General features: G+C 59.8%; 187 protein-coding genes, 5 tRNA genes, 3 rRNA genes and 4 pseudogenes (2 of these 199 cut by a window edge). 90 read left to right on the top strand and 109 right to left on the bottom strand.

What is annotated here, in order from left to right; translation table 11 throughout:
- Nucleotides 1-2,323: the 5' portion of a xanthine dehydrogenase family protein molybdopterin-binding subunit gene (locus D7241_RS01100; protein WP_408099955.1), read on the bottom strand. 653 nt of this gene lie to the left of the window's left edge; the window shows 2,323 of its 2,976 coding nt (coding positions 1-2,323); its start codon is at nucleotides 2,321-2,323; its stop codon lies beyond the left edge, outside the window.
- Nucleotides 2,324-2,643: 320 nt separating this feature from the next.
- Between D7241_RS01100 and D7241_RS01105 the strand changes: the two genes are divergently transcribed.
- The 6 genes and pseudogenes from D7241_RS01105 (at nucleotide 2,644) to D7241_RS01130 (ending at nucleotide 10,505) form a co-directional block, all read left to right on the top strand.
- A complete protein-coding gene (locus D7241_RS01105) occupies nucleotides 2,644-3,801 on the top strand; it encodes an efflux RND transporter periplasmic adaptor subunit (RefSeq protein WP_408099956.1) in 1,158 nt (385 codons plus the stop codon).
- Complete coding sequence (locus tag D7241_RS01110) at nucleotides 3,798-6,893, top strand: multidrug efflux RND transporter permease subunit (protein ID WP_408099957.1); 3,096 nt, start codon at nucleotides 3,798-3,800, stop codon at nucleotides 6,891-6,893. Before D7241_RS01105 ends, D7241_RS01110 begins: the two co-directional genes overlap by 4 nt.
- Before the next feature lie 9 nt (nucleotides 6,894-6,902).
- Complete coding sequence (locus tag D7241_RS01115) at nucleotides 6,903-7,580, top strand: heavy metal response regulator transcription factor (protein ID WP_408099958.1); 678 nt, start codon at nucleotides 6,903-6,905, stop codon at nucleotides 7,578-7,580.
- Nucleotides 7,570-8,931: pseudogene (locus D7241_RS01120) on the top strand (heavy metal sensor histidine kinase); the annotation flags it as partial. The gene D7241_RS01115 and the pseudogene D7241_RS01120, both read left to right, overlap by 11 nt.
- A gap of 243 nt (nucleotides 8,932-9,174) precedes the next feature.
- Nucleotides 9,175-10,062, top strand: a complete 888-nt coding sequence (gene yghX / locus D7241_RS01125) for a YghX family hydrolase (protein ID WP_408099959.1) — start codon at nucleotides 9,175-9,177, stop codon at nucleotides 10,060-10,062.
- Between the two features lie 53 nt (nucleotides 10,063-10,115).
- Complete coding sequence (locus tag D7241_RS01130; protein ID WP_408099960.1) at nucleotides 10,116-10,505, top strand: GFA family protein; 390 nt, start codon at nucleotides 10,116-10,118, stop codon at nucleotides 10,503-10,505.
- Between the two features lie 143 nt (nucleotides 10,506-10,648).
- On the opposite strand, the gene tssI is transcribed toward D7241_RS01130, so the two are convergent.
- From tssI to tssA, 22 genes are all read right to left on the bottom strand, one after another.
- A complete protein-coding gene (gene tssI, locus D7241_RS01135; protein WP_408099961.1) occupies nucleotides 10,649-12,742 on the bottom strand; it encodes a type VI secretion system tip protein TssI/VgrG in 2,094 nt (697 codons plus the stop codon).
- Nucleotides 12,743-12,762: 20 nt separating this feature from the next.
- Nucleotides 12,763-13,749 (bottom strand): serine/threonine-protein kinase, encoded by a 987-nt coding sequence (locus D7241_RS01140; RefSeq protein WP_408099962.1) that lies wholly within the window; start codon nucleotides 13,747-13,749, stop codon nucleotides 12,763-12,765.
- The gene (locus D7241_RS01145) at nucleotides 13,746-14,483 is read right to left on the bottom strand and encodes a PP2C family protein-serine/threonine phosphatase (RefSeq protein WP_408099963.1); all 738 of its coding nucleotides are present in this window, start codon (nucleotides 14,481-14,483) and stop codon (nucleotides 13,746-13,748) included. The genes D7241_RS01140 and D7241_RS01145 overlap by 4 nt, the downstream gene beginning before the upstream one ends.
- Nucleotides 14,483-18,022, bottom strand: a complete 3,540-nt coding sequence (gene tssM, locus D7241_RS01150; protein WP_408099964.1) for a type VI secretion system membrane subunit TssM — start codon at nucleotides 18,020-18,022, stop codon at nucleotides 14,483-14,485. The genes D7241_RS01145 and tssM overlap by 1 nt, the downstream gene beginning before the upstream one ends.
- A gap of 15 nt (nucleotides 18,023-18,037) precedes the next feature.
- Nucleotides 18,038-18,910: a type IVB secretion system protein IcmH/DotU gene (gene icmH / locus D7241_RS01155; RefSeq protein WP_408099965.1), complete on the bottom strand. Its 873-nt coding sequence runs from the start codon at nucleotides 18,908-18,910 to the stop codon at nucleotides 18,038-18,040.
- A 5-nt stretch (nucleotides 18,911-18,915) separates the two neighbouring features.
- Nucleotides 18,916-20,247, bottom strand: a complete 1,332-nt coding sequence (gene tssK, locus D7241_RS01160) for a type VI secretion system baseplate subunit TssK (RefSeq protein WP_408099966.1) — start codon at nucleotides 20,245-20,247, stop codon at nucleotides 18,916-18,918.
- 3 nt (nucleotides 20,248-20,250) lie between these two features.
- On the bottom strand, nucleotides 20,251-20,730 hold the full coding sequence (tssJ, locus tag D7241_RS01165; protein ID WP_408099967.1) for a type VI secretion system lipoprotein TssJ: 480 nt from the start codon (nucleotides 20,728-20,730) through the stop codon (nucleotides 20,251-20,253).
- 5 nt (nucleotides 20,731-20,735) lie between these two features.
- On the bottom strand, nucleotides 20,736-21,929 hold the full coding sequence (tagH, locus tag D7241_RS01170) for a type VI secretion system-associated FHA domain protein TagH (RefSeq protein ID WP_408099968.1): 1,194 nt from the start codon (nucleotides 21,927-21,929) through the stop codon (nucleotides 20,736-20,738).
- A 21-nt stretch (nucleotides 21,930-21,950) separates the two neighbouring features.
- Nucleotides 21,951-22,085 (bottom strand): type VI secretion protein, encoded by a 135-nt coding sequence (locus D7241_RS01175; RefSeq protein ID WP_255982188.1) that lies wholly within the window; start codon nucleotides 22,083-22,085, stop codon nucleotides 21,951-21,953.
- Between the two features lie 194 nt (nucleotides 22,086-22,279).
- The gene (locus D7241_RS01180; RefSeq protein WP_408099969.1) at nucleotides 22,280-24,355 is read right to left on the bottom strand and encodes a lipase family protein; all 2,076 of its coding nucleotides are present in this window, start codon (nucleotides 24,353-24,355) and stop codon (nucleotides 22,280-22,282) included.
- A gap of 73 nt (nucleotides 24,356-24,428) precedes the next feature.
- Nucleotides 24,429-25,190 carry a hypothetical protein gene (locus D7241_RS01185; RefSeq protein WP_408099970.1) on the bottom strand — a complete coding sequence of 254 codons (762 nt, stop codon included), beginning with the start codon at nucleotides 25,188-25,190 and terminating at the stop codon, nucleotides 24,429-24,431.
- 5 nt (nucleotides 25,191-25,195) lie between these two features.
- Nucleotides 25,196-26,041 carry a DUF4123 domain-containing protein gene (locus D7241_RS01190; protein ID WP_408099971.1) on the bottom strand — a complete coding sequence of 282 codons (846 nt, stop codon included), beginning with the start codon at nucleotides 26,039-26,041 and terminating at the stop codon, nucleotides 25,196-25,198.
- The gene (locus D7241_RS01195; protein ID WP_408099972.1) at nucleotides 26,038-28,110 is read right to left on the bottom strand and encodes a type VI secretion system tip protein VgrG; all 2,073 of its coding nucleotides are present in this window, start codon (nucleotides 28,108-28,110) and stop codon (nucleotides 26,038-26,040) included. The genes D7241_RS01190 and D7241_RS01195 overlap by 4 nt, the downstream gene beginning before the upstream one ends.
- Nucleotides 28,111-28,122: 12 nt before the next feature.
- Nucleotides 28,123-29,625: a sigma-54 interaction domain-containing protein gene (locus D7241_RS01200; protein WP_408101170.1), complete on the bottom strand. Its 1,503-nt coding sequence runs from the start codon at nucleotides 29,623-29,625 to the stop codon at nucleotides 28,123-28,125.
- Nucleotides 29,626-29,635: 10 nt separating this feature from the next.
- Nucleotides 29,636-32,236, bottom strand: coding sequence for a type VI secretion system ATPase TssH (gene tssH / locus D7241_RS01205; RefSeq protein WP_408099973.1), 2,601 nt, complete (start codon nucleotides 32,234-32,236; stop codon nucleotides 29,636-29,638).
- 10 nt (nucleotides 32,237-32,246) lie between these two features.
- A complete protein-coding gene (gene tssG, locus D7241_RS01210; RefSeq protein ID WP_408099974.1) occupies nucleotides 32,247-33,254 on the bottom strand; it encodes a type VI secretion system baseplate subunit TssG in 1,008 nt (335 codons plus the stop codon).
- Entirely contained in the window at nucleotides 33,218-35,008 is a 1,791-nt protein-coding gene (tssF, locus tag D7241_RS01215; protein WP_408099975.1) for a type VI secretion system baseplate subunit TssF, read from the bottom strand. The genes tssG and tssF overlap by 37 nt, the downstream gene beginning before the upstream one ends.
- Nucleotides 35,009-35,035: 27 nt before the next feature.
- The gene (locus D7241_RS01220; RefSeq protein ID WP_408099976.1) at nucleotides 35,036-35,296 is read right to left on the bottom strand and encodes a hypothetical protein; all 261 of its coding nucleotides are present in this window, start codon (nucleotides 35,294-35,296) and stop codon (nucleotides 35,036-35,038) included.
- Between the two features lie 9 nt (nucleotides 35,297-35,305).
- Nucleotides 35,306-35,710, bottom strand: coding sequence for a type VI secretion system baseplate subunit TssE (gene tssE, locus D7241_RS01225; protein ID WP_408099977.1), 405 nt, complete (start codon nucleotides 35,708-35,710; stop codon nucleotides 35,306-35,308).
- A 6-nt stretch (nucleotides 35,711-35,716) separates the two neighbouring features.
- Nucleotides 35,717-37,195 (bottom strand): type VI secretion system contractile sheath large subunit, encoded by a 1,479-nt coding sequence (gene tssC / locus D7241_RS01230; protein ID WP_408099978.1) that lies wholly within the window; start codon nucleotides 37,193-37,195, stop codon nucleotides 35,717-35,719.
- 26 nt (nucleotides 37,196-37,221) lie between these two features.
- The gene (gene tssB / locus D7241_RS01235) at nucleotides 37,222-37,728 is read right to left on the bottom strand and encodes a type VI secretion system contractile sheath small subunit (RefSeq protein WP_408099979.1); all 507 of its coding nucleotides are present in this window, start codon (nucleotides 37,726-37,728) and stop codon (nucleotides 37,222-37,224) included.
- Nucleotides 37,729-37,761: 33 nt separating this feature from the next.
- Nucleotides 37,762-39,324, bottom strand: coding sequence for a type VI secretion system protein TssA (gene tssA, locus D7241_RS01240; RefSeq protein ID WP_408099980.1), 1,563 nt, complete (start codon nucleotides 39,322-39,324; stop codon nucleotides 37,762-37,764).
- Between the two features lie 895 nt (nucleotides 39,325-40,219).
- Here tssA and D7241_RS01245 point away from each other — a divergent pair.
- From D7241_RS01245 to rimI, 9 genes and pseudogenes are all read left to right on the top strand, one after another.
- Nucleotides 40,220-41,756 (top strand): 16S ribosomal RNA (locus D7241_RS01245).
- Between the two features lie 91 nt (nucleotides 41,757-41,847).
- Nucleotides 41,848-41,924 (top strand) — tRNA-Ile (locus tag D7241_RS01250).
- Nucleotides 41,925-41,954: 30 nt separating this feature from the next.
- Nucleotides 41,955-42,030 (top strand) — tRNA-Ala (locus tag D7241_RS01255).
- 253 nt (nucleotides 42,031-42,283) lie between these two features.
- Nucleotides 42,284-45,174, top strand: a 23S ribosomal RNA gene (locus tag D7241_RS01260).
- A gap of 141 nt (nucleotides 45,175-45,315) precedes the next feature.
- A 5S ribosomal RNA gene (gene rrf / locus D7241_RS01265) occupies nucleotides 45,316-45,431 on the top strand.
- The 16S, 23S and 5S rRNA genes sit together here with 2 tRNA genes alongside, the layout of an rRNA operon.
- Nucleotides 45,432-45,553: 122 nt before the next feature.
- A pseudogene (locus D7241_RS01270) lies at nucleotides 45,554-45,655 on the top strand (HTH domain-containing protein); the annotation flags it as partial.
- Nucleotides 45,656-45,685: 30 nt separating this feature from the next.
- Nucleotides 45,686-45,853: a hypothetical protein gene (locus D7241_RS01275; RefSeq protein WP_408101215.1), complete on the top strand. Its 168-nt coding sequence runs from the start codon at nucleotides 45,686-45,688 to the stop codon at nucleotides 45,851-45,853.
- Complete coding sequence (locus tag D7241_RS01280) at nucleotides 45,850-46,659, top strand: energy transducer TonB (protein WP_408099981.1); 810 nt, start codon at nucleotides 45,850-45,852, stop codon at nucleotides 46,657-46,659. The genes D7241_RS01275 and D7241_RS01280 overlap by 4 nt, the downstream gene beginning before the upstream one ends.
- Nucleotides 46,660-46,669: 10 nt before the next feature.
- On the top strand, nucleotides 46,670-47,122 hold the full coding sequence (gene rimI, locus D7241_RS01285) for a ribosomal protein S18-alanine N-acetyltransferase (protein ID WP_255983569.1): 453 nt from the start codon (nucleotides 46,670-46,672) through the stop codon (nucleotides 47,120-47,122).
- 174 nt (nucleotides 47,123-47,296) lie between these two features.
- Here the strand turns inward: rimI and D7241_RS01290 are convergent, their stop codons facing one another.
- On the bottom strand, nucleotides 47,297-47,839 hold the full coding sequence (locus D7241_RS01290; RefSeq protein ID WP_408099982.1) for a hypothetical protein: 543 nt from the start codon (nucleotides 47,837-47,839) through the stop codon (nucleotides 47,297-47,299).
- Nucleotides 47,840-48,028: 189 nt separating this feature from the next.
- Between D7241_RS01290 and otsB the strand changes: the two genes are divergently transcribed.
- From otsB to D7241_RS01310, 4 genes are all read left to right on the top strand, one after another.
- Nucleotides 48,029-48,823, top strand: a complete 795-nt coding sequence (gene otsB, locus D7241_RS01295; protein ID WP_408099983.1) for a trehalose-phosphatase — start codon at nucleotides 48,029-48,031, stop codon at nucleotides 48,821-48,823.
- Nucleotides 48,820-50,229: an alpha,alpha-trehalose-phosphate synthase (UDP-forming) gene (gene otsA / locus D7241_RS01300; RefSeq protein ID WP_408099984.1), complete on the top strand. Its 1,410-nt coding sequence runs from the start codon at nucleotides 48,820-48,822 to the stop codon at nucleotides 50,227-50,229. Before otsB ends, otsA begins: the two co-directional genes overlap by 4 nt.
- Nucleotides 50,230-50,313: 84 nt before the next feature.
- Nucleotides 50,314-50,961 carry a carbonate dehydratase gene (can, locus tag D7241_RS01305; RefSeq protein WP_408099985.1) on the top strand — a complete coding sequence of 216 codons (648 nt, stop codon included), beginning with the start codon at nucleotides 50,314-50,316 and terminating at the stop codon, nucleotides 50,959-50,961.
- Nucleotides 50,961-51,872 (top strand): DMT family transporter, encoded by a 912-nt coding sequence (locus tag D7241_RS01310; RefSeq protein WP_408099986.1) that lies wholly within the window; start codon nucleotides 50,961-50,963, stop codon nucleotides 51,870-51,872. The genes can and D7241_RS01310 overlap by 1 nt, the downstream gene beginning before the upstream one ends.
- A gap of 172 nt (nucleotides 51,873-52,044) precedes the next feature.
- On the opposite strand, the gene D7241_RS01315 is transcribed toward D7241_RS01310, so the two are convergent.
- The gene (locus tag D7241_RS01315) at nucleotides 52,045-52,968 is read right to left on the bottom strand and encodes a LysR substrate-binding domain-containing protein (protein WP_408099987.1); all 924 of its coding nucleotides are present in this window, start codon (nucleotides 52,966-52,968) and stop codon (nucleotides 52,045-52,047) included.
- A 114-nt stretch (nucleotides 52,969-53,082) separates the two neighbouring features.
- Between D7241_RS01315 and D7241_RS01320 the strand changes: the two genes are divergently transcribed.
- Nucleotides 53,083-54,336, top strand: a complete 1,254-nt coding sequence (locus tag D7241_RS01320) for a cation:dicarboxylate symporter family transporter (RefSeq protein ID WP_408099988.1) — start codon at nucleotides 53,083-53,085, stop codon at nucleotides 54,334-54,336.
- Between the two features lie 3 nt (nucleotides 54,337-54,339).
- Here D7241_RS01320 and D7241_RS01325 read toward each other — a convergent pair whose 3' ends face one another.
- From D7241_RS01325 to D7241_RS01335, 3 genes are all read right to left on the bottom strand, one after another.
- Nucleotides 54,340-55,935 (bottom strand): argininosuccinate lyase, encoded by a 1,596-nt coding sequence (locus tag D7241_RS01325; protein ID WP_408099989.1) that lies wholly within the window; start codon nucleotides 55,933-55,935, stop codon nucleotides 54,340-54,342.
- Between the two features lie 65 nt (nucleotides 55,936-56,000).
- Nucleotides 56,001-57,242 carry an OprD family porin gene (locus D7241_RS01330; protein WP_408099990.1) on the bottom strand — a complete coding sequence of 414 codons (1,242 nt, stop codon included), beginning with the start codon at nucleotides 57,240-57,242 and terminating at the stop codon, nucleotides 56,001-56,003.
- A 206-nt stretch (nucleotides 57,243-57,448) separates the two neighbouring features.
- Nucleotides 57,449-57,751, bottom strand: a complete 303-nt coding sequence (locus tag D7241_RS01335) for a putative quinol monooxygenase (protein WP_408099991.1) — start codon at nucleotides 57,749-57,751, stop codon at nucleotides 57,449-57,451.
- A gap of 58 nt (nucleotides 57,752-57,809) precedes the next feature.
- Here D7241_RS01335 and D7241_RS01340 point away from each other — a divergent pair, with 58 nt between their 5' ends.
- Nucleotides 57,810-58,214 (top strand): VOC family protein, encoded by a 405-nt coding sequence (locus D7241_RS01340; RefSeq protein ID WP_408099992.1) that lies wholly within the window; start codon nucleotides 57,810-57,812, stop codon nucleotides 58,212-58,214.
- 136 nt (nucleotides 58,215-58,350) lie between these two features.
- Here the strand turns inward: D7241_RS01340 and D7241_RS01345 are convergent, their stop codons facing one another.
- Nucleotides 58,351-58,509 (bottom strand): hypothetical protein, encoded by a 159-nt coding sequence (locus tag D7241_RS01345; RefSeq protein ID WP_408099993.1) that lies wholly within the window; start codon nucleotides 58,507-58,509, stop codon nucleotides 58,351-58,353.
- 235 nt (nucleotides 58,510-58,744) lie between these two features.
- Here D7241_RS01345 and D7241_RS01350 point away from each other — a divergent pair, with 235 nt between their 5' ends.
- Nucleotides 58,745-61,165 carry an AAA family ATPase gene (locus tag D7241_RS01350; protein WP_408099994.1) on the top strand — a complete coding sequence of 807 codons (2,421 nt, stop codon included), beginning with the start codon at nucleotides 58,745-58,747 and terminating at the stop codon, nucleotides 61,163-61,165.
- Nucleotides 61,166-61,361: 196 nt separating this feature from the next.
- Here D7241_RS01350 and D7241_RS01355 read toward each other — a convergent pair whose 3' ends face one another.
- From D7241_RS01355 to D7241_RS01370, 4 genes are all read right to left on the bottom strand, one after another.
- A complete protein-coding gene (locus tag D7241_RS01355; protein WP_408099995.1) occupies nucleotides 61,362-61,589 on the bottom strand; it encodes a hypothetical protein in 228 nt (75 codons plus the stop codon).
- Nucleotides 61,590-61,666: 77 nt separating this feature from the next.
- Nucleotides 61,667-61,743: transfer RNA gene (locus D7241_RS01360), tRNA-Met, on the bottom strand.
- Nucleotides 61,744-61,882: 139 nt separating this feature from the next.
- Nucleotides 61,883-62,683 carry a 2,5-didehydrogluconate reductase DkgB gene (dkgB, locus tag D7241_RS01365; protein ID WP_408099996.1) on the bottom strand — a complete coding sequence of 267 codons (801 nt, stop codon included), beginning with the start codon at nucleotides 62,681-62,683 and terminating at the stop codon, nucleotides 61,883-61,885.
- A 21-nt stretch (nucleotides 62,684-62,704) separates the two neighbouring features.
- Nucleotides 62,705-63,913 carry an MFS transporter gene (locus D7241_RS01370; protein WP_408099997.1) on the bottom strand — a complete coding sequence of 403 codons (1,209 nt, stop codon included), beginning with the start codon at nucleotides 63,911-63,913 and terminating at the stop codon, nucleotides 62,705-62,707.
- Between the two features lie 101 nt (nucleotides 63,914-64,014).
- Here D7241_RS01370 and D7241_RS01375 point away from each other — a divergent pair, with 101 nt between their 5' ends.
- From D7241_RS01375 to D7241_RS01385, 3 genes are all read left to right on the top strand, one after another.
- Nucleotides 64,015-64,923: a LysR substrate-binding domain-containing protein gene (locus D7241_RS01375; RefSeq protein WP_408099998.1), complete on the top strand. Its 909-nt coding sequence runs from the start codon at nucleotides 64,015-64,017 to the stop codon at nucleotides 64,921-64,923.
- Nucleotides 64,924-64,987: 64 nt separating this feature from the next.
- Nucleotides 64,988-65,182, top strand: a complete 195-nt coding sequence (locus D7241_RS01380; protein WP_408099999.1) for a hypothetical protein — start codon at nucleotides 64,988-64,990, stop codon at nucleotides 65,180-65,182.
- Nucleotides 65,183-65,530: 348 nt separating this feature from the next.
- Complete coding sequence (locus D7241_RS01385) at nucleotides 65,531-66,646, top strand: metallophosphoesterase (protein ID WP_408100000.1); 1,116 nt, start codon at nucleotides 65,531-65,533, stop codon at nucleotides 66,644-66,646.
- A 28-nt stretch (nucleotides 66,647-66,674) separates the two neighbouring features.
- Here D7241_RS01385 and D7241_RS01390 read toward each other — a convergent pair whose 3' ends face one another.
- The 10 genes from D7241_RS01390 to D7241_RS01435 form a co-directional block, all read right to left on the bottom strand.
- The gene (locus D7241_RS01390; protein WP_408100001.1) at nucleotides 66,675-67,373 is read right to left on the bottom strand and encodes a DNA-3-methyladenine glycosylase; all 699 of its coding nucleotides are present in this window, start codon (nucleotides 67,371-67,373) and stop codon (nucleotides 66,675-66,677) included.
- Nucleotides 67,374-67,596: 223 nt separating this feature from the next.
- On the bottom strand, nucleotides 67,597-68,697 hold the full coding sequence (gene ychF, locus D7241_RS01395) for a redox-regulated ATPase YchF (RefSeq protein WP_255983496.1): 1,101 nt from the start codon (nucleotides 68,695-68,697) through the stop codon (nucleotides 67,597-67,599).
- A 132-nt stretch (nucleotides 68,698-68,829) separates the two neighbouring features.
- On the bottom strand, nucleotides 68,830-69,414 hold the full coding sequence (pth, locus tag D7241_RS01400; RefSeq protein WP_408100002.1) for an aminoacyl-tRNA hydrolase: 585 nt from the start codon (nucleotides 69,412-69,414) through the stop codon (nucleotides 68,830-68,832).
- Between the two features lie 34 nt (nucleotides 69,415-69,448).
- On the bottom strand, nucleotides 69,449-70,066 hold the full coding sequence (locus tag D7241_RS01405) for a 50S ribosomal protein L25/general stress protein Ctc (RefSeq protein WP_408100003.1): 618 nt from the start codon (nucleotides 70,064-70,066) through the stop codon (nucleotides 69,449-69,451).
- A 123-nt stretch (nucleotides 70,067-70,189) separates the two neighbouring features.
- Nucleotides 70,190-71,131 carry a ribose-phosphate pyrophosphokinase gene (locus D7241_RS01410; RefSeq protein WP_255983489.1) on the bottom strand — a complete coding sequence of 314 codons (942 nt, stop codon included), beginning with the start codon at nucleotides 71,129-71,131 and terminating at the stop codon, nucleotides 70,190-70,192.
- 82 nt (nucleotides 71,132-71,213) lie between these two features.
- Nucleotides 71,214-71,288: transfer RNA gene (locus D7241_RS01415), tRNA-Gln, on the bottom strand.
- A 47-nt stretch (nucleotides 71,289-71,335) separates the two neighbouring features.
- Nucleotides 71,336-71,410: transfer RNA gene (locus tag D7241_RS01420), tRNA-Gln, on the bottom strand.
- 18 nt (nucleotides 71,411-71,428) lie between these two features.
- Nucleotides 71,429-72,289 carry a 4-(cytidine 5'-diphospho)-2-C-methyl-D-erythritol kinase gene (ispE, locus tag D7241_RS01425; protein ID WP_408100004.1) on the bottom strand — a complete coding sequence of 287 codons (861 nt, stop codon included), beginning with the start codon at nucleotides 72,287-72,289 and terminating at the stop codon, nucleotides 71,429-71,431.
- Nucleotides 72,289-72,909 (bottom strand): lipoprotein insertase outer membrane protein LolB, encoded by a 621-nt coding sequence (lolB, locus tag D7241_RS01430; protein WP_408100005.1) that lies wholly within the window; start codon nucleotides 72,907-72,909, stop codon nucleotides 72,289-72,291. The genes ispE and lolB overlap by 1 nt, the downstream gene beginning before the upstream one ends.
- A 3-nt stretch (nucleotides 72,910-72,912) precedes the next feature.
- Nucleotides 72,913-74,640, bottom strand: coding sequence for a tetratricopeptide repeat protein (locus D7241_RS01435; RefSeq protein ID WP_408100006.1), 1,728 nt, complete (start codon nucleotides 74,638-74,640; stop codon nucleotides 72,913-72,915).
- A gap of 179 nt (nucleotides 74,641-74,819) precedes the next feature.
- Between D7241_RS01435 and hemA the strand changes: the two genes are divergently transcribed.
- The 6 genes from hemA to D7241_RS01465 all read left to right on the top strand — a co-directional run bounded on the left by hemA (nucleotide 74,820) and on the right by D7241_RS01465 (nucleotide 80,274).
- Entirely contained in the window at nucleotides 74,820-76,088 is a 1,269-nt protein-coding gene (hemA, locus tag D7241_RS01440) for a glutamyl-tRNA reductase (protein ID WP_408100007.1), read from the top strand.
- Nucleotides 76,085-77,167, top strand: a complete 1,083-nt coding sequence (prfA, locus tag D7241_RS01445) for a peptide chain release factor 1 (RefSeq protein WP_408100008.1) — start codon at nucleotides 76,085-76,087, stop codon at nucleotides 77,165-77,167. Before hemA ends, prfA begins: the two co-directional genes overlap by 4 nt.
- A gap of 112 nt (nucleotides 77,168-77,279) precedes the next feature.
- Nucleotides 77,280-78,107, top strand: coding sequence for a peptide chain release factor N(5)-glutamine methyltransferase (prmC, locus tag D7241_RS01450; protein ID WP_408100009.1), 828 nt, complete (start codon nucleotides 77,280-77,282; stop codon nucleotides 78,105-78,107).
- A gap of 23 nt (nucleotides 78,108-78,130) precedes the next feature.
- A complete protein-coding gene (locus tag D7241_RS01455) occupies nucleotides 78,131-78,886 on the top strand; it encodes a molybdopterin-synthase adenylyltransferase MoeB (RefSeq protein WP_408100010.1) in 756 nt (251 codons plus the stop codon).
- On the top strand, nucleotides 78,879-79,670 hold the full coding sequence (murI, locus tag D7241_RS01460) for a glutamate racemase (protein WP_408100011.1): 792 nt from the start codon (nucleotides 78,879-78,881) through the stop codon (nucleotides 79,668-79,670). The genes D7241_RS01455 and murI overlap by 8 nt, the downstream gene beginning before the upstream one ends.
- An 85-nt stretch (nucleotides 79,671-79,755) precedes the next feature.
- Nucleotides 79,756-80,274 (top strand): acyloxyacyl hydrolase, encoded by a 519-nt coding sequence (locus tag D7241_RS01465; RefSeq protein ID WP_408100012.1) that lies wholly within the window; start codon nucleotides 79,756-79,758, stop codon nucleotides 80,272-80,274.
- A gap of 188 nt (nucleotides 80,275-80,462) precedes the next feature.
- Here D7241_RS01465 and D7241_RS01470 read toward each other — a convergent pair whose 3' ends face one another.
- The 3 genes from D7241_RS01470 to upp all read right to left on the bottom strand — a co-directional run bounded on the left by D7241_RS01470 (nucleotide 80,463) and on the right by upp (nucleotide 82,795).
- Nucleotides 80,463-80,777: a YkgJ family cysteine cluster protein gene (locus D7241_RS01470; RefSeq protein ID WP_408100013.1), complete on the bottom strand. Its 315-nt coding sequence runs from the start codon at nucleotides 80,775-80,777 to the stop codon at nucleotides 80,463-80,465.
- Between the two features lie 114 nt (nucleotides 80,778-80,891).
- Nucleotides 80,892-82,154, bottom strand: a complete 1,263-nt coding sequence (locus D7241_RS01475) for a uracil-xanthine permease family protein (protein WP_408100014.1) — start codon at nucleotides 82,152-82,154, stop codon at nucleotides 80,892-80,894.
- A gap of 2 nt (nucleotides 82,155-82,156) precedes the next feature.
- On the bottom strand, nucleotides 82,157-82,795 hold the full coding sequence (upp, locus tag D7241_RS01480; RefSeq protein WP_408100015.1) for a uracil phosphoribosyltransferase: 639 nt from the start codon (nucleotides 82,793-82,795) through the stop codon (nucleotides 82,157-82,159).
- 177 nt (nucleotides 82,796-82,972) lie between these two features.
- On the opposite strand from upp, the gene D7241_RS01485 reads away from it, so the two are divergent.
- The 4 genes from D7241_RS01485 (at nucleotide 82,973) to D7241_RS01500 (ending at nucleotide 90,370) form a co-directional block, all read left to right on the top strand.
- Nucleotides 82,973-83,530 (top strand): hypoxanthine-guanine phosphoribosyltransferase, encoded by a 558-nt coding sequence (locus D7241_RS01485; RefSeq protein WP_255983463.1) that lies wholly within the window; start codon nucleotides 82,973-82,975, stop codon nucleotides 83,528-83,530.
- Nucleotides 83,531-84,131: 601 nt separating this feature from the next.
- Entirely contained in the window at nucleotides 84,132-86,003 is a 1,872-nt protein-coding gene (locus D7241_RS01490; protein ID WP_408100016.1) for a DUF1302 domain-containing protein, read from the top strand.
- 107 nt (nucleotides 86,004-86,110) lie between these two features.
- Entirely contained in the window at nucleotides 86,111-87,472 is a 1,362-nt protein-coding gene (locus D7241_RS01495; protein WP_255983459.1) for a DUF1329 domain-containing protein, read from the top strand.
- 276 nt (nucleotides 87,473-87,748) lie between these two features.
- Nucleotides 87,749-90,370, top strand: a complete 2,622-nt coding sequence (locus tag D7241_RS01500) for a LuxR C-terminal-related transcriptional regulator (protein WP_408100017.1) — start codon at nucleotides 87,749-87,751, stop codon at nucleotides 90,368-90,370.
- Nucleotides 90,371-90,477: 107 nt separating this feature from the next.
- On the opposite strand, the gene D7241_RS01505 is transcribed toward D7241_RS01500, so the two are convergent.
- The 3 genes from D7241_RS01505 to D7241_RS01515 all read right to left on the bottom strand — a co-directional run bounded on the left by D7241_RS01505 (nucleotide 90,478) and on the right by D7241_RS01515 (nucleotide 91,818).
- Nucleotides 90,478-90,747, bottom strand: a complete 270-nt coding sequence (locus D7241_RS01505; protein ID WP_408100018.1) for a DUF3509 domain-containing protein — start codon at nucleotides 90,745-90,747, stop codon at nucleotides 90,478-90,480.
- Between the two features lie 121 nt (nucleotides 90,748-90,868).
- Nucleotides 90,869-91,132: a YebG family protein gene (locus D7241_RS01510; RefSeq protein WP_408100019.1), complete on the bottom strand. Its 264-nt coding sequence runs from the start codon at nucleotides 91,130-91,132 to the stop codon at nucleotides 90,869-90,871.
- A 224-nt stretch (nucleotides 91,133-91,356) separates the two neighbouring features.
- Nucleotides 91,357-91,818: a DciA family protein gene (locus D7241_RS01515; RefSeq protein WP_408100020.1), complete on the bottom strand. Its 462-nt coding sequence runs from the start codon at nucleotides 91,816-91,818 to the stop codon at nucleotides 91,357-91,359.
- 314 nt (nucleotides 91,819-92,132) lie between these two features.
- On the opposite strand from D7241_RS01515, the gene secA reads away from it, so the two are divergent.
- From secA to D7241_RS01550, 7 genes are all read left to right on the top strand, one after another.
- Nucleotides 92,133-94,871, top strand: coding sequence for a preprotein translocase subunit SecA (secA, locus tag D7241_RS01520; protein ID WP_408100021.1), 2,739 nt, complete (start codon nucleotides 92,133-92,135; stop codon nucleotides 94,869-94,871).
- A gap of 111 nt (nucleotides 94,872-94,982) precedes the next feature.
- Nucleotides 94,983-96,200, top strand: coding sequence for a bifunctional glutamate N-acetyltransferase/amino-acid acetyltransferase ArgJ (gene argJ / locus D7241_RS01525; protein WP_408100022.1), 1,218 nt, complete (start codon nucleotides 94,983-94,985; stop codon nucleotides 96,198-96,200).
- A gap of 90 nt (nucleotides 96,201-96,290) precedes the next feature.
- Nucleotides 96,291-97,232 carry a Nudix family hydrolase gene (locus D7241_RS01530; RefSeq protein WP_408100023.1) on the top strand — a complete coding sequence of 314 codons (942 nt, stop codon included), beginning with the start codon at nucleotides 96,291-96,293 and terminating at the stop codon, nucleotides 97,230-97,232.
- A 216-nt stretch (nucleotides 97,233-97,448) separates the two neighbouring features.
- The gene (gene ahpC, locus D7241_RS01535) at nucleotides 97,449-98,012 is read left to right on the top strand and encodes an alkyl hydroperoxide reductase subunit C (protein WP_255983443.1); all 564 of its coding nucleotides are present in this window, start codon (nucleotides 97,449-97,451) and stop codon (nucleotides 98,010-98,012) included.
- 141 nt (nucleotides 98,013-98,153) lie between these two features.
- The gene (gene ahpF, locus D7241_RS01540) at nucleotides 98,154-99,719 is read left to right on the top strand and encodes an alkyl hydroperoxide reductase subunit F (protein WP_408100024.1); all 1,566 of its coding nucleotides are present in this window, start codon (nucleotides 98,154-98,156) and stop codon (nucleotides 99,717-99,719) included.
- Nucleotides 99,720-99,947: 228 nt separating this feature from the next.
- A complete protein-coding gene (locus D7241_RS01545; protein WP_408100025.1) occupies nucleotides 99,948-101,075 on the top strand; it encodes a DUF3182 family protein in 1,128 nt (375 codons plus the stop codon).
- On the top strand, nucleotides 101,059-101,832 hold the full coding sequence (locus D7241_RS01550; RefSeq protein WP_255983436.1) for a S9 family peptidase: 774 nt from the start codon (nucleotides 101,059-101,061) through the stop codon (nucleotides 101,830-101,832). Before D7241_RS01545 ends, D7241_RS01550 begins: the two co-directional genes overlap by 17 nt.
- Here D7241_RS01550 and D7241_RS01555 read toward each other — a convergent pair.
- The 5 genes from D7241_RS01555 to D7241_RS01575 are packed head-to-tail and all read right to left on the bottom strand — an operon-like array spanning nucleotide 101,829 to nucleotide 107,393.
- Complete coding sequence (locus tag D7241_RS01555) at nucleotides 101,829-102,854, bottom strand: ion transporter (RefSeq protein WP_408100026.1); 1,026 nt, start codon at nucleotides 102,852-102,854, stop codon at nucleotides 101,829-101,831. The genes D7241_RS01550 and D7241_RS01555 overlap by 4 nt on opposite strands.
- The gene (locus D7241_RS01560) at nucleotides 102,847-103,437 is read right to left on the bottom strand and encodes a cob(I)yrinic acid a,c-diamide adenosyltransferase (RefSeq protein WP_408100027.1); all 591 of its coding nucleotides are present in this window, start codon (nucleotides 103,435-103,437) and stop codon (nucleotides 102,847-102,849) included. Before D7241_RS01560 ends, D7241_RS01555 begins: the two co-directional genes overlap by 8 nt.
- 15 nt (nucleotides 103,438-103,452) lie before the next feature.
- A complete protein-coding gene (locus D7241_RS01565; RefSeq protein WP_408100028.1) occupies nucleotides 103,453-105,468 on the bottom strand; it encodes an ATP-binding protein in 2,016 nt (671 codons plus the stop codon).
- A gap of 42 nt (nucleotides 105,469-105,510) precedes the next feature.
- Nucleotides 105,511-106,428 carry a putative 2-dehydropantoate 2-reductase gene (locus D7241_RS01570; RefSeq protein WP_408100029.1) on the bottom strand — a complete coding sequence of 306 codons (918 nt, stop codon included), beginning with the start codon at nucleotides 106,426-106,428 and terminating at the stop codon, nucleotides 105,511-105,513.
- Nucleotides 106,428-107,393, bottom strand: a complete 966-nt coding sequence (locus tag D7241_RS01575; RefSeq protein ID WP_408100030.1) for a response regulator — start codon at nucleotides 107,391-107,393, stop codon at nucleotides 106,428-106,430. The genes D7241_RS01570 and D7241_RS01575 overlap by 1 nt, the downstream gene beginning before the upstream one ends.
- 145 nt (nucleotides 107,394-107,538) lie before the next feature.
- On the opposite strand from D7241_RS01575, the gene D7241_RS01580 reads away from it, so the two are divergent.
- The gene (locus D7241_RS01580) at nucleotides 107,539-108,018 is read left to right on the top strand and encodes a YajQ family cyclic di-GMP-binding protein (protein WP_255983424.1); all 480 of its coding nucleotides are present in this window, start codon (nucleotides 107,539-107,541) and stop codon (nucleotides 108,016-108,018) included.
- A gap of 82 nt (nucleotides 108,019-108,100) precedes the next feature.
- Nucleotides 108,101-108,925 (top strand): mechanosensitive ion channel family protein, encoded by an 825-nt coding sequence (locus D7241_RS01585; protein ID WP_255983422.1) that lies wholly within the window; start codon nucleotides 108,101-108,103, stop codon nucleotides 108,923-108,925.
- Nucleotides 108,926-108,964: 39 nt separating this feature from the next.
- Here D7241_RS01585 and D7241_RS01590 read toward each other — a convergent pair whose 3' ends face one another.
- Both D7241_RS01590 and D7241_RS01595 read right to left on the bottom strand, forming a co-directional pair.
- Complete coding sequence (locus tag D7241_RS01590; protein ID WP_408100031.1) at nucleotides 108,965-110,665, bottom strand: AmpG family muropeptide MFS transporter; 1,701 nt, start codon at nucleotides 110,663-110,665, stop codon at nucleotides 108,965-108,967.
- Between the two features lie 34 nt (nucleotides 110,666-110,699).
- A complete protein-coding gene (locus tag D7241_RS01595) occupies nucleotides 110,700-111,059 on the bottom strand; it encodes an MGMT family protein (protein WP_255983419.1) in 360 nt (119 codons plus the stop codon).
- A gap of 147 nt (nucleotides 111,060-111,206) precedes the next feature.
- Here D7241_RS01595 and D7241_RS01600 point away from each other — a divergent pair, with 147 nt between their 5' ends.
- Nucleotides 111,207-112,211: a DUF481 domain-containing protein gene (locus D7241_RS01600; protein ID WP_255983417.1), complete on the top strand. Its 1,005-nt coding sequence runs from the start codon at nucleotides 111,207-111,209 to the stop codon at nucleotides 112,209-112,211.
- Nucleotides 112,212-112,310: 99 nt separating this feature from the next.
- Here the strand turns inward: D7241_RS01600 and D7241_RS01605 are convergent, their stop codons facing one another.
- Complete coding sequence (locus tag D7241_RS01605) at nucleotides 112,311-113,069, bottom strand: SDR family oxidoreductase (RefSeq protein ID WP_255983415.1); 759 nt, start codon at nucleotides 113,067-113,069, stop codon at nucleotides 112,311-112,313.
- 105 nt (nucleotides 113,070-113,174) lie between these two features.
- Between D7241_RS01605 and D7241_RS01610 the strand changes: the two are divergent.
- The 5 genes and pseudogenes from D7241_RS01610 (at nucleotide 113,175) to D7241_RS01630 (ending at nucleotide 117,297) form a co-directional block, all read left to right on the top strand.
- Nucleotides 113,175-113,886: pseudogene (locus tag D7241_RS01610) on the top strand (HugZ family protein).
- Between the two features lie 126 nt (nucleotides 113,887-114,012).
- Entirely contained in the window at nucleotides 114,013-114,477 is a 465-nt protein-coding gene (locus D7241_RS01615) for an FxsA family protein (protein WP_255983411.1), read from the top strand.
- A 253-nt stretch (nucleotides 114,478-114,730) separates the two neighbouring features.
- Entirely contained in the window at nucleotides 114,731-115,024 is a 294-nt protein-coding gene (locus tag D7241_RS01620) for a co-chaperone GroES (protein ID WP_408100032.1), read from the top strand.
- Between the two features lie 57 nt (nucleotides 115,025-115,081).
- The gene (groL, locus tag D7241_RS01625) at nucleotides 115,082-116,731 is read left to right on the top strand and encodes a chaperonin GroEL (protein ID WP_408100033.1); all 1,650 of its coding nucleotides are present in this window, start codon (nucleotides 115,082-115,084) and stop codon (nucleotides 116,729-116,731) included.
- A 335-nt stretch (nucleotides 116,732-117,066) separates the two neighbouring features.
- On the top strand, nucleotides 117,067-117,297 hold the full coding sequence (locus D7241_RS01630) for a hypothetical protein (RefSeq protein ID WP_408100034.1): 231 nt from the start codon (nucleotides 117,067-117,069) through the stop codon (nucleotides 117,295-117,297).
- A gap of 78 nt (nucleotides 117,298-117,375) precedes the next feature.
- On the opposite strand, the gene D7241_RS01635 is transcribed toward D7241_RS01630, so the two are convergent.
- The 7 genes from D7241_RS01635 to D7241_RS01665 all read right to left on the bottom strand — a co-directional run bounded on the left by D7241_RS01635 (nucleotide 117,376) and on the right by D7241_RS01665 (nucleotide 128,777).
- The gene (locus D7241_RS01635; RefSeq protein ID WP_408100035.1) at nucleotides 117,376-120,414 is read right to left on the bottom strand and encodes a multidrug efflux RND transporter permease subunit; all 3,039 of its coding nucleotides are present in this window, start codon (nucleotides 120,412-120,414) and stop codon (nucleotides 117,376-117,378) included.
- 28 nt (nucleotides 120,415-120,442) lie between these two features.
- A complete protein-coding gene (locus D7241_RS01640; RefSeq protein WP_408100036.1) occupies nucleotides 120,443-121,597 on the bottom strand; it encodes an efflux RND transporter periplasmic adaptor subunit in 1,155 nt (384 codons plus the stop codon).
- A 286-nt stretch (nucleotides 121,598-121,883) separates the two neighbouring features.
- On the bottom strand, nucleotides 121,884-123,509 hold the full coding sequence (locus D7241_RS01645; protein ID WP_408100037.1) for a methyl-accepting chemotaxis protein: 1,626 nt from the start codon (nucleotides 123,507-123,509) through the stop codon (nucleotides 121,884-121,886).
- 121 nt (nucleotides 123,510-123,630) lie between these two features.
- Nucleotides 123,631-124,725 (bottom strand): DUF1513 domain-containing protein, encoded by a 1,095-nt coding sequence (locus tag D7241_RS01650; RefSeq protein WP_408100038.1) that lies wholly within the window; start codon nucleotides 124,723-124,725, stop codon nucleotides 123,631-123,633.
- Between the two features lie 2 nt (nucleotides 124,726-124,727).
- The gene (locus D7241_RS01655; protein ID WP_408100039.1) at nucleotides 124,728-125,801 is read right to left on the bottom strand and encodes an imelysin family protein; all 1,074 of its coding nucleotides are present in this window, start codon (nucleotides 125,799-125,801) and stop codon (nucleotides 124,728-124,730) included.
- 42 nt (nucleotides 125,802-125,843) lie between these two features.
- On the bottom strand, nucleotides 125,844-127,259 hold the full coding sequence (locus D7241_RS01660) for a di-heme oxidoredictase family protein (protein ID WP_408100040.1): 1,416 nt from the start codon (nucleotides 127,257-127,259) through the stop codon (nucleotides 125,844-125,846).
- A gap of 177 nt (nucleotides 127,260-127,436) precedes the next feature.
- Nucleotides 127,437-128,777 carry an imelysin family protein gene (locus tag D7241_RS01665; RefSeq protein ID WP_408100041.1) on the bottom strand — a complete coding sequence of 447 codons (1,341 nt, stop codon included), beginning with the start codon at nucleotides 128,775-128,777 and terminating at the stop codon, nucleotides 127,437-127,439.
- A 186-nt stretch (nucleotides 128,778-128,963) separates the two neighbouring features.
- Here D7241_RS01665 and D7241_RS01670 point away from each other — a divergent pair, with 186 nt between their 5' ends.
- A complete protein-coding gene (locus D7241_RS01670; protein WP_408100042.1) occupies nucleotides 128,964-129,536 on the top strand; it encodes a LemA family protein in 573 nt (190 codons plus the stop codon).
- Nucleotides 129,537-129,579: 43 nt separating this feature from the next.
- Entirely contained in the window at nucleotides 129,580-130,422 is an 843-nt protein-coding gene (locus D7241_RS01675; protein ID WP_408101171.1) for a GIDE domain-containing protein, read from the top strand.
- Nucleotides 130,423-130,563: 141 nt separating this feature from the next.
- Here the strand turns inward: D7241_RS01675 and D7241_RS01680 are convergent, their stop codons facing one another.
- From D7241_RS01680 to D7241_RS01690, 3 genes are all read right to left on the bottom strand, one after another.
- On the bottom strand, nucleotides 130,564-131,250 hold the full coding sequence (locus D7241_RS01680) for a spermidine synthase (RefSeq protein ID WP_408100043.1): 687 nt from the start codon (nucleotides 131,248-131,250) through the stop codon (nucleotides 130,564-130,566).
- Nucleotides 131,251-131,319: 69 nt separating this feature from the next.
- Nucleotides 131,320-133,380 (bottom strand): putative bifunctional diguanylate cyclase/phosphodiesterase, encoded by a 2,061-nt coding sequence (locus D7241_RS01685; RefSeq protein WP_408100044.1) that lies wholly within the window; start codon nucleotides 133,378-133,380, stop codon nucleotides 131,320-131,322.
- A gap of 173 nt (nucleotides 133,381-133,553) precedes the next feature.
- Entirely contained in the window at nucleotides 133,554-134,174 is a 621-nt protein-coding gene (locus D7241_RS01690; protein ID WP_408100045.1) for a TetR family transcriptional regulator C-terminal domain-containing protein, read from the bottom strand.
- A gap of 260 nt (nucleotides 134,175-134,434) precedes the next feature.
- Here D7241_RS01690 and D7241_RS01695 point away from each other — a divergent pair, with 260 nt between their 5' ends.
- Nucleotides 134,435-135,262 carry a substrate-binding periplasmic protein gene (locus D7241_RS01695; protein ID WP_408100046.1) on the top strand — a complete coding sequence of 276 codons (828 nt, stop codon included), beginning with the start codon at nucleotides 134,435-134,437 and terminating at the stop codon, nucleotides 135,260-135,262.
- Nucleotides 135,263-135,269: 7 nt separating this feature from the next.
- On the opposite strand, the gene D7241_RS01700 is transcribed toward D7241_RS01695, so the two are convergent.
- Nucleotides 135,270-136,730 (bottom strand): diguanylate cyclase, encoded by a 1,461-nt coding sequence (locus D7241_RS01700; RefSeq protein ID WP_408100047.1) that lies wholly within the window; start codon nucleotides 136,728-136,730, stop codon nucleotides 135,270-135,272.
- Nucleotides 136,731-136,952: 222 nt separating this feature from the next.
- On the opposite strand from D7241_RS01700, the gene D7241_RS01705 reads away from it, so the two are divergent.
- Complete coding sequence (locus D7241_RS01705) at nucleotides 136,953-138,884, top strand: methyl-accepting chemotaxis protein (RefSeq protein WP_408100048.1); 1,932 nt, start codon at nucleotides 136,953-136,955, stop codon at nucleotides 138,882-138,884.
- A gap of 164 nt (nucleotides 138,885-139,048) precedes the next feature.
- Here the strand turns inward: D7241_RS01705 and D7241_RS01710 are convergent, their stop codons facing one another.
- The 8 genes from D7241_RS01710 to puuE all read right to left on the bottom strand — a co-directional run bounded on the left by D7241_RS01710 (nucleotide 139,049) and on the right by puuE (nucleotide 148,620).
- Entirely contained in the window at nucleotides 139,049-139,873 is an 825-nt protein-coding gene (locus D7241_RS01710; RefSeq protein ID WP_408100049.1) for an outer membrane protein OmpK, read from the bottom strand.
- A 665-nt stretch (nucleotides 139,874-140,538) separates the two neighbouring features.
- Nucleotides 140,539-142,089, bottom strand: a complete 1,551-nt coding sequence (locus D7241_RS01715; RefSeq protein ID WP_408100050.1) for a cation:proton antiporter — start codon at nucleotides 142,087-142,089, stop codon at nucleotides 140,539-140,541.
- A gap of 360 nt (nucleotides 142,090-142,449) precedes the next feature.
- On the bottom strand, nucleotides 142,450-143,799 hold the full coding sequence (locus D7241_RS01720) for a nucleobase:cation symporter-2 family protein (RefSeq protein WP_255983369.1): 1,350 nt from the start codon (nucleotides 143,797-143,799) through the stop codon (nucleotides 142,450-142,452).
- 203 nt (nucleotides 143,800-144,002) lie between these two features.
- Nucleotides 144,003-145,274 (bottom strand): urate hydroxylase PuuD, encoded by a 1,272-nt coding sequence (locus D7241_RS01725; protein ID WP_408100051.1) that lies wholly within the window; start codon nucleotides 145,272-145,274, stop codon nucleotides 144,003-144,005.
- 137 nt (nucleotides 145,275-145,411) lie between these two features.
- Complete coding sequence (locus D7241_RS01730; RefSeq protein WP_255983365.1) at nucleotides 145,412-145,936, bottom strand: ureidoglycolate lyase; 525 nt, start codon at nucleotides 145,934-145,936, stop codon at nucleotides 145,412-145,414.
- 204 nt (nucleotides 145,937-146,140) lie between these two features.
- Complete coding sequence (gene alc, locus D7241_RS01735; protein ID WP_408100052.1) at nucleotides 146,141-147,136, bottom strand: allantoicase; 996 nt, start codon at nucleotides 147,134-147,136, stop codon at nucleotides 146,141-146,143.
- 39 nt (nucleotides 147,137-147,175) lie between these two features.
- A complete protein-coding gene (uraD, locus tag D7241_RS01740; RefSeq protein WP_408100053.1) occupies nucleotides 147,176-147,691 on the bottom strand; it encodes a 2-oxo-4-hydroxy-4-carboxy-5-ureidoimidazoline decarboxylase in 516 nt (171 codons plus the stop codon).
- Nucleotides 147,688-148,620, bottom strand: coding sequence for an allantoinase PuuE (gene puuE, locus D7241_RS01745; RefSeq protein ID WP_255983359.1), 933 nt, complete (start codon nucleotides 148,618-148,620; stop codon nucleotides 147,688-147,690). Before puuE ends, uraD begins: the two co-directional genes overlap by 4 nt.
- Nucleotides 148,621-148,969: 349 nt before the next feature.
- On the opposite strand from puuE, the gene uraH reads away from it, so the two are divergent.
- Entirely contained in the window at nucleotides 148,970-149,323 is a 354-nt protein-coding gene (gene uraH, locus D7241_RS01750) for a hydroxyisourate hydrolase (RefSeq protein ID WP_408100054.1), read from the top strand.
- Between the two features lie 267 nt (nucleotides 149,324-149,590).
- On the opposite strand, the gene D7241_RS01755 is transcribed toward uraH, so the two are convergent.
- Together D7241_RS01755 and D7241_RS01760 are read right to left on the bottom strand one after the other, a co-directional pair.
- The gene (locus tag D7241_RS01755) at nucleotides 149,591-150,217 is read right to left on the bottom strand and encodes a LysE family translocator (RefSeq protein WP_408100055.1); all 627 of its coding nucleotides are present in this window, start codon (nucleotides 150,215-150,217) and stop codon (nucleotides 149,591-149,593) included.
- A 187-nt stretch (nucleotides 150,218-150,404) separates the two neighbouring features.
- Nucleotides 150,405-151,751: an NCS2 family permease gene (locus tag D7241_RS01760; protein WP_408100056.1), complete on the bottom strand. Its 1,347-nt coding sequence runs from the start codon at nucleotides 151,749-151,751 to the stop codon at nucleotides 150,405-150,407.
- A gap of 366 nt (nucleotides 151,752-152,117) precedes the next feature.
- Here D7241_RS01760 and D7241_RS01765 point away from each other — a divergent pair, with 366 nt between their 5' ends.
- The gene (locus D7241_RS01765) at nucleotides 152,118-152,873 is read left to right on the top strand and encodes a GntR family transcriptional regulator (RefSeq protein WP_408100057.1); all 756 of its coding nucleotides are present in this window, start codon (nucleotides 152,118-152,120) and stop codon (nucleotides 152,871-152,873) included.
- 327 nt (nucleotides 152,874-153,200) lie between these two features.
- On the opposite strand, the gene guaD is transcribed toward D7241_RS01765, so the two are convergent.
- The 4 genes from guaD to xdhA all read right to left on the bottom strand — a co-directional run bounded on the left by guaD (nucleotide 153,201) and on the right by xdhA (nucleotide 159,527).
- Nucleotides 153,201-154,505 (bottom strand): guanine deaminase, encoded by a 1,305-nt coding sequence (guaD, locus tag D7241_RS01770; protein WP_408100058.1) that lies wholly within the window; start codon nucleotides 154,503-154,505, stop codon nucleotides 153,201-153,203.
- Nucleotides 154,506-154,659: 154 nt separating this feature from the next.
- Nucleotides 154,660-155,499: a xanthine dehydrogenase accessory protein XdhC gene (xdhC, locus tag D7241_RS01775; protein WP_408100059.1), complete on the bottom strand. Its 840-nt coding sequence runs from the start codon at nucleotides 155,497-155,499 to the stop codon at nucleotides 154,660-154,662.
- Nucleotides 155,500-155,704: 205 nt separating this feature from the next.
- A complete protein-coding gene (xdhB, locus tag D7241_RS01780) occupies nucleotides 155,705-158,095 on the bottom strand; it encodes a xanthine dehydrogenase molybdopterin binding subunit (protein ID WP_408100060.1) in 2,391 nt (796 codons plus the stop codon).
- Nucleotides 158,088-159,527: a xanthine dehydrogenase small subunit gene (gene xdhA, locus D7241_RS01785; protein ID WP_408100061.1), complete on the bottom strand. Its 1,440-nt coding sequence runs from the start codon at nucleotides 159,525-159,527 to the stop codon at nucleotides 158,088-158,090. Before xdhA ends, xdhB begins: the two co-directional genes overlap by 8 nt.
- 414 nt (nucleotides 159,528-159,941) lie before the next feature.
- On the opposite strand from xdhA, the gene D7241_RS01790 reads away from it, so the two are divergent.
- Together D7241_RS01790 and D7241_RS01795 are read left to right on the top strand one after the other, a co-directional pair.
- The gene (locus tag D7241_RS01790; protein WP_408100062.1) at nucleotides 159,942-161,033 is read left to right on the top strand and encodes a calcium:proton antiporter; all 1,092 of its coding nucleotides are present in this window, start codon (nucleotides 159,942-159,944) and stop codon (nucleotides 161,031-161,033) included.
- Nucleotides 161,034-161,065: 32 nt separating this feature from the next.
- On the top strand, nucleotides 161,066-161,572 hold the full coding sequence (locus tag D7241_RS01795) for a nucleoside 2-deoxyribosyltransferase (protein ID WP_408100063.1): 507 nt from the start codon (nucleotides 161,066-161,068) through the stop codon (nucleotides 161,570-161,572).
- Between the two features lies 1 nt (nucleotide 161,573).
- On the opposite strand, the gene D7241_RS01800 is transcribed toward D7241_RS01795, so the two are convergent.
- The gene (locus D7241_RS01800; protein WP_408100064.1) at nucleotides 161,574-162,929 is read right to left on the bottom strand and encodes an 8-oxoguanine deaminase; all 1,356 of its coding nucleotides are present in this window, start codon (nucleotides 162,927-162,929) and stop codon (nucleotides 161,574-161,576) included.
- A gap of 209 nt (nucleotides 162,930-163,138) precedes the next feature.
- Nucleotides 163,139-164,170, bottom strand: a complete 1,032-nt coding sequence (locus tag D7241_RS01805; RefSeq protein WP_408100065.1) for a substrate-binding domain-containing protein — start codon at nucleotides 164,168-164,170, stop codon at nucleotides 163,139-163,141.
- 244 nt (nucleotides 164,171-164,414) lie between these two features.
- Here D7241_RS01805 and D7241_RS01810 point away from each other — a divergent pair, with 244 nt between their 5' ends.
- Genes D7241_RS01810 through D7241_RS01825 form a run of 4 tightly spaced genes read left to right on the top strand, consistent with a single transcriptional unit; the run spans nucleotide 164,415 to nucleotide 169,227 of the window.
- The gene (locus D7241_RS01810) at nucleotides 164,415-165,764 is read left to right on the top strand and encodes a uracil-xanthine permease family protein (RefSeq protein ID WP_408100066.1); all 1,350 of its coding nucleotides are present in this window, start codon (nucleotides 164,415-164,417) and stop codon (nucleotides 165,762-165,764) included.
- Between the two features lie 31 nt (nucleotides 165,765-165,795).
- On the top strand, nucleotides 165,796-167,181 hold the full coding sequence (locus D7241_RS01815) for an amidohydrolase family protein (RefSeq protein ID WP_408100067.1): 1,386 nt from the start codon (nucleotides 165,796-165,798) through the stop codon (nucleotides 167,179-167,181).
- Between the two features lie 32 nt (nucleotides 167,182-167,213).
- The gene (locus tag D7241_RS01820) at nucleotides 167,214-167,921 is read left to right on the top strand and encodes a sulfite exporter TauE/SafE family protein (protein WP_408100068.1); all 708 of its coding nucleotides are present in this window, start codon (nucleotides 167,214-167,216) and stop codon (nucleotides 167,919-167,921) included.
- 49 nt (nucleotides 167,922-167,970) lie between these two features.
- On the top strand, nucleotides 167,971-169,227 hold the full coding sequence (locus D7241_RS01825; protein ID WP_408100069.1) for an OprD family porin: 1,257 nt from the start codon (nucleotides 167,971-167,973) through the stop codon (nucleotides 169,225-169,227).
- A 101-nt stretch (nucleotides 169,228-169,328) separates the two neighbouring features.
- On the opposite strand, the gene D7241_RS01830 is transcribed toward D7241_RS01825, so the two are convergent.
- From D7241_RS01830 to D7241_RS01850, 5 genes are all read right to left on the bottom strand, one after another.
- Entirely contained in the window at nucleotides 169,329-170,030 is a 702-nt protein-coding gene (locus D7241_RS01830; protein ID WP_408100070.1) for an ABC transporter ATP-binding protein, read from the bottom strand.
- Between the two features lie 2 nt (nucleotides 170,031-170,032).
- On the bottom strand, nucleotides 170,033-170,800 hold the full coding sequence (gene livG, locus D7241_RS01835; RefSeq protein ID WP_408100071.1) for a high-affinity branched-chain amino acid ABC transporter ATP-binding protein LivG: 768 nt from the start codon (nucleotides 170,798-170,800) through the stop codon (nucleotides 170,033-170,035).
- Nucleotides 170,797-172,053, bottom strand: a complete 1,257-nt coding sequence (locus D7241_RS01840) for a high-affinity branched-chain amino acid ABC transporter permease LivM (RefSeq protein WP_255983319.1) — start codon at nucleotides 172,051-172,053, stop codon at nucleotides 170,797-170,799. Before D7241_RS01840 ends, livG begins: the two co-directional genes overlap by 4 nt.
- On the bottom strand, nucleotides 172,050-172,973 hold the full coding sequence (gene livH, locus D7241_RS01845; protein WP_255983317.1) for a high-affinity branched-chain amino acid ABC transporter permease LivH: 924 nt from the start codon (nucleotides 172,971-172,973) through the stop codon (nucleotides 172,050-172,052). Before livH ends, D7241_RS01840 begins: the two co-directional genes overlap by 4 nt.
- Before the next feature lie 402 nt (nucleotides 172,974-173,375).
- Nucleotides 173,376-174,494, bottom strand: coding sequence for a branched-chain amino acid ABC transporter substrate-binding protein (locus D7241_RS01850; protein WP_255983315.1), 1,119 nt, complete (start codon nucleotides 174,492-174,494; stop codon nucleotides 173,376-173,378).
- 201 nt (nucleotides 174,495-174,695) lie between these two features.
- On the opposite strand from D7241_RS01850, the gene D7241_RS01855 reads away from it, so the two are divergent.
- The gene (locus D7241_RS01855; RefSeq protein ID WP_255983313.1) at nucleotides 174,696-175,013 is read left to right on the top strand and encodes a DUF2288 domain-containing protein; all 318 of its coding nucleotides are present in this window, start codon (nucleotides 174,696-174,698) and stop codon (nucleotides 175,011-175,013) included.
- A gap of 6 nt (nucleotides 175,014-175,019) precedes the next feature.
- On the opposite strand, the gene phnE (D7241_RS01860) is transcribed toward D7241_RS01855, so the two are convergent.
- The 4 genes from phnE (D7241_RS01860) to D7241_RS01875 form a co-directional block, all read right to left on the bottom strand.
- Nucleotides 175,020-175,787 (bottom strand): phosphonate ABC transporter, permease protein PhnE, encoded by a 768-nt coding sequence (phnE, locus tag D7241_RS01860; RefSeq protein ID WP_408100072.1) that lies wholly within the window; start codon nucleotides 175,785-175,787, stop codon nucleotides 175,020-175,022.
- Nucleotides 175,784-176,617 carry a phosphonate ABC transporter, permease protein PhnE gene (gene phnE, locus D7241_RS01865; RefSeq protein WP_408100073.1) on the bottom strand — a complete coding sequence of 278 codons (834 nt, stop codon included), beginning with the start codon at nucleotides 176,615-176,617 and terminating at the stop codon, nucleotides 175,784-175,786. The genes phnE (D7241_RS01860) and phnE (D7241_RS01865) overlap by 4 nt, the downstream gene beginning before the upstream one ends.
- Complete coding sequence (locus D7241_RS01870) at nucleotides 176,611-177,471, bottom strand: phosphonate ABC transporter ATP-binding protein (protein WP_408100074.1); 861 nt, start codon at nucleotides 177,469-177,471, stop codon at nucleotides 176,611-176,613. The genes phnE (D7241_RS01865) and D7241_RS01870 overlap by 7 nt, the downstream gene beginning before the upstream one ends.
- Before the next feature lie 62 nt (nucleotides 177,472-177,533).
- Complete coding sequence (locus D7241_RS01875; RefSeq protein WP_408100075.1) at nucleotides 177,534-178,385, bottom strand: putative selenate ABC transporter substrate-binding protein; 852 nt, start codon at nucleotides 178,383-178,385, stop codon at nucleotides 177,534-177,536.
- A gap of 230 nt (nucleotides 178,386-178,615) precedes the next feature.
- On the opposite strand from D7241_RS01875, the gene D7241_RS01880 reads away from it, so the two are divergent.
- The 3 genes from D7241_RS01880 (at nucleotide 178,616) to D7241_RS01890 (ending at nucleotide 180,431) form a co-directional block, all read left to right on the top strand.
- Nucleotides 178,616-178,936: a hypothetical protein gene (locus tag D7241_RS01880; RefSeq protein WP_255983303.1), complete on the top strand. Its 321-nt coding sequence runs from the start codon at nucleotides 178,616-178,618 to the stop codon at nucleotides 178,934-178,936.
- 103 nt (nucleotides 178,937-179,039) lie between these two features.
- The gene (locus D7241_RS01885) at nucleotides 179,040-180,098 is read left to right on the top strand and encodes a M4 family metallopeptidase (protein WP_408100076.1); all 1,059 of its coding nucleotides are present in this window, start codon (nucleotides 179,040-179,042) and stop codon (nucleotides 180,096-180,098) included.
- A 9-nt stretch (nucleotides 180,099-180,107) separates the two neighbouring features.
- Nucleotides 180,108-180,431 (top strand): protealysin inhibitor emfourin, encoded by a 324-nt coding sequence (locus tag D7241_RS01890; protein ID WP_255983299.1) that lies wholly within the window; start codon nucleotides 180,108-180,110, stop codon nucleotides 180,429-180,431.
- A gap of 183 nt (nucleotides 180,432-180,614) precedes the next feature.
- On the opposite strand, the gene D7241_RS01895 is transcribed toward D7241_RS01890, so the two are convergent.
- On the bottom strand, nucleotides 180,615-181,529 hold the full coding sequence (locus D7241_RS01895) for a LysR substrate-binding domain-containing protein (protein ID WP_408100077.1): 915 nt from the start codon (nucleotides 181,527-181,529) through the stop codon (nucleotides 180,615-180,617).
- A 469-nt stretch (nucleotides 181,530-181,998) separates the two neighbouring features.
- Between D7241_RS01895 and ttdA the strand changes: the two genes are divergently transcribed.
- The 6 genes from ttdA (at nucleotide 181,999) to D7241_RS01925 (ending at nucleotide 188,666) form a co-directional block, all read left to right on the top strand.
- Nucleotides 181,999-182,898: a L(+)-tartrate dehydratase subunit alpha gene (gene ttdA / locus D7241_RS01900; protein WP_408100078.1), complete on the top strand. Its 900-nt coding sequence runs from the start codon at nucleotides 181,999-182,001 to the stop codon at nucleotides 182,896-182,898.
- Nucleotides 182,895-183,503, top strand: coding sequence for a L(+)-tartrate dehydratase subunit beta (gene ttdB, locus D7241_RS01905; protein WP_408100079.1), 609 nt, complete (start codon nucleotides 182,895-182,897; stop codon nucleotides 183,501-183,503). Before ttdA ends, ttdB begins: the two co-directional genes overlap by 4 nt.
- A gap of 184 nt (nucleotides 183,504-183,687) precedes the next feature.
- Complete coding sequence (locus D7241_RS01910; RefSeq protein WP_408100080.1) at nucleotides 183,688-184,554, top strand: oxaloacetate decarboxylase; 867 nt, start codon at nucleotides 183,688-183,690, stop codon at nucleotides 184,552-184,554.
- Nucleotides 184,555-184,966: 412 nt separating this feature from the next.
- Nucleotides 184,967-186,031, top strand: a complete 1,065-nt coding sequence (locus tag D7241_RS01915; RefSeq protein WP_408100081.1) for a tartrate dehydrogenase — start codon at nucleotides 184,967-184,969, stop codon at nucleotides 186,029-186,031.
- A gap of 70 nt (nucleotides 186,032-186,101) precedes the next feature.
- Nucleotides 186,102-187,436, top strand: coding sequence for an SLC13 family permease (locus D7241_RS01920; RefSeq protein ID WP_408100082.1), 1,335 nt, complete (start codon nucleotides 186,102-186,104; stop codon nucleotides 187,434-187,436).
- 81 nt (nucleotides 187,437-187,517) lie between these two features.
- On the top strand, nucleotides 187,518-188,666 hold the full coding sequence (locus tag D7241_RS01925) for a glycerate kinase (protein ID WP_408100083.1): 1,149 nt from the start codon (nucleotides 187,518-187,520) through the stop codon (nucleotides 188,664-188,666).
- Nucleotides 188,667-188,925: 259 nt separating this feature from the next.
- Here D7241_RS01925 and D7241_RS01930 read toward each other — a convergent pair whose 3' ends face one another.
- Entirely contained in the window at nucleotides 188,926-189,879 is a 954-nt protein-coding gene (locus D7241_RS01930; protein ID WP_408100084.1) for a toll/interleukin-1 receptor domain-containing protein, read from the bottom strand.
- 154 nt (nucleotides 189,880-190,033) lie between these two features.
- Between D7241_RS01930 and D7241_RS01935 the strand changes: the two genes are divergently transcribed.
- Together D7241_RS01935 and D7241_RS01940 are read left to right on the top strand one after the other, a co-directional pair.
- Complete coding sequence (locus D7241_RS01935) at nucleotides 190,034-190,390, top strand: hypothetical protein (RefSeq protein ID WP_408100085.1); 357 nt, start codon at nucleotides 190,034-190,036, stop codon at nucleotides 190,388-190,390.
- Nucleotides 190,391-190,440: 50 nt separating this feature from the next.
- Nucleotides 190,441-190,707 carry a hypothetical protein gene (locus tag D7241_RS01940; protein ID WP_408101216.1) on the top strand — a complete coding sequence of 89 codons (267 nt, stop codon included), beginning with the start codon at nucleotides 190,441-190,443 and terminating at the stop codon, nucleotides 190,705-190,707.
- Nucleotides 190,708-190,728: 21 nt separating this feature from the next.
- Here D7241_RS01940 and D7241_RS01945 read toward each other — a convergent pair.
- Nucleotides 190,729-190,914, bottom strand: a pseudogene (locus D7241_RS01945) (integrase); the annotation flags it as partial.
- Nucleotides 190,915-191,050: 136 nt separating this feature from the next.
- Between D7241_RS01945 and D7241_RS01950 the strand changes: the two are divergent.
- From D7241_RS01950 to D7241_RS01970, 5 genes are all read left to right on the top strand, one after another.
- Nucleotides 191,051-192,043 (top strand): hypothetical protein, encoded by a 993-nt coding sequence (locus D7241_RS01950; protein WP_408100086.1) that lies wholly within the window; start codon nucleotides 191,051-191,053, stop codon nucleotides 192,041-192,043.
- A 694-nt stretch (nucleotides 192,044-192,737) separates the two neighbouring features.
- Complete coding sequence (locus D7241_RS01955) at nucleotides 192,738-193,625, top strand: NAD(P)-dependent oxidoreductase (RefSeq protein WP_408100087.1); 888 nt, start codon at nucleotides 192,738-192,740, stop codon at nucleotides 193,623-193,625.
- Nucleotides 193,622-194,404 carry a hydroxypyruvate isomerase family protein gene (locus D7241_RS01960; RefSeq protein WP_408100088.1) on the top strand — a complete coding sequence of 261 codons (783 nt, stop codon included), beginning with the start codon at nucleotides 193,622-193,624 and terminating at the stop codon, nucleotides 194,402-194,404. Before D7241_RS01955 ends, D7241_RS01960 begins: the two co-directional genes overlap by 4 nt.
- Before the next feature lie 126 nt (nucleotides 194,405-194,530).
- Nucleotides 194,531-195,877: a spinster family MFS transporter gene (locus tag D7241_RS01965; RefSeq protein WP_408100089.1), complete on the top strand. Its 1,347-nt coding sequence runs from the start codon at nucleotides 194,531-194,533 to the stop codon at nucleotides 195,875-195,877.
- A gap of 139 nt (nucleotides 195,878-196,016) precedes the next feature.
- Nucleotides 196,017-197,282 carry an Hsp70 family protein gene (locus D7241_RS01970; protein WP_408100090.1) on the top strand — a complete coding sequence of 422 codons (1,266 nt, stop codon included), beginning with the start codon at nucleotides 196,017-196,019 and terminating at the stop codon, nucleotides 197,280-197,282.
- A 101-nt stretch (nucleotides 197,283-197,383) separates the two neighbouring features.
- On the opposite strand, the gene D7241_RS01975 is transcribed toward D7241_RS01970, so the two are convergent.
- From D7241_RS01975 to D7241_RS01985, 3 genes are all read right to left on the bottom strand, one after another.
- A complete protein-coding gene (locus tag D7241_RS01975; protein ID WP_408100091.1) occupies nucleotides 197,384-197,797 on the bottom strand; it encodes a DUF6306 domain-containing protein in 414 nt (137 codons plus the stop codon).
- Nucleotides 197,798-197,866: 69 nt separating this feature from the next.
- On the bottom strand, nucleotides 197,867-198,418 hold the full coding sequence (locus D7241_RS01980; RefSeq protein WP_408100092.1) for a peptidylprolyl isomerase: 552 nt from the start codon (nucleotides 198,416-198,418) through the stop codon (nucleotides 197,867-197,869).
- 129 nt (nucleotides 198,419-198,547) lie between these two features.
- The gene (locus tag D7241_RS01985) at nucleotides 198,548-199,438 is read right to left on the bottom strand and encodes a LysR family transcriptional regulator (protein ID WP_408100093.1); all 891 of its coding nucleotides are present in this window, start codon (nucleotides 199,436-199,438) and stop codon (nucleotides 198,548-198,550) included.
- Nucleotides 199,439-199,505: 67 nt separating this feature from the next.
- Between D7241_RS01985 and D7241_RS01990 the strand changes: the two genes are divergently transcribed.
- A complete protein-coding gene (locus D7241_RS01990; protein WP_408100094.1) occupies nucleotides 199,506-199,835 on the top strand; it encodes a 3-phosphoglycerate kinase in 330 nt (109 codons plus the stop codon).
- A gap of 169 nt (nucleotides 199,836-200,004) precedes the next feature.
- Nucleotides 200,005-201,351 carry a DEAD/DEAH box helicase gene (locus D7241_RS01995; RefSeq protein WP_408100095.1) on the top strand — a complete coding sequence of 449 codons (1,347 nt, stop codon included), beginning with the start codon at nucleotides 200,005-200,007 and terminating at the stop codon, nucleotides 201,349-201,351.
- A gap of 45 nt (nucleotides 201,352-201,396) precedes the next feature.
- Here the strand turns inward: D7241_RS01995 and D7241_RS02000 are convergent, their stop codons facing one another.
- The gene (locus D7241_RS02000; protein ID WP_408100096.1) at nucleotides 201,397-201,690 is read right to left on the bottom strand and encodes a hypothetical protein; all 294 of its coding nucleotides are present in this window, start codon (nucleotides 201,688-201,690) and stop codon (nucleotides 201,397-201,399) included.
- Nucleotides 201,691-201,892: 202 nt separating this feature from the next.
- Here D7241_RS02000 and D7241_RS02005 point away from each other — a divergent pair, with 202 nt between their 5' ends.
- Nucleotides 201,893-202,270, top strand: coding sequence for a transcriptional regulator (locus D7241_RS02005; RefSeq protein WP_408100097.1), 378 nt, complete (start codon nucleotides 201,893-201,895; stop codon nucleotides 202,268-202,270).
- Nucleotides 202,271-202,315: 45 nt separating this feature from the next.
- Here D7241_RS02005 and D7241_RS02010 read toward each other — a convergent pair whose 3' ends face one another.
- From D7241_RS02010 to D7241_RS02035, 6 genes are all read right to left on the bottom strand, one after another.
- Nucleotides 202,316-204,409 carry a glycoside hydrolase family 5 protein gene (locus tag D7241_RS02010; protein ID WP_408100098.1) on the bottom strand — a complete coding sequence of 698 codons (2,094 nt, stop codon included), beginning with the start codon at nucleotides 204,407-204,409 and terminating at the stop codon, nucleotides 202,316-202,318.
- Nucleotides 204,410-204,995: 586 nt separating this feature from the next.
- Complete coding sequence (locus D7241_RS02015; RefSeq protein WP_408100099.1) at nucleotides 204,996-206,750, bottom strand: S8/S53 family peptidase; 1,755 nt, start codon at nucleotides 206,748-206,750, stop codon at nucleotides 204,996-204,998.
- Nucleotides 206,747-207,712 (bottom strand): L-histidine N(alpha)-methyltransferase, encoded by a 966-nt coding sequence (gene egtD / locus D7241_RS02020; protein ID WP_408100100.1) that lies wholly within the window; start codon nucleotides 207,710-207,712, stop codon nucleotides 206,747-206,749. The genes D7241_RS02015 and egtD overlap by 4 nt, the downstream gene beginning before the upstream one ends.
- Nucleotides 207,713-207,715: 3 nt before the next feature.
- Nucleotides 207,716-209,011, bottom strand: a complete 1,296-nt coding sequence (egtB, locus tag D7241_RS02025) for an ergothioneine biosynthesis protein EgtB (RefSeq protein ID WP_408100101.1) — start codon at nucleotides 209,009-209,011, stop codon at nucleotides 207,716-207,718.
- 143 nt (nucleotides 209,012-209,154) lie between these two features.
- Nucleotides 209,155-209,850 carry an SDR family oxidoreductase gene (locus tag D7241_RS02030; RefSeq protein ID WP_255983603.1) on the bottom strand — a complete coding sequence of 232 codons (696 nt, stop codon included), beginning with the start codon at nucleotides 209,848-209,850 and terminating at the stop codon, nucleotides 209,155-209,157.
- 30 nt (nucleotides 209,851-209,880) lie between these two features.
- Nucleotides 209,881-210,192 (bottom strand): hypothetical protein, encoded by a 312-nt coding sequence (locus D7241_RS02035; protein ID WP_255983605.1) that lies wholly within the window; start codon nucleotides 210,190-210,192, stop codon nucleotides 209,881-209,883.
- Between the two features lie 122 nt (nucleotides 210,193-210,314).
- Here D7241_RS02035 and D7241_RS02040 point away from each other — a divergent pair, with 122 nt between their 5' ends.
- The gene (locus D7241_RS02040; RefSeq protein ID WP_408100102.1) at nucleotides 210,315-214,808 is read left to right on the top strand and encodes a DEAD/DEAH box helicase; all 4,494 of its coding nucleotides are present in this window, start codon (nucleotides 210,315-210,317) and stop codon (nucleotides 214,806-214,808) included.
- Nucleotides 214,809-214,875: 67 nt separating this feature from the next.
- Here the strand turns inward: D7241_RS02040 and rapA are convergent, their stop codons facing one another.
- Nucleotides 214,876-217,725, bottom strand: a complete 2,850-nt coding sequence (gene rapA, locus D7241_RS02045; protein WP_408100103.1) for an RNA polymerase-associated protein RapA — start codon at nucleotides 217,723-217,725, stop codon at nucleotides 214,876-214,878.
- 190 nt (nucleotides 217,726-217,915) lie between these two features.
- On the opposite strand from rapA, the gene D7241_RS02050 reads away from it, so the two are divergent.
- From D7241_RS02050 to D7241_RS02060, 3 genes are read left to right on the top strand one after another with little or no spacing between them, the layout of a single operon-like run.
- Nucleotides 217,916-218,209 (top strand): aspartate-semialdehyde dehydrogenase, encoded by a 294-nt coding sequence (locus D7241_RS02050; RefSeq protein ID WP_408100104.1) that lies wholly within the window; start codon nucleotides 217,916-217,918, stop codon nucleotides 218,207-218,209.
- A 22-nt stretch (nucleotides 218,210-218,231) separates the two neighbouring features.
- Nucleotides 218,232-218,819: an alpha-ketoglutarate-dependent dioxygenase AlkB family protein gene (locus D7241_RS02055; RefSeq protein WP_408100105.1), complete on the top strand. Its 588-nt coding sequence runs from the start codon at nucleotides 218,232-218,234 to the stop codon at nucleotides 218,817-218,819.
- On the top strand, nucleotides 218,816-218,977 hold the full coding sequence (locus D7241_RS02060; protein ID WP_408100106.1) for a hypothetical protein: 162 nt from the start codon (nucleotides 218,816-218,818) through the stop codon (nucleotides 218,975-218,977). The genes D7241_RS02055 and D7241_RS02060 overlap by 4 nt, the downstream gene beginning before the upstream one ends.
- A gap of 164 nt (nucleotides 218,978-219,141) precedes the next feature.
- On the opposite strand, the gene D7241_RS02065 is transcribed toward D7241_RS02060, so the two are convergent.
- On the bottom strand, nucleotides 219,142-219,612 hold the full coding sequence (locus tag D7241_RS02065; protein ID WP_408100107.1) for a MaoC family dehydratase: 471 nt from the start codon (nucleotides 219,610-219,612) through the stop codon (nucleotides 219,142-219,144).
- A gap of 279 nt (nucleotides 219,613-219,891) precedes the next feature.
- Here D7241_RS02065 and fadD2 point away from each other — a divergent pair, with 279 nt between their 5' ends.
- The 4 genes from fadD2 (at nucleotide 219,892) to hrpA (ending at nucleotide 229,763) form a co-directional block, all read left to right on the top strand.
- The gene (gene fadD2, locus D7241_RS02070; RefSeq protein WP_408100108.1) at nucleotides 219,892-221,580 is read left to right on the top strand and encodes a long-chain-fatty-acid--CoA ligase FadD2; all 1,689 of its coding nucleotides are present in this window, start codon (nucleotides 219,892-219,894) and stop codon (nucleotides 221,578-221,580) included.
- A 217-nt stretch (nucleotides 221,581-221,797) separates the two neighbouring features.
- A complete protein-coding gene (gene fadD1 / locus D7241_RS02075) occupies nucleotides 221,798-223,486 on the top strand; it encodes a long-chain-fatty-acid--CoA ligase FadD1 (protein WP_408100109.1) in 1,689 nt (562 codons plus the stop codon).
- Between the two features lie 272 nt (nucleotides 223,487-223,758).
- On the top strand, nucleotides 223,759-225,423 hold the full coding sequence (locus D7241_RS02080; RefSeq protein WP_408100110.1) for a diguanylate cyclase: 1,665 nt from the start codon (nucleotides 223,759-223,761) through the stop codon (nucleotides 225,421-225,423).
- Nucleotides 225,424-225,653: 230 nt separating this feature from the next.
- Nucleotides 225,654-229,763, top strand: a complete 4,110-nt coding sequence (gene hrpA, locus D7241_RS02085; protein ID WP_408100111.1) for an ATP-dependent RNA helicase HrpA — start codon at nucleotides 225,654-225,656, stop codon at nucleotides 229,761-229,763.
- A gap of 169 nt (nucleotides 229,764-229,932) precedes the next feature.
- Here the strand turns inward: hrpA and D7241_RS02090 are convergent, their stop codons facing one another.
- On the bottom strand, nucleotides 229,933-229,972 hold the end of the coding sequence (locus tag D7241_RS02090; protein WP_408100112.1) for a LysR family transcriptional regulator. 869 nt of this gene lie beyond the right edge of the window; only the last 40 of its 909 coding nucleotides appear in the window; its start codon lies beyond the right edge, outside the window — the gene reads right to left on this strand; it ends in the stop codon at nucleotides 229,933-229,935.

Below are 229,972 nucleotides of genomic sequence, written 5' to 3' on the forward strand. Positions count from 1 at the left end.
TGCACACCGGCGTACTCATGTTGTTGCCTTCGCCCACCCCTTTGGAGCCAAGCGGGGTGAAGGGCGAGGGCGTCTCCATATGCAAAATCACCGGTTCCACGGCCTCGGGCGCAGTCGGCACCAGGTAGTCGGCGAAGGTGCCCGAAAGAAAGCTGCCGTCGTCGCCATAGGCGAACTCTTCCATCAGTGCGACGCCGAGCGCTTGGGTGAATCCGCCGCGGATCTGTCCATCGACCAGCATCGGGTTGAGGATTCGACCGGCATCGTGGCAGGTGACGTAGCGGTCGATATGGACCTGACCTGTGATCCGATCGATTTCCACGCCGCAGTAATCGAAGATGAAGCCGTAACACAGCGAGCTGTTGATGCAGTCGTTATCGTCTGGAGCGGTCAGCTGAGGCGGCGTCCAGAAGGCGGTTTCGCGCAGTCCGCCTTCTTCATTTTCAGGGAGAAGGCCAGGCGACCAGTGGGTTGATCCTGCAATACGGTGGAAGGCTTGGCTGGGGCCGTCTTCAACGAAAACCTTGCCACCGGCGAAGCGCACCTGATCCGCAGGTACATCCCACATCGCGGCCGCAATACCGGCCATGCGTTCACGGATTTTCACCGCTGCGTTGTATACCGAGCCTGCGACCGCGCCAGCAAAGCGGCTGGAGTAGTTGCCCGATGCGATCGACCAGGCGTCTTTGCCTGTGTCCAGTTCGACATTGACGTTAATGCTGCCGAGCGCCACGCCCAGCACCTCCGCCACGATCTGGGCGACAACGGTCTGGTGACCCTGGCCCTGGGGGGTCGACGAAATGTGGACCGTCACGCCACCAAGCGGGTCAACGCTGACGGTGGCCGTGCTGACCGCACCGTTCTTGGGACCGCTCTTGCGCCGCTCTTCGGGCGTCATCGCGGTGGTGATGTAGCCCATGTTGGAAATCGACGGCTCGACCACGGCGGTGTAGCCGATGCCGTAGAGGCGGCCCTCGGCACGTGCCTGTTTCTGGCGGCGCAGCAGTTCGTCGAGTCCGCCCTCCCGAATGGCGAGGTCGACGGTTGCGGGATAGTCGCCTGAGTCGAGAAGGGCTCCAGCGGCAGCTCGATAGGGGAACACGCCCGCCGGAACCAGGTTGCGCCGAATAACCTGCAGCGGGTCCAGACCAAGCTGGACCGCGACCTCGTGCATCAGGCGCTCCAGTGCGAAGTACACCTGGCCGCCGCCAAACCCGCGGTTGAGCCCACTGGGTACCTTGTTGGTGAGCACGACGCGGTTGCGCACCGACAGGTTGCGAATGGCATAGGCGCCAGACAGGTTGCCGTGCATACGGTAGAAGGTGGCGGGCTCCGGCGCGCGCAGGTAGCCACCGCAGTCGTCGATCTGGTCGTAGTGCAAGGCCGTCACACGACCATCGCTCTCGACTGCTGCCTGGATCTCGCAGACGCGGTTGGTGGCGCTGGATGAGGCCTGCAGGTGCTCCAGCCGGTCTTCGACCCACTTGACCGGGGCGCCGACTTTGCGTGACGCCAGACCCATGAGCACTACATAGGGGAACACCCCCTGTTTGATGCCGAAGCTGCCACCTGAATCTGGCGGCGTGCGCAGGCGCAGGCGGTTCCCTGCGACGTTCAGCGCACGTGCCATTACCGAGTGCAGCGCGTAGGGGCCCTGGAAATTGGAAAGGACGTCATAGGTGCCGGTGGCTGCCTGGTAATGTCCCAGCACCACATAGCACTCGATCGGGGTGCAGGAGTTTCGCGGGTAGTGGACCTTGATCGACACCCGGTGAGGCGCCTCTTCGAACGCCCGCTCCGGATCGCCGTAGCGGAAGTTACGCTCATTGACCACATTGCTACCCACCGCCTCATGGAGTACGGGCGCTTCCTCTTGGGTGGCGGCTTCCGGATCGATGATCGGCGGTAACGGCTCATACTCGACCTGAATCGCGTCAAGCGCATCCTCGGCCAGATAACGGTCGTCTGCGATGACCACGCAGACGGGTTCACCCACATAGCGAGCCTTGTCCACCGCCAGGCACCAATGCTCCATGGGGGCACGGACGCCGACTGGAAAAGGGTTTGCCCAACGCTTGACGTCCTCTCCGGTGAGCACGGCATGTACGCCCTTCATGGCCAGTGCAGGCGAGGCATTGACCGAGATGATGCGAGCGTGCGCATGAGGCGAACGAACAATGGCAGCGTGCAGGGTGCCGGGCGGGGTGGCCATGTCATCGGCATAGCGGCCCAGCCCGCGCAACAGCGCCGCATCTTCGACGCGAGCCTGGGAACGTCCGATCTGGCCGGCCTCGTTCCGCTCGGTGGGTTGGTACATATTCATTGCGGGACTCTTGTTCTGTTTGTGTCCCGAGTATTGGCAGACGTCGAATAGGTTGCCTTACCCCCCGCTACGGGTTTTTACCCATGAGTCGTCGGATTTACCTTTGAGTCTGATTTTGTGCGCGCTTTTAGGCGTGACGAACATGTCAGCGGCACTGAAAAAATTACGGATGGAGCACGGCGTTGCGACCGGTGACGACAATTCGCTCCCGCAGCTAGCCCTTGCTGACAGCGCTGTCAGTTGGTGGTCATTCTGCTGACCTGTCCGGCAGGTTATAAGTGAGCCACAAAAATCTAATAACCTCGTCTGGCGTCCTATCGATGCGTACCCGAACCAAAGTAATTGCAGCCTTATGTGGATTAGTCGGCCTGGCTATCGCAGGCAGCTGGCTATCGAGCGAGCCTGCCGTTACCAAGGCCTTAACCTCCACTGCGGTTCCGGTGCGGGTTGTGGTCGTCGAGAAAAGGGATGTGGCGGCTTATGCAAGCGGCATCGGCCGAGTGGCTTCGCTGCACAGCGTGGTGATCCGTCCTCAAGTCGACGGCATGCTGACCCGCCTCCACGTCCGGGAAGGGCAGTGGGTGAAGGCGGGCGAATTGCTTGCCACCATAGATGACCGTTCGATCCGCGCCAGCCTCGCCGAGGCCAAGGCGCAATTGGGGCAAAGCCAGGCGCAACTGGATGGAGCGGAAATCGATCTCAAGCGATACCGTTTGTTGATTGCCGACAACGGCGTGTCACGACAGACCTTCGATCAACAGCAGGCGCTGTTCAATCAACTCAAGGCTACGGTTTCGGGGCACAAGGCCGCGATTGCCGCAGCCGAGGTGCAACTGTCCCACACCCAGATTCGGTCGCCGGTTGCTGGGCGGGTGGGCATTCGCAATGTGGACGAGGGCAACTTTTTGCGGATGAGCGATGCCGAAGGGTTGTTTTCGGTCACGCAAATCGCACCCATTGCGGTGGAGTTTTCGCTGCCGCAAGGGATGTTGCCGACCCTGAAGCGGCTACTCGATGCGCCGGAATCAGCAATCGTCAAAGCCTACGTGAGCGATGACAGGTCGGCGCAGAACGTGCTCGGGAAAGGCCGCCTCACCCTGATCGACAATCAAATCTCCGCCACCACCGCCACGCTACGGGCTAAGGCCGAATTCGCTAACGACGATCAGAACCTCTGGCCCGGGCAACTGGTGAACGTCAAGGTACAGACCGCGCTCTACAAGAACGCGCTGGTCGTCCCGCCCAAGGCGGTGCTGCGCGGCCTGAACAATCACTTCGTCTATCGGCTCAACGGTGATGTCGCTGAGGTGGTGCCGGTGAAGCTGATTTATCGCGACAGCGAGACAGTCATCATCGAGGGCGCGCAAGCCGGCGATGTATTGGTCAGCGATGGTCAATCGCGACTTAAGCCGGGCACAAAAGTCGAGGTGCTCGAAGCGCCATCGGAACAGACGCTTGCCATACAGGCGCAGCAATGAGCAGCCGGGGTTCGGTATCGACCTGGTGCGTCCATCACCCGGTCGCGACCTTGTTGCTGACCTTCGCCATGCTGCTGATGGGCTTGATCGCCTATCCCCGATTGGCGGTTGCCCCGTTGCCAGAGGCGGAGTTTCCGACCATCCAGGTGACCGCTCAGTTACCTGGTGCCAGCCCGGAAACCATGGCGTCATCTGTGGCGACGCCGCTGGAAGTGCAATTCAGCGCGATTTCCGGCCTGACGCAGATGACTTCAAGCAGCGCACTGGGATCGACCAACCTGATACTGCAGTTCTCCCTCGACAAGAGCATCGATACCGCTGCGCAGGAGGTACAGGCCGCGATCAGCAGTGCAGCCGGCAAGTTGCCACAGGATATGCCGAGCCTGCCAACCTGGAGAAAGGTCAATCCCGCCGACAGCCCCGTGCTGATTCTCACCGTCAGTTCCGCCTTGATGCCTGCGACGGAATTGAGCGACCAGGTCGAAACCGTGCTGGCAAGGCAGCTCAGTCAGATCGAAGGGGTCGGGCTGATCAATATCACCGGCCAGCGTCGCCCGGCCATTCGCGTGCAGGCATCACCGGACAAACTGGCGGCGGTCGGCCTCACCCTGGCCGACATTCGCCAGGCAATTCAGAACACCAACCTCAACCTGGCCAAGGGCGCGTTTTATGGCGAGTCGAGCATCTCCACAATCTCGACCAACGACCAGCTGTTCCAGCCCGAGGAATACGGACAACTGATCGTCTCCTATGTCGATGGTGCTCCGGTGCACCTGAACGATGTCGCGCAGGTCACGAGCGGGTCGGAAAACGATTACGTGCGAGCCTGGTCGGGCGACGAGCCAGGCCTCAACCTCGTGATCAGGCGTCAGCCCGGCGCCAACATCGTCGAAACGGTGGATCGCATTCTGGGCGAGCTGCCGCGCCTGCAAGCGCTTCTGCCCGCGTCGATCGAAGTCACTGTGCTCAACGACCGTACCGAGACCATTCGCGCGTCGTTGCATGAGGTGGAACTCACGCTGTTGATCGCGGTGGTGCTGGTCATCGGCGTGATGGCGCTGTTTCTGCGGCAATGGTCGGCGACCCTGATCGTATCCAGCGTGCTTGGCGTTTCGTTGATCGCCTCACTCGCGCTGATGTATGTGCTCGGTTTCAGCCTGAACAACCTGACCCTGGTAGCCATCGTGATCGCGGTGGGTTTCGTAGTGGACGATGCGATCGTGGTGGTGGAAAACATTCACCGTCATCTGGAGGCCGGCGAAGGCAGGCGCGAGGCTGCGATCAAGGGTGTCAACGAGATCAGTTTCACGGTCATTTCGATCAGTGCCTCGCTGATCGCGGCGTTCATCCCGCTGTTGTTCATGGGCGGTGTGGTAGGGCGGCTGTTCAAGGAATTCGCGTTGACAGCCACTTCCACCATCCTCATTTCCGTGGTGGTTTCCCTGACGCTGGCGCCGACGCTCGCCGCGCTGTTCATGCGGGCTCCTGTTCATGACGTGCAGCTGCGTCCCGGTTTCGGCGAGCGGCTGTTGGGCCACTATGCAAACGGGTTGCGCCGTGCGCTTGCTCATCAGCGGATGATGCTCGGGCTGTTCAGCCTGACATTGGCGCTGGCTGTCTCGGGCTATGTTTTCATCCCGAAGGGGTTCTTCCCCGTGCAAGACACCGGATTCATCCTCGGCACCACCGAGGCGGCGGCCGACGTCTCCTACCCGGACATGGTCGAGAAGCATCTGGCATTGGCGAAGATCCTCAGCGAAGACCCTGCGGTCAGAGCGTTTACCCATGCGGTAGGCGTAACCGGTAGCAACCAGACCATTGCCAATGGCCGCTTCTGGATCTCGCTGAAGGACCGCGACCAGCGCGACGTTTCCGCCAGCGCCTTCATCGATCGGGTAAGAGGCAAGCTGAGGGCGGTGCCGGGCGTCGTCTTGTACTTGCGTGCCGGACAGGACATCAATCTCGGCGCGGGTCCCAGTCGCAGCCAGTACCAATATGTGCTCAAGGGCAATGACGGGCCCACGCTCAATACCTGGACGCAGCGCCTGACCGAAAAGCTGCGGGAAAATCCGGCGTTTCGTGACATTTCTAATGACCTGCAACTCGGGGGCAGTACCACGCATATCAGTATCGACCGCGCCGCTGCGGCGCGATTCGGCCTGACTACCAACGACGTCGATCAGGCCCTATACGATGCTTTCGGTCAGCGCCAGATCAGCGAATACCAGACCGAGACGAACCAGTACAACGTCATTCTCGAACTTAGCCGGCATCAGCGTGGCAGAGCGGAAAGCCTCGACTATTTCTATATGCGATCCCCGTTGAGCGGCGAAATGGTGCCGCTGTCCGCAGTGGCGAGGATCGATGCGCCTGTCAGCGGGCCGCTGTCGATCAGTCATGACGGTATGTTTCCCGCGTCCAACCTCTCGTTCAATCTTGCCTCTGGGGTGGCGCTTGGCGATGCGGTGAGCATGCTTGAGCGGGCCAAGAACGAAATCGGCATGCCGGCCGAGATCAGCGGCAGCTTTCAGGGCGCGGCGCAGGCCTTCCAGAGCTCGCTGGCGAGCCAGCCCTGGCTGATTCTCGCTGCGCTGGTTGCGGTCTACATCATCCTCGGCGTGCTGTACGAAAGCTTCGTTCATCCCTTGACTATCATTTCCACGTTGCCTGCGGCGGGGCTCGGCGCGTTGGTGATGCTCTGGTTGTTCGGTCAGGACTTCTCGATCATGGCGCTGATCGGGCTGGTGTTGCTGATCGGCATCGTCAAGAAGAATGGCATCTTGCTGATCGACTTCGCCCTGGACGCGCAGCGCAGCCGTGGCCTGTCGCCACAGGACGCCATCTACGAGGCGTGTGTCACTCGCTTCCGGCCCATCATCATGACGACGCTTGCCGCAATGCTCGGTGCGGTCCCGCTGATCATCGGCTCCGGTCCCGGAGCGGAGCTGCGTCAGCCGCTGGGTATGGCGGTGGTGGGCGGCCTGTTGGTCAGTCAGGCGCTGACGCTGTTCACCACGCCGGTCATATACTTGTGGCTCGAGCGGCTATTCCATCGGCGCAAGGCAACCTTGCAGCCAGCGACCAATCATTGAGGCTGGGCCATGCGTGTTCTGGTTATCGAAGACGAAGAGAAAACCGCTGGTTATCTGCACCGGGGCTTGACCGAGCAAGGCTACACGGTGGACCGCGCAGGTGACGGTGTCGAAGGGCTGCACTTTGCGCTTGAGCGCGATTATGCAGTCATCATTCTTGACGTCATGCTGCCTGGACTCGACGGTTTTGGCGTGCTTCGCAGCTTGCGGGCACGCAAGCAGACGCCGGTGATCATGCTTACCGCGCGCGAGCGGGTGGAAGATCGCGTTCGGGGCCTTCGCGAAGGGGCCGATGACTACCTAGGCAAACCCTTCTCCTTCCTCGAACTGGTGGCCCGCTTGCAAGCCCTGACGCGGCGCGGCGGCGGTCACGAACCGGTACAGATCAGCATTGCCGACCTTTGGATCGACCTGATCAGCCGCAAGGCCACCCGGGCTGACGTTCGCCTGGAGCTCACCGCCAAGGAGTTTGCGCTACTCAGCGTGCTGGCGCGGCGTCATGGGGAAATCTTGTCGAAAACCGCGATCGCTGAAACGGTGTGGGACATCAATTTCGACAGCGACGCGAACGTCGTCGAAGTCGCGATCAAGCGCTTGCGTGCCAAGCTCGACGGTCCCTTCGAGCACAAACTTCTGCACACCATTCGTGGCATGGGGTACGTATTGGAAGACCGTCGTGTCTGCTGACTCCATCGCGCTGCGCCTGAGCGGCATGTTCACGCTCGTGGCGACGGTGATCTTCCTGGTGATCGGCTGGACGCTTTACCACCAGGTCGGCAAAGGCCTGGGGCTGCTGCCAGAGGCCGAACTGGATGCGCGTTATAGCGTGCTCGAGTCGGCCCTGAATCGCTATGGAACGCCCGAGCACTGGGCCAAGATAAGCGCCAAGCTCACGCTCCTTCGCAAGGAAGACAGCCGCATCCGCTTCTGGGCGGTCAGTGACGATCCTCGTTTCGAATTCGGTGACCCGGACGAACAACTGCGTAGTTTCGCCCAAGGACCGGAAGGCATGCGCGACCTGATGCTCGATGGCTACGGCTATCCGATAAAAGTCCTGCTACGCGAATTGCCAGCCAAGGATCAGCGTCCACCTGTGCGTTTTTTGATCGCCATTGATACCGAGGCGTTCTGGCAAACCCAGCGCCACCTGCTCTTGGTACTTGTCAGCTTGGCCATCGTTGGCGTCCTGCTGGCAGCGGCTCTGGGGTATTGGGTTGCTCGCATCGGCCTGAAACCGTTGATCACGCTGTCCGATGAAGCCCAGAAGCTGACGCCGCCGCGACTCTCCGGCCGTTTGCAACTCTCGTCGCTCCCGCCTGAGCTGAAGCAATTCGCCAGTGCCTTCAATACCACGCTCGAACGGGTCGAGCAGGCCTACGGGCGCCTTGATTCGTTCAATGCCGATGTGGCCCATGAGCTGCGCTCGCCACTGACGAACCTCATTGGGCAAACGCAGGTGGCTTTGAGCCGGGGGCGATCGGCGGATGACTATTTCGAGGTTCTGCAATCGAACCTTGAGGAACTCGAGCGGCTGCGCTCCATCATTCTCGACATGTTGTTCCTGGCGAGCGCTGACCAGGGTAGCAAGGCGACCGAGCTGACATCGGCTTCGCTCGCCGCTGAAGTCGCCACCACCCTGGACTACCTGGATTTCATTCTCGAAGATGCTCAGGTGAAGGTGCAGGTCAGCGGCGACGCAACGGTGCAGATCGAGAAGGCTCACATGCGGCGTGCGCTGATTAACCTGCTTAACAACGCGGTGCAACACACCGCCGCAGGGCAGAGCATTCAGGTGTGGATCACTGAGCGGGAGGATCAGGTCAGCATCGGCGTCGCCAACCCGGGCGAGGTCATCGACAGCGAACACTTGCCGAGACTGTTCGAACGGTTCTTCAGGACCGACCCTTCGCGCAGCAACAGCGGCGCCAACCACGGACTTGGTCTTGCCATCGTCAAGGCCATCGCGCTGATGCATGGTGGCGACGTTTTCGTGCGCAGCGCCGACGGCGTAAATACGTTCGGCATGCACTTGCCCGTGCGGCCGCCCAAAGCGGTCTGCGGAGGCAAAGCTGGTCCGGCCGGCGGGGCGAGAAGCGATGCCGATCTTGGCTTGAAAGCCCATCAGTGAATTTCATTCGGTTATCGATGTGGCCGTGCCAAGGCAGAGGGTGAATTACAAAGCTGGCCGGTCTTGCACTCTTACACTCTGAGTCAGCCCAAAAGGCGTTTCGGTACTAGGCTCTCTCTGCACCAGCCGACTTGATGCAAAAGGAGAGCAAAAATGGTTCGTCTTACCGCTAAAGATTTTTCCCCCGAATTGCTGGAACTGTACGACTACTATGCCCACGGCAGGATCAGCAGACGCGAGTTTCTCGATCGAGCTGGGGCTTTCACTGTCTGTGGTCTGACCGCAACCACAATCCTTTCCGCGCTGAGTCCGAATTACGCCCTTGCCCAGCAGGTGGAATTCACCGATCCGGCTATCATCCCCGAGTACGTTTCCTACCCATCGCCCGAAGGTCACGGGCAGGTCCGTGGTTATCTGGTTCGCCCCGCCAATGCCACCGGCAGGTTGCCGGCTGTAGTTGTCGTTCATGAAAACCGTGGGCTCAACCCCTACATCGAGGATGTCGCCCGGCGAGTGGCCAAAGCAGGGTTCGTCGCGCTTGCCCCGGATGGCCTGAGCTCTGTGGGCGGCTATCCCGGTAACGACGATAAAGGCCGAGAGCTGCAGCAGACAATCGATCCAGAAAAGCTCATGAATGACTTCTTCGCTGCCGTCGAGTGGCTGATGGATCATCCGCTCACAACCGGAAAGGTGGGGATTACCGGTTTCTGCTATGGCGGCGGCGTGGCCAATGCCGCTGCCGTTGCCTATCCCGAGCTCGGCGCTGCGGTCCCCTTCTATGGACGCCAGGCCGACGCGGACGACGTAAGCAAGATCGAGGCGCCACTGTTGCTCCATTACGCCGAGCTCGACACGCGCATCAACGAAGGCTGGCCGGCCTATGAACAGGCGTTAAAGGCGGCGGGCAAGACCTATGAGGCTCATATTTACCCTGGCGCGAACCATGGTTTTCACAACGACTCCACCCCCCGCTACGATGAGGCTGCGGCCGAGCTGGCATGGGATCGCACATTGGAGTGGTTCAGACGCTACTTGGCGTAGGTCCAGGTGTAAAAGGAAACGTTCTGATCGCTTGATTTTAGAGGAGACGCAGAATGGATCAGTTCAAAGGCGGTTGCCTTTGCGGCAACGTTCGGATAGTGGCGTCGGGACCTCCATACCGGGTCGGCCTTTGTCACTGTCTCGACTGCCGTAAGCATCACGGGGCGCTCTTTTACGCTGCTGCGATCTTTCCTCAAGACGCGGTGACCATCGATGGCGAAACACGTGATTACGCCGGGCGGTTTTTCTGCCCCCGCTGCGGCTCGTCCGTTTTCGCACGTACCGCGGATGAAATCGAAGTAAACCTGGGATCGCTGGATGCCCCTGACCAACTGATGCCAACCTACGAAAGCTGGATCGTCCGGCGTGAGTCCTGGTTGCCGCCGTTTCCGCTCATAAGACGATACGAGCAGGATTGTGACGCCACGGGTCGCAGCGAGTAGGGAAAGGGAAGCTGTACGGCCGGAAACACTGTGGTTGGGCGCCGCAAGCCGAGCACGACGGCGATCAACTCGAAGGGGTTGACCGCCAGGAGGCTCGAACAAGGCTAGCCGCGAGCCAACTCCCGACTCGTGCTCTCTTCCTGTTAGCCCGAGAAATCCAGCATTCGCTTGCGCTTGTTCGGTGCGCTGATCAGCTCGCCGGGCAATGCGTTCTTCAACAGATTTCCCGCCTTGCCACTAGCCACCACTCCCGGTAGCACGGGCGGCTCGATCTTAATGCCCGAGCCTTTACCCGGCGCGCCACCAGCATTGATCTTGGCCATCGGCCCGCTGATAGTGATGCCACCGGGGTCAAGTTTGATGAAGCTGCCTCCGGCAGTGAGGGTGAGTTCGACGCCGGCTTCGATGAGCATCTTCTGGCCTGCCTTGAGGTGGATTTCTCTACCGGCTTTGGTCAGTTGTGCGGTGCCGAGTTTGATATGTTGATTCTGCCCGACGGTGAGGTGGTCGTCGGGTTTGACTTCGACCTTGCGCTCGGCTTTGACGGTCAGGTGTTCTTCGGCGTGCAGCTCGGTGTAGCTGTTCTTTTCGACAGTATCGTGGCGTTCGTTTCCGACGCGGATCTTCTGGTCGTGCTCGATGTTTTCGTCCCAGTCGCGCTGGGCATGTAGGTAGATCTGCTCGTCGCCTTTGCGGTCCTCGATACGCAGTTCGTTGTAGCCGCCACCGCCCGGTGAGCTCAAGGTCTTGAAGACGCTGCGGGTTTTGTTCGCCGGCAGGTCGTAAGGAACCTGGTGTTCGGCATGGTAGAGGCAGCCGGTCACCATGGGTTGGTCAGGGTCCGCTTCAAGAAAGGTGACCAGCACTTCCATCCCGACACGCGGAATAGCGATACCGCCATAGCCGTCTCCGGCCCAGTTGCTGGCGACGCGCAGCCAGCAGCTGGTCTTGTCGTTCGCTTGGCCTTCACGGTCCCAGAAAAATTGCACCTTAATTCGACCGTACTCATCGCAGTGGATCTCCTCGCCGGCGGGGCCAGTGACGACTGCGGTCTGGGCGCCAAGTACGCGGGGTTTTGGGTGGCGCAAAGCGGGCCGGAAGGGAACATCCCATGGGGTCGCGACAAAACGGTTGCGATAGCCTTGAGTGAAGGGTTCGTCCGCCGAACTAAGTCCTTCTTCCGGTTGAGCTGTGTGGGCGCGCCTTTGCTGACCTGAGCTATTGGTAACCGACTCCTCCAGTACCTGTGGCTGTTTGCCTTCGTGGAGCATCTCTGTCAGCAGCCAGAGATCGTTCCATTCCCGGCGGGGGTGGTCGGAGATTTCCAACAGGTGACCATTGACGAGTGTGGGCTGGTCGCTACGGCCTTCAGCCTGCCGATAATCGGTACGGTGGCGTTCCAAGGCACGCTGCGATAGATGCTTGCCGCGGGTGCGATCCGTGAAGCGCCCGGGGTAGTCGTAATCTTCCAGGTCAGATCCTGCTGCGCGCTGCTGTTCGGAGCCCTTGTGGCCGGCTTCCATCACCAGACGCGGCTGTTCGAAGTCGTAGTCGCGCCGGCTGACGCGGTTGGTACGGGTCTCCAGGCGGACGGCAAAGCGCTTGATCACAGGCTCGTCGGTTACCAGCCCGCTGTCCTGGAGATAGGCGGTGGGTTGGCCGAGTTTGGGAAAGCTCGTCTGGTCGTCACCGAACACCAGGACGTGGCCTCCCGAGCTGTGCTCGAAGTGATAGTGGATGCCTTCTTCCTCGCACAGGCGCTGTATGAAATGCAGGTCGGTTTCGTCGTATTGGGTGCAATAGTCGCGCTCGGGGTAGACCACCGGGCCGAGTTGAAAACGATAGGCGTCCGCCTGGATGCCGTGCCCCTCGAGCACCTGAGCGATGATTTGCGGCACGGTCAGATGTTGGAAGATGCGCTGATCGGTACGGTGCGTCAGATAGGCCAGTTGCGGAACGATCGCCAGTCGATAACGGGTCAGGCGTTTGCCGGATTCGCCCTGAGCGACGCGATGAATCAACCCGTGAATGCCATTGCCGGCGGGAGAGAGTTCCAGGAATGCTGGGTTGTGCAGCAGGCTCTGCAGGTCCAGGTCAGGGCGTTCGCTAATCAACTCGAGGTCGAAGCGATAGGGCTGGCTGATGGCTTCGCGACCGGTAAAAGCGAGTACCTGCAGGTCGTGTTCGACGCCTTCGATGGTGAGGCTGAAATGGGTGTCATTGGCCGCGTTAAACATGGCGCCTCCTTGTTCTCATGTCATCCGTGGGTGCGCCCGAACCAGCGCCGCAGGCGGCTGGGTGCGGGGCGGTGAAAAATATCCAGCAGGTGGGCCACGCTGGCCGTGCGCTTATCGGTATCGAACGCCAGCGCCGAGCGCAGCGTCAGCCAGCCATGGGCTGGGAAATTCGGTGGGCACCGCAACTCTTTATCCAGAGCCATAGCCTTGGCCTGCTTGGCACTTAGTCGGCGGAACGGGTGCTGGCCGCTCGCAAGTTCGAACAGCAGGCAAGCGAGCGCGTAGACATCGCTGAGCGCGGACGGCTCTGCGCCGTCCAGCAGTTCAGGGGCCGCATAGCGCGTCGTCCAGGCCTTGAATCGGTTGCGAGACAGACTCGGCAGCTTCTTGAGGATGCCCTCGAGTGGCTGGCCGAGCCCGTAGTCGAACAAGCGCAACCCGTCCTCCGCAAGTATTACATTGCTCGGTTTGATGTCGCCGTGGATCACGCCGCGGCTATGGGAGTAGGCCAACGCGTCGATCAGCGGCAAGGCGATTTCGCGCAGCTCATCCCAGGCGAGGCCATCAGGGCGCTCGCTGAGTAACTGGTCGAGGGTCGGTCCCTTGAGCAATTCGAGGGTGATAAAGGCGCGTTGGCTGGCCGCGTCCACGTCGAAGCCGAACAGCCGCACGACATGGCGATGGTTCAGCCGTGCGGTCAGGGCGAACTCGGTGTAGAGCAGCGCATGGGCGTCGGGGTATTCGGCGAAATCATTGTTCAGGGTTTTAAGCGCGATGTAGGGCACCGGGTCGCCAAACTGTTCGCGTAACAGGTCCCGAGCGCGATAGACCGCGCCCATGCCGCCGACGCCGAGCAGCCGTTCGATCCGGTAGCGTCCGCCTAAGACCTGCGGCAATTCGCCGGTACTGATGGTCGGCGGCTTCGGAGTACCCGGCGCGGCAGACGTAGAGGCGAAGGCGAAGTAGGTCAGGTCCGAAGCCGGCTCGGCACGCAGGGGCTCGCTCATCGGCGTACTACCACCGCGCTAAGGTTGTCCCGCGCCGGGCCGTCCATGGCCTGGTCGTACAGCCGTTGCAGCGCAAGCGTCGTCAATGGCGAGTTGAGTGCTGCACCCAGCGCGTCCGGCGACAGGTTCTGGTAGAGCCCATCGCTGCACAGCAGCAGGGTATCGCCTGGATAGACATCGAACTCGAGAATATCCAGCACCAATTGCTCGCTGGCGCCGACCGCGCGAGTGAGCGCATGTGCAGCGGGGTGACGTGCGGCTTCCTGCGGGGTTAAGTTCTGTTCGTCGATCAGTTGCTGTAGCAGTGAATGGTCACGTGTGAGCTGGTAAAGACGGCCGCCACGCCAGAGGTAGCAGCGACTGTCGCCGGCCCATACGCATGCGGCACGATCGCTTTCCATCAGCAGGGCGACCACGGTACTGCCGGTCACCGGGTCGGGGCGGTCGGCGGTGACCGTCAGTTCCTGGCCGAGTCTGCGGTTGAGGTCGTGCAGGCAGCGACGCAGGTTAGCCAGGCGTTCGGCCAGACTGCCTTCCGGCAGCTCGGCCAGTTGCTCGACAATCAGGCGGCTGGCCAGCGCGCCGTTGTGGTGGCCGCCCATACCATCGGCGACCACCCACAAGCCTTGCTCGGGGAAGTCGAGAAAGGCGTCTTCATTGCGTGCGCGAACCTTGCCGGTGTCGGTCCGCGCGGCGCTACGCCAGCCATGGGCCAGGCTTGCGGTGCTCGTCATCACAGCGTCGCCGGCAGCTTGAAATCACGCAGCAAGCCGATGTCGAATGGGTTCGGCGAGCGCTGGCTGTGCAGCAGATAGTTGGCGTGACGGCCGCCCAGATTGGCCTTGAGCATCAGCACGTCACGGCCGCTGTGGTAGTCCACTTGCATCAGGTCCAGCAGACGGAACAGCGACCAAGGACCGGTGTTCTGCTCGATGCCGACACGGTGCCCGCCGAGCTCTTCGACTACCAGGCTGGTGCGTCCGTCCTCGGCGTCGGCAGGCCAGCTGAAGGCGGTTTGCACGATCGGGCCGTGGCGGTATTCCATCTGCTGATTGCCGAAGCGGAAGTCGGCGCGGCCCAGGCTCGAATCCAACGAGTAAGGCTCAAGCTTGAAGCGGATCTGCGGCTCGTTCGGGTTTTCGGCGAAGAAGCTGCGGCGGATGGTTTGCGCGTTGCTCATTTGCGAAAGGAACTCACGTGACAACGGCAAGCCGCGGCCATCGACACGACGCAGTTGGTACCGGCCAGCGCTGCCGCTGACGAAGGGTTTGAGGTAGCGATCGAAGAAGCCTTCAGCCACGCCCTGTGCCTTGAAGAACTCGCGGAAGTCAGCGATGGCAACATCACTTTCGCTGTGGGCGCTGAACGGATAGCGCTTGCGCAGCGAGCCTTTGTAGAACGCGTACAGTTCACTCTGGTAGCGCTGGTTGAGGTAGTAATAGGCGTCGTTCAGGACCAGCGTCCAGCTGTCTTCGGCGAGCAGGCCGAGCCAATTGCCGATCGGATGCGGCAGACGCGCTGCGCTGGCGCGCAACTGGTTGATCGCATCGCGCTGGCCGCCCATGCGTGCCTTGGCGAGCTCGAACGCGGCCTGATCTGGCGCGCTGGCATGGGCCAGGCCCGCCAGTTGCAGTTGCAATGCGTCTAGGGCCTGTAGCGTCGGGACCAGTTCGGCGCCGGCCCCTGCGTTGTCGTCGAGCAGGCGATGCAACGGTTCGAAGCGACGCTCCAGGGTCTTACGCGCAGTGTCCGGAAGATTCTTGGCCAGTGCAGCCTGAGCCTGCTCAGCTGCGGCCGATGCCAGCTTGGCGGCTTTGCCCTGCTTGCCATTGGCGTCCTTGAGCGCATCGGCGGCTTCTGCGGCGTCGCCAGCGGCGTCCACGGACCCGGCAAAGCGGGTGTTGTCGCGCACTTCTACCAGCAATTGCAGCAGCGGCGAATTGGCAGCGCTCAGCCCGCTTAGCAGTACGGCGCCCTGACCGGCGCCAGCAATAGGCTCCAGCGACAGTTGTGCGACTGCTTCGCTCCAATAGTTGGCGTAGTCTCGGAAGTAGAGCTGCTCCATCTCGACCATCAGGCGTCCGAGGTCCTTGAGGCTCAGGCTATCGCCCTCGCCGAGCACCCAGTTGTCACGCAGGATCTCGCGTACCAGGTCGTTGCCCTGGGCGACGTAGAACTTCTGATAACCGTTCTGGGTGTAGAAGCCGGGAATGGCGTAGTCGCTGCCGTTGAACAGCGCGCCCTGAGGTCCGAGACGTTGGCTGAAACGATAGTCGGGCAAGCTGCGGGCCTGGTCGCGCAGCATGCGGTAGACGACGTTGGCCAGCGATTCGCTGCGTAGCACCTGACGTGCCTCGGCGACGAGCTGGTCATTGAGCGCATACGGAGCGAAGCCGTCGCTAAGCAGCCGCTCGAAATGGGTGTTAAGGCCGTTCTGCGCGACCGAGTTGCCGGCGTAGCGCAGCGACCAGTCGGCGGCGATCCAGTCCTTGAGAAAGCTGTCGTCGCGACGCTCTTCCAGGTTAAGCATGAGGTAGGCGCGCAGGCTACCGAGCAAGCGCTCGCGATCAGCGAGATTGGCGCGTATCTGGGCTTCGAGCTGGCGCGCTACGCGGGGCAGCAGAAGGCTTTCCAGCTCCCGGCGGTAGGCTTGATGGAGTGTTGAGTCGACCACCTCGCCCTGGTAAAGCCCGCCACGTTGCAGGTAGGCCACCTCGGCTTTGTTCGGGAACACCTGTGTCGCCGCATAGCTGGTGTCCAGCGCCTTGAGCGTGCGCAGCGCGTCGTCCTGGGCGGTAATGCTCTGCTGTTCGTCGCTCAGCTGATCGGCCAGGCTGCGCAGCTGTTCGAGCCGTTCGTGGTTACCGGAGAAACCGTTGGCCCAGAGCGCGCCGAACAGTGCCAGGCAGGCGAAGCTCGCGGCATACAGGGCGCGCTGGCCCCAGTCGATGCGGCGTACTTCCTTCTGATCCAGTCCGGCGAGGTCAGCTTCAGGAAAAATCACCCGGCTAAGCAGATGATTGATGAAACGCGCCCGGCCACTGTGCAAGGTCGGCAAAGCGCTGCTAGACAAGCCGAGGTTGCGGCCGATGCCACTGGTGAGCGGATCGAGCCCACCTTGTAATTGCGGTGCACTGGTCAGGTAGAAACCGCGCAGCTGGCTGGCGCGTTGGTAGCGGTTGCCGGAGAACGCCAGCTCGACGAATAGACACAGGCGCTCGCCAATTTGGCCGAGCTGATGAGGGAAGTCGAGGATGCGTCCACGGCGCTGGGTATCGCGTTCCTGGTGCATGCGCAGGATGACCTGGCTGTTGAGCCGGCGCAGCAATTCCTCGAATTCGCCGCGGACCACGTTGACGTCGGTGCCGTCCTGCTCCTTGCGAAAGCTAGCGCCGAGCACCTGATCGCTCTCTTCGCGTGACAGCTGATCGAAGAACTCGTCGAAGCCAAGCACTTTGTCCGCCTTGCTCAGCACCAGATAGACCGGCACGTCGGCGCCCAGGCGTTGGTGGATCTCATGCAGGCGCTGGCGGGTCTGGCGTGCCAGGGTCTCGAGCTCCAGTTCGCTCGATTGCAGCAGCTGCTCGACCGGGATATTGACCAGCACACCGTTGAGCGGCCGCGCACGGCGGCGGCGCAACAGGCCGAGCAACGTATCCCAGGCCTTGCTGTCGACGGAAGCGTCGGGCTGGGTTAGGTAGCGACCGGCGGTATCGATCAGCACCCCGTGATCGGCGAAGTACCAGTCCGCATAGCGCGTGCCAGAGACATCCTTGGTCAGGCGCTGGTTTTCGCCGCGGTTGAGCGGGAAGTCCAAACCGGAAAAGTCCAGCAGCGAGGTCTTGCCGCTGCCTTGGGGGCCGAGCAACAGGTACCAGGGCAGGTCGTTGCGCCATTTTTCACTGCGCCCGCGATACAGGCTAGAACGCTTAAGGGTGCGCATGGCGTCCCGGTAGCGCTGGCGCAGGATGCCTTGCTCTTCGCTGACCAAGCCCTCGCAGCGCAGGCGCTCCTGTGCCTCTTCGTCGCTGGCCTCGGCCTGCTTGCGGCGAGTGCTACGCCAGCTGGTGAAGACGATGAACAGTCCCCAGGCCAGGCATAGGCCGGCGATGGTCAGCAGGCGGCTGGTCGAGGACTCCCAGAATTTGTAATCGTCCACCGCCAGCAGCGGTCCGACGAACCACACCAGCAGGGCCAGTACCAGCAGGACGCATAGGCTCCATACCCAGGTCTTGCGGAAAAACGCGGCAAGCTTGCCGAAAAAAACCTTCATGGCATTACGTCCTTGTTACGGCTTGGGCTCGACCTGAACGGTCGGATCGACGGGTTGGTACGGCTGCAGAACGGCGTCGCGATGCTCGCCCAATACCCAGGCGAAGCCTGCATATAGCATTCCCAGGCAGACCAGCGTGAAGAGTGCAACCAGCCACCAGGGCACGATGCGTACAAGGCGCCGACGCGTGTCGCGCAGGCCCTGCCAGTGCGGTGAAACCTCACGCGGCACGTCGCCGCGCAGCTGGCGGATCTGCCGGTAGAGGCTGTCGCGTACCGCTTCGAGTTCGAGCATGCCGCGCGGCAGTACGCGGTACTTACCCTCGAAGCCCAGCGACAGGCAGAGGTACATCAATTCCAGCATCGGCAGATGCTTGACCGGGTTGCGCGAGAGGCGCTCGAGCAGCTGGAAGAACTTCTCGCCGCCGAAGGTCTCGTTGTGGAAGCTCGACAGCAGACTCATCTGCGACCATTCGCTCTCGTTACCCCAGGGCGTGGTGACCACCGCTTCGTCAATCGCCGTACACAACACGTAGCGGGCGGCCATGACCTGGCTGCTCTCGGCGCCGTCGTGCAGGGCGCGGTGTTCGAACAGCTTGAGCTCGCCAGACAGGCGCTGGTTGAGGGCATGCAGGTCTTCGCCTTCGTAGCTGTGCTTGAGCCGCACCACTTCTGAAAGCAGCGAGGATGCGGCCGCGACCAGCGGGTTAAGGCTGATGTTGAAGGTTTCGGCCGGGCGCAAGCGCGCGGCGTAGATCATCCGCTCCTCGAGCTGCTCGAATTTGGGTGGCGCACTGAAGTCTGTCAGCGGGCTCTGTGCCGGGGCGTCGCCGTGGCGATTGAGGATGACGGTCTTGTCGTCCTGTCCATAGTCCATTTCTCTGATCATGTCGGTCAGTCCCTGATCGCCCAGAATTTCAGCTCAAGCCCGGTGAATTCGCCGGACACGTGGAAGGCGAAGCCGCCGGAACGCTCCAGCTGCGCCAGTTCCTCGGAGCTCAGCTCCAAGGCGAAATAGGTCTTGCCAGAGTGGAACGGGATCTGCCGCGGCGCCACCGGCAAAGGCTTGACCTTGATACCCGGCAGGTGCAGGTTGACCAGCTGGCGGATGCGCTCCACCGGGCCGACTTTCAGGTGCGCGGGCAGGCGTGTGCGCAGCTCCTCGGAGTCGCATTGCGCGCTGGCGGCGAGCACGAAAGAGGCGCTGCCTAACAGCTTGTGATCGTGCAACGGCGAGACCTGGATGCCGTACTGGCGTTGCTGCAGCAACAGCTCGATGGCGTGCTGCTCGAGTACCATCGACAACACCTGACGGATCGCATCCATCAACTTGCGGAACGACAATCCCTGGTCGTTGTGCAGGTAGCGGCCATCCAGCCGCGGTCGTTTGGTCTCGCTGGAGAAGGTCGCCAGTTCGCCGAGCAACCCCAATAGCTCGCGATAGATCTGTTCGGGATGCACCCGGTCGATGCCCAAGTAGTGGCGCAGCACCGGCTCGTAGCGGTTGATCAGCTGTAGCATCATGAAATCGCCGACCTCGGCGCCCCCAACCTTGCCGGTCGCGCGGATACGTTCGGCCAGGATGTCGCCGCGATGGCCGAGCATGCTGATTACTTCCTTCAGGCAGGACAGCAGATAGCCGGACGCCTGGAAGTCGATAAAGGTGGGGATGTACTCGGCGTCGAGGCTGATGACCCCGTCCGGCGTGGTGTCGAGGATGTCGCAGAGCTTGAGCTTTACGTAAGCCTGGTCGCTCTGCTGCTCGCCGAGCAGCAGGCGAAAGTCCGGTCGGGCGGTGCTGACCTGGCTGCTGCTGCTATCGCCAGCGTTGGAGTCGGCGACTTCCTCGTCAAAAGCGGTATAGCGCGCCAGCACGTCCTTCTGCTCTGGCCGGCGACTCTCGATGTGATTGCCAGTCACCAACGGTAGAGCCAAGTAGACCGGGGTGTTACCGGTGTTGGGCGGTACGTCCAGGGCCAGTGGCTCACGCTCGGCGCCAATCTCGAAAAGGCTGCCATCGGGAAGCAGGCCGCTGGCCTGGCTAAGTACCAGCTTGCCCATGTTGAGGAACTGGCGGTCAATCTCCAGCCCAAAGAAGCCCCAGGCGTAGTGACCCAACTTCTGGGCCCGCAGCTTGAGCTGCGCGTCGTAATAGCGGTCGCTTTGCTGGAAATGCTGCGGACGCAGCAGCATTCCCTCCTGCCAGATCACCTTGTTCATGCTCATCGATCAGTTCCCCCTCGCGAGCGGGTCGACGACTTGAATGCCGTGCTCGTCGAGACTCAGCTCGATGCGGTTCTGCGCCTTGTGCTGCAGAGGGATGACGAAACGCCAGTTGGATTCGGGCAGATCGCGATAGGCCGCCAGCACACCGACATAGCGGCTGCCTTCCTGAACGAACAGCTTGAGGTCGCGCTGCTCGCCCGGGCGCAGTTCCAGCTCTTCCTGAATTACCAGGTCCGGGGATAGTGCCTCCTTGGGCCGCTGATAGAGCGAGAAGAAGTCAGCGTTCTCGAAGGCCACCGGATGCTTGAGTTCCAACAGGCGAATCACGACGGGCGAGGGGCGGCCGTTGAGGTCGGGGTTGAGCCGGTCGCTACCCTGCAGCGACAGGTCGAGCTTGGTCAGATCAGAATTGGGCGAAAGTGCCGAGCAACCGCCGAGCACGGCCAGCGCCGCGAAGACAGCGGCGGGGAAAAAGCGAGACATGAACATCATCCTTGAAGGTCGGTGTTGAGTGTGGCGATCAGGCATACCTGCTCCTCATAAGCCTGGGCGAAGTCTCGAGCGAACAGCCGTTCGCTCCAATCGTCGTCACGTTGCATGGCCAGATGCAGGCGTTTATAGGCGCGCCAGCGACTGCCGGAAGTAGAAATCAGCGGCTTGTTGTCACGCTCGAAGCGCAAGGCCAACTGGTCTGGGGAGAATTGCTCGAGCATGCTCTTGATGGCGGCGCGGCTGGCGGCCAACATTGCCACCTGGTGCGCCTGCAGGTCGCGATAAGCACGGCTCACGGCCTGCTCGGCTGGCAGCTGACCGGCTTTGCCACCGCGCAGCAAGAGGTTCAGCGCTTCGCCGGTATCGATGCTATGTTTGAGCGGGTTGTTGCCGGCGCTCTGCACGGTGGTTAGCGACAGGCGCATCTCGTTTTTCAGCTCGCTCCGGGTGCGCAGCGCCTGCTGCAACCCACCAACGTTTTGCTTGAGCAGGCCGGCGGCTTTGAGCGCTAGCGCTTGGCGGGATTCTTCATCCATATTATTCAAGTCAACACCCAGCGCCTCGCCGAAGCGTGCCCAGAAGTCGGGCGGCAAGCGTTCGGGTTCGGGAGCGACCCTGGGTTGGGCGGACAGCTTGGGCATCACCAGCTCGGGGACCTGTAGGTTCTCCTCGTCGATCTGTGCGTAATCGCGCTGCTGCGCTTGCGCCCGCGGCGGGGCGAGCACTGCGGTCAGGTCGTCCACTTGGGCGTAGACGTGCTCCTGCTGGTCCAGTGCGGTCAGCGGATCGAGGTCGAGAAAGGCGTCGTCGGGAATGATGCTGCCGGCTGGCTGCGGACGCCCGATGTCACCTTCGAAAGAGGCCGGGTCCTGGATCAGCCGAGCGCGGATTTCGAAGTCGCCCAGGCAATAGACGCTGCCGTGCTCGATTCTCTGCGCCCGGCCCTTGTCCAGGTTGGCGCCGGTGTCCTTGAGCTGAATGCCGTTGCTGCTGGTGTCGGTGAGGAAGAACGCGCCGTCCCGGTAGCTCACCTCAGCGTGGCGGCTGGACAAGACACGCTTGCGGTCCGGTATCACCCAGTCGCAATCCTCGGCACGGCCAATAGTGCCGCCGGCCTGCTTGAAGGTCTTGCTGCTGATGAGGCCTGGCGCAAATTGCTGTGCACTGACCATATCGAAAACCAATTCCATGGCTTTTTTCCTCCTGGTGAGTCAGTTGCCGCGAGCAGACACCTGCGGATCACCCAGCGGGCGATACTCGTCGTCGTTGAACTTGTAATTGCCGGAGCAGCCGGCAAGGGCGAGGGATGCAGCGAATAAAACGAGGGCGCAATAGCGGGCTAGCACGCGACTTCCTCCTTGAATGCGTGTGGGCAGACGGCCTCGCCCGCCGAAAACGGCGAAGCGAGACTCAGGCTGAGTATTGAAGTTCACCCGCGTGTCTGCGTGGGTGAACGGGGTCACGAAAAACGACGGGGTTGGGTTGGAAACGAGAGCTGCAGCTATAAATGCTTTCGCTCTCGTCCGATGTGACGAATCTACTAGGAGAAAGCTTGGGCGCTTTCTTTTTTGATAGCGGCGAGCCGCTCTGCGACCTGGTTGTCGTTGATGGCGCGCCACTGCGCTACCAGCTCCGCAATATCGGCTCGTTCCGAATGCTCGCCGAACACGCTGCGTGGAGTAACCAGGCGCTCGGCCTGGGCTAGTAAACGCTGCTGAGCTCGGGTGAGCGCGGGACTCTGTTCTGCTCGAACGCGTTCTCCCTGTTCGACCGCATCGGCATAGATAGCACGCAGTTCCAGATCGCTCTTGCCGTAGAAACGCATCTCCCCCCTGCGCCTGATTTCCCAGCGGAATTCGTTGAATGAGCGCGCTTGCCAGCTATCCAGTAGCTGGGCGGTGCTCAGCAGCTGGGCGTAGATGTCACGAATTTCGGCTTCAGTGAAGAGCTTTCCGTTTCGCTCCTCGACGCTGGCGTTCCAGCGCAGCAGGTTAGTGAGCGCTGCCCGTGCGTAGCCGCTATCGCTGGAGTGGTGAGTTCCCCAAAGTGCAAGGCGGTTCGGCATATCACCATCTAGCCCGATTTCCCCAACGTAGCGTGCGCAGATCTGCTCGTCGATCAGCGCGCAACCCGGTTGCCAGAGAACCGCGGCCTCGCTACCTGCCCCGGGCTTACGCGGCATGAAATGCCACTGCTCGCCGTGGTGCTCGTATGGATCGCCCTGGAGATTCACGAGCCCTGCAAGCAACAACGCGATGCCGGCTGCTGGTGAGCTGAACAGCAGAGCCGTACCAGGAAGAGCAAGCTTCCATTCCGCGTCCATCCAGGGCAGTGGAACGGCCGGGACCGGATCGTTGTGGTTGACGATACGGTGATGGGTGAGGGATTGGGCTGCTTTGACGAAGGTAGCATCGGCAGCGCGTGGGGCGCCGAAGGTGTAGAGCTGGACATCGCTGGACCACTCTCGCCGTAGCCACTCTGTCAATAGCAGGGCGATCGCGCCGCCAAGGCTGTGGCCACAGACGATCAGCGTTTGTTCACCGGTGTAAAAGGCATTGAGGTAGCGCTCTACGAATGGCTTTGCTGCTTGAAAGCCTTCGTAAAAGCCGCGATGCGCCTGGCCTTCGCCTTCTTCGTACGGCACCTGGCGCGCATCTGCGTCTCGGCTGGCATCGGCCAGAAATTCCTGAGTACCGCGGACAGAGATCAGTACGATCTTGTCGTTATGGGTAATGAATGACTGGGTGTCCGTGTCTGTTTCGTTATCCGTGTCGCACAGGAAGTGCACATCTTCGGGATTTCGCCAGCCCTCTTGTGCTTCCTTTTCGTAGCGCGCTGGATCGTAAGGCACGATTTCGAGACGCTTCGAATAAGGCACTTCTTCACAGAGCAGGTGATAGGGGGACGCGGTGTTGAATTGCGTTGGCCGAATTTGGCGCCCGAACTGGTTCTGAAGTACATATCCGATGCTGCCAAGCGCTGAATAGGGCGGTGGCGCCGAGGAGTAAGGTTTGGTAGCCGTACTGAAAGGGGCGTAGACGAAAGCGCTCATGACCGCAAGGTGATAGGCGTTCAGCGCGCAAAAATCAGCGCCGCGGGAAAGCAGCGGGCTATAGGCGCGTAGTGCCTTTATCTCAATGACATGGTGCCTGTTACAACCAAGAGCAACGCCAGGCTGGTCTGCTGCTGAGCCTGCGTTCTGTTTTAGTGCAGACGGTGTCGTCCGATCTTGGTCTGGCGTCGGAAGATGGCTCTTGCTCTCTACGAAGTCGCTTACTTCGGCCCGTATGAAATAAGCATCTTCCTTCGCTGCGCGTTCTTGCGCGAGATAGGCCTTACCGCCGGTGTGCCGAGGCCCGGCGGGTGATTGTTCGGCTGCAACTTGAAGGGCCGACAGCGGGATTGGAAAATGTTCCCTGTTAAGTAAGCCCCTGTACCAAGGGTCGCTGCCGGCATAATCGTTTGGAAAAGATACAACCATGGGGCCGCCATTGGCGTTAGCCACATGTGCATAACCGTCCGCATCTAGCGTCGCGGAGCAATCAAACCCATGGCCGTCTGTAACTCTGTAGATCAGTCCAGCGTAGGGCTTGCCGTTCCCATGCTCGTCTACCAACCGAAAGCTTACCCACGCCAAGCGAGTCGGGCATTGGAGTAAGGTCGGCGAGGTTGAGTTACTCATCCGTTAGTCACTCCTTGCAGTTTGGATAGACCGTGCATGTGCCGCCATCCTTCGTGAAGGTTCGAAATTGCGGCGGGGTCGTACAGAACTCCTCGAACCTTGTTCCCCAGCGGCCCGTACATGGCTTCCATCCGGATTCCGTTTTCAGCCAGTAATTTCGGTAATAGGGCCGGTCTTCACCGCTTTGCTCGAAGTGGATCTGCACAGTTTTGCTTGCTAATGCTTTGCGTAGAAGATATGCGCCGGCTCCCGCGCAGTTAAGGATTTTGCTGATTTCTCCGCGGCGAGATTGGGCTTTGCTGATTTGGAATAGCCATGAACATTGAGCCGTTTTAGATAAAGCTCCGTCTGCTTGATAAGGTGTGGCGTTCGGCGGAGTTTCTTCAACAACAACTAACCCTCCGTTATCGTAGCTGTGTTGCCAGTCCTGCTCTCCGTATTTCGCATGGATAAAAAGCCCGACTCTAATCAAGTGCAGATCGCAAAGGCCATCTCGATAACTAACTGGAATCTCGAACTGATACCCGTGTGGCGCCTTTTCGTAATCCTCTTTGAAGGCCTCGACATGACCGTGGCCACTGCATCCCTCGGCCCCGCCGTAATGCGCTTGGGCTTTCAATGCGAAATCAGCAGGTAGTTCGCCTTTAAATGTAAAGGTGTCGGCGCCGACTGAGCCGAGCGCGCTGCAACCGCTGAGCAGGAGGCCGAGTAATGCAGGCCATGCGTACGTGTGAAAGCGACAGCTGCGGGTATAGGTGCGAAAAAGCATCTGTTTCAATTCCGTGCGGAACAGTTTGAAGCCAGCGCCGAGCTGACTCGCGAATAGTGGGCTTCCGGTGTTTCCCTCTCTGCCGGAAGCCAGGCCGGGTGATCGGCCAGTGCGGGGTCGAGTTTGTAGCGGAGCAGAAATTTCACTTGCGGCTCGCTGTGCCAGTTCCATTCCCTTGCTTTGTCGAGTTGAAGGTCCAGCCATTCACTCAGTACCTGGGTCTCCGCGAGCCGAGTGGTCGCATGCGTGTGGTTCTGCCATAGCCACAACTCGAGGTTGTGGTGTGCCACAGCGCGCCTTACGTCCTCGGGTTCTGCGATGGACAGCCAGGGCTTTTCAAAGGGTTCCCGGTAGTCGCCAGGCCGGCCATTATCGAAACACTGCCAGTGTTGACCATCCCAGCAGAGCACGCTGGCCAGTGTGCCAAGCAGCAGAGGGCGTTGTGACGCGTCCATCTCGCCAAGGTGACGCGCGACGATGCGGTTGTCCTGGAATCGATAAAGCGACCGTTGGCCTTGTTCGTCAGCAAAGATACGGGCTTGCCAGTGTTGGGTGAGGGCGGCCATTTCGGCGTGTTCGACGCTGGCGAGCCAGCCCCAGTTCTGCTCCGGTGCATCGGTCAACGGACGTAGCTGCGAGAGATTCAGCTCGTTCAGCAATATCAACCATGGGCCGACGCCAGCCATCTCGTCGACCTCGGTGCCCTGATAGAGATTGGCGTAGCTGTGCACCAGGTCCGCTGAGAACAGATGAGACAGCGGAGCGGGCTCTGCCAGGCTATCTATAACGAGCAGCAGCTGCCGGCGCTGGGCTTGTTGCTCGCTGAGCCACTGTTCAACCCTATCGTTCATCGGCTTGCTCCAATTTCACACACCCCCGCCCGGCACGCTTCGCATATCGGGCAGCGGCTGGCACCGATCTGACGGGCTTTGCGTGCCAATTGCAGTTGGGCGTTCGCCAGCGCGAGCTTGGGCTTCGCGCCGGCCTTGTCCTGATCCACTGCCCAGGGAATTACTGGCGCCAGAATTCCCAGCCCCGAACCCTTGCCTGGCGAGCCCCCTGAATTCATCTTTATGGTCGCGCCGCCCAGCGTCACCCCGCTTGGGTCGAGTTTGAGGAAGCTGCCGCCCCCTGACGCGGTGAGTTCCATTCCGGCGTCGATGACGACTTTGCTGCCGGCGTAGTAGTGGATTTCGTTGCCCGCCTCGACGAATTGCCCCGTTCCGATCTTCACGTGCTGGGTGTTACCCACGGTCAGGTGGTCGCTGGCACGGATTTCGGTCTTGCGGTCGGCGTGGGTGGTGCGGTGTTCTTCGGCGCGGAAGTCGCTGTAGCTGTTGGCCTCGACGGTGTCGTGGCGCTGGTGGCCGACGCTGATTTTTTGGTCGTGCTCGATGTTCTCGTCCCAGTCGCGCTCGGCGTGAATGTAGATCTGCTCGGCGCCCTTGCGGTCTTCGATGCGCAGTTCGTTGTAGCCGCCCCCGCCGGGAGAGCTCAGGGTCTTGAAGACGGTGCGGGTTTTGTTCGCCGGCAGGTCGTAGGGAACCACATGTTCGGCGTGGTACAGGCATCCGGTAACAAGGGGCTGGTCGGGATCGCCTTCGAGGAAAGTGACCAATACCTCCATGCCCACCCGGGGGATTGCAATGGCGCCGTAGCGGTCGCCGGCCCAGCTGCTTGAAACGCGCAACCAGCAGCTGGTTTTGCCGTCGGTCTGGCCCTCGCGATCCCAGTGGAACTGGACTTTCACGCGTCCGTACTCGTCGCAGTGAATCTCTTCACCGGCGGGGCCTGTAATTACAGCGGTCTGGCTACCCAAGACTTTAGGCTTGGGATGCTTGAGTGCCGGGCGGTAGAGGATATCCCACGGAGTGGCAGTGAAGCGGTTGCGGTAGCCTTGGGTGAAGCTGTCGCTACTTCCGAGATCAGTGACTGACTCTTCCAGTACCTGCGGCTGCTTGCCCTCATGGATGATCTCATTGAGCAGCCAGAGCTGGTTCCAAGCGCTCCGTGGGTGATCGGCGAGGTCGAGGTAGTGACCGGTGACCAGCAGCGGCTGATCGCTCGTCCCTTCGGCCAGTTCGTAGTCGCTGCGGTGGCGTTCGAGTGCCCGCTGTGACAAGTGCTTGCCGCGGGTTCGTTCGACGAAGCGGCCAGGGTAGTCGTAGTCTTCCAGGTCCGGCTGGAACTCGCACTGAAAGGTGCCTTCCATAGTCAGGCGCGGCTTTTCGAAGTCGTAATCACGGCGGGTGACGCGGCTGGTGCGGGTCTCGACGCGCAGGCCGAAGCGCTTGATTACGGGCTGGTCGGCGACCAGGCCGCTGTCCTGTTGATAAGCAACTGATGCGAGTGTTGGGAAGCGCGTCTGATCGTCGCCAAAAACCAACACGTGGCCCGAGGCACTGTGCTGGAAGTGATAGTGAATCCCTTCTTCCTCGCAAAGGCGCTGGATGAAGTGAAGATCGCTCTCGTCGTACTGCACACAGTAGTCGCGCTCGGGATAGACCGAGCCGAGCCCGAAACGGAACGCGTTGGCTTGGATTCCATGCTCTTCGAGCACCTGAGCGATGATTTCCTCCACCGTCAGATGCTGGAAAATGCGCTGGTTGGTGCGATGGGCAAGATAGGCCAACTGCGGGCGCAGGGTGACGTGGTAGCGCGTCAGACGCTTGCGTGAGTCGCCCTGAGCGACACGGTAGATCAGGCCGTGGATGCCGTTACCGACCGGTGAGAGGGCGAGAAAGGCCGGCTGGTGGATCAGGCTTTCGATATCGAGATCGGCGTGCTCACTGACTAACTCGAGCTCGAAAGAAAAGGGCTCCGATAGCGCTTCGCGGCCTTTGAACTCCAATACCTGCAAGTCATGCGCTATGCCGTCAATGCTGAGGCTGAAATGGGTTTCGTTGGCAGGGTTATACATGTTCAACCGTCCTTAGATGTCTGCAGCGCTGATCCCGAGGCGCTCCATGCGATACAGCAGGGTGCGGCGTGGCAGCCCTAGCTCGCGCGCGGCTTGACTCTGGTTGCCACCATTCTTGCGTAGGCAGTCGATCAACAGATTGCGTTCGACCCGTTCGAGGCGTTCGCGCAGGTTCAGCGTGCTGTCCAGCTCGTCGGTCACGGTGCGCAGGCTGAAGTGTTCCGGTAGTAGTTCGCCGCTGTCGCACAAAAGTACGGCGCGCTCGACCAGCCCCTTGAGTTCGCGCACGTTGCCGGGAAACGCATAGTCGGCCAGTTGTTCGAGTGCCGCGTCCGACCAGCGCACGGTATCGCGCTGCAGAAAGCTGCAAGCCTTGTCGGCGAAGTGCCGGGCCAGGCGAAGGATGTCCTGGTCGCGGTCGCGCAGCGGCGGTAGCTCGATTGGGAAGATGGAAAGGCGGTAGTAGAGATCCTCACGAAAGCGGCCTTCTTCGACGCGCTTGTGCAAGTCCTGATGGGTTGCGGCGACGATTCTTACGTCGACTTTGTGCGTGCGCGTGCTGCCAAGCGGCCGGACTTCGCCTTCCTGCAGGACGCGCAGGAGCTTGGCTTGCAGGGTCAGCGGCATGTCGCCGATTTCGTCGAGGAATAGCGTGCCGCCATTGGCGGCATCGAACAGGCCTTCGTGATCGCGCTCGGCCCCGGTGAAGGCACCTTTGCGATAGCCGAACAGCTCGCTTTCGAGCAGATGCTCGGGCAGGGCCGCACAATTCTGCACGATGAAAGCTTGACTGCGGCGCGAGCCACACTCGTGAATAGCGCGGGCAACAAGCTCCTTACCGGTGCCGGTTTCACCCGTCAGCAGGACGCTGACCGGGTTGTGCAGAACCTTGCCAATCAGCCCGTAGACCGTGCGCATGCGCGGGCTGTCACCGATCAGCCCATACCCACTGGCGCAAGGGCGCGGCGGGGCGACTTCCGTCGGTGCGGGTTGCGCCGCGCCGCGCAGTCTATTGAGCAGATGTGCCTGGCCAAGGGCGAAACGCCCAAGGTTGGCCAAGGTTGTGGCTGCGGTGGCGAGGTCCTGCGTGGCAATACTGGCCGCTACCATCAGCCCGACCGCATGGCCTTCTGCATCCTCCAACGGCAGGCACAACAGGCTGCGCCAGGAGCGCGATGACTCGGGTAGAAAGCCGGTCTGATGCAGGCTGGCATCCAGCGGGACAATACTCAGTTGACGATTCTGGCTGAGGCAGTACTGCAGCAATTGTTCGTCGTGGTAGTCGCTGGGCAGGCTCGCGGTCTCGTGCCGCCGCGAGCCTTCGAACCATTCGGCCGACAGGGTCAGGCGTGTGTGGGTCGCATCCAGCAAGTAAAGCTGGATGAGCGGGCAGTTAGCCAGTTGTGCCGCTATTTTTACCACCCCGTCCAGCCACTTGCTGGCATCGGTCGTCCAGGCCAACTCGGCGAAGCGATCCAATAGCGCACTGGCAAGAGGCGAAGGCTCGGTGAGCATCGGCGGGGCATTAAGCGAACTCACAAACCACCGCCCCGTTACCGTCGAGAGTTGCATGCACGCGTTGCAAGGTCTCGCCACCCGCCATGGCGTCGAGCAGGCGGTCGACGACCTGCGGCTGCAGGTGTCGATCAATCAGATGGTCGATCAGACGTGCACCGCTGTCGCTGTGGGTGCAGCGCTCGGCCAGGCTCTCGACCAGCGCCTCGCAGTGACTGAACTGCAACTGGCGGCGGGCCAGGCGTTCGCCGAAGCGCGACAGTTTGAGCGCGACCAGTTCATTGAGCACTTCATCCTGAACCGGGTAGTAAGGCACCACGCGCATGCGAGCCAGCAGTGCGGGCTTGAAGTGCTGGGTAAGGGCTGGGCGAATGGCCAGCTCCAAGTCTTCGGTCGCCGGCCGCTGACCACCCTGGCAAAGGCTGGCGATACGGTCGCTGGCGAGGTTACTGGTCATCAGGATCAGGGTGTTGCGGAAGTTGATCTCACGCCCCTCGCCGTCGTTGGCTACGCCCTTGTCAAATATCTGGTAGAAGACGTTCATCACGTCCGGATCGGCTTTCTCGACCTCATCGAGCAACACAACCGAGTAGGGTTTTTGCCGGACGGCCTCGGTGAGCATGCCGCCTTCGCCGTAACCTACATAACCCGGTGGTGCGCCAATCAGGCGGGACACTGTGTGCTTCTCCTGGAACTCGGACATGTTGATGGTGGTGAGGAAGCGCTCGCCGCCATACAGCAGGTCGGCCAGCGCGAGTGCGGTTTCGGTCTTGCCGACCCCGCTGGGGCCGACCAGCAAGAAGACACCGACCGGGGCATCGGGCTTGTTGAGACCTGCAGCAGTGGCACGCATCGAGCGGTCCAGTGCCTGGATGGCCTGTTCCTGGCCCCGTACGCGCTGGCGCAGATCGGTCGCAAAGCTGAGTACTTTGCTGTTGTGCTCGCGCGCCAGTTGAGAAAGCGGCACGCCGGTCCAGTGGCTGATCACCTCGGCTACCAGGCGCGGGCAGACTTCGAAGCTCACCAGGCGCTCGGTGGCCTGCGTGCTGGTGAGCTCGACCTGTAGATTACGCAGCTCGGCTTCGAGCTGTTCGAGGTCGGAATGCGCTGCTTCGCCAGACACGGTTTTGGGGTTCAGTCGAGCGGCGGCGCATTGCTTGCGCAATTCCAGCATTCGCTCGGCGAGGCTGCGTTGAGCTGACCAGCGGGTCTCCAGCTGTTCGAGTTCCGCGCGGGCACTTGCCAGGCGGGTTTCCAGACGGTTCAGCGCATCGGTTTCGATCTGCAGGCCGGCGTCGAGATCGCGGCGCAGGGCCAACCCCTGCCGCTCGCCTTCGGCGATTTCGCCACGCAGGCGCTCCAGCGCTTCCGGCGCGGCCGCCAGGCTGATACGTACCCGGGCGCAGGCGGTGTCGAGCACGTCCACCGCTTTGTCCGGCAGCTGGCGCCCGGCGAGATAGCGGGCCGAGAGTTCGGCGGCGGCGACTACGGCGTCGTCGCGCAGGTAGATGCCGTGGCTCTTTTCGTAGACTGGCGCGAGGCCACGAAGGATGGTCACCGCTTCGTCGACGGTGGGCTCGTGCAGTTGGACCGGCTGGAAGCGCCGTGCGAGGGCCGGATCCTTCTCGAAGTATTTTTTGTACTCGCTCCAGGTGGTGGCGGCGATGGTGCGCAGTTCGCCCCGAGCCAGGGCCGGCTTGAGCAAGTTGGCTGCATCGCCGCTGCCAGCCTGACCACCGGCGCCGATCAGGGTATGGGCTTCGTCGATGAACAAGATGATTGGCTTGGGAGAGGCCTTGACCTCATCGATTACTCCCTGCAGGCGGCGCTCGAATTCGCCTTTGACGCTGGCGCCGGCCTGCAACAAGCCGAGGTCCAGGCACAGCAGCTCGACGCCCTTGAGAGCATCCGGCACCTCTCCGTGGGCAATGCGCAGGGCCAGACCTTCGACGATGGCAGTCTTGCCGACGCCAGCTTCGCCGACCACGATCGGGTTACTTTTGCGACGGCGCGCGAGGATGTCGATCATCTGGCGGATCGCGGCGTCGCGGCACAGCACTGGGTCGAGTTTGCCGTCGCGCGCCTGCTGGGTGAAGTTGTGGGTGAAGCGCGACAGGTTGGATTCGCCCGCCGACGCTGACTTGCCCGGAGCAGCCTGTGGTTGCTGGGCCAGAGCAAACTCGCGTAAGCATTCGGCATTCAAGCGCGCCAGCAGCGGCTGGTAATGGCTGCCGGCGTAGCGCATCGGGTTGCGTAGTAGCGCAAGGATCAGCGCGGCTTGGTCGATCTGGCTCTGGCCGAGTTCAAGGTTGCCCACCAGCAGGGCGTCTTGCAGCCACTGCACCAATTCTGCGGAAAACACCGGGTTGCGCGATTCACTGTGTTCGCCGCGCGGCTGCAGTGCCTGGGCTAGCGTGCCCGCTTCGATGTCGGCGTCCTGCAGAGCGCGCGCGAGCAAGCCTTCGGGGCGTTCCAGCAGGCCCAGCAGCACATCTTCGACCAGGATTTTGCTGCCGCCCCGCATCACGCAGCGTTCGGCTGCGGCTTCCAGATCGCGCTTGGTCTCGGCATCGAGGGCCTGAACCAGTTGTTGGAGGTCTACGTTGATCATTTCATCTTCCTTAATGAGTCTGGCTGCCCAAGGTGACCATGCCGTCGGCGCGTTCGCTGCCGAGCCAACTGGTCCAGCCGAGGCGGCAGGGGTTTTTAGCGCCGATGCGCAGGTCGTGGATTTCCTCGCGACGCAGTTCCAGCCGAATGTCGTAGTCGAGCGGGTCGCGCAAGGTGAAACGGACCAAGGCGCACAGCGGCTGGTAGCCGTTGCCAACGGGCAAGAATTCGTGGAAACGGTCCCAGCTCAGCTGACGGATGTGGATACGAAACTTGCCGCCGCGATCGCGGACCCGCTCGCCCAGCACCAAGCTCTCGCCGAGCTGGCTATTGGCAAGACCGAGGCGGTTCTGCTGCTCGGCGAGGATTTCGACCTGGCGCTCCAGGCACTGCTCGATGCGTAGGTCGGCGTGTTTGAAGTAATAGCGCAGCACGGATTCGATCAGGGCCGCCGAATGTGCGCGCAGGCTGAGCAGGCCAAGATAGGGCAGCAGGCGCTTCCAGTTCAGCTCCGATGCGGCGCGGATCTGTTCGCCGCCCAGCCCGATCAGCGCGAACAGTTGCTCAGACAGCGGATCGCTCGCGCCGCTGGAGAAGCGCGCGTGGTAGCGATATTTCTGCCAGATCGGCAGCATCAGGCGCTGCAGGCGGTTGTTGAACAAATCGAGGAATTCGAGCGTCGGGTTGCCCTCGGGGCTGTCGCCCAATGCCTGGTCGGCATAGAAAGCGGGCAACGGCGAGCCGGCGCCGAACAGGCTGATGGGGTTGATCCGCAAGCGCGCTCGCAACTCACCGCGCTCCTCGAAGAATTCCACGCGATCAATGTCGCTGCCGGGAAAGCCCAGGCTCGGGTTGGCCTGGAACTCCAAATGCTCGTAGAGGGACTCTTCGTCCAAATCGGGGTGTGCAGTCTTCAGGCGGTCCATCACCAACAGCACACCCTGAAACAGGCTGTACTCGCGAATGCCCCGGCTGATCCGGTTTACAGCAGGGGCTGTTGCCCCATACGCGGCGTCCATTGGTACACCTCTCCCTGTGTGCTCCTGACGCGCAGCTCGTGGTACGAGTTGAGGCTGGCGTACAGCGCGAAGAATTCATTGAGTATCGAGGCAAAGAGGAACAGGTCACCCTCGCCGAGATAACCTTCGAGGTCCATTTCCAGTTCGGTACGCACACCGCGTACCGGCAGCCCACGGTGCAGACGATCGACCTGTTGATGCCCGATCTGCTTGAGCCCGCCGAGCAGGCGCTCACTGACCTTTTTTGCGTGCTGGTCGTAATGGCGCGGCAAGTCGTAGGTCTCGAGGATCACCTTCAACGCCTCGACATTGGCCAGCGACAGGTAGTTGAGCGACATGTTGCTGATCAGCTTCCATAGGAAGTCTTGGTGCAACGGCGGCGCGTAGCTCGGCGTTACGGCGCTAATGTTGCGAAAGGTCAGGAACTCCGGCGTGTCTTCGCTGGGCAGGCAAATGTCGCCGAGCCCTAACTGCCGTGGCAGGTTTTGATTGGTGCAGGTCAGTTCGATCGAAAGCGTTTCGTGTTGGTCGAGGTTGCGCAGGCCGAAACTCAGATACGTCTCCAGGCCATCTCCGAGCACCGACGGTTGCTGGCGGACGCTGTAATGCGAGCGCGCGAGCGGGACGTCGAAACTGGGATCGTGTTCGAACGACTCGAACGGCACGTATTCTTCGTAGCCCATGCCGCCGGGTTTCCAGCCGGTGACGCGGTCGACCGAGAAAACGCCGCACTGGCTGCTGTCCAGTTCCGATGGCAGCAGCAGGTATTGGTCCTGCTTGCCATCGAGGCGGATCGGGCTAGCGTCGTGCTCGAACAGGTTTACCACTGGGGTGCAGTACAGGCGAACGTTGTCCAGCGTTGGGCGGATGCGCTGCACGCCGGCTTTGCGGATATCGAAACGCAGCTCAAAGCCGCGAGCCTGTTTGAGCACCTCTTCGGGGAATCGCTGCAGCGCATCCAAGCCCTGCAGGTCGACAAACAGGAATTTGTCCTGGAAGGCGAAGTATTCCTGCAGGTAGCGATAGCCTCGGAATGTATTGAGCGGGTATGGAATGAGCGCCTGGTCTTCGGTAAAACCCACCGGGTGCAGCTTCGAGGGCTCGAGCTTTAATGCAGGCAGAGCAATGTCGAACCCATCGGTGAAGGGTTTGCCGTTGGCATCTAACGCGACCAGATGAACGCCATCAAGGTGACGCAGCAGGCTCAGGTAGAGCATCTGGCTGATATAGCGCTCGCCGGCCAAGTGCAGGCGCAATTGCTTGAGGCTCAATTCCCCGAGGTTCCCGTCGGCCGTCATCTGCAGGCGCAGGCTGAGCAGTGCGCCGCCGCCCTTCACGGAGTAATCCAGCGCCTCGAGCGCCAAGGGGAACACCTCGGTTGCATAGGCGGTACGAAAACGGCACGTAACGCCATGGACCGGCTTCGATTCGACGGGCGTATTGCGTGGCACCATGAGCGCAGAGCCGGGCCGCTTGAGCGGATCGAACTGCAACATGCTGAACGCCGGTAGCGGGCGCATGTAGTTCGGCCATAGCAGATGCATCAGCGAATGGGTGAGCTCCGGCAGCTCATCATCGAGCTTCTGGCGCAAACGCCCGGTCAGAAAGGCGAATCCCTCGAGCAGCCGTTCGACATCCGGGTCACGCCCGGCCTGGCCCAGGAACGGCGCCAACGCCGGGCTACGCTCGGCAAAGCGCTTGCCTAGCTCGCGCAGAGCTGTAAGTTCGCTCTGGTAGTAGTGGTTAAACGACATGCTGTTTGCTCATCCCTGGGCTTGACGTCACGGGCACAAAGCCGTGTCGCGGATCGTCCATATGCTAATGGCGCTGCCTTTACGTTCAATCGGTGAGTGCGCTAGCTGCGCAAGGACGCGCTCCTTATCGAGCAGCATCGACTCGCCGTGCGCGGCAATGTCCAGACGGTAGCCGGACGGGAGGCTCTTCCCGATGCTTTCGCTGAACGAGATATGGGACAGCACTTCGACGGATTCGCCTGGCATCAGCCGTTGACCAGGAGCGAAAGGTGCTGATTTACCGGGCATTGACTCTCCTTAGTGCACTTTGACTTGTCCGCTGCCATCCAGGCTTGCGGAAAAACTCACTTGACGCTTGGTGCCGTCCAGTTCCAGCAGGCCTTCGATCGCGAAAGACAGGCTCAGCGGGTCGTGGTCGCGGGGTAGGGATATCACCCGCACCTGGCTCAAGCGGGGTTCGTACGCTTCTATAAAGCGTTCGATGGCGATACGCGCCTGTTGCAGCGAGTCATGCAGCGACAGGCGCATATCGTTCAAATCGGGCAGCCCGTAGTCGCGCAACGTTTGCACGCTGCCCGCCCGGGTGCTGAGCATTTTGGCCAGATGGGCAGCCACCGAAGCCATCGCCGCGACTTCGCGGCTCCAGCCGGCGCGCTTGTCAGCGTCCCCGCCGAGGCGTTCGAAAAGGCTGCCGTAGGCCATGGATGCTTATTCCTTGTCCAGCTTGCCAACCAGCGACAGGGTGAAATCGGCACCCATGTATTTGAAGTGCGGGCGCACGTTCAGGCTGACGCGGTACCAGCCCGGCTCGCCTTCCACATCGCTAACGACGACCTGCGCGGCTCGTAGCGGACGGCGGCTGCGAACTTCGGAGCTGGGGTTCTCCTGATCGGCCACGTACTGGCGAATCCACTTGTTCAGTTCCAGTTCCAGGTCGGTGCGTTCTTTCCATGCACCAATCTGCTCGCGCTGCAGCACTTTAAGGTAGTGCGCCAGGCGGTTGACGATGAACAGGTAGGGCAGCTGAGTGCCGAGCTTGTAGTTGAGCTCGGCGTTCTTGCCTTCCTCGCTGTTGCCGAAGAACTTCGGCTTTTGTGCGGAGTTAGCGGAAAAGAATGCGGCGTTGTCGCTGCCCTTGCGCATGGTCAAGGCGATGAAGCCTTCTTCGGCCAGTTCATATTCACGACGGTCGGAAACCAGCACTTCGGTCGGGATCTTGGTTTCGATCTCGCCCATGCTCTCGAAGTGGTGCAGCGGCAGGTCTTCCACCGCACCGCCGCTCTGCGGGCCGATGATGTTCGGGCACCAACGGAACTTGGCGAAGCTGTCGGTCAGGCGGCTGGCGAAGGTGTAGGCTGTATTGCCCCACAGATAATGCTCGTGGCTGTTAGCTACGTTTTCCTTGTAGACGAAGGATTTGACCGGGTTGTCTTCGGGGTCATAGGGATTACGCAGCAGGAAGCGCGGGACGGTCAGGCCCACGTAGCGGGCATCTTCCTGCTCTCGGAAGCTCTGCCACTTGGCGAACTGCGGGCCTTCGAAGTGATCCTTCAGATCTTTCAGGTCCGGCAAGCCGGTGAAGCTTTCCAGCCCGAAGAACTTCGGGCCAGCAGCGGCGATGAACGGCGCGTGAGACATGCTCGCGACCGAAGCCACGTACTGCATCGTCTTGACGTCCGGTGCGCTGGGGTCGAAGAAGTAGTTTGCGATCAGGGCGCCGACGGGCTGGCCGCCGAACTGGCCGTATTCGGCGGTGTAAATGTGCTTGTAGAGGCCGGACTGGACCACTTCCGGACTATCTTCGAAATCTTCCAGCAGGTCCTGCTTGGACGCGTTGAGAATCTCAAGCTTGATGTTCTCGCGGAAATTGGTGCGATCGACCAGCAGTTTGAGACCGCGCCAGGACGATTCCAGGGCCTGGAATTGCTGATGGTGAAGGATCTCGTCCATCTGCCGGCTGAGCTTGGCGTCGATTTCCGCGATCATGCGGTCGACCATGGCCTTCTTGACTGGCTCTTGTTCGTTCTGCGGCTTGAGCAGTTCTTCGATGAAAGCGGAGACGCCGCGCTTGGCGATGTCGTACGCCTCGTCGTCCGGGGTCAGTTTGGTTTCAGCGATGATGCGGTCGAGAATGCCGAGTTCGGCGAGGTTCTTGCCGCTTTCGACGGCTGCTGCACTAGTGTTCATTGTGTTGGCTTTCCTTGTCGGGAGATTCAGGCGTCCAGTTGTTCTTTCGCGGCGAGACCCAGCTCACCAAGTACGCGGTCGCGCGAGTCGTCGTCAGCGAGCACGCTTTCGATCGCCTTGCGGAAGGCCGGGGCGTTACCTAGCGGGCCTTTCAGGGCAACCAGTGCGTCGCGCAGTTCCATCAGCTTCTTCAGTTCTGGAACCTGCTGGACCAGATTGGCTGGGTTGAAATCCTTCATCGAGTTGATGTTCAGCTGCACGGCCAGCTCTTCGTCGGTGGGCTCGTCCTTCAGGCAATTCGGAACCGCGAAGGTAAGGTTCAATTCCTGCTTGGCCAGGACTTCGTCGAAGCTGTTCTTGTCGATGGCGATCGGCTTGCGGTCTTCGATCTTGCGATCATCGGCGCGCTGGGTGAAGTCGCCAAGCACCATCAACTTCAGTGGCAGCTCCAGCTCTTCCTGAGCGCCGCCGGTGGATGGCTTGAAGGTGACGTTGATACGTTCTTTAGGGGCTACCGAGCCTTCTTTGGCCATGGTTCTTCTCCTTTGCTTTACGGCCCCGGGGGCCTAATCGAGTACCACTTCGAGGTCGAGGTGGCACAGTCTGCGGTAAATCTCATCCTTGCTTTCGCGCACGGTGTGGTTCTGCGGCAGCAGCTCACAGCAGCTATGCAACAGGCGCAGCACTTCGAGGGCGAGATCGGGTTCCCAGTCGCCGAGGCCGGTTGCCTGCAGCGTCTGATCGAGAGATTCGAGCTGGGTCTTGGCCAGGTCGTATTTCTTGGCCTGGAAGCACAGACGGGCCAGAGTCAGCTGCCAGAAGAAGCGCTCGCGTCCGCCGCGGGCCTGGTTGAGACCCCGCTTGAGTTTCTGCACGGCGCTCTTGAGGCCGTCCTTGCGAAGCTGTGGCAATACATCTTGGAGCGCTTCTTCCCACGCTGGTGTGGCGTTGCCGTGGCTGGCCACAGGTTCGCTTGGTGCCTGTGCCGGTTGTACGTGTGGCATCACCCTGGCGCTGATCCAGGCGCGGGTTTCGGCGTCGGCGAAAGGCGAGCCGTCATGAAAGCGCAACTCGTCGAGGCCCGGCATGCGCTGCAGGAACAGCGCGAGCTGGATTTCCACTTCGCGTATGGCCTGCTCAGCGTCGAGCTCGTTCAGACATTCCCAGGCGAGGCGCTGGCCGTCGAGCCAGAAAGGCGCGCGCGCGATGCTGGCTTCCAAGTCTGCTAACAGGTCGGCATAAAGTCCCTGGGTGAAACGCTCGCGATAGCTGGCGAGCTTGTCTGCCGGAACGCCGCGCAGAGCTGTAATCTGTTCGGCGTTGCGTTCAGGCAGACTGTCGATCGGCAGCCACAGCAGGGTGCGCGCGAGGCGAAGCGGTTTGACGTCGGTGGCCTTCTGCTTCAGCCACCAGCTGCACAACGGGCGGGCCTGATCTTGCAGGCTGCGCAGACTCTTGTGCGCATCTTTCTCATGCTCGACCGGTGCAGTTGCATTAAAGACCTGAGCGGCGGCCTGCTTAACCTGAGCTATGGCTGCCCCGACGGGACCTTGCTGTGGATGGGCATTGCCTGCACGTTTGACCATGTCCTCGAGGCGACGGCAGAGAGGTAATAGAAGAGGAGCTTGCGTACCTATATGGCTGGCAAGACAACTTTCAAGACTGCGTAGATCAAGCGCAATCTGCTCAAACAAAGGAAGCTGCTCGCCCATCGGCACATGATCGGCCAGCACTTGTTCCAGCCTCGGAACGAGCCAACTGATTGCTGCTGAGCGAGTGCGGGACTTGTAAGGGTGGAGTTCCGCCCAGTGCTCTCGGCACAGATAGTTGAGCATGCTGACACCGGCTTGTAGCCCAGCAAACGAATCGCGCTGGTACAAGCTCCAGGTAAGCCAAGAGGCTATTCGCAGGTCCTTTGACTGCGTGGCTAGCAGGGTTTCGCTGCCTGCACGCATGACTTCCCAATCGACAGCGCCCGCGGCATGCACGGAAGCAGCTTTAGCTAGTTCTTGCTCGAGAACTTCATACTCGGGAGCATAGCGAGCGTCTTCACCTGCGAAGCAGGTTGCTGTGATGGGAGACTTGGCTAGCTCTAAATAGTGAGCAGCCAGCTTGGTAGAGAACGTCATTCCGTGACTCGATTCGTTCCTGCTTAGCAATGCTGCAGGTGCGCTTCATGCGCTGAAGTTTCCGCATGCAACCTGGGCACGCCTGATGAGCACGCATCCTAGGCGTGATGCACCGACATGACTGTGAAGTGGTTTACAACTATGGGTGTGGTGCGGCCCAGAAGCGGTCGCGCCTGCTCAAGATGAGTACTGGTTAACTTCTTTATAGCGTTTCGAGTTGAACCACATGGTCTATGTGTGATCTTGCTGCTCGGTTAAACACGGAAGATATCATTCGGGCTATGGTTTTAGCTCTCTGTTTATATGCGTAGCGTGTGTGCTTAAACAATTGAAAACAACCATTGACGCGTCGTTTTGAGTGCCTATAATGCGCACCTTCTCCGGCGCAGGTCTTTGGTTAAACCTCTTGTAAATCAAGTGGTTAGCTTTATTTAGGGCTTGCACGGATGGCAGATTCGAGTAGAATGCGCCGGGCTGACGGGGTGGTGGTTAAGGCCTGTTGGCAGCTTCGGTCGGGCTGATCGGAAGTGGTTGAAAGAGGTGGTTGACAGTGGTTTTAGACGCTGTATGATTCGCCTCCCGCTGACGAGAGACGCAGGTTGATCGGAGGCGCAAGCGGTTGAGAGGAAACGAAAAGTTCTTCAAAAACAGCTTGACGAGACACAAGGCTGCTGTAGAATGCGCGGCCTCGGTTGAGACGAAAGCCTTGATCGAAACGCTCTTTAACAACTGAATCAAGCAATTCGTGTGGGTGCTTGTGAGGTAAGACTGATGGTCGTCAAGATTATCAGCATCACAAATACTCAGCGAGAAATCATTGAGTGCTCTTCTTTTTGGGAAGGGATTTGCGATTGCTGAGCCAAGTTTAGGGTTTTCTCAAAACCCAAGCAGTATTGAACTGAAGAGTTTGATCATGGCTCAGATTGAACGCTGGCGGCAGGCCTAACACATGCAAGTCGAGCGGATGAGTGGAGCTTGCTCCATGATTCAGCGGCGGACGGGTGAGTAATGCCTAGGAATCTGCCTGGTAGTGGGGGACAACGTTTCGAAAGGAACGCTAATACCGCATACGTCCTACGGGAGAAAGCAGGGGACCTTCGGGCCTTGCGCTATCAGATGAGCCTAGGTCGGATTAGCTAGTTGGTGAGGTAATGGCTCACCAAGGCGACGATCCGTAACTGGTCTGAGAGGATGATCAGTCACACTGGAACTGAGACACGGTCCAGACTCCTACGGGAGGCAGCAGTGGGGAATATTGGACAATGGGCGAAAGCCTGATCCAGCCATGCCGCGTGTGTGAAGAAGGTCTTCGGATTGTAAAGCACTTTAAGTTGGGAGGAAGGGCAGTAAGTTAATACCTTGCTGTTTTGACGTTACCGACAGAATAAGCACCGGCTAACTTCGTGCCAGCAGCCGCGGTAATACGAAGGGTGCAAGCGTTAATCGGAATTACTGGGCGTAAAGCGCGCGTAGGTGGTTTGTTAAGTTGAATGTGAAAGCCCCGGGCTCAACCTGGGAACTGCATCCAAAACTGGCAAGCTAGAGTATGGCAGAGGGTGGTGGAATTTCCTGTGTAGCGGTGAAATGCGTAGATATAGGAAGGAACACCAGTGGCGAAGGCGACCACCTGGGCTACTACTGACACTGAGGTGCGAAAGCGTGGGGAGCAAACAGGATTAGATACCCTGGTAGTCCACGCCGTAAACGATGTCGACTAGCCGTTGGGATCCTTGAGATCTTAGTGGCGCAGCTAACGCATTAAGTCGACCGCCTGGGGAGTACGGCCGCAAGGTTAAAACTCAAATGAATTGACGGGGGCCCGCACAAGCGGTGGAGCATGTGGTTTAATTCGAAGCAACGCGAAGAACCTTACCAGGCCTTGACATGCAGAGAACTTTCCAGAGATGGATTGGTGCCTTCGGGAGCTCTGACACAGGTGCTGCATGGCTGTCGTCAGCTCGTGTCGTGAGATGTTGGGTTAAGTCCCGTAACGAGCGCAACCCTTGTCCTTAGTTACCAGCACGTCATGGTGGGCACTCTAAGGAGACTGCCGGTGACAAACCGGAGGAAGGTGGGGATGACGTCAAGTCATCATGGCCCTTACGGCCTGGGCTACACACGTGCTACAATGGTCGGTACAAAGGGTTGCCAAGCCGCGAGGTGGAGCTAATCCCATAAAACCGATCGTAGTCCGGATCGCAGTCTGCAACTCGACTGCGTGAAGTCGGAATCGCTAGTAATCGTGAATCAGAATGTCACGGTGAATACGTTCCCGGGCCTTGTACACACCGCCCGTCACACCATGGGAGTGGGTTGCTCCAGAAGTAGCTAGTCTAACCTTCGGGAGGACGGTTACCACGGAGTGATTCATGACTGGGGTGAAGTCGTAACAAGGTAGCCGTAGGGGAACCTGCGGCTGGATCACCTCCTTAATCGAAGACTTCAGCTTCTTCATAAGTACCCACACGAATTGCTTGATTCACTAGCGAAAAGCGATTGGGTTTCGACCCGAGAGAGACGATTGGGTCTGTAGCTCAGTTGGTTAGAGCGCACCCCTGATAAGGGTGAGGTCGGCAGTTCGAATCTGCCCAGACCCACCAATTGTCATGGGATGTGGCCGATCTGTAGATGGGGCCATAGCTCAGCTGGGAGAGCGCCTGCTTTGCACGCAGGAGGTCAGCGGTTCGATCCCGCTTGGCTCCACCATTAACTCGATAATCGCTGAAAGCACAGAAATGAATAGGTTCCGGTTGGAGCGTATTGATTTCTGGTCTTTGCGCCAGAACTGTTCTTTAAAAATTTGGGTATGTGATAGAAGTAGACTGAGCGATCACTTTCACTGGTGGTTGTTCAGGCTAAGGTAAAATTTGCGAGTTGCTCTTTATGGGCAAGAATGCGGATTTTCGGCGAATGTCGTCTTCACGTTATTAGACAGTAACCAGATTGCTTGGGGTTATATGGTCAAGTGAAGAAGCGCATACGGTGGATGCCTTGGCAGTCAGAGGCGATGAAAGACGTGGTAGCCTGCGAAAAGCTTCGGGGAGTCGGCAAACAGACTTTGATCCGGAGATCTCTGAATGGGGGAACCCAGCCATCATAAGATGGTTATCACACACTGAATACATAGGTGTGTGAGGCGAACCAGGGGAACTGAAACATCTAAGTACCCTGAGGAAAAGAAATCAACCGAGATTCCCTTAGTAGTGGCGAGCGAACGGGGACTAGCCCTTAAGCTTCTTTGATTTTAGCGGAACGCTCTGGAAAGTGCGGCCATAGTGGGTGATAGCCCTGTACGCGAAAGGATCTTAGAAGTGAAATCGAGTAGGACGGAGCACGAGAAACTTTGTCTGAATATGGGGGGACCATCCTCCAAGGCTAAATACTACTGACTGACCGATAGTGAACCAGTACCGTGAGGGAAAGGCGAAAAGAACCCCGGAGAGGGGAGTGAAATAGAACCTGAAACCGTATGCGTACAAGCAGTGGGAGCCTACTTTGTTAGGTGACTGCGTACCTTTTGTATAATGGGTCAGCGACTTATTTTCAGTGGCGAGCTTAACCGAATAGGGGAGGCGTAGCGAAAGCGAGTCTTAATAGGGCGTCTAGTCGCTGGGAATAGACCCGAAACCGGGCGATCTATCCATGGGCAGGTTGAAGGTTGGGTAACACTAACTGGAGGACCGAACCGACTACCGTTGAAAAGTTAGCGGATGACCTGTGGATCGGAGTGAAAGGCTAATCAAGCTCGGAGATAGCTGGTTCTCCTCGAAAGCTATTTAGGTAGCGCCTCGTGTATCACTGCTGGGGGTAGAGCACTGTTTCGGCTAGGGGGTCATCCCGACTTACCAAACCGATGCAAACTCCGAATACCAGCAAGTGTCAGCACGGGAGACACACGGCGGGTGCTAACGTCCGTCGTGAAAAGGGAAACAACCCAGACCGTCAGCTAAGGTCCCAAAATCCTGGTTAAGTGGGAAACGATGTGGGAAGGCTCAGACAGCTAGGAGGTTGGCTTAGAAGCAGCCACCCTTTAAAGAAAGCGTAATAGCTCACTAGTCGAGTCGGCCTGCGCGGAAGATGTAACGGGGCTCAAACCAGGTACCGAAGCTACGGGTTCATCGTAAGATGAGCGGTAGAGGAGCGTTCTGTAAGCCTGTGAAGGTGAGTTGAGAAGCTTGCTGGAGGTATCAGAAGTGCGAATGCTGACATGAGTAACGACAATGCGAGTGAAAAACTCGCACGCCGAAAGACCAAGGGTTCCTGCGCAACGTTAATCGACGCAGGGTGAGTCGGTCCCTAAGGCGAGGCTGAAGAGCGTAGTCGATGGGAAACGGGTTAATATTCCCGTACTTCTAGTTACTGCGATGGGGGGACGGAGAAGGCTAGGCCAGCTTGGCGTTGGTTGTCCAAGTTTAAGGTGGTAGGCAGAGATCTTAGGTAAATCCGGGGTCTTAATGCCGAGAACTGATGACGATCCTTCTTTTAGAAGGAGAAGTGGTTGATGCCATGCTTCCAGGAAAAGCCTCTAAGCTTCAGGTAACTAGGAACCGTACCCCAAACCGACACAGGTGGTTGGGTAGAGAATACCAAGGCGCTTGAGAGAACTCGGGTGAAGGAACTAGGCAAAATGGCACCGTAACTTCGGGAGAAGGTGCGCCGGTGAGGGTGAAGGGTTTACCCCGTAAGCTCATGCCGGTCGAAGATACCAGGCCGCTGCGACTGTTTATTAAAAACACAGCACTCTGCAAACACGAAAGTGGACGTATAGGGTGTGACGCCTGCCCGGTGCCGGAAGGTTAATTGATGGGGTTAGCGCAAGCGAAGCTCTTGATCGAAGCCCCGGTAAACGGCGGCCGTAACTATAACGGTCCTAAGGTAGCGAAATTCCTTGTCGGGTAAGTTCCGACCTGCACGAATGGCGTAACGATGGCGGCGCTGTCTCCACCCGAGACTCAGTGAAATTGAAATCGCTGTGAAGATGCAGTGTATCCGCGGCTAGACGGAAAGACCCCGTGAACCTTTACTATAGCTTTGCACTGGACTTTGAATTTGCTTGTGTAGGATAGGTGGGAGGCTTTGAAGCGTGGACGCCAGTTCGCGTGGAGCCATCCTTGAAATACCACCCTGGCAACTTTGAGGTTCTAACTCTGGTCCGTTATCCGGATCGAGGACAGTGTATGGTGGGTAGTTTGACTGGGGCGGTCTCCTCCTAAAGAGTAACGGAGGAGTACGAAGGTGCGCTCAGACCGGTCGGAAATCGGTCGTAGAGTATAAAGGCAAAAGCGCGCTTGACTGCGAGACAGACACGTCGAGCAGGTACGAAAGTAGGTCTTAGTGATCCGGTGGTTCTGTATGGAAGGGCCATCGCTCAACGGATAAAAGGTACTCCGGGGATAACAGGCTGATACCGCCCAAGAGTTCATATCGACGGCGGTGTTTGGCACCTCGATGTCGGCTCATCACATCCTGGGGCTGAAGCCGGTCCCAAGGGTATGGCTGTTCGCCATTTAAAGTGGTACGCGAGCTGGGTTTAGAACGTCGTGAGACAGTTCGGTCCCTATCTGCCGTGGACGTTTGAGATTTGAGAGGGGCTGCTCCTAGTACGAGAGGACCGGAGTGGACGAACCTCTGGTGTTCCGGTTGTCACGCCAGTGGCATTGCCGGGTAGCTATGTTCGGAAGAGATAACCGCTGAAAGCATCTAAGCGGGAAACTTGCCTCAAGATGAGATCTCACTGGAGCCTTGAGCTCCCTGAAGGGCCGTCGAAGACTACGACGTTGATAGGTGGGGTGTGTAAGCGCTGTGAGGCGTTGAGCTAACCCATACTAATTGCCCGTGAGGCTTGACCATATAACACCCAAACAATTTGATGTTTGCGTGTCAGACGGTTGAAGTCGACAAACAAACCGAAAATCAGCAACACTCGCAGCAACACAAAAATCACATACCCAATTCGCTGCAGCGGCTCATCCCGAGGCAGCAACCGAATTGCTTGACGACCATAGAGCGTTGGAACCACCTGATCCCATCCCGAACTCAGTAGTGAAACGACGCATCGCCGATGGTAGTGTGGGGTCTCCCCATGTGAGAGTAGGTCATCGTCAAGCTTCTACACCAAACCCCCGATCTTCAACAGAAGGTCGGGGGTTTGTCTTTGGCGAAGAAAAAACACGCTGGGTTCCAGCATGATGTGCCGCTATGATGCGTGCCTTGTTGGCTGAGGGATCTTATGAACGATTTACTGCAGCTGCTCGCTGATGGCCGCTTTCATTCCGGTGAAGAGCTTGGAGCCGTCCTGGGTGTGAGTCGGAGTGCTGTAAGGCGCCGTCTGAGTCCGCACGCCGGCCAAGAGGAGTTTGACATGACCTGTAACGACCGCGGCATCATCTTCAACGCCACCGTGCGTGACAGCGAGCAGAGCCCTGGTGCCTCCATGGTTTGCGAAGAAAAGCTGAGCATCGCCAAGACTCCTGAGCGCCTGAAAGTGCAGGTCGGTGCCAACGCTCATCCACAGGTGGCCAGGGTTTGATTACTGAAAGCCGGCGTCGGGCATTTCTCGATGCCATGCAAATCATGACTTGGCTGCCCCGAACCGAGTTGCCGTTCGCCGCGCCGTCGCGGCCGGAGTTACTGCGACTAGTAAAACCCGAGTTTGCCCCGGTAGCCGCACCTGTGGGTCCCACCGTTGCTGAACCTGCAACATCGCCCTCCACACCGCTCACGCCAGCAACTTTGCCTAAAACGGCTACCGATGCCGCTCGCCCCCGTATCGCCATGCCCGAGCCGAAGAAGGAGGCCGCAAAATCGGGCGATGCGGAAACCTCCGCAGCGGAGCAAAAGGTAGCCGTGCCGCCGCCACGCTTCGCCCTGCAATTGCTGCGTGCCGGCAATTGCCTGTTGCTGGTAGAGCTGCCTACAGGCGAGTCGTTCCAGCGCCGCGACCCCGCCTATTTGCTGCTCAAGGACCTGCTGCGCGCCGCCAAGTTGCCGGATACCCCGCAGCAAGTCGGTGATGGCGAGCCGATCCGCTGGCCACTACTACATCGCGGTAGCCTTGATCAGGGCGCCGAAGCCGCGCGTGATTACGTTCAGGGCGTTGTGACTGCGGAACTGGAAGAAATGGGCTGTGCCTGTCTCTGGCTGGTCGGCCTGCCAGCGCTGCGCTTTGCTGGCGAGGTGGAGACAAACGCCTATTACCGCGAGCTGCATATCGAAGGCATCGGTCACGCCCTGGCCATGCCGGGGCTTGAGCAGTTGATGGAACAGTCAAGCAGCAAGGCAGAGCTATGGAAGGCGATGCGCCGCAGCATGTCGCGCTGGGTTATTGGTTTATGAGTAGCGCTTCATGAGTGATGCAGTCAGTTTTCGCCCCATGACCGCGGCGGATATCGAGACAGTTCTGAAAATCGAATATGCAGCCTTCAGTCATCCTTGGACCCGAGGCATCTTCACTGATGCGCTGACCGCCTACGAATGCTGGGTGATGTTCGAAGGCAGCCAGCAGGTCGGCCACGGCGTTATTAACGTCATTCTTGACGAAGCGCACCTGCTTAACATTACCGTCAAGCCGCAGAGCCAGGGTCGCGGGCTCGGTTTACGGCTGCTCGAACACCTGATGCAACGGGCGCACGAACGCGGCGGGCGTGAGTGCTTTCTCGAAGTTCGCGCTAGCAATACCACAGCGTATCGACTTTACGAGCGTTACGGTTTTAATGAAGTTGGCCGTCGCCGCGCCTACTATCCTTCTGCCGACGGGCGCGAGGATGCGCTCGTAATGGCCTGCACTCTGCTGGATTGAACCGGTCGAGGCGAGGCGCGCTTCCCAAGATTATAGTCGGAGCACGCCTTGGACGTAGGACGCTAAATCTCCAGCCTACGAGCGGCGGGTAGCTGCGCGATTGAACGATGGGTTTCGCTCAGTTCAGCACCTCATGATCACTGTCCTATGGAAGTCGGCAGGCCATAGATGCAGTTATTGTCCCGGCGCCTTGTCCCGCCCCGAGTCTAACGGCGCATCTCCTTCAAGCTCGTTATCGTCCATCACGTCGTCATTCTCGTGTAGCACCGCATCGCCGCCACCCAGGCCGGTATCCGGGTCGCCTTTGGCTGGGCCATCCCAGGGCTTGCCGTCCAAAGGGTCGTAGCGGGCTTGTTCCGCCTCGTCGAGATCCACGTCGGCCCCGATGTCATGCTCGGAAACGTTGCTCAAATCCTGATCGGCTGGGCCGCCATGGCCGCGTTCGTGGGGCGAACGCGCGCCGTCTTCTTGGATCAACGTTTCCGGAGCCAAATCATCCATGGTGGTCTGGCCACCCGGGACTTCGCCAGTGCTCATGCCTGCTTCGGCCACCCGCTCGGGCGGGAACTCGTTCTCGACCTCTTCGGTCGGCACTTCATCACCGATACGGCCTTTACGGTCATCGCGACGTTGGTCGAAATCGAGCTGCTCGATAGAGCCTATGCGGTCCTCGGTATCGTCGATTTCCGTCGGGGTGTAGGACTTGCGATCGTTCATGACAACCTCCTGCGTGAACTACGGTCTTGCAGGTTGTGACCCAGTAGCGATGTGAAGATTCAGGCTGACCGCTGGCCGGTTCGGGCTTTATGAACCAAGCTGCTAGGGGTGTCCTTATGTAGCGCCTAAGCGCTTGTGGTCGTACAAAAAGACGCGAACCACCACCTTTGATCCGGAGTCTCAGGGAGCATGAGCAAACAAAACGACCGAGCCGGGCTAGAGGTCCGGCACTGCGCTTTTTTCTTCGATGTCGACGGAACGCTGGCGGAAATACAGCCTCGTCCTGAGCTCGTTTTCATTCCCCCTCGTTCGTTGGCGGCGTTAGAGCGTTTGCACCTCAGCGAGATTCCCGTAGCGGTCATTTCCGGTCGGCCGCTGAGCCAGATCGACGATTTGCTCTCGCCATTGCGTCTACCGGCAGCTGGCGTGCACGGCGCCGAACGCCGCACAGCCGCGGGCGAAACGCTGCAACCGGTCCTCGACCATAATGTCTTCGACACCATTCAGCACGAGCTAGCGCAGGTCTGCGCCGAGCATCCGGGCCTATCGCTGGAAAACAAGGGCGTTGCCTTCGCTCTGCATTTCCGCCTCGCTCCTGAACTGGAGCAAACCGCCCGCATCTTGGCCGAAGCGTTCGTCAAACGCTACGGCGACGTTTTGGCACTGCAGCCGGGCAAATGCGTGTTCGAGCTGAAACCTCGTGGCGCCAGCAAGGGCGAGGTGATCCGCACCTTCATGCAGGAAGCTCCGTTCAAGGGGCGGATGCCGGTATTTGTGGGTGATGATCTGACCGATGAGGCCGGCTTCAAGGTGGTAAACGAGTTGGGCGGGCTGACTATCAAGGTCGGCAACGGAGCGACTGAAGCCACGCAGCGTTTGGATTCCGTAGAAGCGGTAGGCGATTGGCTCGATGGTCTGCTTAGCGCTCTGTTCGAGCAGCCCGAACACCTAATAAAACCAGATCGAAGCGAGAACTGCCCATGAGCCGACTAGTAGTGGTTTCCAACCGAGTAGCGCCGATCAAGGCGGGGAAGGTCGCTGCTGGCGGGCTTGCAGTTGGTGTTTATGATGCGTTGCGCCAGGCCGGTGGGATCTGGTTTGGCTGGAGCGGCGACGTAAGCAGCACCCCGCACACCAGCACCGAGACCATCGGCAACATTACCTACGTCACCCTTGGCCTGACCAAGCAGGACTATGATCAGTATTACCGCGGCTTTTCCAACGCTACGCTCTGGCCGATCTTTCACTACCGCATCGACCTGGCCCGCTACAACCGTCAGGAATACGAAGGTTACAGACGGGTCAACGCCATGCTGGCGGAGAAACTCAAGCCGCTGCTCAAACCCGACGACATCATCTGGATCCACGACTATCACCTGATTCCTTTCGCCGAAGCCTGTCGGCAACTGGGAATTCGCAACCGGATCGGCTTCTTCCTGCACATACCGTTTCCGCCGCCGGAAATTCTCACCGTTATCCCGCCGCACAACGAATTGCTCAAGACGCTCTGCTTCTACGACCTCATCGGTTTCCAGACCGAAACCGATCGTCTCGCCTTCCAGGACTACATGACCCGTGAAGTCCGCGGCATTCTGGAGTCCGATGGCAGCCTGACCGCGTACGGGCAAAACTTCCGTGCCGGGGTGTATCCGATCGGTGTGGTCCCGGATGAAATTCAGGATCTGGCTGAATCCTATAAAGGCCGCCGTAAGCCCATGCGGCGCATCACCGATGTGGCCCGCAAGAAGATCATCAGTGTCGATCGCCTGGATTATTCCAAAGGCCTTGTAGAACGTTTCAAAGCATACGAGGCCTTTCTCGAGCGTTACCCAGAGCATCGCCGTGAGGTCGAATTCATCCAGATCGCGCCCACGTCCCGCTCCGATGTGAAGACCTACCAGCACATCCGGCAGCAGCTGGAAAGCGCGGCGGGGCACATCAACGGCTGGCTTTCCGATCTCGACTGGACGCCGCTGCATTACCTCAACAAGAGCCATGATCGACGCGTGCTGATGGGTCTGTTCCGCAATGCCGACATCGGTTTCGTCACGCCGTTGCGCGACGGCATGAACCTAGTCGCCAAGGAATACGTCGCCTCGCAGGACCCGGAAGACCCCGGCGTACTTGTGCTGTCGCGCTTCGCCGGCGCCGCGCGCGAGCTGACCTCGGCGCTGATCGTCAACCCCTACGACTGTATCGGCATGGCCGAAGCGCTCGACCGCGCGCTGCGCATGTCGCTCACCGAACGCAAGGACCGTTACGAACATATGATGCGTGCGATCCGCGCCGCAGACCTCGACGCCTGGCGCGACAACTTCCTGCGCGACCTGCGCGCGTTTTCCTCTCGGCCCAGGGCGGAGGTTCAGTCAAACCCGCTGTTTACCGTCTAATGCTGTGACGTCTCGGTCTGCGCTCTTGTCAAAATGCAGGGCGGTTCGTAACGTGCGTACCGGAATTAAAAGGACGGAACAGAAATGAACGGCGATCTTGATCAGCTATTCGAAAACAACGCGCGCTGGGCCGAGGCCATCAAGGAGGAAGATCCCAAATTCTTCGAAAAGCTGGCCAAGCAGCAGGTGCCGGAATATCTCTGGATTGGCTGTTCTGATGCGCGGGTGCCGGCCAATGAAATCGTCGGCATGCTGCCCGGCGACCTTTTTGTACACCGCAACGTTGCCAACATCGTGTTGCATATCGACCTCAACTGCCTGTCGGTCATCCAGTACGCGGTGGACGTGCTCAAGGTAAAACACATTCTGGTCACCGGCCATTACGGTTGTGGTGGCGTGCGCGCCTCCATGCGCGACGACCAGCTGGGCCTGATCGACGGCTGGCTGCGCACCATTCGAGACCTTTATTACGAGCACCGCGACCATATCGCTACCTTCCCCACCGAGGAAGCGCAGGTTGACCGCATGTGCGAGCTCAACGTCGTCCAACAGGTCGCCAACGTCAGCCATACCAGTATCGTCCAGAATGCCTGGCATCGCGGCCAGCCGTTGTCCGTGCATGGCTGCATCTACGGCATCAAGGATGGAATCTGGAAAGATCTGAACGTGACCATCAGCAGTGCCGAACAGGTTCCTCCGCAATATCGCCTTCGTCCTCGTCACCCGGTCTGATGGCTCGACGTCACGGATGGGCCTTTGCTGGCCTGCTGCTTGCCGTGCTTTGCTGGAGCGGCAATGCGTTAGTGGCCCGCGCCTTCCATGAGGCGATCCCGCCGCTGACTTTGTCGTTCTGGCGCTGGGTTTTGGCGACCTGCTTGCTGCTGCCTTTCGTCGCGCGCTCAATCTGGGCTCACCGTGCAGCCTTGCGTGCTGCAGGTTGGCGCTTGCCGATTGTCGCCGCGCTGGGCATCAGCAGCTACAACTCCTTGCTGTATTCCGCCGCGCAGAGCACCGAAGCCATCAACCTCACGCTGGTAAACACCTGTCTGCCGCTGTTCACCTTTATCGGTGGCGGGTTGCTGCTGAATGAATGGCCCGCACGGCGCGCGTGGTTCGGCATGGCCATTGCGGCAGGCGGGCTGATGTATCTGATCAGTCGCGGCAGTTGGGGAGCTTTTACCAGTCTGTCATTCCAGACCGGCGACCTGATCATGCTCGTAGCGGTGCTGGTATGGGCGTTGTATACCTTGCTGTTGCGGCGCTGGGCTGCTTATTTGCAACTGCCGCCGCTAACACTGTTAGGCGTGCTGATGCTGATTGGTATGCCGCTGATCCTACCGTTCTACCTGTTCGAACTGAGTCGCGTCGGTGGATTCATGCTCACCGCGACCAACCTCGCCGTCATCGGTTACACAGCCATTTTTGCCTCGCTCGTCGCCTACCTGACGTGGAACCACGGCGTCAAAACCGTTGGCGCGGCCAAGGCGGCGATGGCGACCTACCTCATGCCTGTCTTCACTGCAATTCTCGGCTGGCTGGTACTGGGCGAGGGGCTGCAGACGTTTCACTGGATCGGCGGTGGGCTGATTTTCGCCGGCCTTTTCCTGGCGACCCGCCCGACGACGCGTGCTGCGATTCGCTAGAGTTACTATTGAAAGGCAGAAAAAGCCCCGCGCCTGCGGGGCTTTTTCTTAACGCTTATGGTTGTCGGGATTGTCCTCGTCGCTGCCATTCATGTGTGTGCGTGTCGGCGCTATGGCTGGCTGGGTACGTGTCGTGTGCTCCGACGGGCCAGCCGGCTTGCCGACAGTGCGATCAGCGCAATACCTGCGTTCGATACGCCTTGGCCAGTTGCCGGGCCAACACAATGAAATTTTGCAGGGCTGGAGATTGATTGAAGCCGCGGCAAATAAGTGTCAACGGCGCGACCAGGCGGGGTCGGGCGCCAAGGATGCGGCGGTAGACAACGCTCTCGCTGTGAATGTCGCGCATCGAAGCAGGGACCACGGAGACTCCTTCGCCAGCGGCGACCAGACTCACGTTGGTCAGCATCCGTTCAACCTCGAACGCTACGTGCGGCTCGAAGCCGGCCGCCCGGCAGGCGCGCAGCAGGTTGGCATACATCCCGGGCGCACCGGGGCGGCGAACCAGGATGAAGGGTTCGTCACGTATCGCCTGCAGTTCGATCGCCTCGGGATGATCGGCCAGCGTCGGATGGCCGATCGGCAATACCATCAGCAGCTCCTCTACCAGCAGGCGATGAAATTCGATGCCGTCTGGCCGGCTGACTGGGGCGCGAAGGATGCCGACGTCCAATTGACCGGCCATAGCGCGTTTGGTCAGGCGGCCGGCATTGCCTTCGTCCAGGGTGATCGACACGGCCGGGTACTGTTCGCGAAAGGCGCGGATGATGCGCGGGATCAGCGGGTGCGCTGCGGCCGAGGACGTGAAGCTAATTGCCAGCGTGCCCTCGACGCCTTTGGCTACGCGCGCGGCCCGGCGCGAGCCTGCCTGCACGCTCGCGAGGATGGCTTTGGCCTCATCTAGGAAAACCGCGCCCCCTGTGGTGAGGTCGACGCCCTTGGGATGCCGCTTGAACAGGTCGAACCCCAGCTCGTCTTCCAGCGCCCGGATCTGTTGGCTTAGCGGCGGCTGTTGCATGTTCAGCCGGGCGGCGGCGCGGGTGAAGTGCTTCTCCTCGGCGACCATGACGAAATAGCGGAGATGGCGAAGTTCCATATAAGGGACAGTCCTGGCGGGGCGGTGGTCAGTGTGCGGATCGCAGAGGTGCGCTGATGGGTTAGGATACGAAGGCACTGAAGCGACAAAAACAACAATATTGCGCGAAGGCCCATGATCTTAGCCAAGCTGGCCAGGAACGACACTGCATTGATCCTGATTGCGATTGCCCTGGGCATATCGCTCGGCATCGTGCAGCCCGAATTGGCGACCCGAATGAAGCCGCTCAGTGATGCGTTTCTTGGCGTCATTGGTCATGCGGTGCCGCTGGTAATGTTCGTATTGGTCGCGTCCGCTGTGGCCGGATTTGGCGAGCGCGGCCAACGCACGCGTTGCGCTGGACGCGTGGTTGCATACTTCTTTCTGATGGCCGTGCTGTCGCTCATCACCGGTGCGGCGGTAGCCATGTTGCTGGTGCCTGGCGTCGGTGGTGATGCGCTTACTGCGTCGCCCGTCGTGCAATCGAATAACGAGTTGACTGCAGCTATTGCTACTAGCCTGGCGCAGTTCTTCAGCCATACCCTGATTCTTCCTGTTCTGTTTGCGGCGCTGGTGTTTGGCCTGGGGCTGGGCTACGCCGGTGACGCGGGCGAGCCTTTGCGACGCAGGCTGGACGTGCTGGTCGAATGGCTGTTGCGTGCGCTGCGTTTGGTGCTCCGGTTCGCGCCGCTGGCCGCCTTTGGCGCGATGGCTTACACCGTGGGCCGCTACGGACCGGCATCCGCCTGGCCGCTGCTCAAATTCGTCGGGACCGTCTACCTTGCCGCTCTGGTGTTCGTTGTCGTGGTACTGGGCATGGCGGCTCGCTGTGTCGGCTTCGGGCTGTTTCGCCTGATCGCTTACATCAAGGCGGAGCTGTGTCTGGTGGCCTTCACCGGCGCTTCGGTAGCGGCGGTGCCGGGACTGATCGAAAAGCTCGAACGGGCCGGCTGTAGCCGGCAAGTGGTGCGGCTGGTGCTCAGCACCGGCTATACGTTCAACCTCACCGGCTCGAATCTTTACGTGACCTGTGCCTTCGTATTCCTAGCACAGCTCGCGGGTGTGACGCTGGACGGCACACAACTGCTGATGTTGCTACTGGTGTCGCTGCTAACGTCGCTGGGTTCGACCAGCGCGGCGGGCTCGGCATTTCTTACACTGACGGCCACGCTCGGTGTATTGAATTGGGTACCGCTGGAAGGGCTGGGCATTTTGCTCGGCGTCGAGCGGTTGATGAAGTGTCGCTCGCTGACCAATGTGATCGGCAATAGCCTGGCCTGCGTGGTGATTTCGGCGTGGAGCGGTGCGCTGGATCGAAAGGCGCTGCGCGAGGCTTTGGTACCTCATCGACAGCCAACGCTTCCCGGCGCGGTGGCCGGGAAGCGTTAGGGCTCAGTTCTTCACGAGCGCATTGAATGCCTTGTCCAAGGTGGCTTCGGCCTTGGCAATACGGTCACGGCGATCATCCGTCCAATGCTGATCGCCGGCCAGCGCCTGGTTCGCTTCCTTGAGCATGCGCTTGACCTCAGCTGGCTGCGGCCCGCCAGTGCCGACACGGGTTTTGACCATGTTCTGCGGCGACAGCGTAGCGCGGAAGGCCGACTCACTCAGCGGCAATTCGCGGGTCTTCCATTCGTACTTTTCCGCCGCCTTGGTGAACAGCCGCTGCGCCTCGGCGTAGGGGAAGTTGGCCGGCACGAAGCCTTCTTTACGCGCATGGCCAACCACCGCTGAAGCGAAGCTGTGACCGATACGGAAGGGCACCTTGTGCTCGCGCTCCAAGGTATCGGCCAACTCCATCGAGGTGGTCCATTCCGCCTCCAGCTCTTCCAGCGCCCGCTCCGGGTTGATCACCAGCGCATCCATCACCTTGCGCGTGCGGACGAACATCTCATGGGCGCTATCGAACAGCCCGAGGCCGTCGAAGGCGAACTTGTAATCGGTCATACCGGTGGTCACGTTATGCGCGCGCAGGGTGACGGTATGCGCAAGGCCGACCACATCCGAGGCCGACTCCCGCGCCCGCATGATCAAGCCCGGATTGCGCTTCTGCGGCATGGCGCTGCTGGTATAGGTGGCGCCTTCCTCAAGCAGCATCCACGGACGGATCTGATGGTACTGCGTATGGATGTCACCGAGCATCGCGCCAATGCGGATCGCCGAAGACGAAGCGATCCCTGCCGCCTCGATGGGAATGTCGTAAGTCGACACCTGTCCGGCATCCAGGGAGTTTTCGCGCACCTCATCGAAGCCGAGCAACTCGGCCAGCCGCTCGCGGTTGAGTGGCCAGCCGGAGTTGGCCAGTACCGCCGTGCCCATCGGACTGCGGTTCAGGCGTTCATACAGCTCGCGGATGCGTTGGGCGTCGCGCTCGAAAGCCGCCTCGTAGGCCAGCAGGTAATGCGCATAAGTGATCGGCTGCGCCTGCACGCCGTTGGTGTAGGCCGGGATCAGCGTATCGACGTTCTCCTTGGCCAGTTCCAGAAGGCGAGCACGGGTGTCGTTCATCGCGTCGGTGTAATCCAGCAACTGACTGCGCAGGGTGGCGAGCCGGTAGGTGGCGTACATGTCCTGACGGCTGCGCCCGGAGTGGATCAGCGAGGCTTGCGGCCCGATCTCGTCGATCATGATGCGCTCGATCTGCAGCACGTCGCTGGGCTTCTTGCCGTCCGGCTTGCCGGCCTGATCGATGACATGCTGAACGCCACGGGCGATCTCACGGCCTTGCTGACGGCTGACGATCTCCTCCTCGGTCAGCATGACGATGGACGCCTTGTTGATCCGATTGACCCAAGTGAACTGGTCGTCGTGTTTACCTTGCGTGGCACCGGCGCGATCGACCGTGGCACCGATCTTCGCCGCCTCGGCCGCGCATTCAGCGGTGGTGCGGCAGGGCAGGTCGGCAGTGTCTGCAGCCTGTACGGACAAGTGGCTGGCGCTAAGCGCGAATGCTACGGCCAGGGAAAGCAGAGTCTTTTGCATGATCATGGTGAGTCTCCTGTTTAGCGAAACCGTCACCCGTGCGAGCGACGGGATGGCATGGGGCGGAATCGTTACAGCAGCGGCAGCGTGTAGCTGAGGATGAAGCGGGTCTGATCGATGTCGTTACCCGTGCTTCGGTAGGTCCCGTTGCGCAGCTTCACGCCGAAGTTCTTCAGCGCGCCTTGCTGGAACACGTATGCGATATCGGTATCGCGCTCCCACTCGTGGCCGTCGCGTCCGCCAGGGCCGTCGAAATTGTCGCCACGCAGATAACGCGTCATGAAGCTCAGGCCGGGAATGCCCATGGCGGAGAAGTCATAGTCGTAACGCACCTGCCAGGATCTCTCGCCAGGGCTGGCGAAGTCCGGCGAAATCATCACGTAGTTGACCAGATACGAGTTGGTGCCATTGATGTGCGGGAAGCCGGTCTCGCCGCTCATTTTCTGGTACGCCGCGCCGAACGCGTGGCCGCCGAGCTGGTAAGTGAACTTGGCGCCGAAGGCATCGTTGTCGACATTGGTGTTGCCGGCCTCGGTGGAGCGGGCGAAGCGCAGATCGCTCTTGATCGCCTGGTCTTCACCCAACGGTAGTACATGTAACAAGCTGAAGATGTGCTGCTTGTAGTTCTGATCCAGATGGCCGTAGTGATAGCCCGTGGTCAGGTTCTTGTTCCAGCGGTAGCTTGCGCTGGCGAAATCGAACTTGTCGCTGGGCTGCCCGCCGCTGATGCCTTTGCCCGCTACAAGCATGTCGTCGTTGGCGGCAGAGTTTCGCAGGCTGTTCTGCGTCAGGCGGCCCGCGTTGAGCGTCAGCCCGTCGATCTCCTTCGACGTCAGCATGCCGCCGCGAAAGGTCTGTGGCAGTAGGCGTGAATCGTTAGGCAGCACCGTCGGTAGCTTTGGCAGCAAGGTGCCGACACGCACGATAGTCTTCGAATAGCGCAGCTTGGCCGCCGCGCCGAGCTGGCTGTATTCGTCCGGCGCCTTGTCGTCACCCACCGGCAACAGCCCCGTATTCTGCCGCTCCGGTCCAGAGTCGAGTTTTATACCGAGCAGTCCGATCGCATCGATCCCGAAACCCACCGGCCCTTCGGTAAAACCGGATTCATAATTGAGTAAGAACCCTTGTGCCCACTCGTCGCGCTTCGACTGGTTGGCGCCTTCCTGACGGTAGTCGGCGTTGTGGTAGAAGTTACGCAGCTCCAGCGTTGCCTTGCTGTCCGCCAGAAACTCCGCCATGGCCACACCGGGCAAACCCGCACCCAGCGCAGCAACCGCAATCGCCGCAGCGAGCGGCTTCGGTGACTTGAGCATCACTATCTCCTGTTTATTTTTATTGGAGGTCGACGCTGCCGGCGCAGAACCGGCAGCGTCTGGAGTGATGCTAATCACCCATGGTTGGGATTAAAAATATATAGATAGTCTGATGCGGATACTTTCTAGATATGGCTGCGCTGATCTGGCATAGCAGTGCTATGAACATCAGGCAAAGCCCTTCCGTATCGAATATTCGAGATAGCTCAGCGCTTGTTGTCGGCGCTGACCATGCGGCCTTTCATGGCCTCTTGCTTGACGATGTACTCGCCTACTAGCGGACGGCTTTGCAGATAGTGCTCGGTAGTCTTGTGGTAAGTGAACGCCGATTCGTCGCGGTACAGCTCGTAGAGATACACCAGATCAGGATCACTCAGATCCTGCACGACATCGAACACCAGGCAATCCGGCTCGTTCTGCACCGACGCGGCGGCATTGACGCGCATGGCCTCCATGAACTGAGCGAACGAGCCAGGCTTGAGCTGAGTTTTCAAAATGAGACAGTACATAAGCATCCTATTTTGTTTTATGGTTGTTGCCTGATTGTATACAAAAAAGGATCAAGCCATGCCAACCCGTCCCGGTCGCCTGAATGGCCTGCGTCACCTGGCGCTTACCGCCCCAAACCTCGAAGAGTGCGAACGTTTCTACGTCGACGTGCTGGGCATGGAAGTGCTGAACCGCGCCAGCAAAGATCTCGTCTACCTGACGTGCGGCAACGACAACCTCTCCCTGGGCCGCGCCCAGGAAAAAAGCAGCGGCGTCCAGGCGATGGATCACTACGGCTTTATAGTCGACAGCCTGGAAGAACTGCACGCCTGGTTCGAATACCTGAAAGCCCAAGGCGTCACCATGCTAGACCGCCCTTTCGCCCACCGCGACGGCGCCCATAGCTTTCATGTGCTCGATCCGGCCGGTAATACGGTTCAGCCGCTTTACCACCCGGCGATATCGGGGCAGCGGTTGCGTTGATTTGAGCCAGAGCAGGCTTCTGGGCTGCGTCAGCGTTGTCCTAGCGATGATCAATCAATTGTCCCGAACGGTGATTAATAGCTATGAACCAAGGGCGCGGGAACTTTGGCCTGTCATGAAAAGAGCTATATCGCAACTAACCAGGCCACCGCGCAATCAAGCTCAACGACAAATGCCCGACCACAATGCCGATGGAGATCTGCTTCCAAAGGCCGGCATGCTTGTTGGCTTGGGTAGCGACGGTGCGGTAGGGCGTTTCGCGCTCGGCGCGAATGTTGTCGAAATCGTCTCTCATGGTGCGCTCTCGGTGCGGTTCCCAGTCGTCCCATTTGCCTACGGTCACCACATCAGGGTGGATCACCAGCGTCGTTCGACCGCTTGCGGAAAATGAAAGGCCTTCTATGCTGAGGAAGGCCAATCGCCAATATACGACTGGCTTGGGCAAGGCCGTCGTTCCCGCCGTCTTGCTCCTCCGATTTTGAACAGGCTGTGGCTTCGCGCAAGCCAGAATCTCTCCATGGAAGCGAGACATGATCGAGTCAATTACCCTCTGCAATATCGCCACCTATAGCCCCACAACTCCCGAAACGCTCCAGAACTTGAAGGCCGTGAATTACTTCTACGGCGCGAATGGCGCAGGGAAGACGACGATAAGTAGGTTGATACAAAGCCCCCAAGTTTCAGCTGCTTCTTACCTCACTTGGGCAAAGGGTAACCCAATACCTGCCCATGTTTATAACAATGACTTTATCGCTGCGAATTTAACTGATTCCAAACAATTTAAAGGTGTGTTCACTCTGGGGCAGGCCCAACAGGCGCAACTTGATCGATTAGATGAACTTCATAAAGATAGAAGCCGCCACGAGCAACTTAAGGCCAAGACACTTGAAAGTCTCAGCGGTCAGGATGGCAAGGGTGGGAAGAACGCCGAGAAGAGTGCTTTAGAGGCAAAACTCGTAGCACGGTGTTGGGAACAAAAGCTAAAGCACGACGATGAGTTTCAGGGGGCATTCACCGGTGTAAGGAACAACAGGGAGGGATTCAAAAATCGAGTCCTACAGGAGAAGAAAAGCAACACTTCCGCCCTGGTTGATCTAGACAGCCTTCGGGAGCGAGCAAAGGTGGTTTATGGAAAGGCTCCGTCCCCTATGGCTAGCGTTGCCGCTCTTGATCTGTCCCGCTTAATGGCCTATGAGCAAGACCCGGTCTTGGTTAAACAGATAGTGGGCAAGGAGGATGTCAACATATCCGCGATGATTCAGCACTTAGGTAGTAGTGACTGGGTGCGACAAGGTATAAGGTTTCTCGAACATACTGATGATGACTGTCCTTTTTGCCAGCAGAAGCTGCCAGTTGACTTCGAGAAAAGCCTTGAGGGTTACTTTGATTTAACTTTTGAGGCAGATACAAAAGTACTATCGCAATTTCAGGCCAATTACCTCGCGGCAATAGATGCAGCGGTGAATCAGGCGCGATATATCCTGTCTTCAGATTGCGTTCATTTGGATATAGAGAAACTTGATCTAGAGTTCCAGGCTTTAAATGCAATCGTTTTGGTAAATAAACAGCGTGTAGAAAACAAAGTGGCCAGCCCCAGTTCGGCGGTTGAGCTAGAAGTGATTGGAGATGTTCAGGCCAGTATCGCTGAACTGATTGATGCGGCCAATCTCAAAGTTGCTGAGCATAATCGTCTTGTGACCGGCTTGTCAGTCGAGCAGAAGAAGTTGGCTGGTGAAATATGGAAATATCTCCTTGAAATAGAGCTTAAAGATACACTTGACGATTACGAGCAGCAAAGTAATGGCTTGGATAAAGCAATCGCAGGTATTAATGGAAGCCTAGAAAAGGCAAAGTCAGATATATCTGCTGTCGAGGCTGAAATTGCAACTATTGAAGCTGCGCTGACAAGTGTAAAGCCTACTGTCAATGCGATTAATAGGATACTCAAGGATTTCGGATTTAGAAGTTTCTCCCTTGATCCTGCATGCGAGGACAACGCCTATCGTCTCATTAGGAGTGATGGGACTGATGCGAAAGCAACGCTCAGCGAGGGCGAAAAAACATTCGTCACATTCCTTTACTTCTATCATCTGCTGAAAGGAAGCATTACCACGTCAGGCATTAGAAGTGATCGGATAGTAGTGATTGATGATCCTGTGTCGAGCCTGGACAGTGATGTATTGTTTATAGTGAGCAGCTTGATAAAGCAGCTGTTCCATGAGGTGCGTCAGAAAGGGAATAATCTAAAGCAGGTTTTCGTGTTGACACACAATGTGCATTTCCACAAGGAGATAACTTTTAACCCGGAACGCAAGGCTGACAAGCCTCTTGCTGATGAAACGTTTTGGATAGTGCGTAAGCCCGCTTTCCATTCTCGGGTAGAGTTCTATTCCACCAATCCGATCAAGACGTCTTATCAACTGCTATGGACTGAGCTAACGAAGGCGCCGGTCTCTGCGCTGACGATTCAAAATACGATGCGCAGAATCTTGGAGAATTACTTCAAGATTTTAGGTGGAATAGATACCCAACGTCTGATTGGAAAATTTTACGGACAGGAAAAGGTGCAGTGTCAGTCTCTGATTAGTTGGGTAAATGACGGATCTCATTACTCACCAGATGAGCTCTATGTAGCTATTGGGGATACGATGGCCTCCAGCTATATGAGGATTTTTTACAAGGTCTTCAAGGCAATGGATCACATGGCGCATTATCGGATGATGATGGGTGATCATTTTGTCGACCTGGATCCTGAAGAGGCACAAGATGACCAAGCGGATGGGGATGTCGCACTGCAGGCACCGCCAGCGGTTGTTGTCGCAGCGGGGGCCACTGCTGATACAGCTGGGGCCGCGATGGTGGCAAGTCCGCCTCCATCCTCGGCGATAGTGCTGCCTGGGGCGGCGCCGCAGGACGGCTCTCAGGGAGTTGGATCTGACATTCCTTTCTGATCTCAACGGGGCCAGGCGTAGAGTCCTGGCTTCTCAATCTGCGCATCGGTACCGGTCGCCGTGCCCAGCGGGATAAGCCTTTTCGGCTACCCTGTACGGCAGGCTGTAACGTATAAGGAAATTGTTTATGACGGAAAAAGGGACGGATTTATTTTCAGAAGACTATGCGTTCTAGTCGCGGCGCGGCAACGGTTGCTTACCCCTGCTTTCCCGCCCAAGGCGCAACGATCTGCACATCCCCAGCAAGCAACTGAGCCGCAGCCATCCAGACCACCGCACCAATCACCCCCAACGACAGATGCCCAACCACGATGCCAATGGCGATCTGTTTCCAGAGCCCGGAGTATTGATTGGATGGGGTAACAGCGACGGTGCGGTAGGGCGTTTCGCGCTCGGCGCGGATGTTGTCGAAGTTGTCTCTCATGGTGCGCTCTCGGTGATGCTGGGCTAAACGGCGGGCACAAAAAAAGGGTTCAGCTTTCGCTGAACCCTTTCTGAATTTGGTGGCTACGCAGGGACTTGAACCCCGGACCCCAGCATTATGAATGCTATGCTCTAACCAACTGAGCTACGTAGCCAAGTGGCGCGCATTATTCTCGTCGCGCCTGTGGCTGTCAACCCTCCTCCTGTGATTTTTCGTCCGTCTATCAAATGCTTATGCCGCGCCGCCGGTGGGCGCTTGAAGCCCCCGCGCCGGCGCGTCTGTTTGCGTGTTGATCAATCCCACTTTGGTGCGAAGCCGGGGTTGGCCAGGCGTTCGTTGCGGTCCAGTGCGGCGATCTGTTGCATCTCCTCGTCGGTCAGGCGCAGCTCCTGCGCTTTGAGGTTGGCGGCGAGGTTTTCGCGCTTGGTGGAGGAGGGAATGACGGCGAAGCCCTGTTGCAGCAGCCAGGCGAGAGCGATCTGCGCGGGGCTGGCGTTGTGGCTTTCGCCGATGCGCTGCAGCACCTCGTCCTGCATCACCTTGCCGTAGGCCAGCGGCATATAAGCGGTGATGTGGATGCCCTGGCTGCGGGCGAAGTCGATCACCTTGCGGTTCTGCAGGAAAGGATGCACCTCGACCTGATTGGTGGCGATGTTCTCGGCACCGATGGCGTCGATGGCCTGTTGCATATGGCTGATGGTGAAGTTGGAGATGCCGATGGCGCGGGTCAGGCCGCGCTCTTTGGCTTCCATTAGGCGGGCCAGGTAGTCGGCGACGGGCAGCTCATCGTTGGGCGAGGGCCAGTGCACCAGGGTGAGATCGACCTGTTGCAGGCGCAGCTTGCTCAGGCTTTCCTCCAGGCTGGGAATCAAACGATCGGCGCTGAGGTTGGCGGTCCAGACCTTGGTGGTCACGAACAGCTCTTCGCGCGGCACACCGCTCTCGGCGATGGCCTGGCCGACTTCAGCTTCGTTCTCGTAGATCTGCGCGGTGTCGATGTGGCGATAGCCGAGTTCGAGGCCCATCTTTACCGAGTCGATGATTTGCTGGCCCTTGAGGCGGAAGGTGCCGAGGCCGAAAGCGGGAATGTTCATTAAATTCTCCTGTGTGATTGATCAATGCGAGGCGGCGAGGGCCGACTTCTGCGTGTCGTTGCCGGGGCTCGTGTCCAGACAATCCAGCCGGCCGCTCCAATATGTGAGGGCCAGGGCGATCAGTACGACCAACGAGCCGATCCAGGCGGTATGGATGAGACCCATGGACGCGACGATGTGTCCGCCGAGCCATGCGCCACCGGCAATACCGAGGTTGAACGCAGCGATGTTCAGACCCGAGGCGACGTCCACGGCGTTCGGCGTGTGATGCTCGGCCTGACGTACCACGTAGACCTGCAGGCCAGGCACGTTGCCGAACGCCACAGCGCCCCAGAGCAAAACCGTCGCCAGCGCCAACCAGGGGTTGACCGCGGTAAAGGTGAGCGTAAAGAGCACGGCGGCCAGCAGTGCAAAAATCAGCTTCAGGGCGCTGATCGGCCCGCGACGGTCGGCCAACTTTCCACCCCAGATGTTGCCCACTGCCACCGATACGCCGTAAACCAGCAACACCAGGCTCACCGCGCCTTCGCCGAAGCCGCTGATTTCCTGCAGGATCGGCGCAAGAAAGGTGAACGCGATAAAGGTGCCGCCGTAGCCGACCGCAGTCATCGCGTAGACCAACAGCAGGCGCGGCTGTTTCAGTACGGCCAGTTGCTGGACGATGGAGGCAGGCTTGCTGTGCTGGATATTGCGCGGCACGAAGATCAGGCTGCCGATAAAGGCGACCACACCGAGCAGCGACACGGCGAGAAAGGTTTCTCGCCAGCCGAACTGCTGACCGATGAAGGTGCCCAGCGGCACGCCCGTGACCAAAGCAACCGTCAATCCGGTGAACATGATGGCGATGGCGCTCGCGGCTTTCTCTTTAGAGACCAGGCTGGTGGCGATGGTCGAGCCGATGGAGAAGAACACACCATGGGCGAGGCCGGTGACGATGCGCGCCAGGATCAACGACTCGTACCCCGGCGCCTGCCACGCGAGCAGGTTGCCGGCGGTGAACAGCACCATCAACGACAACAGCAAAAGCTTGCGCGGGACCTTGCCGGTCAGCGCCGTGAGCAGCGGGGCGCCGACCGCGACGCCGAGGGCGTAAAGACTGACCAGCAGCCCGGCCGAGGGCAGGCTGACACCGAGGTCACCGGCAATGGTTGGGATGAGGCCGACGATGACGAACTCCGTCGTGCCGATGGCGAATGCGCTGAGTGTCAGCGCGAGCAGAGCGATGGGCATGGAATGAAACTCCGGTTGGATTGCATGGCGCGTAGTGTCTACCGCAGACTCATGCGGAAAAACCGGGTCTCAGGCCAAACATAATTGACTGCGAGTCACAGATGAAAACCACGCTCGACGAGTTGCAAGCCTTCACAGCTGTCATCGATACAGGCTCGATTTCCAGCGCGGCGATGCAGTTGGGTCAGACGGCCTCGGGCGTCAGCCGGGCCTTGAGTCGGCTGGAAGCCAAGCTCGCCACCACGCTGCTGCGGCGCACCACCCGGCGCCTGGAGCTAACGGAGGAGGGCGCGGCCTTTCTGATTCAGGCCAGGCGGATTCTTGAGGCAGTAGAGGAAGCCGAGGAGCAGATGTCGCGTCGATTGCAGCATCCGGCCGGAAGGTTACGGGTCAACGCCTCGGCACCCTTCATGCTGCACGTGCTGGTGCCGCTTGTTGGTGGGTTCCGCGAGCGCTATCCGGACATCGAACTGGAACTGAATAGCAGCGATCAGATCATCGATCTGCTCGAGCATCGCACCGACCTGGCGCTGCGCCACGGTCCGCTGCGCGATTCCACCTTGCATGCCCGGCCGCTGGGGCGTAGTCGTTTGCGTGCAGTGGCGAGCCCCACGTATCTGGCGGACCGGGGTGTGCCGCAGCAGGTCGAGGACCTGGCGACGCATAGCCTGATCGGTTTCACCCAGCCGGAGAGCCTCAATCATTGGCCACTGCGCCATCCCCTCGGCGAGACCTGGCCCATCGTGCCGAGCCTGTGGGCATCGAGCGGCGAGACAGTGAGGCATCTAGCGTTGGCCGGGCAGGGTATCGCCTGCTTATCTGACTTCATGACCGCGCGCGATCGCGCCGAGGGTACGCTGGTCGAGGTGCTGGCCGAGGCGAACGTCCGGGTGCTCCAGCCGATCCACGCGGTGTATTACCGCAATACCGCGCTCGCCGCTCGCATCACCTGTTTCCTCGATTACCTCGGCGAGTGCCTGGCAGAGCAGGCCTGGACGCGTCACGGATGACCGGTCCGAACGATGCAAGGCCGGGCCTGCCTAACTTTTCAGGCATACCTGCGAGGAGATCCTCATGCTCAGCACTAATCTTCCAAGCGATCCGCCGCTGTATCCCTGGCTGGCGGACGAATCGCCCCTGAACGATCTCGACGACGCTGAAAGTGACACCGAGCTGGACGACGGCGGCGTTCTGCCCGACGAGGTGCTCGAAAATCTGGAGAAGGAGCCACCGCCGCCCGACCCGATGCCTGATCCGGGTGTGATGTAGCAAGTGGCTCTGGCTGGGTCGAGGTGCACGCTGTGACGCGCAGCGTGCATGAGCCTGACGTTGGAACGTTGGGGCAACCATGCGAGCCACTGGTTCGCACACTATCGGAACACACTGATTGATCGTGCCCACCTGACCTTTCAGAGCCGGCCGACCGCGTCTCCGGCGTTGTTGCCAAAACCACGCTGCAGCGTGAACCGCGCCGTGACATCATCGGGACGCGATCGCGTGCTGCGCCCCACCTCGGCAGTGCAGCCGCCAAGTCGATGAGCTCTACCTGAACCTTTCGCACATCCAAACGCCGCCTGTTCAAAGGCGGCGCGCTTCTTTACTCAAGAGACGTAACGCATGAACAGGCGGTTATTGGTTGTTGTGCTGCTGATTGGCTTGCATGTGTTTGCCGGCGTCACGCTGATTCCAGATCTCTCGCTTGGGCTGCTCGGCAGTGTTTTGGCCTGGGCCTATCTCGCGCTGTCGGCTGTGCTGATGCGCTACGGCGTGTTGGTGCGAGGGGCGGGCAATGCACTGCTGGCATGGTCCGGGTTGCTGGCGATGGGGATATTTTCCAGCCTGGCAGTTTTTTCGCTGCTGCGCGCTTTTGCGTTGGCATTGGCATCGCTGTCGGGTTGGGGGCCGGCCGGCTTCGCGCAGGGCTCGGCGTTGGCAGTCATCGTTGCGGTCGTAGTGGTAACGCTGTTCGGCGTGTTCAATGCGCGGCGCACGGCTCGGGTGGTCGAACGCGACATTGCACTGCGAGGACTGCCGGCGACGCTGGAGGGGTTCAGCATCGTGCAACTGAGCGACATCCACGTTGGGCCGACGATCAAGCAGGGCTATATCGATGCGATCGTCCAGCGGGTCAACGGGCTCTCACCGGACCTCATCGTCATCACCGGCGATCTGGTGGACGGCAGCGTTGCCGATCTGGCCGATGACATCGCGCCGCTGGCGCAGCTGAGCGCCCGCCACGGCACCTACGTGGTGACCGGCAACCACGAGTACTACTCCGGTGCGGACAGCTGGATCGCGGAATTCGAGCGGCTGGGCATGGCGGTGCTGCTCAATCGTCATGTTCAGCTCGAGCACGGCGGTGCACGATTGGTCCTGGCGGGCATCGCCGACTATTCGGCGGAGCTGTTCAGACCCAACCATCGAAGCGACCCGGTCGCGGCGTTTGCTGGCGCGCCCGATGACGTGCCGCGCATCCTGCTGGCGCACCAGCCGCGTTCGGCGAAGGCAGCAGTAGAGGCTGGCTGCGACCTGCAGCTGTCCGGCCATACGCACGGTGGGCAGTTCTGGCCCTGGATGCACTTCGTGCGCTGGCAGCAGCCGTGGGTGGCGGGTTTGCAGCGCGTCGGTGAGATGCAGATCTATATCAGCCGTGGCACCGGTTATTGGGGGCCGCCGTTACGCTTCGGCGCCCCGTCGGAGATCACGCGGCTTCGCCTGGTCAGCGCCGCATAGTGCTTTCCCGACAACGCGCGGACGCGTTTCAGCTGGCTAGCAGCTCGCGGCGCAGCAGGGCGTAATCCTGGCCTTCCAGCTGCCCGCGGCGCAGCGGATTGCGTGTGCAATGGGCGGCAAAGCCGGCATCCACGAAGCGGTACGGCAGATGCTCGTCACGACCGGTGGGAATGCCGAGCCGTGTGGTCTGAACGATATCCGGGCGTGCGCCGATGTCGTCCACGCGCAGCCGGGCAGGGTCCAGGCGTTGGGCATTCCACTCCGTGACCGTCAGGCCTAGCGCCTTGCAGAGTAGCGTCTGGCCGGAGCAGAGGCGGGTCAGGGGGCGTGGCCCGCCAGCGGCGGCCGGGCTGTTGCTGCGCATGCGCTCGATGGTTTCTTCGCATGACAGCGAATCGACCCACGGGTAACCGGCCTTGATGCAGACCGCGTTGCCGTCGCCCTGCACGCTGAAGTTCAGCGAATCCCCGCCGCGCGAGTAATAGAGGTACAGATGGCCGGCCGGCATGAACATGGCGCGCCGCGATGGGCTGTAGCCGAGCGAGGAGTGGCTGGCTTTTTCATCGACGTAATAGGCTTCAGTTTCAATGATGCGTGCCGACAGCCAGAGCCCATCGACGCAGTGGCGAATCACGGTCCCGAGCAATTCCTGAGCGACGATCTGTGCGTCCCGGTCGAAAAAGCTGTCGTCAAGGTATTGCTGCGGTGGTTCGGTGAGGCTGTTCATCGGAGCTCCGGCTTCGGCAGGTCTGCCTGTTCCGACCGATAAGCGAGGCGAATATTCGGCGCGTCATGACCGGATTCCGTGCCGGTCGTCAGACAGGTGTAGGTAAATCAGGCTAGGTAGCCTGAGCTCAGCGCGATTAGTCTGCCGCCGAAATGCAAGAAGCCCCGCTTGTGCGGGGCTTCTGAGTGCTTCGATCAGTGAGAGATGAGTGAGCGATTTTTGCTTAAACGTTAAAGCGGAAGTGCATCACGTCGCCGTCCTTGACGATATATTCTTTGCCTTCCAGGCGCCATTTGCCGGCTTCTTTGGCCCCGGCTTCGCCCTTGTACTGGATGAATTCGTTATAGGCGATGACTTCGGCGCGGATGAAGCCTTTCTCGAAATCGGTGTGGATCACAGCGGCGGCCTGCGGAGCGGTGGCACCAATCTTGACGGTCCAGGCACGAACTTCCTTCACGCCAGCGGTGAAGTAGGTCTGCAGATTGAGCAGCTCGTAACCCGCGCGGATCACGCGGTTCAGGCCGGGCTCTTCGAGGCCGAGGGACTCGAGGAACATGTCCTTTTCCTCGCCATCGTCCAGCTCGGCAATTTCCGCTTCGATCTTGTTGCACACCGGTACCACGACGGCGCCTTCCTCGGCGGCGATGGCGTTGACCACGTCCAGATGCGGGTTGTTTTCGAAGCCGTCTTCGGCAACGTTGGCGATGTACATCACCGGCTTGCTGGTCAGCAGGTGGAAACCTTTGGCCAACTGAATCTCTTCATCACCCAGCTTCTTCAGCAGCGTGCGGGCCGGCTTGCCTTCGGTGAAGTGGGGGATCAGTTTTTCCAGTAGCGCTTTCTGCGCAACCGCTTCCTTGTCGCCGCCCTTGGCGTTGCGGGTCACGCGCTGCAGTTGCTTCTCGCAGCTGTCGAGGTCAGCGAAGATCAGTTCCAGTTCGATGATCTCTATGTCGCGCTTGGGATCGACCGAGTTGGAGACGTGGATGACGTTTTCGTCTTCAAAGCACCGCACCACGTGGGCGATGGCATCGGTCTCGCGGATGTTGGCCAGAAACTTGTTGCCCAGACCTTCGCCTTTGGACGCGCCTTCGACGAGGCCGGCGATATCGACGAACTCCATTGTGGTCGGGATCACGCGCTCCGGTTTGACGATTTCAGCGAGAGCCTGCAGGCGCGGATCAGGCATCGGCACGATGCCGCTGTTCGGCTCGATGGTGCAGAAAGGAAAGTTTTCCGCAGCGATACCGGACTTGGTCAGCGCGTTGAACAGGGTGGACTTGCCGACGTTGGGCAGGCCGACGATGCCGCAATTGAATCCCATGGTGTCTTTGCCTCGGTGTTGCTGGCAGTCAAAGAGCTGCCGGCATTTTGCCAAACTGCGTTAAACGGCTTCGGGATGCGCTCTATTGCAGCCGTCCTGCTCAGCCGTTGCCTTGTCTTGCGTGCCCGCGTTTCAGGCCTTCTGGCTATGCAGGCGCTGCATCGCGCGCGTCCAGTCGCCAGTGAGGATTTCCGGCAGCACGTCGAAGGTGAAATCGATGCTGGCGTCGAGCTTCTCGCGTTCTGTCTGCGGCGCACGTCCCAGTACGTAGCCGGTCACCAGGCTGCTATGCCCGGGATGGCCAATGCCCAGACGCAGGCGGTAGAAGTTGTTCTGATTGCCGAGCTTGGCAATGATGTCGCGAAGCCCGTTGTGCCCGCCATGGCCGCCACCCTGCTTGAGCTTGGCAATGCCTGGGGGCATGTCGAGTTCATCGTGGGCAACCAGGATGGACTCGGGAGGAATTCGGAAAAATCCGGCCAGTGCCGACACCGCCTGACCGCTGCGGTTCATGAAGGTGGTGGGAATCAACAGGCGGATGTCTTCGTCCTGATGGCGAAATTTGCCGACCAGACCGAAGTATTTGCGATCGACGCTGAGATTGACGCCCTTATGGGCAGCCAGACGCTCAACGAAAAGGGCCCCTGCGTTATGCCGGGTCTGGTCGTATTCAGGGCCTGGGTTACCCAGGCCGACGATCAGTTTAACGGCAGTCACGACAGAGGCCCTTCCTCAGGTGATGGCGAGTGGATTACTCGGCAGCGCCTTCTTCTTTCGGAGTGTCTTCCTTGTTCACGCGCGGCGCATGAACGTTGGCAACCGGCAGGTCGCTGCCATGAGCCAGGGCGACCAGCTCAACACCTTTCGGCAGCTTGAGGTCGGTCATGTGCAGTACCTGACCGACTTCGACGTAGGCCATGTCGACTTCGATGAACTCCGGCAGATCCTGCGGCATGCAGGACACTTCCACTTCGTTGATGTTGTGCAGGATTTCGCCACCCTGCTTCTTCACGCCAACCGAGCTTTCCTGGTTGATGAAGTGCAGCGGAACGGTAGCGGTCAGCTTGTGGCCTTCAACGACGCGGACGAAGTCAGCGTGCAGGACGAAGCCCTTGGCCGGATGACGCTGCAGCGCCTTGATCAGAACGGATTCGTTCTGGCCATCGACGTTCAGGGTCAAGACGTGACTGAAAGATGCTTCGGTTTCGAGCATCTTGGCCAGGTCTTTAAGCAGCAGGCTGATGGACTGTGGGGCCTTGTCGCCACCGTAGATTACGGCTGGGACGAGGTTGGCGTTACGACGCAGGCGGCGGCTCGCACCTTTCCCCAGGTCGGAACGCACTTGGGCATTCAGAGTGAAATCAGTCATTGTGTTTCTCCAGGATAACAACGCGCCCGAAGTGCTTGCGACCAGCACTACCGGGTGGTTGGGCAAAAAGCCCCGCACGAGGCGGGGCACATTTTCGTCTGCGCGAATGGCCAGGCTTTCGCCTTAGCGGAACATCGCACTGATCGATTCAGCATTGCTGATGCGGCGAACCGCTTCAGCCACCATTGGCGCGATGTCCAATTGGCGAATACGGGTACAAGCTTGCGCCGCTGCGGACAGCGGAATGGTATTGGTCACCACCAGTTCATCGAGAACCGAGCCGTCGATGTTCTCGATGGCGCGGCCCGACAGAATCGGATGAGTGCAATACGCGTAGACCTTAGAAGCGCCATGATCTTTCAGAGCAGTTGCTGCGTGGCACAGAGTGCCAGCGGTATCGACCATGTCATCGACGAGGATGCAAGTCCGACCTTCGATGTCACCAATGATGTGCATCACTTCGGACTGGTTGGCCTTTGGGCGGCGCTTGTCGATGATCGCCAGATCCACACCCAGCGACTTGGCCACGGCGCGAGCACGCACCACGCCGCCAATATCAGGGGAAACGATCATCAGGTTCTCGAATCGCTGAGCCTGAATGTCGTCCACCAGGACCGGCGAGCCATAGATGTTGTCTACGGGCATGTCGAAGAAGCCCTGGATCTGATCGGCGTGCAGGTCGACGGTGAGGACGCGGTTGACACCCACCACATCGAGCATGTCGGCCACGACCTTGGCGCTGATCGGCACTCGTGCGGAGCGCGGGCGGCGATCCTGGCGGGCGTAACCAAAGTAGGGAATGACTGCCGTGATGCGGGTGGCAGAGGAACGGCGGAAGGCATCAGCCATCACTACCAGTTCCATCAGGTTGTCATTGGTGGGAGCGCAGGTCGGTTGAATCAGGAACACGTCCTTACCGCGAACGTTCTCGTTGATCTCGACACTGATTTCGCCGTCGGAGAATTTTCCGACGTAGGCATCACCGAGGGGAATATGCAGCTGACGTACAACACGCCGGGCCAGGTCGGGGTTGGCGTTCCCCGTGAAGACCATCATCTTGGACACGCGCAGTACCTGCCTGAGGGTGGATCCGATGAAACAAAAAGCTGTTCAAAAGGCCAGGCTTTTTGAACAGCTCTCAAGTGTATGGCAGGGGCGGCTGGATTCGAACCAACGCATGCCAGGATCAAAACCTGGTGCCTTACCGCTTGGCGACGCCCCTGTAGATTCAATCTGAATGTGCTGCGATCGTACGAACCCTGAGGGTTGTGGCAGGGGCGGCTGGATTCGAACCAACGCATGCCAGGATCAAAACCTGGTGCCTTACCGCTTGGCGACGCCCCTGTATCGTACAACCGAATGCTAGGCATTCACTTCCTGCGCCATTTGCTCGAGCTTTCGGTGCAGCATCGAAATGTTGCGACCCTGGGCCACGAAACCTGGCATATCGGCTGGAAGTTGGCGGCAGACTTTATCAGCCTCGCCTTTGTTTGGAAAGCTCCCAAACACACAAGCTCCAGTGCCGGTCATGCTTGCTGGAACAAAATTATTCAACAAGCTCAAAGCGTTACGTACTGCTGGATAGCGCTTTTCGACCACCGGCTGGCAGTCGTTATGACCACCCCCTGCAAGAAGGCTGCGAACTGTAATGGCCGGGGTATTGCGTGTCAACTCTGGGTCGGAAAATATTTCTGCTGTACTAACAGAGACTTGCGGGGCGATGACGAGGAACCAGGGTTCACTTAATTCGACCGGTTGCAAGCGCTCGCCAATCCCTTCGGCAAAGGCCGCGCGACCGCGCACGAACACCGGCACGTCGGCACCCAACATCAGCCCGATCTTTGCCAGACGATCCTCGCCCAGGTGCGTTCGCCAGAGATGATCGAGGCCGAGTAGGGTAGTTGCGGCATCGGAACTGCCGCCACCGATGCCGCCGCCCATGGGCAAACGTTTGATCAGTTGTATATCGGCGCCCTGGCCGCTACCGCTATGGCTCTGCAGCAGGCGAGCCGCGCGCACGATCAGGTTGTTGTCATGATCGACACCGGGCAGTTTGGTGTGCAGTCGAATCTGGCCGTCTGCGCGTGGCCTGAAGGTCAATTCATCGCCATGGTCGAGGAACTGGAACAGCGTCTGCAGCTCGTGATAACCATCGGCACGGCGGCCAAGAACATGCAGCATCAGGTTGAGCTTGGCTGGAGCCGGTAAGGTCAGCTCGTCCATTAGTGGCCGAGCTGGCGCGGATGCCAGTCCTTGACCACGAGCGTGATATGCAGGTCTCGGCCTACCAGTTTGATGCGCGACGGCAGCATGAAACCGTCCTCCTCGATATAGCCGAGATACTGCACGTCCCAGCCGTCCTGCTGGAGATTGGCGAGGCGTCCATCGCTGTCGAGCGCGACGCGGCTGCGGCTGTCCGGGGCGGGGAGGCCACGGATCCACCAGAGCAGATTCGAGACCGGCAACTGCCAACCGAGCTGGCTTTCCACCAGTGCCTCCGGTGACTCCGCTTCGAAGCGCCCTTGGCCTGCCACTTCTAGCGCCACTGCATCCGGTCGGCCGGTCAGGCGCGTGGCGCCGCGGCCAAGCGGGCCGGAGAGGCGAATATCGAAATAATCTTGGCGCTGCAGCCAGAAGAGAGTGCCGCTGCCGGAGTTCTGAGGCGCGCGAATGCCAATCTTGCCGTTGATTTGCCAACCATCGATTTCGCTGATGCGCGCCTTGTGGGTCTTCCAATCTTCGGTATTTCCGGCGCCCTCGACGGACTCCTGTGGGCCGACGCCGGCGCAACCGGCGAGCAGCAGAGCGAGAGCAGGAATCAGCAGATTTCGCATCAGCTTCATGGGTCAGGGTTTCTCCGAGCCTGTCAGGCGTTTGATGGTTTCGCGGAGGATCTGGCTATCCGGCTGTTGTTTCAGGGCTTCGTCCCAAATAGCCCGTGCTTCACGCTGTTTGCCAGACGTCCAGAGTACCTCGCCCAGGTGGGCGGCGATTTCATGGTCCGGAAAAAGCTCATATGCCTTGCGCAGGTGGGTCTCGGCTTCGGCGATATTGCCCAGCCGGTAATTCACCCAGCCGAGACTGTCGAGAATGGCCGCGTCGTCGGGATTGAGCCGGTAGGCCTGCTCGATAAGCGCAAGGGCTTCTTCATACCGGTCGGTGCGGTCGGCCAGGGTGTAGCCGAGCGCGTTAATTGCCATGGCGTTGTCGGGTTCACGCTCGATGATGAAGCGCAGATCCTGTTCCAGCTGTGCCAGGTCGCCGCGCTTCTCGGCGATCATGGCCCGCGTATAGAGAAGGTTGAGGTCTTCGGGGAATTGCTCCAACGCTTGCTCGGCAAGCTGCCAGGCCTCTTCGAGCTGCTGCTGGCCGGAAAGCGCTTCGATCTCGATCAGGTACAGCTGGATCGCATAGTCCGGCTGCTCATCGCGCGCGTTCGCCAGTAGCTGCGAGGCTTCCTGGCTGCGGTCGAGAGAGAAAAGCAGTTCGGCCTGCATCAGCTTCGCGGGCAAGTACTCGTTGCCGGGGCCGACCTTGGCGAAGGCGGCCAGCGCCTGCTCGTGCTTGCCCATCTCGTGATAGGCGCGACCGAGGTTGAAGTTGGCGGCATCGACGTGGCTGCCGCGCTCGATCAGCTCCTCCAGATAAACGATCGCTTCGCGCCAGGCCTCAGCCTCGAGGCACACCAGTGCCATGGAAAAGCGCAGGTCGTCATCGTCGGGGTATTGCTGGACCAGCGTGGCGAACTCGCCCATGGCCTCGTCGAGGCGGTCCTGTTCGACCAATAGTCGTGCATAAGTCAGTCGCAGACGCTTGTCTTCGGGGTGCTGGTCGAGGCTTTTCTCCAGTAGCGGTAATGCTTCGTTGCCGCGTTCGAGGACCTGCAGCAATCGAGCCTGGAGCAGAATCGACGGGATTTCCTGCTGATTGGCAGGTTGCTCTTCGAGCAGCGCCAGCGCTTCTTCAGGGCGTCCGTCCTGCTGCAGCAACACGGCTTTGCCGAATTTTAGCTGCGCATTGTCAGGGTGTTTGGTCAGCAGCTGGTCGAAGCTGTTCAACAGACCGGTTCGCGTGTCCGGATCGGTTTCGGCGGCCGACAGGGCGAGGAAATCGAAGTGGGTATCGCCCTGGCCCTGCAGGACCTTTTCCATGAATTCCATGGATTCTTCGTAGCGCCCAGCGCGCGCCAACTGCACGGCCGCCGCGCGCTGGGCATCAAGATTCTCCGGTGCGTTGTTCGCCCAGATCATTGCGGTATCCAGCGCAGCCTGCTCGGCACCAAGGTATTCGGCGATGCGGAAACCGCGCTCGGCCACGCCGGCATCCTGGGTCGCGTTGGCCTGCTGCACATAGCTACCCAAGGCGATGTCGAAGCGATTGCGTTGGCCGGCCAGCTCGGCCACCAGTAGCGCGTAAAGCGTGTCTCGGCTGAAAGATCCATATTCACCAGGACTCGTTTTTGCAGGTTCCGGTGTTGCTTCCTCGACCGGCGGGCTGCTGTCGGGAGCGCTCTGCATGAAGCTTTGGCAGCCACCGAGAAACAGGACGGCGCTGATGGCGAGGAGTTTTTTCATAGGGATATAAGGCTGATCTGCGGTCGCGGCATGATGACACAAGCCGTCAGGCAAGCACATGGGCCGGCTTGCGAGGCGATTCGGTCGGCTCGATAGGTACAGACAATGACGGGCAACTGTTGTTCTGGGACAGGCGAAGTAGGAGAATCGCGCGCTCCGTTTTCGAATCAGCGACCTGCATGGCTTTCATCGCGCTTGGCATTAATCACAAGACCGCATCGGTGGACGTGCGCGAGCGTGTGGCGTTCACGCCTGAGCAGATGGTCGAGGCGCTGCAGCAACTGTGCCGTGTCACGCCAACGCGTGAGGCGGCGATCCTGTCGACGTGCAACCGCAGCGAGCTGTACTTGCAGCAGGATCAGGTCGAAGCCGAGATGGTGCTGGCCTGGCTGGCCAACTATCACGGCCTGAGCCTGGAAGATCTCAGGGCCTGCGCCTATGTGCACACCGACGACCAGGCGGTACGGCATATGATGCGCGTCGCCTCCGGGCTGGATTCGATGGTGCTCGGCGAGCCGCAAATTCTCGGGCAGATGAAATCCGCCTACGCCGTCGCGCGCGAGGCCGGCAGCGTCGGGCCGCTGCTGGGGCGCCTGTTTCAGGCGACCTTCAGTACCGCCAAGACCGTGCGGACCGACACGGCTATTGGCGAAAACCCGGTATCGGTGGCCTTCGCCGCTGTCAGCCTGGCGAAGCAGATTTTCGCCAACCTCGACCGCAGCCAGGCGCTGCTGATCGGCGCCGGCGAGACCATCACGCTGGTTGCCCGCCATCTGCATGAGCAGGGCGTGAAGCGCATCGTGGTTGCCAACCGTACCCTCGAGCGTGCCAGTGCGTTGGCTGAGCAGTTCGGCGCGCATGCCATCCTCCTCGCTGATATTCCGCAGGAGCTCTACAACAGCGACATTGTCATCAGTTCCACCGCCAGCCAGTTGCCGATTCTCGGCAAGGGCGCTGTCGAGCAAGCGCTGAAGAAGCGCAAGCACAAGCCTATGTTCATGGTCGATATCGCCGTGCCCCGCGATATAGAAGCGCAGGTAGGCGAGCTGGGCGATGTCTACCTTTATACCGTCGACGATCTACACGAAGTGGTCGCGGAGAATCTCAAGAGTCGCCAGGGGGCTGCCCAGGCTGCCGAGGAGCTGGTCGCTGCTGGCACCGATGAGTTCATGGCGCGGCTGCGTGAGCTGGCGGCGGTGGATGTGCTCAAGGCCTACCGGCAGCATGCCGAGCGCATTCGCGACGAGGAAATGCTCAAGGCCCAGCGGCTGCTGGCCAACGGCGGCACACCCGAGGATGCGTTGGCACAGCTGGCCCGAGGGCTGACCAACAAGCTGCTGCACGCACCCAGCGTACAACTGAAAAAACTTTCCGCCGAAGGGCGTATGGAGGCCCTGACCGTCGTCGAGGAGCTCTTCGCCCTGCAAGACAGCACGGACAAACCATGAAAGCGTCACTGCTCAATAAACTCGACATCCTGCAGGACCGCTTCGAAGAACTGACGGCGTTGTTGGGCGATGCCGAGGTCATCAGCGATCAGACCCGCTTTCGTGGCTATTCGCGCGAATACGCCGAAGTCGAGCCGGTCATCGCTACCTACCGCGAATTCCTCAAGCTGCAGTCCGACCTCGAAGGCGCTCAGGCGCTGCTCAAGGACAATGACCCCGACGTGCGCGAGATGGCTGAGGAAGAAGTCACCGAAGCCCGCGGTAAGCTCGAAGAAATCGAGACTCGCCTGCAGCGTATGTTGCTGCCGAAGGACCCAAAGGACGGTCGCAACGTCTTCCTCGAGATCCGTGCTGGTACTGGCGGCGATGAAGCGGCGATCTTTTCCGGCGACCTGTTTCGCATGTATTCGCGCTATGCCGAGCGGCAGGGCTGGCGCGTCGAGATTCTTTCCGAAAGTCCCGGCGAGCACGGCGGCTACAAGGAAGTCATTTCGCGCGTAGAAGGCGACAATGTGTTCGCCAAACTAAAGTTCGAGTCCGGGGCGCATCGCGTACAGCGTGTCCCAGAGACCGAGTCCCAGGGGCGCATCCATACCTCGGCCTGCACTGTCGCGGTACTGCCGGAGCCGGACGAGCAGATCGCCATCGAGATCAATCCGGCTGATCTGCGTGTCGACACCTATAGAGCGTCCGGTGCCGGTGGGCAGCACATCAACAAGACGGATTCGGCGGTGCGCATTACTCATTTGCCGAGCGGCATCGTGGTGGAGTGTCAGGAAGAGCGCTCGCAACACAAGAACCGCGCCCGGGCCATGTCCTGGCTGGCTGCCAAGCTGCAGGATGTGCAGGACAGCGCTGCGCACAAGGAAATCTCCGATACGCGCAAACTGCTGGTTGGCTCGGGTGATCGCTCTGAACGTATTCGTACCTACAACTTCCCGCAGGGGCGGGTGACCGATCACCGTATCAACCTGACCCTGTATTCCCTCGGTGAGGTCATCGGCGGGGCTGTGGAGCAGGTAATCGAGCCCTTGTTGCAGGAGTACCAGGCGGATCAACTGGCGGCATTAGGCGATTGATAGCGTTCGGTCGCTGACCATAGGCAAGGCACCGCTTGCCTTGCCACGATCTTTGTTTGACTAACTTAAGTACTGTCGCGCCTACCGCCAGGTCCATACGGAAACGCTGAGCATGGCCTCCATCGAATTTCTGTTGCGTGCTGCTGATTTGCCAGATTCATCAAGTGCCAAGCTCGACGCTGAGTGGCTCCTGGCCGCTGCTCTGGGCAAGGCGCCGAGTTACCTGCGGACCTGGCCCGAACGCGAAGTTCCTCCTGAGTGCGAAGCCCGTTTTGCTGCTGATCTGGAGCGCCGTCGTAGTGGCGAGCCGGTGGCCTACATTCTCGGTCGCCAAGGCTTCTGGAGCCTCGAGCTTGAGGTTGCACCGCATACGCTGATCCCCCGTCCGGATACAGAGCTGCTGGTCGAAACTGCACTGCAGTTGCTTCCGTCGACGCCGGCACAGGTGCTGGATCTCGGTACCGGTACCGGCGCGATCGCCTTGGCGCTGGCCCATGAGCGACCGGCGTGGCAGCTCACCGGTGTGGATCGCGTCGTCGAAGCCGTGGCCTTGGCGACACGCAATGCTCAGCGGTTGCGGCTTGGCAATGTTGCTTTTCGAGAAAGCCATTGGTTTTCCGCCCTCGACAGCCAACGCTTTGCGCTGATCGTCAGCAATCCACCTTATATACCGGCCAGCGACCCGCATCTTCTGCAGGGCGACGTACGTTTCGAGCCGAGCAGCGCCCTGGTTGCCGGTGAGGACGGGCTGGATGACATTCGGCACATCGTCGGGGCCTCGGCGAGTCATCTAGTAAGCGCCGGTTGGCTGCTGCTGGAACATGGCTACGATCAGGCTGCGATGGTACGAGCGCTGCTCGCCGAAGGCGGGTTCACCAAAGTAGAAAGCCGCAGGGACTTCGGCGGGCATGAGCGCATAAGCTTGGGGCGCCTGCCATGAACGACATTTATCAGGAGAGCTGCATGCTGAGCGACGATGAGCTGCTGCGTTACAGCCGGCAGATATTGCTGAAACAGGTCGACATCGACGGCCAGCTGAAGCTCAAGCAGAGCCGTGTATTGATCGTCGGGCTTGGCGGCCTGGGATCTCCGGTGGCGCTGTATCTGGCTGCGGCCGGTGTCGGTGAGTTGCACCTGGCCGACTTCGACAGCCTCGATCTGACCAATCTGCAGCGCCAGATCGCCCACGACACTCCCTCGGTTGGCATGGCCAAGGTGGATTCGGCCATCGCCCGGCTGTCGGCGCTTAATCCCTTGGTCACGCTGGTGCCGCACCGCACAGCGATGGACGCCGACTCCCTCGATGAAGCGGTCGCTGCGGTGGATCTGGTGCTGGACTGCACGGACAATTTCGCCGTGCGCGAGGCGGTGAACGCGGCCTGTGTGGCCGCGAAGAAACCGCTGGTGAGCGGCGCTGCGATCCGTCTCGAAGGGCAGTTGTCGGTATTCGATCCGCGTGTAGAGACCAGCCCTTGTTACCACTGTCTCTATGGCCATGGCAGCGAAGCCGAATTGACTTGCAGCGAGGCCGGCGTGCTGGGGCCTGTTGTTGGAATGGTAGGAAGCCTGCAGGCCCTTGAGGCGATGAAACTTTTGGCCGGTTTCGGTGAGCCATTGGTGGGTAGGCTGCTGCTAGTGGATGCGCTATCCAGTCGATTCCGTGAGCTTAAGGTCAAGCGAGACCCGGCCTGTGCGGTCTGCGGCAGCGGTCATGGCTGATAACGCGCCGATCGGCGTCTTCGATTCCGGGGTGGGCGGGCTGTCGGTGCTGCGGGAGATCCGCTCACGCTTGCCGCAAGAGTCGTTGTTATATCTGGCCGACAGCGGCTACGTGCCTTATGGCGAAAAAAGTCCGGAGTTCATTCGTCAGCGTTGTCGATCCATTGCCTCCTTCTTGCTGGGGCAGGGCGCCAAGGCGCTGGTGCTGGCCTGCAATACCGCCACTGCGGCTGGCATTGCCGAGCTGCGCGAACTTTACCCCCAGCTTCCGTTGGTGGGCATGGAGCCCGCGGTTAAGCCGGCTGCCCAGGCGACTCGCAGTGGTGTGGTGGGTGTGCTGGCGACTACCGGCACGTTGAAGAGTGCCAAGTTCGCGGCCTTGCTGGATCGTTTTGCCAGCGACGTACGTGTCATCACCCAACCTTGTCCCGGCCTCGTCGAATGCATTGAGGCCGGTGAGCTCGACGCGCCAGCGACGCGCGCGCTGCTCGAAAGTTACGTCCATCCCTTGATCGAACAGGGCTGTGACACGGTGATTCTCGGATGCACGCATTATCCGTTTATCAAGCCGCTGTTGATCGAGATGCTGCCGGCGACGGTCACGCTGGTCGATACCGGGGCGGCGGTGGCGCGACATCTCGAGACGGTACTCGCGGCGCGTGATCAACTCGGTAATGGCGAGGCGGCGACACGCTTTTGGAGCAGCGGCGATCCGGGCCGATTGGCCGCCGTACTGCCAGTACTTTGGGGTGAAGGCGGGATGGTTGCAGACTATCCTGACTAGGAACTCCCCGCTGCGCCTGCTTTCTGTATTTGGGTTAATGCTCGAAAAAAACAAGCGATGCCAACTTTCGATAAGGAAATTCCGAATGAAAAAACTGATCTCCCTGGCTGCGGTTGCCGCTGTTTCGTTGGGTCAGGTGGCTGTTGTCCATGCGTTGGATTTGACCGCTGCCGTCGGCCAGACTGGTGAGTCAACGATGACCTATCGGCTCGGTGCGCAATTCGACTTCAATCGCAGCTGGTTCCAGACCAGTGTGGGCCGACTCACCGGTTACTGGGATGCGGGCTACACCTATTGGGAAGGGGACGAAACCTCAAGCAACCACAGCGTATCGCTCGCCCCTGTGTTCGTTTATGAATTCAATGGCGATTCGGTGAAGCCATATCTGGAGGCAGGCATCGGCATTGCGGCTTTCGAAAACACTGAAGTGGAGAGTAACGAGTTGGGATCGTCGTTCCAGTTCGAGGACCGCTTCGGCGCAGGCCTGCGATTCGCTGGTGGCCACGAGATTGGCGTGCGGGCGATTCATTATTCCAATGCCGGCATCAAGAATCCCAACGATGGCATCGAGAGCTATGCACTGCACTATCGGGCATCGTTCTAAGAAAGCCGAACGAAGAAACGGAAGGATTCGAAGTGGTCTAGTAGCGGGGAGCGGCGCCTACCCATCGTAGGATGGGGCGGGTCGCATAGGTGAAGTCCATCAGCATCAAGCTTGATGGGTTTCACCTACTCATTTGTCGGCCAGCCTACAGCCGAGTTCGGGGATAGCCTAGACGCCGTGGCTACGCTTCATTTCCGGTAAGCCGATTCGGAGCCCTTTCGCTCTTCCAGGCAATCATCCGAGCCGAGTTCGAACTCCCTACAAATCAGCGGGCGTTTCTCATAGATAGTGCAGCGCATGCTGTCGCGGTCGAGCGCCGCGCACCAGCCGTCATCGAGACGGCGCATGACCTGGCCACCCCAGACGTCCTCATCGATAAAACGCTCTGGTACACCGGTATCGGTGATGAGAAGTACCTCGAGTCGACAGCAGCAGGCGGCACAGGTGGAGCAGCTAACGGCGGCTTCGCTCAGTTGACGGTGGGGGATGTTGGGGGAGCTCATCGCGGCAGTGTACCCATCCTGCTCAGCGATAGCTGCAAGCGCTACTACGGTGATGTCGCACTATCGGGGGGAGGAAGGCCAGCCCATGAAAAGCGGCTGGCCAGGTATCGCATTTCAGTTGTTTTCTTCGAGCTGCTTGTTCTTCCATCCTTCGCCGCCGGGCAGAACCAGGTTGAGAATCAGCGCGACGATTGCACACAACGAGATGCCGGACAGGCTGAATTCCCCATAGCCGATCGCCATGCCGCCGATGCCGAACACCAACGTCACCGAAACGATGATGAGGTTTCGCGCTTCGGACAGGTCCACCTGGTGGCGGATCAATGTGCTCAGGCCGACCACGGCGATCGAACCAAACAGCAGACAGAGAATGCCGCCCATTACCGGCACCGGAATGCTCAGAAGGCCCGCTCCGAATTTGCCAATGAATGCCAGGACAATTGCGAAGACCGCTGCCCAGGTCATGATTTTCGGGTTGTAGTTTTTGGTCAGCATCACCGCGCCGGTGACTTCCGCATAAGTGGTGTTTGGCGGACCGCCGAACAAGCCAGCGGCCGAGGTTGCCAGACCATCTCCGAGCAGCGTGCGATGCAGGCCAGGCTTCTTGATGAAGTTATTGCCGGTGACGCCACCGATCGCGACAACGCCGCCGATGTGCTCGATGGCCGGCGCCAGCGCCACCGGGACCATAAATAGGATTGCACCCCAATGAAATTCCGGCGCGACGAAGTTCGGCACCGCCAGCCAGGGCGCGGACGCGATACCGGTGGTATCTACGACACCGAAAACGAACGACAGAACATAGCCCACCGCGACACCTGCCAGGATAGGTACCAGGCGGAACAGCCCCTTGCCCAGTACGGCCACCAGCAGTGTGGTTAGCAAGGCAGGCATTGAAATCAGCATCGCCGTTTCGTAAGGCACCAGCTGGGCGCTACCGTCGCCAGCCTTGCCCATGGCCATGTTCACTGCAACCGGCGACAGAGCGAGACCAATGGAAATAATCACCGGGGCGATTACCACGGGCGGCAACAGGCGGTCGATGAAGCTCGGCCCTTTCAGGCGTACTGCAAAGCCGAGGAAGACGTAGACGACACCTGCGGCCACCACGCCGCCAAGCACCGCGGGCAGGCCGAACTCGCCCTTGGCGGCGATGATCGGGGCGATAAAGGCGAAGCTCGAAGCGAGAAACACTGGCACCTGACGTTTGGTGACCAGTTGGAACAGCAGGGTGCCGATACCTGCGGTGAACAGCGCAACGTTAGGGTCCATCCCAGTGATCAGCGGCATCAGAACCAGTGCGCCGAAGGCAACGAACAGCATTTGCGCGCCGGCCAGCACCTGGCGTCCGAGCGGCTCTTCCATGTGTTGCGACATGCTCAGATGTCCTTCTGCTTGGTGCCGAATATCTTGTCTCCCGCATCGCCCAGGCCGGGCACGATGTAGCCGTTCTTGTCCAGGCGCTCATCAATGGAGGCGGTATAAATGATGACGTCCGGGTGGGCCTTTTCCACCGCCTCGATGCCTTCCGGTGCGGCGACCAGTACCAAGGCACGAATCTCCTTGCAGCCGGCTTTTTTCAGCATGTCGATCGCCGCGACCATGGAGCCGCCAGTTGCCAGCATCGGATCGATGATCATAGCCAGACGCTGATCGAGATCGTCAACCAGTCGCTCGAGGTAGGTATGCGCCTGCAGGGTTTGTTCGTTGCGAGCGATGCCCACTGCGCTGACCTTGGCGCCGGGAATCAGGTTGAGCACGCCGTCGAGCATGCCGATACCCGCCCGCAGAATCGGTACGACGGTAATCTTCTTGCCGGAAATCTTCTCGACCTGCACCGGACCGCACCAGCCATCGATGCTGTAGTTCTCCAGCGGGAGGTCACGGGTCGCTTCGTATGTCAGGATCGATCCGACCTCCTGCGCCAGTTCGCGGAAGTTCTTGGTGCTGATATCGGCTCGGCGCATCAGTCCAAGTTTGTGGCGAATAAGCGGGTGGCGAATCTCTCGAATGGTCATGGCTGACTCCGGCGGTCGAATAAACCGGCGTAGATTAATGCATCGACGTGTTAGCGGCTATTGATGTGGTCAAACGGCACTTGCCCTGTCCGCAATTGCATCGGTATCGTCGCGCCCCTTGCATCTGTGCGCAGCCGACGAGCTGCTTCCATCCTTTTACTGCCCTGGAGCATCGCCATGTCCGTCGATCTCGCACACATCCGCCAAGTCATGGCTGAAGCCGATTGCCTGTACGCCGAAGCTGAGGTTGACGCAGCCATCGACGCGGTCGCGGCACAAATCAACGGTGAACTGGCCGATCGCAATCCCGTGGTGTTCTGCGTGATGAACGGCGGACTGATTTTCTCCGGCAAATTGGTTCCGAAGCTCAGTTTTCCGTTGGAACTCTCCTACCTGCACGCCACGCGTTATCGCAACGAGACGAGCGGCGGCGAGTTGTTCTGGAAGGCTAAACCGGAAATTTCCTTCATCGACCGCGACGTGCTGATCGTTGACGACATTCTCGATGAAGGCCATACCCTTGGTGCGATCATCGATTTTTGCCGTCACGCCGGTGCAGCCGCCGTGCATACTGCTGTGCTGGTCGACAAGGAACATCAGCGCAAGGCCCGCCCGGATCTGAAGGCCGATTACGTCGGGCTGAGCTGCGTCGATCGCTACGTGTTCGGTTACGGCATGGATTACAAGGGATATTGGCGCAACGCGCCGGGTATCTATGCTGTTAAAGGTATGTAAGTCGGCGTCTTCTGATATGGCCTTGTAAAGGACCGAGTGTGTTCGGTCCTAATCGTCAGAGGCGACAAAAACTGCCTGGTCGCGCCTTTGCCATAACCTCGATTATAGGCGGCCTCTTGCCTTGTCTGGCTATGGTCTGCGCATGCGCGCTTCCCTTTTTGGATGTGGCTCATGCGCCACGCTTTGACCTGTTCCTCTAATTCCCCCTTTGACTGTTTCGTTTCACCCCAGGCGCTGCGCTTCGGTAACGCTCTGGTGCGTTGCGGCTCTTCTTTCTTGATTGTTGCTGGTGAATCTGGCGTCGAGTCAGACGTTCTGATTCGAGCAGCCAGCGGCCGGCTGGCCGCGATTTCGCTGACATTCTCGCCAATGAGCTCTTAACTGCTCTAGTTCGCAGGTTGCGCCAATTTCGTTCGCGGCTAAGCTCTCGAATAGCTTCGTTTGGGGTTGCGTTTCAATTGAGCCAACGCTCCCCTGAAGCCCAATAGTGGGAAGGCCGTTAATACTTAAGGATTACAAAACAAATCAAACCTTAGTGCGCTTAACCCCCTGCGGCCGTGTGGTTAGGGTGAGCGTACTTCGAACCAACCAGGAGCGCCTCATGACAAAAACAACAAGGCAAGGAATCTTCCAGCCCAAGACACTGGCCCTCGCGGTCGCGTTGGGTACCGCCGCACCGGCTTATGCCGTCACTTTCAATATCGGGGAGATTGAAGGTCAGCTGGATTCATCGATGTCCATTGGCGCGAGCTGGTCGACGACTGATCGGGATATGGATTTGGTGGGACTGGGTAACGGTGGCACCGGCTATACCCAGACCGGTGACGATGGCCGTCTGAACTTCAAGAAAGGCGAGACCTTTTCGAAGATATTCAAAGGCATCCACGACCTAGAGCTGCGCTATCGCGACAGTGGCTTCTTCGTTCGTGGCAAATACTGGTACGACTTCGAACTGAAGGACGAAAATCGTCTGTTCAAGGACGTCAGCGACAGTAACCGCAAGGAGGCTGCTCAGTCCTCCGGTGCACAGATTCTCGATGCCTTCTTTTACCACAACTATTATCTGGGTGACCTGCCTGGTACGGTTCGACTCGGCAAGCAGGTTGTCAGCTGGGGTGAAAGCACCTTCATCGGCAACTCGATCAACTCGATCAACCCGCTCGACGCGGCGGCTTTTCGCCGGCCAGGCGCTGAAATCAAGGAAGGTCTGATTCCAGTCAATATGCTCTATGTATCCCAAAGCTTGAGTGATCGCCTCAGCATGGAGGCGTTCTATCAGTTGGAATGGGATCAGACCATCATTGATAACTGCGGTACGTTTTTCGCGAGCAATGACGTGGCAGCCGACGGCTGCGATGATAATTACACAGTGCTTTCAGCCGAACAGCGCGACGGGATTATCGGAGCTGGTGTTACGATCGACCAGTTGAACGCGCTCATCGGTGCGGATTACTACGCCGGTCTGGATGATCTGGGCATTATCGTCGGGCCAGAAGGCGTGACCGTTCCTCGTGGTGGTGATCGGGATGCCCGTGATTCTGGCCAGTATGGCTTGGCCTTCCGCTGGTTGGCTGACGCGGCCGAATACGGCCTGTACTTCATGAACTATCACAGCCGCACGCCGACAGTGGGATATAAAAACGCGTCGGCCGCTGAAATTGGCGCGCTGTTGGGCTTGCTGGGGACTCCATCGCCAGGTGGCCCGTTGCCGTCAGGCGCTGCGTTTAGCGCGCTGGCTTCTCCTGCGCTGTTGAGCAACGGTGAGTATTTTCTTGAGTATCCGGAAGACATTCGCTTGTACGGCGCAAGCTTCGCTTCGACCTTGCCAACCGGGACCGCATGGTCCGGTGAGATCAGCTACAGGCCCAACCTGCCGGTGGCGCTCAACTCCACTTACACCACGGGTTTGCTGGCAACCGGTATTGGCGCCTCAATCGGTGCAGGTGATGTGGCCGGTGCAATCGGGCAGGCAGGTGTAGAACATCGGGGGTATAACCGTAAGGAAGTAACCCAGATTCAAACAACCTTTACACATTTCTTCGATCAAGTGCTCGGTGCTGGGCGTGTCACGGTTGTGGGTGAGATTGGTTATGCCCATGTCGGGGGCCTGGAAAGCAAAAGCGAGCTTCGCTACGGCCGAGACTCCATTTACGGCCTAGATACAGCAGAGTACGGCAATAACGGCTTCGTGACCGCTAACTCCTGGGGCTACCGTCTGCGCGCGCTCGCCAACTACAGCAACGTATTCGCTGGCATCAACCTGACGCCAAACCTTTCCTTCTCTCACGACGTAGATGGCTACGGCCCGAACGGCTTGTTCAACGAAGGATCCAAGGCTGTAAGCGTTGGCGTCGATGCTGAATACCAGAACACTTACACCGCCAGCCTGTCTTACACCGACTTCTTCGGTGGCGACTACAACACCCTGGTCGATCGTGACTTCCTCGCGCTGAGCATGGGCGTGAACTTCTAAGGAGGCCGCTTCAATTGTCGCCGCGCGGAGGCCTTGGCAGGTCTCCGTTGCGCTAGAAGTTATGTAAGGCCTCCGGCCAAAACAAGATCAAGAGGAACTGGAAACGTATGAAAACAACAAGAAAACTATTCAGTGTCTTGGCTCTCTCGCTGCTCGCAAGTAGCGTTATGGCCGCCGTATCGCCCGAGGAAGCCGCGAAGCTCGGTAACTCGTTGACTCCGCTCGGTGCCGAGAAAGCCGGTAACGCCGATGGGACCATCCCTGCGTGGACGGGTGGCCTTCCGACTGACGCCGCACCGCTGAAAGATGGGCATCTCACTAATCCCTTCAAGGATGAGCAGCCTAAGTTCGTCATCACAGCGCAGAACGTCGATCAGTACAAAGACAAGCTGACCGCAGGCCAGCAAGCGATGTTCAAGCGTTATCCGGAAACCTACAAGATTCGCGTATTCCCGACGCATCGCAGCGCCGCGGTACCGGATCGGATCTACGAGGCAGCCAAGAAAAGCGCGCTGAATACCGAGCTGGTAGGTGGTGGTAACGGTCTCGCCAACTTTGCCGACAGTCGCTATTACGCCTTCCCGATTCCTAAGAACGGTCTGGAAGTCGTCTGGAACCACATCACCCGCTATCGGGGGGGCAATGTACGCCGCAACATCGTACAGGCCACACCGCAAACCAATGGCAGCTACACGCTGGTGCACTTTGAGGATGAAGTGGCGTTCCCGAGCGACATGACGGATCTCGATCCAGAGCGCGCCCAGAACGCGCTGCTGTTCTTCAAGCAGCGAGTAACAGCGCCGTCGCGCCTCGCCGGTAACGTGCTGCTGGTGCACGACTCGCTGGATCAGGTGAAAGAGCCACGTCAGGCCTGGATCTACAACGCTGGCCAACGTCGTGTGCGTCGTGCTCCGCAGGTTGCCTATGACGGCCCGGGTACCGCAGCCGATGGTATGCGGACTACCGATAACTTCGACATGTTCAGCGGTGCCCCGGATCGTTACGACTGGAAACTGGTCGGCAAAAAAGAGCTGTATATCCCTTACAACAGCTATGAAATCAACTCCAGCGATGTGAAGTACAGCGACATCCTCAAGGCAGGTCACGTCAATCAGGATCTGGCTCGTTACGAGCTGCACCGTGTATGGGAGATCGAAGCTAACCTCAAGGATGGCGAACGTAATATTTACGCCAAGCGCCGTTTCTTCGTTGACGAAGATACCTGGACCATCGTGCAATCCGAACTCTATGACGGTCGCGGCCAGCTGTGGCGCGTCGGTGAGGCGCACATGCTGCAGTACTACCAGCATAAGGTTCCGGCCTATGCGTTCGAAGCGCTCTACGACGTGATTTCTGGCCGCTACATTGCGATCGGCTTGAGCAACGAAGAAGAAGCGCATGAGTTTGGCTACAAGGCATCGGCTCGAGATTTCACGCCTGCCGCTCTGCGAAATGCCGGGGTGCGCTGATCGTTTAGTATCCATGCAGTGAATAAGGCGGCCAGTAGGCCGCCTTTTTTTTTATTGCGAAGCGGGGGATGATACTTTTTAGCCATCAGCTAGGCCGGATATCGGTTCGAACAGTCCCTGTTCTTTCTGCGAGTCGACAAAAGTTGCCGAATCGTGCAGCGTGGTCACCGCATAAGCGCACCGATACGGTTCAGGCAGGCCGGATCTTGAGTGGGCCTTTGGCGCTGCGCTCGTTGCGTTCCTCAATGGACTGATACGAATAAGAGAAACCTCGCTATGTCCGTACGCTTCAACCCTGGCGTAATCAGCACAGAAGCCGCCGCGCAGGTTCAGGTTGCGACTATTCCCCGTCTTCCTCCAGTGCATGTTCCCAGGCCGCGGCTGGTAGATGCTTTGCTTGAAGCTCGTTGCCGACTGCGTTTGATCTGCGCACCGGCTGGTTTTGGCAAGAGCGTGCTGATGAACGAGTGCGCCCGGCTGGTGCCTGCCGATACCCATCTCTTCTGGCTCGATCTGGGTGGCCGAGCTTTCTCCGCCGAAGCGCTTTATTCCCACCTGAGCCGATTCCTGACTGATTCATCCGCACCGACTGGTGACGTACAGCAAGATCTCATTAACCTGTTGAATGGTTTTCAGCGGCCGCTGTGGATCATGCTGGACGATTACCCACGAGACGCCACTGCCGAGCTCGATGCCTGCCTCGACATGCTTCTCGAGCAAGGTCCCGAATCCCTCAGTTGGTGGGTCAGCAGCCGACGGCAACCCGCATGGAAATTACCCAGACTTTTGCTTCAAGGTGATCTCTTCGAACTGGAGGCCGAGGCGCTGGCGCTGACCGCCGGTGAGCTTAGGCAGGTACTCAAGGTGCATCGTCTAGACGTTGCTGACGATACCTTCAAGCAGTTATTGGCGGGTAGTGAAGGTTGGCTGGCCGGTGTCAGCCTGTTGTTACTCAATGCAAATGAGCAGGCTGTACGTGAGCGCTTGGTGGCGGGGACGCCATTGCTTAAGGATTATGTTCAGCGTGAGGTGCTTGAAGGGCAGGGCGAAGATGTTCGCCGAGCCCTGTTCGCGCTGGCGCGCATGCCGCGCTTCTCACCGCAGCTTTGTGAGCATGTACTCGACGGGATTGGCAGCGACATCCTCGATGTGCTGAAAACCTTCCAATTATTTATTCGCCAGATCGACAACTGTGGTGAATGGTTTCGCCTGTGGCGTCCGCTAACCCTGATGTTGCAGCGCATGCCGGAAGCTGTATCGCCGACCCAAACCCATTTACGAGCGTGTCAATGGTTCGCCAATCGCGGCGAGATGCGCGAAGCGGTCGAGCATGCCTTATGGGCGGGGCAGCCGGAGGTCGCAGCCAACTTCCTGCAACGCTACGGGCAGGAACAATTGCTCATCGGCGATAACGTCTCGCATTTCATGAAGTGGCGTAGCGAGTTGCCGCAGGATCTGTTCAACAGTACGACTCGGTTGATTGTGCTGCATGGCTGGGCGTTGATCATTTCCGCCCGGCTCGATGAAGTGGACGATTGCCTTGCCGATCTGGCGAAATTCTTTCCCCAGCCCGACGCCCGGCGTCAGGCGCAGTTGCTGGCCCAATGGCAAGCACTGCGCGGATTTCTTGCGCGACTGCGTGGTGAGCCGGAGGCCAGAAACTATTGTCTCCAGGCACTGGAAGTTTTGTCGGATCACGCCTGGGCGCAGCGCGTTTTGTGCTACCAGGCGCTGTCCCAGCAGGCGATGGCTGAAGGCCAGCTCGAACTGGCTCATCAATACAACAGCGAAGGGATGAAACTGGCGCGGCTCAAGGGCAGCGTGCTCTACGAAGCGATGCTTAACGTCGACCGAGTCCAGTTGCTCGAGCTCACCGGAGAATTCGAACGGGCCGTTGGAGTTCTTGAAGAGTCTCTAATGGTGTTACGCGATAGCGTCAAACATAGCCCGATCATTGGCCGGTTGAAGCTGCTACAAGGTCACTTACTGGCGTATCAAGGCCTCGACGAGCCGGCCCGCGAGGCATATCAGCAGGGGCGAATCGAAACCGAAACCTGCGGCGACTCCTATGTGTTCTTCGGCTACGCCGGATTGGCGGAGCTGGCGGCTCGCAACCAGGAATTCCCAACGGCCTATCATTGGTTGCGTGAGGCTGAGCGGCTGACGCAGTGGAGGCACGTGCCAGAGGCGCGTTTCCGCGGCATCCTTCCGCTTATCACTGGTCTGACCTGGCTGCATCAGGGGCAACTGAAAAAGGCCTGGGCCGTCTTCATTCAAATGCTGGAGCTATACGAGGGGCAAGCGTATCTGGCTCCCTCCGGATTCTACGAGCTGCTGCCACGCGTTCAGCGCTACCTTGCGGTAATTGATTTAATGTCGGGGCGTTGCTCATTGGCCATCGAGACGTTACGCGAGCTGATCGAGCAGAATCTTCGTGTGCAGCGCCTGGGCTTGGCTTGTGAGTGTCGATTTACGCTTGCAGAAGCGCTGCAGTTGGAAGGCCTCCATGAGGAAGCTGAGCTGGAGTTACGCAAAGCTCTGGGCGAGGCCGCGAGGCAACATCTGATCAAGCCGCTGTACGAATTGCAGCATCGTCAGCCGCAATGGCTCGCCAAAATGCTGCCTGCCGGCAAAGGTGAAAGTCTGCGTGATCGGCTCCTGCAGTTCGAGCGCGAACCCGAAGAGTCACTTGCTCCAGGCGATGAGGTGATTCTGAGCAATCGTGAACTCACGGTGCTGCGTCTCATCGCGCAGGGTTGCTCGAATCAGGAAATCGCCGAGCAGCTCTTTATTTCGCTGCATACGGTCAAGACTCATGCGCGGCGTATCAATACCAAGCTGGGCGTGGCTAGGCGTACCCAGGCGGTAGCGCGGGCCAAGGCCTTGGCTTGGCTCTGACCTCTGATGGCTAGCAATCAGCCGAAATTGGGTAGAGATGGTGATTGGTAAGCTGTCGGAATAGCACAGCTCAGGCTGCCGTGGCTCGCATGCAATCAGGCTGGACGTTACTGAACGGTCGGGTGCGAATGCCTGGTGAGCAGATGGGAGCCGGCTTGTCCGCCGCGTTCGATCGCGAGGCTGAACTGCAGGCTAGTAATCAGTCGCTCGAGTTGCTGTTGGTCCCGCCACTGATTAGCGCTGATGAAGCGCTTGACCGCCACGCCGGCAGAGTCGGTCAAGGTCAGCAGGATACTGCCGTCAGGCTTTTCGATGCTGAAGTTGACGCTGTAGCCTGGTTGAAATACATCGCTGATCTTTTTGAATGGACTTTCCATGCCGGTTACCTGATTGGAAGACTGCTACCAATGGACCGAATGAGGAATAACTAGTTTCGCCCGCTGGGTCTGTTGGCTGGCAAAAGCGCCGAATGGATATCGGCACTGCAATACCATCTAATCAGGACGCCTCGACCGAGTCCGGTAGCTCCGCCAACGCCTCGGGATTGCTCTTGAATGCCTTGGCGAAGAGGTCCCGGTGTCTAGCCATAAAAATGCCGATATCGTCGGCCTGCTGTTCGCTCAGCGACGGCGAAGCCTTCTGCAACGCTGCGGCCAAGGCTTCGGCCAGTTCGAGCATTTTGTCGTGACGATCGGCTTCGGCTTTATCCATGAACAAACGCTCCAGGTCCCGGCTGCTGCGGTACACCACTTCGACGGCCATCTACCACCTCGGCTCAATTGAATTAACACTACTGGTTTTTTGTACAGCTTAAGCTGCTCGGCTGGGAATGGAAAGCGCTTGTGTCATCCAAGAAGTGTCCTAGTTGGCGAACTAGCTTTGTAGTCGTTCTGCCAGATTTCGATGGATTCAGCAGACGCTCTAGCGCTGGCATAGCCGGGCTGCGACTCAGCAACCTAACAATCTCAAGCGGCGGGTCGCTCCGGTCAATCTTCTGCCGCTGGCTTGGCGTGGCTGGCGAGCCGCTCAAGCGCGGCCTTGAGCTTGGGGTCCGTGATGCCTCGTGCAGTTTCCTGGATGTTGCCCGCGGCGCGCATGGACAGTTCCGGTGATGGTCCAGGTTTGTGGCGGGGCGTCTCGGGGGGCTGGACCTTGAACAGGATGCGACTCAGGCCGGTGAATTCTTCCATGTTCTGCAGCTGGCGTTGCAGGCGGCGTTGCTGATAGCGCAAGCGCGTCGCCCAGTGGCCATCTGTCACGATGAGCAGCAGGCTACCTCCACGCCAGGAAGCGACGTGGCAATGCTCACGCGCCGCGGGTTGCAGTTGGCTCTCGACCAGTTGCTGCAGGCGATCAAGTCGTCTCGCCTCGCCGAAGAGGGCTTTCAGTGGCTTTGCCTCGCGCAGCAGCGCAGCGGGCGCTCGAGCTGGCAATGGGCGCAACGACATGGGGATGACCCGTAATAGGTGATGAGCCGTTATGTTAGCAGAAGCACCTGAAGGCTCTGCGCTTACGCTCGTTGGCTGCACGGCAGACACGAAGAAGCCTCACCACGTTAGCTGAATTGGGCATACTGGCAGATCGCTTGTAACGGCGTTGCACGTGACTGCCGGGTCGGCAGGTTTGCGGCGCTGATGGTTGCCGCAGCTGCGCAGTAGGCACCTTTCCTCTCAAGCGTTTCCGAGTAGAATGCCCCCTTTGCACGAAGCCGTGGTGGCCCTGCGGCCGTGCCTCCATCCCCAGCATGGAAGTCTTTGTCGATATGTTTGCGCCTTTAATGAAGAAGCTTTTTGGTAGCAAGAATGAGCGTGAGGTCAAGCGCATGCTCAAGGCGGTTCAGTCCGTCAATGCGCTCGAAGAGCAGATGCTGTCGCTCTCCGATGAGCAACTGCGAAGCAAGACCGAAGAGTTCAAGGCCCGCCTCGGCCAAGGCGAGACCCTCGACCAGATTCTTCCCGAAGCCTTCGCTGTCTGCCGTGAAGCCGGCAAGCGTGTAATGGGCATGCGTCACTTCGATGTGCAGCTGATCGGCGGCATGACCCTGCATGAAGGCAAGATCGCCGAGATGCGTACCGGTGAAGGAAAGACCTTGGTCGCGACGCTTGCGGTCTACCTCAACGCACTTGCTGGCAAGGGCGTTCACGTGGTGACGGTGAACGACTACTTGGCGCGCCGCGACGCCAATTGGATGCGTCCACTGTATGAATTCCTCGGGCTGACGTTGGGCATCGTCACGCCTTTCCAGCCGCCGGAAGAAAAGCGTGCCGCTTATGCCGCGGACATCACCTACGGAACCAATAACGAGTTCGGCTTCGACTACCTGCGCGACAACATGGCATTCAGTCTGGGGGAAAAGAACCAGCGGGAACTCAATTTCGCGGTCATCGACGAAGTGGACTCGATCCTTATCGACGAAGCTCGGACCCCGCTGATCATCTCCGGTCAGGCCGAAGACAGCTCCAAGCTCTATCAGCAGATCAATCAGCTGATCCCGTTGCTCAAGCAGCACATCGAGGAAGAGGAGGGTGTCGTCACCCAGGAAGGGCACTTCAGCATCGATGAAAAGACCCGGCAGGTTGAGCTGAACGAGCAGGGCCATCAGTTTGTCGAGGAAATGCTGACCAAGGCGGGGCTACTGGCAGAAGGCGAAAGCCTGTACTCGGCCCACAATCTCGGCCTGTTGACACACGTTTATTCAAGTCTGCGTGCGCACAAGCTGTTCCATCGCAACGTCGAATACATCGTGCAGAACAATCAGGTACTGCTGATCGACGAGCACACCGGACGAACCATGCCGGGCCGCCGTCTTTCCGAAGGACTGCATCAGGCTATCGAGGCGAAAGAAGGACTGCCGATCCAGCCTGAAAGCCAGACCCTGGCATCGACTACTTTCCAGAATTACTTCCGCTTGTACAACAAGCTTTCCGGTATGACGGGCACCGCCGATACCGAAGCCTTCGAATTCATGCAGATTTACAACCTGCCGGTAATGGTGATCCCGACCAACAAGCCGCTGGCGCGCAAGGATTACAACGACCTGGTCTATCTGACCCAGGAAGAAAAGTTTGCGGCGATCATCGCTGATATCAAGGATTGCCAGAACAATGGCCGTCCGGTCCTGGTGGGCACCGCGACCATCGAGAGTTCGGAATACGTGTCGCAACTACTGCAGAAGGAAGGTATCGAGCACAAGGTGCTCAACGCCAAGCACCACGACAAGGAAGCGGAAATCATTGCCCAGGCGGGTCGTCCTGGCGCGGTCACCATCGCCACCAACATGGCTGGGCGCGGTACCGACATCCTGCTGGGCGGCAACTGGGAAGTCGAAGTCGCAGCGCTTGAGAATCCATCCGACGAGCAGGTCGCGCAGATCAAGGCCGATTGGCAAAAGCGCCATCAGGCGGTGCTGGAAGCGGGTGGCCTACATGTGATTGCGTCCGAACGTCACGAATCGCGTCGTATTGACAACCAATTGCGCGGTCGCGCCGGTCGTCAAGGCGATGCCGGCTCAAGCCGTTTCTACCTGTCTCTGGAAGACAGCCTGATGCGCATCTTCGCCTCGGACCGGGTGAAGAACTTCATGAAGGCGCTGGGCATGGAATCCGGCGAGGCCATCGAGCATCGCATGGTCACCAATGCCATCGAAAAGGCTCAGCGCAAGGTCGAGGGCCGCAACTTCGATATGCGCAAGCAACTGCTCGAATACGACGATGTCGCCAACGAGCAGCGTAAAGTGATCTATCACATGCGTAACAGCTTGTTGGCTGCCGATGAAATCGGCGAGACCATCACCGAATTCCGCCGTGAAGCGCTCGACCATGCGATCAGCCAGCACATACCGCCGCAGTCTCTGCCGGAACAGTGGGATATCGCCGGTCTGGAAGCCGTGCTCTACAGTGATTTCGGTACGCGTCTGCCGGTTCAGCAGTGGCTCGACGAAGACGAAAAGCTCTACGAGGAAACCCTGCGCGAACGCATTCTGCAGTCTCTGACCGACGCCTACAGGGAGAAGGAAGAGATGGCTGGCGCCGAGGCGCTGCGCACCTTCGAGAAGCAGATCGTACTGCGCGTGCTCGACGATCTGTGGAAGGACCATCTGTCCACCATGGACCATCTGCGACATGGTATCCATCTGCGCGGTTACGCCCAGAAGAACCCGAAGCAGGAATACAAGCGCGAGTCCTTCACGTTGTTCCAGGATCTGCTCGAATCCATCAAGCGCGACGCGATTCGCGTGCTCTCCCATGTTCAGGTGCGTCGCGAAGACCCCGCTGAGGAAGAACAGCGTCTGCGCCGCGAAGCCGAAGCATTGGCGCAGCGTATGCAGTTCCAACATGCCGAGGTTTCGCCGCTGGACCAGACGGAAGATGAGCCAGAGGCCGAGGGTGGCGTGGCCGCAGCCGTGGCGCCAGTGCGTACTGAGCAGAAGATCGGGCGCAACGAGCCGTGCCCCTGTGGCTCCGGCAAAAAGTACAAACATTGTCACGGACAGGTTCAGTAACCGCTCCGTTCGCTATGACCCCGCGCCGCGACCGGCTTAGCCGCTCGCGGCGTTTTTCTCCCTGATTCCCGGTGGCCGAAGGCCATCTATCCTTCTCAAAGGAGCGCATCAATGGCTGTCGGTCTTGGTCCCTTACCTATATTGCATCCTGTCCCGGGTTTTGAACTCGGCATCGCTTCGGCCGGCATCAAGCGGCCGGGGCGCAAGGACGTCGTGGTGATGCGCTGTGCAGAAGGTTCGACGATCGCGGGCGTATTCACGCTCAACGCCTTCTGCGCCGCGCCGGTCATCCTTGCCAAACAGCGCGCGCAGGGAACTGTCCGCTATCTGCTGACCAATACCGGCAATGCCAACGCTGGTACTGGCGAGCCGGGTATGCAAGCAGCGATTCGCAGCTGTTCCAGTCTGGCCAAGCTGGCGGACGTCGAAGATAGTGCTATTTTGCCGTTTTCCACTGGCGTGATCGGCGAGCCTCTGCCGGTGGACAAGATCGAGGCGGCGTTACCGGCGGCCCTGGCTGATCTCGACGAAAACCATTGGGCCGAAGCGGCGACCGGTATCATGACTACCGATACTCTGCCGAAGGGTGCCAGCCGGCAGTTTGAACATCACGGTGTTATCGTCACTGTTACCGGTATATCAAAAGGCGCCGGCATGATCCGCCCGAACATGGCGACAATGCTTGGCTACATTGCGACCGACGCCAAGGTTGCGCAGGGCGTTCTGCAAGACCTGCTGCGCGATGCGGCGAACAAATCCTTCAACCGCATCACCATTGATGGCGATACCTCCACCAACGATTGCTGCATGCTGGTCGCGACCGGCCAGGCCGGCTTGCCGGAAATCACCGAAGCCAGTGGCGAGCTTTTCATAAAGCTCAAGCAGGCGGTGTTCGAGGTGAGCATGGAGGTTGCGCAATCCATTGTGCGTGATGGCGAGGGTGCGACCAAGTTCGTCACGGTGATGGTCAACGGCGGCAAGAATCATCAGGAATGCCTTGATGTCGGTTACGCCGTCGCGCATTCGCCGCTGATCAAAACCGCGCTATTCGCTTCCGATCCGAACTGGGGCCGTATCCTGGCAGCGGTTGGCCGAGCTGGAGTGCCTGAACTGGACGTCAGCAAGATCGACGTGTACCTGGGCGCGGTGTGCATCGCCAGCAAAGGCGGCCGTTCGCCCAGCTACACCGAAGAGCAGGGTGCTGCGGTGATGGCCGAAGAGGAAATTGAAATTCGCATCGAGCTGGGGCGTGGCAGCTGCAGCGAGACCATTTGGACGACCGATCTATCCCACGAGTACGTGCGTATCAATGCCGAATATCGCACCTGAGGCGCAGCGGAAAACGGCAAGCCACAAGCTGCAATTCGCGCATCGGCTTCTGCTTGGGGCTTATAGCGTGCGGCTTGGAGCTGTTGAAGCATGAACCGAATCCATGTCGCCGCCGCGGTGATCCGTTCCACCGACGGCCTAGTGTTAATCGCCAAGCGGGCGCTCGATAAGCACCAAGGCGGGCTATGGGAGTTCCCTGGCGGCAAGGTCGAGGCCGGCGAAACCGTTGAGACCGCCCTGGCGCGCGAACTGCACGAAGAGCTGGGGATCACGGTCACCAAGGCCCGCCCGCTGATTCAAGTGCGTCACGATTATCCGGACAAGCAGGTTCTGCTGGATGTCTGGGACGTGTTGGCGTTCTCCGGCGAACCGCATGGCGCCGAGGGCCAGCCGCTGGCATGGGTGGAGCCTGCTGATTTGCCGGGCTACAACTTTCCTGCGGCGAACCGGCCGATAGTCGCTGCAGCGCGTTTGCCGGATCGCTACCTGATTACCCCTGACGGTCTTTCTCCGCAACAGCTGCTGAACGGATTGGCCCTGGCACTGGATACCGGCGTTCGGCTGATTCAGTTGCGAGCGCCATCCCTGTCTCTCCTCGATTACCGAGCGTTGGCGACCGACGTCATGGAGCTGTGTGTCGGGCGCGCCCAACTGATGCTGAAGGGCCCTTTGGAATGGGTGGGCGAGTTTCCGGCTGCCGGTTGGCATCTGACGGCTGAGCAGTTGCGGCAACATGCTGGACGAGGCAGACCGGTCCCGGTCGGGCAATGGCTCGCGGCGTCCTGCCATGACGCCGCTGAACTGGATATGGCCTCGACAATTGGGGTCGATTTCATCACGCTCTCTCCTGTGCTGCGTACTACCACTCACCCTGAGGTACCGCCTTTGGGCTGGCCACGCGCCGCTGAATTGCTGTTAGGCTTCAACCAGCCTGCTTATCTGTTGGGCGGCCTTGGCCCCGCCGAACTCGAAAAGGCCTTACATGCGGGCGGTCAAGGTGTCGCAGCCATCCGGGCATTCTGGCCGGGGTAAACGATTGGGGTTGTTAACCGTTGGCCATCACCTCGGCACAACTCGAAAGCCCTGCTCCGAATTGCCCTTCAATGACGTTGTCGTATTCGTCGGCGTTGTAGATATTGCAGTGATAGCGGAATTTTATCGTTGCTATGTTCTCAATCAATTAACCATATGCGACCAGCTGCGTTATCGTAGCGCCCGTCAATTTATCAATCCCCAAGGAGTTAATAGATGTCTCTGGTCAACACCCAAGTCCAGCCGTTCAAAGTCAACGCTTTCCATAATGGCAAGTTCATCGAAGTCACCGAACAATCCTTGAAAGGTAAGTGGTCGGTGCTGATCTTCATGCCGGCAGCCTTCACCTTCAACTGCCCGACCGAGATCGAAGACGCTGCCAATAGCTATGCCGAATTCCAGAAGGCCGGTACCGAGGTGTACATCGTCACCACCGATACCCATTTCTCGCACAAAGTTTGGCACGAGACTTCCCCGGCTGTTGGCAAGGCCCAGTTTCCGCTGATCGGCGACCCGACTCATCAGCTGACCAACGCTTTCGGCGTACACATCGCTGAAGAAGGTCTGGCGCTGCGCGGCACCTTCCTGATTAACCCGGAAGGCGTGATCAAGACCGTTGAAATCCATTCCAACGAGATCGCTCGTGACGTCAGCGAAACCCTGCGCAAGCTGAAAGCTGCCCAGTACACCGCTGCGCATCCGGGTGAAGTTTGCCCGGCGAAGTGGAAGGAAGGCGAGAAGACCCTGGCTCCATCCCTGGACCTGGTCGGCAAGATCTAAATGGCCGGTAAGCGCTGCGCTTAGCCGCAGCGCCTGCAGTGCCGTTCTCGGCCGGATCGTCGGTCGGGGATGCCAAACGCCTGGGCGCGAACCGTCCGGGCGTTTTATTAACCGATTTCTGCAAAAAGGGTACCGCTGCTCATGTTGGACACCAATCTCAAAACCCAGTTGAAAACCTACCTGGAAAAGGTCACTCAGCCGTTCGAGATCGTCGCGTCCCTCGATGACGGCGAGAAATCCCAGGAAATGCTCGCCTTGCTGGAAGACATCACCGGCCTGAGCGACAAAATCACGCTGCGCACCGATGGTGACGATGCGCGTCGCCCGTCGTTCGCGCTCAATCGTATCGGTGGCAACATCAGCCTGCGTTTCGCCGGTATCCCGATGGGCCACGAATTCACCTCATTGGTGCTCGCCCTGCTGCAGGTCGGCGGTCATCCGTCGAAGACCGCGGCGGACGTGATCGAGCAGATCAAGAGCATCGAAGGCGAATACCACTTCGAAACCTACTTCTCGCTGTCCTGCCAGAACTGCCCGGACGTGGTCCAGGCGCTGAATCTGATGGCCGTGCTCAACCCGAACATCCGCCATGTCGCCATCGATGGTGCGCTGTTTCAGGATGAAGTCGAGCGCCGTCAGGTCATGTCCGTGCCGAGCATCTACCTCAACGGCGAGCTGTTCGGCCAGGGCCGCATGGGCGAAGAAGAAATTCTCGCCAAGCTCGACACCGGCGCCTCGGCACGCGATGCCGAAAAACTCAGCGCCAAGGACGCCTTTGACGTGCTTGTTGTTGGCGGTGGGCCGGCTGGTGCCGCAGCGGCCATCTACGCGGCGCGTAAGGGCATCCGCACCGGTGTCGCCGCCGAGCGCTTCGGCGGTCAGGTGCTTGACACCATGGCCATCGAGAATTTCATCTCGGTCAACGAGACCGAAGGCCCGAAACTGGCCCGTGCGCTGGAAAACCATGTGCGCGAATACGACGTCGACATCATGAATCTGCAGCGCGCTGCGGCTCTGATACCGGCTACCGGCGAAGGCGGACTGCACGAGATCAAGCTGGAGAATGGCGGCTCGCTCAAGGCCAAGACGCTGATTCTAGCCACGGGTGCCCGCTGGCGCGAAATGAACGTGCCGGGCGAGCAGGAATACCGCGGCCGTGGCGTTGCCTACTGCCCGCATTGCGATGGCCCGCTGTTCAAGGGCAAGCGTGTAGCGGTGATCGGTGGCGGCAACTCCGGCGTGGAAGCGGCCATCGACCTGGCCGGCATCGTCGCTCAGGTGACGCTGCTCGAGTTCGACAGCCAGCTGCGTGCCGATGCCGTGCTGCAGAAGAAGCTCCACAGCCTGCCTAACGTCACCGTAATCACCAGTGCGCTGACCAGCGAAGTCACCGGTGATGGTCAGAAGGTCAACGGCCTGGTCTACAAGGACCGCAACTCCAGCGAGTTCCACAATCTGGAGCTCGAAGGGATCTTCGTGCAAATTGGCCTGCTGCCCAACACCGACTGGCTGAAAGGCACGGTGGAATTGACCTCGCGGGGCGAAATCATCGTCGATGCGCGTGGCGAGACCTCGCTGCCGGGCATCTTCGCCGCCGGCGACGTCACCACTGTGCCGTACAAGCAGATCGTCATCGCGGTTGGCGAAGGCGCCAAGGCTTCGCTGAGTGCCTTCGACCACCTGATCCGCAGCTCCGTCGAAGACTGAGCGCAGCGGTAACGAAAAGGGGGAGCAGATTTCGGTCTGCTCCCCCTTTTTTGTTCGTGCCGGCTGCAGAGCAGCGTGTTATCGAGGCGATCACGAGGATAGATCGGCGTCATCCACGGTCTACCCAATACACCGGAACCGCTTTGGCTCGGGTGGATCACGAGCGAAACGGGTGGCGATCGTCCAGCCGTCGTACATGTACCAGCAGTCCATGGAGCGAGCCCACAGATGATCAATGCGGATGCGCCGCACATGCCCCGCCGGGTGGTGGTCACCCTGGCCAATCGATCCAGTTACCCGCTACACGAGAAGGTCGTCCACGAGCAGCTCGCAAGGAGACTTGCTGCGCTTCAGGGGCTGGCGTTCATGGGCGAGTACGACCGCGACATCGACTATTCACATCCGCTCTACTTCGTGCCGCCAGGCACCATTGTCGGCATGGATGCGGCGCGTGAATTGGGTCTCGAAAGCGAAGAGGACCTGTTCGGTGGCGTGGTGCCGCAGGCCTTCATCGAGACAAAGGCCATCACTCATCCGCTGATACGGCCCGATGCCGACGCGCCCTTTGGCTGGTCGCGCGACTTCGCCAGCCGGGTCACGGGCAGCGTACTGCCTGGCTATAGCGTTTTTTCGCTGCCTGACGCCCGCGAGGCTGGGCGGCGACTGTTGCACGAAGGCCCGCTGCGGTTGAAACCTGTGTTAGCCACAGGAGGCCGAGGGCAGGCGCAGATCAGCACCGATAAGGAATTGGATCAGGCACTCGAGCACATCGACGAGCAGGAGCTGGCTCGCCACGGTTTGGTCCTTGAAGCCAATCTGGAACATGTGACCACCTTTAGCGTTGGGCAGATTCGCGTTGCCGGTAAGACCGTCAGCTACTACGGCACCCAGCGTCTGACGCAGGACAACAGTGGCGAAACGGTTTACGGCGGGTCGGATCTGGTGGTTTGTGACGGTGATTACGACACCCTGTTGGGGCTCGATCTGCCGGAAAAGGCTCGATTGGCAGTGATGCAGGCGCAGGTCTACGACGAAGCCGCATCAGCGTGCTTCCGAGGCTTTTTCGCGTCCCGCCGCAACTACGACGTCGCCCAGGGCATCGACGGGCGCGGGCGTGCCTGTTCCGGTGTGCTGGAGCAATCCTGGCGAATCGGCGGCGCCAGTGGGGCGGAAATCGCTGCGCTCGAAGCCTTCAGTAAGGGCGCGAGCGGTGTAGTTCAGGCCTCCACCGTAGAGCTTTACGGTGAGGCGCAAAGCGTCCCGCCTGGCGCAATCGTGCTGTTTCGCGATGAAGACGCCGATGTCGGCTTCATAACCAAGTACGTAACGGTGAGGGATCATGGCAACCCACAGTGAAAGCGTAGACATCCTGGTTGACGACGAACACATCGCCGGTACATTTCTGTCGCCTCCGACCAAACTACCCGGTGTGCTCTTCGTGCACGGCTGGGGTGGCAGCCAGGAACGCGACCTGACGCGCGCCAGAGGCATCGCCGGTCTCGGCTGCATTTGTCTGTCGTTCGACCTGCGTGGGCATGCCCTGACCTTGGCGCAACAGCAGACCGTCACGCGCGAGCAGAACCTGAACGATCTATTGGCCGCCTACGACCTGTTGGTGCAGCACCCGAACATCGACTCATCGGCCATCGCCGTGGTTGGCACTAGCTATGGGGGATATCTGGCGGCGCTACTCACCTCCTTGCGACCCGTGAAATGGTTAGCCATGCGCGTACCGGCGCTGTACTCGGACGACGATTGGATGGTGCCCAAGCGTCAACTAAATCGTGATTTGCTCAATCAGCTGCGCGGTCGGCGTGTCGTTGCCGAAGAGAATCGGGCGCTAGCGGCCTGCGCCTCGTTTCACGGCGACGTGCTGATCGTCGAGTCGGAGCATGATCATCTGGTCCCGCATACGACGATCATGAACTACCGTGCGGCGTTCCATCAGACTCACTCGCTGACCCACCGCATCATCCTGGGTGCAGATCACGCCTTGACCAGCGATTGTTGCCAAAAGGCCTATACGGACATCCTGGTCAAGTGGGCGACCGAGATGGTGGTTGGTGCGCGCCTGGATCAGCAGGAAGGCGCTGCGGCTGCCGCAAGATCCTAGCCTGGCGGAGTAGGCGGCTGGATCGGACCGACGAAGCGGCTCCAGCGGCGATCGAGCACTTGCTGCTTGAGCACCTCGATAACGTCCACCAGCAGCTCTTCCAGGGCCAAGTCAGTGTCCTCATCCTGATAGACCCAGGCTTCGAAAAACTCGTCGGCCAGGCTGCGTGCCAATCGCTGGAATTGCGGACTCTGCAGCCCGTCCGCCGCACCTTGCAGCAGCCGTGCAGCAATATCGGCGAGCGCCTCGTCCAAGGTGTCGGCGACTCTGCCACCCAATGGTAGGCGGCGCAGGCTGGCCACCTCGGGGTTGTTCGCAAGTGCCTGGTGAATCAATCCGCCCACATAACCTTCGATGGCGCCACGATGGTCGCGGTAGCCGCTCTCCAGCATCCCCTGCAACCGCCGTGACAAATCATTCAGCAAGCGCTCCTTGCGCGGCCGCACGACTTCTTGCAGCAAGCGTCGGGATAGGTCATCGCTGGCACCGATCTCCTGCTGCAGGCGGCTGAACAGGCGCACCATAACCCGGTCCGCAAGCTCCTCCAGCAGCATCAAGTAGTAGCGTTTGACCAATCCGTAGACAGCCCAGCTGCGGATGTCGATCAGGCCCAGCCGCTGAAGACGGATCAGCAAACTGCCTACCCGCAACACACGTAACCAGCGGAACCCGCTTAGCGGAATGCAGCCGAGCACGTCGTACCAGTGTGCGAAGGGGTAGTAGTACCAGCGCGCATAGCGCCGTTCGAACAACGCAACGGTCCAGCCAAGGATCACATCGAGAATGAATACCGCGACGAAACATAGATCGATCAGTTGGAAGTTGCGGTGGACGATCGTCTCGTATTGCCGATGCAATCCAGGCAACCAGCTGGCGAACATCTGGTTGATCGGCTGCACGATGAACAGGCTGTCGAACAGGATCAGTCCCAGGTTGATGCAGACCAACAGAACGATGAACGTTTCCCAGGCGGCGTGCAGCCCGTCGAGGGATCGGCGTTGGTCTGCGGCGCGTTCAGCCATCGGCATTGGCGGGTGCGTTAGCGGCGTGCCAGAGAATTTCCGCACAGCCCTGGCGACGCGCGATCAGTCGTGCGACGACGAACAGTAGATCCGACAAACGATTGAGATAGGCCAGCCCAACCGGGCGCAGCGGCTCCACGGCGTTGAGCTGCTGACAGCGCCTTTCGCTGGTGCGGGCCATGCTGCGGCATAGATGGGCGAGGGCAATCAGTCGCGAGCCGCCGGGCATGATGAAGTCTTCGAGCGGCCCGAGTTCGGCATTCCAGTGATCTATTGCGGCCTCCAGGCGGGCTACCTCGGCTTCCGTCAACGCCTGATATTCCGGCATCGCCAGTTCACCACCCAGATCGAACAGGCGGTGTTGGCAAGGCGCTAATACCTCGATCAGCTCAGCCAGATCCGGCCATTGCACCTGGGCTTCGGCAAGCTCGGCGAGTAGCAGGCCCAACTGGCTATTGAGCGTATCGATCTCGCCCATGGCTTCGACCCGCGGGTGATCTTTGGGTACGCGACGGCCGTCGGCCAGTCCGGTTTCTCCGGTATCGCCGGTGCGTGTGTAGATTTTCGAAAGTCGATTGCCCATCTGCGATTCCTTGATTCAGCTGTCGTTGGCCTCGGATGGCGATACCAGCGGCAGACGCAGGGTAAAGGTGGTGCCCTGGTCCGGCCTGCACTGCACTTCCATTTGGCCTTTGTGATTGTTGGTGATGATGAAATACGAGACGGAAAGTCCCAACCCGGTTCCCTGGCCTACTTCCTTGGTGGTGAAAAAAGGCTCGAAGATTCGCTTGCGGATGTGTTCGGGTATGCCGACACCGTTGTCTTCCACCTGGATTTCGGCCCATGGCGGGTTCAACCGCGTGCGCAGGATGATCTGCCCTCGCGTCCGCTCGGGTTTCTGGTGAATGGCCTGCGCAGCGTTTTTCAGCAGGTTCAGCAATACCTGTTCGAGTTCGTTGCCGATGCAGGGCACGCGATCTACCTGTGGATCGAAGTCGCGGACTATTTCGATGGAGCGAAAATCGAAGCTATCGATCAGGGCGAAGTCGTTGCCTGCGATCTCCAGCGCCTGGTCGATCAACACGGTCAGTTGGCATTCAGCCAGTTGCCGGTTGCTCAGACGACTGAAGCTCAGCATATGGCTGACGATCTTCGCCGCACGTGAGCCGGCTTGTTGGATGCCATCGAGCAGCTGCGGTATTTCCCGCCGCTGCAGATATTGGTTGACTGCTTCCAGCAACACGCCGGTTTCATCGGCCGCCTCGCGGTTTCGCTCCAAGTCGGGAGACAGGCGTCGGCGGATGTTCTGTGCGTTGTGCAGAATGGCACCGAGAGGGTTGTTGATCTCGTGCGCCATGCCGGCGGCCAGGCTGCCCACAGAAAGCATTTTTTCCGACTGCACCATGATTTCTTCCATATTGATGCGCTCGGTGATGTCGTCGATGCGGATCACCACACCGCGGCCGCCACCTCCCATCAGTGGATAGAGTGTCAGCGCGTAATGCCGGGGCTGGTCGTTGAAGGCCCAGGTGACGCGCTCGATCGTCTCCACCTGATGCCGTTCGGACGTACGGCGAATTTGCGTGAGAAAGGGCTTGAGCGGTTCGAAGGCGATGAATACCGGCTGGTTCAATGCATCGTCGATCGATGTGCCGGAGAGCGCGCTGGCCTGCTGATTCCACTGGGTCACGTAGAGTTGCTCGTCTAACGCGATCAGAACCGATGGCATCGAGTCGATGATGCTGTTCAGGTAGTTCTGGAAGCCGGTGAGCTTTTTTTCGATCTTGCTGCGGACCTGAACCTCCAGCTCCAGCTTGCGGTTGGAGTGACGGGTTTCCTCCGCCAGCCCCTGGGCATGGTCAAAGGCGTCCTGGGCATCGTCTCGGGCGCGCTTGAGCTGCTGCTCGCGGGCCTCCATACGCGACAGCATGGTGTTGAACGCATCGCCAAGGTGACCGATCTCGTCCTGGTTTCTGGGCGTCGCCCGCAATGAGTAGTTTTCCTCACGCGTCACCTGACGGGACAGGGCTTCAAGGTCGCGGATCGGGCGGGTGATCAACCTGCGTATCTGCCGCGCGACCAAGACCCACAGCAACAGACTGGCCACGAGAATTGCAACGCTGGCGGTCAGGGTGCCGGTATAGAAAGCGCCAGGCAATTCGCTGCTGGCGACGATTAGAAAGTGACCCGGCGGGCCTGCTGCTTGCGGCAGCTCAACCAATAGGTTGGCGCGCATTTCGGTCATCTGCCATGCCGGAAGCTTGCTGATCTGCTGCGGCAGGTCCAGCGGGTCGCCGCGATACAGTTGCGCCAGGCTTCGGCCAGTGCTGTCGTAGATCATGGCTGCACGTAGCGGGGCGTAGTCGTTCAACTTCTGCAGCAGTTCGTTGGCAGCCGCTTCGGATTCGAGGGCGCGGTTGCTCAGTTCGGGTGTTGCAAATAGTGCCCCGAGCGTATGCATGGCCTGGGGCGCGACGCTCTGACGGGAGATCCAGTAAGCGGCACTGATGAATGCGAGGTTGGAAACCAGCAGTACCGTAGCAAGCAGTACGAGCAGGGCGATCAGCAACTTGCGGCCGACCGGGAGATTTTCGAGACGCTGGCGCAGGGTCATGGCAGGCACGGGCGAGGGGTGTTTCAGCAGGGTAGCGGTGCCTCAGTCCGCGGGCAATCCGTGACGGTGCAGGAAAGTTTGAAGCTGCTCCAGCAGCTTGTGCAGCTCGACCGCCATCAGACCATGCTGCCGAGCCGCCTGACAGGCCTGGCCGAGCAGAAAGCTGATTTCGGTCCGACGCCCGCTTCGCACGTCCTGATGCATCGACGAGTAATTGTTGGCAGTGGCCTCGATTACGCGCAGCACTTCTTCTTCGAGCCCGCGGGCCGCATCGCCCTGATTGCACGCCGTGAGTATTTCGCGGAGCTCGTTGCAAAGCGTGTGTAGCTGTTCGCGGTGAATCAGCAATTCACCGTTGCGGCAATCATGCAGAACGGTCAGCGGATTGATTGCACAATTGAGTGCCAGCTTGCGCCACAACTTGGCCAGGATGTCGGCGGTCCAGTCGTGCGGAATGCCTGCGGCGACTAATTTATCCAGCCATGGCGGTGGGTTTCGATGGTTGGGTTCGCCAAGCCAGTTCTGCCCTTGGCCGGCGTGTACGATCTGGAAATCCGCCTGACGGTAGGCTCCTTCGGTACTGGAAACGAAGACGCAGCGGCTTTCTGGCCAGCGCGCCGCGATGGCTTGCTGACTGCCCAGACCGTTCTGCAACAGGAGGATTTCCGAACCTTTCGACAGCCGTGGCGCCACCTCGGCGATTGCGGCTTCGGCATCGTAGGCTTTGCAGGCAACCAGCAGCCTTCGTATCGGCGCGGCGGCATCCGGCAGTTCGGCGGGCACTGGATAGAGATTGGTCACGCCATCCTCGGTCAGGCTGAGGCCACCGGCGGCGTGGTAATCGGCAAGTCGTCCAGAGTTGCGCAGAACGATCCGCAGCGGCATGCCGGCGCGGAACAGGCGCGTTGCCCAGAGCCCTCCGAGGCTCCCAGCGCCGAGAACGTGCCAGGTAACGGTCATCAGGCAGGTTGTTTATAGCGCAGGGGGACGATACGGCCCGTGGTGTATGCATCGGGCAGCAAAGCCTCCGCGCGTTCGAACACCAGCCGCGGGTCAACGGGTAGAGCATCCGCGTCAAGGCTGACCAGACCGATGCCGGCCTTGACCGAGATGAAGCCTTCGCTGGTCTTGAAGGCCTTGAGGTTCAGCCCCTCATGCAGACGTTTGAAGCTGCTTGGCGAGCAACCTTGCAAATCGTCTACCAGAGCAAGCAGGCCGAAGTGGTTGTCATCCAGTCGAGTGAGGATGTCCAGCGGCCGTACCAGCTGCTGCAGGCGCCGCGCCACACCGCGCAGCAGTTCATGATGGAAATGTTCACCGTAGCGCTGCCGCTGGCTGGCGATTTCCGGAAGACCGATCGCCAGGTAGCACAGTGCTCCGCCACGGCTTTCGATCTGACGCAGGCTGTCGCCGAGTTTTTGCCTGAGATAACGTGTGTTGCCGAGGCCTGTGACCGGGTCGATCAGGTTGCGCTGTTCAAGACTGGCGATGTTTTCGGTCAGCAGACGGTTTTCCCGCATCAGTCGCTGCAGGGAGCCGCAGATGCGATCAGCGGCGTAAACCCGTGGCACCAGTTGATCGTTCATCGCCGACTTGCCAATGAAGTCATCCACGCCGTGATCGAAAGCTTTGCTCAATACGTCCTGACCGTCGCGCCCGGTAAGCAGGATGATATAGGTGTAGTGATCGGACATTTCGTCCTGCTGGCGCACCTGGCCGGTTAGTTCCAAGCCGTCCATTTCAGGCATCAACCAGTCGGCGAGCAGAACATTGGCTGGGCGCTGCTCGATCAGCTCCAACGCGGCGCTGGCGCTATTGGCGAAGCGGACATCTTCATAACCGGCCTTGGACAGGACGCGACCGATCATCACGCTGGAAAACTTGGCGTCGTCGACCACCAGAATGCTGAGTTGAGGGTTGGGCATGCATGAGCTCAGTGAAGAGGGGGATTGCCATAACATGGGTGGTCGGGCGTTACTGGCCTGAACAGTTATAATGATGGCGCATTTGAACCGTCAAGCTAAGCGCGCTGGATCACACCGTCGCGCCGTTTCTATCTGGAGGAAGCCCATGCCCTCGTTCGACGTGGTGTCCGAATTGGACAAGCACGAAGTCACCAACGCCGTCGACAACGCTGTCAAGGAACTGGATCGGCGTTACGATCTGCGCGGTAAAGGCAGTTTCGAGTTCAAGGAACTGACGGTCCATTTGACTGCGGATGCCGATTTCCAGCTTGAGCAGATGCTGGAAATCCTCAAGCTGAGCCTGGTCAAGCGCAAGATTGATATCCAGTGTCTGGAATTCAAGGATCCGTTCCCCTCCGGAAAATCAGTCAAGCAAGATGTCGTGCTGCGCGAGGGTATCGACAAGGAGCTGGCGAAGAAGATCGTCGCCTATATCAAAGAGGCCAAGCTCAAGGTGCAGGCAGCTATCCAGGGTGAGCAGGTTCGGGTAACCGGCAAGAAGCGCGACGATCTGCAGGAAGCCATCGCGCTGCTGCGAGCAAAGGATTTCGGCATGCCGCTGCAATTCAACAACTTCCGCGACTGATTACCTGCACGCTAGCGTGCCTTTCCCGCTTTAACCGAGCGGTCCTCCCGGATCGTTCGGTGTCTTAAGGAGATTCCTACTGATGGATTTCAGTGTCGATTATCTGGTCGATCTTTCCGAGGCATGGTTGCCGATCGTTCTTCAATACGGTGCTCAGCTATTGCTGGCGCTAGCGACCTTCCTGATTGGCTGGTGGCTGATCAACAAGCTCGTCAGCAAGCTCGGCGGTCTGCTACAGCGACGCCAGGTCGATCCTTCGCTGCACGGTTTCATCGAGAGCCTTTCGGGCATCGTGCTGAAGATCCTGCTGCTGGTCAGCGTGGCATCGATGATCGGGGTGGAAACGACCTCGTTTATCGCGGTAATCGGTGCGGCCGGTCTGGCCATTGGTCTAGCGCTGCAAGGCAGCCTGGCCAATTTTGCTGGCGGGGTGTTGATTCTGCTGTTTCGCCCGATCCGCGTGGGTGAATGGATCGAAGCCCAAGGTGTCGCCGGGACTGTGCATTCAATTCAGATCTTCCATACGATCCTCAAGTCCGGCGACAACAAGACCATCGTGGTGCCCAACGGCAGCTTGTCCAACGGCCACATCACCAATTATTCCCGTGAACCGCGTCGTCGCGCCGATATCAATATCGGTATCGATTACGGCTCGGATATCAAGCTGGCACGCAAGATTCTGTTGGAAATCGCCGATGACGAACGTGTGCTGCGCGATCCAGAGCCGGTGGTCTATGTCACCGCCCTGGCTGATAACTCGGTGAATCTATCGCTACGGGTGTGGGTGGCAACCGGTGACTTCTGGCCAGTGACTTTCGAATTTACCGAGCGGGTGAAGGAAAGCTTCGACGAGGCGGGGATCGGTATTCCGTTTCCGCAGCGTGTGGTGCATCTGGTTCAGAGCTGAGGTTCAATCGGAAAAAAACCGGCAAGTGCCGGTTTTTTTTCAGCTGCGCTCGTTGGTGGCCTGCGGATCGGCCGTATCCAGTTGCCGGCGGCTGCGTGACCATTGCCAGACGATCAGCACAAGGGTCGGTACGCCGAGCAACGCGGTAACCAGGAAGAAGTCGCTGTAGCCGAGATGCTCCACCATGACACCGGAGTAGCCGCCGAGCAGGCGTGGCAACAGCAGCATCAACGAACTCAGCAAGGCGTACTGGGTGGCCGAGAACTTCAGGTTGGTCAGGCTCGACAGGTAGGCCACGAAGGCGGTGGAGGCCAGGCCACCACTGAAGTTATCGCAGGAAATGGTCACGATCAGCATGTTCAGGTGCGCGCCCATTTCCACCAGCAACATGAACATGAGATTGGTTGCCGCGGATGCAACTCCGCCGAGGAACAGGATCGGCAGGATGCTGAAACGTACGATCAACAGACCACCGAAAGCCGCACCGAGCAAGGTCATGATTAACCCGAACAGCTTGCTGACGCTGGCGATTTGATCCTTGCTAAAGCCTTGGTCGATATAGAAGACATTGGCCATGACGCCCATCACCGTGTCGGACATCCGGTACGTGGCAATCAGCCCCAGCAACAGCAAAGCCTGCCAGCGATAGCGCAGGATGAAGTCGGTGATAGGTGTAAGGACCGGGCCCATCAGCACCCGGCCGGGCCCAGACAGGCAGCCCCAGCAGATCAGCAGGTACATGGTGCCGCGTGGCCAGTAACCTCCCCAGTAAGACTGGAACATGCCGGTGGTCGATACCATCAGGATGATCAGCACGATCACCGAGACCGCCTGGTGAACGAAATCGAACCGAGCAGGGCGCTGGCGCTGACCTGCCTGATGCAGCATTTGTCGCACCGGAACCAGCAAAGAGCGGCCCCAAGGCGACAGCGAACCGATGATAAACAGTAGATATAGAGTTGCGCGCGGCCAAGCCTGGGCAATCAGGGCGTTGATCATCGCTGGCACGGAAATGAGCAATACCAGCAACAGGCCAACCGCTGCCAACTGGTGGTTGAAGCTGAACTTCGAGGGCTCATTGGGCAACGGAGCCGCACCTTGGGGTTCCGGAATCAGCAGACTGGTGATCAGACCCGGCAGAATCAGCAGGGCGAAGGCGATATAGGTGGTCGCCCAGGCGGTCTGGCTGTACTCGAGGTTGGTCGAGCCTAGCCATTCAGCGAGAAATAACGCGCCGGCGCTGGCCAGTAGCATGGCGATGCGGTAACCGGTCATGTAGCTTGCTGCCAACGTCGCTTGCAGCTTGTCTTCGGCGATCTCCAGGCGGTAGGCATCGATGGCGATGTCCTGGGTCGCCGAGGCGAAGGCGACCGCGACGGCCAAGGCGATCAGCATCGTCAGGTTGTGTTGCGGGTTACACAGCGCCATGCCGACCAGGCCAATGGCAATCACCGCCTGTGACAGCACCAGCCAGGAGCGGCGTCGGCCCAGCGCGCCGATCCAGGGCAGGCGCCATTGGTCGAGCATCGGCGACCAGACCCACTTGAAGGCGTAGGCCAGGCTGATCCAGCTGGCAAAACCGATGGTTTCGCGTGATACGCCTGCTTCGCGCAGCCATACCGAGAGCGTTGAAAACACCAGAATTGCCGGGAGGCCTGCGGCGAAGCCGAGCACCAGTAACGTCAGCGAGGCAGGGCTGGCATAGGCGGCGAGGGCGGAGCGCCAGGTTTCACGGGACATATGACGGGACGGAGATAAACATGAAGCGCGCACTCTACCCGCTGTACTCCGCCGAATGCCAGCCGTGCCGACGTATGTCCACGCGGTCGTTAAAGATGGTCACTCCTTCGGCGCGCAGGCGCATGCGCTGTTCGTGCCCGGCAGCGCTGCCGGCTGGCAGGCTTAGGCGCCCTCCGGCGGCGATCACTCTGTGCCAGGGCAGGCTGGTGTCATTGGGTAGTTGCGACATCAGCCTGCCGACCCAGCGTGCTGCACGGCCGAGCCCTGCCATGGCGGCCAGTTCGCCATAGCTCACGACCTTGCCTTCAGGTATTTGTGCCATGACCAAATAGACGGCCGAGCGACGGGACTCGGCATCAGCACCGGGCGGTAACAGAGGCGGTTGCTCAATCATGCTAGATGCTTCCTATGTACGGCTGGCTTGTCGATCAGAGCAGCACATGAACTACGCCCCCGTTCAGCGGTCAGTGCTTGCTGTAATTAAAAGCATAGGGATAATGCCAGCCTTTTAACCGCACTTACCCCAGAATTTCAGCACTTTATGTTCTCCAAAACTCTTTTTTGCGTGTCCCTTTCCGTATTCTCCCTGCCGTCGCTCGCAGATACCGTATGGCTGAAAAATGGTGATCGCCTGACCGGAAAGATCAGCGTGCTCGATGGCGGAAAATTACTTATCGAGACCGATTATGGCGGCTCGATTCCAGTGAAATGGAGTCAGGTCGCAACGCTGGAAAGCAATCAGCAACTACTGGTCAAACAGGACGATGTCACAGGCGAAGTGGCGAAATCGCTGCAGGCCGCCGACGATGGCAAGGTCACTCTGACCAACGGCGGCGCACCGCGCACGGTCGAGCTTGCCAGCATCTCGCAAATCATCCATCCGAAGCCGCTGATCCAGGATCTGACCTGGAAGGGTAACGTGGATGTGGCAATGGACTACAAACGCGCCGAAACCGATACCGACGACTACGACGTATCCTTCGATACCTCGGCGCGTCATGGCCTTTGGCGCCACAACGCAATCGCCAATTACAACCGTGAATACCGCGATGGCGTCACCGCGACGGACAACTGGGATGCCGAATACGCGCTGGACCGCTTTATCGATGAGCACTGGTTCTGGCAGGGGCGTTTTGAATACAAGCGCGACAAGGTCGAGGATATTCGCCGTCAGCGCACCATAGGTACCGGTCCGGGTTATCAGTTCTGGGACAACGACTTGGGTGCTTTCTCCCTGGCTTCGCTGGTCAACCGCAGTGACTACGAATTTGCGAGCGGAGAGAAGGAAAATTTCTACTCGCTGGCCATGAAGTGGGACTACAACCGTTATCTGGTGGGCAAGACGTTCGAGCTGTTCAGTAACGGCGAAATCGGCAAGCCGCTGGAGAATGTCGCTGATTACGAACTCGATGCCGAGGTGGGCCTGCGCTACAAGGTGACCGACTGGGCATCGCTCAATATGAAAGCCGAAAAAGATATCGTCAGTGGCGCGGAAAGCAATCTCGACGAGACGCGCTACAGCATCGGCTTTGGGATAGGTTGGTAAGCTTCAAACTGCAAGAAAAAGCCGGAGGCTGGACGAGCCAGCGGAGTGACAGCAAATGTAAAAGCGACGCCCAGTCAAGCGTCGCTTTTACTTGCGTCTTTACAGGCGCAACCCGCCGTCCAGCTCCAAAATTCGCCCGGTGTAATAGTCGTTCTCGAAAATGTACGCGACCGAGTGGGCGATCTCCATGGGCTTGCCGAGTCGCTTGAGCGGAATGCCGGCCGTCATCTTCTCGAGTGCTTCGGGTTTCATGCTGGCGACCATTTCGGTCTCGATGAAGCCCGGCGCAACACCCGCAACGCGTATGCCGTAGCGCGCCAGTTCCTTGGCCCAAACCACTGTATCGGCAGCGACACCAGCCTTGGCAGCCGAGTAGTTCGCCTGGCCCATGTTGCCGGCGCGCGAGATCGAGGAGATGTTGACGATCGCGCCCTGACGCTTCAGTTCGATCATTTTTGCCGCTACCTCACGGGTGCAGAGGAATACCCCGGTCAGGTTGACGTCGATTACAGCCTGCCATTGCGCCAGGCTCATCTTTGACAGTTCGCCATCTTTTACCTTGATGGTCAGGCCATCACGGAGGATGCCGGCATTGTTGACGAGGCCATCGAGGCCGCCGAAGTCATCGCTGACCTGGCTCACCATGTGGCTGACCTGTTCTTCATTGGCGACGTTGCACAGATAGGCTCGCGCATCGCCACCGGCGCTCTTGCAGGCCGCTACAGCTTCGTTCAGACGATCCTGATTGAGGTCGACCAATGCCAGGCGTGCGCCTTTGCCAGCGAGGTACTCCCCCATCGCGCGTCCGAGGCCCTGGCCACCACCGGTGATAATGATGACCTTGTCTTTGAGCTGCATGCGAATCTCCTTTTGGTAGTTCTGCTGCGAGAAACGACGCCCCAGCAGGTGAAACCGTTATGCTGAGCACCCCGTTGAATCAAACAAACTTATCGAGGAGCCCCTGTGAGCGCTGAAGCCGTCAAGCATGCCCGACAACTCCTGCTCAAGGAATACCGTGGCGTGCTCTCTACGCACTCCCAGGCGATGCCCGGATATCCCTTCGGGTCGGCGGTACCCTACTGCCTGAGCGAGAACGGCTGTCCGCTGATCCTGATCAGCCGAATTGCCCAGCACACGAAAAACCTCAAAGCCGATCCGCGTTGCTCGTTGCTCGTTGCTAATCGCAGAGCGCGGCGCTGAAGACGTGCAGGCAACCGGCCGCCTGACCATGCTGGCCGAGGCTCGGATGCTCACCGAATCGCTGGCCATCGACGCGGCAGCCGAGCGCTACTACCGCTACTTCCCAGAGTCACGCGATTACCACCGTGTACACGATTTCGATTTCTGCGTCCTGCAACCGGTGCGCTGGCGCTACATCGGTGGCTTCGGTGCGATTCACTGGTTGGACGACGTTGCTCTGGCCAATCCATTTGCCCAGGCTGATGGTGGCGAAGGCGAAATGCTCGAGCATATGAATAGCGACCATGCTGCGGCGATTGCCCATTACGTCGAGCGGGCAGGGTTACCGCCAGCTCCTGAGGCCTCAATGGTCGGTATTGATAGCGAAGGCTTTCATCTACGCATCGGTCAGGCCATCCACTGGCTGGCGTTCCCAGCTTCTTGCCGCAACCCAGGCGCGGTGCGACAGGCGCTGGTGGCGATGGCCCGGAACTGATTCAGCCTGACGTAAGCGTAGGGGCGAATAATTCGGTTACAGCCTCTTTCACGAACGGGTTGAATTCGGCGCAGACTGCCGTCATTTACACGAGATCGGAAGCCGTTCTTCCGTCAAGGACTATCGATGCGCATTTTCTTATTGCTGTTTCTCCTGTTTCCGCTGGCCGAGCTGGCGTTGCTGATCAAGGTCGGCAGCTCCATCGGTGTGATACCTACCATCCTGCTGCTGCTGATCAGTGGCATGGCCGGCATTCTGCTGTTGCGTCTGGCAGGTTTTGCCACCGCTTGGCGTGCGCGCGAGCGGCTGGCTCGCGGCGAACTGCCGGAGCGGGAAATGCTCCAGGGCCTGATGATGGCCGTCGCGGGCGGTTTGCTGTTCCTGCCGGGCTTTCTCAGCGACATCATCGCATTGCTGGTGCTGTTTCCACCGTCGCGCAAGCTGTTTCTGGGCATCGTCCGCCGCCGCGTCGAAGCTCAGGCAGAGCGCCGGCGCGCGTTTGCCGATGATTTGCGCCAACAGCAGGAGCATCGCGCTGGGCCACAGCGTCCAAACGTGATCGAGGGCGAGTGGGAGCGTCGCGATAAGTGACCCCGCTTTTTCGGTCAGAAAACAAGCATGTACAGGCATGTCTTTTAATTTTTTCAGATGTAAAAAATCGCCCTTGTCCCCTTGAAATCCTTTTGCGCGCCCGCATGTAGCGGTCACCGCAAGGTCGCTGTCGAGTTTTGACAGTCCGTCTTCTGCGGCTCGCATTGCGGGCCGCAACCGGCACCGCCGGATTTGCCAACCCGCCGATGTGATGCATCGGCATGGAAACCACTGTACTTAGGAGAGATCGACAATGAAGCTTCGTCCTCTGCATGACCGCGTCGTGATTCGTCGCAGCGAAGAAGAAACCAAGACCGCAGGCGGCATCGTGCTGCCGGGCTCCGCTGCAGAAAAGCCGAACCGTGGCGAAATCGTCGCAGTTGGTGCTGGCCGCGTTCTGGACAACGGCGAAGTACGCGCGCTGGCCGTCAAGGTTGGCGACCAGGTCGTATTCGGCCCTTACTCCGGCAGCAACACCGTCAAGGTTGACGGTGAAGACCTGCTGGTGATGAGCGAGAACGAGATTCTCGCCGTCGTCGAAGCCTGATCAGCGCTCGCTCAAAGCGAACTGCGTTCCATCAACAGAATTTGAGGAAGAATCAACATGGCTGCTAAAGAAGTTAAATTTGGCGACTCCGCTCGCAAGAAGATGCTCGCTGGTGTCAACATCCTGGCTGACGCGGTAAAAGCGACCCTCGGCCCGAAAGGCCGTAACGTGGTTCTCGAAAAGAGCTTCGGCGCTCCGACCATCACCAAGGACGGCGTTTCCGTTGCCAAGGAAATCGAGCTGAAGGATCGTTTCGAGAACATGGGCGCGCAGCTGGTCAAGGACGTTGCGTCCAAGGCCAACGACGAAGCCGGTGACGGCACCACTACCGCTACCGTTCTGGCCCAGGCCATCGTCAACGAAGGCCTGAAAGCCGTCGCTGCCGGCATGAACCCGATGGATCTGAAGCGCGGCATCGACAAGGCGACCATCGCCGTTGTTGCCGAGCTGAAGAATCTGGCCAAGCCGTGCACCGACTTCAAAGCCATTGCGCAGGTCGGCACCATCTCCGCCAACTCTGATACTTCCATCGGCGCGATCATCGCTGAAGCCATGGAAAAGGTCGGCAAGGAAGGCGTCATTACCGTTGAGGAAGGCTCGGGCCTGGAAAACGAACTGTCCGTTGTAGAAGGCATGCAGTTCGACCGCGGCTACCTGTCCCCGTACTTCATCAACAAGCCGGACACCATGGTTGCCGAGCTGGACAGCCCGCTGCTGCTGCTGGTCGACAAGAAGATCTCCAACATCCGCGAAATGCTGCCGGTGCTGGAAGCTGTCGCCAAGGCTGGCCGTCCGCTGCTGATCGTTGCTGAAGATGTCGAAGGCGAAGCGCTGGCGACTCTGGTCGTCAACAACATGCGCGGTATCGTCAAGGTTGCTGCTGTAAAGGCGCCAGGTTTCGGCGATCGTCGCAAGGCCATGCTGCAGGACATCGCTATCCTGACTGGCGGTACCGTGATTTCCGAAGAAGTCGGTCTGAGCCTGGAAACCGCTACCCTGGAGCATCTGGGTAACGCCAAGCGCGTCGTGCTGAACAAAGAAAACACCACCATCATCGATGGTGCTGGTCAGCAGGTCGACATCGAAGCCCGTGTTGCGCAGATCCGCAAGCAGGTCGAAGACACCACGTCCGACTACGACAAAGAGAAGCTGCAAGAGCGTCTGGCCAAGCTGGCTGGCGGTGTTGCCGTGATCAAGGTCGGTGCCGGTACCGAAGTCGAGATGAAAGAGAAGAAGGCTCGCGTTGAAGACGCCCTGCACGCTACTCGTGCGGCCGTCGAAGAAGGCGTGGTTCCTGGCGGTGGTGTCGCGCTGGTTCGCGCGCTGCAGGCCATCTCCGAGCTCAAGGGCGAGAACGAAGACCAGAACGTCGGTATCGCTTTGCTGCGCCGCGCTGTCGAAGCACCGCTGCGCCAGATTGTGGCCAACGCTGGCGGCGAGCCGAGTGTGGTTGTTGACAAGGTCAAGCAGGGCGAAGGCAACTTCGGTTTCAACGCTGCGTCCGACACCTACGGCGACATGATCGAGATGGGTATCCTCGATCCGGCCAAGGTTACCCGTTCCGCACTGCAGGCTGCTGCCTCCATCGGCGGTCTGATGGTTACCACCGAAGCCATGGTCGCCGAAAGCATCGACGATAAGGCTGCTCCAGCCATGCCGGACATGGGTGGCATGGGCGGTATGGGTGGCATGGGCGGCATGATGTAAGCCAGCCGTTCCGAGTTGTAAAAAAGCCCCGCCTCGTGCGGGGCTTTTTTATGTGCGCTTGGATGTGCATGGGATTGGCTGCGCTCTGTCAGGCTTTAGTTGGATTCCTCGTCAGCAGGGCTGTGCGTCGCGCTCAAACGTAGGATGGGCGAAAGCCCATCGCGCATAATTGATGGGTTGCAACCCATCCTACGAGATGCTGCTGAAACGGGTACTTTGCTATGCGGTCAGACGCTTTTGCTATTGAGTAACCGCTTGTCATCTTTCTTCGGCACGCTACCCGTTTGTGGACTACGTTGAGCTCCTCAGCTCACGTAATAACAAGGGCTTGCGCGATGAAGCTTGAAATTGCACGAGGATTGTTTTTTATCGGCGCGCTTGGCGTTGCCTCGCTGTGCGCGGCAGCTTGGAGCGAGCCGGATACCAAGGTCGTGGCGCGCAGTGCGCTCAGTGAGCATTGTCCGGTGCCACGCATGGACAGGATTTCGGCATCTGGCATACGACCCGATCACGATCTGTTGTTGTTCATGTACGGCTTGTCGCAAAGCTTGGTGGGTCGAGGTTGATTTCCGCTACAGGCCTTGCCCTATCGATAGGGGAGGGAGCGCGACCTTAGAAGAGGTCGATCAGTCCACTCAAACTATCTATTCGGCTGAAGCCGCGCGGTCCGGGCTTGCTAGCATCGTGTAAACGGCCGGCAGCACGAACAGGGTAAAAAGTGTGCCCACCGTCATCCCCGTGGCGATTACCAAGCCGATGTCGAAGCGACTGACGGCACCGGCACCGCTGGCCAGAATCAGCGGAACCATGCCGAACACCGTCGCTGCCGTCGTCATCAATACGGGTCGCAGGCGAATTGCCGCCGCTTCCTCTACCGCCGCACGACGACTCATGCCGCGCTCCTGGCGTAGCTGATTGGCGAACTCGACGATCATGATGCCGTGCTTGCTGATCAGGCCGATCAATGTCACCAGCCCGACCTGGGTATAGATGTTCATGCTCGACAGACCCAGAAACAGCGGCACCAGTGCGCCACAGATCGACAGTGGCACCGTAACCAATATCACCAGCGGATCGCGGAAGCTTTCGAACTGCGCCGCCAGCACCAGAAAGATCACTGCCAGTGCGAGCGCGAAGGTCGTGTACAGGGCACTACCCTCCTGAATGTACTGGCGCGATGCGCCGGCGTAATCGAAGCTGAAGCCCTGCGGCGCTTCCTCCTGAGCGATGCTGCGCAGCGTGTCGATGGCCTCGCCCATGCTGACGATAGGGAAGCCCTGAATTGTCGCCGCATTAAGCTGTTGAAATTGTTTCAGCTGGGTCGGACGAGCCCGGTCATGCACCTCGATCAGCGTCGACAACGGCAGCATTTCGCCCTGGTCGTTCTTCACGTAATAGTTGCTCAGCCAACCTGGATTGTCCCGGTACGCCTGTTCGACCTGGGCGATTACCTTATAGCTGCGGCCCTCGATAGTGAAACGATTGATCTCGCTCTCGCCGAGCAGGGTGGCCAGCGTCACGCCAAGGTCTTCCATGGTCACGCCCATTTGCGCGGCCTTTTCGCGGTCGATGTCGACGACGATCTCGGGCTTGTCGAATGCCAAGTCCACATCGAGAAAGGCGAACTTGCCGGATGCCTGAGCTTTCTCCTTAATGCGTTCGGTCACTTGCAGTAGCGACTCGTAGTCGTTCGCCGTATTGACCACGAACTGGAACGGCAGGCCTTCGCCGGTGCCGGGCAGGGACGGCAGGTTGAAGCCGAATACCTGCAAGCCAGGGATGTTGTCGATACGCGTTTGAAGTTCCGGCAGCACTTCCATCTGGGTGCGCTCGCGCTCATCCCAAGGCTTCATCAGGAACCCGCCGATACCGCTCTGCACACCGTCGAAACCATTGATCTGGAACCACGAGTAGTACTCGGGAAACGATTTGAAGATCTCCAGAAACTGATCGGTGTAAGCGTTCAGGTAATCAAGATTGGCCGTTTGCGGCGCGCTGGCCATCATGAAGATGATGCCCTGATCTTCTTCAGGTGCCAGCTCGCTTTCGGTGAATTTGAGTAGCGCCGGAATCAGCCCGAGCACGATCACCGCGAACACCAGCACCACCGGACGGGTGTTCAGCGTGCCGTGCAAGGCATTCTGATAACGCAACTTAAGCCGGTCGAACAGTAGGTCCAGCCGATGCGCCAGACCTGAAGGATTTTCTTCATGGCGCAACAGTCGTGAGCACATCATCGGTGACAGCGTCAGTGCCACGACGCCGGAGATCAGCACGGCGCCGGCCAGAGTCAGGGCAAATTCCTGAAACAGCGCACCGGTCAGACCCTGTAGAAAGCCGATCGGCGCATACACCGCTGCCAGGGTGATAGTCATGGCGACGACTGGCATGGCGATCTCGCGAGCTCCGTCAATGGCCGCCTGGAACGGCGCCTTCCCGGCTTCGATGTGTCGATGGATGTTTTCCACCACGACGATGGCATCGTCCACCACCAGGCCGATCGCCAGTACCATCGCCAGTAGCGTCAGCAGGTTGATCGAGTAACCCATGGTCTGCATGAAGAACATCACGCCGATCATCGACAGCGGTATGGTCACTACCGGAATCAGCACCGAGCGCAGTGAGCCGAGGAACAGGAAGACCACGACGATAACGATTACCACCGCCTCGGCGAGGGTTTTCACCACCTCGTCGATCGAAGCCTGGATGAAGCGCGTGGCATCGTAGGCAATGGTTACCTTCAGGCTTGGTGGGAGCTGCGATTCAATCTCCGGCATCACCGCACGCACTTCGCTGATGACATCCAATGGATTGGCGCTCGGGGTGCCCTTAATGCCGATGTAGACCGAAGGGATGCCGTCAAATGAGCTGATGGCGTTGTAGCTTTCGGCGCCCATCTCGACCCGCGCGACATCTCCGAGTAGCACGCGACTATCGCCTTGAGTCGTCAAGGGTATGGCTGCGAATGCCTCGGGGGTCTTCAATTCGGTGTCAGCGTTGATGCTGGTGACGACGTACTGCCCCTTCACTTCGCCCGCCGCAGAAAGAAAGTTGTACTTACGCACCGCCTCGTTCACATCGCTTGCAGAGAGGCCGTACGCGGCAAGTTTCACCGGATCCAGCCACAGGCGCATGGCGAAGACCTGATTGCCGAGAATCTCCGCCTCGGCCATGCCGGGCAGGGTGGCCAACTTCGGTTGAATGACCCGTGACAGGTAATCGGTGATTTGCGGATTGCTCAGTTGCTCGCTGTAGAAACTGATGTACATGAGCGCGGTGGAGTCGGCGGCTTGCTTGTTCAGTACCGGGTCTTCGGCGTTTTGCGGCAGCTGGTTCTTCACTGAGTTGGCCTGGCTCAACAGTTCGGTGTAGAGCCGGTCGGTGTCGGCGCCGATGCGTGCGTACACTGAGATGACCGAGAGGTTCTGCTGGCTCACCGAAGTCATGTAATCCACGCCTTCGGCGCTGGCCAGACTTTGCTGCAGCGGCTGGGTGATATAGCCCTGGATAGTTTCGGCGTTCGCGCCAGGGTAGGCGGTCGTCACCGTGATCAGTGCGTTTTCCATTTGTGGATACTGGCGGATCACCAAGCTGTTGAAGGCCTGGAAGCCGAGCAGCACGATCAATAGGCTGATCACGCTGGCCAGCACCGGACGGCGAATGAATGGATCAGTAAAAGCCATGACGATCTTTATCCCTGTTGGCGTTGCCTCAGCGGGCGTCGGACCCGCTGTTGGGCTCGAGCTCGAGCGTGCGTTTTTCGGCAACGGCGACGTGAGCACCGGCGTCCAGCTTGAGCTGGCCGGCAATCACCACCTGTTCCCCGGCTTCGAGCCCTTCTAGGATCACCACGCGGCCGTCGCGACGCTCGCCGGTCTTGACGAAACGTCGCTCCACTACCAGATAGGGTTCGCTGCGCTCGGGCGCTTCGGTGTTTTCCTCAGGCTGAGGCGCCTGGCCTTCCTTCACCACCAGCACCGAGTTGCCATACAGGGTGTAGGTGATTGCGGTTTCCGGTACTACGACCTGGGACTGTTCCTCGGGCAATAGAACCTGCAGGTCGGCGAACATGCCGGGCAGCAGGCGTTCGCCAGGGTTGGCCAGCTCTGCGCGGACCTGGACATTGCGGGTGGTGATTTCCACCTTTGGGTTCAGCGCGACGATCGTGCCCTCGAAAGCCTCTCCGGGGAAAGCGGCCACCTGGATGCGTACAGACTGGCCGATGGCGAGTAGAGGAACCTGCTGCTCAGCCAGATAGAAGTCGACGAACAAGGTGGACAGGTCCTGTAGCGTGGCGATGGGCGTGCCGGCGGCGACGAAGTCACCGACGTCTACCTGACGGATCCCGATGGTCCCGGAGAACGGCGCGAGAATGCGTTTCTTCGCCAGGCTGGCCTTCAGCTGCGCGACCGTGGCCGCGGCTTTTTGCGACTCGGCGTTGAGTCGGTCGAACTCGCTGCGCGAGATGGCCTGGCTGCCGACCAAGCTGCGGGCGCGTTCGAACTCGACCTTCGCCAAGTGAAGATCGGCCTGAGCCGCTGCCAGGCTTGCCTGTTCGATTTCGCTGTCGAGCAGAACGATCGGCTGGCCCTTGCTCACTTTTTCGCCCGAGCGGAACTGCACATCGCTGACGGTTCCGGCAATTTCTACGGACAGATCGATGCCCTGTGACGCCGTGAGCGTGCCGATTGCCGGAAGCCGACGCTGCCATGGCTGTCGGCGCGATTCGGCAACCTCGACATTGATCGGCGGTTTCGGCGCCTTGAACTGCTGAATCTGTGAATAGATGGAGTTGAATTTAAGGGCGGCGAGGATCAAAACAACGACGATCACCGCGCCCAGCATGAGCAGCATGCGGCGCAACATTTTCCGTATTCCTTGGAGAGATGAGCCGGCTGGCTACTGCCATGAAATGAGGCAGCCGTTTTGGATGCACGACAAACGACCAATAGCCGGCCTTGCGGCGGCCTCGGCTTGTATCTATTCGACCAGATGGCCTGAGGCAGCGAAGTTAGCCGCGAACCAGACGCATGTAAAGGGACATGCATCCAATATGCTTGGCGGGACGGGGACTAGCGAGATACGACGCCGCGTTGCGATACATGTCGGGGTTTTGCTTGCAACGGCCCCCTGCTGTGGAGAGCTCGTTGCGTTAGCCTACGAGGCGCTGGGTCACTTCGCTGAGTTGGGCAGACAGGCCGTGCAGGTTCTGACTGGCTTTTTCGGTGCGCTCGACATTGTCCTGGTTGGTGGTGGCGATGGCGGTAATTTCGTTGAGGTTGCGCGAAATATCTTCTGCCACTGATGTTTGTTCTTCGGCCGCGGTGGCGATTTGCCGGTTCATGCCGCGAATCGCTTCGACTTCCAAGGTGATGCGCTGAAGCATGCTGCCTGCTTCCGTGACCTGCTCGACGCCCTCGTCACTGCGGCTTTGGCCGCTTTCGATTGCACGCACCGCATCCACCGCGCCGGTCTGTACGGTGTCGATAATCTGGTGAATTTCGGCGGTGGAATCGGCGGTGCGCCTGGCCAATGTGCGCACCTCGTCGGCAACGACGGCAAAGCCGCGACCGGCATCACCGGCGCGGGCTGCTTCGATGGCTGCGTTCAATGCCAGCAGGTTGGTCTGGTCGGCGATGCCACGAATGACTTCCAGTACCTTGCCGATGCGACCGCTGTCGGCTTCCAGACGGCGTATGACCTCAGCGGTGTTGCTGATCTCGCCGCGCATGTGAGTGATCGTCTGGATGGTCGAACGCATCATGCTTTCGCCCTGCTGCGCCGAGTGATCGGCTGTATCTGCGGCGCGTGCTGCTTCGGCCGCATGGCGGGCTACTTCCTGGGACGTTGCGGACATTTCATGCATGGCGGTTGCGACCTGGTCGGTACGCGAGAATTGTTCACGAGTGCCTTGGCCCATCAGCGTCGCAATGGCGTTCAGTTCGCCACTCGCATTGTCCAGATCCGAGGTGCTGCGTTGCAGGCGGGCGAAGGTATCGGCGAGGAAGTCGCGTAATACGTTAGCAGCTACCGCCAAGCGTCCCAGCTCGTCGGCACGGCCCGTATCGACGCGCTCGCTGAAATTGCCCAGGCTTAGCTTGGCGATATGGTCGATCAAATGACGGATAGGGTCGATCACGTTGCGATTGACCAACCAAAGACTGAACAAAGCAACCAGCGCGCCAGCGGCGAGCATGACCAGCGATCCGGTGATAATGGCCTGGTCTGCGGCATGGCTGATTTCGTCGGAGCTGCGCAGAGAAGAGTTGCGCAACTGTTCGACCAGTGCGCTGAGTTGCTCGCTGGTGGCACGGTCGATTCCCTGAACGGCCTTGTCGCCTGCCACGGGATCGTTACCCGCGGCGATATAGGCATCACGGCCCGTTCGATAGGCTGTGCCCAGACTGCGATGTTCTGCAAGCAGCCCCTCGATTTGGTTCGCAAGGTCCGGCTTGTGGCTGCTCAGCTGCACGAGCGTGGTGAGCCGATCTTGAACCTTGCGCTCCTGATTCTCGAAACTCTGCCAGTACTTGCTCAGGGCCTCGGGCGATTTGCCACGCAGTAGGACGTTCTTCCATTCCTGCACCTGGATCTTGAACTCCAGGTTGGCTTCATCGATCAATCGAGACGCTTCGATCGGGCCTTTCAGCAGCCTCTGGTACGCGGAGACCCCGTCGGATAAAAAGGAGAAGCTGGTGAGGGCGATCGCAAGCATCACCAGCAGGCTCGCGCCGATCAGCCCCAATAACTGAGCCCGTAGGGATTTCTTCAGAAACATCAAATCGTTCTCGTATCGATGGGGTGCGCTTGCATTAACGGCAAATATGGATCGGGCGGTCACACATATGACCGCCCGGTCGCTTTATTTCTCGGCGCGCCGCTTCGATACTTGAGGACTTTCAGACCAGGCGCAGATGGTTGTCCCAAAGCCCTGCCGGCAGTTGCAGTGCGGTGCTGACGAAGCGCTCGCCGCTGCAGTCAACCAGCCTGCAGCGCCCCTGGCCGGAACTCACCACGAAACCCTGCTCGACAGCTGCTACACCGGCGCAATCCGGCAGATGGACTTCCTCGCGCAAGGCGGCGCTGTCCAGATCCCAGATGAACACTTTATTGCCGCGTGGCGCCGTCACAGCCAGCAGACGCAGCTGGTCGTTGATCGCCAGGCTGGCGGTGTACTGATTCATCGTCTGGCGTTGTGCTTCACCCAACGGGAATGCCTGGAAGGCTTCGCCCGGACGCTTGATCGCCAATAGCGGCACCTGATCAATAGGGTCGCCTTCGTACTGCTGTCCGGAAACCACCGTGCCGTCCGCCGCAACCGCCAAGTGACGCACGCTGTTCATCTGCTCGGGCAGTTGCTCCTTGCTTAGGAGCGTGCCGTCGCGTCGCAGCATGACGAGGCTGGGTTCCATGGCATCAAGATTCATCATTTCCCGACTGTCGGCTTCGGTGCGGATACCACCGTTGGCGATCACCAGTGTCTCGCCATCTGGCATCCACAGCAGCTGATGCGGGCCGATGCCATGGGTCGAGTGCTCGCCGCTGCGAACCAGTCGGCGTTCTTCGACGCGGTAGATGCCGAGTACGCCGCGGCCGGCATCGGCCGTGTCGTTCTCGGTGGTGTAGAACCAGTCGCCGCTGGCATGGAACACGCCGTGGCCGTAGAAATGGCGGTCAGGCGGCGAGGCGAGAACCTGCAACAGCGTGCCGTCACGGCTGTCGATCAGATAGCTCTCGCGGCTCGGTCGACGTCCGACAAATACCGCCAGGGGTAGATGTGGATGGGCATAGACGTCATGGCAGCGCTCGCTAACCGGCGTCGCGAACACACGGCTGCCATCGAGCCGATAACCAACCGCATAGTGACGGCCATCGGCATCGTCGCGTGCAGAGAGAAGCAGCGGCTGCTCAGTGTGTCGTGTGAGTGTCCAACCACCGACTGCGGAGGCTGCAGCCAGGGCACTGCCCAGACCTATAAAAGCACGGCGTTTCATGATCAGTCTCCGTCGTGGGCGTTGAAGCCGATCTGTACATCGAGTGCCCGGGCCAGTTCGGTCTGATGCAGGTGGTGCAACACGTCGATCTCTTGGTACAGCGCATCCAGCCGCTCACGGCCGGCTTCGTCGGCGATCAGTTCGCTGAACGGCAGCATGATGTCTACCAAGTGTTTACGGGTTGTCGCATAGGCGACGTCGATGCGTTTGATCAGATCGGCCTGATCGGCGGGTACCAACTGCTTGAAGCCGTTGTCGTCGCTGCCCTGCCATAAATGTTGGGCGCCAGCGAGGGCAGCATCGATGCTGCCGAGTGTCGCATCACTGCGCCAGGCCTCGGCCTGGAAGGGCTGCGGGAAACCTTTGCTCTGACGACCCAGCGGGGCGCCGAGCTTCTTCTTCAGACCGTCCAGTGCCGTGACCTGCACGCGCAACAGGTCGGCTATCGCTTCCTGCGACTCCACGTAACGCTCGTTGGGAAACTCGCTGAGTTGCGCGACCATGCCGTCTTCGGCTTCCCACTGCTGCAGCATGTTAGCGGCGAGCTTCTGCTGGTGTTCACCAATTGCCACCAGCAACCGGCAGTAGCGTGCCTTGGTAGTGCTGTCGCTCAGGTCGACTGCCTTGTCATAGAGTACATATTCATACGCCGATAAGCCCTGCAACACGACACTGCCATCTTCCAGATCGGCCTGGGTCAGCTCGGGTTTGTTCTTCAGCAGGGCGGTGACCTGACGACCGACCAGATTCTTCTTGTCGGGCCAGAATTGCACTTGCCATGCGCGGTTGCCTTCGCCCATCGGGCCGATCAGCAACGGCTGCAGGCCCGCCCAGGCGAACTGCGCTTGCAGGAAGGCTTTGCGCGCATCCTCCAACTCTTCGTTGCCAGCGCAGAAAGCAATGCTGCTTGCGGCCATGCGCCGGTTGGTTTCGGCCCACTGGTTATACGCCGGAAGCAGGACTTCATCGGCCAGTGCTTTGCTCGTCTCGGCAAAGGGATCGGACGGCGCGCAGGCGCTCAGCAGCAGACCCAGGGCGGTGGCGGTGAATGCTGAAAAATAGCGGTTGGGGTACATGTTGCTCCTCGGCAAGGCAGGACACCGGTGGTTGGTCCGGCACTAGAGTGATTCGAGAAAGGTCAGCAAGGCGCTGCGTTCATCGCTGTCGAAGCCGAGCACAGTCTGCTTGGCTTTTTCCGCTTCGCCGCCATGCCAGAGTATTGCTTCGAGCAGGTTGCGCGCACGTCCGTCATGGAGAAACTGGGTGTGATCGCTGACCGTCTCGGTCATGCCGATGCCCCATAACGGTGGCGTACGCCATTCGCTGCCACTGGCTTCGAACTCCGGACGGTGGTCGGCAAGCCCTTCGCCCATGTCATGTAGCAGTAAATCGGTATATGGACGGATTACCTGGTTGGCCAGCTCAGGCTCAGCGGCATCGCCAGTGGTGAAAGTTGGAACATGGCAGCTCTGGCAGCCGGCGCGGTGGAACAGCGTCTTGCCCGCCAGCACCTGGGGATCGTCAACGTTGCGACGCGCCGGCACGCCAAGGTTGCGGGTATAGAACAGCACCTGGGCAAGGATGTTATCGCTGACCTCAAGCTCACCGCCATCGGGCATCCTCCGGCAATCCTGCTGCCGGTCGGTGCAGCTGCTGCCAGTGAACAGGCTGGTGGTGAGCCCCATGTCATTGAAGAACGCATCGGCATTTTGCTGGTTAAGGTTCGGCTGCCCGGCTTTCCAGCCGAAGCGGCCAATTGCCGCCTCGTGTGTGAGCTGGTCGTAGACCCGGTTGGGCCGACCGGAAATACCGTCGTCATTGCTATCTTCAGGATCGGCGTTGGCCAACAGTACAGATTCGGGAATCGCCTCCAGCAGCCCGAGGCCGATCATCGGCGGTGCCACGCGGAGGGAGAACTGTGTCTGCGGATGCATCGGACCGTAGCCTAGTTCAGTAATGTTCAGTTCCGGCATGCGCAGCTCAACCTCGAAACCGTCGCTAAATCGCTCGGTCCGCGTGGCGTAGCTGAGCCGGACCTTGCCTTCGGGCACCACGCCCGGAATCGCCATGTCCTGTAATTGACCGCCATAGGTGGGCTCCGGCGCGATGCCGCGCTGCCGGACGACCTCCGCATGCTCGGCGCCAGCAGGTATCGAAAGCCTCACCAGCATGGATACGGCATTGCCGCGCTCGGCTTCTGCCGGACGACCGCGGCCATCCTTGATATGGCAGCTCTGACAGGCGTTGGTGTTGATCAGTGGGCCGAGGCCGTCGCGAGCCGTGGTGGAAGCGGGGGCGATGACCCAGGGATTTCGGAAAAAACTGTTACCGACGCTGAAGTCCAGTCGCCGGACCGGAGCCAGGTTGGCAGCAGGCATTGAGAAAGCATTCTGGTCGAACTGCATTACGGTTGCGCTGCCCGCGGAAAGCGCTTCGCCCGGCTCTGCCCGCTCGAAGCGTGGCGCCTGCTCGCCGCAGGCGGCAAGGCCGAAGGCCAGCAGCAGGGCAGTAGCAGAGCGGGAAAACGGGTGCATCGGGTATACCTGATCCTGTAACAGGGCGGCGATCTTAGCAGGCTAATGGAGCTTGAATAAGAGCAATTTGCATTTACTGATAGGGCTGGGCCGTTCGAACGAGCGCAGGATGCTGCCGTCGAAAGGGCACGTCATAAGAGGGCGGCATTGCACCGCCCCCTCCATAACGACGCTAAATTAGAACTGGTGATCGGCCGTATCCGGGTTCAGGTCGCTGATACCCAATGCGGCAGCGGCTTTCTCGATAGAGCCAGTCTGCTGCACCAGCGCACCGATTGCGGCGCGCACTTTTTCTTGGCCTTCGCTGTTATCGGGCGCGATCAGCTGATCGAACGCTTCGCCTTCTTTGGCACTGGTAACCAGCACCTGCAGTTTGGCTTCGGTAGCTTCCAGATCGGTCTTCACTGTGGCGTTGACTTCTGGAGCGGCATCTTCGACCAGCGAGGCCAGACTCGGGCCGCTGAGTGTGCTGCCGTCGACACGCTTGTACTCGCCGAGGTAAACGTTGCGGATGCCTTTTGCATTGTAGAAGTGCGAGTTGTGGGTGTTGTCGCTGAAGCAGTCATGCTCGTCTTCCGGCGAATTGGCTTCCAGCGCGACTTTCATACGCTCGCCGGCCAGCTCGCCCAGCGACAGGCTACCCATGCCGAAGAACATCTTGCGCAGGCCATTTTCGGCGGATTCGCTTTCCAGGCTGGCGCGGTAATTATCGGCAACACCGGCCTTCCACTCGCCGACCATTTCTTCAAGGTCGCTGATCAGCAATTCAGTGGCGGCTTTCAGATAGGCGCGACGACGGTCGCAATTGTCGCCGGTGCAATCGTCACCCTCGACGAAGTCGCTGACGGGGCGTTCGCCAGCACCGGGATTGGTACCGTTCAGGTCCTGACCCCAAAGAAGGAATTCGATCGCATGGTAACCGGTGGCTACGTTGGCTTCGGAGCCGGCCAGTTCGTTCAGGCTTGCAAGCTTCTCGCCGGTGATTTCGCTGACGTCGATTTTGTCTTCGCCAATCTGCAGTTCCTTGTTGGCGACGATGTTGGCGGTAGCGCCAGGGTTGCCGAGAGCATGCTGATAGTCGCCCTTGACGTAGTCGATCATGCCTTCGTCAAGCGGCCAGGCGTTGAGCTGGCCTTCCCAATCGTCGACTACCGGATTACCGAAGCGGAACACTTCGCTCTGCATATAGGGCACGCGCGCGGCCAGCCAGGCGTCTTTGGCGGCTTGCAGGGTTTCGTCGCTCGGATTGGCGAGCAGGGCGTTGACGGCGTCTTGAAGTTTCAGCGCGGTGCTGTGCGCATCGCTGAATACGGCGTGCGCGATGTCGGCGTAATGCTTGACCACGGCCTGCGCGGCCTCGCTGTTCACGGTCTCTGGCGCGCTCGCGGCCGGCTCGCTCTGGGTGGTCGCTTGCGGAGCGGCGGCCTGTTCGGCTGGCGCTTTGTCTTCGCCGCAACCAGCGAGTGAAATGGCGACAGCCAGAAGGCTGGCAGTGGCCCAGACGGGAGTGCGTAGCATGGCGGGTTCCTTTGCTTGCAGGGTGGTATTTGGGACGCCGGCAGGTGGGGTGCGACTATCCGATGCGGGTCATAATGCGAAAGATTTGCATTTTGTGCAAAGAAATTGCGTGCAGCATGTCGCGCTTCGCTTTCAGCGGTGCCGTTAGAATGCCATCCCGATATCCGGACTTCATGGACAAGCCTGATGAGCCTGAACGCTGTAGTTGCACTGGTTGTGCTGTTTCTCGTCGCTGCCTATGCGGTGGTCCTCTACAACGGTCTGGTGCGCCTCAAACATGGCGTGAGCAAAGCCTGGTCGAATATCGACGTGCTGCTGCGTCAGCGACACGAAGAGCTGCCAAAGCTGGTCGAGACCTGCAAGCAATACATGCAGCACGAGCGCAACACCCTGGAGCAGGTCATCAATGCCCGCAACGCCGTATCCATGGCGCGCGAGCAGGGTGATGTAAACGCTCTAGGGCAGGCCGAAACCGGGTTGCGCGCCGGTCTGGGTCGCCTGTTCGCCCTCGCTGAGAATTATCCTGAACTGCGCGCCAACGAGAGCTTTCGCCATCTGCAACAGCGCATCAGCGGTCTGGAAAGCGGCATTGCCGATCGGCGCGAGCTTTATAACGAGTCAGTCAATCTGAACAACGTACGCATCGAGCAGTTTCCCGATGTGTTGCTGGCGCGCGCCTTTGGCTTCCGTGAAGCTGCGTTGTTGCAATTCAGCGACGCGGAGAAGGCCAACGTTGACCTCAAACCGCTGTTTGGCTGAGCAGGAGTATCGGATCGTGCTGCTTTTCGGCGCGGGCGTCGCGATGTGTCTGGCGGGTGGCTGGTTGTGGGTCAGCCGCTGGTCAAAGGTGCGCCATTTGTTGGACATGCCGACTTCGAGGATTCGTTCGGCGGCGCAAGGTTATGTCGAGCTCGCCGGGATGTTGCGTGACCTTCCCGACGTGCCGGCAATGCTCGCGCCCCTGACGGAAAAACCCTGTCTCTGGTGGCGCTATCGCATCGAGGAATACCGCTCCAACGGCAAGCGTAGCAGTTGGCGGGTTGTCGAAAAGGGCTGCAGTGAAAGGCCGTTGCGTCTGTGCGATGCGACTGGAGACTGCCTGATTGATCCGCGTGGTGCCGATGTGCTGCCGGCTCGGCGCGAGCGTTGGTCCGGCGATCTGCGCCATCCCAGAGGCCAGCCACCAAGTGGAATGTTTGCCTGGCTCGATGGCAATCGCCGATATCGCTATACCGAGGAGCGTCTGCATGCCGACGAGCCCCTTTATGCCATCGGCGATTTCCGCACCGCAGAGGGCGGCCGGCAAGGCCTCGACCTCCAGACCGCTCAGGGCCAGGTAGTGCGGGAATGGAAAGAGAATTACGCCGGGCTGCTGCAACGTTTCGATAACAATCGCGATGGCCAGCTTGACCAGGCCGAGTGGGGCCGGGTACGACTCGCTGCCGGACTCGAGGCGGAAGAACGCCACCGTCTCGCCAGTGCTCGTCCTGCGCAGCATCGTCTGGCACGCCCGGCTGAAAGTCTGCCGTTTGTGCTGTCGAGTCATGGTGAGGAAGAGCTCGCGAGTCGTTATCGCTGGCACGCCGCCGGTGGCGCCGTACTGTGCATCTTCGGTGCCGTTGTGCTGGCGTCACAGCTGACCTAATAACTCGCTCGATAGTCGAAACGCTCCGGACAGACAGTAGCGTCAAGGCGGGTCCGAGAGCACCGTATCAAGCCAGCCACAATGATGCGGCGAGCGATTCGATTACATCGCCGATAGCTGCGGGTTTCGGGTTGGCAAAAATCAGCCGCCGCGCTTCTCGGCAATCCAGATGGTGTGACGGGTGCCGCGGTTGCCATGTGCGAATACCTGGACTTCTTCTGCTCTGAACCCCGCTTTGGCCAGCTTGGCCGAAAACCCTTGATCGGCGCTGGCTGACCATACAGCTAGCAGTCCTTTGGGGCGTAGGGCTCGGGCGCAGGCGGCGAGGCCGGCCATGGAGTAGAGCCAGCTGTTGCTCCGTTGAGTCAGACCCTCTGGGCCGTTGTCCACGTCGAGCATGATCGCGTCGAAGGACTGAGACTCGCTCCGAAGAACATCGGCGATATCCTTGTTGAGCACACGGGTGCGCCGATCGTTGATCGGCATCCCGGCCTTTTCTCCCAGCGGGCCGCGATTCCATTCGATCACGCCTGGCACCAGCTCTGCGACCTGAACCTCGGCGTCGCTGCCCAAATGCTTTAGCGCCGAGGCTAGGGTGAAGCCCATGCCCAGCCCACCGATCAACACTCGTGGCTGCGGGCGCTGCGCGATTTTCCGGCACGGTATTTCGGCCAGCGCATCCTCGGAGCCGTGTGTCCGGGTGTTCATTAGCTGATTGCCGTTGCCTCCTTGGATCTTGATGACGAAGTCATCGCCATACTCGAACAGGCAGAGAGCACCCCCGTCATCGGGAATTTCGGCGGTGTCGATCAATACAAAACGCTTCATGCGTGGCGCTCGTTGCTGGCAGCGGGAGGGCGCGCAGCGCTTCTAGCACCGCGCGGCGGGGGCTTGTAGTTATAGTGGTTCCGAGTTGAATCTGCGCTCGAAACGCAGGGACTGGCCTAACAGCGTGGCCAGTTCAGTCGCGGGTAGGGGTTTGCTGTAGTAGTAGCCCTGGCCTTCGTTGCAGCCTTCGTTGATGAGATAGCGTTCCTGCTCGGCGGTTTCCACGCCTTCGGCGATCACCAGCATGCCGAGGCTCCTGCCCAGCTGGATGATGGCTCTGACGATGGTGGTATCGCCATCGCCCAACGCCATGTCGCGGACGAAGCTCTTGTCGATTTTGATCTTGTCCAGGGGCAGGCTTTTCAAGTAGCTGAGCGAGGAGTAGCCGGTGCCGAAATCGTCAATGGCGATCAGCGCCCCGGAGCGGCGCAGGCTGTGCAGATTGTGGGTGGCAGCGCCAATGTCTTCCATGAGCCCCGTTTCGGTCACTTCGAGCTCCAGCGTTTCGGGCGGAAGCCGGTGAGTGCTGAGCAGGTTGCTGATCATCAATGGCAGTTCGGCGTGGTGCAGCTGAACTGTGGAGAGATTGACTGCCATGCGCAGGTCATCGAAGCCTTGCTGATGCCACTCGCTCAACTGTCGGCAGGCTTGATCCAAGACCCACTCACCGATCGCGATGATGCTGCCGTTCTGTTCGGCAAGGGGGATGAATACATCTGGCGGAACTATCTTGCCGCTCGGGTGGGCCCAGCGCAGCAACGCCTCGACGCCGGTGATGCGTTTGCGGCGATAGTCGATCTGCGGTTGATAGACCAGGTGGAACTCGCCGCGCTGAACAGCTTCTGCCAGATCCTTTTGCAGCTCGCGGCGCGCTCTCATTTCGCTGTCGATGCTCGCCACGTAGAACTGATAGCGGTTGCGCGAGCGGTTTTTCGCCAGTGTCATGGTCTGCTCGGCTTTTTGCAGCAGCTTTTCCGTGCTATCGCCGTCTTCCGGATAGAGCGTAATGCCGATGGTCGCTCGCAAACGGATGCTCTGCTGGTCGAGGTCGATTGGGCGCTCCAGATCATCGAGTACTTGCTGCGCAAGTTCCGCAGTTTCGTAGGGCTGTTCGAAGCCGGACAGCACCAGCACGAACTGATCGCCGCCGAGACGCGCCAGCGCTCCGACGCGCCCGCTCAGGCTGCGCAAGCGATCAGCCAGCGCAATCAGCATACGGTCGCCGTTCTGGTAGCTGAACTGTTCGTTGATACCTTTGAAATCATCCAGTCCGAGGCAGAGCACAGCGACACGGCGTTGCAGCCGTCCGGCCTCGCTGAGGATATTGTCAAGCTGCTGCTGTAATTGCTGGCGATTGGGCAGCCCGGTGAGAAAATCGTACTGCGTCATGCGTTGCAGGTTGCTTTCGGCGGCATGGCGCAACTGCATGTTGTGTTCGATAGAAGCGAGCAGAGCGTTGGCGGTATCGACCCAGAGGCCCAGTTCGTTTTTCTCGTGACCCTTTGGCATCGGCAACGTGTGCTCGCCGGGGCGGTCCGGATTGATGTGTGACAGGTGCTCGATGAGTTTGGTTAGTGGTCGCGTCAGCAGCCATTCGTAGATCAGATAGAGCAGCAGGCCCAGCGCCAGAGCACGGAGAATGCCAATGACGAAGATTACTGCCGAGTCCTTGACGAAATCCGCTCCGTACGGGGCGGTGTCAAGCGTGATACGCAGATCGCCGTAGTATTCGTTGTAAGGAGGGCGACCAATCAGCGGGATCGAAAACGCCTGATCCCGGCCCAATATCGGGTCCGTCAGCCAGCGCGAAGGCAGCGGCATCAGCGGTCGGGATTTGTAGGCCAGAGCTTCATCGCTTGGATGACCGATCGATGCCTTACGAATCGACTCGTGTTGAAACAGGCCTTCCATGACCTGCGCACCCATCTCTCGGTCCAGGCTGTAGATCGCCTGGGTGGAAGGGTCGCGGGTCATTCGCAGGATTCGCTGCGCTTCAGCATCGATCAGCTGTCGAGTCTTGTAGGCATCGAAAACGATTTGTGCGCAGCTCAACACCAGTCCTACGGCCAGCGCGGACAACAAGACAATACGTAACAGTTGTCGCGACAGGCTGTTGCGCAGTTCGGTCAAAAGACGTTCCTTTTTCCAGGCCGGTGCTCAGCGCAAGTATTGGTAGTCATGGCTGAAACGTCAAAGGCAGAGCCGTGCCGATGAGGCAAAACGTTATCAGAACGTCTACTGGACTGCAGAACCTTCCGTCGACATCGCTCATTGCAGGCAATATGCCTTTGGCTTGGGCTACCTCAGGTCGCGACCGCTTCCCTTACCTCGCAACCCTTGATGACCATCCGAATGATCGTCTCGGCGGCGGCTTCGTAGTCGGCATCGTCGAGTTTGGCCTTACCCGTCACGGTGGAGATTTGCCAATCGAAGTCGGCGTAGGTCTGGGTAGCGGCCCAGATGCTGAACATCAGGTGGTTGGGGTCGACCTTCGCCATCAATCCTCGGTCGATCCAGCCCTGGATGCAGGCAACGTTGTGACTGGCCTGGGCGTTGAGCTGTTCAGCCCGCTCGGCTGGCAGATGGGGAGCGCCATGCATGATCTCGCTGGCGAAAACCTTAGACGCGCAGGCGTGCTCTCTTGAAATGCGGATCTTGGTGCGAATGTAGGCACGTAGCACATCGGCTGGTTCGCCGGGCTGATTGAAAGGAGCGGACGCTTGTAACAGCGGCTCGACGATGCTGTCGAGCACCTCGCGGTAGAGGTTTTCCTTGCTCTTGAAGTAGTAATAAACGTTGGGCTTGGGCAGCCCGGCGCGGTCGGCGATGTCGCTGGTCTTGCTGGCGGCGAAGCCTTTTTCGGCGAACTCTTCGCTGGCAGCGCGCAGGATCAGTTCTTTGTTGCGCTCGCGGATACTGGACATAGGGCCTGTTCAATTCACGACCACCAGCCTGGTGGCCTGCCGCGGCATGCTAGCACCGGCCTCCAGACCGCCTCAAGGCGGGCGCTCCGATCTGTCTGTCTGTGAACAACTACGTAAAACTTTGTACACAATATGGAAAAGACCCTGCTACTGTATTGCCACCAATGCAGTGTGAACGGGCCGATAGGATCGCTTTTCGCGTTTCCGCCGGCCATCCCGGGCCTGCCGAGCGGGTCGTCCAACACTCCAAGGAGTTCCACATGAAGAAATTTCTTGCGGCCGCCTTGCTGGCACTTTCAATGCCTGTAGCTGCCGAGCAAATCTACACAATAGGTGTCGAACAAGCGGCTTTTCTGCCGCACTATAGCGGCGACGCACAGGGCAACTACCAGGGCTTCGCCCGTGAACTGCTGGATAGTTTCGCCGCGCATAGCGGCGTGCGCCTGGTGTACAAGGTGCTCCCGGCAGACGAGCTGTTGCCTGCGTTGCTGGACGGGCGCGTCGATGCCAAATACCCGGACAACCCGAACTGGTCCGAGCCCGCCAAAGCAGGACATCGACTGCACTACAGCCAAGCGGTGGTCAATTATGTCGACGGGGTGATGGTGGCGCCGCGACGCGTAGGGCGGGGTATCGATGAGCTCAGGCGGCTGGCGGTCGTTGATGGCTGGACGCCCTGGGGCTATGAAGACCGGGTCGCCACCAACCAAATCCTGCTGGTCAGTAGTGAGAACTTGCCGCGCATGGTGCGTCAGGCACTGCTCAAGGATAGCGATGGCGCCTACTACAACGTGGTGGTGGCGGCGCATTACCTGAACAACGTGCGCGCCAAACCGGGAGCGCTAGTGTTCGATGCCGACCTGCCGCACACACGTAGCACCTTCAATCTGTCCAGCCTAAATCATCCTGAACTCATCGAAAGTTTCGACCGCTATCTCAAGAACCAACAGTCTGCCGTTGCCACGCTCAAAGCCAAGCATCAGGTCGAGAAAAACCTGTTCTCGGAGTACGTCGGCATGGAGCAGTGGAAGATCGAGTTTCTCGAGCGACAGAAGGCCAAGGAGCTAGAGTCGGGGGTCCAGCATTAGGAGATGATCAATCGGCGGGAACACCCGCTGCGCTGCAGACCCGGTTACGTCCGCCATTTTTCGCCCGGTACAACGCCCGGTCTGCGTCATCTAACAGAGACTCCAGGTTACCGTCTGGTGGCAGTTGAGCCGCGCCTATGCTGACTGTAGCGCGCAACGGCGTGCCCTCGAAATCGAACGTTGCGGCCTCCGTGGCAGCACGAATTTTTTCCGCTAGAGCCAATGCAGTGGCTAGATCGGTTTCCTTGAACATGATGACGAACTCCTCGCCACCCCAGCGCGATATCAAGTCGGACTGGCGTATCTGTCGGGCCAGCAATCTAGCGAAGCTGCGCAACAGAAAATCGCCGCCGAGATGGCCATGGGTATCGTTAAACGCCTTGAAGTGATCGAGATCCAGGATCAGCACGCAAAGGTCGCTACGCTGGCGTCTTGCTTCGAGCACGGCCTGCTCGGCGACAAGGCCGAAACCGTGCCGATTGAGCAGTTCGGTCAAAGCATCGTGGGTAGCCATGGCTTCGATGCGCTGCAGATAGCGTCGGCTGATCGAGCCCACCAGGCCCAATACGATAACGGTTACGCTGAAGCAGATCAGAAGATTCACCCAGAGCGCCCGCCGCATTGGGGCCATCACGCCGCTTTCCTGTTTATCGACCATCAGGAACCAGTTCAGCTCGGGAATGTAACGGATGTTGATGAAATGCTGCTCGCCCTCGCTCTGGTAGTCGAACGAGCCCGGACGTAACTGCGGTAGCTGGCGATTGAGGTCTGCCAGGGCCTTGATGTCTTTCAACGCCGTTTCACGCGGCTGCCCGTCCGGCCCGCCTTGCCGGCCGGTCATCACGATGTGGTGACTGGCGTCTACGAAATAGATGTTGCGCTGGTATCGACGCTGATAGGTATCGAGCAGATCGACCACCCGCTCAAGCGTCAGCCCGACTCCCGCAACGCCGCGGAAGTCACCCTTGGCCGTGGTTACCCGATAGTTGATGAACATCGTAAGCCGATTCACGTCGACGACGATCTCCCATGGGACGCCGCTTTGCTCGAATCGATAGAACCATCGATCCGCCGGGTCGTCCGGTTGTATCGGCTGGATGTCCTCGTCGGTGTAGTAGGTCTGCGAGCCAGCCGAGGCGAAGAAGGCGTTCGACGTGTTATAGCGCTGGCGGATGGCTTGCAAGTAGCGGCTGATGAGCGCTGCTTTGGGCTCGCCCTGATCGACCCAGTCCATTACGAAAGGGTCTTCGGCCATGGCAGAGGAGACCTGCACCAGACGGACCAGATCCTTTTGGATTTCCCCTGAAATGACATCTGCAGTCAAGGGCAGCTCGGTACCGATGATGCTCTTGCGGATGGCTTCACGTGACGCGTAGTAGCTGGCAAGGCTGGTAATCACGAAGCCCAACCCGATGATCAGGGCTAGCAGAGTGAGGAGAGTGCTTTGCTTCACGGTCAATTGCCGCATCGATTACTCCGGCCGTTCGGGTCAGGCGGCACTTTACGAAGGGACATTCTATCCGCTGCGCCTGCCATGGCGCCTATTAAAACGGCGGCGGAATCCGCCCAATGGTCGCTCAAGAGTTTCTTGGCGAGGCCGATAGAAAATCAAGAATAGGAGTTTGATGTTTGTATACATGGACTGTATTAAATTGTGTACATTTATCAAGCGAACTATCGAGGTCGTACCATGTCCTTCATGCAACGCAGTATCCAGTGGCAATTGATCGTCAGCATGGGAGCGGCTTTGCTCACTAGCCTTCTGATCGTCATCCTGATTTATTCATCGACGCTCAACGGGTTGGCTGAACGTTATCTGCTTGGCCAGGCTCTGCCGGCCAACATCGCCTCGATTCGGAACGACATCGAGCGCACACTGGCGGCGCCCATTACCGCTACTGCCGGAATCGCTGGCAATACGCTGGTGCAGGAGTGGCTGCGTGATGGCGAAAGCACGGAGCAAGCTGCTGCGATCGCTCGCTACCTGAACGGGGTGAAGGCGCAACAGAATGCTCTGACTACTTCTGTCGTGGCGCTGGACAGCGGTAACTACCATTCCGAAAACGGGCTTTCACGTACCCTGCAGCGCAGCGCACCGGGTGATGCCTGGTTCTACAGCCTGATCGACGGCGGCATTGAGCGCCGCTTCGAGATCGATATCGACAAGGCGTCGCGTCTGCCCACGCTGTTCATCAACCAGCGCATCAGTGCCGGCGGCAAGACACTAGGCGTTGCCGGTCTGGGCTACAGCCTGAAAAGCATGTCCGAGTTGATCAGTAACTTTAAGTTTGGCGAGCGGGGCGAGGTTTATCTGATCGATGCCGGCGGCCAGATCAAGGTGCATCCGCGTACCGAGTATAACGGTCGCTCCGAGCTGAAAGCGCTGACCGGCGACGATGCTGCGCGCCGGCTGCTGGCGGGCGAGCGCGAGGCGGTAAGGTTCGAGCGCGACGGCGAAGCCTTCCTGGCACTGGCGCAACCGCTGGAAAGCCTGAACTGGATTCTGGTCAGCGAAGTCCCTGAGGCCGAGATTTTCGGAGAGGCACAGCGCACCCTGTGGACCATTAGCTTGATTGCGGCCTGTATTGCACTGTTCTTCCTGGGGCTTGTGGTGCTGCTGGCGCGGGGATTGGTCAAACCGATTCGTCAGGTGACCACCGCGCTGGTGGAAATCGGCGGTGGCGGCGGCGATCTGACGCGTCGTTTGGATGAGAGCCGGAGCGACGAGTTAGGCGATCTCGCGCGTGGCTTCAACCGCTTCATCGGTAGCCTGCGCGGGCTGATTGGCGATGTGCTGAATACCAGCCAGCAGCTGCGCACCGCAGTGGGCCAAGTGGCGGAAGTAGTCGACAACACTGCAGATCGTGCCGGCCGTCAGAACGAAATGACTGACATGGTCGCTACTGCGGTTCATGAGATGGGATTGACGGTGCAGGAGATTGCTCGTAACGCCAGCAGCGCCGCGCAGGCTTCTCAGGGCGCGAAAGATGAAGCGATGCAGGCCCGCAAGGTGGTGGGAGACTCCATCGCTCACATCGAAAAGATGTCAGGCGAGATCGGCCATGCGGCAGAGTCGGTCACCGATCTTGCACAGCAGGTGGCATCCATCGACAAGGTGCTGGCAGTGATCCGCAGTATTTCTGAGCAGACCAACCTGCTCGCGCTCAACGCAGCCATCGAGGCCGCACGTGCCGGGGAGATGGGGCGAGGCTTTGCGGTGGTCGCCGATGAGGTGAGAACGCTGGCCAGCCGCACCCAGGCGTCGACCGACGAGATCCAGCAGATGATTCAGGGCCTCAAGAGTGGTGCGGAAAACGCAGTGAATTCGATGCATGCGGGGCAGGCTGCCACCGGCACCGGCGTTCAGGCCAGCCAGCGCACCGGGCAGTCGTTGCGCGCTATCACCGAGCAGGTTGAAGCGATCAGCGACATGAACGCTCAGGTTGCGGCTGCGACCGAAGAACAGAGCAGCGTCACTGAGGAGATCACTCACAACGTTCAGGGGATCGCCGACCTGGCACAGGCGACCGCGAGCGATGTTCAGGGTTGCCGCGAGGATTGTCATGCGCTGAGCCGCCTGGCTGATGACCTGAGCCGTCAGATGGGCAGCTTCAAGTTGTGATTGAGGGGGTGCTGGTGAGAACTGGTGCCCTGCACTTTAGGATAGCTGTAACCCCGCGGCTGCGGCCGCGCAACGACATAGGAATGTCCGGCAACTGAGTCATGCAGATACGAAAAAGGCAGCCACCGGCTGCCTTTTTCGTTTTCCACTTTTGACTTTTCTCGTTAGAAGTGGGCTTTTACCAACAAGCTAGCGGTGTTCTGGTCGGTTGGGCCGACGAAGTTCTCACTAACGAACCCGCCGTCCTCAATGCCGTATTTATCGGACCAGTAGTCGTACTCGATACCCACGTAAAGCTTGCCCGGTTCGCCGTCGAGCGCCTTGCCCAGGTCGTACTTGATCTGCGGGTTGATGTGCAGGTTCTTCGAGACGAAGTCACCACGGCGCTCGGAGCCGGCGTCGTTCACCACCCAGTCGATAAATCCGTCGAACAGAATGTCGGACTTGCCGACTGGAATGGTCATGGCCCAGGTTGGCGTGATCTGCCACTGGCCGGACGGCTTGCCAGTGGTCCCGTCGGGCTTGCGGTAATACACGTTGATGTTGAACCGATCGAAACCGGGTACGGCTAGGTCGACAGCCGGGCCGAGCAGGTAGTTCTGGTTTGGAACTCCGTCAGTGCTTTCGCCGCGCTCGTAGGTGGCGGCGAGCAGCACATCCTTGATCGGGCCGAAAGACATTTCCTGACCGGTGATCTTGCCTAGCGACAGGCGCGGGCTGAATTCGCCGTAGTAGGTGTGGCCGTCATTGCCGGTGAGGCCGTTGTACCACTTGTTGTCGACGAACAGGAACATGTCGCCCCAGCTCCAGCCGCTGGCATGCTCAAAGGTGACGGTCTGCTGAATCTCGCCAGCATCGACCTTGAAATCCTTGCCGTACAGGTAGGTAAGACTGTTGTTCTGCCATTGCAGCATGCCTTCGGCGAAGGCTGGTGCGGCGAGCAGACTGCCGGCCAGCGCAAGCGAGAGTGGAGCGAGTTTGAAGTTCATGTCGATACCCTTTGGTTTTGTTGTTGTGATGAATGTCGATGTCGCGTCTAGGCCTCGTTGCACCCAGACGTAGGGAGCTGATCAGCCCGTCGGTGTCAGGTGCGTGGAATATCGTCGTTGCTCTTGAAGACGACGCCGGTCGTCAGCGTCACGCTGAGAAGGCCTAAGCTGGCGTCCTAAAGGCAGAGCATGCCGGCGCTGATCGGGTCTGGATGAAGGCTGAGGCCAGACACAAGCAGTACCATGCTTACTCGGTAGGGCAACTGATCGCCCAGGCCCGATACGCTGTTGGTGATGCGTCGGGGTGATGATGCCAACGAAGCTGGCCTGCGCGTGCTGTATGGCGAAGAAGGTGACTGGAAGCGAACCCGGGCAATCATCGAGCCGATAGATCAAATCCTGGTTGGGAGTGTCACCGCTCCTGGATTCGGTTGCGGTCATGGTCAAGCCTGCCATTAGTTATTGTTAGGTCATGGGCTTTTGAGGTTGCACGGACCTCTTCACTGAGCGCCGAAAAAGTTGTTCGTGCGGTCAGGATGTGCCTGACTATAACAATCTGTGAACACACCTTTAAACAATTAATTTAAAGATTGTGCACAATTCTGACGAAGATCACCCAGACGACTCACCGCCAGGCTGCATTGCACAGAGGCGGTGCTACCGATTCAGCGTTTGATCAGCAGCTCTCGAACCACGTTTTCGGCGAGTCCGGCACCGGCTTCTGACATGGTGAGGTAGGTGCGGTCAGCGCCGGCGTCTTCGATCTGTTGGGCGATGTCTTCGTACATCGCGTGGGAAACGATCAGGCCGCCGAAGCCCTTACCGCGCAGTTTACGGGTCGAGATGATTTTTGCCTCGGCATCGTTCATAGCCAGAATCACTGCCTCGACCTTGTTCATTTCCAGGCTCTCCCAGAACATCTGATCTTCCGCATCGGCGAACAGGACGTGGCGGCCCTTCTCGCTGCTTTTCTCGACGGTGACCGGGTCGGAGTCGAGGCTGATCAGACGCCAACCCTTTTCCTGCAGATGATCGTAGGCGGCGCGGCCGGTGCGGCCCATACCCATGATCAGGATTTGTGCATCGCCCAGGGATACAGGTTGCTCGTCGGGGTGGCGGGTGTTGCGTTCGAGAGGGATCAGGCGTTTGGCCAGCCGATCGTAAAGCGGGTGGGAAATGCGGTTGAGCTGCGCAGAGATTACGAAGGACAGTGCCACGGTAATCGCCAGCGGTGTCAGCCACTGCGGCAGCACCACGCTTGCGACGATCAGTCCGAATTCGCTGTAATTGGTCAGGCTCGATGCGCTGAGAAAGGCGCTGCGAGCGCGCAGGCGGAACAGCAGGAAGAGGAAGAAAAACAGCGCGCCCTTGAGTGGCAAGAGCAGCGCCACCGCAGCGGCGAAAAGCATGGCATCCATATCGGGCAGCCCGCCGATGCCGATCTGCAAGAAAAAGCCGACCAGGAATACTTCCTTGATCGCCCACAGCGAATTGGATAGTTCGGTGGCGCGCTTGTGCTTGGCCAGCATGGCGCCGAACGCCAGCGCGCCCAGTTCCGAACTGAGCCCCACGTACTCGAAGCCGAGGCCGCCGGCCACTAATGCCAGCATCAGTCCCAGCAGCACCATCAGCTCTTCGTGGCCGCTGTGATCGAGCAGGCGGAATAGCAACGGGCGCAGCAATGGCAGGCCGAATACCAGCAGAGCCCAGGCCGAGGGCACCTTGCCGCTGGCGATGCTCATCACGACGAGGGCGATCAGGTCCTGGATGATCAGAACGCCGATGGCGACACGACCATGGAAGGCGCGCAATTCGCGCTTACCTTCCAGCACCTTGGCGGCCAGTACGGTGCTTGAGAAGGAAAGCGCGATGGCCAGCAGCAAGCTTTCGCGCCAGCTGGTATCAAGAAAAACGAAAATTGCCGGCAATACCACCAAGCTTGAAATGCCGAAGTGCAACAGGCTGCCGCCGATGACTTCGCGGCGTACCAAGTTGCTGATCTTGAGTTTGAGGCCGACGGTGAACAGCAGCAGCAACACGCCCAAATGCGCCAGGTGCTCAAGGATTTCGCTGTCCTTCGGCCCGACGCCGACGAGGTCACCGAATCCGGCAAGGGCGAAGCCGGCGCCGAGATAGCCGATCAGTGGCGGCAGGCCGATCGCGCGCGAGGCGAGGCCAAGAATGAATGCGAAGGCTATCCAGGTTGCTTCGATCATCTGTCAGTCCTTCTCGGCATCGGGCGGGCGCCGAATTTTAACGGGTGTGCCGTGCTTGTCGACTGTCAGGCGGCGAAAAAAGCAAGCCCGCACCAGGCCGTGTGAAAACGTAGCGAGCGAAGGTTAGGCAAGACGCAACGACTAACGGGAGTAACAGCCAAAGGCTGGCCCGAAGGGCGAGCGCAGCGAGTCAAAACAGGCGAGGAAGCGGACTGAGCTCGCACTCGAGTTTACGAGCTGTAAATGGGCATTCCGACTGGGCTCGCATCCGAGCCTGTTTTTAACGTGGCCTAACCGAGCGCAGTAGTTTTCACACAGCCTGACATGGCGGGCTTGGCTGGGGTTTCCAGACTGTATCGGTCAGTGTTGCGCGGCGCCGGTCAGAGCGTTGCGTTCCGCCCCGCCGAGCACGTTGAACAGCAGGTTCAGGGTCACTGCGCTAATCGTCGCCACAGCAATGCCGCTGTGGGTGATGGGCTCCATCCAGTGCGGCAAGTGGGCGAAGAACTCGGGTCGCACGACCGGCACCATACCCAGACCGATGCTCACCGCGACCAACAATTGATTGCGACGATCACCGATATCGGCTTCCTGCAGGATCTTGATACCGGTGGCGGCGACCATACCGAACATGGCGATGCCGGCACCACCAAGCACTGCCGCAGGAATCGAGGCTACGAGGAACGCAGCTTTGGGCAACAGGCTCAGGCTGATCAGAAACAGCCCGGCGACGGCCGTGACGTAGCGGCTGCGCACGCCGGTCATCTGTACAAGGCCGATGTTCTGGGCGAAAGAGGAATGGGTAAAGGTGTTCAGGAAACCGGCGAAAAAGGTCGCCCCGGCGTCACACAACAAACCGCGACGCAGCTGCTTGGGATCGATTTCCTGACCAGTGACTTTCCCTAGCGCGAGGAACATGCCGGCGGACTCGACGAAGATGATCACTACCACCAGGCACATCGACAGAATCGGCGCGAGGAGAAACTGTGGGGCGCCGAAGTGATTCGGTGTGACCACCTGAAATGCTGGCGCCGCGTTTATCCCCGATAGGTCGACCATCCCCAGGCTGCCCGCCAGTACATAGCCCAGCGCCATGCCCACCAGCACCGAGACGTTGACCCAAAATCCGCGCATGAACTGGTTGATCAGCAGAATTACAGTCAGTACCGCCGCTGCCACGCCGAGGTAGGGCAGGGCGCCGAACTGGCCAGCACCGCTGCCGCCGCCGGCCCAGTTCACCGCTACAGGGAACAATGAGAGGCCGATGGCGGTGATCACCGTACCGGTCACCAGCGGCGGGAACAGTCGCACGATCTTGCAGACGAAGGGGGCGATCAGCAGGCCGAAGAAGCCTGCGGCAATGGTTGCGCCAAAAATACCGGTCATACCCACGCCGGGCATACCTGCCATTACCACCATGCTGCTGACCGCGGCGAAGCTGGCACCCATCATCACCGGCATGCGGATGCCAACCGGGCCGATGCCCATGGACTGAACGACGGTCGCGATGCCCGCCACCAGCAGGTCGGCGTTGATCAGAAATGCGATCTCCTCGCGTGAAAGTCCGGCCGCTTGGCCGACGATCAGCGGCACGGCAACCGCCCCGCCGTACATCAGCAACACATGCTGGAAACTCACCAGCAACATCTGTAGCAAGGGAAGTCGCTTCTCGGTGGCTGGCGCGGCTTCCCGCTTGCTCACATCGTTCATGCAAAACACCTCGGACGCTTTTGTTATTGGATGGTCGCGGTAGCCCCGCTGAACGTGCGGGGCCGGTATTCGTGTTGTGGTTCTACCGGAACAGAGTCCTGCTACGGCTCTCGTGACTGCTCTTCGGCTATTCGTGAGTGGATGGGTTGCAAATCAAAGGGCAAAAAAAAGCCGCGCTCGAAAGCGCGGCCGGTGAGCGGCGATCAGTCGATCGGCGCGCCCTTGTCGATCCAGGCGCCGAGCAGATCGCGCTCTTCCTGGGTCATGTTGGTCATGTTGCCGAGCGGCATGATCTGGCTGGCGACGGCCTGCGCATGAATCTTCGCCGCCTGTTGCTGGATCTGCTGCGGGGTGTCGAACATCACCCCCGCCGGTGCAGCACTGAATAGCGGACTGCTCGGTTGGGCCGCATGGCAGACCGTGCAGCGTTCGTGGATCACACTGCTCACCTTGGCGAACTCGGTGTTGCCCGCTTCGGGTTCGGCGTTGGCCTGTACATCGTTTGGCGCGGTGGCGCTCTGCTGGGCCGCCTTGCTCGCTTGCTCAGGAGAGGTGGGGGCCAGGTTCGGCGCGGTCGGCTGACGGTTCGGCGAAGTGACGAAGGCCAGGCAGATCATGCCTACCACTGCAGCAGGCAACGCCCAAGCGAAGCGATTGCTGTCGTGGCGGGTGTTGAAGTAGTGACGTACCAGAACCGCCGACACCGAGATACCGGCCAGGATCAGCCAGTTGTACTGACTGCCGTAAGTGCTCGGGAAGTGGTTGCTGATCATGATGAACAGCACCGGCAGCGTGAAGTAGTTGTTATGGCGCGAACGCAGCAGGCCCTTGGCAGGCAGCAGCGGATCAGGCGTGCGGTTCTGCTCGATGGCCGCGACCAGCGCACGCTGTGCCGGCATGATGATGCGGAACACGTTGCCGACCATGATGGTGCCGATCAGCGCACCAGTGTGGATGTAGGCGGCGCGGCCGCTGAATACCTGCGAGTAGGCCCAGGCGGCGAAGATCACCAGGACGAACAGCACCAAGCCGAGCAGCGCCGGCTTTTTGCCCAGTGGCGAGTCGCAGAGCAGGTCATAAACGAACCAGCCGACGATCAGCGAGCCGAAGCCAATGGCGATTGCCATGGCGGGTGCCATGTCGCTGCCAGGAGCGATCAGATAGAGAGTGGGGTTGAGGTAATAGACCACCATCAGCAGGGCCACGCCCGACATCCAGGTGGCATAGGCCTCCCACTTGAACCAGTGCAGGTTGTCTGGCATCTGTGGGGGAGCCAGCTTGTACTTTTCCAGGTGGTAGATACCGCCGCCGTGAATCGCCCAAAGGTCACCCGAGAGGCCGTCGCGGGGGTTGGCACGGTTGAGGTTGTTTTCCAGCCAGACAAAGTAGAACGAGGCACCGATCCAGGCGATGCCAACGATCATGTGAATCCAGCGAATACTCAGGTTCAGCCATTCGGTCAGATGTGCTTCCACGATAATTACCTCTTGCACGGCCGGCGTATCGACCGCTGTTTCTTCTTATTCGACTCTTCGTAAGGTTCCGCTTGTTCTGAAGTACGCATCACGGCGTCGGTTGTCTTCGCAGCCGCGTTGATGATGGCCTTCGATGATCAGTCGGTCGCTTGTTCGGAGTCCCGGTGGGGGGCGAGGAGAACCAGCTCTTCCTCTGTGAAAAAATGCTCGTCGCAGTTGTTGCCAGAACCGCTGCGATCGACCACCAGGAATTCATCCCGCTTTTCGATCGTCAGCACCGGATGGTGCCAGACGCCGCGGTGGTAATTGACGCCCTGCCTGCCGTTGCTGCGGAAGGCACGGACGTTACCCGGTACAGGTACATCGCCAAGTGGCGCGACCACGACCAGAAAAGGATTGCCGAGCAGCGGAATGAAAGCCTGGCTGCCCTGCGGATGTCGTTCCAGCATGCGAATGACCAGCGGCATTTCCAGCGTTTCGGCCGCGAAAATACTGATGATGGCTTGGTCTTCCGGCTGCGCGGTCTCTACCGACGCCAGCTTGTGATAGCGGCGGGTGGAACCGTTATTGATCATGAAATATTCACTGCCTTCGGTTTCGATCACATCACCGAAAGGGGCGAAGGCTTCCTTGGTCAACGGTTCGATCTTGAGTGTGCGCATGCTGTGCTCGTTATATGTATTGCTGAGACGTAGGCCCACCGTGACGGGGCAAGTTTTCGGTGGGCTGAAGCCCACCCTACGGCTACGGCTGGATTCGTTCAGCTGTAGGGTGGGCTTCAGCCCACCGCAGCAAGGGTTTGCTATGTTCTCTGGTGGGCCAAAGCGGATCGCCGCCCGGCCCACCCTACAGCTGCTATAGAGTTTTTATTTCGCGGCTTTGCCAAACAACCGCAGACGGCTGACGCCACCGTCCGGGAAGATGTTCAGGCGCACGTGGGTGATCGGGCCGAGCTTGGCGATCTGCTCGCTGAACTCGTGCTCGGCATGCATTTCCAGCTTCTGGCTCGGCAGCAGTTCACGCCAGAACAGGCTCTGGGTTTCGATCTGGCTGTCGGTGCCGCCTTTGACGTACGCCGCCTGGATATTGCAGCTGTCCGGGTAGTTGCCCTTGAAGTGCAGGGTGTCGACGACGATTCGCTCGATCTCACCGGGCGTGCCCAGCGCGACGATGACCCAGTCGTTGCCCGGCGTGCGGCGGCGGGCGGTTTCCCAACCATCGCCCATGTTGATGCCACGGCCTGGGTTAAGAATGTTGCTCATGCGGCCGAAGTGCTCGTCGGAGCACGCCAGCGCGCGGCCGCCGTTGAGCGCCGAGGCCAGGTCGAGCTGCTCGTTGTCACCGACGGTGTTCCAGTCGCGGAACGGAATGCCGTGTACACGCAGACGCGCCACGCCGCCATCGGGATAGATGTTGAAGCGCAAGTGGCTGACTGGCTTGTCGAACGCGATCTCGTGATAGTGATGGCTGTTGCCTTTCAACTCCACGGCCGGAAGGATTTCGGTCCAGACGGTGTTGTCATCCGGGTCACCTTCGGCGAGGAAGCAGGCTTCCAGCGAGGCGGACGGTGGGAAGTTACCGGTGAAGAAGCTGGTGTCGATGTCGACACCCTTGATCGAGCCGGGCACGCCGAGGCGAATGACCGCTTGGTCGAAGCCTTCGAAGCGCTTGCGGCGCGACTCCCAACCGTCCATCCACTTGCCGTTGTCATCGAAAACGCCCTCCTTCCATACGGCCGGCGTCGGCTGGAACAGCCGATTGACGTCGGCGAACCAGTCGTCAGTGACGGAGATGGCCTTGGTGCCCAGACGGGCATCGGCCAGGTTGACGTATTTTTCGAAAGGTACGGCGTAGCTCTTCATACGTGTTCTTCTCTTCGAGTCGTCTGAGTGGTCTCTTGCTTACATCGCCTGCAGACGGAACAGGGCGATTTTGTTGATTTCGGCGACGGCGCGAGCGAATTCCTGCTCCGGGGAGTTGTGCATACGCTCTTCGAAGGCTGCCAGGATCTGGTGCCGGTTACTGCCTTTTACCGCCATGATGAAGATGAAACCGAACTTGTCCTTATAGGACTCGTTGAGCGCGGTGAACTGCGCAAACTCTTCCGGTGTGCATTCCTGGATGCCGGCGCCGGCCTGCTCGGAGGTACTCGATGCGGTCAGCTCGCCACGCACTGCGGCCTTCCCGGCGAGATCGGGGTGAGCATTGATCAGCGCCAGTTGCGTATCGCGTGGTGCGCTCAGCAGCACGTCGGACATGCGCTGATGCAGCACTTCGATCTGATCGAGCGTTTCATCGACACCTTTGTCGTACGCCTGTTCTGCGACCCAGGGCGAGTGCTCATAGATGTCGGCGAAGGCAGCGACGAAGGCGTCGCGGTCGAGGCTGGAAGGCTGCAATGTCTGAAAACGGCTCATGCGGCAGGTTCCTGTTTGAAAGGGTGGGTGTCATGCCAGTGGCGGGCGATGTCGACACGGCGGGCGAACCAAACCTGTTCGTGACCCTGAGCGTATTCGAGGAAGCGCTGCAGTGCGGCCAGACGCGCAGGGCGACCGAGCAGGCGGCAGTGCATGCCGATGGACAGCATTTTTGGCGCGCCCTCTGTACCTTCGGCATAGAGCACGTCGAAAGCGTCCTTGAGGTACTCGTAGAAGTCGTCGCCCTTGTTGAAGCCCTGCGCCTGGGTGAAGCGCATGTCGTTGGTATCCAGGGTGTAGGGAATCACCAGATGCGGATGTTCCTGCGTGCTTTCCGAATCCCAGTAGGGCAGGTCGTCATCGTAGGTGTCGGAGTCATAGAGGAAGCCACCTTCCTCGCGCACCAGACGGCGAGTATTCGGCCCGGTACGGCCGGTGTACCAGCCCAGCGGGCGTTCACCTGTGATATCAGTCAGGATGCGGATGGCCTCGAGCATATGCTCGCGTTCCTGATTTTCGTCCATGTATTGATAGTCGATCCAGCGATAGCCGTGGCTGCAGATCTCGTGACCATCGGCAACCATTGCCTTGATCACGTCCGGATGGCGCTGCGCGGCCATGGCCACGGCGAATATCGTCAGCGGAATGTTGTGCTTGCGAAACAGCTTGAGCAGGCGCCAGACCCCGGCCCGGCTCCCATATTCATAGAGCGACTCCATGCTCATGTGGCGCACGCCCTGAAACGGCTGGGCAGAAACCATCTCGGAGAGAAAGGCTTCGGACTCCTTGTCCCCGTGCAATACGCAGCGCTCACCGCCTTCTTCGTAGTTGAGCACGAAGGACAGCGCGATGCGGGCGTTGCCCGGCCATTGCGGATGGGGTGGGTTTTCGGCATAGCCGATGAGGTCACGAGGGTAGTCGGCGCTCACGTGTCATTCCTTATTCGATCTCGGGTCGCCGCCGTGGATTACTGTGCGCCCGCCATGGAGTAATTGTATACAAAACGTTTTGCACTTTGTAAATGACATTTCGAGGAAAATCTATCAAGCGGGTTTTGCTGTGGTACGACCCAGCCATGGCCATCGACCGGTATTAGCGGGCTGAGCGTTGAACTAGGCTTAGGCTGGTAGGGGCGATTCTCTAGTCACGTTTTTAGATTGTGTACAATTTTATCAAAAACTGTCTTTAATCTTTTGGCTGGCGTGCTATGCTCGATTCAGGTCCACACCAATCACAAGAGGAGGCAGGCATCGGCGGCAAGCCACGATGCCGGAATCTATGGGACGTTTAACTACTCATGTACTGGATGCCGCCCACGGTTGCCCGGGCAGCAATATTCGCATCGAGCTCTATCGGGTCGACGGCGAGCGCCTCGAGCTGATTACTACGCGCCAAACCAATGCCGACGGCCGCTGCGATTCACCCTTGCTGGAAGGCGCCGAATACCGTTCCGGTGTCTATCAGTTGCAGTTCAGCGCTGGTGACTACTATCGCGGTCGCGGTGTGCAGCTGCCCGAACCGGCATTTCTTGATGTGGTGGTACTGCGTTTTGGCATCAGCGCCGAGCAGGATCACTACCATGTGCCGCTATTGATTTCGCCTTACAGCTACTCGACCTATCGCGGTAGCTAACCGGCTTGCCTGTCGCCGATACAACGACGCGGCAGGTTCCTGCTCCCATGCGTAAAGCTTGACTCTCTGAGTCTTCGACCCGCCTCGATGGCGGGTTTTTTTTGGGGCGAAACTTAAGCGCTGATGGCAATGCTGTTCGCGAGCAAGCTCGCTTCTACAGAGGATGCCCGGTCGCAGGCATACGCCTTGTAGGAGCGAGCTTGCTCGCGAAACGGGAGAGATCAGCGTCGCGGCTATAGCACAACGCTGCCAAACAGCGGAATACGCTCAACGACTCAGCAATGACGCGGTGCCGGCTCCGCCGAACAGGGCGGCGCTGACGCGGTTGAACCAGACCTGGCCTTTACCGGTGCGCAAGTAACGCGCCGCACCATGGGCACCGAGCCCATAAGCCAGCTTGCAACATAAATCCAACGCCGCCCAGGTCAGGATCATCACCAGCAGCTGTGGCATGAAGGGCCGATCGGCACTGAGAAACTGAGGTAGAAACGCGGCGAAAAACAAGATGTCCTTGGGATTGCTAGCGCCCAATCCAAACGCACGCCAGAACAACTGGCGAAAGCGCGGGCTGACCTCGGTAGTGGCGACGCTGGGGCCGTTCTGTGGACGACGCGAGTCCTGCCAGCTTTGCCAGGCGAGATAGAACAGATAGAAGGCGCCGACGATCTTCAGCAAGCTGAAAACCTGTTCCGATGCCAGCAGCAATGCGCCGAGCCCGAGCGCGGACGCGCTGAGCAGGCAGATCGACGCGCTGACGCCCCCAACGAACGCCGGCCAGGAACGGCGCAGCCCGTAGTTGAGGCTGTTACTGATCATCAGCAGCGACAGCGGGCCAGGTATCAGGATCACCACCAGTGCTGCGCTCGCGAATAACAACCAGGTTTCCAGGCTCATTTCAGTGCTCCTCGGCAGTGTTGTGTTTCAGGGTTTCTCCGTTGGCGCTGGTCATGATGCGCGCTGTAATCGTATTGATCACATGGATTGCAGGTGCCGCCGTTCGCCTTTGCAAGAAGACGTTCGGTAGGTCAAAACGTCAAAAGGCCCCACCGCCGAAACGATGGGGCCGATCGATTCGCCAGGCTTAAAGGAAAGCGAACTTGGCGATAAAGATCACACACAGGACATAAAGGCTGACGGATACCTTGTCACGCTGCCCGGTCAGCAGCTTCAGTGTCGCGTAGGTCAGAAAGCCCAGCGCGATGCCGTTGGCGATGGAGAAGGTCAGCGGCATCATCACCACGGTTACGATAGCCGGGATGGTGTCGGTATGGTCCTTCCAATCGATATTAGCCATGCCGCTCATCATCAGCATCGCGACATAGATCAGAGCGCCAGCGGTGGCGTAGGCGGGAATCATGCCGGCCAGCGGGGCGAAGAACATCGCCGCGAGGAACAACAGACCCACCGTGATGGCCGTCAATCCGGTGCGACCGCCCGCGGCGACACCTGAGGCGCTTTCCACATAGCTGGTGACTGGCGGGCAGCCGACCAGTGCACCGACCACGCTCGAGGTGCTATCGGCCTTCAGTGCACGGGACAGCCCTTGAATCTTTCCGTCGTCATCGACCAGATTGGCCCGGTGCGCCACGCCCATCAGCGTGCCGGCAGTATCGAACATATTCACGAAGAGGAACGCCAGAATCACGCTGACCATCGTCACGTTCAATGCGCCAGCAATGTCCATTGCCAACCACGTCGGCGCCAGGCTCGGCGGCATCGAGACCAGACCGTTGAATTCAACCAGGCCCATACCCCAGCCGATGCCGGTCACAGCCAGCATGCTCAGCAGAATCGCGCCGAACACGTTACGGTGGCTAAGCACAGCGATCATCAGAAAGCAGAGCGCTGCCAACAGTGCGGTGGGTTCACCGAACGAGCCCATGGTGATCAGGGTTGCCGGGCTGTCGACCACGATACCAGCGGTCTTCAGGCCGATCAGGCCGAGGAACAGACCGACGCCCGCGCCCATGGCGAAGCGCAGGCTCATGGGGATGCTGTTCAACAGCCACTCGCGGATTCGCGACAGGCTCATGAACACGAAGAGCACACCGGAGATGAACACGGCACCCAATGCGATCTGCCAGCTGTAGCCCATCTCGCCGACCACTGTATAGGTGAAGAACGCGTTGAGGCCCATGCCCGGTGCCAGGCCTACCGGCCAGTTGGCATACAGGCCCATCAGGAAGCAGCCAAGCGCTGCGCCTATGCAGGTTGCGACGAAGGCGGCGCCGTGGTCGACACCGGCCTCGGCCATGATGTTCGGGTTGACGAAGATGATGTAGGCCATGGTGACAAAAGTCGTCAGGCCTGCGAGCAGTTCAGTTTTGATGCTGGTGCGGTGGACGCTGAGCTTGAAGAATCGATCGAGCAAGCCCGCGTTCTTCGGCTGCAGCCCGAGGGTCTGCTGTTCCTGTTTGGTGGTATCCACGAGGTGTTCCTCATCGTTCTTGTTGTCTATCACCCAGAGCGGCGCTCTCGAGGGCAGGTGATGGTGAGGCTCGTCCTGCTCGGTTTTTTGACCAAGGGGTCAGGAAGGCTTGACGCGATTATGCTTTTGTATACAAGAATTGCAACTTGATTTGCATAGATTCAGTCTTTCAGTTGAGTCTTCATGTGCTTTGGCGATAGCCGGTTCGATCAGCGCCAAGGTAAAAGCGGATCGGCGACGATAGTCAGAAGCTTGATTGTGCACAATTAATTCACTTTATTTTGCTATTTCACTAATGGCTACTGCCAGCCAGACGCTGAAAGGCAGTAAAGTTCGGGTCTGCCGATACTTCCGACGCGAGTCACCATGAACGAACAGTTGCAGCCTCTGAAAAAGCCGACACGAAACGGCAAGGCCCGAACCGGGACCCAGGACGACATCGTTTACGCCCATATTTTTGACGCTATCCTCGAACAGCGGCTGGCGCCGGGCACCAAACTCAGCGAAGAAGCGCTGGGCGAAATATTCGGGGTCAGCCGCACCATCATCCGGCGCGCGCTGTCGCGGCTTGCTCACGAAGGCGTCGTGTTGCTACGCCCCAACCGTGGAGCAGTGGTCGCCAGTCCCAGCGTCGAAGAAGCCCGACAAATCTTCTTCGCCCGCCGGCTGGTTGAGCGCGCCATCACCGAACTGGCTGTGCAGCACGCTAGTGCCGAACAATTGACCGAGTTGCGGCAGATGGTGACGGACGAGCAGGACTGCTTCGCTCGCGGTGATCGCGGTGCCGGTATCCGGCTCTCTGGAGAGTTTCACCTGAAGTTGGCCGAGGCGGCGAAGAATGCACCGCTAGTGAGTTTCCAGCGCAGCCTTGTATCCCAGACCTCGCTGATCATCGCCCAGTATGAAAGCGGCAACCGCTCGCATTGCTCCTTCGACGAACACAACGAGTTGATCGATGCCATCGCTGCCCGCGACAGTGCGAAAGCGGTGAGGCTGATGATGCATCACATGGATCACATCGACAGCAAGCTCAACCTCGACGAAGACAGCGCATCGGATGATCTGCACGCCGTGTTCTCGCATCTGGTGCTTGGCAAGAAGAAGCCGCGCGTACTGCGCTGAGATTCGAATGCGGGGTGTTGAGCATTCGCGGCAGTGGCGTAGGGTGGGCTTCCGGCACGAATGGAGACTGCTTGCGGTGGGCTGCAGCCCACTCTACGCGACTGCTGCGCACTGACACCCCGCCGCGTGGGTCTGCTTGATGACGCGGTGGTTGGCGATGATCACAGTGCAAAGTAGGGTGGGCCGGGCGGCGTTCCGCTTCAGCCCACCGATTCACTTTGTACTCCGCTACGGTGGGCTGAAGCCCACCCTACGGGATTGCTCTCCCGCCCTACGGCCGCCGCGGCTTTCCCGTTCAGCTATCCAGCCTCCCGCGTTGTTTCGTCTTTATCCTTTCTGGTGCACTGAAACACCGGCGGCGTAGGTTTCCTTCACTGCGCGGTCATCGCCCAGCATCATCAGTGCGAACAGCCGCTCTTCCAGCGTCTTGGCCTGCTGCAGGCGGTAGTCAATCAGCGGCGTGGCTTTATAGTCGAGCACCACGAAATCGGCGTCTTTGCCTGGCTGCAAGTTGCCGATGCGGTCATCCAGATAAAGCGCCCGAGCGCCGCCCAGAGTGGCGAGGTAGAGCGACTTGAACGGGTCCAGCTTTTTGCCCTGCAATTGCATCACTTTGTAGGCCTCGTTCAGTGACTGCAATTGGGAAAAGCTGGTGCCAGCGCCCACATCAGTGCCCAGGCCGACGCGCACGCCATGGCCCTCCACCTTCTCCAGATCGAACAGGCCGCTGCCCAGAAACAGGTTGGAGGTGGGGCAGAAGGCTACCGCCGAGCCGGTCTCACCCAGACGCTTGCATTCGTCGTCGCACAGATGCACGCCGTGGGCGAACACTGAGCGTGCGCCGATCAGGCCGTGGTGGTCGTAGACATCCAGGTAACCGTTTTGCTCGGGAAACAGTTCGCGCACCCATTCGATTTCCTTGCGGTTCTCGGACAAGTGGGTGTGCATGTAGAGGTCCGGATATTCCTTGCACAGCTTGCCGGCCAACGCCAGTTGCTCCGGCGTGCTGGTAGGTGCGAAGCGAGGCGTGACCGCGTAATGCAGGCGGCCCTTGCCGTGCCAGCGCTCGATCAGTTCCTTGCTGTCGGTGTAGCCGGACTCGGCAGTGTCGGTGAGATAGTCCGGTGCGTTGCGGTCCATCAGCACCTTGCCAGCGATCATTCGCAAGTTGAGCTTTTCGGCCTGCTCGAAGAAGGCATCGACCGATTCCTTGTGCACGCTGCCGAAGACCAACGCCGTAGTGGTGCCGTTGCGCAACAGTTCACCCAAGAACACTTCGGCCACTTCGCTCGCGTGGGCCTTGTCGGCGAACGCACGTTCGGTAGGGAAGGTATAGGTGTTTAGCCAATCCAGCAGCTGTTCGCCATAGGACGCAATCATGCCGGTCTGGGGATAGTGAATATGGGTATCGATGAAGCCGGACGTGATCAGCGCATCCGGGTACTCGATCACCTCGGTGCCGGTCGGCAGCGAAGACAGCAGCGATTGTGCCGCGCCGAGTTGAGCAACCTTGCCGTCTTCGACCACGAGCAAGCCATCTTCGAAGTATTCATAGGATTTCTCCACGCCTACCTCGCGCGGATCGGCGAGGCTGTGAAGAATGGCGGCACGGTAGGCTTTGCGTTGGGACATGGTGGTTCTCGGAATCGTTGTGTGTAGGTCGTGTGGGCCTGAATTCCCGGCGCGCACTCTTGCTGTAGGAGCCAACTTGCTGGCGAAGCTCTACTCGGTATGGCTTCGCGAGCAAGCTCGCTCGTACAAAAAAACGGGGCGGATCAAGGCGGTTCTAGGACCGGCGCGAAGCCGGGACCAGCATCGGCACGGGCTTTTCGCCGTCGCCGGTCTTCTCACCAAAGTTGGCGTTGTAGGTGGCAATCACCTCACCGGCGATGGACACGGCGATTTCGATCGGCAGCTTTCCCTTCACCTCGGCGATACCCATCGGGCAACGCATGCGTTGCACGGTTTCGGGCTGGAAGCCGCGGTCGCGCAGGCGGTGCTCGAACTTGGCGCGCTTGCTCTTCGAGCCGATCAGCCCGTAGTAGGTGAAATCGTTGCGCTCGAGTATCGCCGCGGTCAGTTCCAGATCGAGCTGATGGTTGTGAGTCATGACGATGAAATAGCTGCCGGCAGGCATGTTCTCCACTTCATCGACCACTTCGTCGTTGACCACTTTCTCGACGCCTGCCGGGATATGAGTCGGGAACTCGCTTTCGCGCGAGTCGATCCAGCGCACCTTGCACGGCAGGCTGGCGAGCAGCGGCACCAATGCGCGACCGACGTGACCAGCGCCGAACACGGCAATGTGCGCCTGTGGCTGACCCATGGGTTCGAACAGCAACACTGTCGCGCCGCCGCAGCATTGGCCCAGACTGGCACCGAGGGAGAAGCGCTCCAGGCGGGTTTCGCGCACGCGATCTTCGAGCATTTCGCGAGCTATCTGCTGCGCCTTGTATTCCAGGTGGCCGCCGCCGATGGTGTCGTACAAACGTTCACGGCTGACCACCATCTTCGAGCCGGCGTTGCGCGGCGTCGAGCCACGCTCCTCGATGATGGTCACCAGCACGCAGGGTTCGCCTTGGTGTTGCAGCTCGGCGAGCGCTTCGATCCAGACCGTGTTGCTCATGGTTCTGTCCTTCGTAGTCGGATGGCCGCCCCGTGGAAACCGAGAGGTATTTTCCACCGAAACGTTCATGTTGTTCACGGTGGGCTGAAGCCCACCCTACGCCCGGGCTCGGTTGCCACCGTAGGGTGGGCTTCAGCCCACCATCGACGTTCGCCCAATTGGTGGGCTAATAAAGCCCACCCTACGTGAGCATCGCTTCCTGAGTTCAGGCCGGCGTGGTTTCCGCTGTCGCGACTGCGGCAGCAGCCTGTTTCAACTTGCGCATCTGTTCCACGCCCCATAAAACCCGTTCCGGCGTCGCCGGGGCGTCGATGTTCGGTTGGGCACGGTAATCAGCGAGGCTCGCCACCGCGTCCTTGATCGCGCACCAGACCGAGATGCCGAGCATGAACGGCGGCTCGCCGACGGCCTTGGAATGAAACACGGTGTCCTCGGGGTTCTTGCGGTTCTCCACCAGCTTTACCCGCAGATCCAGCGGCATGTCGGCCACTGCCGGGATCTTGTAGCTGGCTGGCCCGGAGGTCATCAACTTGCCCTTGTCGTTCCAGACCAGCTCTTCCATGGTCAGCCAGCCCATGCCCTGGACGAAGCCGCCTTCCACTTGGCCGATATCGATGGCCGGGTTAAGCGACGCACCGACATCGTGAAGAATGTCGCTGCGCAGCATCTTGTACTCGCCGGTCAGGGTATCGACGATCACCTCGGAGCAGGCTGCGCCATAGGCGAAGTAGTAGAACGGCCGGCCACGTGCCTGGCTGCGGTCGTAGTAAATCTTTGGCGTGCGGTAGAAGCCGGTGGACGACAGCGACACCTGGCCGAAATAAGCCTGCTGAATCAGCTCGTCGAAGGAGACGTACTGGTCGCGGATGCGGACCTGACCATTCTTGAATTCGACGTCTTCTTCCGTGACTTGGTAATGCCGTGCAGCAAACTCGATCAGACGTTGCTTGATGGTTTGCGCAGCGTTCTGGGCAGCCTTGCCGTTGAGATCCGCGCCACTGGATGCGGCGGTCGGAGAGGTGTTCGGCACTTTGTCAGTGTTGGTAGCGGTGATCTGGATGCGGTCGACATCGACCTGGAACACCTCAGCCACGACCTGAGCGACCTTGATATTGAGGCCCTGGCCCATCTCGGTGCCGCCATGGTTCAGATGGATGCTGCCGTCGGTATAGACGTGTACCAGCGCGCCGGCCTGGTTGAGGAAGCTGGCGGTGAAGCTGATGCCGAATTTCACCGGGGTCAGCGACAGGCCCTTCTTGAGAATCGGACTCTTGGCGTTGAACGCACGGATTTCTTCGCGGCGGCGAGCATACTCGCTGCTGGCCTCGAGCTCGGCGGTCATCTCCTCAAGCATGTTGTGCTCGACGGTCTGGTAGTACGGCGTGACGTTGCGTTCGGTCTTGCCGTAATAGTTGCGCTTGCGCACGTCGAGTGGGTCCTTGCCCAGCTTGCGCGCCACCGCGTCCATGATCTCCTCGATGGCGACCATGCCCTGCGGGCCGCCGAAGCCGCGATAGGCGGTGTTCGAAGCCAGGTTGGTCTTGCAGCGATGACCGTTGATGGTCGCATCGCCCAGGTAATAGGCGTTGTCGGAGTGGAACATGGCGCGGTCGACGATGGAGCCGGACAGGTCTGGCGAGTAACCGCAATTGCCGGCCAGGTCGATCTCGATGCCGTGCAGCAAGCCGTCGTCATCGAAGCCGACGTCATACTCGACGTAGAAGGGATGGCGCTTGCCGGTCATGGTCATGTCTTCCATGCGCGGCAGACGCATTTTGGTTGGCCGCCCGGTAAGGTGCGCGATCACCGCGCACATGCAGGCGGGTCCCGCGGCCTGGGTTTCCTTACCGCCGAAGCCACCGCCCATGCGGCGCATGTCGATGACGATCTTGTTCATCGAGACGCCGAGTACTTCCGAGACCAGCTTCTGCACCTCGGTGGGGTTCTGCGTCGAGGTGTAGACGATCATGCCGCCGTCTTCGGTGGGCATCACCGAGGAGACCTGGGTCTCCAGATAGAAATGTTCCTGACCGCCAATGTGCAGGCTGCCCTGCAGGCGGCGCGGGGCGGTAGCCAGGGCGCCAGCCGAATCGCCGCGCTTGTGGGTGTGGCTGTCGAGCACGAAATGCTTCTTGCGCAGCGCGTCGACTACATCGATCACCGGCTCCAGGTCTTCGTACTCGATGATCGCGGCCATCGCTGCCTTGCGCGCGGTTTCCAGGCTGTCAGCGGCGACGGCGATTACCGGCTGGCCGATGAACTCCACCTTGCCATCCGCCAGCAGCGGATCGCCGGGCATGACCGCGCCGATGTCCAGCTGGCCTGGAACATCCTTGGCGGTAATGGCAATGGCGACGCCGGGCACGTTGTAGCAGGGCGCAGTATCGATGCGAACGATGCGGGCATGAGCGCGATCGCTCATGCGTGCATACACATGCAACTGGTTGGGAAATTCCAGGCGGTCGTCGACGTATACCGCTTCGCCGGTGACGTGCTTGGGCGCGCTGTCGTGCTTGACGTTTCTGCCCACGCCGCTAACGAGATCCTGAGTGAACAGGGCGGCGAGTTCTTCCTGGGTCTTGGTTGGCTTATGCATATGCGGTCACCCTTGTCTCGGCTTCCGGGCTTTGTTGCTCAAGGAAGCATTTGCGCAGCAGGTTCTGTGCAACCAGCAAACGGTATTCGCGGCTGGCGCGGAAGTCGGTAAGCGGCGTGAAGTCTTTTTCCAGCGCTTGGCAGGCTTGCTCGATGGCGTCGTGAGTGAAGGACGCACCGATCAGAGCGCGCTCGCATGCAGCGGCGCGCTTGGGTATCGCCGCCATGCCGCCGAAAGCAACGCGGGCATCTTCGATAATGCCGTCCTCGATCTTGAGATCGAAGGCTGCGCACACGGCGGAAATATCGTCGTCCAGGCGTTTGGATACCTTATAGGCGCGAAATACCCGGTTCGGCTGGGCGCGCGGCACGATGATCTTCTCGATAAATTCGCCTTGCTCGCGGGCCGTCACCTTGTAGTCGATAAAGTAGTCCTGCAGCAGCAGGGTGCGGCTGTTGATGCCCTTGCGCAGCACCACTTGCGCACCCAGCGCAATCAGCAGGGGCGGCGAATCACCAATGGGCGAGGCATTACCGATGTTGCCGCCGAGAGTGCCCTGGTTGCGAATCTGCAGAGACGCGAAGCGGTGCAGCAGCTCGCCGAAGTCCGGGTATTCCTGGGCCAGCACTTCGTAGCAATCGGTCAGTGGAGTGGCCGCACCGATTTCGATGGTATTGGCAGTAACTTCGACTTTCTTCATTTCGGCGATATGGCCGACGTAGATCATCACCGGTAGTTCGCGATGGAACTGGGTAACTTCCAACGCCAGGTCGGTGCCGCCGGCAAGCAGGCGGGCGTCGGGATTGGCGCCGTAGATATCGGCCAGATCGGCCACTGTCAGTGGTGACAGGCAGCGCTTGTCGCCACTGTTCAGCTCAGCGGTTTCGCGGGGTTCGATGGCCTTCAACTGGGCGATGGTTTCAGCCTCGCGCGCGTCGAACTGATCCGGCTGCTTGCCACAGCAGGCTTGCTCAGCGGCTTCGAGAATTGGCCGGTAGCCGGTGCAGCGGCAGAGGTTGCCAGCCAGCGCCTCGTGCGTGTCGGCGTTGTCGAAGCCGTCCGCCGACTTCTGCAGGGCAAACAGGCTCATGACGAAGCCCGGCGTGCAGAAGCCGCACTGCGATCCATGGCAATCGACCATTGCTTGCTGAACGCTATGCAGCTGGCCCTGATGCTTCAGGTCCTCGACGGTAATCAGTTGCTTACCATGCAGCGCGGAGACGAACGTCAGGCAGGAGTTAAGCGTGCGATAGCGCAGCTTATCGCCGTCCAGCTCGCCGACCACGACGGTACAGGCGCCGCAGTCACCGGAGGCACAGCCTTCTTTGGTGCCGGATTTACCGCGATGCTCACGCAGGTAATTCAGCACGGTGGTATTCGGATCGAGTGTCTGCTCACGGCGCAGTTCTCGATTGAGTAGGAACTGGATCAAGGAGGGCCTCCGGGGAGTTTTTGTTCTGGGCTCTGGTGAAGGAAATTAGCCCTATCTGACTTTCTGGTCAACAAATACTTGACTCAAAAGTCAATGTACTCGACGGCGCATACCAGGGGTGACGACCCACGCCGCTGCGGCTTGGTTGCTGATGGGTTCAGTGTGGCTCACATGGGCAGGAATTGCCGCACGCGGCGATAGGGCGTGGGCTCGATGAATCGTCTGCCCTGAGTAGGCGATCCCAGCGGCAGCGCGGAGCCCAATTTAGGGCTGATTCGCAGCGAAACTGTAGGGCAGAAACTCCCTTCCACTTCGATATAGGGGACGTCCCCGCGGATTGTTGGTCTCTTTTTTGTTGTTCCCGTATATGCCGCGGCTTGGTGCGTCGAGGCAGTGAACGTCCGGAGATTGATGATGCTGCATATGCTGAAGGAAGAGAGGTTTCTCGTCGTCGCGCTGCTCGTCGCGGTCCTTGCCTATACGTTCGAAGGCAGCCTGCTGCATGGCGGGCGTGTGATTGCATTGACCGCCGTCGGCGTGCTCGTCGCCACCATCGTACTGGCGTCGATACGCGTCGCGCACCATGCCGAAGTGCTCGCTGAAAAGGTCGGTGATCCCTACGGGACGATGATTCTTACCCTTTCGGCGGTGCTGGTTGAGGTCGTCGTGCTGGGCATCATGATGACTCATGAGTCCTCGCCGACGCTGGTACGTGACACCATCTACGCGGCCGTGATGCTCGATCTCAACGGCATTCTCGGCCTCGCTGCGCTGATAGGCGGTCTGCGCCATGGCGAGCAGTCTTACAACGATGATTCGGCGCGGACCTACAGCGTGATGATCCTGACCGCCATGGGCGTGTCGATGGTCGTACCGGAATTCATTCCACGCGAAGACTGGCATCTCTACTCGGCCTTTACCATTGGCGCGATGCTGCTGCTTTACGGCGTGTTTCTTCGTATGCAGGTGGGTGCGCACAGCTACTTTTTCAGCTACAGCTACCCGGAGAAGCGTCGGCGTAAAAACAGCCCCGATGTTCCACCTGCGTCAGCGAGTCTTGGTCTGGCGATCGGATTCTTGTGTGCCGGCGTGGTACTCATCGGTGCACTCGCCGAGGTAATGGCTCAGGCGCTCGGCGTGGGGCTGGAAGGCAGTGGCGCGCCACCCATGGTGGCGGCCTTGCTGGTGGCGGCGATCTCGGCGAGCCCTGAAATCCTGACCGCGCTGCGTGCGGCGCTGGCCAACCGCATGCAGTCGGTGGTCAATATCGCGCTCGGTGCCTCGCTGTCTACGGTGATTCTTACGGTGCCGGTAATGGAGGCGCTGGCGCTTTACAATGGTCAGCCGCTGCAGATGGCGATGACGCCGCTACAGACCATGATGGTCTTCATTACCCTGATCGTCGCTGCCATCAATTTGAACGATGGCGAAACCAACGCGATCGAGGGCATGACCCACTTCGTGTTGTTCGCTACCTTCATCATGCTGTCGCTGATTGGGCTGTAGCGGCTGCAGCGCCACGAACAGGAGCTTATGGATTGAACATTTACCTGGCCGGTCCCGGCGTGTTCCGCCCCGACGCACAGGAGCACGGCGAGCGGCTCAAGGCGCTCTGCGCGGAGTTCGGCTTCACTGGCCTGTATCCGCTGGACAAACAGGTGCCCGCACACATCACTGACACGCGCGAGCAGGCCGCCTGGATCTACCGTGCCAATCTCGAATTGCTCGAACAGGCCGATGCTGTGCTGGCTGACCTCAATTTCTTTCGCGGCGGCGAGCCGGACAGCGGTACCTCTTTTGAAGTCGGCTATGCCGTGGCCCGAGGTAAACCGGTTTTCGGTTACCTGGAGGGAGCCGGCAGCTACGCTGAACGGCTTCGCCACCAACATCCGCAGCTCTGTGGATTGCCCGGCTTCGATTGCGATGGCTTGCAGTTGGAAGCCTTCGACCTACCGGTCAACCTGATGCTCGGGGTTCCGGTAACCGTGATCACCGGAACCCCGCATGATTGCTTGCAGCAGCTGACAGTAGCATTGCGCCGCTGAATCAGCCTGCCAGCAGCTCCCGCGCAGCCTGGCTGTGATCGGCGATCAGTCCCGCAACGTCGAGTCCCTCGACGTGTCCGTCAACCACTCGCCATTGTCCGCCGACCATGACCCGGTCGGCACGGTCTGCACCACACAAGAGCAACGCCGAAACGGGGTCATGACTGCCGGAGAAGCGCAGTTCGTCGAGCTTGAACAGCGCGAGGTCCGCTTGCTTGCCGACACTCAACTCACCGATATCGTCCCGACCCAATAGGCGCGCCGAGCCTCGCGTCGCCCAGCCCAGTACCCGCTCAGGAGTGATCTGCTCCGCACCATAGCGCAGGCGTTGGATGTATAGCGCCTGACGCGCTTCGAGAATCATGTTGGACGCGTCATTGGACGCCGAACCGTCCACACCCAGACCGATGGTCGCGCCAGCAGCTTCCAGGGCCACGCTCGGGCAGATGCCAGACGCCAGGCGCATATTCGAACTCGGGCAATGACAAATGCCGGTGCCGGCGGCCCCAAGGCGTTCGATCTCTTCGTCGTTGAAGTGAATGCCATGAGCCAGCCAGGTGCGCTCGGACAGCCAGCCGACACTGTCCAGATAGTCCACGGTGCGCAGGCCGAAGCGCTGCAGGCAGAACTCCTCCTCGTCCAGGGTCTCGGCCAGATGAGTGTGCAGGCGAACGTCGTGTTGTTCGGCCAGCGCGGCGCTGGCGCGCATGATTTCCGGAGTCACCGAAAACGGCGAGCAGGGCGCCAAGGCCATCTGGATCTGCGCGCCGGCACCACGTTCATGATAAGTGCCGATCAGGCGTTCACTGTCGGCCAGAATGGCTTCGGCGGTCTGCACCGTATGCTGCGGCGGCAGGCCGCCATCGACTTCGCCCAGGCTCATGGAGCCGCGAGTGAGCATGGCGCGCATGCCCAGCTCGCGGACTGCCTCGATCTGCACGTCGATAGCATTTTCCAGGCCGCCCGGAAACAGGTAGTGATGATCGGCGGCGGTGGTGCAGCCGGAGAGCAACAGCTCGGCCAGCGCAACCTTGCTGGCCAGCGCGAGCCGGTCCGGTGTCAAGCGAGCCCAGACCGGATAGAGCGTCTTCAGCCAGGGGAATAGTGGCTGGTTCACCACTGGCGCCCAGGCGCGGGTAAGGGTTTGATAGAAGTGATGGTGCGTGTTGATCAGCCCCGGCAGCACGACGTGCTCGCGGGCGTCGAACGTGCTCTCGACGGGGGTGGTTGGCGACTGCCCAGCAGCGAGCAGTTCAACGATGACGCCGTTTTCGATTACCAGTCCGCCTGAGGCGTCCTGATCGTTGGCAGTGAAAATGGCGAGGGGATTCTTGATCCAGATACGGCTGGCAGTCATGGCCGGCTTCTCCTGAGTTGAGTTCAGAAATGAGCCAGCTCAGTTATGCCCTGTCTGCTGATCCAGGGGACGTCCAGCGGGGCCAGACGTGGGCAACACATTAATGGCTTGCGGTCGGGTTGTCACCATGTCGGGGCCGAGTAAAGGCGATGGGATGCGCTGTGGACTTCGCTGGGTGCAATCCTCGGGCGCGGTTGCCGTCCGCTGCATCACCCAGTCTGGGTGGATAAGCGCGGTACCAGGCTTGCCATAGGCGCTGCGACTCGCAGTCGCTTGCCATCACCGTTTATCTGCTCAAATAGCAGGTCGATGGCCAATGCGGCGACCTGCTCCAAATGAAGGTTCAGTGCGGTCAAAGGAGGGTCGCATTGGCGTGCGCGCAAACCGTCGTAGCGCGTCGCCACCTTCACGTCTTCGGGTATGCGGCGGTTGCGCTGCAGCAGTGCCTGGACCGCCCCGATCGCGAAAGCATCGACCGGCACACAGAGTCCGTCCATGTCTGGGTGTGCCTCCAGCATACGCAGGCAGGCGGCGTGGCCAGCCGCTTCGCCACCAGCCTCGTCTGCGTGTTCGATGATGGGGATCTGCCCTCGAGCAGCGCAGAAGTTTTGATACGCGGCGTTCATGTCCAGATAGGAATGCCTGGGCTGAGAACCGATAAGAAGCCCGATACGCCGCGCTCCCTGCGCATATAGATGCTCCAGCAGGAGCTCGCCAGCCTCCTCGCCATGAAGATCGATATAAGCCAGAGGAGGATTCATTTCCGGCTGTCGTCCGATGGACACCAGCGCTACGCCGCGCTTACGCAGCCTTTCTACCTGCGGATCGTCTGCCACCGGCTCGATAATCACTGCGCCATCGATATCCAGGGAATCCAGAAGGTTCTGCGCCTCATCGAGAGGTGGCACTAGAACCATGGCCAGACCTTGACGTAGTGCCGCCTCGGTCGCCGTGGCTGCAATTTCCATAAGAAAGCCCAGCCGCGAAGGCCCACCGGCTACAGCGAACGGCATGGAAGAAAGCAGCGCGATGGAGTTGGCGCGCCCGGTGCGCAGTCGCTGAGCCCGCAGATTCGGGCTGTAGCCCAAGTTCGCAGCGATCGTCTTGATGCGTGCTCGGGTTTCAGGGTCTACCTGCCCCCTGTCGTTTAGCGCGTGGGAAACGGTCGTTCGGGAGACCCCAGCCGCTTGAGCAACATCGGCGATGGTCAGGCGTCGCGAAGCGGAAGAAGGGTGGGGCATTAACAAACTCTCGGCACCGCCGGCATAGGCCGGTCGATAGTAGCAGCCCGAACGACCAGCGGTCGACACACCTCAGTTGACAGGCCCAAGTGATCGGACTAAGTTTCACCCAAATCGATTTGGGCAGAATGACAAATCGATTTTTTGGCACCGATTCTTACCGTTTCGGTGCAAGAGAATTCAGCAAGACAACGCCCTAAAACAATCAGAACGGCCGGTGCAGCCGGCAACAAAGAGGTGGGTCATGATGGAAAACACCAGCAAACCCGTAACACCTGTTAACGAGCACTTGCCCTGGCGGCAATTGCTCATATTCGGTGCGCAACACGTGCTTGTAATGGCGGCTTCGCCCATCGCCGCGGTCTTCTTGATGGCGACCGCTCTGGGTTTTTCCAGCGATCTGACCCTGCGACTCCTGAGCGCAACGTTCTTGGTATGCGGGCTTGGCACGTTGGTGCAGTCGCTGGGCTTACGCGGTTGCGGCGCACGGCTGCCGTTTATCATGCTGCCCGGTGGCGCGCCCATCATGCTGTTCATTCTCATCGCGCAGCAGAACGGTCCGGCCACAGCCTCAGGCGCCGTCATCTTGACCGGCGTGTTCTATTTTCTGGTGTTGCCGCTGTTCCGGCGTTTGCTGCGCTTCTTTCCATCCGTGGTGGTAGGCACGATGCTCCTGCTGGTGGCGGTCAACCTCGTCAAGCTGTCCGGCAGTCTGATCGTGGGTCAGCCAGGCAGCGAAGGATTTGCCGAGCCGCAGCAGCTCCTGCTCGCCTTCGCCACTATTGGTTTTACCGTGCTGTGCTCGAGGTTGTTAAAGGGCACCCTGGGCCAGCTGTCCATTCTTCTCGGTCTGGTGGGCGGGAGCCTGCTGGCGGTGGCATTGGGTGCGTTCGATACCTCTCGCCTGACGCTATTTCCTTTGATCAGCCTGCCTGCAGTGTTCCCCTTCGGCATGCCTCGCTTCGACCTGCTGGCGTCTCTGCCGCTGATGCTTTTCTGCCTGGTTTCCATGGTCGAGGCTACGGGGCAGACGGTCGCCATCAGCGAGGCCGTAGACAAGCCCTTGGATAAAGACCGCGATGTAGTGCGCACCATTCGCGGCGATGCCTTGGCCTCGCTATTGGGCGGCTGTATGGGCACCTCTCTGATCATCACCAGTGGCGAAAATATCGGCGTGATTCGTGCCACTGGCGTTCGCTCCCGTTATGTCACGGCGGTATCCGGGTTGCTGCTGTTGGGCTTCGCCCTGCTGGCTCCCTTGGCCCGCCTGATCGAGGGCGTGCCCGAAGCGGTTGTAGGCGGGACCAGCCTGGTGGTGTTCGCCATCGTCGGCACCATGGGCATCGACATGCTGCGCAAGGTGGATCTGCGCGACCACGGCAACATGTATGTCGTGTCCGTGGCCTTGGCAGTGGGACTGCTGCCCATCCTGGTTCCCGGCGTCTATAGCCACTTTCCTGCCGGGCTCGCCAGCCTGCTGGGAAATGGCGTTGCGATGGGTGCCCTTACCGCAGCGGTGATGAACTTCCTGTTCCACTGCGTGGGCCAACGTCCCGCTGTTCCTGCCGCCGAGCCCTCTCGGGCAAATCCCTAAGTCATCTCTAAGACCCGTCATGGACTCCATCATGAACAATCGCCCCAAAATCGATCCCGATCAGTTGCTGGCTCCGAATCAGTTGCTAGCGCCTCAATGGCTGTTGCTTCCAGAAGGCCCTCGCAGAGGCCAGGCGGTGCTGGTGGCCGATGGCCGCTTCGTCGAAGTAGGTCCGCTGCCCTTGTTGCAGAGCCGTCATCCCGATCATCAGGTGCTGTATCTCGACGGCCAGCTGCTGATGCCAGGGTTTATCGATACCCATCACCACCTCAGCCAGAGTTTCGGCAAGGGCTTGGTATTCGGCGAGCCATCGGAAATCTTCCGGCGTATCTGGGTCCCGCTGGAGGGCAGCCTGAATGCAGATCTGCTTTACCTCACCGCCAAGCTCGCAGCGCTAGAGGCGCTACGCGGCGGATTCACCACCGTTTGCGATGCCGGAACCCGCGCCGAAGAAGGGCTGGATGCTATAGCCAAGGCCACTGGGGAAGCGGGAATTCGATGTGTGCTGGCCAGAGTCTGTAATGACAAACGCGGCGTGCAGATATTGGACTCAGCGCCCATCCTGGCCCAGGCCGAACGTCATCTGGCGCAATGGGAAAGCGATCCGCTGATTACTCCATCTCTCGCCATTCCGATTCCCGAGATCGCGACTGACACTACTTTGGCCGCCGTGTATGGCCTGTGCGCCGAAGCCGGCAGAGTGTTCCAGACCCATGTCAACGAGCATCTGGTCGCTGTAGAGCGGTCGCTGGAGCACTGTGGCCTACGCCCGCTCGAGCAATTGCATCGAGCAGGTGCGCTGGGCCCCGCTGCTCTGCTGGCTCACGCCACACTGCTAACCCCGCATGAGTTGATTTTGTTACGCGACAGCGGTGCGGCGGTGAGCTACAACCCGGTCGCCAGCGCCTGGAAAGGCAATGCCGTGGCCGAGGCACTGCTAATGCACGAGCTGGGAATTCCGCTCGGCCTGGGCACGGACGGCACCCGCGGTGATGGCTTCCGCCTGCTGGACTACGCCGAAGCGGCCCAGCGCTTCGCTCATGGCATCGCCGTGGGGGATTCGGTCTGCGGCGGCGGATCGCTCTGGCTCGACATGGCCACGCAGAGTGGCGCCCAAGTCACTGGTTTGAACGACGTCACCGGACGCATCGCTCCAGGGCTCGCGGCGGACTTCTTATTAGTCGACCTGGACGTTCCCGAGCTGATCCCGTCCTGGGATCTGTCGTGGGAACTGGTACGCCTGGTCAACCGCGACCAGATTCAGGCGGTAGTGGTGCAAGGCCGTTTGCGTCTGTGGCAAGGCTGGCCCACCGATTGGGACGCCCGCGCGCTCATGCGCGAGGTAGATGCACTGGCCAGAGACGTGGTCGCGCAGGCCCCTATCCATAAAGTGAACCCCAGCCCGCTGGTTCGCTGACGCTTACATCTTCTAAAAAGTACCGGACTGCCATGCCCATCGAATCGATTTACATCATTGCTTTTGCCGTCGCCGCAGGCGCCCTCATTCAGGGGACCACGGGCATGGGCTTCGCCCTCGTCGTGGCTCCCGTCATGGGGCTACTGGAACCGAAGCTGCTGCCCATCTGCCTGTTGGTATTGATGCTGCCGCTGAACGCCATCATTGCTTGGCGGGAGCGAGACGCCATCGATCTTCGAGGTACTTCCTGGATCACACTGGGGCGGATCTTCGGGACATTCGGTGGCGTCTGGGTGTTGTTCTGGCTGCCGCTATCACAGCTCAACATACTCATCGGCGTGTCCACCATTGCCGCCTGCCTGGCGACCTGGCTGGCGCCAACCTTCGTACCGGGCCGTAGCGCGTTCGTCTCCACAGGCCTCATCACCGGCATCACCGAAACCGCGACCGGAATCGGCGGCCCGCCTCTGGCTCTGGTTTACCAGCATTCGCCCGTAGCCACGCTGCGCGGCTCGGTAGCGCTGTGCTTTCTGATTGGCGAGATTGTTTCGTTGGTAGTCCTGGCCGCCGGAGGCCATCTGCAAGCGGAACAGTTGTCGCCGCTGTTGGGGCTGTGTGCACCGCTGGCGGTGGGCCTGCTAGCCAGCCACTGGGCTCGAAACATTCTTGATGAACAACGCCTGCGCCGCTTCGTCCTGCTGTTCGCCTTCGTCTCGGGAGCATTGCTTCTCGTGCAATGACTTCGACTCACCGCCTCATTCCATAACAAGCCCAATAAAGGAATCCACCATGTCTCGTCCAAGTTCCCTAATACGCGGGGTGGCTCTGCTGTGCGCCGCTGCCGGGCACGCCAGCGCCGCGACCGGCCTGACCGACGACGCGCACGTCTCGCTGCTGACGCGTAATTTCTACTTCGATCGCGATTATCACGACTCAGGTGCGCAGCAGAGCCAACGCCAAGAATGGGCCCAAGGCTTCATTTTCAAAGCCTCGACTGGTTATTCACCGGGCACGCTGGGGGTAGGTCTGGACGTGCTCGGTCTGCTGGGCGTCAAACTCGATAGCAGTCCCGACCGCACGGGTAGCGAACTGCTTCCCTATGACCATGACGATGGCCGCGCACCGGATACCTTTGGCCGTCTCGGCGTGACTCTCAAGCTGCGCCTGTCGCAAACCGAGCTGCACATCGGCGAGCTGCTGCCGAGCCTGCCGATCCTTCGCTATAACGACGGGCGCCTTCTACCGCAGACATTCCAGGGCGGCATGCTCACCTCACGGGAATGGGGTGGTCTGACCCTGCATGCGGGACAAATCCGATCCTTCAGCCCGCGCAGCGCCGCAGATAGCGAGGATCTTTACGTCTCTGTGGGCGGTCGCACCATGGTTGATGCTCGCTCTGACCGCTTCAACTACCTGGGAGCCGAATACGCCCTCGACGACGATACCCAAATCGGAGCCTGGACCGCCCACCTGGAAGATGTGTACCGCCAGGATTATTACAGCCTCAAACACGCCGAGCGCATCGGTGACTGGTTGCTAGGAGGCACGCTGGGACTGTTTAACGGACGCGAGGATGGCAGCGCGCTTGCGGGCCGCTTGGATAACCAGGCAGCTTCGCTGCTGGTATCCGCCAACCGGGGCGGTCATACCTTCTATCTCGGCTTGCAGCGCATGTACGGCGATGACGGCTGGATCACCATCGATCGCTCGTTGGGCAGCACTTTGGCCAACGACATGTTCGCCAATACCTTCGTCTACGCCGGGGAACGTTCCTGGCAACTGCGCTACGACTACGACTTCGCGGCTCTTGGCATACCGGGTCTGACGACCCTGGTCCGCTATGGCCATGGCGACCACATCGAGGCGCCCGGGGTACGCAACGGACGGGAATGGGAACGCGATTTCGATATCGCCTATACCATTCAGAGCGGCACGTTCAAAAGCCTCAACCTGCGTTGGCGCAACGCCAGCGTGCGGCGTGATTTCGGCGACACCGATTTCGACGAGAACCGGCTGATTGTCAGCTATCCCTTCGATCTGTACTGATTTGCAGCCTGAAACAGGCGTGAAGGTGTAAACCCATTCAGGACGGGGCGTCGAGCATTAAAAAAGCCGGGCGTGTGCCCGGCTTCTTCGGTTCCCTTCGATCAACCGCCCAGATAGGCGTCGCGGACTTTGGGGTTGCTCAGCAGTTCTGCACCGCTGCCCTGCATGACGATATGACCGTTCTCCAGCACGTACGCGCGATCAGCCAGCTTGAGCGCCTGATTGGCGTTCTGTTCGACCAGGAAGATGGTTACGCCGTCTTCACGCAACTGCTCGATGATCTGGAAAATCTGCTGGATGATGATCGGCGCCAGGCCCAGCGACGGCTCGTCGAGCAGCAGCAGCTTGGGTTTGCTCATCAATGCCCGGGCAATGGCAAGCATCTGCTGTTCACCACCGGACATGGTACCGCCGCGCTGTTGGAAGCGTTCCTTCAGACGGGGGAACAACAGCAGCACCTTGTCGAGTTGCTCCTGAAAATCCGCGCGGTTGGTATAGAAGCCGCCCATGGCGAGGTTCTCTTCCACGGTCAGACGCGCAAAGATGCGTCGCCCCTCCGGCACCACGGCGATGTCCTTGCGCATGATGTCGCAGGTCTGTTGGCCGACCAGTTCGTCGCCTTCGAAGCGGATGCTGCCTGTAGATGCCTGCGGCGCACCGCAAAGCGTCATCAGCAGAGTCGACTTGCCGGCGCCGTTGGCGCCGATCAAAGTGACGATTTCACCCTTGCGGACCTCGACGTCGACGTTATGCAGTGCTTGGATCTTGCCGTAGAAGGTCGAGACGTTTTCGAAATACAGCATGGTTACGCCTCCCCCAGATAAGCTTTGATCACGTCCGGATTGTCGCGAATCTGCTCCGGCGTGCCGTCTGCCAGTGGACAGCCCTGGTTGATCACCACGATGTGGTCGGAAATGCTCATGACCAGTTTCATGTCGTGCTCGATGAGCAGTACCGTCACATTGTGTGTGTCGCGCAACATGCCGATCAGCGCCTTGAGGTCCTCGGTTTCCTTTGGGTTAAGGCCAGCGGCTGGTTCGTCGAGCATGAGGATGCGCGGGCGCGTCATCATGCAGCGGGCGATCTCCAGGCGGCGTTGCTGGCCGTAGGCGAGCGTGCCAGCCGGGCGGTTGGCCACATCGGTAAGGTTGACCTGTTCGAGCCAGTGCGCGGCAAAATCCATCGCCTCGTGCTCACTCTGGCGAAACGCCTTGGTCTTCAGCAGCCCAGACAAGAAGTTGGTGTTGAGATGCCGATGCTGTGCCACCAACAGGTTCTCAACGGCTGTCATGTCCTTGAACAGACGAACGTTCTGGAAAGTGCGGACCACGCCCTTGCGGGCGATCTTGTGGCCCGGCAGGCCCTGGATCGCTTCGCCATCGAGCAGTATCTCGCCCGAGGTCGGCTGGTAGAAACCGGTCAGGCAGTTGAATACGGTGGTTTTGCCGGCACCATTGGGGCCGATCATTGAAACCACTTGTTTGTCCTGTACGCTCAGGCCCACCCCGTTGACGGCCAAGAGACCGCCGAAACGCATGGTCAAGCCGCGTACTTCAAGAATCGGGCGGCTCATCGTTTCAGCTCCAGGTGGGGACGTTGCATAGGCAGCAAGCCCTGCGGACGCCAGATCATCATCAGCACCATCATGGCGCCGAACATCAGCATGCGGTACTCACTGAACTCACGCATCAGCTCGGGCAGCAGGATCATCACAATGGCTGCGAGAATTATCCCCAGCTGTGAGCCCATGCCGCCCAGCACCACAATGGCGAGGATGATTGCCGATTCGATGAAGGTGAACGATTCCGGTGATACCAGGCCCTGGCGCGCGGCGAAGAAGCTGCCGGCGAAACCGGCAAAGCTCGCACCCAAAGTGAAGGCCGAGAGCTTGATCACGGTCGGGTTCATGCCCAGCGCACGGCAGGCGATCTCATCCTCACGCAACGCTTCCCAGGCGCGGCCGATCGGCATGCGCAGCAGGCGGTTGATCACGAACAGGGTCAACAACACCAGCAGCAGGGCAATCAGGTAGAGGTAGATCACCTTGTTGATGGAGGCGTAATCAAGGCCGAAGAACTCATGGAAGGTTTGCATGCCTTCTGCGGCGCGGCGGTCGAACGACAGGCCGAACAAGGTCGGCTTTTCGATGCCGCTGATACCGTTGGGACCTCCGGTCAGATCGGTCATGTTGCGCAGCAGCAGACGGATGATTTCACCGAATCCCAGGGTCACGATCGCCAGGTAGTCGCCGCGCAATCTCAGCACCGGGAAACCCAGCAGGAAGCCGAACAGTGCGGCCATCGCGCCGGCGATGGGCAGGGCGGTCCAGAACCCAAAGCCGTAGTAGTGCGACAGCAGGGCGTAGGTATAGGCGCCGACCGCGTAGAAGCCGACGTAGCCGAGATCGAGCAGGCCAGCCAGACCCACGACGATGTTCAAGCCAAGGCCGAGCATCACGTAGATCAGGATCAGCGTGGCGATGTCCACAGCGCCGCGCGAGCCAAAGAACGGCCAGGCGAGCGCCACCAGGATCAGCCCGATGATGATGTAGCGCTGGGTTGATGGCAGTGTCAGGAAATTCCCGGCTCCGGCCGGAATCGTCGGCAGGTTGGGGCTGGCTGCCCAGCCTGCTGCCAGATGGTGGCGGAACAGTTGCCAGAAGAACATTGCCACGGCGCAGGCGGCGATGATCCAGAAGGTGTTCGCGTCGCTGCCATGAACTTCGAGGCGGATGCCGACGGTGGTGAGTTTCAGGCCGAATATCGGTACCGCCACGGCGAATACCAGCAGCGCGCTGAAAAAGGCGGTGCGCAGATTGCGAGTCATACCTTTTCTACCTCCGGGCGACCAAGAATGCCGGTCGGGCGGAACAGCAGAACGAGCACCAGCAGGCTGAAGGCCACCACGTCCTTGTACTGATCGCCGAAGATGTCGGCACCAAAGGCTTCGGCAACGCCGAGTACCAGGCCGCCGAGCATCGCGCCAGGGATACTGCCGATGCCGCCAAGTACCGCGGCGGTGAAGGCCTTGATTCCGGCCAGGAAACCGATATGCGGATTGATGACTCCGTACTGCATGCTGATCAGTACGGCTGCAATCGCCGCCAGCGCAGCGCCAATGACAAAGGTCAGAGCGATGATGCTATTGGTGTTGATGCCCAGCAGGTTGGCCATCTTGAGGTCTTCGGCGCAGGCTCGGCAGGCACGGCCCAGGCGAGAACGAGAGATGAACATCGTGAGGCCCAGCATGGCGAGGATGGTGACCACGAAGATCAGCACCTGCATGTAGGAAATCACCACGCCGTTCATGGCACTTTCACCGAAGATGAAATTGCCCGGCATCAGGTTGGGAATGGCCTTGTCCTTCGAGTCCTGAGACAGCAATACGACGTTCTGTAGGAAGATCGACATGCCGATCGCGGAGATCAGTGGGATCAGCCGGTTGCTTCCGCGTAACGGCCGGTAGGCGACTCGTTCGATGCTGTACCCGTAGGCGCTCGTGACGATCATGGCTGCGGCAAACGCACCGATCATCAGAATGGGTAGAGAGTCGAGCCCCATCATCGTAAGCCCGACGATGGCGATGAAGGTGACATAGGAGCCGATCATGTACACCTCGCCATGGGCGAAGTTGATCATGCCGATGATGCCGTAGACCATCGTGTAACCGATGGCTATCAAGGCGTAGGTGCTGCCAACGGTCAGGCCGTTGATCAACTGTTGGAAGTAGTGGTAAAGCTCAGGCATTACGGTCTCCTGAACACCCTGCATCCGTGCTAGCAGGCCGCTGAAAAACTATCTGCGTTGGCAATACGTCGTTAGAAACAGCCTCAGAATGCTCATTTAGAAAACCTAAACTGCGCTTCTTCGGCTGTTTTTGCCTCGTCTTGCCTGCCTCGCTTACGTTTTTCATACGTTCTGCTCGGCCGCCAATGCGGGCCTGCTTCGAAAACGCTGCATGGAGAATGCGGCGCCAAGGGCTCGGTGCGGATCGCGCACTTACCTGTTCGAGGCGGGCCAGTTCTGCAGGCCACTCGCTTGGTTGAAGGTGTTGCTGGGGTGGCCCCTTGCTTGTGGCTGGGTCAGCCCCGATCAGCTAAAACAAAGCCCACAGCGGATGCCGTGGGCTTCGGTTGGGTGGTTATCGGCTCACTTGGCTTCGGTCTTGGTGCCGTCCTGGTGCCATTCGTAAACCACGAAGTTGAAGTCTTTCAGATCACCTTTCTCGTCGAACGAGAGGTTACCGGTCGGCGTGTCGAACGTATTGCTGCGTAGCGCTTCGGCCACCTTGTCGGTGTCGGTGCTGCCAGCCTTCTCGATACCTTCGGCAATGACCTGTACGGCTGCATAGGCCGGGAACACGAACGGGCCGCTCGGGTCCTGCTTCTTGGCCTTGAACGCCTCCACCAGCTTCTGGTTGCGTGGGTCCTGATCGAAGGACTGCGGCAGGGTGACATACAGGCCCTCGGAAGCCGGACCGGCGATGGCCGAGATTTCCTTGTTGCCAACGCCTTCCGGACCCATGAAGCGCACGTTCAGGCCGCGCTCTTTGGCTTGGCGCAACAGCAGGCCCAGTTCCGGGTGGTAGCCGCCGTAGTAGACGAAGTCGACGCCTTCCTGCTTGAGCTTGGAAATCATCGACGAGAAATCCTTGTCGCCAGCGTTAATGCCTTCGAACAGACCGACCTTGACGCCTTTCTCCTCCAGGGTTTCTTTAACTGCGGTGGCGATGCCTTCACCGTACTGCTGCTTGTCGTGGATGACGGCAACGTTCTTAGGCTTGATGTGATCGGCGATGAAGTTGCCGGCGGTCGGGCCCTGCAGGCTGTCCAGACCGATGGTACGGAAGATCAGCTCGTAACCGCGCGACGTGATGTCCGGGCTGGTCGAAGCCGCGGTAATCATCAGAATGCCTTCGTCTTCGTAAATGTCCGATGCCGGTTGGGTCGAACTGGAGCACAGGTGGCCTACCACGAAGCTGATTTCATCGTTGACGATCTTGTTGGCAACCGCCACGGCCTGCTTCGGATCGCAGGCATCGTCATAAACCACGCCTTCGAGCTGTTGTCCGTTGACGCCCCCTTCTTTGTTGATCTGCTCGATGGCCATCTGGGCACCGATGAACTGCATTTCCCCGTACTGCGCAACAGCCCCTGTTACCGGGCCGGCCAAGCCGATCTTGATGGTGTCGGCGGCAAGCGTGTAGCTCGCTGCACCTGTCAACGCGATAGCCATGAAAAGTTTAGAAAGACGCTGCGTGGTCTTCATATGCGCTCCACTTGCATTCATTATTGTTTGGATCCTGCGGGCTGCAGTGTCGTTAAGAGGCAAACATCCCCAAACGGTACGGCAACTGTACCGGCACAGTGTAGAAGCGTCAGCACCTGTTTGCACAGTCAGGATTCCATCCATTTTTATGAGGCTCGCTCGGACGCTATCATTGCGCCCTTTCGTTAACGAGTAAGTCCCATGAGCGAAGATCCAAGCACTCTCTATGCCAAGCTATTGGGCGAAACCGCGTCGATTACCTGGCAAGAGCTGCAACCGTTCTTCGCCAGAGGAGCGTTGTTGTGGGTCGCCAGCGACTTCGATTTGATCGAAGCGGCGCAGGCCGTCGCGCAGGACGATCGAGAAAAGGTAGCGGGTTGGCTGGCAGAAGGCCGTATGGGCAAGCTTGAGCCCGAGCAGGCGCAAGATTGGCTGGCGCGCGATCCGTCTCTATGGGCTGTCGTGGTTGCGCCGTGGGTGCTGGTTCAGGAAAGGGCAGCGAAGCCCAGCTTGCACTGACTCAGGTCAGCTACGCACCCAGCGCTGGCGTGCCCAGCCGCTCAGAGCGTCGACGGCCAGCACCATCAGCAGCATGGCGAGGATCACCGTCGAGGCCTGGGCTTCCTGGAACAGGCTGAGGCTCATATAGAGCATCTGCCCCAGGCCACCGGCGCCGACGAAACCGAGCACACTGGCCATGCGGATATTGTTTTCCCAGCGATACAGCGTGTAAGCCAGCAACTGTGGCCAAAGCATCGGCAGGGTGCCGTAGCAGAACGCGCAGATACGTCCGCTACCGGATAACCGCAGCGCTTCGCTGGGTGCACTCGGCGTGTTTTCCAGCGCTTCGGCGAACAGCCGCCCGAGCACACCGGCGGTGTGCAATGCCAGCGCCAGCGTGCCGGCATTCGGACCCAGGCCGGCAGCCAGCACCATTAGCGCGGCCCACACCAGCTCCGGGACCGCCCGCAACCCGTTCAACAGCAAACGCGAGCCGCCTTTGGCCAACAGGCCGAAACGGCCGGCTGCCGGTAATGCCAGCAACAGGCCGAGCAGCGCCGCCAGCAGCGTGCCAATGGCTGACATCGCCAGGGTTTCCAGCGCACCGTAAGCGATAGCGCGAAGATGATTGGGCGAGAGGTCCGGATTGAGAAAGCCCGACGCATACGCGGCCATCTGGCCGATTCCGTCGGCGCTGAACAGGGCGCTCACTTCGAGTTGCAAGAAGGCGAATGCGCCTATCACTACCGTCAGAAGCAGTAACGGCACGACATAGCGCGACAGGACCTTCACACGTATCTCCGGCGCAGCGACTGGCTGAGCAGATCCGCCATCAGCACCAGCCACAGGAAGGTGAGCAGCATGCTCGCCACTTCACCGCCGGCGAACATGCGCATCGACAGATCCATCTGCTGGCCCAGCCCACCAGCTCCGACAAAGCCCATCACCACCGAAGCGCGAACAGCGCATTCCCAGCGGTACACGGTGTAGGACAGCATTTCGCCCGTCGCCTGTGGCAGCACGCCATAGGCGAAGGCCTGCAGGCGCGAGCCGCCCGCGCCGAGTATTGCGCGGGTCGGCAGCGGGTCGACCGATTCGAAGATTTCCGCATACACCTTGCCGAGCATGCCGGCATAAGTGATGGCGATCGCCAGCACGCCGGCGGTCGGCCCGAGCCCCACCGCACGGACGAACAGAAGCGCCCAGACTATTTCGGGCACGCTGCGCAGCACGATCAAGAGGCCCCGCACGGGCCAGCGCAGCGCCTGCGCCCACCAATGCGGATGGCCGCCACGGCTGAGCGAGGAAATCGACAAAGCGCGAGTCGCCAGCAAGGCGCAGGGTAGGGCGACGGACAAAGCCAACGCCATGCCTGCGGTGGCAATGGCGAGCGTCTCCAGCGTCGAGCGCCATAGCAGCAGGAGAAAGTCTTCGCTGTGTTCTGGTGGCCAGAATCCGGACAGGAACGCGCTCATGGTATCGGCGTTGCTGCCGTCGAATAGCACGCCGAGATCCAGCTCGCTTAACGACAGTCCCGGCCAAAGCAGCGCCAGAGCCAGCAGCGTCAGCAACAGGCGCGAGCGGGCGGCAGGATCGCGCTGAGCAAAGGCGGGGTTCAGCATCGTGGAATATGCAGAGTCTGGCTAAGTGTGGGCCTAGCAGCCGCATCGCTGGCCAGTTGTTCGTTGGCGTACAGCGCTTCGAGTTCGACCGGCGTCACCTCGGCCGAGGCCTTGTCGAACAGGATGCTCCCGTTGCGCACGCCGATCACACGTGGGAAGTGCTCCAGCGCCAGGTCCACCGCGTGCAGGCTGGCCAGCAGGGTGGCCTGGTGGTGCATGGCTTCTCGGTTGAGTACGCTCAGCGAATAGGCGGCGAGTACCGGATCCATCGCCGATACCGGTTCATCGGCGAGGATCAGCTCCGGTCGCTGATACAGCACGCGAGCGATGCCGACCCGCTGCAGCTGACCGCCGGAGAGCTGGTCGCAGCGCTCGTAGAGCTTGTCGGCCAGGTCCAGTCTGCCCAGCGCCTCAGCAGCACCTTGCTTGTCCAGCGGATAGATCAGACTAAGCAGGCTGCGCCCCAGCGACCACTGCCCCAGACGCCCAGCCAGTACCGACGTGATTACCCGTTGGCGTGGCGGCAATGGCGGTGCTTGGTGGACCAGGCCTATCCGGGTCCTAAGCTTCTGGCGTGCCGCTGCCGACAGCGACCAGGGTTCGCAGCCGAGCAGACTCAGGCAGCCGGTGTTCGGCTGCAGATGCGTGGCCAGCAGGCGCAGCAGCGTGGTCTTGCCCGCACCGGAGGGACCAATGATGGCGACCCGCTCTCCCTTGGCAATCTGCAGATCGATGCTGCGCAGCGCGACGTGGCCGTTGGCGTGGGTATGGCCCACCCCGCTCAGACTCAAGGTGCGCTCAGCCTCGGCCGCCCGAGAATCGAGCGACCCCGAACGTGATATCGAGAGGCTCATTTATGTGCACTCGATCAGTGCTGTCCGGGTTGCGGCGCCAGATTTGGGCAGTGATGTACTGGTCACTTCAACAGGCCAGCGGCGCGCGCAGCTTCCTCGATGCCTTCGTAGTTTTCCGGGCGGGTTTCGATGAAGCGGCTCGCCGCTTGAAGGTCGAGAATTTTCTTGTGCTTGGGATTGTTCGGGTCAAGGGCGAGGAATGCCGTCTTGATCTTTTCGATAAGTGCCGGATCAAGGTTGCCGCGAACGGTCCAGTTGTAGTCGTAGTAAGGCGGTGTGGTCGAGATTACCCGCACCTTGTCCGTATCGACTTTGCCCGCGGCGACCAGTTTGTCCCAGACCGAGGCGTTGAGTACGCCGGCGTCGGCCTTTCCGGCTTCGACCCAGGCAGCGGTGGCGTCATGCGCGCCGGAGTAGGCGATGCGCTTGAAGAACTGCTCCGGATCGATACCGTCTCTGATCAGGAAGTAGCGCGGCATCAGGCTGCCCGAAGTCGATGACACCGAGCCGAAGGCAAAGGTCTTGCCCTTGAGGTCCTGCAGCGTCTTGATCTCGGGATCGGCCGTGATGAATTTGCTGGTGAATTTCTCGTCTTGCTCGCGCTGCACTAATGGGATCGCATCGCCGGTCTTCAAACGAGTCTGGACGAAAGTGAAGCCTCCCAGCCAAGCCAAATCGAGGCGGTCCGAGGCGAGAGATTCGACCACGGCAGCGTAATCGGAAACCGGCGTGAACTTCACCGGCATGCCCAGTTCTTTCTCGAGGTATTTACCCAGCGGCTCGAATTTGCGGATCAGCTCGGTCGGGGCTTCATCGGGGATAGCCGAGACGCGAAGGGTCTCGGCAGCGTGAGAGGTGGCAATACAAAAGAGGGTGGCAAGGCCGGTAACGGCTGCCAAAGTGCGTTTCAACATTGTGGTTCTCCGGTTAAATAGCGGAAAGCGCGCGGATTATAGAGGTAGAGAGGGGCGCCTGGGCAAATTGCTTCGCGTTGGCTGGTCATCGTCAATGGGGCGCGATGAGGACAGGCGGTTTGGTGTGGTGGTCGAAAGAAACAACGTAATCTGACTGTCACAAAAATTTTTTGTGATTCAGTTCTCGGTTGCATAGAATCGCCGCCTTTCATGGATGATGGCCGATTGCTATGGAACAACAGCCAGACAAACGGACGCTTCACGCCCTTCGCAAGCACATCGATGAGTTGCTCGCTGCAGGCGCGATGATCACAGCGCGCGACCCGGTGACGATACTTGCTGACGGAAAAAACCTAATGGTCGAACACGGCATGCTAGTCGGCTATTCCAGTTTCCTGGATCTGGTCGAACCGATTGTCGACCACGAGTGGCCAGACGCTTTGCGTCAGATGGCAATCGACTTATGCCTTCAACAATTGGATCAGGCTATCAATGCCCTGGAGAACAACCCCGTCTCCAGCGAGCTGAGTCATGCGGCGAACGACAGCTGAATTGTTAGCGCAAAAGAATCCCGAACCAGGAAACGCAGCTGGCAGGACTTGATCAGATGAGCATGGGTGCACGCCGCACCCGTGTCGTTTGAAGGGGCTCTCCATGCTTGATCCAACCACGCGCCAGGGCTTCATCCCGCCCTACATCCTTAGCCGCATCATCGACAACGGCTCGCAGCGGCAGCGCGAGCGGGCGCTGGGGACTCTGAGCCACGTACGCAATCTACTGCCCAACCCGGGTCCGCCGAATCGCCAGCCGATGGCCAGCGTCCTGCCGGAGCGCGGTCAGCCGGGCGAGCCGCGGCGTAGTATTCACGACGCCCAGCAGCAGATGGTTCTGCCCGGCGTACTGGCGCGGATCGAGGGCCAGCCGCCAGTCGCCGATGCGGCAGTTGACGAGGCCTACGATGCGCTCGGCACGACCCATGAGTTTTTCTGGAAGGTGTTTGGTCGGGACTCGATCGATAACCGCGGTTTCCCGCTGGTCGGCACGGTTCACTATGGAGTGGATTACGAGAACGCGTTCTGGAATGGCGCACAGATGGTGTTCGGCGATGGCGACGGGGAAATCTTCAATCGCTTCACCCTGTCGCTGGACGTGGTGGCCCACGAACTGGCGCACGGCGTTACCGAAAGCGAGGCTGGGCTGGTTTATTTCAATCAGTCCGGTGCGCTGAACGAGTCAATGTCGGATGTGTTCGGCGTGCTGGTCCGACAATTCAGCCTCGGGCAGACGGCAGATCTGGCCGACTGGCTGATTGGCGCCGAGCTGTTGACCGACAAGGTACAGGGCGACGCACTGCGCTCGATGGCCAATCCCGGCAGCGCATACGATGACCCGCTACTGGGCAAGGACCCGCAGCCTGGACATATGCGTGACTTCATCGATACCCGCGACGACAACGGTGGTGTGCACCTGAATTCAGGCATCCCCAATCGCGCTTTCTATCTGGTCGCCGCCGCCCTGGGTGGCTATGCGTGGGAAAAGGCCGGGCGCATCTGGTATGACACCTTGTGTGACCGTCGTCTGGCCAATGATGCTGATTTCGCCGCGTTCGCCCGGCTAACCATTGAGAACGCCGTCACTCGTTTTGCCGCGGGCAGCGGCGAGGTTCAGGCCGTCGAACAGGCCTGGGCGGACGTAGGCGTGATTCCGAACTGAGGAGGCTCCATGAAACAGCTACCGGCGTTGGGCAACGACACGACCTTGCGACTTTCGCGGCAGGGCGGCTTTGCGACATTGCAGGCGCTCAGCCGTCCGCGCCAGATCGATTTTTCCAACTGCAACGAGCAGCAACGCGGGCAGATCTGTTCCGTGCTGGAAGGTTGTCTGCCATTGGCAGCCAGCAATAGCGGGCAGGGTGATCGACGCTATTACCAGATCGAGCTGCGCTATAGGCAAAACGAGCGTGACGACGAAATGGTCCTGCAGGTGCCGGAAGAGCAGGCGCCCGGTGAGCTGGTGCGACTGTGGGACAAGGGCGAGGTGACGTGAGCGTTGCACTTGAACTTGGTCACTGAGCAGGACCGCAGAGCGAGTCAATTCCCTGCTTTTTGCGTGGCTGACTGCCGTCTGTCGATGGATTGCAAACAACATAGAGCTGCGAACACGACCGTTAGGAATCGGCATAAGCAGTCACCCATCTTATGTTAGCCAGGCGCGCCCGAAGCCAACTTTCTAAACTGAAGGATAAAAACCATCGCTGTTGAGGCTGAAGAACTCGCGTAGGTGTTCGATGAAGAAGGACACCTTTGCAGATAGATTTAGACGCTCAAGGTAGACGGCGTAGATATCTGCGGGCGGGGTTTCGTAGTCATGCAGTACCTCCACCAGGCGGCCGCTACTTAAGTGGCTGGCGAGGTTCCATTCAGCGCGCATCAGGATGCCGTGCCCCTCCAATGCCCAGTTCAAGGCCACTTCCCCATCGTTTGTGCTGAGGTTGCCTCGAACCTTTATCGCCTCGCTCTGTTTCCCCCGACTGAGTCGCCACACGCCGAAGGCTGAATCGTTCTGGCGCAGCACGATGCAGTTGTGCTGCATCAGATCTTTTGGGGTTAGAGGGTGACCATGGGTCGCTAGGTAAGACGGAGCAGCACACAGCCTGCGCCGGTTCGCTGCAATCTTTCGTGCGATTAGCCGGGAGTCAGGCAAGTCACCGAAGCGAATAGCGACGTCGATGGCGTCGTCCGGCAAGTTGATCGGCCGATCGCTCAAATGTAGCTGCACCTCGACCTCCGGATAGCGCCGGACGAACGAAGAAATCGCTGGGCAGACATGTGTCCGTCCAAAACCTAGGGGGGCGTTAACGCGTAGGAGGCCCTTAGGTATGGCCCGGCTGCTGGACACTTGGCGCTCCATTTCCTCGATCTCGCGGAGGATGCGCTGAGCGCTGTTCATGTAGAGCTCGCCTTCGGCGGTAAGGCTGATGCTGCGTGTGGTGCGATTTAGCAGACGTACGCCGAGGCGCTGTTCTAATTGTGCCAGTCGCTTGGACACCGCCGGTGGTGTCAGGTTGAGCTCACGCGCGGTCGCCGCAAGGCTGCCCAAGCGGACAAGCTGAGAGAAGAAGGCGAGTTCAGACACGGGATTCATAGTTAACCTTAAAGAAATAATGAAGTTATTTTCATTGTATTACACGCTTCAAGGAAAACCATTACTTTGTCCCCACGCACTAGTTGCTCACCTTGATCGACCGCGGGCGAGGGGGGGCGACGTGCAGCGGGCAGTTACCAGTGCTGCCCATTCTTGCTCATAACAATAATTTTGGAGGAAGAGCATGGCCAGACGACTTCATGCGAATTATGCGTCCACTGTTGTGTAGGCCGCAGGTATGAAGCTTGGACGCCTCATGAGACCAGACTCAACCGCGCTCCGGTGAGTCAACCGAGTTAGCTCATTCCGCGCACGCGTTCATGGCTACGACGAGTAGTCGCACCGCGCCCCTGTGCGGCGCACACCCAGCCTTCGTGTCTAGTCCAGGCAATACGGTTCAAATTCGTTTTGCCTAGCTACGCAACGATGCAAGCCCATTAGCCTTTGATGCAGATGAGGAAAACAAAAAATGGATAACGAATCAGCTGTCCAGTCGCTGACTGACGTGATGGCAAAGTTCACCGCTTACATTGGTAAGCGCCTGCCAACAGACGTTAAAGAAAAGACTGCCAAATTGCGTTCCGCGGAGACCAATTCGCTGGCTATCGAAATCTACGACTCGATGGCCGAGAACCAAGACTATGCGGACAAGCTCGACCGTCCCAGCTGCCAGGACACCGGAGTGATCCAATACTTCATCTCTGCCGGCGCGAAATTTCCGCTGCTTGGCGAGCTGGAGGACATCCTGCAGAACGCTACCTTGGAAGCGACGAAGAAAGGGCCGCTGCGTCACAACGCTGTAGAGACTTTCGACGAGAAGAACACCGGCACCAACACCGGTTCGAAGATTCCGTGGCTGGATTGGGAAATCATCCCGGACGCCGATTACGCACTGATTGACGTATATATGGCGGGTGGTGGTTGCACTTTGCCGGGATCGGCCAAGGTGCTGATGCCCGGTCAGGGCTACGAGGGCGTGACCGAATTCGTTTTCGACGTGATTACCTCTCGCGGTATCAACGCTTGTCCGCCCCTGCTGGTAGGTGTAGGCGTGTCCACTTCGGTGGAGACAGCGGCGCGCCTGTCCAAGCGTGCAATCCTGCGTCCGGTTGATTCCAGCCACCCGAACGAAAATGCCGCGATGATGGAGAAGCTCCTCGAGGAAGGCCTCAACGAGATCGGCATCGGCCCGCAGGGGTTGACCGGTAACAGCAGTGTGATGGGGGTAAACATCGAGTCATCGGCGCGTCATCCCTCCACGATCGGCGTTGCGGTCTCTACCGGCTGCTGGGCGCATCGCCGCGGCAAGATCCGCATTAATGCCGACCTGTCCTACGACATCCTTTCTCATGAAGGAGTAGTTCTGTGAAAAAGATTCTTTCCACTCCGATTAAGGATGAAGACCTGGCGTCGCTCAATGTTGGTGACATCGTTTACCTGACCGGCCAGCTGGTGACCTGTCGCGATGTGGCGCATCGCCGACTGATTGAGCTCAAGCGCGAGCTGCCAGTTGACCTGCGTGGCGGAGCGATCTTCCACGCCGGGCCGATTGTGCGTAAGAAAGACGATGGCAGCTTCGAAATGGTATCCATCGGTCCGACTACCAGCATGCGTATGGAGAAGTTCGAGAAGGCGTTCATCGAGCAGACCGGCGTGAAGCTGATCATTGGCAAGGGAGGCATGGGTCCTGAGACCACAACCGGCTGCCTAGAAAACAAGGCGGTTCATGCAGTGTTCCCTGGTGGCTGTGCGGTGCTGGCAGCAACCAAGGTGGAAGAGATCGAGCGTGCTGAATGGCAGGATCTCGGTATGCCAGAAACCCTATGGGTAAATCGCGTGCGCGAGTTCGGCCCCCTGATCATCTCCATCGATACCAAGGGCAACAACCTGTTTGAGCAGAACAAGGTGCGCTTTAACGAGCGCAAAAGTTCGGTGATCGAGAAGATCAATAGCCAGGTGCGGTTCATCAAGTAATCCATTTCGGCAAGGGCTTTCACGGCTTTCACGCCGTGAAAGCCGCTGGCGCCAAACCGCCGAACAGCGGATCTCATCTTCACCTATTCCGGGCATGGCCGACGGCGAATCGTTCCGGCTACCCACACCCTTGGGCACAAGTCCTGAGGACAGTTGCCCAGCACTCGAACTGGGAAATATGACCATGAGCACCTCCAGTCACCACGAGCTGCGCAATGTGTTTCGCACACTGCTTGCTACTCCAACATGTCATCACACTGCCTCGGTGTTCGATCCACTGTCGGCTCGCATCGCTGCTGATCTTGGTTTCGAGGTCGGAATTCTCGGTGGCTCGGTCGCGTCTCTTCAGGTTCTAGGCGCACCAGACATCGCCCTGATCAGCCTCAGTGAGTTCGCCGAGCAGGCCACGCGCATCGGCCGTGTCATGCGCCTTCCGGTTATTGCCGATGCTGACCATGGCTACGGCAACGCCCTTAACACCATGCGTACAGTTGCAGAGCTGGAGCGAGCGGGCGTGTCGGCGCTGACAATCGAAGACACATTGCTACCTGCCCACTTCGGCCGCAAATCGTACGACCTGATTAGCGTCGAGGAAGGTATCGGCAAGTTGCGCGCAGCCCAGGCTGCGCGTGTGGATAGTGCTCTGGTAATAATCGGGCGCACGAATGCAGGTGCCCAGCCGCTGGATGAGGTCATCCACCGAACCCGCGCCTATCAAGGCGCCGGCGTTGACGCCATTTGCTTGGTTGGTGTGAAGGATTTCGATCAGCTTGGAGTAATCACCGAAGGCTTGCAGGTACCCTTGATGCTAGTCACCTACGGCAACCCGGATCTACAGAACGACAGCCGCCTGGCCGAGCTTGGCGTACGCATCGTGGTAAACGGACACGCTGCTTATTTCGCAGCTATCAAGGCGACCTACGACAGTCTTCGTGAGCAACGCGGTATCGCCGTCGGAAATGGTCTTACCGCTTCGCAATTGGTGGCTCGATACACCAGCCCCGATGACTACATCACTTGGGCGCGGCAGTATCTGAACCTCAGCGAATAACCTTACGCTGGCGCTCGCACGGCACTGGCCTGCATCGCTTCAACCATCCCATCCGCGCCGCCCCTTTCGCGGCGCTCCGTTACGCTCTATTCAGAGCACAGTCTTGTCTAGCCTCGAGCGCCAACCTCTTCCCGTCACGCGGCGCCGTTGCTAAGTACAGCGACCGTGCTTCGCCTTGCCGACGGCAAAAAATTCCTTGAAGCGATTGATGTGCGTCTACGTCATCGTAATGTTCGCTGCCCGGCGAGTGCGGCGTGCTGACCCGCTCTGCTGTTTGCAGCTCGCGAACTGTTAACTTCAATTCATTAAAGTTGTGATTTTAAGACGATCAATCTGTTTGTTTTCACTGCTTATACTCGGCTCGTCGCAGCATCGCGGTCATCCTCCTTAATAAAAACAAGTGGAGCGCAGCATGAAGACTTACAACATCGCGGCCATCCCTGGCGATGGCATCGGCACCGAAGTAATTGCCGCTGGCTTGGAAATCCTTGAGAGCTTGGCCCAGCGCTTGGGCGGCTTCAGTTTTAATGTCACGCATTACCCCTGGGATTCTGAATACTATCTCGAGCACGGCTACTACATCCCTGAAGGTGGGCTGACCGAGATCCGGAAGACTGATGCGATCTTCTTCGGCGCCGTCGGCAGCCTTAAAGTTGCTGATCATGTCTCGCTTTGGGGGCTCCGCCTGCCAATCTGCCAAGGCTTCGATCAGTACGCCAATGTGCGTCCGGCGCGCGTGCTACCCGGGGTAAAGAGCCCGCTTAGCAATGGCCAAGCTATTGATTGGGTAATCGTGCGCGAGAACTCAGAAGGCGAATACTCGGGCAGTGGCGGCCGGGTACATCAGGGCCTGCCGATCGAGGTTGCCACTGAGGTTTCCACCTTCACCCGCGTAGGGGTAGAGCGTATCCATCGCTTTGCCTTTGAACTGGCACGCAGTCGTCCTGCCAAGCACTTGACACTCGTGACCAAGTCGAACGCCCAGCGCCACGGGATGGTGCTCTGGGACGAAGTTTTCGCCGAAGTGGCGAAGGACTATCCAGATGTGCGTACCAACCGCGAACTAGTGGATGCGGTAACCACCACTATGGTGCTCAAGCCCGGAAAGCTCGACGTCATCGTGGCCACTAACCTTCATGCCGACATTCTCTCGGATCTGGCCGCAGCCCTTTCTGGCAGCCTGGGGATAGCGCCAACGGCCAACCTCAATCCCGACCGAACCTTCCCGTCAATGTTCGAACCCATTCACGGCTCGGCCTTCGATATCACTGGCAAGGGCGTTGCCAACCCCATCGCGACTTTTTGGACTGCGGTGATGATGCTCGAGCATCTCGGTGAGAAGAAAGCTGGTGAGCACCTGATGCGTGCGATTGAGGAGGTTACTGTCAGTGGCCTGCATACCCCCGATCTGGGTGGTACTGCCACGACTCGACAGGTGACCGATGCAGTTCTAGCGGCAATTGCACGCGAGATCTGATCCCCAATCGCCGCGCTTTACTGCGCGCGGAAGTCGTCCGAAATAACTCGTTGCTCTGCCTGGTGCTCAGATGCGCCAGGCATCCATTACAAAAATAACCATATGGAGCCTCCTGAACCGAGGAGGGAACCGAATGAGCCCTATCGAAATAACCCTGTTCCTGCTGCTTTTCGCAACCGTCATGTTTGTCTGGGAGCGGATTCCCCTGGCGCTAACCGCCATCATTGTTTGCTTGGCGCTAGTGTTGACCGGCGTGCTTGACGCGAAATCAGCGTTCAACGGCTTCATTAACACTAACGTGATTCTCTTCGTCGGCATGTTTATCGTCGGCGGCGCTTTGTTCGAAACAGGAATGGCGAACCGTATCGGAGGCTTGGTTACACGTTTTGCCAAGACCGAGCGGCAGCTGATCGTTGCGATCATGGTCATTGTCGGCTTGCTCTCAGGAGTCCTCTCCAATACTGGCACTGCAGCCATCCTGATCCCGGTGGTTATCGGCATCGCGGCAAAGTCTGGATTTTCGCGCTCGCGGCTGCTGATGCCCCTGGTGTTCGCTGCTGCGATGGGTGGCAACCTGTCGCTGATCGGCGCACCAGGAAACCTGATTGCACAGAGCGCCTTGCAGAATGTCGGTCTGGAGTTCAGTTTCTTTGAGTACGCCAAGGTTGGTTTGCCGCTCCTAGCCGGCGGCATTATCTACTTCGCCTTCTTTGGTTATCGTCTGCTGCCGGCTGGTTCATCAAAAGCAGTCGCCGGCGAAAATGAGGTCAGTCATGATTTCAGCTCGGTACCGAAGTGGAAGCAAATCACCTCGCTGGTTGTGATGATCGCAGCAATACTCGGCATGGTGTTCGAGAGCGCTATAGGCGTACCGCTGCATATTACCGCCTGCGGCGGCGCGGCGTTTCTGGTACTGGTAGGCGTGTTGACCGAAAAGCAGGCCTACCGGGCCATCGACACGCAGACGATCTTCATCTTCGGCGGCACCCTGGCTTTGGCCAGCGCTCTTGAGCAGACCGGGGCTGGTGCGGCAGTAGCCTCGACTATTATGAACCTGCTCGGCACAGAGCCGTCGCCAGTTCTTTTGCTGGTCGTGATCTTCTTCATTTCCTGCGCACTCACCAATTTCATGTCCAACACGGCCACCACTGCGCTGCTTGTGCCGATCGGTATGTCGATCGCGGCCAATCTAGGCGCTGACCCGCGCGCTGTGCTAATGGCCATCGTAATCGGCGGTTCGTGCGCCTACGCCACGCCGATCGGCATGCCGGCCAATCTCATGGTTCTGTCGGCTGGGGGTTATAAGTTCGCCGATTACGTGAAGTGTGGTCTGCCACTGATCTTGGTGGCTGGTGCTATCGCGATTCCTTTGTTGCTGCTGTTCTTTCCGTTCTTCCCTTCGTAAGCCGCGTTTCGCCGCGCTGTATCGACCAAGCGACGCTTGGGAGCTTTAGGCAGCAAGGATGCTTGCTGATCGGAGATTGTTATGAAAATCGTCGTTGCCCCTGACTCCTTCAAAGATAGCCTGAGTGCAGCAGAGGTCGCTGATGCAATTCAGGCAGGCTTGGAGGAGGTATTTCCCGAGGCACAGCTGGTCAAGTGCCCAATGGCCGATGGCGGCGAAGGTACCCTAGATGCCATTCTCGCTTCGGTCGACGGCGAGCGGTGCAACAGTCTGGTAACCGGGCCTCTCGGCGACATCGTTGACGCGAGCTGGGCCTGGCTTCCGGAATCGCGCACCGCGATCATCGAAATGGCCGAGGCGAGCGGCCTGCAGCTAGTCCCCGTTGCACAGCGCAATGCCAGCTTGAGTTCCAGTCGCGGCACCGGAGAGCTAATTCTCGAAGCCCTGGATATTGGCGCGCGACGTATCGTACTTGCCTTGGGCGGTAGCGCCACCAACGATGCCGGCACCGGCATGCTGGAGGCTCTTGGTGCACGTTTTTTGGACTCAGACCAAGCACCGTTGCCGCCTGGCGGGCAAGCATTGGCAACACTGGACAGAATCGACGTCAGCAACTTGGATCCCCGCCTCGCGGAGGTGGTTTTTGAAGTGATGGTCGACGTTGATAACCCGCTCTGCGGCCCCAGCGGAGCTTCGCAGACCTACGGACTACAGAAAGGTGCAACTCACAATGAGTTAGCGGTACTGGACGCCGCCCTTGCTCACTTTGCTGACTGTTGCCAAGCGCTACTCGGTAAGGATCAACGTGACTATCCGGGCTGCGGCGCAGCAGGTGGTCTCGGTTTCGCGGCGCGCACGTTTCTTCAGGCTGAGTTTCGTCCCGGTATCGAGATGGTGGCAGATCTGGTTCAACTCGCACGGCATATTGAGGATGCGGATTTAGTTATCACTGGAGAGGGGTGCTGTGACGCTCAGTCCCTGCGTGGCAAGACGCCTTTTGGAGTGGCGCGGATTGCTCGCCAATATCATGTTCCGGTATTCGTGCTCGCTGGCACGTTGGGGGAAGGATATGCCGATCTCTACTCGCATGGAATTGACGCCGCTTTTTCACTGGCCTCTGGCCCCATGACGCTTGATGATGCCTGTCAGCAAGCCCCAGTGCTTTTGCGTGCCTTAGCGAGGGATATTGGCAGGGTGTTCCGGTTATCCAGAGAACTACAGTCCCAATAGCCCGTACCTTTACATCCTTGTATATGTAGTTGCTCAGAGACCGCCTTTAGATACATTAACACCAAGCCGCAAACGGCCAGGTGCGGACGATAGTGAGAGGCTTCTATCGGCCAATTGCTGCCGGTCGCCAAGGGCAGCTTCCGGCTTCGTTACCAGTGACGAAACATGGTTTAAGGCGGCCCTTAAGGCCGCTTTTGTCATTTCTGGATCAACGATTCTGGAGCGCCCCCAGCCCCGCCGATACCTGGCAGGCATCAGCTCAACGCTGCAGAGGGGCGATGACGGTTTCCCACAGCAGCTCCGCGGCACCTTCCTGGGATAGCTTCTGATCGTGTCCTCTACGGAAAGTCATTCCCAAGCTCGTCAGATAGAGCGATTGGTCATCTGCCTGTACCGTGAGCATCTCGTTGTACGAGCTACCGCTGAACGAGGCGCCCTGGCTGTAGTAGATCCCCGCCCCCATTTGGCCTCCAACAAAGACCGACGCCCTGGCAACGTCTTGACCGTTCTTGTAGATCATCGCTGAAAACCTATTGGCGTCGACCCGACGGAACATTCCCTCGAAACCAGGATTTCGTGCTTGGAGTTCTTTCAGCGAGTTTTCGAAATAGCGCGCGATGTACTCGAAGGTGTCGAGCTGGAACCGGTCTTTGTCCAACTGAGTGAAGGTCTTGGCGAGACGCAGGTTGCTTGATCGTGGGCCATTAGGCACTACCTGCTGGGGAGCAGTCAGGTCGACGCGATCTGTTTGCGGACTCACGCTGATGTGCTTGCTGTTTAACTTCTCAGCCGCCTTACGCACCTCTTTCGCCACCTGCAGAAACGCCTCATCCCTATCAGGCCACAACGTGACTGGCTTTCCGTCCTGAGGGGTGCCAAGCAGTTTGCCGAATGGCGCGTAGTGCCAATCGCATGCGCGCAGTATCACCGGGATGACGATCGCATCTCCAGCTTGGTGGCGTTCTATAGCCCGCTTCATCTCGATGTTGTAGCAATAGTCCGAAGCGATGAAGTCGGGGCTGACCAACAGCAGGATGATCTCATCGCTGTTGATGTGTTCGTCGATGGCAGCATCGATCTCCTGGCCAGCATTGATGCGTCGATCATGCCAAGTGTTGATGACCCCTTGCCGCCTGAGCATCGCAAGCTGCTTCTCAAGCTGATCTCGCAGCGCCTCGTCAGCGTGACAGTATGAGAAAAAGACATTTGGCAAGATGAGTACTCCGCAGTGATAGGGTATTGCCCGATCTTACGACCTGCGTTGCGCTAAGTACAAAGCCTCATGAAATGCCTAGCAGCTGGGAACTAAAATCCAGGTCGGCGAAGCCAAGCCCTCGCCGCCTCACACGATCAAAAAGGAAAGCGGTATGGAGATCGTCACCCTCGTTGAAATCAGCTTGAACCGTATCGGAACAGCTCAGGGGGCTGGTGGCGCCTTTAGCGCCAGTAAGTCGTGCGTAGTGTTCGCTGAAGCTGAAGATGCGGAAATAGAGACAGTACGCGACGTGGTTATCAAGGCAGCTCAGGAGAACGGAGAGATCGGTGCGCTTGATGGACTCAAGCACGAGCCCCGTTATGGAGCAGGAACTATCCTTTTCAACATTCAGGAGGGAAACGTTTATTACAACCAGGTTTATGCTGAGTGCGTGGTGTTTCCAGCGCTCAAATCAGGAGGCCGCTACTTTCGTCTGCAGGAAGTCAAAACAACGTCTCGCTATAGGTGACGCATGAATCGCCCCTAGTTTAGGCACGACTACTATCGAGGTGTTCATAAATGCAAAACGGCGAAAAATGGGCCATCAGAAGATCCGATGGTGAGCTGCTTCAGAGCTTCGTGATTGATCCAGCTCAGATCAGCGTCGGGTGGTTTCGTCCCAACGCTCCGGGTAAGACGCGGGAAGGTCAAAAGGGACCGCTCACCTTCCAACAGATATCGAAAGCTCAGTCGTTGATGGCCGCGTTATTCGCTTTGCTTCCTAAAGAATTTTCGGATGCAGAGGTGGCTAGCTTCGAGGTGCCTGCAGCAGAGATAACGGAGTAAATCAAACCTGGTGTGTTCGGTTTTGACTCTAAAGATTGGCGAACCTCCGGACGGTGTTGCCGGCGATCATAGATCGGCGATGTACTAATGTTGGCGTGCCCGATCGTCGCTGAACCTTGGCTTTTACAGCCTCGTGCTCAAGAGCTTTTGTCGCTGCTATGGCCTGTAGACCGGCACGCCGAGCCCCGCCAGTTCGATGCAGGCTACTCTGGGATAGCCATTCATTAGCCGTACCTGGCCGGGGTCCGCGCAATGTGATGAAGGCATATAGCCATCAAAATCTCATCCTGTACAATCACTGTTTGTATATACAGACGTTGCAAACAGCAGATGAGGAATAGGCATGCCATCATCCAACGCCATCGTTGAGCTTAGAACGCTCGCCGATATCAACGCTTTATACGTCATTGACCAGGACTGCACTCTAACCAAAGAGCTATATGAGCGGCCCTTACGGCCTTACCGACTCATACGCTTGGAGGCGAGTTGTCAGTACCTAAAAAAAGGTAAACGCTGCTCACAACTTCATCAGCGTGGGTACATCGTGGAGCGCAAAGACGGATCGAAGCTGCTGATAGGCAACTGCTGTGCCTTGAAGCATCTGGGCCTCGATGACGACAAAATTCAAGGTGAGCTCAAGCAGCTTTCTGCAAATGAGATACAGAATATCCGACGCCACCGAGTGGATGTGTTGCTCTCTGGACGAGAGAGTCTTATCACTCGCGTCAGAGAGGCCGGAATTGGATATAGGCGCCTGCTGGAGCAGGTGGAAGATATCCGCTCTGAGTTCCCACCAACAATATTCGGAATTCTGATAGACCGATGGAAGCGCGGTTCCCAAGACGTATGTTGGGAATACCAGCAAATAAAGATTGGCGAGAAACCCAACGGGGAAAAGTACGAGGAAAAACACTGGTACCCGCATTCGTATGGACAGCTAAAGGGGCTTGGTTCATGGCTGCAGCTGGCTGAGCAACATTATCCTGAGCGGCTACTGGTGATACGGAAGGATCTTGAGGCAATTCCGACCAAGTCGCGCCTTACGAACGCAGAGATCGAGCAGGCGGAGGCTGCGCTTAACCAGATGAGCACTCTCTCGCTCATAGAACGAGAACTGAAGTCGCTGGAAAGACAAGTTTCAGACTTTTTGAAACCATCCAATTTGACTCTGACTATCCAACTCACAAGTAATCAGAGCATTCGGTCAGCAACCGTGACAGCGGTACACAAGCTATCAGGGGAACACAGCCAGATGTCACCTGCAAGGTTCATTGCGGACGTCGATTTGGCGCTTAAACGGCAATACTCGGCCGGAAGTATCCGTATCGCACCATAAGGCTGTCATGGCATGTGGTCGCAGGCACACCCAGGTCATTTCTTGTGGTAAGCGTAGGGTGTGCTTGCGGTTGGATTGTTCGCTCAGGTCGCTTTTGAGCGATCACTCACTGCGCAGTGCTTGGGCTAGGTGCCTATGACCAAGCGTATCGTGATCATCGCTGTCGATCTGGCGGTCGAGTACAGCAGGCATCGACCTTTGCGAGTAAGCCATTCGCCGATTTACTTGGAATTGATGGCTGGCATTACACCATTTGGTACGAGCGTACCGGAGGATCGAGAGCGGAAACACTCTGGCGGCACAACTACCTGCGACGTAGCGTGTCTGTGGTACGCAACTCAGTGCTGGCCTCGACCGGCAGCTTCTGGCCGGAAGCTGCCGTAGGCGGCTGGTTGTTATCGGGTCAGAAGCGAATGTTGGCCGGGCTGTACAACTATTAACGGATGTGAAAAGCAGGTTCGCAGCTAAAACTTCTCCATGGCTTTGCTGACCGCTTCGATGCAACCAGCACCGTTACGGTATCGCTCGTGCTCAGCGAGGCTGTAAAGCTGAACAGACGCTATTCATTCACGACACTTACTTGCCTTGCACGGACCCCAGCGAGCCTGCTCGATCCGCCGTGATATAGCCCGCCAGCAGCGCGATGGCTTTCGTGGCGCTAGAATCGAGGCTCCCTCATTCCAGGAGCCAAACCATGTCCGAACTGCCTTCCATCGCCTTTGCTGGCATTGGCCTGATGGGCCTGCGTATGTGTCGCCGGCTGATTGCCGCTGGCTATCCGCTGACGGTATGGAACCGCTCCCCAGAAAAATGCGCGCCGCTCGTTGAGGCCGGTGCGCGGCAGGTGAATAGCCCTGCCGAGCTTTGCGCTGCAGCCGATATCGTCCTGCTGTGCCTGGCTGATACTGCGGTGGTGCGTGAAGTGGTGTTCGGCAGCGACGGCATTGTCGAGGGCGCGCGGGCAGGGCAGGTGCTGGTGGATCATTCCAGTCTGGAGCCTGCCGCCACCCGGGCCATGGCCGCCGAGCTCGAGTCGCGCAGCGGCATGCATTGGGTCGATGCGCCTGTTTCCGGTGGTACTGCGGGGGCCGAGGCGGGCAGCCTGGCGATCATGGCCGGCGGGCGCGGCGAAGACGTCGAGCGGGTGCGGCCGATCCTGATGCAGCTGGGCCAGCGTCTGACGCACATGGGTGAGATCGGCGCGGGCCAGGTGACCAAAGCCTGCAATCAGATGATCGTGGCTTGCAATGCGCTGGTGATTGCTGAAGTCGTGGCGTTGGCCGAGCGTTCCGGCGTTGATGCCAGCCTGATCGCGCCGGCGCTGGCCGGTGGTTTTGCTGACTCCAAGCCGCTGCAGATTCTCGCGCCACAGATGGCTGCCAGCGAATTCGAGCCGGTTAAGTGGCACGTTCGTACTTTGCTCAAAGATCTCGATACCGCCGTGCAGCTGTCCCGCAAGGAAGGCAGTGCCACGCCGATGACCGGGCTCGCCGCGCAGCTGATGCGTCTGCATGGCAGTCAAGGGCATCTCGAGCAGGACCCAGCCACTTTGGTGCAGATGTACCGGGAGCAAGACCAATGAAGATTGCCGCCAACCTATCCATGCTGTTCAACGAGCTGCCGCTGGCCGAGCGCATCATGGCGGCGCGAGTTGCCGGTTTCGATGGCGTGGAAATTCAGTTTCCCTATGAGCTTCCGGCGATCCGTCTCAAGGAGTTGCTCGAGCGCGCCGGTTTGCCGCTGGTGCTGATCAACCTGCCAGCGGGCGATTTCACACAGGGTGGCCCCGGCCTGGCGGCAGTACCGGCGCGCCAGGCCGAGTTCGGCGCCGCGCTGCAGGAAGCGCTGACCTACGCGGCCATGACCCGACCGATGTGCATCAACGTGCTGCCGGGTCGGCTGGCTGAAGGCGTCGATCGCGACCAGGCGCTGGAAACCTTGGCGAACAATTTGCGCCGGAGCGCCGAGGCCTTTGCGTTGCTCGGTATTCGGGTCGTGTGCGAGGCGATCAATCCGCTGGATATGCCTGGGTTTCTGATCAACACCCCCGAGCATCTACAGGCCTTGCTGGAGCGCGTCGACCACCCCAACTGCCAGGCGCAGCTGGACCTGTATCACATGGCGCGGCAGCAACTGGATATTGTCGCCGGCATTCATCTTTTGGGGTCGCGCATCGGACACGTGCAATTCGCCGACTGCCCCGGTCGCGGCGCACCTGGTTCGGGAGCGGTGGAGTTCGAGCCTTTGATCTCGGCATTGCAGGCGGTGGGTTACGACGGCTGGCTGTCTGCCGAGTATCGGCCAGATGATCAGGGCACCGCAGCGAGCCTGGGCTGGCTGGCGGAGTGGCAGCATCGCTGAGTCGCCGCATTGCCCGGCATAAGCGGGGGTGATGGTGACAGACAGACGTGCATCAGGACTTTAGAGTCAGCGTCGAAAATCGGTCGGGGAAACGGCCGCGTATAACAATAAATCGAGAGCGACGTCATGCAGCCATCCACCCAAGCCGCGAACGCCTGGCGCGTCCTGTTTCTGCTGTTTCTGGCTAACCTGTTCAATTTTTTCGACCGCACCATTCCGGCGATCATCGCCGAGCCGATCCGCCTGGAGTGGAATCTCAACGATTTCCAGCTGGGCCTGATCGGCACCGCTTTCACCATCATCTACGCGATCGCCGGGGTGCCGCTGGGGCGGATGGCCGATACCGGCTCGCGTCGCAAGATCATGGGCTGGGGCCTGACCGCCTGGAGCGGGCTGACGGCAGTCAACGGCTTCGCCTGGAATTTCTGGAGCTTTCTACTGGTGCGCATGGGCATCGGTATCGGCGAGGCCAGCTATGCACCAGCGGCGAATTCGCTGATCGGCGATCTGTTCCCAGCGCACAAGCGCGCGCGGGCGATGGGCATCTTCATGCTCGGCCTGCCGCTGGGGCTGCTACTGGCATTTTTCACCATCGGCTCGATGGTCGAATACTTTGGCAGCTGGCGTGCACCGTTCTTCATCGCCGCGGTGCCTGGACTGGTGCTGGCACTGTTCATCTTCTTCGTCAGGGAGCCGCAGCGCGGCGCGGCGGAGACGGTCAAGGTTTCCCAGGAACGCGTCGAACAGCCGATCCGCAAGGTGCTGGCGATCCGAACCTTCTGGTGGCTGGTGCTGGCCGGGCTGGCGTTCAACTTCGCGACCTATGCCTGCAACGCCTTCATGGTGCCGCTGCTGATGCGCTACCACGGCGTGCCGCTGGTCGAGGCCTCGGTGGCCACCGGCGTGATCGTCGGGCTTACCGGTCTGATCGGGTTGACCTTCGGTGGCTGGGTTGCTGACAAGATCCATCAGCGTTTCGCCCGCGGCCGGCTGATTTTCGCCGCAGCGAGCATGGTCATCGCCACACTCGCCACCGGTTATGCGCTGTTGGCAGGACGCATCGAGGTCGGTGTGTTCGTCGCGGTGTTCAGCATCGGCTGGCTGTTCTCTTATAACTTCTATACCTGCGTCTACACGGCGATCCAGGACGTGGTCGAGCCGCGCCTTCGCGCTACCGCCATGGCGCTGTTCTTTGCTGGCCTGTACCTGCTCGGTGGCGGCATGGGGACCGTGGTGGTGGGGCTGCTGTCGGATCACTTTGCCGAGTCGGCGATGCTCGCGGCCGGTGCCGCCGAAATGACCGAGGCATTCCGTGCCGAGGGTCTGCACGGGGCGATGTATCTGATTCCGGCGTCCTTGCTGCTGACTATGGTCTTCCTGTTCCAAGCCTCGCGGACTTTTTGTCACGACTCGCAACGCATGACCAGTGGCATGAGCCAGTCCGCCAGCGACGCCGAGGCTGCACTGGCTTGAATCATCGAACGCCCGCTGCACGCCAGTCCGGCGCTGCAGCGGCGTTCGCTATCTCCGACTCAGCCAGGCGACGATTGGCCAGCATTTGCTGGCAGGGTCGCATAAACTGCGCGGCCGTTTTTGGCAGTCCAGACCGCACATGCACACTCCGTCTCCCGCCCGCGCTTGCGGCATCGACTTCGGTACCTCCAATTCCACCGTTGGCTGGTGGCGTCCCGCCAGCGAACCGCTGCTTGCCCTTGAGGATGATCAGCACACCCTGCCTTCAGTGGTGTTCTTCAATGTCGAGGAGCGCCGCCCGGTGTATGGCCGGCTGGCCCTGGCCGAGTATCTGGAAGGCTACGAGGGGCGGCTGATGCGCTCGCTCAAAAGCCTGCTGGGCTCCAAACTGCTGAAGAGCGAAACAACGGTGCTGGGCAGCGCCATGCCGTTCAAAGACATTCTCGGGCTGTTTCTCGGCACGTTGAAGCAGCGTGCGGAAGAACAGGCCTCGCGCTCGTTCGAGGAAGTGGTGTTGGGCCGCCCGGTGTTCTTCGTCGACGACGATCCGCAGGCGGACAAGGAAGCGGCCGACACCCTCGCTGCCGCAGCCAGGAAAATCGGCTTCAAGGACGTCTCGTTCCAGTACGAACCCATCGCTGCCGCCTTCGATTACGAATCGCGCATCGAGCGGGAAGAGCGCGTGCTGATCGTCGATATCGGCGGCGGCACATCCGACTTCTCGCTGGTGCGCCTGTCGCCGGAGCGACGCCGGATCGACGATCGCCAGGAAGACATTCTTGCCACTTCGGGCGTGCATATCGGCGGTACCGATTTCGACAAACAGCTCAGCCTGCAGGGCGTGATGCCGCTGTTCGGCTACGGTAGCCGGATGAAGAGTGATGCGCCGATGCCCACCAGCACGCACCTCAATCTCGCCACCTGGCACACGATCAATGCGGTCTATGCGCCGGCTTCGTTGCGCGCGTTGCAGAGCATGCGCTACGACATTGTCGATCCTACCGGAATCGACCGCTTGTTCAGCCTCATCGAGCAACGCGCCGGGCACTGGCTGGCGATGCAAGTGGAGCAGGGCAAGATCGAGTTGACTGAGCAGAACCAATATCTGATCGATTTCGCGCGTATCGAAACCGGGCTGCAAGCAAACCTGAGCCGCGAAGGATTCGAAACGGCCATCGAACCGTTGCTCGAACGCATCCGCGTTAACGTCGGTCAATTGCTGGTCAGTGCCGGGCTCAAGCACGAGGACATCGACACGGTGTTCTTCACGGGTGGTTCCAGCGCGATCCCGGCACTGCGCCAGCGTGTTGCAGCGCTGCTGCCGCAGGCGCGCCACGTCGAAGGCAACCGCTTCGGCAGCATCGGCAGCGGTTTGGCCATCGAGGCGAAGAAACGCTACGGCTGAAGCCGTTCAGAGCCTGCAAGATTGGTGGCGCGCTGGCAGTATTGTTGGGCGAGGCGGGACTTGCGTCGCTACGTCCTGCCACGAAAAGGCTCAGCCTGGAATCAGGCGGCCTGGCTGTTCACTTCATGAATCTTCAACATCTTTTCCAGCTCGGTGCGGATAAATGCGTCCTCGCAGCCCGGCAGGTATTCGCGCAGCTTGCGGATGACCCAGAATTGGCCTTTGTCGACGAAGGGCAGACGCTCGTCCAGTGACTCGATGGCCATGGCTTTGTCATAGAACGCGCCGGTTTCGCGGTTCGGCTCGATGCCCAGATGAGCGAGGCAGTTGAGCACCAGCTTGCAGCTGTCGATCTCGCCTTGGCGAATCTGTTCCAGCAACTGCCGCTGTGCCGGATCGCTGCATTCCTGCAGACTTTCCCCCGCAACCTTGGCACCGGCGCGCTCGGCGGTCAGCAGATCCTGCAGCAGCTTCGCTTCGCCCTCGGCTGTGTTGAGATAGTTCTGTTCGGCCATTCGCTAGATCTCCTGTTGCAGCGATTACAGCGCACGGGACGATACATGCGCTGTGTCCATCGGTGGGTGCTACAGCTTCTTCGCGGAAACGATTTTCACCGGCGTCAGTGGGACGTTCTGCATCATGCTGCGGTTGCCGGTCGGCACCTGGGCGATCTGGTCGACCACGTCCATGCCGTGCACCACTTTGCCGAACACCGCATAACCGAAGTCGCGGCCGCCATGGTCGAGAAAGTCATTGTCGCGGTGGTTGATGAAGAACTGGCTGGTAGCCGAATCGACATTTTGCGTGCGGGCCATAGCCAGCGTGCCGCGCACATTATGCAGACCGTTGTCGGCCTCGTTCTTGATCGGCTCCTGGGTCGGTTTTTGGTCGAGGTTTTCGCTGAAGCCGCCGCCCTGAACCATGAATCCCGGAATGACGCGGTGGAAGACGGTGTCGTCGTAGAAACCGCTTTCCACGTAGCTGAGGAAGTTTTTCACGCTGATCGGCGCTTTTTCCGCTTCCAGCTCGATTTCGATTTCGCCCATGCTGGTGTTCAGCAGCACATGTGGGTTTTCCGCTGCGAGCAGGTTGCCGGCCAGCAGCAATGAGCAGGCGGCAAGTACAAGTCGTTTCATGGTGTATTCCTGGTTTGGATGGAAGCTTGGTTCAGCCCGCCGATACAGGCTGCGTGGAAATACTGCGCTCGGTCGTTAAACGCGCCTCAGCCGTTGCTCGCTACGTTTTCACACGGTATGGATAGCAGACTACGGTAGCGCATCGTACGTTCTGATCAGGTCGATGAGAATCTGCGTCGCCGGGCCGAGCGGCTTGTTCGGGTTAGTGTAGAGATAGAACAACGGGCGGCGAATGCTCCCTTGGACTAATGGCAACGGCTTGAGCACACCTTCTGCCAGCTCGCGGCCGATCATGTGTCTTGGCAGCCAGGCGAAGCCGAGCCCGCTGCTGACGAAGCCGACCGAGGTGGCCAGACTGCCGACGGTCCAGCGTTGCTCGGCGCCCAGCCAGCCGGCGTCGCGCGGTTGGCGCTGGCCGGAGTCGCGCACCACGACCTGCATCTGATTCTGCAGATCCTGCACGCTGAGCTTGCGTTGCAGCTGATGCAACGGATGTTCGGCGTGGGCCACCGCGACGAACTCCACGGTACTCAGTTCCGCGCCCAGATAACCGGTGATATCCAAGCCACTGATGGCCAGATCGGCGGTGCCATCCTTGAGCACGTCCTCAACGCCGGAAAGTACCTCTTCACGCAAGCGCACCCGGCAGCCGCGGCTCTTGGGCATGAATTCGGTCAGCGCGCGAATCAGTTTGGCGTTGGGATAGGCCGCGTCCACCACCAGACGTACTTCGGCTTCCCAGCCCTGTTCCATGTGGTAGGCCAGGTCTTCCAGTTGGCCGGCCTGGGTCACCAATTGCCGTGAACGGCGCAACAGTACCTCGCCAGCATCGGTGAGTACTGCTTTGCGCCCATCGATGCGCAACAAGGGCACGCCCAACTGCTCCTGCATGCGCGCAACCGCATAGCTGACCGATGACTGCGAGCGATGCAGCATTTCTGCCGCCTGGGCAAAGCCGCCGTGATCGATTACCGCCTGCAGGGTTCGCCATTGATCAAGGGTCACGCGGGGCGCTTTCATTCCGTTGTTTTCCTGTTACGTCTGTCTGGTACGCTGGCATCCGCCTTTACGAGGAGCCCGCATAAAAATGAAAAGAATCTGCTTCGCTGCGCTCGCGTCGCTCGCCATCATCCCACTGAGCGCCCTGGCCGTCAGCTATCCGGTGGAACTGGAACAAGAGCTCAACGGCGCTGAAGTTCTGGCCACCACCGAAACCATCGATCGCGACATGGCCGGCCTGCTGCTGCAGAACTTCGGCGAACGCCCGGTTGAGTGTACTGCCGTGTTCCGCAACGGGCCGGAAGTACCCCGCACCCGTCGTACTACGCTGGCGTCCGGCGAGCGCAAGCCGCTGACCGCCAAGTTCAAGCGCGATGTGATCCGTCTGCGCGTCAAGCTGACCTGCGAGCCGGAGTAATTCGGTCACGACCGCATGTCGCCGCGAACTCGAGTCACTGCCGCTTAGCTGTGCCAGAGACACCTCAACCTCGCCGCCGACAGCCTGTTGCGCCGCATAAAGCCGCCTCGCGATAGGCTGGACGGGTTAATCTATGCGACGTTTTTTCGACTTACCTGAGGTGTCACCCTTGTTTGACCAATTCGCCCTGCACGAACGCCTGCTCAAGGCGGTCGCCGAACTCAAATTCGTCGAGCCGACGCCGGTGCAGGTGGCGGCCATTCCCCCCGCGCTGGAAGGGCGCGACCTACGGGTGACGGCGCAGACCGGCAGCGGCAAGACGGCGGCATTCGTGCTGCCGATGCTCAACCGACTGATCGGCGATGCGGTGGTGCGCACCGACGTGCGCGCGCTGATTCTGTTGCCGACTCGCGAGCTGGCGCAGCAAACCCTCAAGGAAGTCGAGCGTTTCTCGCAGTTCACTTTTATCAAGTCGGCGATGATCACCGGCGGTGAGGATTTCAAGGTCCAGGCGGCTATTCTGCGCAAGGTACCTGACATTCTCATCGGCACACCGGGACGGATGATCGAACACCTCAACGCTGGCACGCTGATTCTGAAGGATGTGGAAATTCTCATCCTCGACGAAGCCGACCGCATGCTCGACATGGGCTTCGCCGAGGATGTGCAGCGTCTGGTCGGCGAATGCGCCAAGCGTCAGCAGACCCTGCTGTTCTCCGCCACCAGCGGCGGTGCCGCATTGCGCGAAATGGCCGCCAGCGTGCTGCGTGACCCGCAGCATTTGCAGCTCAATCGCGTCAGCGAGCTAAACGAGGGGACCCGTCAGCAGATCATCACGGCCGAAAACACCGAGCATAAAGAAAAGCTGGTGCACTGGCTGTTGGCTAACGAGACGTACAAAAAAGCGGTGATCTTCACCAACACTCGGGTGCAGGCCGACCGCCTGTACGGGCGGCTGGTCGCGGAGGGCGTGAAGGCCTTCGTCCTGCACGGCGATAAGGACCAGAAGGACCGCAAGCTGGCCATCGACCGGGTCAAGGAAGGTGGCGTCAAAGTGCTGGTGGCCACCGATGTGGCGGCCCGAGGGCTGGATATCGAAGGCCTGGATCTGGTGATCAACTTCGACATGCCGCGTTCGGGAGACGAGTATGTACATCGCATCGGCCGCACCGGGCGCGCCGGTGCTGAGGGGCTGGCGATCTCGCTGATCTGCCACAACGATTGGAATCTGATGTCGAGCATCGAGCGCTATCTCAAGCAGCGTTTCGAGCATCGCGTGATCAAGGGCTTGAAGGGCAGTTACATGGGGCCGAAGAACCTCAAGGCCTCGGGCAAGGCGGCTGGCACCAAGAAGAAAAAGGAAGACAAGAAAAAAGCCGGCGACAAGAAGGCCAAGCCAACCTCAAAACCGACAGCCAAGCGACCAAAGAACGCCAAGCGCGAGGCGCCGCCATCACAGGTCGTCAGTCAGGACGGAATGGCACCGTTGCGCCGCAAGAAGCCCGCCGCGGAATAACCTTGCAAGCCGGGTAGCGCTGCTGTTGCCCGGCTCTCTAGAAACTTAACGCTTTTTCGCCGGTGCGATATCGGCTTCCTTTTCCGCCTCTTCCACGTGCTGCAGACGTTTGTCATAGGCTTGGCACTCATCACCGAGCTGCTCGGCCGTTTGCTTGACCTCCATATCGCGCAACTCCTCGTTAATTTCCTCGGCGCGCTTGGGATTGCTTTCGGTCAATTGACTGACCCGTTCGGCAAGCTGCTTCGCCTTCTCGTTGATCTGGTCGGTCGTGCATTCGGCGAGCGCCGGCTGGCTTGCCAGCAAGGCGGCAGCAAAGGGAATCATCAGGTATTTCATGGTGTGCTCCTTCTAACGGCTTGTTCGGTGGATCGTCGCCGGAGCGCTTTAGTTCAGCCTTTCCCGTTGCGCTGGATGATCGAACCATGCCGCTGCCGATAGGGTCCCTATAACAAGAGCCGCCGTCCCCAGGTGGTGTGAAAGCGCAGCGCGCGAAGGTTTCACACAGCCTGATCCTGAAGCGGTGCAACGGGAGAATGACATGACCTATAACTGGGATCTGATGCTGCGCCTGCTGCATGAAGTGCAAAAGCCTGGCAGCGAACACTTTACGCCGCGGCATTACGCCGATGAGCATGCTGTCGCCATGGAAGACGCCGGACTACCGATGCCGAATTTGGACTCGCTCAAGGCTGAAGCGCAGAACTATGAAAGCCTTCTTTTCGAAGGTGGCTTCATTGCCTCGCGTCCGGAAGAGCAGGGCGGCAATGGCGAGAATTTCGTTCTGACCGAGCGTGGCGTGCGCCTGCTGAACATGCTCGAAGGCGGAGGCGGCGACGCAACGTTCCGCCAGCGTCTGGATGAAAAGGGCGAGGCTGCGCTGGTGCCCGAGGTTTTCGATGGAGTGGCGACGGGCTAAGCTCGAAGGGAGCCGCCCCGCTGATGCGGGGCGTTGGTTCGAGAATTATTGCAGCGGACCGATAGTTCCACAGGATTTGTTCGTCGCATGCTTCTGCAGTATCGGCAGTTGTGGGCGCGGCTTGCCGCTCTTGACGTCCAGCGACAGCGCATAGTTGCCCCACCAAGGACCTGCCGCCCAGTAGGTGCTCGGGACGCAATGCTGGTTGAGGTATTTGAGCAGGTTGTCGGTCGCCACGATCGCTGAGGGTGAATAGTCTGGCGCGCCATGCTCGCCGATAAAGCCCCGTAATTTGTTCCTGCTTAGCCACTCGACGAAAGGCTTGGCACGAGTAACGCCGATCATTGGGTCGTAGACGGCTCTCCGGCTCGCATAGGTGCCCGAGTAGTCCTTGTCGAGGTACAGATGGGCTTCGTACACCAGGTTGTTTTTCGGGTCGCGCATCCAGGGGTCGGTCGCGAGCCGGGTGTTGTAAGACGGCCAGTGGAACGCACTCGACCAACGATCACCGGCGACGAATATCCAGCGTTTCTGATCGATATCTCGAATCGCCTGCGAGGCAGCGAGCGCCGCTGCGGGCCATTTGCCGTTGGTGGAGTGCGGCTCGTTCATCAGGCCGTAACCGTAAACTGCCGGATGGTTGGCGACCTTCTGTGCAATGCGACGCCAGCTATCGGCGAAGGCGCTGATCGGCACCTCCTTCGAGGCGATTAGCTTGCCGTAGTACCGGTAGTAGTTATGCATGTCCAGGATGACCTGCATGTTGTGCTTTTTCGCATGATCCAGTGTAGCCAGTAGCCGGCCGAGCTCGGCGGCGTTCAGTTCGCTAAAGAGTTTCGGCTGAATACGTTCCCAGCGAAACGGCAGGCGGACCAGTTTCAGATTGAGATTGGCGTAGCGCTTGAAGTCGGCTTCGCCCGGATAGATGTAATCGATCTGGTAGCGCCCGGGGAGACCTGCCTGGTCGCCGAACTCGGCACCGGCGAGATTAATACCAACCAGATGGATAGGATTAGCGGGGGCCGGCCCCTTGCCGGTAGAGGGAGTAGTAGTACCGCCCGCGCCGGGCCATGGCTGGCTGAAACCGTTGCTGCTGACCGCGATCGTTCTCGGATAGCCCACGGCTTTACCGTTGACTGGGCCGCCGTCGAGCATCACGGTCATGTTTCCGCCGGAGTGATAGATGAGCTTCACGGTGCGCACTTGACCATCATGAAATCTTATCTTGGCGCCTTTATGGAAGGCTGCCTTGTTGGCCGCGGTGGCCTTGACCGAAATGCCCGGTGATCGCGTGTAGATTCCATTGACGAAGTCGCCACCGTTGAATGAGTTCAACGCTGTGATCAAAGGCGCCGTTGTGTTCGATGGCGGGGTGGGCTCGGGGCTGGTTGGCACGGGTGCAGGCGCCGGAGCACTTGGTGACGATGGAGTGGTTGCGGATGACAGTTTGTTGGGGTGACCGAGCTTGCCACTCAGCTTGCCGCCCGAAAGCATCACGCTCATGTTCTTGCCGGAGATATACACCGCAGTGATGCGGCGTATTTGCCCGTCAGCCAACTTCACCGACGCGCCGGGCTTGAATGCCGAGCGGTTGGCAGCGGTTGCTTGAATCGAGAATCCAGCCGACTTTCTCCACACACCGTTCAGCCAATCACCGTTGGTGTAGTTGTTGATGGCGCTGCTGTGAGCCGAGCTGTTTGGGGTCGTAGCAGGCTGCGGTTTGGCTGGTGCGGCCACAGAGCCCAGCGCTGCCACGGTTTTTGGATAACCGGTGGCCGAGGCGTTAAGCGTCGAGCCCGAAAGCATGACGCTCATGTGCGCGCCCGAAAAATAGACAACCTTGACGGTACGCACCTGGCCGTCCGCCAGTCTCACCTGCGCGCCTTTCTTGAAGGCCGCCTTGCTGGCAGCGGTCGCGGGAATGGAAAAACCAGCCGACTCGCGCCAGGTGCCCTTGTTCCATTCGCGGCTGGTGAAGTTGTTGACCTGTGCTGTGGTGACGGTTCGTACGGTGCTGGAAGTCGAGGTGGACGTGGCTGCGCTTGCATCCTGAACCACCGTCGTGAGCCCGATCATTGCGGTGAGCATGGCTGCGCCTAGTATTAACCGTGGTGCACCCGAAATTGCTTTGAGGGACATTGATATCTCCGGAACTTAATACGACAAAAGGCCGCAAGAGCCTTTTAAAAAGTGCGGAAGCATTCATAGGGTGATGCAACGAACGAAGCACTGACCAAGACGCCACCAACTGCACGCCACAGAGCACAAGGCGACGGGGCCGGCGAGCTCGTTCTGCGTGGATAGGCTTTATATAGGTTGGTCTTTAATAAATAAAATTCTTTTGGCGCCGGAAATTCGGCGTCGATCTTGTTTTTTATTATTTGATTCTATATTGCTAGTATGCGATGGCATGATGATAGTGTTTGATAGTTATTGCTAACTTATTGAATAATAAAGAAATTGTTAAGTTTTAATTGGAAAATAGAATGAGTGGCGCGCAGCTGCCGTTTCGTTTGTTGTTCACTAATGACGAACAAAACGTAACAGCGGTTTTATTGCAGAGTATTTCGATCACGAAAAAAACTTGTGTTTAAGCAATTAAGCGAAGCGGGTGATCGAGATGTTGCGGGTAAGTTAGAGCTGACAGGCAAGCAGCTAATAGCGAGGCGCTATGCTGGCGCGGCGGTTTGTTCTGGTAGCGGGAGCCAATGCCGACGCAGCGGTGTTAGCGCGTGTCTCTCAGGCTATCGACGGTCAACTCCAACGCCTTGCGCATATCCAGACGGGCGGAGCGGCCAATGTCCTGGTTGTCCAATTGGTAGCTGCGCTCGGACGGCAGAATCGGTGCGGTCAGATCGTCAGCCTCGACAGGTTCGAAATCCGTATCACGCCCGATGGTTAGGGCGCTCCGACGCAGCAGCTCACGCACCTGCTCCGGCGCGAGCTGTGGATTGATCGAAAGCATCGCGCCGACCACGCCTGTAACCATCGGTGTGGCGTAGGACGTGCCGCAATGTACGTCGCCACGTTTACCGGCTTCCAGCGTTGCGGCACGGGTGCACGCCGAGGCGGTGATGTCGACGCGCATATCGATATTCGATGACGGCCGCTTGGTGACGTATTCCGGATGCTCGACGGGCACGTCGCGCTTGTCGTCGCGCTGGTGCCCGCCGACCACCAGCAACTGTTCGGTGATGAACGAGGAGGGCAGGCGGTAATCGTCCTGACCGGAACGGGCCGAGCCGTTGCCGGCCGAGTTCACCACCAACACATCGGGATGCTCGCGGCGTAACCAGAGGAAAAATTCTTCGAGCAATTCTTCGTAGCCGCTCATGGCGACACCGGAGCGGACCAGCGAATCGACCTCTTCGCCCTCGACATCCCGTGTGCCGACGCGATGAATGCCCCAGCTCCAGTTCAGCACCCGCACGCCATCCTCGACCAGATTCACCGAGGCGGCGACATTGGCGGTAATACCAGCATCGGAATTGCGCTCGACGATTATCTCGAAGCCGGAGCTGGCCGGCTCCAGTGCGCTGAGAAAGCCACTGTCGCCGGGCTCCACGCTACGCGCGGCAAGGATGCCGGTGACGGTAGTGCCGTGTTCGGCTGGCGATTCGGCGTCTCTGGCGTAAACGCAGGCCCGCGGCTCTTGCGGATCACAATCGCCGACATAGTTGGAGAACTCGGGCGAGTCGAAGTCGACGTTGCGTTCGATGATGCCGATGCGTACCGGGTGCGTCTGGATCGGCGCTTTCCTGGATGGCATTCGATGTCGGTAGTAGTCCACGGCATCGAGAAATCTATTGGCGACCCACTCGCTGTTACGCGGTTTTTTTTCCTGGTCCTGTTCTATTGGCTCCTCGGCGCCCGACTCCTCGACCACCACTGCGTCCACGCTCACTTCGTTGCCCAGGCGCAAGACCATGGCGTCGCGCTCGGTCAGGTTCTTGACGGGTAGGCGCAGCTGATAGGTATTGAGCGGTGCGATGGCGCCGACCACTTCGGCGCCGTATTTCTTGGCTAGGCGGCGCGCCTCGTCCAAGCCGTCGTACTTTTCCTCGATGATCAGGCTGATCAGGTTCAGATAAGTCGTCAGCCCGTCCATGTTCTTCGCCACTTCGTCCGGGCCCGCCGCCAGCACATGGCTACCGTTGACCGTCAGCCAGACCGGGTTGCTGCGGCGCTCGCCTTGCTCAAGCCAAAGTGGCCCGCTCTGGTGCCTATCCTTGCGCAACGTGAGGCGCAGGCGTCCGTCTTCTTGACTAGTGACCTGCAGCGGCTTGCCGCTCAGCATCAGCTTCATATCGCCGCTGGCGAGTCCTTCGCTGCGTAGACAGAAGGTCAACTCGTCAGTCGCGAAAAGATTGCCGCACCGCTGCAAATCCTTGAGCCGCAACGGGGCGTCGTTAGCCAAGGCGGGGCCATTGCCCAGCACGAGCAGCAAACCAACCAGGCTAATGAAGGGCGGTTTACTCATTGTCGACGTTGCAAGTAATGCACGCTGAACAGTTCACCGGAGTCGGTCCACTGGCCGCTGCAGTCGAATCCGGCGCTGCTGGCCAGATCGGCAAACGACTCCAGCGTGTACTTGTAAGAATTCTCGGTATGCAGGCTTTCACCGGCATCGAAGTGGAAGCGCTGGCCTTCGATGGTCACGTCCTGCGCCTCGCGGCTGATCAGGTGCATTTCGATGCGCGAATCCTGTTCGTTGAAAAACGCCCGGTGGGCGAAGCGTGACGGATCGATATCGCTGTGCAGTTCCTGGCGGATGCGCTGCAACAGGTTGAGGTTGAATGCGGCCGTGACATGGGCGCGATCGTTGTAGGCCGCTTCGAGCACGCTACAGTCCTTGACCAGATCGACGCCGATCAGCACGCCGCCGCCGGGAGGGAGGATTTCGTGCAGGTGGCCGAGCAGCTTACGCGCCTCCAGCGGCGTGAAATTGCCGATGCTCGAACCAGGAAAGAACACCAGTGGATGATGGATGGTGAAATCGTCCGGCAGCTTCAGTTCGTCAGAGAAATCAGCGCAGGCGGCGTGAACTTCCAGCCAGGGATAGTCGGCGGCCAGGCGCTGGGTGCTGGTCAGCAGGAAATCCTCGGAAATATCGATGCCCAGATAGCTGACCGGACGCAGCCCTTCGAGCAGCAGGCGCACCTTTCGGCTGGCGCCGCTGCCCAGTTCGATCAGGTCGGTCTGCGGGCCGGCGATCTCGCGAATGTCGTTTGCCGCCTCGGCGAGAATCTTTTCTTCGGTGCGAGTCACGTAGTACTCCGGCTGCAGGCAGATCTGCTCGAACAGCTCGGAACCGCGCCGGTCGTAGAAAAACTTCGGCGAAATATGCTTGGGCGATGCCGCGAACCCCGCCAGCGCCTCGTCGCGCAGGGAGCTATCGTGGGCCGGCTGCGTCTGGTCATGGAAATGTACGGCTAGTGCCATCTTTCATAGCTCCCTGGCCAGGCGCAGCCCGGCGAACTGCCAGCGCATGGCGGGCTGGAAAAAGTTGCGGTAGGTGGCGCGGATGTGGGTTTCGGGCGTGGCGCAACAACCGCCGCGCAAGACCATCTGGCCGGACATGAACTTGCCGTTGTATTCACCCAGGCTGCCCTCCAGCGGGCGGAAGCCGGGATAGGGTCGGTAGGCGCTTGCCGTCCACTCCCAGACGTCGCCGAAGAGCTGTGCCGGTCCTTTGTGAGGAGCGCTGGTAGAGACAGGTTGCAGGTAATCGCTTTCCAAAAAATTTCCGCGCAGAGGCTGGTCGGTAGCCGCGACTTCCCACTCGGCTTCGCTCGGCAGCCGGGCGCCGGCCCAGCGTGCGTAGGCGTCGGCTTCGTAGAAGCTGATGTGGCAGACCGGTGCTTCCAGATCGAGCGGTTGCAGGCCGCCAAGGGTCATCTCGTGCCAAGCGTCATCGTGGCGTTGCCAGTACAACGGCGAGTTCCAGCCGCACTGCTGGATCTGTCCCCAGCCGTCCGACAGCCACAGCTCGCTGCGCGCATAGCCGCCGTCGGCAATGAACGACAAATACTCGCGGTTGCTGACCAGGCGATCGGCCAGTTGGAAATCTTCGATGAATTGCCGGTGCCGCGGCGTCTCGCAATCAAAGGCGAAACCCATTCCGGCGTGGCCGATATGGTGCACGCCGCCGGCGTAGTCGTGCCAACGGATGCGGTCGTTGTGCAGCGTTGGCGCTGGCTTGAGGTCGGTGCGGTAGACCGGGTGCAGCGGGTTCTGCGCCAGGATGTGCTTGATGTCCATCAACAGCAGCTCCTGATGCTGCTGCTCATGCTGCAGGCCCAGCTCGACCCGGCGTAGTATTTCAGCGGCATGCTGCTGTGGAGGATTGGCGAGCAGCTCGCCCATGGCGCGGTCGACGAAGTGGCGGAAGCGGTAGACATCATCCACACCGGGCCGGGAGATCAGTCCACGCTGGGTCCGCGGAAAGGGCGTGCTATGGGTTTCGTAGTAGGAATTGAACAGGTGGTCATAGGCCGCATCGAGCGGCTTGTAGCTGGCGAGATAGGGCTTGAGCAGAAACGCCTCGAAGAACCAGCTGACATGCGCCAGATGCCATTTCGGTGGGCTGACATCGGGCATGCTCTGGACGACGTAATCCTCAACCTGCAGCGGTGCGCAGATTGCTTCGCTGGTCGCACGCACCTGTCGGAAGCGCTGCAGCAGATAATCCAGCTCGGCGAGCGCCGGTTGCTGTTTTGGCTGTTCTGCCAGGTTGCCCATGGGCGTCCCCCTTGTTCGTTCCTGGATGTGATGCCATGGACGGCCGTAGCCGCCTCTATAGCGACCCGAAGCGAGGCGCAAAAGTTTCTGCCGAGCGTGGCGGAGCTTGTCTGCGAGACGCCTGCCGCGGTGCGTCCAGCCGGTTATTCACGCTCAATTGGCGGGGTCGGACGAATCAGGATTTCGTTGACATCCACATGCGGCGGTTGCGACAGCGCGTAGACCACCGCCCGGCCAATGTCCTCGGGTTGCATGGCATAGGTGGGTGGTTTGTCGAACAGCGGCGTGTCGACCATGCCGGGCTCGATCAGCGTGACCCGCACGCCGGTGCCGCGCAGTTCTTCGCGTACGCTCAAGCCCATGCCGGTCACCGCCCACTTGCTGGCGCTGTACATCGAACCGGGAATCACGAAGCGGCCGGCAGCGGAGCCGGTCAATAGCAGATGACCACGGCTTGCCTTTAGCGCCTCGATGCTGCAACGCAGCGTCAGACCGACGCCGTAGACATTGGTCAGCAGCATCTCGCGCCAGACCTCGGGATCAGCGCCGCTGAAGCCGCCTTCGCTGCCGGGTATGCCGGCATTCGCATAAACCGCATCGAGCTGGCCGAAATGCGCAAGGACCTGCTGCACCATGGCCTGTTGCTCGGCATATTCCTTGACGTCACAACGGATCGCCAACGCGCGCGCGGGTCCTCCGAGGTCTTTCACCAGCTGCGTCAGCTTGTGCACCGATCGCGCGGCCAGCGCAACGCGGTAGCCGGCCTCGACCGCGAGCCGGGCAGTGGCGGCGCCGATCCCCGACGAGGCACCGGTGATCAGCAGAACAGGATCGGTCATGATCGTCACTCGTCCTTCGTTGATGGAGAATCAATAGTTCGGCGGGGTTTCCGGGATTCCGGTGTCGTCGGTGATGGCTGGCATGGTCCAAGGCTCAAGCCGCTGATCCTTGTCCTCGACGTCCAGGCGCGCCTGCTCGATCACACCGCCGAGGCGCTGCGGACTGGTGTATTCGTCGCGCGATACGCTGGGCACCCGCAACATCTCTGCGCCGCTGCCCGACATCACGGTGAAGCCGAAGCTGTCCTCGTCCGGGTTGGCGCTGGTGACGCAGCCGCACGGCAGAAAGGCTTCGGTGACGAGTTGCATCGCCTCGTCGAGGTTCAATGGTTGGTTGCGCATGGCGTTCTCCATCGTCGGGCTGTTTGAAGTGGACCGCCGCGGCGGGCGGCCGTTTCCTTGCAGGCGACGGATTGCGCTTCCAGCCCTTGTAGCCGAGCCGTAGCGGCAGCATATTCAGGCGCATGAAACCAACTCCTGTTCACGATGCGCTGGGCGCGTTCCATCCAGCGGTAGCTGGCTGGTTCAGCCGCAGCTTTCCAGCGCCGACACCCGCCCAAGCCCGAGCTTGGCCTTTGATCCGTTCCGGTCAGTCGACATTGGTGGCCGCGCCCACGGGCTCGGGCAAGACGCTGACAGCCTTTCTCGCCGCCATCGATCGGCTGGTGCAGCATGGCCTTGAAGGTGGCCTGACAGACGAAACCTCGGTCGTCTACGTCTCGCCCCTCAAGGCACTGTCGAATGACATCCACGTCAATCTGGAACAGCCGCTGGAAGGCATTCGCGCCGAGTTGCAGCGCCTCGGCCTTCCTGCGTTAGACATCCGTACGGCGGTGCGCACTGGCGACACCCCACAGGCCGAGCGCGCGGCGATGCGCAAGCGGGTGCCGCATATCCTGGTGACGACGCCGGAGTCGCTCTACGTGCTGCTGGGCTCGGAGTCCGGCCGGCAAATGCTGACGGGCGTGCGCAGTGTGATCGTCGACGAGATTCATGCCATCGCGGGCAACAAGCGCGGCAGTCATCTGGCCTTGTCGCTTGAGCGGCTGGAATCGCTCTGTGCGCGGCCGCTAGTGCGCGTCGGGTTGTCCGCAACGCAGAAGCCTATCGAAGCGGTCGCTGAGTTTCTGGTTGGCGGGCCGGATCGCAGCTGCGCGGTGGTGGATATCGGTCATGGCCGCGCTCGCGATCTTGCGCTCGAGGTGCCGCCGGTTCCGCTGGAAGCGGTGATGAGCAACGACGTCTGGGAGCTGGTCTACGATCGATTGGCGGCTCTGGCTGGCGAACACCGGACCACGCTGGTGTTCGTCAATACGCGGCGGATGGCCGAGCGCGCCGCAAGACATTTAAGCGAACGCCTCGGTAACAGGGTGGTGGCGGCCCATCACGGCAGCCTGGCTCGTGAACAGCGATTGGATGCCGAACAGCGGCTCAAGCGCGGCGACCTGCGAGTGCTGGTGGCCACCGCCTCGCTGGAGTTGGGCATCGATATTGGTGACGTCGAGCTGGTCTGCCAGCTGGGTTCGCCGCGCTCGATATCGGCTTTTCTGCAACGCGTCGGCCGTGCCGGCCACCAGGTCGGCGGTGTATCCAAGGGCCGCTTGTTTCCCAGCTCGCGCGATGACCTGATCGAATGCGCCGCGCTGCTCGACAGCGTCCGCCGTGGTGAGCTGGATACCTTGGTGATCCCGTCGGCGCCGCTGGATGTACTGGCGCAGCAAATCGTCGCCGAGGTGTCGTGCCGCGAGTGGCAGGAGGACGCGCTATTCGCGTTGATTCGCCGTGCCATGCCTTATACCGACTTGAGCGAGGCGGATTATCAGGCGCTATTGGCGATGCTCGCCGAGGGCTATACCACTCGTCACGGCGCACGCGGTGCATACCTGCACCGGGACTTGGTCAATCGCAGCCTGCGTGGTCGGCGCGGTGGCCGTCTCACCGCACTGACCTCCGGCGGCACCATTGCAGATAACGCCGATTACGCCGTACTGCTCGAGCCGCAGGGCTTCAACATCGGCACGGTGAACGAGGACTTTGCAGTCGAAAGCCTGGCCGGTGACGTGTTTCAGTTGGGTAACACCTCCTACCGCATCATCAAGATCGAACCCGGACGGGTGAGAGTGGAAGACGCTCAGGGGCAGCCGCCGAATATTCCGTTCTGGCTAGGCGAGGCTCCGGGACGCAGCGATGAACTGTCGGCGGCGGTGGCGAGGTTGCGGGAGGAGATCAATGAGCGCCTGGCCGACGCGGGACCCTGTAGGAGCGAGCTTGCTCGCGAACCTGACACACCCGAGGCGCCGGAATTCGCGAGCAAGCTCGCTCCTACAAAAGCGCAAGGCAGCGAGGCGCCGGCGCGTCCGGTGGCCGCAGGCTTGTCTCCATCTCCCCTTGGGGGAGAGGGCCGGGGTGAGGGGGAGGCGGTGTGCACGGTCGACCTGACCCCCGCCATCGACTGGCTTACCAACACACTTGGTCTACCTGACGCGGCCGCCCGCCAGATCGTCGAATATCTGGCTCGCGCCCGTTCGGCGCTGAGCGCGCTTCCAACGCAAAACCGCCTGATCATGGAGCGCTTCTTCGACGAATCGGGCGGCACTCAACTGGTCATTCACTCGCCCTTTGGCAGCCGAATCAATCGCGCCTGGGGTTTGGCGCTGCGCAAGCGCTTCTGCCGCACCTTCAACTTCGAGCTGCAGGCCGCCGCGACGGAGGATGCGATCATCTTTTCGCTGTCCACCAGTCACAGCTTTCCCCTCGAAGAGATCTGGCGCTATCTGCATCCCAACAGCGCCGAGCAGGTGCTGATCCAGGCATTGCTCGACGCACCGCTGTTTGGCGTGCGCTGGCGCTGGAACGCCACCACCGCCTTGGCGCTGCCGCGCATGGCCGGTGGGCGCAAGGTGGCGCCACAGCTGCAAAGGATGAAGAGTGAAGACCTGCTCGCTACCGTCTTCCCCGATCAGGTCGCTTGCCTGGAAAACATCGTCGGCGAGCGCGAGATTCCCGAACATCCGCTGGTAGCGCAGACGCTGAATGATTGCCTGCACGAGGCCATGGACAGCGAGGGTTGGCTGGCGCTGCTGCGGCGCATCGAGGCGGGCCAGGTCGAGCTGCTGGCGCGTGATCTACCGGCGCCTTCGCCGCTGGCGATGGAAGTGCTCGGCGCGCGTCCCTATGCGTTTCTGGACGATGCTCCGCTGGAAGAGCGGCGCACCCAGGCCGTACTCAATCGTCGCTGGACCGACCCTGAGTCCAGCGACGATCTCGGTGCTCTGGACGCCGCGGCGATCGAGGCTGTGAGCGAAGAAGCCTGGCCGCAGGCGCGTAGCGCGGACGAGCTGCACGAGGCGCTGATGGGTCTCGGCTGTATCGCCGAAAGCGAATCTCAGGCTCAGGCGCAGTGGCCGGATTGGCTCGCTGACCTGGCGAGTGGCGGCCGAGCGGCACGGATGCAAGTCGCGCTGGATCGCGCGCTCTGGTTGCCGGTCGAGCGTCTGAGCCTGTTGCAGTCGATCTACCCCAACGCTCGTTGCGAACCGGTGCTTGCGCCGCTGCCCGGCTTCGAGCAGCAGTTGGGCGAGGATGACGCCCTGGTCGAGCTGGTGCGCGCGCGCCTGACCGGTTTCGGCCCCTTGCCTGTTGCATTGATTGCACGGTCTTTAGCCTTGCCGGCATCAGCCGTCGCGTTGTCATTGACGCGTCTGGAAGCCGAGGGCTACGTGTTGCGCGGACGCTTCACTCCGGGCGCGGCGGAGGATGAGTGGTGCGAGCGACATCTACTAGCGCGCATTCATCGCTATACGGTCAAGCGTCTGCGCCGCGAGATCGAACCTGTGGAGCGCGCAGATTTCATGCGGTTTCTGTTCGATTGGCAGCACCTGTCCGAGGCGACGCGGATGCAAGGCCGCGATGCGCTCGGCACGGTAGTCGAGCAACTCGAGGGGTTCCAGGCCGCCGCCGGAGCCTGGGAAAGCGACCTGCTGCCTGCCCGCTTGAAAGACTACGGTGGCACCTGGCTGGACGAACTCTGCCGGTCCGGACGCATCGTCTGGACGCGTCTGGCGGGGCGCATCAAGGCCAGCAGCGGCCCGGTGCGCGGCACGCCGATCGTCCTGCTGCCGCGTCGGCATCTGGCGGCTTGGTATGCGCTGGCGAGCGATGCGCCACAGCCAGAGCTTTCATCGCGCGCGCAGCGGGTATTCGAGACGCTGCAGGGGCAGGGCGCGCTGTTCTTCGATGAGTTGCAGCACGACGCCCATCTGTTACGCAGCGAACTCGAGGATGCCCTGGGCGAATTGGTCGCGGTGGGGCTGGTCAACGCCGACAGTTTCGCTGGTCTGCGCGCATTATTGGTGCCGGCGGCCAAGCGTTCGCGCGGCGGCCGTCATAGCCGCGGCGGCGCCTTCATCGGCGGAATGGCCGACGCTGGGCGCTGGGCCCTGGTTCGCAAAGGCGCACCGGCAGTCGCCGAAACGCCCACGCGCCGACCGATGCTCGATCCTGAAGCGTTGGAACACATTGCCATGACGCTTCTACGCCGATACGGCGTGGTGTTCTGGCGGCTGCTGGATCGGGAAGCCGACTGGCTGCCGCCCTGGCGCGACTTGCTGCGCGTTTACCACCGGCTCGAAGCGCGTGGCGAGATTCGCGGTGGACGCTTCGTCGCGGGAGTCGCGGGCGAGCAGTTCGCCCTGCCGGAGGCGGTGGGCCTGCTGCGTGAAGTACGCAAGCGACCACTGGAGGGCGAAATGATCGCGGTCTCGGCGGTCGATCCGTTGAATCAGCTCGGCACCCTGCTACCCGGTGAACGCGCACCCGCGGTGGCGGGCAATCGCATCCTCTATCGCGACGGCGCGCCGCTGGCGTTGTTGATCGCTGGCAAACCGGAACTGCTGGCAGAGCTGGATGAGAATGATCAGCGCAAGGCACGGCAACTACTGGCCGTGGCGCGCCGCTAAATACGTCCGGCAAACGAAAAGGCCGGCTGCGATCGCTCGCAGCCGGCCTTTTCAATACAGCGGTAAGTCAGCCAGCGACCAGCACGCGAATCGCCTCCAGGCGCAACGCGGCTTTTTCCAGCATCGTCAGGCCTTCTTCACGCTGCTTGCGCAGGGCTTCGATCTCGCTGTCACGCACGCTGGGGTTGACCGCTTGCAGTGCGGTCAGACGGGCCAGCTCTTCGTCGAGGCTCGCCTTCAGCTTGCGCTGTGCTTCGGCGACGCGCTCGGTGTGGCGCGGGGCAACCTTGGCTTCAGCGTCGGCGATCTGCTTGGCGAGCACGTCGCGCTGGGCCTGGACGAACTTGTTGGCGCTGGCGCGCGGGACGCTTTCCAGCTGATCGGTAAGGGTTTCGAAGGCCACTTTCGGTGCCAGGTCGTTGCCGTTCGAGTCGAGCAAGCAGCGTAGCGCCAGCGGCGGCAGAAAGCGGTTGAGCTGCAATGCACGCGGCGCTACCACTTCGCTGACGAATAGCAATTCCAGCAGCACGGTGCCGGGCTTGAGCGCCTTGTTCTTGATCAGCGCCACGGCGGTATTACCCATGGAGCCGGACAGCACCAGGTCCATGCCGCCCTGCACCATGGGGTGTTCCCAGGTGAGGAACTGCATGTCTTCGCGGGCCAGCGCCTGCTCGCGGTCGTAGGTGATGGTCACGGCTTCGTCGTCGCCGAGCGGGAAGCTGGCATCGAGCATCTTTTCGCTGGGGCGCAGGATCAACGCGTTTTCGGAATGATCTTCGCTGTCGATGCCAAAGGCGTCGAACAGCTCTTCCATAAAGATCGGCAGGGCGAACTGGTCGTCCTGTTCTTCAATCGCTTCGACCAGCGCCTTGCCTTGTTCGCCACCGCCGGAGTTGAGTTCCAGCAGGCGGTCGCGACCGGCATGTAGCTCGGCTTCGAGTCGTTCGCGTTCGGCGCGCGCTTCCGTGATCAGCGCCTGGAACTCGTCATCATCGCCTTCTTCCAGCTGGCTCAGCAGGCGTGAGCCGAACTGATGCTGCAGGGCGTTGCCGGTGGGGCAGGTGTTAAGGAAGGCGTTTAGCGCTTCGTGATACCACTTGAACAGACGCTCCTGCGGGCTGGTTTCCAGATACGGCACGTGCAACTGGATCACATGCGCCTGGCCGATCCGGTCGAGACGACCGATACGCTGCTCCAGGAGGTCCGGGTGCGCCGGCAGATCGAACAGCACCAGATGATGGGCGAACTGGAAGTTGCGACCCTCGCTGCCAATCTCGGAACAGATCAGCACCTGCGCACCAAATTCTTCGTCGGCGAAGTAGGCGGCGGCGCGGTCGCGTTCGAGGATGCTCATGCCTTCATGGAACACGGTGGCCGGAATGCCGGAGCGCACGCGCAGCGCGTCTTCCAGATCCAGCGCGGTCTCGGCGTGGGCGCAGATCACCAGAACCTTGAACTTCTTCAGCATCTTCAGGGTGTCGATCAGCCATTCGACACGCGGATCGAAGGTCCACCAGCGGTTCTGCGCATCGGGCACTTCTTGAAGACTCTGGAAGCTGACTTCCGGATACAGTTCCGCGTGCTCGCCCAGCGGCAGTTCCAGATATTCGGCTGGGCAGGGCAGCGGGTAAGGATGCAGCTGGCGCTCCGGGAAGCCGCGCACGGCGGCACGGGTGTTGCGGAACAGCAGGCGTCCGGTGCCGTGGCGGTCGAGCAGTTCGCGAATCAGGCGACTGCTGGCTTCGATATCGCCATCGGTGGCGGCGGCAAGCAGTGCTTCACCCTCGGCGCCAAGGAAATCGTGAATGGTCTGGTGCGCTTCCTGCGACAGGCGACCCTCGTCGAGAAGCTCTTGCACCGCCTGCGCGATCGGGCGGTAGCTGGCGCTCTCGGCGCGGAAAGCTTCGAGGTCATGGAAGCGATTCGGGTCGAGCAGGCGCAGGCGGGCGAAATGGCTTTCCTGGCCCAACTGCTCAGGAGTCGCGGTTAGCAGCAGCACACCGGGGATGACTTCGGCCAGTTGCTCGACCAATTTGTATTCGGGGCTGGCGTTCTCGGGGTGCCAGACTAGGTGATGCGCCTCGTCCACCACCAGCAGATCCCAGCCGGCGGCGAAGGCGGCGTCCTGAGCGCGGTCGTCGTCCTTCAGCCACTCAAGCGAAACCAATGCGAGCTGAGTGTCTTCGAAGGGATTGCTGGCATCGCTTTCGATGAATCGTTCGTCATCGAACAGCGCGACCTGCAAGTTGAAGCGGCGGCGCATTTCCACCAGCCACTGATGCTGCAGGTTCTCGGGGACGAGGATCAGCACGCGCTTGGCGCGGCCGGAGAGCAGTTGGCGATGGATCACCAGGCCAGCTTCGATGGTCTTGCCCAGGCCCACTTCGTCCGCCAAAAGCACGCGCGGGGCGATGCGATCAGCGACTTCACGGGCAATATGCAGCTGGTGCGCGATGGGTTGTGCGCGAACGCCGCCCAGGCCCCACAGCGAGGAGGTCAGCTGTTTGCTCTGATTTTCCAGCGTGTGGTAACGCAGCCTGAACCAGTTCAGCGGGTCGATCTGGCCGGCAAACAGACGATCGCTGGCGAGGCGAAACTGGATGAAGTTCGAAAGCTGGGTTTCCGGCAGCGTGCGGGCTTCGTTCTGCGCGGTCAGGCCGTGATAGACCAGCAAGCCATCGACGTCGTCGACCTCACGTACGGTCATCTTCCAGCCTTCGAAATGCGTGACTTCATCGCCCGGGACAAAGCGTACGCGGGTCAGCGGAGCGCTGCGCGCGGCGTACTGGCGGGTTTCGCCGGTCGCGGGGTAGAGCACGGTGAGCATCCGTCCATCTAGCATGAGGATGGTTCCCAGACCGAGTTCCGCTTCGCTGTCGCTGATCCAGCGTTGCCCCGGTAGATACTGCTGCGCCATGCTGCCTCCCGCTGTGAAAAAAGCGCGCTATGGTAACGGAACACTGTCGCAAGAGCGACGACAGATGCCGACCGGATAACGCTTGGAGTGTAGCGTTGCTGTTAAAGTCGGCAGCAGTTCAGTCGATCAACTGGCACAGGCCTTGGTAAGGCGCACCGATTGATCGCGGGGTTGTTATGGGAGAGCACAGATGCTGCCAATTATTCCGCCCGGCACTGTTCAGGTCACCGCGCAACAGGATGTGATCAAGCCGCGACCGGAAGTCGCTCCGGTCGCGCCGGTGCAGCCGAGCGCCAACGAAAGCTCGGTAGGCCTCGAACGCCGCCATCCGCAGGAAGCCGAGCAGATGCTGCGCGACGAGCAACGCCGACGGCAGCGACGTCGTGGTTACACCGCGCAGGAGTTGGCCGAAGGCGAAATCGTTGAAAAGGATGCCCTGGAGGAGTTACCCCGCCAAGGGCTCTGGGTGGATGTCGAGGTTTGATCCGCATCCAGCAGGCGTCGCAATGATCGACCTGCCGCACGCCGATCTGGACTATCTGCCGCAGTGGGTCGGCGCAGAAGTCGCCGACCGCTGGCTGCGTGATCTGATGATGCAGACACCTTGGTCGCAACCCCAAATAAAGCTCTACGGCCGTAGTTTCTCTGTGCCGCGGCTGGTCGCCTGGTATGGCGATGCCGGTGTGGGATACCGTTATTCAGGTCTGGTCCACGAGCCGTTGCCATGGACGCCGCTGCTGAGCGAAATCCGCGAGCGAGTCGAGACGCAAGTCGGTCAGCGCTTGAGCGGCGTACTGCTCAATCTGTATCGCGACGGCCAGGACGCCATGGGCTGGCACAGCGACGATGAGCCGGAACTCGGCCCGGAGCCGCTGGTGGTTTCGCTCAATCTGGGCGCGACGAGGCGGTTCGACTTTCGTCGCAAGGGTGCCAGCCGGATCGAGCACTCGATTGCACTCGAACATGGATCGCTGCTGGTCATGAGCGGCCCGACGCAGCATTATTGGCAGCACCAGATCGCCAGGACGCGCAAGGTATCCGAACCGCGTCTCAACCTGACATTCCGCCAGATCATTCGCGAGCCAGCCTTATGAGCAATGAAGTGAAGCTGATCGATTTCAGCGTCGAGCGTGAAAAGCGGGTCCATGACATCAAGGAAAAGCGTCTTGCCGAGATGCGTCAGGCGTTCGAGCAGGCGCTGCCGCTGACCAAGCCGAAAAGCAAGGGCAAGAGCAAATCTAAAAAGCGTTAGTGCCGTTTCTCTCGCAGAGCTCAGCTTCGCGCGTAGCCAATACGATCATTCGTACCGACACGGTCGCTTTCGCAAGGATTGGACTTCGTTTGGTATCGACGCCCTGGCTGCGGAGGTGTCTTCGCTTCGATCACCAGAGCGCCTGACGGCGCTCCGGCTCAACCTCAACCGAAGCTGATTGGCGGCAGCTCTTTCAGTTCAACGGTCTCTTCACGGCGCGGCGCCAGTACTTCCGCTTCGCCGTCCACCACCTGCTCCTCGTTCTGGTTGAACACGCGGGTGGCGATGCGCACGCGGTTCTTCGGCAGCTTCTCGAGGATTTCCAAACGCACAGTAAGGGTGTCGCCAAGCTTCACCGGACGGGTGAACTTCATCGTCTGCCCCAAATAGATGGTGCCCGGTCCCGGCAGGGTGCAGGCGACCGCCGCACTGATCAGCGCGCCGCTGAACATGCCGTGGGCGATGCGCTCCTTGAACGGCGTGCCGGCAGCGAATTCGGCGTCGAGATGGACCGGGTTGCGGTCGCCCGACATGGCGGCGAACAGTTGGATGTCCCGCTCCTCGACGGTTTTTTCGAAGCTTGCAGTCTGACCAACCTCCAGAGCGGAGTAGGGGGTGTTGCTGAGCGTGCTCATGCGTAAACCTCTAGGTGCGGGGGAACTGATGATAGACGCTGCCGCGACGGCATTAGCGGCAAATCATGATTGGCGCGGCACGGCGAGCCGCTTTGTGGGGCTGCATTCTAGAGGGCGGCGCGCCGGTTGTCCCGGTTGCCAACGGCTTTGCTGCCGTGAGCGGAGATTCACATCATTGATTACGCTGCCTGAGCTATTGCACGGCATTGCGGAGCTGTTAAGTTCGCCACAGCCCGCCGCGAGTGGGTCAGACACTCTCAGGTAAAGAGGCCAATAACAATGCAACCTGATTTCTGGAACGACAAACGTCCCGCCGGTGTGCCCAACGACGTGGACATGGGCGGCTTCCGCTCGGTAGTGGAAGTGTTCGAGCGATCCTGCAAGACCCACGCAAATCGTCCTGCGTTCAGCAATATGGGCGTGACGCTGACCTATGCCGACCTGGAGCGCTATTCGGCGGCTTTTGCGGGATGGCTGCAGAATCATACGGACCTGCAGCCGGGCGATCGTATCGCGGTGCAGATGCCCAATCTGTTGCAGTATCCGATTGCCGTTTTCGGCGCCCTGCGTGCCGGTCTGATCGTGGTCAATACCAACCCGCTCTATACAGCGCGGGAAATGCGTCACCAGTTCAAGGATTCCGGCGCGCGGGCGCTGGTCTATCTCAATACCTTCGGCAAGTTGGTGCAGGAAGTGCTGCCGGAGACGGGCATCGAGGTGCTGATCGAGGCGCAGATCGGTGACATGCTGCCGTCGGTCAAGGGGCTGTTGGTTAACGCTGCGGTCAAACATGTGAAAAAGATGGTGCCGGCCTACAGCCTGCCGCAGGCGGTCTCGTTCAAGCATGTACTGCGTGATGGCGGCCGCCACAGTCTCAAACCGTTGCCGCTCAGCCTCGATGACATCGCGGTGCTGCAATACACCGGTGGTACCACCGGAGTGGCCAAAGGCGCGATGCTGACTCATGGAAATCTTGTGGCAAACATGCAGCAGGTCCGTGCCAACATGCAGCAGTTGGACGAACAGGGCCAGACCCTCATCAAGGAAGGTCAGGAGATCATGATCGCGCCGCTGCCGCTGTATCACATCTATGCCTTCACGGTTAACTGCATGTGCATGATGGTGACTGGCAACCACAACGTGCTGATCACCAATCCCCGTGACATCGACGGCTTCGTCAAGGAATTGCAGAAATGGCAGTTCACCGGCTTTCTCGGGCTGAACACGTTGTTCGTCGCGCTCATGGCGCACCCGGAATTCAAGAAGATCGATTTCTCTGCGCTCAAAGGCACCAACTCGGGCGGCACTGCCCTAGTTTCCGCCGTGGCCGAGCGCTGGAAAACCCTGACCGGTGTCACCGTAACCGAGGGCTACGGGCTGACCGAGACCTCGCCGGTGGCCTGTGCCAACCCTCATGGGGACAAGTCACGCCTGGGTAGCGTCGGGCTGCCGGTACCAGGCACTGCGCTGAAAATCATCGACGATGACGGCCAGGAACTTCCGCTAGGTGAGCGCGGCGAGCTGTGCATCAAGGGTCCGCAAGTCATGAAGGGCTACTGGCAGCGCCCGGAAGCCACCGCCGAGGTGCTGGACGCCGACGGCTGGTTGAAGACTGGGGATATCGCTGTAATTGACCCAGACGGCTTCGTGCGCATCGTCGATCGCAAGAAAGATCTGATTATCGTCTCTGGCTTCAACGTTTATCCCAACGAAATCGAAGACGTGGTCATGGCGCACCCCAAGGTTACCGCTTGCGCCGCGATCGGCGTGCCCGACGACAAGTCGGGGGAGGCGGTGAAGCTGTTCGTGGTGCGCAGCGACGCCAGCCTGACCATCGAGGAGCTGCAGGCTTACTGCCGTGAGAACTTCACCGGCTACAAAGTGCCTCGGCATTTCGTCTTCCGTGACTCGCTGCCGATGACCCCGGTCGGCAAGATCTTGCGTAGAGAACTCCGCGACCAGGCGTAACCCCTCGCTGCCGGCGGCGCCGGCAGCTTTGCAGTGTGACCGATAACTTTCTGCCGGTCACTTTGTGCCTATTTCTCTAAGGTTTGATACTGTTCGGCCAGTTTCAAAACTGCTAACCTCCAACCGCTTTTTGACCGGAATTGCGGTACAAAAATTAACAAAACACAACAAAACAGCTGCTAATTGCAGTAAAGCTGTCGCTTAGGAGTGGGGCTTCATGACCGATAACTTCTGGAAGGATAAATATCCTGTCGGGGTCGAAAGCGAGATCAATCCCGATGAGTACCAGAACATCCAGGCTGTGCTCAAACAATCGTGCGAGCGTTTCGCGGACAAGCCGGCCTTCAGCAATCTCGGCAAGACCCTGACTTACGGTGAGCTGTACACACTATCCGGCGAATTCGCCGCCTACCTCCAGCAGCACACCGATTTGCAGCCGGGCGACCGCATCGCGGTACAGCTTCCTAACCTGCTCCAGTATCCCGTTGTCGTATTTGGCGCCATGCGTGCCGGTCTGATCGTGGTCAACACCAACCCGCTCTACACCGCGCGGGAAATGGAGCACCAGTTCAATGACTCCGGTGCCAAGGCACTCGTCTGCCTGGCCAACATGGCTCACCTGGCTGAGGAAGTATTGCCGAAGACCGGCATCCGCCACGTAGTCATCACCGAAGTCGGCGATATGCTGCCGACCGTAAAACGCATGCTGGTCAATGCCGTGGTCAAGCATGTGAAAAAGATGGTCCCGGCTTACAACCTGCCCAAAGCGATCAAGTTCAACGATGCCATGGCGCTCGGTCGGGGCAAGGCGGCTCGCGAAGCCAACCCGGCTGGCGACGACACTGCCGTGCTGCAATACACCGGCGGAACCACGGGCGTGGCCAAGGGCGCAATGCTCACCCACCGCAACATCGTCGCCAATATGCTGCAGTGCCGCGCATTGATGGGCTCCGAGCTGGGCAATGGTTGTGAAACCATGGTCGCGCCGCTGCCGCTGTACCACATCTACGCATTCACCTTTCACTGCATGACGATGATGCTGATCGGTGCCCACAACGTGCTGATCACCAATCCGCGTGACCTGCCGACCTTCGTCAAGGATCTGAGCAAGCATCGTTTCACTGGCTTCGTCGGGCTCAACACGCTGTTCGTTGCGCTGTGCAACAACGAGGATTTCCGCAAGCTGGACTTCTCGTCCTTGAAAGCGACTTTCTCCGGCGGCATGGCATTGCAACTGGCGGCAGCCGAGCGCTGGCAGCAAGTGACTGGCTGCTCCATATGCGAAGGCTTCGGTATGACCGAAACCAGCCCGGTGGTGTCGGTCAACCCGTTCGGAGGCATTCAGATCGGCACCATCGGCATTCCGATGCCATCGACGCAATGCAAGGTCATCGATGAGGACGGCAACGAGTTGTCGATAGGCGCGACCGGCGAGCTGTGCGTAAAAGGCCCGCAGGTAATGAAAGGTTACTGGCAGCGTCAGGAAGCCACCGATGAGATTCTCAGCGCTGACGGTTGGTTGAAGACCGGCGACATCGGCATCATTCAGGCCGACGGTTATATGCGCATCGTCGATCGCAAGAAGGACATGATTCTGGTGTCCGGCTTCAACGTTTATCCCAACGAGCTGGAAGACGTGCTCGCAACCCTTCCGGGCGTACTGCAATGCGCGGCGATTGGTGTGCCGGACGACAAGTCGGGTGAGGCGATCAAGCTGTTCGTGGTGGTCAAACCCGGCGAGAGCCTGACCAAGGAGCAGGTCATGCAACACATGCATGACAATGTGACGGGCTACAAGCGGCCCAAAACCGTTGAATTCCGCGAAAGCCTGCCGACCACCAACGTCGGCAAGATCCTGCGGCGTGAGTTGCGTGACGAAGAGCTGCGCAAGCTTGGGAAAAAGTAAGATCGCGATACGTAAAAAGCCCCGCTTCGGCGGGGCTTTTTCATTTCTGACGGGGGAGCTTACTCGTTCCACTCTGTGACGGATGCGGTTCGAATTTCTGCCTGCAAGATCAACTCCGCACCGTTATCGCCCAAGCGCTTGGGCTATATGACCCTTCCTTGCGGAACCAAATGCTTCACTCCATACTGCCGCCCATAATCAAAACAAGAACAGCGTTTGCAGTTTCTCAAGCCCAAACGCGATGCTTATTCCTATACAACTAAGGAAGGCATATGGGGGAAACGGAGCTTACGCTCTCCGCAGTGCCGGCCAAGGCCAGCAAGTTGAAAATCCGACCCGCGCGCCTGACTGTGCTTATTTGCGTTGCGTTGATAGCCGTTGCAATTAGCGTCGGCTATCTGATCGGTCAGCGGCTGGCAATACGGGCACTCGACGCTGCCGCTTCCCATCGGCTCGAAGTCTTCCGCGCTTCCTTCTTCAGCCCAGTCGAGCGTTTCGAGTACCTGCCCGAGCTGATGGCTTCACATCCTGCCGTATTCGAAGCGCTCAATCATCCCGACGATTTGCGCAGCCAGGCCGCGCTCAATTTGATTCTGCAGAACGCTAGCACCAAGGCCGGTGCCGCAGCTGTGTATGTCATGAATCGCGACGGGCTAACGATCTCCGCTAGCAACTGGGACTCGCCTGAAAGTTTCTACGGCAAGGATTTCTCCTATCGCCCGTATTTTCAGAAAGCGCGCGAGGGTAAGGTCGGCCGCTTCTATGGCGTCGGTTCGGTAACTGGCATACCCGGCTATTTTCTGGCCTCGGCGGTACGCGACGGCACGACAATTATCGGCGTGGTCGCGGTGAAGGTGGATCTGGACACGCTGGACCAGCGCTGGCTGGCGGAGTCCGACCAAATTGCCGTCACCGATGACAGCGGCATCATCTTTCTGAGCACGAACAAGGAATGGAAGTACCGAACCACGCGGCCGTTGTCGGATGACGTCTTGCATCGGCTACGCGAAACGCGGCAGTACGCGACGATGCTCAAGTCGCCTGTGCGCTTCACCTCCGATCCGTTGTGGTCCGATCCGCGTGTGGTCCGCGCGAATGAGCCGGACAGTGGCGAGACGCGCCGTTATTTCATGCTCAGCCATTCGCTGCCGCAAGCCGATTGGACTATCACGAGCTACTCGTCTATGGCGCAGGCCGAGCAGACAGCTGCAATTGCTGCATTCATTGCCGCTGGCGGCACGGCGTTCGTACTACTTCTGGCGATGTACGTGCGACTGGTGAGGCGCCGGATGAAGGAGAAAGAAGCGGCCCGAGCAGCAGCTGATGCGGCACACGCGCAGCTCGAAGCCAAGCACCGCGAGCTGGAGGCGCTGAGCCAGCATTTACAGACGATGGCTATTTCCGATCCGCTGACCGGCTGCTACAACCGGCGCTATTTCACCGAGATTGCGGAAAAGATGGTCAGCGCCGCCCAGCGTCACGACCGTTGCATTTCGGTGCTGATGCTGGATATAGATTTTTTCAAGAAAATCAACGACAACTATGGGCATCCTGCCGGCGATGAAATGCTTAAAGCGGTAGCCGCCGCTTGCCAATCCGTGTTGCGGCAACCGGATTTTCTGGTGCGCTTCGGTGGGGAGGAGTTTGTTGCGATCCTGCCCGACACTGATACGACCGCAGCGCTAGTGGCGGCCGAACGCGCACTACAGGTGGTGCAGGCCTTGCAAGTCGAAACTGGCCAGCACGTGCTCGAGGCGACAGTCAGCATCGGGATCGCCGAGTATTTCGAGGGCGAAAGTTCGCTCGACAAAGCACTCGCGCGCGCCGACAGCGCTCTCTACCACGCCAAGCGCAGCGGCAGGAACCGTTGCGTGGCCTATCGGGTAGGAATGGATGAAGATGGCGATGAGCCGGGGATTGCCAGAACTGCACACTGATCGGCAAGCGCTTCAATGTTTAAATTCGAGGCGACGCGGGTCGCAAGGTTGTGTGTGTTGCATCTCCGCAATCAGAAAACGCCAGCTCGATGAGCTAGGCCGCATTCGAACTAATGACGATCAACGGTTTCTCGCTGGCCCCATGATTCTGGAGCCCAGTAACCACTGGGCCACCGATCCATCGTAAATCTGAGACAATCCGGTCTTCACGAAATCGCTTACGGCTGTCCATGACCGACGCAATGCCCGCTATCGACACTCTGCTGAAAAACCTCGACCAGGCGATGTACGCCGACCGCCATCGCTTGCGTCGTCAGTTGCACGACCTGCGCAAGAAAGCCGGCGATGCGTCGATTGAAGATAATCGTCTCGTCCAGTGGCTCGAACGCTTCCGGGCCTCGGTCGCAAAGGCTGAAGCGCGGCGCAACAGCGTGCCGGCGATGCGTTATGACGATCAGCTGCCGATTGCCGCCAAGCGCGAGGAAATCAAGGACGCGCTACGCAAACATCAGGTGTTGGTGATTGCGGGTGAGACGGGCTCGGGCAAGACCACTCAGTTGCCGAAAATCTGCCTGGAGCTCGGCCGTGGCGTGCACGGGCTGATCGGCCATACCCAACCGCGTCGACTGGCCGCGCGTAGCGTCGCCACTCGGGTAGCCGAAGAAATCGGCACCCCGCTTGGCGAGCTGGTGGGTTATCAAGTGCGTTTCGAAGATCAGAGCAAGGAAAGCTCGCTGATCAAATTGATGACCGACGGTATTTTGCTGGCCGAGACCCAGCACGACCGTTTCTTGGAAAAATACGACACCATCATCGTCGACGAGGCGCACGAGCGCAGCCTCAACATCGACTTCCTGCTTGGCTACCTGAAAACGCTGCTGCCGCGCCGACCCGATCTGAAGGTGATCATCACCTCGGCGACCATTGACCTGGAGCGATTTTCCGAGCATTTCAACGGCGCGCCTATTGTCGAAGTGTCCGGTCGCACCTATCCGGTGGAAACCTGGTACCGGCCGCTGTCGGCGGAAGTCGATGAAGACGGCAATCGCGTCGAAGACGACCTTACCGTCGATCAGGGCATCCTCGCCGCGCTGGACGAAATCGATGCCCATGAAAAGAGCATCGGCAAACGACCCGGTGATGTGCTGGTGTTCCTGCCCGGTGAGCGTGAGATCCGCGACGCCGCCGAAGTGCTGCGCAAGGCCAATCTGCGTTTTACCGAGGTGTTGCCACTGTATGCGCGGTTGACGCCGGCCGAGCAGCAGAAGATCTTCCGTCCCGCCGCTGGGCGCAAGATCGTGCTGGCGACCAACGTTGCGGAAACTTCGCTTACCGTGCCGGGCATCCGTTATGTAATCGACTCCGGCACCGCGCGGATCAGCCGCTACAGCTACCGCGCCAAGGTTCAGCGGTTGCCTATCGAGGCCGTGTCCCAGGCCAGCGCCAATCAGCGCAAGGGCCGTTGCGGGCGGGTCGAACCTGGCATTTGCATTCGTCTCTACAGCGAGGAGGATTTTCTCTCTCGGCCGGAATTCACCGATCCGGAAATCCTGCGCACCAACCTGGCCGCAGTGATCCTGCAGATGCTGCACTTGCGCCTCGGCCAGATCGAGGATTTTCCGTTCATCGAGCCGCCGGACGGCAAGGCCATCAGCGACGGTTTCAACCTGCTGCAGGAGCTCTCGGCGGTCAACCGCGAGAACCAGCTGACGCCTCTGGGCCGCCAGCTGGCGCGCCTGCCCATCGACCCGCGACTCGGCCGCATGCTGCTCGAAGCGGCGCAGCTGGGCAGCATGGCCGAGGTGCTGATCGTTGCCAGTGCGCTGTCGGTGCAGGATGTGCGTGAACGCCCGGCTGATCGTCAACAGACCGCCGACCAGGCTCATGCCCAGTGGAAGGACCCGGATTCGGACTTCGCCGCGCTGATCAACCTCTGGCGCGGCTTCGAGGACCAGCGTCAGGCGCTGGGTTCCAACGCATTGCGCACCTGGTGTCGGAAGAATTTCCTCAACTATTTGCGTCTGCGCGAGTGGCGCGATGCCCACCGGCAGCTGACGTTGATTGTGCGTGAGCTGAAGTTGGGCGGTGATCAAAAGGCCAACTCCGATTACCGTAGCGAACGGGGCTCGGTCGCGAAGCTTCGCGAGCAAGCGCTGAGGCGCGCCCCTCGCTCCTACGAAGAGCCCGCCGCAACTGATTCCACACCAGCACTGACTACCGATAACAAGGTCAACGCGATCGTCCGGCAACAGGCCGAAGCCAGCGAGGCCGCGCAAAAGGCGAAAAGCTACGCTGCGGTACACAAGGCGATCCTTTCCGGACTGCTCAGCCAGGTTGGGCATAAAACCGAGGATGGCGACTTTCTCGGCGCGCGCCAGCGGCGTTTCTGGGTCCATCCGTCGAGCGTCATCGGCCGCAAGAAACCCAACTGGATCATGGCCGCCGAACTGGTCGAGACTACCAAGCTGTTTGCGCGCATGGTGGCGAAAATAGAGCCTGACTGGATCGAGCCGCTGGCCAAGCACCTGACCAAGACCAACCACTTCGAGCCGCACTGGGAGAAGAAGCGCGGCCAGGTGGTGGCGTTCGAGCAGGTCACCCTGTACGGCATGATCATCGTCGCGCGGCGCCCGGTGCATTTCGGCCCCATCGATCCGCCGGCGGCGCGCGAACTGTTCATCCGCGAAGGCCTGGTGCGTGGTGAGATGCACAGTCGCGCCAAGGCGTTGAGCGCCAACCGAGAGCTACTGGAGTTATTCGACGAGCTGGAGGCCAAGGCCCGTCGGCGTGACATCATCGCCGACGAGGACACGCTGTTTGCCTACTACGACGCGCGCGTGCCGCAAGACATCTATCAGACGGCCAGCTTCGAGATTTGGTACAAGCGCGAGAGTGCAAAGGATCCGCAACTGCTGATCATGCGCGATGAGGATGTGCTCGCTCGCGACGCCAGTGAAGTCACCAGCGCGCAGTACCCGGACCAGTTGCGCATCGGTGAACTGCAACTGCCGCTGGAATACCACTTCGAGCCCAACCATCCGCGTGATGGCGTGACCCTGCGCGTGCCGGCTCCGTTGTTGCCGCAGCTGCGCAGTGAACGGCTCGATTGGTTAGTGCCCGGCCTCCTGGAAACCAAGGCCGTGGCGTTGGTGCGCAACCTGCCCAAGGCAATCCGCAAGAACTTCGTGCCGGTGCCGGATTTCGTCAAGGCTGCGCTTTCGAAGGTCAGCTTCGGAGAGGGTTCGCTACCCGAGGCGCTTGGTCGCGAGCTGCTGCGCATGACCGGCGCCCGCGTGCCAGAAGAAGCGTGGAGCGAGGCGGCGAACCAGCTCGACAGCCATCTGAAGATGAACATTGAAGTCGTAGACGCCCGCGGTAAGTTCCTCGGCGAAGGTCGCGATTTGGCCGAGCTCACCGCGCGCTTCTCCGAGGCCAGCCAGGCCGCGTTGGCGCCACCGCAGCAAAAGACTGAGCAGAAACCGGTCGAGGCCAAAGCCTTCGCTCAGGTGGCTGAAAAGGCTCAGGCGAAGATGGCCGGGCTGTCGATGACGGTTTATCCGGCTCTGGTGGAAGAGGGTGGGGTAGTCAAGGAAGGCCGCTTCCCAACCCAGGCTGAAGCCGATTATCAACACCGCCGCGCCCTGCAGCGGCTGTTGTTGCACCAACTCAGCGAGCCGGCGAAATATCTGCGCAGCAAACTCCCCGGCCTCACCGACATGGCGCTGCTCTACCGCGACATGGGCAAAGTGGATGCGTTGGTCGAGGACATCCTGCTCGCCAGCCTCGACAGCTGCATCCTCGATGGTGAAGCTCAACTACCCCGCGATGGCGCCGCACTGGCTGCCCTTGCAGAAAGGAAGCGTGGCGATTGGGCGCCGCACGCCGAACGTCTTGCACGACAGGTGCTGGAAATCCTCAAACTCTGGCATAGCCTGCAGAAGCGCTTCAAAGGCAAGATCGACCTGGCCCAAGCCGTGGCTCTCAACGACATCAAGGCGCAGCTCGCAAACCTCGTATATCCCGGTTTCGTCCGCGAGACGCCTGCCGAATGGCTCAAGGAATACCCGCGCTACCTCAAGGCCATCGAGCAGCGCTTCGAAAAGATCGGCGCGCAATTGCAGCGTGACCGGGTCTGGTCCGGCGAACTGGCCGGGTACTGGGAGCACTATCAAACCCGCTCGAAAAAGCACCAGCAGGAAGGCAAACGCGACCCTGAGCTGACCCTCTACCGCTGGATGTTGGAGGAATACCGCGTCTCGCTCTGGGCGCAGCAACTCGGGACCAGGATGCCGACCTCGGACAAGCGGCTGAACAAGCAGTGGAGCCAGGTCGAGCCCTGACAGCAGGGCGTCCAACCACGTCGATCTCTGGAGTTCCGGGGGGCTGGCCTGTCTTCGCGTGCAGCGATTGGCGTCGGCGATGCACTGCGGCTTCGTCATTGTCTGGTCGGTGTGGCGGTCGTCCTCGGCTTTCAGGCGCTCCGCCACGCCCGTCCGTGCGGGTTTTTTCCTAGTCCTGAGTGGGCTCTGAATTTTTTGATTTTCGCAGG

The organism is Stutzerimonas sp. VN223-3, assembly GCF_045999685.1.
Classification (GTDB): Bacteria; Pseudomonadota; Gammaproteobacteria; order Pseudomonadales; family Pseudomonadaceae; genus Stutzerimonas; species Stutzerimonas stutzeri_AR.

What these genes read in the sequence shown, in the direction of transcription:
- D7241_RS01105 (WP_408099956.1), top strand. Translation starts at nt 2,644, where the DNA reads ATGCGTACCCGAACCAAAGTAATTGCAGCCTTATGTGGATTAGTCGGC.
- D7241_RS01110 (WP_408099957.1), top strand. Translation starts at nt 3,798, where the DNA reads ATGAGCAGCCGGGGTTCGGTATCGACCTGGTGCGTCCATCACCCGGTC.
- D7241_RS01115 (WP_408099958.1), top strand. Translation starts at nt 6,903, where the DNA reads ATGCGTGTTCTGGTTATCGAAGACGAAGAGAAAACCGCTGGTTATCTG.
- yghX (WP_408099959.1), top strand. Translation starts at nt 9,175, where the DNA reads ATGGTTCGTCTTACCGCTAAAGATTTTTCCCCCGAATTGCTGGAACTG.
- D7241_RS01130 (WP_408099960.1), top strand. Translation starts at nt 10,116, where the DNA reads ATGGATCAGTTCAAAGGCGGTTGCCTTTGCGGCAACGTTCGGATAGTG.
- tssI (WP_408099961.1), bottom strand. Translation starts at nt 12,742, where the DNA reads ATGTTTAACGCGGCCAATGACACCCATTTCAGCCTCACCATCGAAGGC.
- D7241_RS01140 (WP_408099962.1), bottom strand. Translation starts at nt 13,749, where the DNA reads ATGAGCGAGCCCCTGCGTGCCGAGCCGGCTTCGGACCTGACCTACTTC.
- D7241_RS01145 (WP_408099963.1), bottom strand. Translation starts at nt 14,483, where the DNA reads ATGACGAGCACCGCAAGCCTGGCCCATGGCTGGCGTAGCGCCGCGCGG.
- tssM (WP_408099964.1), bottom strand. Translation starts at nt 18,022, where the DNA reads ATGAAGGTTTTTTTCGGCAAGCTTGCCGCGTTTTTCCGCAAGACCTGG.
- icmH (WP_408099965.1), bottom strand. Translation starts at nt 18,910, where the DNA reads ATGATCAGAGAAATGGACTATGGACAGGACGACAAGACCGTCATCCTC.
- tssK (WP_408099966.1), bottom strand. Translation starts at nt 20,247, where the DNA reads ATGAGCATGAACAAGGTGATCTGGCAGGAGGGAATGCTGCTGCGTCCG.
- tssJ (WP_408099967.1), bottom strand. Translation starts at nt 20,730, where the DNA reads ATGTCTCGCTTTTTCCCCGCCGCTGTCTTCGCGGCGCTGGCCGTGCTC.
- tagH (WP_408099968.1), bottom strand. Translation starts at nt 21,929, where the DNA reads ATGGAATTGGTTTTCGATATGGTCAGTGCACAGCAATTTGCGCCAGGC.
- D7241_RS01185 (WP_408099970.1), bottom strand. Translation starts at nt 25,190, where the DNA reads ATGCTTTTTCGCACCTATACCCGCAGCTGTCGCTTTCACACGTACGCA.
- D7241_RS01190 (WP_408099971.1), bottom strand. Translation starts at nt 26,041, where the DNA reads ATGAACGATAGGGTTGAACAGTGGCTCAGCGAGCAACAAGCCCAGCGC.
- D7241_RS01195 (WP_408099972.1), bottom strand. Translation starts at nt 28,110, where the DNA reads ATGTATAACCCTGCCAACGAAACCCATTTCAGCCTCAGCATTGACGGC.
- D7241_RS01200 (WP_408101170.1), bottom strand. Translation starts at nt 29,625, where the DNA reads ATGCTCACCGAGCCTTCGCCTCTTGCCAGTGCGCTATTGGATCGCTTC.
- tssH (WP_408099973.1), bottom strand. Translation starts at nt 32,236, where the DNA reads ATGATCAACGTAGACCTCCAACAACTGGTTCAGGCCCTCGATGCCGAG.
- tssG (WP_408099974.1), bottom strand. Translation starts at nt 33,254, where the DNA reads ATGGACGCCGCGTATGGGGCAACAGCCCCTGCTGTAAACCGGATCAGC.
- tssF (WP_408099975.1), bottom strand. Translation starts at nt 35,008, where the DNA reads ATGTCGTTTAACCACTACTACCAGAGCGAACTTACAGCTCTGCGCGAG.
- D7241_RS01220 (WP_408099976.1), bottom strand. Translation starts at nt 35,296, where the DNA reads ATGCCCGGTAAATCAGCACCTTTCGCTCCTGGTCAACGGCTGATGCCA.
- tssE (WP_408099977.1), bottom strand. Translation starts at nt 35,710, where the DNA reads ATGGCCTACGGCAGCCTTTTCGAACGCCTCGGCGGGGACGCTGACAAG.
- tssC (WP_408099978.1), bottom strand. Translation starts at nt 37,195, where the DNA reads ATGAACACTAGTGCAGCAGCCGTCGAAAGCGGCAAGAACCTCGCCGAA.
- tssB (WP_408099979.1), bottom strand. Translation starts at nt 37,728, where the DNA reads ATGGCCAAAGAAGGCTCGGTAGCCCCTAAAGAACGTATCAACGTCACC.
- tssA (WP_408099980.1), bottom strand. Translation starts at nt 39,324, where the DNA reads ATGACGTTCTCTACCAAGCTGGCTGCTCACTATTTAGAGCTAGCCAAG.
- D7241_RS01275 (WP_408101215.1), top strand. Translation starts at nt 45,686, where the DNA reads ATGACCTGTAACGACCGCGGCATCATCTTCAACGCCACCGTGCGTGAC.
- rimI (WP_255983569.1), top strand. Translation starts at nt 46,670, where the DNA reads ATGAGTGATGCAGTCAGTTTTCGCCCCATGACCGCGGCGGATATCGAG.
- D7241_RS01290 (WP_408099982.1), bottom strand. Translation starts at nt 47,839, where the DNA reads ATGAACGATCGCAAGTCCTACACCCCGACGGAAATCGACGATACCGAG.
- otsB (WP_408099983.1), top strand. Translation starts at nt 48,029, where the DNA reads ATGAGCAAACAAAACGACCGAGCCGGGCTAGAGGTCCGGCACTGCGCT.
- otsA (WP_408099984.1), top strand. Translation starts at nt 48,820, where the DNA reads ATGAGCCGACTAGTAGTGGTTTCCAACCGAGTAGCGCCGATCAAGGCG.
- can (WP_408099985.1), top strand. Translation starts at nt 50,314, where the DNA reads ATGAACGGCGATCTTGATCAGCTATTCGAAAACAACGCGCGCTGGGCC.
- D7241_RS01310 (WP_408099986.1), top strand. Translation starts at nt 50,961, where the DNA reads ATGGCTCGACGTCACGGATGGGCCTTTGCTGGCCTGCTGCTTGCCGTG.
- D7241_RS01315 (WP_408099987.1), bottom strand. Translation starts at nt 52,968, where the DNA reads ATGGAACTTCGCCATCTCCGCTATTTCGTCATGGTCGCCGAGGAGAAG.
- D7241_RS01320 (WP_408099988.1), top strand. Translation starts at nt 53,083, where the DNA reads ATGATCTTAGCCAAGCTGGCCAGGAACGACACTGCATTGATCCTGATT.
- D7241_RS01325 (WP_408099989.1), bottom strand. Translation starts at nt 55,935, where the DNA reads ATGATCATGCAAAAGACTCTGCTTTCCCTGGCCGTAGCATTCGCGCTT.
- D7241_RS01330 (WP_408099990.1), bottom strand. Translation starts at nt 57,242, where the DNA reads ATGCTCAAGTCACCGAAGCCGCTCGCTGCGGCGATTGCGGTTGCTGCG.
- D7241_RS01335 (WP_408099991.1), bottom strand. Translation starts at nt 57,751, where the DNA reads ATGTACTGTCTCATTTTGAAAACTCAGCTCAAGCCTGGCTCGTTCGCT.
- D7241_RS01340 (WP_408099992.1), top strand. Translation starts at nt 57,810, where the DNA reads ATGCCAACCCGTCCCGGTCGCCTGAATGGCCTGCGTCACCTGGCGCTT.
- D7241_RS01345 (WP_408099993.1), bottom strand. Translation starts at nt 58,509, where the DNA reads ATGAGAGACGATTTCGACAACATTCGCGCCGAGCGCGAAACGCCCTAC.
- D7241_RS01350 (WP_408099994.1), top strand. Translation starts at nt 58,745, where the DNA reads ATGATCGAGTCAATTACCCTCTGCAATATCGCCACCTATAGCCCCACA.
- D7241_RS01355 (WP_408099995.1), bottom strand. Translation starts at nt 61,589, where the DNA reads ATGAGAGACAACTTCGACAACATCCGCGCCGAGCGCGAAACGCCCTAC.
- dkgB (WP_408099996.1), bottom strand. Translation starts at nt 62,683, where the DNA reads ATGAACATTCCCGCTTTCGGCCTCGGCACCTTCCGCCTCAAGGGCCAG.
- D7241_RS01370 (WP_408099997.1), bottom strand. Translation starts at nt 63,913, where the DNA reads ATGCCCATCGCTCTGCTCGCGCTGACACTCAGCGCATTCGCCATCGGC.
- D7241_RS01375 (WP_408099998.1), top strand. Translation starts at nt 64,015, where the DNA reads ATGAAAACCACGCTCGACGAGTTGCAAGCCTTCACAGCTGTCATCGAT.
- D7241_RS01380 (WP_408099999.1), top strand. Translation starts at nt 64,988, where the DNA reads ATGCTCAGCACTAATCTTCCAAGCGATCCGCCGCTGTATCCCTGGCTG.
- D7241_RS01385 (WP_408100000.1), top strand. Translation starts at nt 65,531, where the DNA reads ATGAACAGGCGGTTATTGGTTGTTGTGCTGCTGATTGGCTTGCATGTG.
- D7241_RS01390 (WP_408100001.1), bottom strand. Translation starts at nt 67,373, where the DNA reads ATGAACAGCCTCACCGAACCACCGCAGCAATACCTTGACGACAGCTTT.
- ychF (WP_255983496.1), bottom strand. Translation starts at nt 68,697, where the DNA reads ATGGGATTCAATTGCGGCATCGTCGGCCTGCCCAACGTCGGCAAGTCC.
- D7241_RS01405 (WP_408100003.1), bottom strand. Translation starts at nt 70,066, where the DNA reads ATGACTGATTTCACTCTGAATGCCCAAGTGCGTTCCGACCTGGGGAAA.
- ispE (WP_408100004.1), bottom strand. Translation starts at nt 72,289, where the DNA reads ATGGACGAGCTGACCTTACCGGCTCCAGCCAAGCTCAACCTGATGCTG.
- lolB (WP_408100005.1), bottom strand. Translation starts at nt 72,909, where the DNA reads ATGAAGCTGATGCGAAATCTGCTGATTCCTGCTCTCGCTCTGCTGCTC.
- D7241_RS01435 (WP_408100006.1), bottom strand. Translation starts at nt 74,640, where the DNA reads ATGAAAAAACTCCTCGCCATCAGCGCCGTCCTGTTTCTCGGTGGCTGC.
- hemA (WP_408100007.1), top strand. Translation starts at nt 74,820, where the DNA reads ATGGCTTTCATCGCGCTTGGCATTAATCACAAGACCGCATCGGTGGAC.
- prfA (WP_408100008.1), top strand. Translation starts at nt 76,085, where the DNA reads ATGAAAGCGTCACTGCTCAATAAACTCGACATCCTGCAGGACCGCTTC.
- prmC (WP_408100009.1), top strand. Translation starts at nt 77,280, where the DNA reads ATGGCCTCCATCGAATTTCTGTTGCGTGCTGCTGATTTGCCAGATTCA.
- D7241_RS01455 (WP_408100010.1), top strand. Translation starts at nt 78,131, where the DNA reads ATGCTGAGCGACGATGAGCTGCTGCGTTACAGCCGGCAGATATTGCTG.
- murI (WP_408100011.1), top strand. Translation starts at nt 78,879, where the DNA reads ATGGCTGATAACGCGCCGATCGGCGTCTTCGATTCCGGGGTGGGCGGG.
- D7241_RS01465 (WP_408100012.1), top strand. Translation starts at nt 79,756, where the DNA reads ATGAAAAAACTGATCTCCCTGGCTGCGGTTGCCGCTGTTTCGTTGGGT.
- D7241_RS01470 (WP_408100013.1), bottom strand. Translation starts at nt 80,777, where the DNA reads ATGAGCTCCCCCAACATCCCCCACCGTCAACTGAGCGAAGCCGCCGTT.
- D7241_RS01475 (WP_408100014.1), bottom strand. Translation starts at nt 82,154, where the DNA reads ATGTCGCAACACATGGAAGAGCCGCTCGGACGCCAGGTGCTGGCCGGC.
- upp (WP_408100015.1), bottom strand. Translation starts at nt 82,795, where the DNA reads ATGACCATTCGAGAGATTCGCCACCCGCTTATTCGCCACAAACTTGGA.
- D7241_RS01485 (WP_255983463.1), top strand. Translation starts at nt 82,973, where the DNA reads ATGTCCGTCGATCTCGCACACATCCGCCAAGTCATGGCTGAAGCCGAT.
- D7241_RS01490 (WP_408100016.1), top strand. Translation starts at nt 84,132, where the DNA reads ATGACAAAAACAACAAGGCAAGGAATCTTCCAGCCCAAGACACTGGCC.
- D7241_RS01495 (WP_255983459.1), top strand. Translation starts at nt 86,111, where the DNA reads ATGAAAACAACAAGAAAACTATTCAGTGTCTTGGCTCTCTCGCTGCTC.
- D7241_RS01500 (WP_408100017.1), top strand. Translation starts at nt 87,749, where the DNA reads ATGTCCGTACGCTTCAACCCTGGCGTAATCAGCACAGAAGCCGCCGCG.
- D7241_RS01505 (WP_408100018.1), bottom strand. Translation starts at nt 90,747, where the DNA reads ATGGAAAGTCCATTCAAAAAGATCAGCGATGTATTTCAACCAGGCTAC.
- D7241_RS01510 (WP_408100019.1), bottom strand. Translation starts at nt 91,132, where the DNA reads ATGGCCGTCGAAGTGGTGTACCGCAGCAGCCGGGACCTGGAGCGTTTG.
- D7241_RS01515 (WP_408100020.1), bottom strand. Translation starts at nt 91,818, where the DNA reads ATGTCGTTGCGCCCATTGCCAGCTCGAGCGCCCGCTGCGCTGCTGCGC.
- secA (WP_408100021.1), top strand. Translation starts at nt 92,133, where the DNA reads ATGTTTGCGCCTTTAATGAAGAAGCTTTTTGGTAGCAAGAATGAGCGT.
- argJ (WP_408100022.1), top strand. Translation starts at nt 94,983, where the DNA reads ATGGCTGTCGGTCTTGGTCCCTTACCTATATTGCATCCTGTCCCGGGT.
- D7241_RS01530 (WP_408100023.1), top strand. Translation starts at nt 96,291, where the DNA reads ATGAACCGAATCCATGTCGCCGCCGCGGTGATCCGTTCCACCGACGGC.
- ahpC (WP_255983443.1), top strand. Translation starts at nt 97,449, where the DNA reads ATGTCTCTGGTCAACACCCAAGTCCAGCCGTTCAAAGTCAACGCTTTC.
- ahpF (WP_408100024.1), top strand. Translation starts at nt 98,154, where the DNA reads ATGTTGGACACCAATCTCAAAACCCAGTTGAAAACCTACCTGGAAAAG.
- D7241_RS01545 (WP_408100025.1), top strand. Translation starts at nt 99,948, where the DNA reads ATGATCAATGCGGATGCGCCGCACATGCCCCGCCGGGTGGTGGTCACC.
- D7241_RS01550 (WP_255983436.1), top strand. Translation starts at nt 101,059, where the DNA reads ATGGCAACCCACAGTGAAAGCGTAGACATCCTGGTTGACGACGAACAC.
- D7241_RS01555 (WP_408100026.1), bottom strand. Translation starts at nt 102,854, where the DNA reads ATGGCTGAACGCGCCGCAGACCAACGCCGATCCCTCGACGGGCTGCAC.
- D7241_RS01560 (WP_408100027.1), bottom strand. Translation starts at nt 103,437, where the DNA reads ATGGGCAATCGACTTTCGAAAATCTACACACGCACCGGCGATACCGGA.
- D7241_RS01565 (WP_408100028.1), bottom strand. Translation starts at nt 105,468, where the DNA reads ATGACCCTGCGCCAGCGTCTCGAAAATCTCCCGGTCGGCCGCAAGTTG.
- D7241_RS01570 (WP_408100029.1), bottom strand. Translation starts at nt 106,428, where the DNA reads ATGACCGTTACCTGGCACGTTCTCGGCGCTGGGAGCCTCGGAGGGCTC.
- D7241_RS01575 (WP_408100030.1), bottom strand. Translation starts at nt 107,393, where the DNA reads ATGCCCAACCCTCAACTCAGCATTCTGGTGGTCGACGACGCCAAGTTT.
- D7241_RS01580 (WP_255983424.1), top strand. Translation starts at nt 107,539, where the DNA reads ATGCCCTCGTTCGACGTGGTGTCCGAATTGGACAAGCACGAAGTCACC.
- D7241_RS01585 (WP_255983422.1), top strand. Translation starts at nt 108,101, where the DNA reads ATGGATTTCAGTGTCGATTATCTGGTCGATCTTTCCGAGGCATGGTTG.
- D7241_RS01590 (WP_408100031.1), bottom strand. Translation starts at nt 110,665, where the DNA reads ATGTCCCGTGAAACCTGGCGCTCCGCCCTCGCCGCCTATGCCAGCCCT.
- D7241_RS01595 (WP_255983419.1), bottom strand. Translation starts at nt 111,059, where the DNA reads ATGATTGAGCAACCGCCTCTGTTACCGCCCGGTGCTGATGCCGAGTCC.
- D7241_RS01600 (WP_255983417.1), top strand. Translation starts at nt 111,207, where the DNA reads ATGTTCTCCAAAACTCTTTTTTGCGTGTCCCTTTCCGTATTCTCCCTG.
- D7241_RS01605 (WP_255983415.1), bottom strand. Translation starts at nt 113,069, where the DNA reads ATGCAGCTCAAAGACAAGGTCATCATTATCACCGGTGGTGGCCAGGGC.
- D7241_RS01615 (WP_255983411.1), top strand. Translation starts at nt 114,013, where the DNA reads ATGCGCATTTTCTTATTGCTGTTTCTCCTGTTTCCGCTGGCCGAGCTG.
- D7241_RS01620 (WP_408100032.1), top strand. Translation starts at nt 114,731, where the DNA reads ATGAAGCTTCGTCCTCTGCATGACCGCGTCGTGATTCGTCGCAGCGAA.
- groL (WP_408100033.1), top strand. Translation starts at nt 115,082, where the DNA reads ATGGCTGCTAAAGAAGTTAAATTTGGCGACTCCGCTCGCAAGAAGATG.
- D7241_RS01630 (WP_408100034.1), top strand. Translation starts at nt 117,067, where the DNA reads ATGAAGCTTGAAATTGCACGAGGATTGTTTTTTATCGGCGCGCTTGGC.
- D7241_RS01635 (WP_408100035.1), bottom strand. Translation starts at nt 120,414, where the DNA reads ATGGCTTTTACTGATCCATTCATTCGCCGTCCGGTGCTGGCCAGCGTG.
- D7241_RS01640 (WP_408100036.1), bottom strand. Translation starts at nt 121,597, where the DNA reads ATGTTGCGCCGCATGCTGCTCATGCTGGGCGCGGTGATCGTCGTTGTT.
- D7241_RS01645 (WP_408100037.1), bottom strand. Translation starts at nt 123,509, where the DNA reads ATGTTTCTGAAGAAATCCCTACGGGCTCAGTTATTGGGGCTGATCGGC.
- D7241_RS01650 (WP_408100038.1), bottom strand. Translation starts at nt 124,725, where the DNA reads ATGAAACGCCGTGCTTTTATAGGTCTGGGCAGTGCCCTGGCTGCAGCC.
- D7241_RS01655 (WP_408100039.1), bottom strand. Translation starts at nt 125,801, where the DNA reads ATGTACCCCAACCGCTATTTTTCAGCATTCACCGCCACCGCCCTGGGT.
- D7241_RS01660 (WP_408100040.1), bottom strand. Translation starts at nt 127,259, where the DNA reads ATGCACCCGTTTTCCCGCTCTGCTACTGCCCTGCTGCTGGCCTTCGGC.
- D7241_RS01665 (WP_408100041.1), bottom strand. Translation starts at nt 128,777, where the DNA reads ATGCTACGCACTCCCGTCTGGGCCACTGCCAGCCTTCTGGCTGTCGCC.
- D7241_RS01670 (WP_408100042.1), top strand. Translation starts at nt 128,964, where the DNA reads ATGAGCCTGAACGCTGTAGTTGCACTGGTTGTGCTGTTTCTCGTCGCT.
- D7241_RS01675 (WP_408101171.1), top strand. Translation starts at nt 129,580, where the DNA reads ATGTGTCTGGCGGGTGGCTGGTTGTGGGTCAGCCGCTGGTCAAAGGTG.
- D7241_RS01680 (WP_408100043.1), bottom strand. Translation starts at nt 131,250, where the DNA reads ATGAAGCGTTTTGTATTGATCGACACCGCCGAAATTCCCGATGACGGG.
- D7241_RS01690 (WP_408100045.1), bottom strand. Translation starts at nt 134,174, where the DNA reads ATGTCCAGTATCCGCGAGCGCAACAAAGAACTGATCCTGCGCGCTGCC.
- D7241_RS01695 (WP_408100046.1), top strand. Translation starts at nt 134,435, where the DNA reads ATGAAGAAATTTCTTGCGGCCGCCTTGCTGGCACTTTCAATGCCTGTA.
- D7241_RS01700 (WP_408100047.1), bottom strand. Translation starts at nt 136,730, where the DNA reads ATGCGGCAATTGACCGTGAAGCAAAGCACTCTCCTCACTCTGCTAGCC.
- D7241_RS01705 (WP_408100048.1), top strand. Translation starts at nt 136,953, where the DNA reads ATGTCCTTCATGCAACGCAGTATCCAGTGGCAATTGATCGTCAGCATG.
- D7241_RS01710 (WP_408100049.1), bottom strand. Translation starts at nt 139,873, where the DNA reads ATGAACTTCAAACTCGCTCCACTCTCGCTTGCGCTGGCCGGCAGTCTG.
- D7241_RS01715 (WP_408100050.1), bottom strand. Translation starts at nt 142,089, where the DNA reads ATGATCGAAGCAACCTGGATAGCCTTCGCATTCATTCTTGGCCTCGCC.
- D7241_RS01720 (WP_255983369.1), bottom strand. Translation starts at nt 143,799, where the DNA reads ATGAACGATGTGAGCAAGCGGGAAGCCGCGCCAGCCACCGAGAAGCGA.
- D7241_RS01730 (WP_255983365.1), bottom strand. Translation starts at nt 145,936, where the DNA reads ATGCGCACACTCAAGATCGAACCGTTGACCAAGGAAGCCTTCGCCCCT.
- alc (WP_408100052.1), bottom strand. Translation starts at nt 147,136, where the DNA reads ATGAAGAGCTACGCCGTACCTTTCGAAAAATACGTCAACCTGGCCGAT.
- uraD (WP_408100053.1), bottom strand. Translation starts at nt 147,691, where the DNA reads ATGAGCCGTTTTCAGACATTGCAGCCTTCCAGCCTCGACCGCGACGCC.
- uraH (WP_408100054.1), top strand. Translation starts at nt 148,970, where the DNA reads ATGGGACGTTTAACTACTCATGTACTGGATGCCGCCCACGGTTGCCCG.
- D7241_RS01755 (WP_408100055.1), bottom strand. Translation starts at nt 150,217, where the DNA reads ATGAGCCTGGAAACCTGGTTGTTATTCGCGAGCGCAGCACTGGTGGTG.
- D7241_RS01765 (WP_408100057.1), top strand. Translation starts at nt 152,118, where the DNA reads ATGAACGAACAGTTGCAGCCTCTGAAAAAGCCGACACGAAACGGCAAG.
- guaD (WP_408100058.1), bottom strand. Translation starts at nt 154,505, where the DNA reads ATGTCCCAACGCAAAGCCTACCGTGCCGCCATTCTTCACAGCCTCGCC.
- xdhC (WP_408100059.1), bottom strand. Translation starts at nt 155,499, where the DNA reads ATGAGCAACACGGTCTGGATCGAAGCGCTCGCCGAGCTGCAACACCAA.
- xdhB (WP_408100060.1), bottom strand. Translation starts at nt 158,095, where the DNA reads ATGCATAAGCCAACCAAGACCCAGGAAGAACTCGCCGCCCTGTTCACT.
- D7241_RS01790 (WP_408100062.1), top strand. Translation starts at nt 159,942, where the DNA reads ATGCTGCATATGCTGAAGGAAGAGAGGTTTCTCGTCGTCGCGCTGCTC.
- D7241_RS01800 (WP_408100064.1), bottom strand. Translation starts at nt 162,929, where the DNA reads ATGACTGCCAGCCGTATCTGGATCAAGAATCCCCTCGCCATTTTCACT.
- D7241_RS01805 (WP_408100065.1), bottom strand. Translation starts at nt 164,170, where the DNA reads ATGCCCCACCCTTCTTCCGCTTCGCGACGCCTGACCATCGCCGATGTT.
- D7241_RS01810 (WP_408100066.1), top strand. Translation starts at nt 164,415, where the DNA reads ATGATGGAAAACACCAGCAAACCCGTAACACCTGTTAACGAGCACTTG.
- D7241_RS01815 (WP_408100067.1), top strand. Translation starts at nt 165,796, where the DNA reads ATGAACAATCGCCCCAAAATCGATCCCGATCAGTTGCTGGCTCCGAAT.
- D7241_RS01820 (WP_408100068.1), top strand. Translation starts at nt 167,214, where the DNA reads ATGCCCATCGAATCGATTTACATCATTGCTTTTGCCGTCGCCGCAGGC.
- D7241_RS01825 (WP_408100069.1), top strand. Translation starts at nt 167,971, where the DNA reads ATGTCTCGTCCAAGTTCCCTAATACGCGGGGTGGCTCTGCTGTGCGCC.
- D7241_RS01830 (WP_408100070.1), bottom strand. Translation starts at nt 170,030, where the DNA reads ATGCTGTATTTCGAAAACGTCTCGACCTTCTACGGCAAGATCCAAGCA.
- livG (WP_408100071.1), bottom strand. Translation starts at nt 170,800, where the DNA reads ATGAGCCGCCCGATTCTTGAAGTACGCGGCTTGACCATGCGTTTCGGC.
- D7241_RS01840 (WP_255983319.1), bottom strand. Translation starts at nt 172,053, where the DNA reads ATGACTCGCAATCTGCGCACCGCCTTTTTCAGCGCGCTGCTGGTATTC.
- livH (WP_255983317.1), bottom strand. Translation starts at nt 172,973, where the DNA reads ATGCCTGAGCTTTACCACTACTTCCAACAGTTGATCAACGGCCTGACC.
- D7241_RS01850 (WP_255983315.1), bottom strand. Translation starts at nt 174,494, where the DNA reads ATGAAGACCACGCAGCGTCTTTCTAAACTTTTCATGGCTATCGCGTTG.
- D7241_RS01855 (WP_255983313.1), top strand. Translation starts at nt 174,696, where the DNA reads ATGAGCGAAGATCCAAGCACTCTCTATGCCAAGCTATTGGGCGAAACC.
- phnE (WP_408100073.1), bottom strand. Translation starts at nt 176,617, where the DNA reads ATGCTGAACCCCGCCTTTGCTCAGCGCGATCCTGCCGCCCGCTCGCGC.
- D7241_RS01870 (WP_408100074.1), bottom strand. Translation starts at nt 177,471, where the DNA reads ATGAGCCTCTCGATATCACGTTCGGGGTCGCTCGATTCTCGGGCGGCC.
- D7241_RS01875 (WP_408100075.1), bottom strand. Translation starts at nt 178,385, where the DNA reads ATGTTGAAACGCACTTTGGCAGCCGTTACCGGCCTTGCCACCCTCTTT.
- D7241_RS01880 (WP_255983303.1), top strand. Translation starts at nt 178,616, where the DNA reads ATGGAACAACAGCCAGACAAACGGACGCTTCACGCCCTTCGCAAGCAC.
- D7241_RS01885 (WP_408100076.1), top strand. Translation starts at nt 179,040, where the DNA reads ATGCTTGATCCAACCACGCGCCAGGGCTTCATCCCGCCCTACATCCTT.
- D7241_RS01890 (WP_255983299.1), top strand. Translation starts at nt 180,108, where the DNA reads ATGAAACAGCTACCGGCGTTGGGCAACGACACGACCTTGCGACTTTCG.
- D7241_RS01895 (WP_408100077.1), bottom strand. Translation starts at nt 181,529, where the DNA reads ATGAATCCCGTGTCTGAACTCGCCTTCTTCTCTCAGCTTGTCCGCTTG.
- ttdA (WP_408100078.1), top strand. Translation starts at nt 181,999, where the DNA reads ATGGATAACGAATCAGCTGTCCAGTCGCTGACTGACGTGATGGCAAAG.
- D7241_RS01910 (WP_408100080.1), top strand. Translation starts at nt 183,688, where the DNA reads ATGAGCACCTCCAGTCACCACGAGCTGCGCAATGTGTTTCGCACACTG.
- D7241_RS01915 (WP_408100081.1), top strand. Translation starts at nt 184,967, where the DNA reads ATGAAGACTTACAACATCGCGGCCATCCCTGGCGATGGCATCGGCACC.
- D7241_RS01920 (WP_408100082.1), top strand. Translation starts at nt 186,102, where the DNA reads ATGCGCCAGGCATCCATTACAAAAATAACCATATGGAGCCTCCTGAAC.
- D7241_RS01925 (WP_408100083.1), top strand. Translation starts at nt 187,518, where the DNA reads ATGAAAATCGTCGTTGCCCCTGACTCCTTCAAAGATAGCCTGAGTGCA.
- D7241_RS01935 (WP_408100085.1), top strand. Translation starts at nt 190,034, where the DNA reads ATGGAGATCGTCACCCTCGTTGAAATCAGCTTGAACCGTATCGGAACA.
- D7241_RS01940 (WP_408101216.1), top strand. Translation starts at nt 190,441, where the DNA reads ATGCAAAACGGCGAAAAATGGGCCATCAGAAGATCCGATGGTGAGCTG.
- D7241_RS01950 (WP_408100086.1), top strand. Translation starts at nt 191,051, where the DNA reads ATGCCATCATCCAACGCCATCGTTGAGCTTAGAACGCTCGCCGATATC.
- D7241_RS01955 (WP_408100087.1), top strand. Translation starts at nt 192,738, where the DNA reads ATGTCCGAACTGCCTTCCATCGCCTTTGCTGGCATTGGCCTGATGGGC.
- D7241_RS01960 (WP_408100088.1), top strand. Translation starts at nt 193,622, where the DNA reads ATGAAGATTGCCGCCAACCTATCCATGCTGTTCAACGAGCTGCCGCTG.
- D7241_RS01965 (WP_408100089.1), top strand. Translation starts at nt 194,531, where the DNA reads ATGCAGCCATCCACCCAAGCCGCGAACGCCTGGCGCGTCCTGTTTCTG.
- D7241_RS01970 (WP_408100090.1), top strand. Translation starts at nt 196,017, where the DNA reads ATGCACACTCCGTCTCCCGCCCGCGCTTGCGGCATCGACTTCGGTACC.
- D7241_RS01975 (WP_408100091.1), bottom strand. Translation starts at nt 197,797, where the DNA reads ATGGCCGAACAGAACTATCTCAACACAGCCGAGGGCGAAGCGAAGCTG.
- D7241_RS01980 (WP_408100092.1), bottom strand. Translation starts at nt 198,418, where the DNA reads ATGAAACGACTTGTACTTGCCGCCTGCTCATTGCTGCTGGCCGGCAAC.
- D7241_RS01985 (WP_408100093.1), bottom strand. Translation starts at nt 199,438, where the DNA reads ATGAAAGCGCCCCGCGTGACCCTTGATCAATGGCGAACCCTGCAGGCG.
- D7241_RS01990 (WP_408100094.1), top strand. Translation starts at nt 199,506, where the DNA reads ATGAAAAGAATCTGCTTCGCTGCGCTCGCGTCGCTCGCCATCATCCCA.
- D7241_RS02000 (WP_408100096.1), bottom strand. Translation starts at nt 201,690, where the DNA reads ATGAAATACCTGATGATTCCCTTTGCTGCCGCCTTGCTGGCAAGCCAG.
- D7241_RS02005 (WP_408100097.1), top strand. Translation starts at nt 201,893, where the DNA reads ATGACCTATAACTGGGATCTGATGCTGCGCCTGCTGCATGAAGTGCAA.
- D7241_RS02010 (WP_408100098.1), bottom strand. Translation starts at nt 204,409, where the DNA reads ATGTCCCTCAAAGCAATTTCGGGTGCACCACGGTTAATACTAGGCGCA.
- D7241_RS02015 (WP_408100099.1), bottom strand. Translation starts at nt 206,750, where the DNA reads ATGAGTAAACCGCCCTTCATTAGCCTGGTTGGTTTGCTGCTCGTGCTG.
- egtD (WP_408100100.1), bottom strand. Translation starts at nt 207,712, where the DNA reads ATGGCACTAGCCGTACATTTCCATGACCAGACGCAGCCGGCCCACGAT.
- egtB (WP_408100101.1), bottom strand. Translation starts at nt 209,011, where the DNA reads ATGGGCAACCTGGCAGAACAGCCAAAACAGCAACCGGCGCTCGCCGAG.
- D7241_RS02030 (WP_255983603.1), bottom strand. Translation starts at nt 209,850, where the DNA reads ATGACCGATCCTGTTCTGCTGATCACCGGTGCCTCGTCGGGGATCGGC.
- D7241_RS02035 (WP_255983605.1), bottom strand. Translation starts at nt 210,192, where the DNA reads ATGCGCAACCAACCATTGAACCTCGACGAGGCGATGCAACTCGTCACC.
- D7241_RS02040 (WP_408100102.1), top strand. Translation starts at nt 210,315, where the DNA reads ATGAAACCAACTCCTGTTCACGATGCGCTGGGCGCGTTCCATCCAGCG.
- rapA (WP_408100103.1), bottom strand. Translation starts at nt 217,725, where the DNA reads ATGGCGCAGCAGTATCTACCGGGGCAACGCTGGATCAGCGACAGCGAA.
- D7241_RS02050 (WP_408100104.1), top strand. Translation starts at nt 217,916, where the DNA reads ATGCTGCCAATTATTCCGCCCGGCACTGTTCAGGTCACCGCGCAACAG.
- D7241_RS02055 (WP_408100105.1), top strand. Translation starts at nt 218,232, where the DNA reads ATGATCGACCTGCCGCACGCCGATCTGGACTATCTGCCGCAGTGGGTC.
- D7241_RS02060 (WP_408100106.1), top strand. Translation starts at nt 218,816, where the DNA reads ATGAGCAATGAAGTGAAGCTGATCGATTTCAGCGTCGAGCGTGAAAAG.
- D7241_RS02065 (WP_408100107.1), bottom strand. Translation starts at nt 219,612, where the DNA reads ATGAGCACGCTCAGCAACACCCCCTACTCCGCTCTGGAGGTTGGTCAG.
- fadD2 (WP_408100108.1), top strand. Translation starts at nt 219,892, where the DNA reads ATGCAACCTGATTTCTGGAACGACAAACGTCCCGCCGGTGTGCCCAAC.
- fadD1 (WP_408100109.1), top strand. Translation starts at nt 221,798, where the DNA reads ATGACCGATAACTTCTGGAAGGATAAATATCCTGTCGGGGTCGAAAGC.
- D7241_RS02080 (WP_408100110.1), top strand. Translation starts at nt 223,759, where the DNA reads ATGGGGGAAACGGAGCTTACGCTCTCCGCAGTGCCGGCCAAGGCCAGC.
- hrpA (WP_408100111.1), top strand. Translation starts at nt 225,654, where the DNA reads ATGACCGACGCAATGCCCGCTATCGACACTCTGCTGAAAAACCTCGAC.